General features: G+C 72.6%; 202 protein-coding genes, 5 tRNA genes, 2 pseudogenes and 1 riboswitch (2 of these 210 running past the window's edge). Of the genes and pseudogenes, 138 read left to right on the top strand and 71 right to left on the bottom strand.

The genetic code is table 11. From position 1 onward, the window contains the following. Positions 1-247: the 3' end of an adenylosuccinate synthase gene (locus tag C1729_RS10710; protein WP_102510645.1), read on the top strand. Its footprint begins 1,037 nt before the window's first position; the window shows 247 of its 1,284 coding nt (coding positions 1,038-1,284); its start codon lies off the left edge, out of view; its stop codon occupies positions 245-247. Between the two features lie 155 nt (positions 248-402). Here the strand turns inward: C1729_RS10710 and C1729_RS10715 are convergent, their stop codons facing one another. Then, positions 403-1,557 carry an LCP family protein gene (locus tag C1729_RS10715; RefSeq protein ID WP_102509932.1) on the bottom strand — a complete coding sequence of 385 codons (1,155 nt, stop codon included), beginning with the start codon at positions 1,555-1,557 and terminating at the stop codon, positions 403-405. 137 nt (positions 1,558-1,694) lie between these two features. On the opposite strand from C1729_RS10715, the gene purD reads away from it, so the two are divergent. The 15 genes from purD (at position 1,695) to C1729_RS10790 (ending at position 17,764) form a co-directional block, all read left to right on the top strand. Beyond that, positions 1,695-3,968 (top strand): phosphoribosylamine--glycine ligase, encoded by a 2,274-nt coding sequence (gene purD / locus C1729_RS10720; protein WP_102509933.1) that lies wholly within the window; start codon positions 1,695-1,697, stop codon positions 3,966-3,968. Between the two features lie 105 nt (positions 3,969-4,073). Further along, positions 4,074-4,433, top strand: coding sequence for a PadR family transcriptional regulator (locus C1729_RS10725; RefSeq protein ID WP_242493795.1), 360 nt, complete (start codon positions 4,074-4,076; stop codon positions 4,431-4,433). Then, positions 4,430-5,047 carry a hypothetical protein gene (locus C1729_RS10730; RefSeq protein WP_129590731.1) on the top strand — a complete coding sequence of 206 codons (618 nt, stop codon included), beginning with the start codon at positions 4,430-4,432 and terminating at the stop codon, positions 5,045-5,047. The genes C1729_RS10725 and C1729_RS10730 overlap by 4 nt, the downstream gene beginning before the upstream one ends. Before the next feature lie 154 nt (positions 5,048-5,201). Continuing rightward, positions 5,202-6,281, top strand: a complete 1,080-nt coding sequence (locus C1729_RS10735; RefSeq protein ID WP_242493796.1) for a siderophore-interacting protein — start codon at positions 5,202-5,204, stop codon at positions 6,279-6,281. Positions 6,282-6,364: 83 nt separating this feature from the next. Beyond that, positions 6,365-7,414 (top strand): iron-siderophore ABC transporter substrate-binding protein, encoded by a 1,050-nt coding sequence (locus C1729_RS10740; RefSeq protein ID WP_129590732.1) that lies wholly within the window; start codon positions 6,365-6,367, stop codon positions 7,412-7,414. 5 nt (positions 7,415-7,419) lie between these two features. Further along, positions 7,420-8,469 (top strand): FecCD family ABC transporter permease, encoded by a 1,050-nt coding sequence (locus C1729_RS10745; protein WP_102509938.1) that lies wholly within the window; start codon positions 7,420-7,422, stop codon positions 8,467-8,469. Continuing rightward, positions 8,466-9,566, top strand: coding sequence for a FecCD family ABC transporter permease (locus C1729_RS10750; protein ID WP_102509939.1), 1,101 nt, complete (start codon positions 8,466-8,468; stop codon positions 9,564-9,566). Before C1729_RS10745 ends, C1729_RS10750 begins: the two co-directional genes overlap by 4 nt. Continuing rightward, positions 9,567-10,373, top strand: coding sequence for an ABC transporter ATP-binding protein (locus C1729_RS10755; protein ID WP_102509940.1), 807 nt, complete (start codon positions 9,567-9,569; stop codon positions 10,371-10,373). Positions 10,374-10,541: 168 nt separating this feature from the next. After that, complete coding sequence (purS, locus tag C1729_RS10760) at positions 10,542-10,790, top strand: phosphoribosylformylglycinamidine synthase subunit PurS (RefSeq protein WP_102509941.1); 249 nt, start codon at positions 10,542-10,544, stop codon at positions 10,788-10,790. Beyond that, positions 10,790-11,503, top strand: a complete 714-nt coding sequence (gene purQ, locus C1729_RS10765) for a phosphoribosylformylglycinamidine synthase subunit PurQ (RefSeq protein ID WP_102509942.1) — start codon at positions 10,790-10,792, stop codon at positions 11,501-11,503. The genes purS and purQ overlap by 1 nt, the downstream gene beginning before the upstream one ends. Before the next feature lie 46 nt (positions 11,504-11,549). Further along, on the top strand, positions 11,550-12,569 hold the full coding sequence (locus C1729_RS14640) for a GNAT family N-acetyltransferase (protein ID WP_165375486.1): 1,020 nt from the start codon (positions 11,550-11,552) through the stop codon (positions 12,567-12,569). Positions 12,570-12,922: 353 nt separating this feature from the next. After that, positions 12,923-14,194: a sugar ABC transporter substrate-binding protein gene (locus C1729_RS10775; protein WP_102509943.1), complete on the top strand. Its 1,272-nt coding sequence runs from the start codon at positions 12,923-12,925 to the stop codon at positions 14,192-14,194. Positions 14,195-14,223: 29 nt separating this feature from the next. Further along, positions 14,224-15,849, top strand: coding sequence for an ABC transporter permease subunit (locus C1729_RS10780; RefSeq protein ID WP_102509944.1), 1,626 nt, complete (start codon positions 14,224-14,226; stop codon positions 15,847-15,849). Then, positions 15,846-16,724 (top strand): sugar ABC transporter permease, encoded by an 879-nt coding sequence (locus tag C1729_RS10785; protein ID WP_102509945.1) that lies wholly within the window; start codon positions 15,846-15,848, stop codon positions 16,722-16,724. The genes C1729_RS10780 and C1729_RS10785 overlap by 4 nt, the downstream gene beginning before the upstream one ends. Positions 16,725-16,756: 32 nt before the next feature. Next, a complete protein-coding gene (locus C1729_RS10790) occupies positions 16,757-17,764 on the top strand; it encodes a LacI family DNA-binding transcriptional regulator (protein WP_102509946.1) in 1,008 nt (335 codons plus the stop codon). A gap of 143 nt (positions 17,765-17,907) precedes the next feature. On the opposite strand, the gene C1729_RS10795 is transcribed toward C1729_RS10790, so the two are convergent. Continuing rightward, a complete protein-coding gene (locus C1729_RS10795; protein ID WP_242493797.1) occupies positions 17,908-19,797 on the bottom strand; it encodes a glycoside hydrolase family 13 protein in 1,890 nt (629 codons plus the stop codon). Between the two features lie 150 nt (positions 19,798-19,947). On the opposite strand from C1729_RS10795, the gene C1729_RS10800 reads away from it, so the two are divergent. Both C1729_RS10800 and C1729_RS10805 read left to right on the top strand, forming a co-directional pair. Further along, positions 19,948-20,115, top strand: coding sequence for a heme biosynthesis protein HemY (locus C1729_RS10800; protein ID WP_102509947.1), 168 nt, complete (start codon positions 19,948-19,950; stop codon positions 20,113-20,115). 88 nt (positions 20,116-20,203) lie between these two features. Continuing rightward, positions 20,204-21,757: a CARDB domain-containing protein gene (locus C1729_RS10805; RefSeq protein ID WP_129590733.1), complete on the top strand. Its 1,554-nt coding sequence runs from the start codon at positions 20,204-20,206 to the stop codon at positions 21,755-21,757. Positions 21,758-21,767: 10 nt separating this feature from the next. On the opposite strand, the gene nirD is transcribed toward C1729_RS10805, so the two are convergent. From nirD to C1729_RS10825, 4 genes are all read right to left on the bottom strand, one after another. After that, positions 21,768-22,100: a nitrite reductase small subunit NirD gene (gene nirD / locus C1729_RS10810; protein ID WP_102509949.1), complete on the bottom strand. Its 333-nt coding sequence runs from the start codon at positions 22,098-22,100 to the stop codon at positions 21,768-21,770. Next, positions 22,097-24,742 carry a nitrite reductase large subunit NirB gene (gene nirB / locus C1729_RS10815; RefSeq protein WP_102509950.1) on the bottom strand — a complete coding sequence of 882 codons (2,646 nt, stop codon included), beginning with the start codon at positions 24,740-24,742 and terminating at the stop codon, positions 22,097-22,099. Before nirB ends, nirD begins: the two co-directional genes overlap by 4 nt. 1,450 nt (positions 24,743-26,192) lie before the next feature. Next, the gene (locus C1729_RS10820; RefSeq protein ID WP_242493798.1) at positions 26,193-27,407 is read right to left on the bottom strand and encodes an O-succinylhomoserine sulfhydrylase; all 1,215 of its coding nucleotides are present in this window, start codon (positions 27,405-27,407) and stop codon (positions 26,193-26,195) included. After that, positions 27,404-27,826 carry a rhodanese-like domain-containing protein gene (locus C1729_RS10825; RefSeq protein WP_102509951.1) on the bottom strand — a complete coding sequence of 141 codons (423 nt, stop codon included), beginning with the start codon at positions 27,824-27,826 and terminating at the stop codon, positions 27,404-27,406. The genes C1729_RS10820 and C1729_RS10825 overlap by 4 nt, the downstream gene beginning before the upstream one ends. Before the next feature lie 352 nt (positions 27,827-28,178). Between C1729_RS10825 and C1729_RS10830 the strand changes: the two genes are divergently transcribed. Together C1729_RS10830 and C1729_RS10835 are read left to right on the top strand one after the other, a co-directional pair. After that, positions 28,179-28,937: a GNAT family N-acetyltransferase gene (locus tag C1729_RS10830; RefSeq protein WP_102509952.1), complete on the top strand. Its 759-nt coding sequence runs from the start codon at positions 28,179-28,181 to the stop codon at positions 28,935-28,937. A 133-nt stretch (positions 28,938-29,070) separates the two neighbouring features. Next, a complete protein-coding gene (locus C1729_RS10835) occupies positions 29,071-29,646 on the top strand; it encodes a GNAT family N-acetyltransferase (protein WP_102509953.1) in 576 nt (191 codons plus the stop codon). A 158-nt stretch (positions 29,647-29,804) separates the two neighbouring features. On the opposite strand, the gene C1729_RS10840 is transcribed toward C1729_RS10835, so the two are convergent. The 4 genes from C1729_RS10840 to C1729_RS10855 all read right to left on the bottom strand — a co-directional run bounded on the left by C1729_RS10840 (position 29,805) and on the right by C1729_RS10855 (position 34,131). Next, positions 29,805-30,389 carry a pentapeptide repeat-containing protein gene (locus C1729_RS10840; protein WP_102509954.1) on the bottom strand — a complete coding sequence of 195 codons (585 nt, stop codon included), beginning with the start codon at positions 30,387-30,389 and terminating at the stop codon, positions 29,805-29,807. 102 nt (positions 30,390-30,491) lie between these two features. Next, positions 30,492-31,424 (bottom strand): MaoC family dehydratase, encoded by a 933-nt coding sequence (locus C1729_RS10845; RefSeq protein WP_102509955.1) that lies wholly within the window; start codon positions 31,422-31,424, stop codon positions 30,492-30,494. Then, positions 31,424-32,776 (bottom strand): 3-oxoacyl-ACP reductase, encoded by a 1,353-nt coding sequence (locus C1729_RS10850; protein ID WP_102509956.1) that lies wholly within the window; start codon positions 32,774-32,776, stop codon positions 31,424-31,426. Before C1729_RS10850 ends, C1729_RS10845 begins: the two co-directional genes overlap by 1 nt. After that, positions 32,773-34,131, bottom strand: a complete 1,359-nt coding sequence (locus C1729_RS10855) for an acetyl-CoA C-acetyltransferase (RefSeq protein WP_102509957.1) — start codon at positions 34,129-34,131, stop codon at positions 32,773-32,775. Before C1729_RS10855 ends, C1729_RS10850 begins: the two co-directional genes overlap by 4 nt. A 63-nt stretch (positions 34,132-34,194) precedes the next feature. Between C1729_RS10855 and C1729_RS10860 the strand changes: the two genes are divergently transcribed. Continuing rightward, positions 34,195-35,013: a TetR/AcrR family transcriptional regulator gene (locus C1729_RS10860; protein ID WP_242493799.1), complete on the top strand. Its 819-nt coding sequence runs from the start codon at positions 34,195-34,197 to the stop codon at positions 35,011-35,013. A 38-nt stretch (positions 35,014-35,051) separates the two neighbouring features. Continuing rightward, the gene (locus C1729_RS10865; RefSeq protein ID WP_102509958.1) at positions 35,052-37,130 is read left to right on the top strand and encodes an acyl-CoA dehydrogenase family protein; all 2,079 of its coding nucleotides are present in this window, start codon (positions 35,052-35,054) and stop codon (positions 37,128-37,130) included. A 61-nt stretch (positions 37,131-37,191) separates the two neighbouring features. Here the strand turns inward: C1729_RS10865 and C1729_RS10870 are convergent, their stop codons facing one another. The 5 genes from C1729_RS10870 to C1729_RS10890 form a co-directional block, all read right to left on the bottom strand. Then, positions 37,192-38,133: a dihydrodipicolinate synthase family protein gene (locus C1729_RS10870; protein WP_102509959.1), complete on the bottom strand. Its 942-nt coding sequence runs from the start codon at positions 38,131-38,133 to the stop codon at positions 37,192-37,194. A 39-nt stretch (positions 38,134-38,172) separates the two neighbouring features. Then, positions 38,173-38,763, bottom strand: coding sequence for a superinfection immunity protein (locus C1729_RS14775; RefSeq protein WP_207204606.1), 591 nt, complete (start codon positions 38,761-38,763; stop codon positions 38,173-38,175). 154 nt (positions 38,764-38,917) lie between these two features. Then, the gene (locus C1729_RS10880) at positions 38,918-39,541 is read right to left on the bottom strand and encodes a superinfection immunity protein (protein ID WP_129590734.1); all 624 of its coding nucleotides are present in this window, start codon (positions 39,539-39,541) and stop codon (positions 38,918-38,920) included. A gap of 93 nt (positions 39,542-39,634) precedes the next feature. Next, a complete protein-coding gene (locus C1729_RS10885; protein ID WP_129590735.1) occupies positions 39,635-41,053 on the bottom strand; it encodes a heparan-alpha-glucosaminide N-acetyltransferase domain-containing protein in 1,419 nt (472 codons plus the stop codon). 105 nt (positions 41,054-41,158) lie between these two features. After that, positions 41,159-41,812 (bottom strand): DUF2599 domain-containing protein, encoded by a 654-nt coding sequence (locus C1729_RS10890; RefSeq protein ID WP_129590736.1) that lies wholly within the window; start codon positions 41,810-41,812, stop codon positions 41,159-41,161. Positions 41,813-42,188: 376 nt separating this feature from the next. On the opposite strand from C1729_RS10890, the gene C1729_RS10895 reads away from it, so the two are divergent. The 7 genes from C1729_RS10895 to C1729_RS10925 all read left to right on the top strand — a co-directional run bounded on the left by C1729_RS10895 (position 42,189) and on the right by C1729_RS10925 (position 51,466). After that, positions 42,189-42,965, top strand: coding sequence for an SDR family oxidoreductase (locus tag C1729_RS10895; protein ID WP_102509963.1), 777 nt, complete (start codon positions 42,189-42,191; stop codon positions 42,963-42,965). A gap of 189 nt (positions 42,966-43,154) precedes the next feature. Further along, positions 43,155-45,476, top strand: a complete 2,322-nt coding sequence (gene purL, locus C1729_RS10900; RefSeq protein WP_102509964.1) for a phosphoribosylformylglycinamidine synthase subunit PurL — start codon at positions 43,155-43,157, stop codon at positions 45,474-45,476. A gap of 250 nt (positions 45,477-45,726) precedes the next feature. Continuing rightward, complete coding sequence (locus C1729_RS14645; RefSeq protein ID WP_165375487.1) at positions 45,727-46,623, top strand: D-hexose-6-phosphate mutarotase; 897 nt, start codon at positions 45,727-45,729, stop codon at positions 46,621-46,623. A gap of 99 nt (positions 46,624-46,722) precedes the next feature. Beyond that, positions 46,723-47,073 carry a copper homeostasis protein CutC gene (locus tag C1729_RS10910; RefSeq protein WP_102509966.1) on the top strand — a complete coding sequence of 117 codons (351 nt, stop codon included), beginning with the start codon at positions 46,723-46,725 and terminating at the stop codon, positions 47,071-47,073. Between the two features lie 273 nt (positions 47,074-47,346). Continuing rightward, the gene (gdhA, locus tag C1729_RS10915) at positions 47,347-48,684 is read left to right on the top strand and encodes an NADP-specific glutamate dehydrogenase (protein WP_102509967.1); all 1,338 of its coding nucleotides are present in this window, start codon (positions 47,347-47,349) and stop codon (positions 48,682-48,684) included. A 197-nt stretch (positions 48,685-48,881) separates the two neighbouring features. Beyond that, positions 48,882-49,934, top strand: coding sequence for a glycoside hydrolase family 6 protein (locus tag C1729_RS10920; protein WP_102509968.1), 1,053 nt, complete (start codon positions 48,882-48,884; stop codon positions 49,932-49,934). Then, complete coding sequence (locus C1729_RS10925; protein WP_102509969.1) at positions 49,931-51,466, top strand: RNB domain-containing ribonuclease; 1,536 nt, start codon at positions 49,931-49,933, stop codon at positions 51,464-51,466. The genes C1729_RS10920 and C1729_RS10925 overlap by 4 nt, the downstream gene beginning before the upstream one ends. Positions 51,467-51,581: 115 nt before the next feature. Here the strand turns inward: C1729_RS10925 and C1729_RS10930 are convergent, their stop codons facing one another. Continuing rightward, positions 51,582-51,953, bottom strand: a complete 372-nt coding sequence (locus C1729_RS10930) for a sterol carrier family protein (protein ID WP_102509970.1) — start codon at positions 51,951-51,953, stop codon at positions 51,582-51,584. Positions 51,954-51,991: 38 nt separating this feature from the next. Between C1729_RS10930 and C1729_RS10935 the strand changes: the two genes are divergently transcribed. Further along, a complete protein-coding gene (locus tag C1729_RS10935; RefSeq protein WP_102509971.1) occupies positions 51,992-52,528 on the top strand; it encodes a hypothetical protein in 537 nt (178 codons plus the stop codon). Between the two features lie 337 nt (positions 52,529-52,865). Here the strand turns inward: C1729_RS10935 and C1729_RS10940 are convergent, their stop codons facing one another. The 4 genes from C1729_RS10940 to C1729_RS10955 are packed head-to-tail and all read right to left on the bottom strand — an operon-like array spanning position 52,866 to position 56,604. Then, a complete protein-coding gene (locus C1729_RS10940) occupies positions 52,866-53,840 on the bottom strand; it encodes a sulfate/molybdate ABC transporter ATP-binding protein (protein ID WP_102509972.1) in 975 nt (324 codons plus the stop codon). 46 nt (positions 53,841-53,886) lie between these two features. Next, positions 53,887-54,702 (bottom strand): sulfate ABC transporter permease, encoded by an 816-nt coding sequence (locus tag C1729_RS10945; protein ID WP_102509973.1) that lies wholly within the window; start codon positions 54,700-54,702, stop codon positions 53,887-53,889. Then, entirely contained in the window at positions 54,689-55,570 is an 882-nt protein-coding gene (cysT, locus tag C1729_RS10950; protein WP_102509974.1) for a sulfate ABC transporter permease subunit CysT, read from the bottom strand. Before cysT ends, C1729_RS10945 begins: the two co-directional genes overlap by 14 nt. Next, complete coding sequence (locus tag C1729_RS10955; RefSeq protein ID WP_102509975.1) at positions 55,567-56,604, bottom strand: sulfate ABC transporter substrate-binding protein; 1,038 nt, start codon at positions 56,602-56,604, stop codon at positions 55,567-55,569. Before C1729_RS10955 ends, cysT begins: the two co-directional genes overlap by 4 nt. Positions 56,605-56,808: 204 nt before the next feature. Between C1729_RS10955 and purF the strand changes: the two genes are divergently transcribed. After that, complete coding sequence (gene purF / locus C1729_RS10960; protein ID WP_102509976.1) at positions 56,809-58,353, top strand: amidophosphoribosyltransferase; 1,545 nt, start codon at positions 56,809-56,811, stop codon at positions 58,351-58,353. Positions 58,354-58,424: 71 nt separating this feature from the next. Further along, the gene (gene purM, locus C1729_RS10965; protein WP_102509977.1) at positions 58,425-59,528 is read left to right on the top strand and encodes a phosphoribosylformylglycinamidine cyclo-ligase; all 1,104 of its coding nucleotides are present in this window, start codon (positions 58,425-58,427) and stop codon (positions 59,526-59,528) included. A 198-nt stretch (positions 59,529-59,726) separates the two neighbouring features. Here the strand turns inward: purM and C1729_RS10970 are convergent, their stop codons facing one another. Further along, positions 59,727-59,906, bottom strand: a complete 180-nt coding sequence (locus tag C1729_RS10970) for a DUF3073 domain-containing protein (RefSeq protein WP_102509978.1) — start codon at positions 59,904-59,906, stop codon at positions 59,727-59,729. A 344-nt stretch (positions 59,907-60,250) separates the two neighbouring features. Here C1729_RS10970 and C1729_RS10975 point away from each other — a divergent pair, with 344 nt between their 5' ends. Then, on the top strand, positions 60,251-60,463 hold the full coding sequence (locus C1729_RS10975; RefSeq protein ID WP_102509979.1) for a BldC family transcriptional regulator: 213 nt from the start codon (positions 60,251-60,253) through the stop codon (positions 60,461-60,463). A 93-nt stretch (positions 60,464-60,556) separates the two neighbouring features. On the opposite strand, the gene C1729_RS10980 is transcribed toward C1729_RS10975, so the two are convergent. The 4 genes from C1729_RS10980 to C1729_RS10995 all read right to left on the bottom strand — a co-directional run bounded on the left by C1729_RS10980 (position 60,557) and on the right by C1729_RS10995 (position 62,732). Next, complete coding sequence (locus C1729_RS10980) at positions 60,557-60,862, bottom strand: DUF3618 domain-containing protein (protein ID WP_129590737.1); 306 nt, start codon at positions 60,860-60,862, stop codon at positions 60,557-60,559. Next, the gene (locus C1729_RS10985; protein WP_102509981.1) at positions 60,859-61,266 is read right to left on the bottom strand and encodes a phage holin family protein; all 408 of its coding nucleotides are present in this window, start codon (positions 61,264-61,266) and stop codon (positions 60,859-60,861) included. Before C1729_RS10985 ends, C1729_RS10980 begins: the two co-directional genes overlap by 4 nt. 95 nt (positions 61,267-61,361) lie before the next feature. Continuing rightward, the gene (gene galE, locus C1729_RS10990; protein ID WP_102509982.1) at positions 61,362-62,345 is read right to left on the bottom strand and encodes a UDP-glucose 4-epimerase GalE; all 984 of its coding nucleotides are present in this window, start codon (positions 62,343-62,345) and stop codon (positions 61,362-61,364) included. Positions 62,346-62,393: 48 nt separating this feature from the next. After that, a complete protein-coding gene (locus C1729_RS10995; protein WP_102510650.1) occupies positions 62,394-62,732 on the bottom strand; it encodes a metallopeptidase family protein in 339 nt (112 codons plus the stop codon). 153 nt (positions 62,733-62,885) lie between these two features. On the opposite strand from C1729_RS10995, the gene C1729_RS11000 reads away from it, so the two are divergent. The 5 genes from C1729_RS11000 (at position 62,886) to C1729_RS11020 (ending at position 65,719) form a co-directional block, all read left to right on the top strand. Next, a tRNA-Glu gene (locus tag C1729_RS11000) sits at positions 62,886-62,958 on the top strand. Positions 62,959-62,986: 28 nt separating this feature from the next. Then, positions 62,987-63,060, top strand: a tRNA-Asp gene (locus C1729_RS11005). A gap of 43 nt (positions 63,061-63,103) precedes the next feature. Further along, a tRNA-Phe gene (locus tag C1729_RS11010) sits at positions 63,104-63,176 on the top strand. A 151-nt stretch (positions 63,177-63,327) separates the two neighbouring features. Then, a complete protein-coding gene (locus tag C1729_RS11015) occupies positions 63,328-64,764 on the top strand; it encodes an MFS transporter (protein ID WP_102509983.1) in 1,437 nt (478 codons plus the stop codon). 7 nt (positions 64,765-64,771) lie between these two features. Beyond that, a complete protein-coding gene (locus C1729_RS11020; RefSeq protein ID WP_102509984.1) occupies positions 64,772-65,719 on the top strand; it encodes an alpha/beta hydrolase in 948 nt (315 codons plus the stop codon). A gap of 85 nt (positions 65,720-65,804) precedes the next feature. Here C1729_RS11020 and C1729_RS11025 read toward each other — a convergent pair whose 3' ends face one another. From C1729_RS11025 to C1729_RS11040, 4 genes are all read right to left on the bottom strand, one after another. Next, on the bottom strand, positions 65,805-66,668 hold the full coding sequence (locus tag C1729_RS11025; RefSeq protein ID WP_102509985.1) for a glycerophosphodiester phosphodiesterase: 864 nt from the start codon (positions 66,666-66,668) through the stop codon (positions 65,805-65,807). 86 nt (positions 66,669-66,754) lie between these two features. Then, the gene (locus C1729_RS11030; protein WP_102509986.1) at positions 66,755-67,069 is read right to left on the bottom strand and encodes a hypothetical protein; all 315 of its coding nucleotides are present in this window, start codon (positions 67,067-67,069) and stop codon (positions 66,755-66,757) included. 66 nt (positions 67,070-67,135) lie between these two features. Continuing rightward, positions 67,136-67,528: an excalibur calcium-binding domain-containing protein gene (locus tag C1729_RS11035; protein ID WP_102509987.1), complete on the bottom strand. Its 393-nt coding sequence runs from the start codon at positions 67,526-67,528 to the stop codon at positions 67,136-67,138. A gap of 70 nt (positions 67,529-67,598) precedes the next feature. Beyond that, a tRNA-Lys gene (locus C1729_RS11040) sits at positions 67,599-67,674 on the bottom strand. A 45-nt stretch (positions 67,675-67,719) separates the two neighbouring features. Here C1729_RS11040 and C1729_RS11045 point away from each other — a divergent pair. From C1729_RS11045 to C1729_RS11055, 3 genes are all read left to right on the top strand, one after another. Then, positions 67,720-68,223, top strand: a complete 504-nt coding sequence (locus C1729_RS11045; RefSeq protein WP_207204607.1) for a DUF5680 domain-containing protein — start codon at positions 67,720-67,722, stop codon at positions 68,221-68,223. Between the two features lie 107 nt (positions 68,224-68,330). Continuing rightward, complete coding sequence (locus C1729_RS11050) at positions 68,331-68,768, top strand: ribosomal maturation YjgA family protein (RefSeq protein WP_207204608.1); 438 nt, start codon at positions 68,331-68,333, stop codon at positions 68,766-68,768. 12 nt (positions 68,769-68,780) lie between these two features. Beyond that, positions 68,781-69,329 (top strand): hypothetical protein, encoded by a 549-nt coding sequence (locus tag C1729_RS11055; RefSeq protein WP_102509989.1) that lies wholly within the window; start codon positions 68,781-68,783, stop codon positions 69,327-69,329. Between the two features lie 94 nt (positions 69,330-69,423). Here C1729_RS11055 and C1729_RS11060 read toward each other — a convergent pair whose 3' ends face one another. Then, on the bottom strand, positions 69,424-70,179 hold the full coding sequence (locus C1729_RS11060) for a M50 family metallopeptidase (protein WP_102509990.1): 756 nt from the start codon (positions 70,177-70,179) through the stop codon (positions 69,424-69,426). 332 nt (positions 70,180-70,511) lie between these two features. Between C1729_RS11060 and C1729_RS11065 the strand changes: the two genes are divergently transcribed. Both C1729_RS11065 and msrB read left to right on the top strand, forming a co-directional pair. After that, positions 70,512-72,203 carry a DEAD/DEAH box helicase gene (locus C1729_RS11065; protein ID WP_102509991.1) on the top strand — a complete coding sequence of 564 codons (1,692 nt, stop codon included), beginning with the start codon at positions 70,512-70,514 and terminating at the stop codon, positions 72,201-72,203. A gap of 398 nt (positions 72,204-72,601) precedes the next feature. Then, positions 72,602-73,000, top strand: coding sequence for a peptide-methionine (R)-S-oxide reductase MsrB (gene msrB, locus C1729_RS11070; RefSeq protein ID WP_102509992.1), 399 nt, complete (start codon positions 72,602-72,604; stop codon positions 72,998-73,000). Between the two features lie 129 nt (positions 73,001-73,129). Here msrB and C1729_RS11075 read toward each other — a convergent pair whose 3' ends face one another. From C1729_RS11075 to C1729_RS11085, 3 genes are all read right to left on the bottom strand, one after another. Continuing rightward, the gene (locus C1729_RS11075; protein ID WP_102509993.1) at positions 73,130-74,815 is read right to left on the bottom strand and encodes an MFS transporter; all 1,686 of its coding nucleotides are present in this window, start codon (positions 74,813-74,815) and stop codon (positions 73,130-73,132) included. Further along, positions 74,812-75,330 carry a MarR family winged helix-turn-helix transcriptional regulator gene (locus C1729_RS11080; RefSeq protein ID WP_165375488.1) on the bottom strand — a complete coding sequence of 173 codons (519 nt, stop codon included), beginning with the start codon at positions 75,328-75,330 and terminating at the stop codon, positions 74,812-74,814. Before C1729_RS11080 ends, C1729_RS11075 begins: the two co-directional genes overlap by 4 nt. Positions 75,331-75,441: 111 nt before the next feature. After that, a complete protein-coding gene (locus C1729_RS11085) occupies positions 75,442-76,872 on the bottom strand; it encodes a sugar porter family MFS transporter (RefSeq protein WP_102509995.1) in 1,431 nt (476 codons plus the stop codon). A gap of 75 nt (positions 76,873-76,947) precedes the next feature. Here C1729_RS11085 and C1729_RS11090 point away from each other — a divergent pair, with 75 nt between their 5' ends. The 3 genes from C1729_RS11090 to C1729_RS11100 all read left to right on the top strand — a co-directional run bounded on the left by C1729_RS11090 (position 76,948) and on the right by C1729_RS11100 (position 79,536). Continuing rightward, positions 76,948-77,580 (top strand): hypothetical protein, encoded by a 633-nt coding sequence (locus C1729_RS11090; protein WP_340637949.1) that lies wholly within the window; start codon positions 76,948-76,950, stop codon positions 77,578-77,580. A gap of 336 nt (positions 77,581-77,916) precedes the next feature. Further along, a complete protein-coding gene (locus C1729_RS11095; protein WP_422917660.1) occupies positions 77,917-78,525 on the top strand; it encodes a DUF47 domain-containing protein in 609 nt (202 codons plus the stop codon). 6 nt (positions 78,526-78,531) lie between these two features. Further along, on the top strand, positions 78,532-79,536 hold the full coding sequence (locus tag C1729_RS11100; protein ID WP_102509998.1) for an inorganic phosphate transporter: 1,005 nt from the start codon (positions 78,532-78,534) through the stop codon (positions 79,534-79,536). Between the two features lie 71 nt (positions 79,537-79,607). Here the strand turns inward: C1729_RS11100 and C1729_RS11105 are convergent, their stop codons facing one another. The 3 genes from C1729_RS11105 to mshD are packed head-to-tail and all read right to left on the bottom strand — an operon-like array spanning position 79,608 to position 83,859. Next, positions 79,608-80,651 carry an NUDIX hydrolase gene (locus tag C1729_RS11105; RefSeq protein ID WP_207204671.1) on the bottom strand — a complete coding sequence of 348 codons (1,044 nt, stop codon included), beginning with the start codon at positions 80,649-80,651 and terminating at the stop codon, positions 79,608-79,610. Between the two features lie 5 nt (positions 80,652-80,656). Then, complete coding sequence (locus tag C1729_RS11110; protein ID WP_102509999.1) at positions 80,657-82,933, bottom strand: RNA degradosome polyphosphate kinase; 2,277 nt, start codon at positions 82,931-82,933, stop codon at positions 80,657-80,659. 38 nt (positions 82,934-82,971) lie between these two features. Beyond that, positions 82,972-83,859 (bottom strand): mycothiol synthase, encoded by an 888-nt coding sequence (gene mshD / locus C1729_RS11115; protein ID WP_102510000.1) that lies wholly within the window; start codon positions 83,857-83,859, stop codon positions 82,972-82,974. Positions 83,860-84,083: 224 nt separating this feature from the next. Between mshD and C1729_RS11120 the strand changes: the two genes are divergently transcribed. From C1729_RS11120 to C1729_RS11175, 13 genes are all read left to right on the top strand, one after another. Next, positions 84,084-85,460, top strand: coding sequence for an efflux RND transporter periplasmic adaptor subunit (locus C1729_RS11120; RefSeq protein WP_102510001.1), 1,377 nt, complete (start codon positions 84,084-84,086; stop codon positions 85,458-85,460). Position 85,461: 1 nt separating this feature from the next. Continuing rightward, the gene (locus C1729_RS11125) at positions 85,462-86,193 is read left to right on the top strand and encodes an ABC transporter ATP-binding protein (RefSeq protein WP_102510002.1); all 732 of its coding nucleotides are present in this window, start codon (positions 85,462-85,464) and stop codon (positions 86,191-86,193) included. Continuing rightward, complete coding sequence (locus tag C1729_RS11130) at positions 86,190-87,404, top strand: ABC transporter permease (protein WP_102510003.1); 1,215 nt, start codon at positions 86,190-86,192, stop codon at positions 87,402-87,404. The genes C1729_RS11125 and C1729_RS11130 overlap by 4 nt, the downstream gene beginning before the upstream one ends. A 32-nt stretch (positions 87,405-87,436) precedes the next feature. After that, a complete protein-coding gene (locus C1729_RS11135; RefSeq protein ID WP_102510004.1) occupies positions 87,437-88,090 on the top strand; it encodes a DUF5666 domain-containing protein in 654 nt (217 codons plus the stop codon). Positions 88,091-88,812: 722 nt separating this feature from the next. Beyond that, positions 88,813-90,174 (top strand): hypothetical protein, encoded by a 1,362-nt coding sequence (locus C1729_RS11140; protein ID WP_165375489.1) that lies wholly within the window; start codon positions 88,813-88,815, stop codon positions 90,172-90,174. Between the two features lie 97 nt (positions 90,175-90,271). Continuing rightward, a complete protein-coding gene (locus C1729_RS11145) occupies positions 90,272-91,675 on the top strand; it encodes an NAD-dependent malic enzyme (RefSeq protein ID WP_102510006.1) in 1,404 nt (467 codons plus the stop codon). Between the two features lie 93 nt (positions 91,676-91,768). Beyond that, the gene (locus C1729_RS11150; protein ID WP_102510007.1) at positions 91,769-92,668 is read left to right on the top strand and encodes a formate/nitrite transporter family protein; all 900 of its coding nucleotides are present in this window, start codon (positions 91,769-91,771) and stop codon (positions 92,666-92,668) included. A gap of 212 nt (positions 92,669-92,880) precedes the next feature. Further along, a complete protein-coding gene (gene acs / locus C1729_RS11155; protein WP_102510008.1) occupies positions 92,881-94,872 on the top strand; it encodes an acetate--CoA ligase in 1,992 nt (663 codons plus the stop codon). A 77-nt stretch (positions 94,873-94,949) separates the two neighbouring features. Beyond that, a complete protein-coding gene (locus C1729_RS11160) occupies positions 94,950-95,276 on the top strand; it encodes a hypothetical protein (RefSeq protein ID WP_165375490.1) in 327 nt (108 codons plus the stop codon). Then, positions 95,267-95,578, top strand: a complete 312-nt coding sequence (locus tag C1729_RS11165; RefSeq protein ID WP_129590740.1) for a hypothetical protein — start codon at positions 95,267-95,269, stop codon at positions 95,576-95,578. Before C1729_RS11160 ends, C1729_RS11165 begins: the two co-directional genes overlap by 10 nt. Positions 95,579-95,965: 387 nt before the next feature. After that, complete coding sequence (locus tag C1729_RS11170) at positions 95,966-96,943, top strand: hypothetical protein (RefSeq protein WP_102510011.1); 978 nt, start codon at positions 95,966-95,968, stop codon at positions 96,941-96,943. Beyond that, the gene (locus tag C1729_RS14360; RefSeq protein ID WP_129590741.1) at positions 96,937-97,164 is read left to right on the top strand and encodes a hypothetical protein; all 228 of its coding nucleotides are present in this window, start codon (positions 96,937-96,939) and stop codon (positions 97,162-97,164) included. Before C1729_RS11170 ends, C1729_RS14360 begins: the two co-directional genes overlap by 7 nt. A 233-nt stretch (positions 97,165-97,397) precedes the next feature. Further along, entirely contained in the window at positions 97,398-100,811 is a 3,414-nt protein-coding gene (locus C1729_RS11175; protein ID WP_102510012.1) for a proline dehydrogenase family protein, read from the top strand. A 4-nt stretch (positions 100,812-100,815) separates the two neighbouring features. On the opposite strand, the gene C1729_RS11180 is transcribed toward C1729_RS11175, so the two are convergent. Beyond that, entirely contained in the window at positions 100,816-101,670 is an 855-nt protein-coding gene (locus tag C1729_RS11180; protein ID WP_102510013.1) for an HAD family hydrolase, read from the bottom strand. Between the two features lie 93 nt (positions 101,671-101,763). Between C1729_RS11180 and ssd the strand changes: the two genes are divergently transcribed. From ssd to C1729_RS11220, 8 genes are all read left to right on the top strand, one after another. Continuing rightward, entirely contained in the window at positions 101,764-102,582 is an 819-nt protein-coding gene (gene ssd / locus C1729_RS11185) for a septum site-determining protein Ssd (RefSeq protein ID WP_102510014.1), read from the top strand. Next, a complete protein-coding gene (locus tag C1729_RS11190) occupies positions 102,579-103,739 on the top strand; it encodes a TadA family conjugal transfer-associated ATPase (protein ID WP_102510015.1) in 1,161 nt (386 codons plus the stop codon). The genes ssd and C1729_RS11190 overlap by 4 nt, the downstream gene beginning before the upstream one ends. After that, positions 103,736-104,458, top strand: coding sequence for a type II secretion protein F (locus C1729_RS11195; protein ID WP_102510016.1), 723 nt, complete (start codon positions 103,736-103,738; stop codon positions 104,456-104,458). The genes C1729_RS11190 and C1729_RS11195 overlap by 4 nt, the downstream gene beginning before the upstream one ends. Beyond that, on the top strand, positions 104,455-105,189 hold the full coding sequence (locus C1729_RS11200) for a hypothetical protein (RefSeq protein WP_102510017.1): 735 nt from the start codon (positions 104,455-104,457) through the stop codon (positions 105,187-105,189). The genes C1729_RS11195 and C1729_RS11200 overlap by 4 nt, the downstream gene beginning before the upstream one ends. Positions 105,190-105,285: 96 nt before the next feature. Continuing rightward, the gene (locus C1729_RS11205; RefSeq protein ID WP_102510018.1) at positions 105,286-106,200 is read left to right on the top strand and encodes a hypothetical protein; all 915 of its coding nucleotides are present in this window, start codon (positions 105,286-105,288) and stop codon (positions 106,198-106,200) included. 204 nt (positions 106,201-106,404) lie between these two features. Further along, positions 106,405-106,665: a DUF4244 domain-containing protein gene (locus tag C1729_RS11210; protein ID WP_102510019.1), complete on the top strand. Its 261-nt coding sequence runs from the start codon at positions 106,405-106,407 to the stop codon at positions 106,663-106,665. Continuing rightward, the gene (locus C1729_RS11215; RefSeq protein WP_102510020.1) at positions 106,665-107,123 is read left to right on the top strand and encodes a TadE family type IV pilus minor pilin; all 459 of its coding nucleotides are present in this window, start codon (positions 106,665-106,667) and stop codon (positions 107,121-107,123) included. Before C1729_RS11210 ends, C1729_RS11215 begins: the two co-directional genes overlap by 1 nt. Further along, a complete protein-coding gene (locus tag C1729_RS11220; protein WP_242493802.1) occupies positions 107,120-107,548 on the top strand; it encodes an Rv3654c family TadE-like protein in 429 nt (142 codons plus the stop codon). Before C1729_RS11215 ends, C1729_RS11220 begins: the two co-directional genes overlap by 4 nt. 5 nt (positions 107,549-107,553) lie before the next feature. On the opposite strand, the pseudogene C1729_RS11225 reads toward C1729_RS11220, so the two are convergent. Beyond that, positions 107,554-107,862 (bottom strand): annotated as a pseudogene (locus tag C1729_RS11225) (Zn-binding domain-containing protein); the annotation flags it as partial. A 183-nt stretch (positions 107,863-108,045) separates the two neighbouring features. Between C1729_RS11225 and C1729_RS14780 the strand changes: the two are divergent. The 4 genes from C1729_RS14780 (at position 108,046) to C1729_RS11240 (ending at position 111,761) form a co-directional block, all read left to right on the top strand. Continuing rightward, the gene (locus C1729_RS14780; RefSeq protein WP_207204609.1) at positions 108,046-108,432 is read left to right on the top strand and encodes a hypothetical protein; all 387 of its coding nucleotides are present in this window, start codon (positions 108,046-108,048) and stop codon (positions 108,430-108,432) included. A 722-nt stretch (positions 108,433-109,154) separates the two neighbouring features. Further along, positions 109,155-109,868 carry an ATP-binding cassette domain-containing protein gene (locus tag C1729_RS11230; RefSeq protein ID WP_242493803.1) on the top strand — a complete coding sequence of 238 codons (714 nt, stop codon included), beginning with the start codon at positions 109,155-109,157 and terminating at the stop codon, positions 109,866-109,868. Between the two features lie 19 nt (positions 109,869-109,887). Next, positions 109,888-111,144 (top strand): hypothetical protein, encoded by a 1,257-nt coding sequence (locus tag C1729_RS11235; RefSeq protein WP_129590742.1) that lies wholly within the window; start codon positions 109,888-109,890, stop codon positions 111,142-111,144. A 29-nt stretch (positions 111,145-111,173) separates the two neighbouring features. After that, positions 111,174-111,761 (top strand): hypothetical protein, encoded by a 588-nt coding sequence (locus tag C1729_RS11240; RefSeq protein ID WP_102510023.1) that lies wholly within the window; start codon positions 111,174-111,176, stop codon positions 111,759-111,761. Here C1729_RS11240 and C1729_RS11245 read toward each other — a convergent pair. Beyond that, entirely contained in the window at positions 111,751-114,219 is a 2,469-nt protein-coding gene (locus C1729_RS11245; protein ID WP_102510653.1) for a DEAD/DEAH box helicase, read from the bottom strand. The two genes, C1729_RS11240 and C1729_RS11245, sit on opposite strands and share 11 nt — an antisense overlap. Before the next feature lie 143 nt (positions 114,220-114,362). Next, positions 114,363-114,473: riboswitch (SAM riboswitch) on the top strand. Positions 114,474-114,789: 316 nt separating this feature from the next. Between C1729_RS11245 and C1729_RS11250 the strand changes: the two genes are divergently transcribed. The 6 genes from C1729_RS11250 (at position 114,790) to C1729_RS11275 (ending at position 121,852) form a co-directional block, all read left to right on the top strand. Then, the gene (locus C1729_RS11250; protein ID WP_102510024.1) at positions 114,790-115,785 is read left to right on the top strand and encodes an LLM class oxidoreductase; all 996 of its coding nucleotides are present in this window, start codon (positions 114,790-114,792) and stop codon (positions 115,783-115,785) included. Positions 115,786-115,997: 212 nt separating this feature from the next. After that, entirely contained in the window at positions 115,998-117,572 is a 1,575-nt protein-coding gene (locus C1729_RS11255; protein ID WP_102510025.1) for a methyl-accepting chemotaxis protein, read from the top strand. Positions 117,573-117,855: 283 nt separating this feature from the next. Next, entirely contained in the window at positions 117,856-119,100 is a 1,245-nt protein-coding gene (locus C1729_RS11260; protein ID WP_102510026.1) for an MFS transporter, read from the top strand. A 191-nt stretch (positions 119,101-119,291) separates the two neighbouring features. Beyond that, positions 119,292-119,681, top strand: a complete 390-nt coding sequence (locus C1729_RS11265; RefSeq protein WP_102510027.1) for a PadR family transcriptional regulator — start codon at positions 119,292-119,294, stop codon at positions 119,679-119,681. Further along, positions 119,678-120,394, top strand: a complete 717-nt coding sequence (locus tag C1729_RS11270) for a hypothetical protein (protein WP_102510028.1) — start codon at positions 119,678-119,680, stop codon at positions 120,392-120,394. The genes C1729_RS11265 and C1729_RS11270 overlap by 4 nt, the downstream gene beginning before the upstream one ends. A 177-nt stretch (positions 120,395-120,571) precedes the next feature. Further along, positions 120,572-121,852, top strand: coding sequence for an aspartate aminotransferase type Ic (locus C1729_RS11275; protein ID WP_102510029.1), 1,281 nt, complete (start codon positions 120,572-120,574; stop codon positions 121,850-121,852). Between the two features lie 91 nt (positions 121,853-121,943). Here C1729_RS11275 and C1729_RS11280 read toward each other — a convergent pair whose 3' ends face one another. From C1729_RS11280 to C1729_RS11295, 4 genes are all read right to left on the bottom strand, one after another. Continuing rightward, complete coding sequence (locus C1729_RS11280) at positions 121,944-124,100, bottom strand: hypothetical protein (protein WP_102510030.1); 2,157 nt, start codon at positions 124,098-124,100, stop codon at positions 121,944-121,946. Then, positions 124,097-124,645, bottom strand: coding sequence for a SigE family RNA polymerase sigma factor (locus C1729_RS11285; RefSeq protein WP_102510654.1), 549 nt, complete (start codon positions 124,643-124,645; stop codon positions 124,097-124,099). Before C1729_RS11285 ends, C1729_RS11280 begins: the two co-directional genes overlap by 4 nt. Before the next feature lie 172 nt (positions 124,646-124,817). Then, positions 124,818-126,008 carry a hypothetical protein gene (locus C1729_RS11290; protein ID WP_102510031.1) on the bottom strand — a complete coding sequence of 397 codons (1,191 nt, stop codon included), beginning with the start codon at positions 126,006-126,008 and terminating at the stop codon, positions 124,818-124,820. After that, on the bottom strand, positions 126,005-126,559 hold the full coding sequence (locus C1729_RS11295; RefSeq protein ID WP_102510032.1) for an RNA polymerase sigma factor: 555 nt from the start codon (positions 126,557-126,559) through the stop codon (positions 126,005-126,007). The genes C1729_RS11290 and C1729_RS11295 overlap by 4 nt, the downstream gene beginning before the upstream one ends. 236 nt (positions 126,560-126,795) lie before the next feature. Here C1729_RS11295 and C1729_RS11300 point away from each other — a divergent pair, with 236 nt between their 5' ends. The 5 genes from C1729_RS11300 to topA all read left to right on the top strand — a co-directional run bounded on the left by C1729_RS11300 (position 126,796) and on the right by topA (position 136,800). Further along, positions 126,796-129,096, top strand: coding sequence for a sodium-translocating pyrophosphatase (locus C1729_RS11300; RefSeq protein WP_102510033.1), 2,301 nt, complete (start codon positions 126,796-126,798; stop codon positions 129,094-129,096). Between the two features lie 1,142 nt (positions 129,097-130,238). Then, on the top strand, positions 130,239-131,834 hold the full coding sequence (locus C1729_RS11310) for a DUF7059 domain-containing protein (protein WP_102510035.1): 1,596 nt from the start codon (positions 130,239-130,241) through the stop codon (positions 131,832-131,834). A 13-nt stretch (positions 131,835-131,847) separates the two neighbouring features. After that, positions 131,848-132,624: an endonuclease/exonuclease/phosphatase family protein gene (locus tag C1729_RS11315; RefSeq protein ID WP_129590743.1), complete on the top strand. Its 777-nt coding sequence runs from the start codon at positions 131,848-131,850 to the stop codon at positions 132,622-132,624. 66 nt (positions 132,625-132,690) lie between these two features. After that, entirely contained in the window at positions 132,691-133,809 is a 1,119-nt protein-coding gene (locus C1729_RS11320) for a phosphatase PAP2 family protein (RefSeq protein WP_242493804.1), read from the top strand. 165 nt (positions 133,810-133,974) lie between these two features. After that, on the top strand, positions 133,975-136,800 hold the full coding sequence (topA, locus tag C1729_RS11325; protein WP_102510037.1) for a type I DNA topoisomerase: 2,826 nt from the start codon (positions 133,975-133,977) through the stop codon (positions 136,798-136,800). 435 nt (positions 136,801-137,235) lie between these two features. On the opposite strand, the gene C1729_RS11330 is transcribed toward topA, so the two are convergent. The 3 genes from C1729_RS11330 to C1729_RS11340 all read right to left on the bottom strand — a co-directional run bounded on the left by C1729_RS11330 (position 137,236) and on the right by C1729_RS11340 (position 142,004). Further along, a complete protein-coding gene (locus C1729_RS11330) occupies positions 137,236-138,159 on the bottom strand; it encodes a type IV toxin-antitoxin system AbiEi family antitoxin domain-containing protein (RefSeq protein ID WP_102510038.1) in 924 nt (307 codons plus the stop codon). Between the two features lie 417 nt (positions 138,160-138,576). Further along, the gene (locus C1729_RS11335; RefSeq protein WP_102510039.1) at positions 138,577-141,195 is read right to left on the bottom strand and encodes an ABC transporter permease; all 2,619 of its coding nucleotides are present in this window, start codon (positions 141,193-141,195) and stop codon (positions 138,577-138,579) included. Then, a complete protein-coding gene (locus C1729_RS11340) occupies positions 141,192-142,004 on the bottom strand; it encodes an ABC transporter ATP-binding protein (RefSeq protein WP_102510040.1) in 813 nt (270 codons plus the stop codon). The genes C1729_RS11335 and C1729_RS11340 overlap by 4 nt, the downstream gene beginning before the upstream one ends. 172 nt (positions 142,005-142,176) lie before the next feature. On the opposite strand from C1729_RS11340, the gene C1729_RS11345 reads away from it, so the two are divergent. The 8 genes from C1729_RS11345 to C1729_RS11380 all read left to right on the top strand — a co-directional run bounded on the left by C1729_RS11345 (position 142,177) and on the right by C1729_RS11380 (position 150,980). Then, a complete protein-coding gene (locus C1729_RS11345; protein ID WP_102510041.1) occupies positions 142,177-143,211 on the top strand; it encodes a Gfo/Idh/MocA family protein in 1,035 nt (344 codons plus the stop codon). Positions 143,212-143,252: 41 nt separating this feature from the next. After that, on the top strand, positions 143,253-143,957 hold the full coding sequence (gene tmk, locus C1729_RS11350; RefSeq protein ID WP_102510042.1) for a dTMP kinase: 705 nt from the start codon (positions 143,253-143,255) through the stop codon (positions 143,955-143,957). Continuing rightward, on the top strand, positions 143,954-145,099 hold the full coding sequence (locus C1729_RS11355; protein WP_102510043.1) for a DNA polymerase III subunit delta': 1,146 nt from the start codon (positions 143,954-143,956) through the stop codon (positions 145,097-145,099). The genes tmk and C1729_RS11355 overlap by 4 nt, the downstream gene beginning before the upstream one ends. A 97-nt stretch (positions 145,100-145,196) precedes the next feature. Beyond that, positions 145,197-145,799 (top strand): ArsR/SmtB family transcription factor, encoded by a 603-nt coding sequence (locus C1729_RS14785; RefSeq protein WP_207204610.1) that lies wholly within the window; start codon positions 145,197-145,199, stop codon positions 145,797-145,799. A 257-nt stretch (positions 145,800-146,056) separates the two neighbouring features. Then, complete coding sequence (locus C1729_RS11365) at positions 146,057-147,574, top strand: MFS transporter (protein ID WP_102510044.1); 1,518 nt, start codon at positions 146,057-146,059, stop codon at positions 147,572-147,574. A gap of 330 nt (positions 147,575-147,904) precedes the next feature. After that, positions 147,905-149,494, top strand: a complete 1,590-nt coding sequence (locus C1729_RS11370) for an alpha/beta hydrolase (protein WP_242493805.1) — start codon at positions 147,905-147,907, stop codon at positions 149,492-149,494. Positions 149,495-149,588: 94 nt separating this feature from the next. Next, a tRNA-Thr gene (locus C1729_RS11375) sits at positions 149,589-149,661 on the top strand. Between the two features lie 146 nt (positions 149,662-149,807). Further along, entirely contained in the window at positions 149,808-150,980 is a 1,173-nt protein-coding gene (locus tag C1729_RS11380) for an MFS transporter (RefSeq protein ID WP_242493893.1), read from the top strand. 198 nt (positions 150,981-151,178) lie between these two features. On the opposite strand, the gene C1729_RS11385 is transcribed toward C1729_RS11380, so the two are convergent. Continuing rightward, positions 151,179-152,096, bottom strand: a complete 918-nt coding sequence (locus C1729_RS11385) for a universal stress protein (protein ID WP_165375491.1) — start codon at positions 152,094-152,096, stop codon at positions 151,179-151,181. 210 nt (positions 152,097-152,306) lie between these two features. Here C1729_RS11385 and C1729_RS11390 point away from each other — a divergent pair, with 210 nt between their 5' ends. Together C1729_RS11390 and C1729_RS11400 are read left to right on the top strand one after the other, a co-directional pair. Further along, positions 152,307-152,747 (top strand): RNA polymerase sigma factor, encoded by a 441-nt coding sequence (locus C1729_RS11390; protein WP_102510047.1) that lies wholly within the window; start codon positions 152,307-152,309, stop codon positions 152,745-152,747. Positions 152,748-152,975: 228 nt separating this feature from the next. Further along, complete coding sequence (locus C1729_RS11400; RefSeq protein ID WP_129590744.1) at positions 152,976-154,127, top strand: hypothetical protein; 1,152 nt, start codon at positions 152,976-152,978, stop codon at positions 154,125-154,127. Between the two features lie 75 nt (positions 154,128-154,202). Here the strand turns inward: C1729_RS11400 and C1729_RS11405 are convergent, their stop codons facing one another. After that, positions 154,203-154,721, bottom strand: coding sequence for a DUF3806 domain-containing protein (locus C1729_RS11405; protein ID WP_102510049.1), 519 nt, complete (start codon positions 154,719-154,721; stop codon positions 154,203-154,205). Positions 154,722-154,891: 170 nt separating this feature from the next. On the opposite strand from C1729_RS11405, the gene C1729_RS11410 reads away from it, so the two are divergent. The 3 genes from C1729_RS11410 (at position 154,892) to C1729_RS11420 (ending at position 160,126) form a co-directional block, all read left to right on the top strand. After that, the gene (locus tag C1729_RS11410) at positions 154,892-155,329 is read left to right on the top strand and encodes an OsmC family peroxiredoxin (RefSeq protein ID WP_102510050.1); all 438 of its coding nucleotides are present in this window, start codon (positions 154,892-154,894) and stop codon (positions 155,327-155,329) included. 77 nt (positions 155,330-155,406) lie between these two features. Continuing rightward, positions 155,407-158,385, top strand: a complete 2,979-nt coding sequence (locus C1729_RS11415; RefSeq protein ID WP_242493806.1) for an FAD-binding and (Fe-S)-binding domain-containing protein — start codon at positions 155,407-155,409, stop codon at positions 158,383-158,385. A 118-nt stretch (positions 158,386-158,503) separates the two neighbouring features. Further along, positions 158,504-160,126 (top strand): hypothetical protein, encoded by a 1,623-nt coding sequence (locus C1729_RS11420; protein WP_102510051.1) that lies wholly within the window; start codon positions 158,504-158,506, stop codon positions 160,124-160,126. A 75-nt stretch (positions 160,127-160,201) separates the two neighbouring features. Here the strand turns inward: C1729_RS11420 and C1729_RS11425 are convergent, their stop codons facing one another. The 3 genes from C1729_RS11425 to C1729_RS11435 all read right to left on the bottom strand — a co-directional run bounded on the left by C1729_RS11425 (position 160,202) and on the right by C1729_RS11435 (position 163,097). Then, entirely contained in the window at positions 160,202-161,233 is a 1,032-nt protein-coding gene (locus C1729_RS11425) for an alpha/beta fold hydrolase (protein WP_102510052.1), read from the bottom strand. After that, positions 161,230-162,186: a zinc-binding dehydrogenase gene (locus C1729_RS11430; protein ID WP_102510053.1), complete on the bottom strand. Its 957-nt coding sequence runs from the start codon at positions 162,184-162,186 to the stop codon at positions 161,230-161,232. The genes C1729_RS11425 and C1729_RS11430 overlap by 4 nt, the downstream gene beginning before the upstream one ends. 176 nt (positions 162,187-162,362) lie before the next feature. Beyond that, positions 162,363-163,097 carry a maleylpyruvate isomerase N-terminal domain-containing protein gene (locus tag C1729_RS11435; RefSeq protein ID WP_102510054.1) on the bottom strand — a complete coding sequence of 245 codons (735 nt, stop codon included), beginning with the start codon at positions 163,095-163,097 and terminating at the stop codon, positions 162,363-162,365. 71 nt (positions 163,098-163,168) lie between these two features. On the opposite strand from C1729_RS11435, the gene C1729_RS11440 reads away from it, so the two are divergent. After that, positions 163,169-164,185 (top strand): hypothetical protein, encoded by a 1,017-nt coding sequence (locus C1729_RS11440; RefSeq protein WP_102510055.1) that lies wholly within the window; start codon positions 163,169-163,171, stop codon positions 164,183-164,185. Positions 164,186-164,409: 224 nt separating this feature from the next. Here the strand turns inward: C1729_RS11440 and metX are convergent, their stop codons facing one another. After that, complete coding sequence (gene metX, locus C1729_RS11445; RefSeq protein ID WP_422917650.1) at positions 164,410-165,654, bottom strand: homoserine O-acetyltransferase MetX; 1,245 nt, start codon at positions 165,652-165,654, stop codon at positions 164,410-164,412. A gap of 125 nt (positions 165,655-165,779) precedes the next feature. After that, positions 165,780-167,123 (bottom strand): bifunctional o-acetylhomoserine/o-acetylserine sulfhydrylase, encoded by a 1,344-nt coding sequence (locus C1729_RS11450; protein WP_102510056.1) that lies wholly within the window; start codon positions 167,121-167,123, stop codon positions 165,780-165,782. A gap of 389 nt (positions 167,124-167,512) precedes the next feature. Between C1729_RS11450 and C1729_RS11455 the strand changes: the two genes are divergently transcribed. Then, entirely contained in the window at positions 167,513-168,997 is a 1,485-nt protein-coding gene (locus C1729_RS11455) for a C40 family peptidase (protein ID WP_102510057.1), read from the top strand. 79 nt (positions 168,998-169,076) lie between these two features. Here the strand turns inward: C1729_RS11455 and C1729_RS11460 are convergent, their stop codons facing one another. Continuing rightward, on the bottom strand, positions 169,077-169,571 hold the full coding sequence (locus C1729_RS11460; RefSeq protein ID WP_102510058.1) for an inorganic diphosphatase: 495 nt from the start codon (positions 169,569-169,571) through the stop codon (positions 169,077-169,079). 238 nt (positions 169,572-169,809) lie between these two features. Here C1729_RS11460 and dacB point away from each other — a divergent pair, with 238 nt between their 5' ends. The 21 genes from dacB to lysS all read left to right on the top strand — a co-directional run bounded on the left by dacB (position 169,810) and on the right by lysS (position 193,007). Then, positions 169,810-171,222, top strand: a complete 1,413-nt coding sequence (gene dacB / locus C1729_RS11465) for a D-alanyl-D-alanine carboxypeptidase/D-alanyl-D-alanine endopeptidase (protein WP_102510059.1) — start codon at positions 169,810-169,812, stop codon at positions 171,220-171,222. Then, positions 171,219-172,340 carry a zinc-dependent metalloprotease gene (locus C1729_RS11470; protein ID WP_102510659.1) on the top strand — a complete coding sequence of 374 codons (1,122 nt, stop codon included), beginning with the start codon at positions 171,219-171,221 and terminating at the stop codon, positions 172,338-172,340. Before dacB ends, C1729_RS11470 begins: the two co-directional genes overlap by 4 nt. Continuing rightward, positions 172,337-173,512 (top strand): tRNA lysidine(34) synthetase, encoded by a 1,176-nt coding sequence (locus tag C1729_RS11475; protein ID WP_102510660.1) that lies wholly within the window; start codon positions 172,337-172,339, stop codon positions 173,510-173,512. The genes C1729_RS11470 and C1729_RS11475 overlap by 4 nt, the downstream gene beginning before the upstream one ends. An 11-nt stretch (positions 173,513-173,523) precedes the next feature. Next, positions 173,524-174,078, top strand: coding sequence for a hypoxanthine phosphoribosyltransferase (gene hpt / locus C1729_RS11480; protein ID WP_102510060.1), 555 nt, complete (start codon positions 173,524-173,526; stop codon positions 174,076-174,078). A gap of 141 nt (positions 174,079-174,219) precedes the next feature. Further along, entirely contained in the window at positions 174,220-176,271 is a 2,052-nt protein-coding gene (gene ftsH / locus C1729_RS11485; protein WP_102510061.1) for an ATP-dependent zinc metalloprotease FtsH, read from the top strand. Further along, positions 176,268-176,861: a GTP cyclohydrolase I FolE gene (folE, locus tag C1729_RS11490; RefSeq protein ID WP_102510062.1), complete on the top strand. Its 594-nt coding sequence runs from the start codon at positions 176,268-176,270 to the stop codon at positions 176,859-176,861. The genes ftsH and folE overlap by 4 nt, the downstream gene beginning before the upstream one ends. A gap of 173 nt (positions 176,862-177,034) precedes the next feature. Next, positions 177,035-177,919 (top strand): dihydropteroate synthase, encoded by an 885-nt coding sequence (gene folP / locus C1729_RS11495; protein ID WP_102510063.1) that lies wholly within the window; start codon positions 177,035-177,037, stop codon positions 177,917-177,919. After that, the gene (gene folK, locus C1729_RS11500) at positions 177,916-179,109 is read left to right on the top strand and encodes a 2-amino-4-hydroxy-6-hydroxymethyldihydropteridine diphosphokinase (RefSeq protein WP_242493807.1); all 1,194 of its coding nucleotides are present in this window, start codon (positions 177,916-177,918) and stop codon (positions 179,107-179,109) included. The genes folP and folK overlap by 4 nt, the downstream gene beginning before the upstream one ends. After that, positions 179,106-179,597: a DUF3180 domain-containing protein gene (locus C1729_RS11505; RefSeq protein ID WP_102510064.1), complete on the top strand. Its 492-nt coding sequence runs from the start codon at positions 179,106-179,108 to the stop codon at positions 179,595-179,597. The genes folK and C1729_RS11505 overlap by 4 nt, the downstream gene beginning before the upstream one ends. A 502-nt stretch (positions 179,598-180,099) precedes the next feature. Further along, the gene (locus C1729_RS14365) at positions 180,100-180,402 is read left to right on the top strand and encodes a hypothetical protein (protein WP_129590746.1); all 303 of its coding nucleotides are present in this window, start codon (positions 180,100-180,102) and stop codon (positions 180,400-180,402) included. After that, a complete protein-coding gene (locus C1729_RS11515) occupies positions 180,399-180,764 on the top strand; it encodes a DUF3180 domain-containing protein (protein WP_242493808.1) in 366 nt (121 codons plus the stop codon). The genes C1729_RS14365 and C1729_RS11515 overlap by 4 nt, the downstream gene beginning before the upstream one ends. Before the next feature lie 70 nt (positions 180,765-180,834). After that, positions 180,835-183,090 (top strand): PH domain-containing protein, encoded by a 2,256-nt coding sequence (locus C1729_RS15225; RefSeq protein ID WP_102510067.1) that lies wholly within the window; start codon positions 180,835-180,837, stop codon positions 183,088-183,090. Next, positions 183,087-183,578 (top strand): PH domain-containing protein, encoded by a 492-nt coding sequence (locus tag C1729_RS11525; RefSeq protein WP_102510662.1) that lies wholly within the window; start codon positions 183,087-183,089, stop codon positions 183,576-183,578. The genes C1729_RS15225 and C1729_RS11525 overlap by 4 nt, the downstream gene beginning before the upstream one ends. Next, complete coding sequence (locus C1729_RS11530) at positions 183,575-185,161, top strand: PH domain-containing protein (RefSeq protein WP_242493809.1); 1,587 nt, start codon at positions 183,575-183,577, stop codon at positions 185,159-185,161. The genes C1729_RS11525 and C1729_RS11530 overlap by 4 nt, the downstream gene beginning before the upstream one ends. Next, positions 185,158-186,117 carry a Rossmann-like and DUF2520 domain-containing protein gene (locus C1729_RS11535; protein ID WP_102510068.1) on the top strand — a complete coding sequence of 320 codons (960 nt, stop codon included), beginning with the start codon at positions 185,158-185,160 and terminating at the stop codon, positions 186,115-186,117. Before C1729_RS11530 ends, C1729_RS11535 begins: the two co-directional genes overlap by 4 nt. Further along, on the top strand, positions 186,114-187,043 hold the full coding sequence (gene panC / locus C1729_RS11540; protein WP_102510069.1) for a pantoate--beta-alanine ligase: 930 nt from the start codon (positions 186,114-186,116) through the stop codon (positions 187,041-187,043). The genes C1729_RS11535 and panC overlap by 4 nt, the downstream gene beginning before the upstream one ends. 9 nt (positions 187,044-187,052) lie before the next feature. Further along, a complete protein-coding gene (gene panD / locus C1729_RS11545; RefSeq protein ID WP_102510070.1) occupies positions 187,053-187,538 on the top strand; it encodes an aspartate 1-decarboxylase in 486 nt (161 codons plus the stop codon). Next, positions 187,538-189,319: an L-aspartate oxidase gene (locus C1729_RS11550; RefSeq protein ID WP_102510071.1), complete on the top strand. Its 1,782-nt coding sequence runs from the start codon at positions 187,538-187,540 to the stop codon at positions 189,317-189,319. The genes panD and C1729_RS11550 overlap by 1 nt, the downstream gene beginning before the upstream one ends. 28 nt (positions 189,320-189,347) lie before the next feature. Continuing rightward, complete coding sequence (locus tag C1729_RS11555; RefSeq protein ID WP_165375492.1) at positions 189,348-190,253, top strand: M15 family metallopeptidase; 906 nt, start codon at positions 189,348-189,350, stop codon at positions 190,251-190,253. A gap of 200 nt (positions 190,254-190,453) precedes the next feature. After that, positions 190,454-191,311 (top strand): carboxylating nicotinate-nucleotide diphosphorylase, encoded by an 858-nt coding sequence (gene nadC / locus C1729_RS11560; protein ID WP_102510664.1) that lies wholly within the window; start codon positions 190,454-190,456, stop codon positions 191,309-191,311. A gap of 136 nt (positions 191,312-191,447) precedes the next feature. Continuing rightward, positions 191,448-193,007, top strand: a complete 1,560-nt coding sequence (gene lysS / locus C1729_RS11565) for a lysine--tRNA ligase (protein WP_207204611.1) — start codon at positions 191,448-191,450, stop codon at positions 193,005-193,007. Between the two features lie 121 nt (positions 193,008-193,128). Here the strand turns inward: lysS and mmsB are convergent, their stop codons facing one another. The 3 genes from mmsB to chvE all read right to left on the bottom strand — a co-directional run bounded on the left by mmsB (position 193,129) and on the right by chvE (position 197,106). Further along, positions 193,129-194,319, bottom strand: a complete 1,191-nt coding sequence (gene mmsB / locus C1729_RS11570; protein WP_242493810.1) for a multiple monosaccharide ABC transporter permease — start codon at positions 194,317-194,319, stop codon at positions 193,129-193,131. Further along, positions 194,316-195,875 carry a multiple monosaccharide ABC transporter ATP-binding protein gene (gene mmsA, locus C1729_RS11575; protein WP_102510074.1) on the bottom strand — a complete coding sequence of 520 codons (1,560 nt, stop codon included), beginning with the start codon at positions 195,873-195,875 and terminating at the stop codon, positions 194,316-194,318. Before mmsA ends, mmsB begins: the two co-directional genes overlap by 4 nt. Positions 195,876-195,960: 85 nt before the next feature. After that, positions 195,961-197,106 carry a multiple monosaccharide ABC transporter substrate-binding protein gene (gene chvE / locus C1729_RS11580; protein ID WP_102510075.1) on the bottom strand — a complete coding sequence of 382 codons (1,146 nt, stop codon included), beginning with the start codon at positions 197,104-197,106 and terminating at the stop codon, positions 195,961-195,963. A gap of 417 nt (positions 197,107-197,523) precedes the next feature. On the opposite strand from chvE, the gene C1729_RS11585 reads away from it, so the two are divergent. Then, on the top strand, positions 197,524-197,709 hold the full coding sequence (locus tag C1729_RS11585) for a hypothetical protein (RefSeq protein WP_102510076.1): 186 nt from the start codon (positions 197,524-197,526) through the stop codon (positions 197,707-197,709). A gap of 239 nt (positions 197,710-197,948) precedes the next feature. Further along, entirely contained in the window at positions 197,949-198,281 is a 333-nt protein-coding gene (locus tag C1729_RS11590) for a histone-like nucleoid-structuring protein Lsr2 (RefSeq protein WP_102510077.1), read from the top strand. 184 nt (positions 198,282-198,465) lie between these two features. On the opposite strand, the gene xylB is transcribed toward C1729_RS11590, so the two are convergent. Both xylB and xylA read right to left on the bottom strand, forming a co-directional pair. Beyond that, positions 198,466-199,923: a xylulokinase gene (gene xylB, locus C1729_RS11595; protein ID WP_102510078.1), complete on the bottom strand. Its 1,458-nt coding sequence runs from the start codon at positions 199,921-199,923 to the stop codon at positions 198,466-198,468. Between the two features lie 166 nt (positions 199,924-200,089). Further along, positions 200,090-201,277 (bottom strand): xylose isomerase, encoded by a 1,188-nt coding sequence (xylA, locus tag C1729_RS11600; protein ID WP_102510079.1) that lies wholly within the window; start codon positions 201,275-201,277, stop codon positions 200,090-200,092. Positions 201,278-201,342: 65 nt separating this feature from the next. Between xylA and C1729_RS11605 the strand changes: the two genes are divergently transcribed. Next, on the top strand, positions 201,343-202,566 hold the full coding sequence (locus C1729_RS11605) for an ROK family transcriptional regulator (RefSeq protein ID WP_102510080.1): 1,224 nt from the start codon (positions 201,343-201,345) through the stop codon (positions 202,564-202,566). Positions 202,567-202,756: 190 nt separating this feature from the next. Beyond that, positions 202,757-203,872 carry a lactonase family protein gene (locus tag C1729_RS11610; RefSeq protein WP_165375493.1) on the top strand — a complete coding sequence of 372 codons (1,116 nt, stop codon included), beginning with the start codon at positions 202,757-202,759 and terminating at the stop codon, positions 203,870-203,872. Between the two features lie 163 nt (positions 203,873-204,035). Here C1729_RS11610 and C1729_RS11615 read toward each other — a convergent pair whose 3' ends face one another. Next, complete coding sequence (locus tag C1729_RS11615) at positions 204,036-204,341, bottom strand: (2Fe-2S)-binding protein (RefSeq protein ID WP_102510082.1); 306 nt, start codon at positions 204,339-204,341, stop codon at positions 204,036-204,038. A gap of 228 nt (positions 204,342-204,569) precedes the next feature. Here C1729_RS11615 and mshA point away from each other — a divergent pair, with 228 nt between their 5' ends. Beyond that, positions 204,570-205,808: a D-inositol-3-phosphate glycosyltransferase gene (gene mshA / locus C1729_RS11620; protein WP_242493897.1), complete on the top strand. Its 1,239-nt coding sequence runs from the start codon at positions 204,570-204,572 to the stop codon at positions 205,806-205,808. A 130-nt stretch (positions 205,809-205,938) separates the two neighbouring features. On the opposite strand, the gene C1729_RS11625 is transcribed toward mshA, so the two are convergent. Continuing rightward, the gene (locus C1729_RS11625) at positions 205,939-206,319 is read right to left on the bottom strand and encodes a GntR family transcriptional regulator (RefSeq protein WP_102510084.1); all 381 of its coding nucleotides are present in this window, start codon (positions 206,317-206,319) and stop codon (positions 205,939-205,941) included. Further along, a complete protein-coding gene (locus C1729_RS11630; protein WP_102510085.1) occupies positions 206,316-207,188 on the bottom strand; it encodes a hypothetical protein in 873 nt (290 codons plus the stop codon). Before C1729_RS11630 ends, C1729_RS11625 begins: the two co-directional genes overlap by 4 nt. Positions 207,189-207,240: 52 nt before the next feature. Between C1729_RS11630 and C1729_RS11635 the strand changes: the two genes are divergently transcribed. Together C1729_RS11635 and C1729_RS11640 are read left to right on the top strand one after the other, a co-directional pair. Continuing rightward, complete coding sequence (locus C1729_RS11635; RefSeq protein ID WP_102510086.1) at positions 207,241-207,963, top strand: hypothetical protein; 723 nt, start codon at positions 207,241-207,243, stop codon at positions 207,961-207,963. 71 nt (positions 207,964-208,034) lie between these two features. Then, positions 208,035-208,775 (top strand): phosphoglyceromutase, encoded by a 741-nt coding sequence (locus C1729_RS11640; protein ID WP_102510087.1) that lies wholly within the window; start codon positions 208,035-208,037, stop codon positions 208,773-208,775. Positions 208,776-208,966: 191 nt separating this feature from the next. On the opposite strand, the gene phoU is transcribed toward C1729_RS11640, so the two are convergent. Further along, positions 208,967-209,617, bottom strand: coding sequence for a phosphate signaling complex protein PhoU (gene phoU / locus C1729_RS11645; RefSeq protein WP_102510088.1), 651 nt, complete (start codon positions 209,615-209,617; stop codon positions 208,967-208,969). Positions 209,618-209,848: 231 nt separating this feature from the next. Here phoU and C1729_RS11650 point away from each other — a divergent pair, with 231 nt between their 5' ends. The 6 genes from C1729_RS11650 to pstB all read left to right on the top strand — a co-directional run bounded on the left by C1729_RS11650 (position 209,849) and on the right by pstB (position 216,171). Continuing rightward, on the top strand, positions 209,849-211,033 hold the full coding sequence (locus C1729_RS11650; protein ID WP_422917661.1) for a sensor histidine kinase: 1,185 nt from the start codon (positions 209,849-209,851) through the stop codon (positions 211,031-211,033). Continuing rightward, complete coding sequence (locus C1729_RS11655) at positions 211,030-211,752, top strand: response regulator transcription factor (RefSeq protein ID WP_102510090.1); 723 nt, start codon at positions 211,030-211,032, stop codon at positions 211,750-211,752. The genes C1729_RS11650 and C1729_RS11655 overlap by 4 nt, the downstream gene beginning before the upstream one ends. A 243-nt stretch (positions 211,753-211,995) precedes the next feature. Then, positions 211,996-213,141: a phosphate ABC transporter substrate-binding protein PstS gene (gene pstS / locus C1729_RS11660; protein WP_102510091.1), complete on the top strand. Its 1,146-nt coding sequence runs from the start codon at positions 211,996-211,998 to the stop codon at positions 213,139-213,141. Positions 213,142-213,206: 65 nt separating this feature from the next. Then, entirely contained in the window at positions 213,207-214,313 is a 1,107-nt protein-coding gene (pstC, locus tag C1729_RS11665) for a phosphate ABC transporter permease subunit PstC (RefSeq protein ID WP_242493811.1), read from the top strand. Beyond that, the gene (gene pstA / locus C1729_RS11670; protein ID WP_102510092.1) at positions 214,313-215,371 is read left to right on the top strand and encodes a phosphate ABC transporter permease PstA; all 1,059 of its coding nucleotides are present in this window, start codon (positions 214,313-214,315) and stop codon (positions 215,369-215,371) included. The genes pstC and pstA overlap by 1 nt, the downstream gene beginning before the upstream one ends. 20 nt (positions 215,372-215,391) lie before the next feature. Next, positions 215,392-216,171: a phosphate ABC transporter ATP-binding protein PstB gene (gene pstB / locus C1729_RS11675; protein WP_102510093.1), complete on the top strand. Its 780-nt coding sequence runs from the start codon at positions 215,392-215,394 to the stop codon at positions 216,169-216,171. A gap of 272 nt (positions 216,172-216,443) precedes the next feature. On the opposite strand, the gene C1729_RS11680 is transcribed toward pstB, so the two are convergent. After that, on the bottom strand, positions 216,444-216,905 hold the full coding sequence (locus tag C1729_RS11680; protein WP_102510094.1) for a hypothetical protein: 462 nt from the start codon (positions 216,903-216,905) through the stop codon (positions 216,444-216,446). 218 nt (positions 216,906-217,123) lie between these two features. Between C1729_RS11680 and C1729_RS11685 the strand changes: the two genes are divergently transcribed. The 3 genes from C1729_RS11685 to ispF all read left to right on the top strand — a co-directional run bounded on the left by C1729_RS11685 (position 217,124) and on the right by ispF (position 219,309). Then, on the top strand, positions 217,124-217,606 hold the full coding sequence (locus C1729_RS11685) for a CarD family transcriptional regulator (RefSeq protein ID WP_102510095.1): 483 nt from the start codon (positions 217,124-217,126) through the stop codon (positions 217,604-217,606). Between the two features lie 291 nt (positions 217,607-217,897). Beyond that, positions 217,898-218,662, top strand: a complete 765-nt coding sequence (locus C1729_RS11690) for an IspD/TarI family cytidylyltransferase (protein ID WP_102510096.1) — start codon at positions 217,898-217,900, stop codon at positions 218,660-218,662. Positions 218,663-218,799: 137 nt separating this feature from the next. Next, positions 218,800-219,309, top strand: a complete 510-nt coding sequence (gene ispF, locus C1729_RS11695) for a 2-C-methyl-D-erythritol 2,4-cyclodiphosphate synthase (RefSeq protein WP_102510097.1) — start codon at positions 218,800-218,802, stop codon at positions 219,307-219,309. Between the two features lie 75 nt (positions 219,310-219,384). Here the strand turns inward: ispF and C1729_RS11700 are convergent, their stop codons facing one another. After that, complete coding sequence (locus C1729_RS11700) at positions 219,385-220,464, bottom strand: hypothetical protein (protein ID WP_129590747.1); 1,080 nt, start codon at positions 220,462-220,464, stop codon at positions 219,385-219,387. Positions 220,465-220,590: 126 nt separating this feature from the next. On the opposite strand from C1729_RS11700, the gene C1729_RS15230 reads away from it, so the two are divergent. Next, positions 220,591-220,725, top strand: a complete 135-nt coding sequence (locus C1729_RS15230) for a hypothetical protein (RefSeq protein ID WP_277985817.1) — start codon at positions 220,591-220,593, stop codon at positions 220,723-220,725. A 6-nt stretch (positions 220,726-220,731) separates the two neighbouring features. Here the strand turns inward: C1729_RS15230 and C1729_RS15400 are convergent, their stop codons facing one another. Continuing rightward, complete coding sequence (locus tag C1729_RS15400) at positions 220,732-220,872, bottom strand: MmcQ/YjbR family DNA-binding protein (protein WP_242493812.1); 141 nt, start codon at positions 220,870-220,872, stop codon at positions 220,732-220,734. A gap of 31 nt (positions 220,873-220,903) precedes the next feature. Beyond that, a pseudogene (locus tag C1729_RS15405) lies at positions 220,904-221,146 on the bottom strand (D-arabinono-1,4-lactone oxidase); the annotation flags it as partial. A 48-nt stretch (positions 221,147-221,194) separates the two neighbouring features. Here C1729_RS15405 and cysS point away from each other — a divergent pair. Next, positions 221,195-222,628, top strand: a complete 1,434-nt coding sequence (gene cysS / locus C1729_RS11710) for a cysteine--tRNA ligase (protein ID WP_102510100.1) — start codon at positions 221,195-221,197, stop codon at positions 222,626-222,628. After that, positions 222,628-223,623 (top strand): 23S rRNA (guanosine(2251)-2'-O)-methyltransferase RlmB, encoded by a 996-nt coding sequence (gene rlmB, locus C1729_RS11715; protein ID WP_102510101.1) that lies wholly within the window; start codon positions 222,628-222,630, stop codon positions 223,621-223,623. The genes cysS and rlmB overlap by 1 nt, the downstream gene beginning before the upstream one ends. A 202-nt stretch (positions 223,624-223,825) precedes the next feature. Here the strand turns inward: rlmB and C1729_RS11720 are convergent, their stop codons facing one another. From C1729_RS11720 to C1729_RS11735, 4 genes are all read right to left on the bottom strand, one after another. After that, on the bottom strand, positions 223,826-225,091 hold the full coding sequence (locus C1729_RS11720; RefSeq protein WP_102510102.1) for a DUF4032 domain-containing protein: 1,266 nt from the start codon (positions 225,089-225,091) through the stop codon (positions 223,826-223,828). Between the two features lie 171 nt (positions 225,092-225,262). Continuing rightward, on the bottom strand, positions 225,263-226,387 hold the full coding sequence (locus C1729_RS11725) for an ABC transporter ATP-binding protein (RefSeq protein WP_102510103.1): 1,125 nt from the start codon (positions 226,385-226,387) through the stop codon (positions 225,263-225,265). Positions 226,388-226,581: 194 nt separating this feature from the next. Further along, entirely contained in the window at positions 226,582-227,382 is an 801-nt protein-coding gene (otsB, locus tag C1729_RS11730) for a trehalose-phosphatase (protein WP_102510104.1), read from the bottom strand. Then, the gene (locus C1729_RS11735; RefSeq protein ID WP_102510105.1) at positions 227,379-228,899 is read right to left on the bottom strand and encodes an alpha,alpha-trehalose-phosphate synthase (UDP-forming); all 1,521 of its coding nucleotides are present in this window, start codon (positions 228,897-228,899) and stop codon (positions 227,379-227,381) included. Before C1729_RS11735 ends, otsB begins: the two co-directional genes overlap by 4 nt. A gap of 224 nt (positions 228,900-229,123) precedes the next feature. On the opposite strand from C1729_RS11735, the gene C1729_RS14790 reads away from it, so the two are divergent. Next, a protein-coding gene (locus C1729_RS14790; protein WP_207204612.1) for a serine/threonine-protein kinase crosses the window boundary here: on the top strand, positions 229,124-230,686 show its 5' portion. The gene runs 519 nt beyond the window's last position; the window shows 1,563 of its 2,082 coding nt (coding positions 1-1,563); it begins with the start codon at positions 229,124-229,126; the stop codon falls past the right edge of the window.

The following is a 230,686-nucleotide window of genomic DNA, read 5'->3' on the forward strand; positions in this document are numbered from 1 at the left end:
CGACGTCGATGGCACGCGGTTCGACGAGATGCCGCTCGACCAGTCGGACTTCCACCACGCGAAGCCGATCTTCGAGTACTTCCCCGGCTGGACCGAGGACATCACGGGCGCCCGCACGTTCGAGGACCTGCCGGCGAACGCGCAGGCGTACGTCCTGGCGCTCGAGGGTATGTCGGGCTCGCGCATGAGCGTCATCGGCGTCGGCCCGGACCGCGAGCAGACGATCGTCCGCCACGAGCTCGTCTGAGCCGCACCCCGCAGGTGAGGTCCGCCCCCGGTCGCAGCGCGACCGGGGGCGGACCTGTCTGCGGGCTGCGACGCGCGCAGCAGTCCACGCGTCACGGACGAACACGGAGCCCCACCGTTCAACGGTGGGGCTCCGTGTCCGTCGTCGCGTGGGGCTCAGGCGTTGGCGCCCGCGGTCGCCTTCTCGGTCGACGTGTCCGTCGCGCCGTCCGTCGGCTCGTCGGTCGTCTTCGGCGCCGGCTCGTCATGGATGATGCGCTGCCAGATCTCGTCGGCCTCGGGGAGCCACACGACGCGGTTCTTGTCGCGCGGATCCGTGCCGAGCGGCAGCTCGGTGAACACGATGTTCTCCGACGGGGTGTCTTTGAGCGAGAACGCGAGGCCCGCGAGGGCCGACGTCGTGCCGAGGTCCGGGCTCGTACTGATCGCCGCGAGCACTGACTTCACGACGCCGTAGAGCTTGGGTGAGTCCGTGACGAGGTTCTGCGAGAGGATCTGCTTGGTCATCGCGTCGAGGAAGAACTGCTGGCGCGTGATGCGCGTGAGGTCCGAGCGCTGCTCGAGGCCCATGCCCGTGCCCTTGCGGACGCGGAGGAACTCGATTGACGTGCGGCCGTCGAGCGTCTGCTTGCCTGCGGGCAGGTCGATGTTCGAGTACTTCTTGTCGCCCTTGATGGGCTCGGGCAGGTCGACCTCGACGCCGCCGAGCGCGTCGACGACGTTGACGACGCCCGTCATCTTCAGCACGACGTGGCTCGTGATGCGCACGCCCGTGAGCTGCTCGACGGCCTTGATGGTGCAGGCCGCGGCGGTCTCGAGGTTCTGTGCGCTGCCGCCCCCGATCGCGAAGGCCGAGTTGAACATCGCGTAGTCGCTCGCGTACGACGTGCCGCCGTCGCCCGTCGTGCACGCGGGCAGGGCGACCATCGAGTCGCGAGGGATCGAGACGACCTCGACGTTCTTCCGGTCGCCCGAGATGTGGACGAGCATCGTCGTGTCCGACGCCATGGTGTCGGCCTTGCCGGCGATCGCCGCGTTCTCGGCGTCGCGCATGTCTGTGCCCATGACGAGGACGTTGAGCTGCTTGCCCGCGTACGGGTCGCTCGGATCCTCGACGATCGTCGGACGGTCGGTGCCGAGCAGGCTGTCGATGTCCTGGACGTTGAGCGAGCGCTGCAGGTCGCTGTTGACCATCGCGGCGGCCGTCCCGCCGAACGCGAGGATGCCGGCGAGGGTGAGACCGGTCGCCCGCAGGGCGCGGTGGTCGCGGCGGAAGCGGGCGTGGCGGACGAGGCGCGTAGAGGCGGGCACGCGTCGAATCTAGTGGTCGCGCCGTCGTGGGTGGCGTGGAACGGCCGTCGGATCAGGTGAGAGTTCGTGAAGAACGCGTGCGGGCAGGGGATGGACGGCTCCGGCGCGCGCGCCGCGGCCCCCGTAGGATTCCCCGCGTGAAGATCCTCGTCCTGGGAACAGGTGCCCGCGAGCACGCCATCGTCCACTCCCTCGCGTCGGAGGACGCGCACGAGCTGCACGCCGCGCCGGGCAACCCGGGCATCGGCCGGCTCGCGACGCTCCACGCGGTCTCTGCGACCGACGCCGACGCGGTCGTCGCGCTCGCGCGGTCGTTCGACGCGGAGCTCGTCGTCGTGGGTCCGGAGGCGCCGCTCGTCGCGGGCGTCGGTGACGCCCTGCGTGCCGCGGGCTTCCCGGTCTTCGGGCCGGACGCCGCCGCGGCGCAGCTCGAGGGCTCGAAGGCCTTCGCGAAGGAGGTCATGGCGGCCGCCGGTGTGCCGACGGCCCGTCCCGTCGTGTGCACGACGGTCGCGGAGCTCGAGGCCGGGCTCGACGAGCTCGGGGCGCCGTACGTCGTCAAGGACGACGGGCTCGCGGCCGGCAAGGGCGTCGTCGTGACGACGGACCGTGCGGAGGCGCTCGCGCACGGCACCGCGTGCCTCGAGGCGCGCGGCGCCGAGGGCCGCGTCGTCCTCGAGGAGTTCCTCGACGGCCCCGAGGTCTCGCTGTTCTGCGTGTCCGACGGGACGACGGTCGTGCCGCTGCAGCCCGCCCAGGACTTCAAGCGTGCGCACGACGACGACGCGGGCCCGAACACGGGCGGCATGGGCGCCTACTCGCCGCTGCCGTGGGCGCCCGCCGGGCTGGTCGACGAGGTCGTGCGGGACGTCGCGCAGCCGACGATCGACGAGATGGCGCGCCGAGGCACGCCGTTCGCGGGCATCCTCTACGTCGGCCTCGCGCTCACCTCGAAGGGGACGCGGGTCGTCGAGTTCAACGCGCGCTTCGGGGACCCGGAGACGCAGGTCGTGCTCGCGCGCCTGCGCACGCCGCTGTCCCGAGTGCTCCTCGCGTCCGCGACGGGCACGCTCGCGGAGCTTGGTGAGCTCGAGTGGTCCGACGGCGCCGCGGTGACCGTCGTCGTCGCGGCGCACGGGTACCCGGCCGACGTCCGCTCGGGCGACCCTGTGGACGGCATCGCTGACGCGGAGGCTGTGGACGGGGTGCACGTACTCCACGCCGGGACGTCCGTCGCAGGTGGCGCGCTCGTCGCGTCGGGCGGACGCGTCCTGTCCGTCGTCGGAGTCGGCAGCGACCTTGCCGCGGCGCGCGACGCCGCGTACGCGGGCGTCGGCCGGATCACGCTGCCCGGCTCGCACCACCGCTCCGACATCGCGGCCCGCGCCGCGGGGATCGGCGAGCCGATCACCGTGCCGGGCGCCGCTGTGCCGGACAGCGCGGCGCTGGACAGCGCGACGCCGGGTGCCGCAGCGCCGAGCGTGCCGAGCGGCGGCACCGCGCGCGACCTGCCGGGCTGGCGCCACGTGTACTCGGGCAAGGTGCGCGACCTCTACGAGCCCGTCGGCGAGCACCCGCTCGGCGACGTCGTGCTCGTCGTCGCATCCGACCGCATCTCCGCGTACGACTTCGTCCTCGCGAGCGAGATCCCCGGCAAGGGTGAGGTGCTCACGCAGCTGAGCCTGTGGTGGTTCGCGCAGCTCGCGGACATCGTCGACAACCACGTCGTCTCCACGGAGGCCTCGGTGACGCCGGGCGACGGTCTCGTGCCCGCCGAGGTCGCGGGGCGCGCGATGATCTGCCGTCGCCTCGAGATGTTTCCCGTCGAGTGCGTCGCGCGCGGCTACCTCACGGGCTCGGGGCTCCTCGAGTACCGGGCGTCGCGCACAGTGTGCGGGGTGCCGCTTCCCGAGGGGCTCGAGGACGGCTCGCAGCTCCCGGAGCCGATCTTCACGCCCGCGACGAAGGCGGAGGTCGGCGAGCACGACGAGAACGTGTCGTTCGACGTCGTCGTCTCGCGGATCGGGGTCGAGAACGCGGCGCGCCTGCGTGCGCTCACCCTCGAGGTCTACTCGCGGGCCGCGGAGCTTGCGCGGGAGCGCGGCATCATCCTCGCGGACACGAAGCTCGAGTTCGGCGTCGACCCGGTGACGGGCGAGATCGTCCTCGGTGACGAGGTGCTCACGCCGGACTCGTCGCGGTTCTGGCCGGCGGACGAGTGGCAGCCGGGGCGCGCGCAGCCGAGCTTCGACAAGCAGCACGTTCGCGACTGGCTCATCTCGCCGGCGTCGGGCTGGGACCGCGCGGGAGGGGAGGCGCCGCCCGCGCTCCCGGCGGAGGTCGTCGACGCGACCCGCGAACGCTACGAGGAGGCGTACGCCCGCCTCACGGGCACCCCTCTCGCGAGATAGGGGTGCGTGCTCGGGGTAGGGGTCGGTGGACCCCTACCCCGGCGCAGGGGCCTCGAACACGGAAGTCGGTTGTGCGGATGCGTCGTTGGGCGATATATATCTGTCATGACTTCGTTTCGCATGACGCAGCAGGCGTACCTGCTCCTCCTCGCGCTCGCCGACGGGCGGCAGCACGGGTACGGCCTCGCGGGCCGCGTGCGTGAGATCTCCGACGGCGACGTCTCCCTCGGCGCCGGCACGCTCTACGGCAACCTCGAACGACTCCTCGGCGCAGGGCTCGTCGCCGACGCCGGCGAGGAGATCGCCGACGGCCGCGCCCGCCGCTACTACCGGCTCACCGACGACGGCCTCCGCGCGGCGCGCGCCGAGACCCTCCGTCTCGCGGAGCTCGCGGCACGCGGCCGAGCTGCGCTCGGATCCCTCGGGGCGTCCGGCGCCGACGGGGTCGTGGGCGGTGTCGCATGACCGGGCGGGTGCGGCCCGGGGCGGGCGGCGCGGCGGATCGAGTGTCGTCGTCGAGCGCGGCCGCGTCGGGCCGTACGTCGTCGGCCGACGCGTTCGAGCGTTCCGTGCGCCGCTGGATGAACGCGTACCCGCGCCGGTGGCGCGTGACGTTCGGTGACGACCTCGTCGCGACGGCCCTCGAACTCGCCGAGCCCGGGCGGCGTCGGCTCGGCCTGCGCGAGGGCCTTGCGCTCGCGCGCGGCGGCTGGGCGCTGCGGCGTCGGGAGCGGCCTCCGCTGCGGGTGCGGATGCTCACCGGCTTCGGGTGGCGCGTCTCGGCGCGGGACCGGGCTGCGCATCGCGCGTGGATCGTCGACATTGCGCTCAGTCCCTGGCTGCGCCTGCCGGCGCAGTTGGTGACCTACATGCCGATCGTGCTCGTCAACCTGTATCTGTGGCGGGACCTGGGGATGCTTCTCAACATTGTCGCGGCGATTGGGCTCCCGCTGTCCGCGCTCGGGCCGTGCCTCGTCCCCGCATGGGGTCGCCGGGTGAGCCGGGCGACGTGGCGGGCGCTCTTCCCTGACGAGCCGGTGCCGCCCCTGCTCGAGCGCCCAGCCCGTTCCGCGAGATAGCGCTCCTGCGTCGAGATAGCGCGTGACGCGCGCTATCTCGACGCAGGAACGCTATCTCGCGGGCAGGGTGGAGGCAGGGTGTGAGCGGGGTCACCTTTCAGCGGTGAGGTAAGGCATGCCATAGTTAGGCATGCCTACTTCGACGGTCGCCCGGGTGCGACGCGCTCGCACCGCGTCCGCCTACCGCGCGTTCGACGTCACCGTCGCACGCGTCGCACGGCTCTCGCCGTCGTTCGTCCGCGTGACGTTCGTCGGCCCGGACCTCGCGCGCCTCGGCCGTGCCGGCCTCGACCAGCGTCTCAAGCTTGCGCTCCCGACGCCCGACGGCACCCCGGCCCACGCGAGCGACTTCGACGGCGACGACTGGTTCGCCCGCTGGCGCTCCACCCCCGTCGAGCACCGCAACCCCATCCGCACCTACACCGTCCGCGCGATCCGTGGCGAGGGCACCGCGACCGAGCTCGACGTCGACATGGTCCTCCACGGCACCGGCCCCTCGGCCGGCCCCGCCTCCCGCTGGGCCGCCGACCTCACCCCCGGCACGACCGCCGTCCTCTCCGGACCCGACGCCGACTGGGACGGCGCCCCCGTCGGGCTCGAGTGGGCGCTGCCCCCCGGCACCCGCCGCGTCGTCCTTGCGGGCGACGAGACCGCCGCTCCCGCGATCGCCGCGATCTGCGAGCAGCTCGCCCCCGGCACGGACGCCGAGGCCTACGTCGAGATCCCGACGCCCGACGACGCCCTCGACCTCACCCTGGCCGCCGGGGTTCGCCTCACCTGGCTTCCCCGTACGCCCGGCCTTCCCGCACGCGGCCGTGAGCTCCCCGGCGGCACGCTCGTCGCCGAGCACGACGGCGCCCCGCTCCCGCACGGTGCCCGCCTTGACGATGCGGTGCGCCGGGCGATGGCTGCGCGCGTCGACGGCTGCAGCGTGTGCGCGGTCGGCCGCTCATGCGGGCTCGGCCACGCCCGGCTGCCCGAGCCAGTCGAGGATGTCGACGTCGACACGACGATCCTCTGGGACACACCCGCCGTCCGCGCCCTCGCCGGCTCGGCCGGCGCAGCAGACTCGCCCGCCGAGCCCTCCGGGGCCGCGGACGGGTGCTACGCCTGGATCGCCGGGGAGGCCGCCACCGTGCGTGACCTGCGCCGCCACCTCGTCCAGGACCTCGGCGCCGACCGCCGCTGGGTGGCCTTCATGGGCTACTGGCGGCTCGGCCGCGCCGAGTGCTGACCCGCGCGACACGAGTCCTCGCGGGACGCTGACACGCAGGGCGCGCACCGCGGCGCCCGCGACCGATGAAAGGCACCACCGACGTGACCACCTCACGCACTCGCCGCAGCCGCGCGCTCGCGGCCGCTGTCACCGGCCTGCTCGCGGCGACGGCGCTCGCCGCGTGCACGACCGACACCCCGGGCGGCACCACGACGACGCCCGCCCCCACGACCGCCGGGAGCGCCGCGTTCCCCGTGACGATCGACCACGTCTTCGGCAGCACGACGATCGACGCGCAGCCGCAGCGGGTCGCCGCGATCTCGTGGGCCAACCAGGACGCGGCGCTCGCGCTCGGCGTCGTGCCCGTCGCGATGCCGTTCGCGGCGTACGGCGGCGACGCGGACGGCCTCCTGCCGTGGGTGAAGGACGCGCTCACGGGCCTCGGCGCGCAGACGCCCGCGCTCCTCGACGAGGCTGACGGCTTCGACTACGACGGTCTCGCGAAGGCCGCCCCGGACCTCGTCCTCGGCGTCTACGGCGGCTTCGAGAAGGCCGACTACGACAAGCTCTCGAAGGTCGCGAAGACCGTCGCGTACCCGGGCGCCGCGTGGGGCACGTCGTGGCAGGACCAGCTGACGACGACGGGCAAGGCCCTCGGCCGCGAGGCGAAGGCCACCGAGGTCAAGGCGCGAATCGAGAAGAAGATCGCCGACGCGGTCGCGGCGAACCCGCAGATCCAGGGCAAGAGCTTCGCGTACCTGTCGTTCACGTCGTCCGACCCGTCGAGCGTCTACTACTACACGGCGTCGGACGCGCGCGTGCAGTTCGTCAAGGCGCTCGGCATGGTCGACGCGCCGAAGATCACGGAGCTCTCGCAGGGCACCGACGACTTCTTCGGGACCCTCTCGGCTGAGCTCGTCGACGAGATCGACGCGGACGTCGTCCTCGCGTACGTCGACGACGCCGCACACCTCGAGGCCGTGACGAAGGACCCGCTGCTCGGCAAGATTCCTGCGATCCAGCGCGGCTCGGTCGTCGTGCTCGACGACCCGACGTTCAACCTCTCGACGTCGGCGCCGTCGCCGTTGTCGGTGCCGTGGGCGATCGACGCGTACGTGCCGAAGCTCGTCGAGGCCGTCGGCAAGCTCTGACAGCGATGACGACGACCGCACCCGCTGCGGCCGCACCCGGACGGGTGCGGCCGCTGCGCCGTGCGCCCGCGCTCGCCGCGGGGCTCGTCGTCGGGCTCGTGCTGCTCGGTGTGCTCGCGGTCGTTTCGGTGGGGGTCGGCGCGCGGCAGGTGGCACCGCTCGACGCCTGGCATGCGCTCACCGCGTTCGACCCGACGAGCTTCGACCACGCGGCCGTGCGGTCGCGGGTGCCGCGCACGGTCGTCGCGCTCGTCGTCGGGGCGGCCCTGGGTCTCGCGGGGACGCTCATGCAGGGGCTCACGCGCAACCCGCTGGGCGACCCGGGGATCCTCGGCATCAACGCGGGTGCGAGCGCGGCGGTCGTCCTCGGGATCTTCGTCGCGGGGGTGAGCGACCCGCGCGGCTACGTGTGGTTCGCGTTCGTGGGGGCGGCGGCCGCGGCCGTCGTCGTGCACGTCGTCGCGTCCGCGGGCCGCGAGGGGGCGACGCCCGTCAAGCTCGCGCTTGCGGGGGCGTGCGTCGCGGCTGCGCTCACGAGCCTCGTCGCGGCGGTGCTCGTGACGCGCACGGACGCGCTCGACACGTTCCGGTTCTGGCAGGTCGGCTCGGTCGGCGGGCGTGACCTCGGCCAGGTCGCGGAGCTCGCCCCGTTCCTCGTGGTGGGGGCGGTGCTCGCGCTCGCGTCGGGCCGGATGCTCGACGCGGCGGCGCTCGGTGACGACGTCGCGCGGGGCCTCGGCCAGCACGTGGGGCGGACGCGGGTGATCGTCGGTGCGGCCGTCGTCCTGCTGTGCGGTGCGGCGACGGCGCTCGCGGGGCCGATCGCTTTCGTCGGGCTCGTCGTGCCGCACGTGGGCCGCGCGCTCACGGGCCCGGACCACCGGTGGTTGCTGCCGTACTCGGCGCTCCTGGGTGCGGCGCTGCTCGTCGTGTCCGACGTCCTCGGGCGGGTCGTCGCCGCGCCGGGGCAGCTCGAGGTCGGGCTCGTCACGGCCGTCGTTGGGGCGCCCGTGTTCGTCGCGCTCGTGCGTCGTCGTCGGCTGGCGGAGCTGTGAGCGCGGCCGCGGCCGCGCGCGACGCGGGTCTCGCACCCGACGCTCGCTGCGCCCCCGAGCGCCCCGCGCCCGGTGCCGCCGTGGACCGCGTCCGTGCCGTCCGCACGCGCGGGCAACGCCGCCGCGCGACGGTCGCGATCGGGCTCGTCGTGCTCGTGGTCGCCCTCGTCGTCGTCACGCTGACGCTCGGGCCGTTCAAGGTCGCGCTCGTCGACGTCGTGCGGATCCTCGGCGGCGAGCAGATCCCGGGCGCGACGTTCATCGTCATGGAGCAGCGGTTGCCGCGGCTGCTCGTCGCGCTCGGCGTGGGTGCGGCGTTCGGCGCGTCGGGCACGATCATCCAGACGCTCGTGCGCAACCCGCTCGCGAGCCCTGACGTCATCGGCATCACGGCGGGCGCAAGCGCCGCCGCGGTCCTCGGCATGACGGTCGGCGGGCTCGGCGCGGTCGCGGTCGCGCCCGTCGCGTTCGGGGGTGCGCTCGTGACGGCGGCGGTCATCTACGTGCTCGCGCGGCGCGGCGCGATCTCCGGCTACCGCTTCGTGCTCGTCGGCGTCGGCGTCGCCGCGGTCCTCAACGCGGTGACCGCGTGGGGGCTCACGCGCGCGGAGGTCACGGAGGCGTCGCGTGCGCTCGTGTGGATCACGGGGTCGCTGTCGCGTGCGTCGTGGGACCAGGTTCCGGTGCTGTGGGCCGCGCTCGCGGTGCTGCTGCCGCTTGCGGCGCTCGCCGCGCTGCGGCTGCGCGCGCTCGAGCTTGGCGACGACGCTGCGGCGGGGCTCGGCGCGCGCGTCGAGCCCGCGAAGGCCGGGCTGCTCATCCTTGCTGTCGCGCTCGCGGCGGTCGCGACAGCCGCAGCCGGGCCCGTCGCGTTCGTCGCGTTCCTCTCGGGGCCGCTCGCCCGACGCCTCACCGGGGGAGGCGTCTCGCTCGGGGCGTCCGCGCTCACGGGCGCGTGCCTCGTCCTCGCGGCGGACCTCGTCGCGACCTCCCTCCTGCCGACGGCCCTGCCCGTCGGTGTCGTCACGGGTGTGCTCGGCGCGCCCGTCCTGCTGTGGCTCCTGGCGCGGGCGAACCGCTCCGGGGAAGGTGGATAGATGAACCACGCTGAGCACACGCTCGCAGCCGCGGGGCTGAGCCTCGGCTACGGGGAGCGGCTCGTCGTCGATGACCTCTCAGTGACGATCCCGCCGGGGAAGGTCACGGTCGTCGTCGGCGCGAACGCGTGCGGCAAGTCGACGCTCCTGCGGGGGCTCGCGCGCCTGCTCGCGCCGCGCTCGGGTGTGGTGCTGCTCGACGGTGCGGACATCGCGAACCGCCCGACGAAGGACGTCGCACGTGTGCTGGGTCTGCTGCCGCAGACACCGCTCGCGCCCGACGGCATCACAGTCGCCGACCTCGTGGGGCGGGGCCGCTACCCGCACCAGGGCTGGCTGCGCCGGTGGACGCCCGACGACGACGCAGCCGTCGCGGAGGCGCTCGAGCTCACGGGTGTGCTCAACCTCGCGGGCAGGTCGGTCGACGAGCTCTCGGGCGGGCAGCGGCAGCGCGTGTGGATCGCGATGACGCTCGCGCAGCGCACGCCCCTGCTGCTGCTCGACGAGCCGACGACGTTCCTCGACGTCGCCCACCAGGTCGACGTGCTCGACCTCTTGGCGGACCTCAACCGTGACCTCGGCCGGACCGTCGTCATGGTGCTCCACGACCTCAATCTCGCGGCGCGCTACGCGCACCACCTCGTCGCGATGAAGGACGGACGGATCGTCGCGGAAGGTGCGCCGGCCGACGTCGTCACGGAGGCAGTCGTCGAGGAGGTGTTCGGGCTGCGCAGCCGCGTCGTACCGGATCCGGTGACGGGCACGCCGCTCGTCGTCCCCCTCTCCCGTTCCGCCCGTCCCCGCTGACCGCGGGACAGGGGCCGACCGGCCCCGGTCTCGAACGACCACCCTGTCTCGGGGACAGGTGTCCAGCGTGTGGTTCCCGCGCGGGACCGCAGGAGCGGGGCGGTAGGCTGGCCGCGAAACCCTCACGACCGTCGGACCACGAGTCCGCGAGATCCTCAGGAGCACCCCGTGGGACGCGTTGTCGTCGATGTCATGCCCAAGCCCGAGATCCTCGACCCGCAGGGTAAGGCCGTCGTCGGGGCGCTGCCCCGCCTCGGCTTCACCCAGTTCACGAGCGTCCGCCAGGGCAAGCGCTTCGAGCTCGAGGTCGAGGGTCCCGTGACCCCCGAGATCCTCGCCGCGGCGCAGGAGGCGGCGGAGACGCTGCTCTCGAACCCGGTCATCGAGGACGTCGTCCGCGTCGCGGACGCGAGCTGATGGCCGCCGCGACCGGCGCCCGCATCGGCGTCGTCACCTTCCCTGGCACGCTCGACGACCGCGACGCCGCACGTGCCGTGCGCCTCGCGGGCGCCGAGGCCGTCGCGCTCTGGCACGCCGACGACGACCTCCAGGGCGTCGACGCCGTCGTCCTGCCGGGCGGGTTCTCCTACGGTGACTACCTGCGTGCCGGTGCGATCGCACGCTTCGCGCCCCTCATGGACAAGATCGTCGACGCGGCGCACGGCGGCCTGCCCGTCCTCGGCATCTGCAACGGCTTCCAGCTCCTCACCGAGTCGCACCTGCTGCCGGGCTCCATGATCAAGAACAACCACCTGCACTTCATCTGCCGCGAGCAGGTCCTCTCCGTCGAGAACACCTCGACCGCCTGGACCAACGAGTACACGGCCGGCGAGCGCATCACGATCCCGCTCAAGAATCAGGACGGCCAGTACGTCGCCGACGAGCGCACGCTCGACGAGCTCGAGGGCGAGGGCCGCGTCGCGTTCCGCTACGAGGGCGGCAACCCCAACGGCTCGCGCCGCGGCATCGCCGGCATCACCAACGCACGCGGCAACGTCGTCGGCCTCATGCCGCACCCCGAGCACGCCGTCGAGGCCGGCTTCGGCCCCGACTCCGAGCGCGGTGCCAAGGCCGGCACGGACGGCCTGCGCTTCTTCACGTCCGTCATCGCTTCACTCGTCCAGGCATGAGCGCCGGGCACCCCGGGCCTCGGCCGCCGGGGTGCTCCCCGCCGGTGTGACCCTCACGGACGTCACGTGGGACGACGCTGACGGCGCGCGGCTGCGCGCCGCGCAGCAGGCGGAGATCGCCCTGCGCTACGGCTCCGACGCTGGCGCCCCGACGGGCGACGGCACGGGCGTGCCCGGCCCGACCGACGAGGCCGCGCACGGCGTCGACCCCACGACCGTCGTCGCGGCCGTCATGCTCCGCGTCGACGACGAGCCCGTCGGCTTCGGCGCGCTGCGTGACATCTCGGGGGACGACGACCCGTCGGGCATCGTCCACGCCCCCGGCACCGCCGAGCTCAAGCGCCTCTACGTCGCCACCGGTCACCGCGGCCGCGGCCTCTCACGCATCCTCCTGCGCGCGCTCGAGGCCCGCGCGTTCGCCCTCGGCATGCGCCGCATCGTCCTCGAGACGGGCACGCAGCAGCCCGAGTCCATGGGCCTCTACCTCGGCGAGGGCTACCTGCCGATCGAGCAGTACGGCGAGTTCTGGGGCGAGCCCGACTCCCGCTGTTTCGCGAAGGACCTGCCGCTGCCCATCGTCGTGACGCGCGCGGCCTGGGACGACCCGGCCGGGCGCGACCTGCGTGCCCGCTTCCAGACGGACGAGGTCGAACCGCTCTACCCGCACCTCGGCGAGGCCGCCGCGGCCGCGGGCGGTTTCGACGCGGTCGACGCAGTCCTCGGCGACCGCGTCGTCGACGGCGTGGTTGCGCGGCGCGACGGCATCGTCGTCGGCTGCGGCTCCCTCGCGATGGTCGCCGCTGGCACGGACGACGAGGACGGCCTGCTCGAGGTCGTCAAGGTGTACGTCACGCCCGAGGCCCGCCGCTGGGGCGTCGCCCGCGCCGTCATGAACGAGCTCGTGACGATCGCGCGCGACCGCGGCGCACGGCGGCTCATCCTCGTCACGGGGGTGTGGCAGCCCGCCGCGGTGACCCTCTACCGGTCGCTCGGATTCCGGCCCGTCTACCCGTTCGGAGAGCACGCGGGCTCGGCGACGGCGCTGTTCTTCGCGCTCGACCTGTGAACGGGCGGGCACGCACACAGGCCTGAATCATCTTGCAGTCCCTGGTGGCGTTGGCGGAGGCGCGTGGTCGACGAGATGGACGCTACGAGCGGGTGGTGGAGGAGTGCGCGGGCGAGCGATCCAGCGGGATTCCGGGCCTTCCCTGGGGTCTCCGAGGTGTCGACGGGGTTCTGGCTCGCAACGTTGCCGCGTGACGACATCACGAGTGGGACACGGCGTGTGAAAAGTCTTGCAGCGTCGGTAACGCTCTGCCATATTGGTCGCAACGCGCCGCCGCTCCCCGCACGCGACGGCCGCCCAGGGGCTGCCGCGCGGGAGCCGCGGCCCACGACCTCTTGAGAAAGGCATCACCGATGAAGGTGAACAAGACCGCCCTCGCCGCGCTCGCCACGGGAAGCATCGTCGCCACCGTCCTCGCCGGCTGCTCCTCCGACGCCCCCGGCGGCGGCACGGCCAGCGCAGGCGGCACCGGCCCGAGCGGTGCCGCCGCGACGCTGACAGTCTGGGTCGACGCCAACCGTGTCGTCGAGCTCGAGGACATCGCGAAGAAGTTCGAAGCCGACAAGGGCATCGCCGTCAAGCTCGTCCAGAAGGAGTACGGCGACGTCATGAAGGAGGACTTCGTCAAGCAGGTCCCCACGGGCAAGGGACCCGACATCATCATCGGTGGTCACGACTGGCTCGGGCTCTTCGTGCAGAACGGCGTCGTCGCGCCGCTCGAGCTCGGCGACGCAGCCGCAGGCTTCTCCGACGTCTCTCTGCGCGCCATGAGCTACGAGGGCACGACGTACGGCCTGCCCGTCTCGCTCGAGAACGTCGCACTGCTCCGCAACACCGCACTCGCCGACGCGACGCCCGGCACGTGGGACGAGCTCGTCGCCGCAGGCCAGGAGATCGTCGACGCGGGCGACGCGACCTACCCGGTCCTTGTTCCCTCCGGGCCCGAGTCTGACCCGTACCACCTCTACCCCCTGCAGACCTCGTTCGACGCACCTCTGTTCGGGACCGCGGACGACGGTAGCTACGATCCGTCCAAGCTCCTTCTTGGTTCTGAGGGAGGCGAGAAGTTCGCCGCCAAGCTCGTCGAGTGGGGCAAGGCAGGCGTGCTCAACACCAACGTCACCGGGGACATCGCCCGTGACGAGTTCGCCGCGGGCAAGGCCCCGTACATGATCTCCGGCCCGTGGAACCTGCCGACCTTCAAGGACAACGGCATCGACTACGCGATCGAGGCGATCCCGACCGCTGGCGGCGGAGACGTCACCCCCTTCGTCGGCGTCCAGGGCTTCTTCGTGAGCGCCAAGAGCGCCAACGCGCTTGCCGCCAACGAGTTCGTCGTGAAGTACCTCGGCTCCGAGGACGTCCAGCTCGCGCTCTTCGAGGCCGGCGGACGCCCGCCCGCGCTGACCTCCGCATTCGAGAAGGCTTCGGCCCAGGACCCCGACGTCGGCGCGTTCGGCGAGGTCGGCCTCGAGGGCGTACCGATGCCGAGCATCCCGGAGATGGGCGCGGTGTGGAACTACTGGGGAGCGACCCAGGCCGCACTCGTCAACGACACCGCAGGCGACCCTGCAGCCGCGTGGGCGGACATGGCCGCGAAGATCCAGGCCGACATCGCCGGCTGATGCCCCCGGGCCCCACCACAGGAGCCCCCATGCCCAGCCTCACGACGCCCGCCGTCCCCACGCCCGCCGCACCCACGCCTGCCGCACCCCGTCGGCCCACCTCGGTGCGTATCGCGCCTGGCCGCGCCGCTCGCGCGACGCTCGTGAAGATCGCGCTCCTCGGCGTGCTCGACGCGCTCGTCGTCGCCGCGGTCCTCACGCTCCTCGCCGTCGGCGAACCGGGGCTCGCGATCATCGCCGCCGTCGCCGCGGCACTCATCAACTGGGTCTACCTGCGTCGAGGGTCGCTCCCCGCCAAGTACCTCGTGCCCGGCACGGCCTTCCTCCTCCTCTTCCAGGTCTTCGTCATCGTCTACTCCGGGTACATCGCGTTCACGAACTACGGCGACGGCCACGTCGGGACCAAGGACGACGCGATTGCCGTCATCCTCAGCAAGTCCCTCGAGCGAGTGCCGGACTCACCGTCGTACCCCATGAGCGTCCTCGAACGTGACGGCGAGCTCTCGTTCCTCGTCGCTGCCACGGACGGCACCGTGCTCCTCGGCGGGGACGAGCGCCCGCTCGAGGCCGTCGACGGTGCGCGGCTCGACGGCGCGACGCCCGTCGGGCTCGAGGGCTACCGCACGCTCGACTTTGCCGCGATGATCGCCGACCAGGCGCGGATCGCCGCGACGAGCGTCCCATTCTCCGACGACCCTGAGGACGGTGCTCTCCGCACGCAGGACGGCTCGACCGCCTACCGCTACGCGACGATGATGGACTGGGATCCAGCGAGCGGCACGTTCACCGACCGCGAGACCGGGGCCGTCTACCGCGACACCGGCAACGGGGCGTTCACGACCGACGACGGCACCGAGATCATGCCGGGCTGGAAGATCGAGGTTGGCTTCGACAACTTCACGCGGGCACTCACCGAGAAGTCGATCCGCGGACCGCTGCTCGACGTCATCGTGTGGACCTTCGTCTTCGCGGGCGTCTCGGTCGCCTCGACGTTCTTCGCCGGGCTGCTGCTCGCGCTCCTGCTCGACGACCCGCGCCTCCGGCTGCGTCGCACCTTTCGTGCGCTCGTCATCCTCCCGTACGCGTTCCCGCCGTTCCTCTCGGCGCTCGTGTGGTCGGGCCTGCTCAACCCCCAGTTCGGGTTCATCAACCAGACGCTTCTCGGCGGGGCCGACGTCCCCTGGCTCACGGACCCCCTCCTTGCCAAGGTGTCGATCCTCCTTGTCAACCTCTGGCTCGGCTACCCGTACATGTTCCTCGTCGCGACCGGTGCGCTGCAGTCGATCCCGGGCGACTACCTGGAGGCCGCGGAGATGGACGGTGCGGGAGCCGTGCGCCGCCTCGTCAGCATCCGGCTGCCGCTCCTCATGGTGACGATGGCGCCCCTGCTCATCTCTTCGTTCGCCTTCAACTTCAACAACTTCAACCTCATCTACATGCTCACCGAGGGCGGACCCCAGGACATCTCGACAGAGATGAACGTCGGCGCGACCGACATCCTCATCACGCTCGTCTACAAGGTTGCCTTCGGCGAGACGAGCGGGCGCGACTACGGGCTCGCGAGTGCGTTCTCGATCATCATCTTCGTGCTCGTCGCAGCCTTCGCGATCTACAGCTTCCGCCGCACCCGGTCCTTGGAGGACACTCACCGATGAGTTCCCACTACGCGCCCGCGCCACGGCGCCACCGCGCCACCGTCACGCTCGTCGCCAAGCACGCGGCCGCCGTCGTCGTCGCCGTCGTCGCGGTCTTCCCGCTCCTCTACGTCGTCTCGGCGTCCCTCAACCCCAACGGCAGCCTCGTCGGTTCCAACTCGCTGTTCGGCCGTGTCGACATCGCCAACTACATCAACCTCTTCGACCGCCCCGCGCAGCCCTACGGCGCCTGGTTCGTCAACACGATGTACATCGGCGTCGTTGCCTCCGCAGGTACCGTCCTGCTCGCCGCGCTCGCGGCCTACGCGTTCTCGCGGATGCGCTTCCGTGGGCGCCGCGTCGGGCTCGTGAGCATCCTCCTCGTGCAGATGTTCCCGCAGCTCCTCGGCGTCGTCGCGATCTTCCTACTGCTCACGACGATCGGCGACATCTTCCCCGGAATCGGCCTCGACACCCACGCCGGGCTCATCCTCGTCTACCTGGGTGGCGCGATGGGCGTCAACACGTACCTCATCTACGGGTTCTTCAACACGGTGCCCGCCTCGATCGATGAGGCCGCGAAGCTCGACGGGGCGGGGCACGCCCGGATCTTCTTCACGATCATCCTGCGTCTGTCGGCGCCGATCCTCGCGGTCGTCGCACTGCTGTCGTTCATCGGCACGTCGAGCGAGTTCGTCGTCGCGAGCGTCGTCCTCACGGATCCGCACAAGCAGACGCTCTCGGTAGGCCTCTTCCAGTTCGTCTCGCAAGAGACCTCGGCGAACTGGTCCGTGTTCGCCGCAGGAGCGGTGCTCGCGTCGGTCCCCGTCGTCGCACTGTTCTTCGTCCTGCAGAAGTACATCGTGGGTGGCCTCACGGCGGGCGCCGTCAAGTGATCCGTCAGCACCGTCGACGATAGACTCCCCGCATGGCCGCCACTCTCGCTGACATCGCTGCGCACGCCGGGGTCAGCGAGGCGACGGTGAGCCGCGTCCTCAACGACCGGCCGGGCGTCGTCGCCGCGAAGCGTCAGGCCGTGCTCACTGCGCTCGACGTCCTCGGCTACGAGCGTCCGCCCCGCCTTCGGCGCAGGACGGGGCGGCCGGTCGGGCTCGTCCTGCCCGAGTTCACCAACCCGATCTACCCGGCGTTCGCCCAGGCGCTCGGCCCGAACTTCGCGCGCCGGGGCTTCACGCCCCTCGTCGGCTCCCAGGCAGAGGGTGGGCTCCACGAGGACGAGTACGTCGAGATGTTCGTCGCGGCGGGCGCGGCGGGCATCCTCTTCGTCTCGGGGAGGCACGCGGACTCGACCGCGCCGACGACGCGCTACAGCGAGCTGCGGGAGCTGGGGCTCCCGCTCGGGTTCGTCAACGGCTTCCGTGAGGAGATCGACGCGCCCTTCTTCTCGATCGACGACCGGGCCGGTGCGACTCTCGCGGTGCGGCACCTCGTCGCGATGGGGCATGAGCGGCTCGGCCTCGCGCCGGGCCCGGAGACGTCGGTGCCGGCGCAGCGCCGAGTCGAGGGCTTTCGTGCCGCGGTCGCTGACGGGCTCGGTGCCGACGCGGAGGTCGCGGTGGTCCACGGTCCGCTCTCGGACGACGGCGGCGGTCATGCGGGCCGGGCGCTCCTCGAGGCCGGGTGCACGGGGATCCTCTGCGGGAGCGACCTCGTCGCCGTCGGTGTCCTTGCCGAGGCTCGACGCCGGGGCTTGTCCGTGCCGGGCGACGTCTCCGTCGTGGGGTTCGACGACTCCGTCGTCGCACGATATTCCTGGCCGCCGCTCACGACGGTCCGGCAGCCCGTCTCGACGATGTCGATCGCGATCGCCGACGCCTTCGTCGGAGAGATGAACTCCGTCCACGCGCAGCGCACCGAGTACGTCTTCCAGCCCGAGCTGGTGGTCCGCGAGTCGAGCGGGCCGTCGCCGCGCTGAGGTGCGTCCACGAGCCGACGCCCGTAAGCGCCGGCTCGTGGACGCTGCGGCGCAGGACGGGAGAGCCTGCGCCGCAGCGCGGGTTCGGACGGAAGCGTCAGAGCGTCGTGGTCCGGTGGTGGCAGTGGCAGCCCCGGAGGGGATCAGTGCGCCGCCACGGCCGCGGCGTGCGCGGGCTCCGGCGAGCGGGAAGCACGGGGCGCTGTCGATGGTGCCGGGAGGACGATGAACGCCGGGCCCTGGGTCGTCACAGTGAGTCCCTCGGCGTCCGTTGAGACGGCGACGTCGCCGAACGTCAGCTCCGCCGCGAGAACGGGGCCGATCGCGGACAACGGGAGCGTGAGGGTCGCGGCGGCGCGTGCGGCGACGACGACGACGCGCTCGTCGGCGGTTTCACGGGTGAACGCAAGCACGTCGTCGTCCGCGTCGAGCCAGCGCAACGCGCCGTCCTGGAGCGCTGCTGAACCCGTACGCAGTGTCGTGAGCGCGCTGTACGCGCGCCCGAGCCGGGGCTCGGTGCCCCACGGCAGGGGGGTCCGCGCATCCTCGCCGTTGACGCCCGAGATCCCGAACTCGTCACCGGCGAACAGCACGGGTGTGCCGGGCAGCGTGAGGGAGAGCCCTGCGGCGACGAGCTGGGCGGCGTCGTCGGCGCGCTCCGCGAAGCGCGGGGTGTCGTGCGTGTTGATCGCGTTCATCGCGAGTTGGCGCACGGGCCACGGGAACGCGGCCGTGAACCGGCGGTAGGTCGCGACGAGCTCGGCCGCGGTGTAGCGGGGCTCGATCTCGTACGGGATGCCGAAATGATGGCGGGGGTGCGGCTCGCCGCGCCTCAGCCAGTGCCACAGCGGACGGGTGAAGCCCGCGTAGCTCATGGGCGCCTGCCAACCGTCACCATCGAAGTCACGGCTCGCGTCGTTCGTCGACTCCGCGTAGAGAACCGTGTCGGGGGAGACGGCGTTCATCGTCGCGCGGACAGTGCGCTGCACCTCGCGGTTGAGGTCGTCGGTGCCGAACCTGCCGGTCTGGTTGGCGACGTCGATGCGCCAGCCGTCGAGGTTGAAAGGAGGCAGGAGCCAGCGGGCGACGACGCTCGTCGGACCCTCGACGAACCGGCGGCGGAGCTCGGCGGAGTTCCAGTTGAGCTTGGGCAGCGAGGGGACGTCGGCCCACGCGACGTAGTCGTCGTGCGCGGCGTCCTTCCAGTAGTAGAACTCGCTCTCGGGGGCCTCGGGGTGGTGGTGCGCGGCGAGGAACCACTCGTGGGCGTCGCCCGTGTGGTTGGTCGTGAGATCGCCGATGACGCGGATGCCGCGCGCGTGCGCCGCCTCGACGAGGCGGACGAGGGCGTCGTCGCCGCCGAGCAGCGGGTCGACCTCGTCGAACGTCGAGGCGTCGTAGCGGTGGTTGGAGCGTGCGGGGAAGAACGGCGTGAGGTAGAGCAGCGTGACGCCGAGGTCGGTGAGGTGGTCGAGGTGCTCGGTGATGCCGTCGAGGTCGCCGCCGAAGTACTGGCGGGGGGTGTCGGGGCCGGTGTGGACGACCTGGTCGTCCCAGTCCGCGGCGAGCGCCCAGGACGGCGCGGCGCGGTCGTCCGCGGCGGCGGAGCGTGCAAAGCGGTCGGGAAAGACCTGGTAGAGGACCTGCCTCGTCGCCCACGCGGGCGGCCGGGTGAACGTGGTGACGCGGAAGTCCTGGGTGTCGACGGGCTCGATCGTGTCCGTGCCCTCGGCGTTGAGCCAGAGCGCGGTGCCGTCGGTGCGGTTGACGAGGAAGCGGTACGTCGTCACGGCGTTGTCGAGGGTGAGGGCGCCGCTCCACCAGGTCGCGCCGGGCTCGGTCGCGGGGGTCTCGACCGTCATGGGGGAGAAGCGGGGCTCGCCGTCGACGAGCACGCGCAGGACGATGCTCGCGACAGGGCCGAACCCGGTGGGGACACGGACCCGGACGACGCGGCGGCCTCCTGGTGTGGTCGTGTCGCCGGGGCTGTAGAGCTGGGAGCCGTCGTGGTGGGGGAGTGTGTGGAGTCGCATCGGTGCGGTGCCTTCGTGAGCGGCGCGCGTGGCGCGGACGTGGAGGCGGCCGGGTGGCCGCCGTGCCTGCACCCCACGCTAGCAAGAACTTTCATCTTCTGAAAGAACCTGCAAAGCGCTCGGCGGATGCGGCGGCGGTAATGTCGGGACATGACGACACCGACACCCACGCCCGACCCGGACCCTGCCGCCCGGTTCCGCCACCTGCCCGAGCCCGTCGACCCGCGCACACTCGTCGCGAGTATCGAGACCGAGGCGGCCCCCGACCCCGACGGAGGACGCGACGCCAACACGGAGTGGATGCTCCGCCACGGCTGACCTGCGCGGACGCAACCGCCCGTCCGCTCAGGGTGCGCACCCGCGAGGGGCGTCCTAGTCTCGGCGCAACGAGCGTCCGGAGGCCGACATGAGCGACGTGACAGACCGCGGGAGCGCCCCGCATCCCACCCGCAGACGTCGTCGTGTCGTCGACGCGATGACGCTCACGACAGCGCTCGCCGCCACGCTCCTCGTGCCGGTCGCGGCGGCGCCGTCCGCGCAGGCCGCCGAGCAGCCCGTCGTCCGGCGCAGCGCGACGATCAGCACGCTCTCCGGCCAGCCCCCCGAGGGCATGCCGCGGGTGACGAAGGTCGCCGTCGTGCAGGATGTCGAGGCGCGCACCGTACGCGCGACGGCGACCTGGGCCTCGGCGCAGCCCGCGGGCGACCCCGCGGCCGTCTACGTCTTCGTCGGGGTCGCGAGCGGCGGCGCGTGCACCGCGCGCCTCGGCCTCGCGGTGCACGCGGACGCCAAGGACGGCGCGGCGATCCTCCTGCCGAGCCAGACCCCGGTGTCGCAGGCGGTCGCTGTGTCGGGGGCGTCCGCGACGGTGACGGCGTCAGGCACGGCGGAGCTCTGGACCACCGCGTACACGTGCGCGTACGCGGCGACGATGGCCCAGGGCGCCACCTACCAGCAGTCGCCCTGGTACACGCTCGACGTCGCACGTCGCGCGGCGCCCGTGCTCGACGTCGTCGCGCTCGCCCCGCGCGTCGGGGCGACGGTCGGGAAGTGGAAGACCGTCAAGGTGCGCGTCCACAACCGCGGCGACGCGAACGCCACGAAGGTCGTCGTCCGGGTCAAGGGCAAGGGCGTCAAGGTGTCGTCCTCGAAGGTGTCGTTCGGGACGATCAAGCCCGGCGCGCACGTGACGAAGAAGATCAAGGTCCGCATCGCGTCGACCAAGGTCCGCACGGCCACGCTCACGGCGACGGCCTCGGGCGGCCACAAGGACACCGCGAAGCAGGTCGTCCTGCCTGTGAAGCGGACGACGACGCCGAAGTCCCTCGCCGGGCGCCTCTACTGGGGCGCGGACTCGAGCCTCGACGAGGCCTGGCAGAACCGGATGGTCTGGTTCGTCGACGGGCGCTGGGCCTACACCGGGATCGCGCAGAAGGGACGCCCCACCTGCGAGGCCGGCAAGAAGGACTGCGTGCGCTACACGTACTCGCCGCGGACCGGCAAGGTCAAGGTCGGCAGCCGCACCGGGACGGTGACGAGCAAGTCGCTCAGGCTGCCGCCGCGCAAGGGGGCTCCCGTCGACTCCTACGTGCCGGTCTCGACGCCCAAGGCGGGCACCCGTCTTGCGACGAAGCTCGTCCACCAGGGCTCGAGCGGCTGCGGCTATGGCTACGGCAAGACGTGCTACACGTACACGTGGCGCCTGCAGTTCACCAAGGACGGCAGGTTCGTCGAGCGTCGCAAGGGCCTCACGAGCACGACCGTCGGGGGCAGCTGGTTCATCGGCGGGTCGGACGACGAGCGCGGCACCTACAAGATCCTCAGCAAGGGCCGCATCCAGTTGAAGTATGCCAACGGCAAGTCCGAGGTCAAGACCTTCGGGATCCTCCAGGACGTCCGTGAGAAGCCCGACGCCAAGAACGTCGGCGTCGTCGTCCGGGGCACCAAGTACTACCCCTGACGCGGGTCGTTCAGGAGGCCACGTGCACGACCCCGTCACGTACCTCGACCGCGAACACCGCCAGATCGACCGGCTCCTTGCCGGCCGCGTCGAGGCACTCGCCCGTGACGAGGTCCCACACCTGCTTGTGCATGGGCGACGTCACCGTCGTGTGCTCACCGTGCGTGCCCACGATCCCGCGCGAGACGACGTTCGCACCCGAGAACGGGTCGTGGTTGGCGACGCCCAGCACACGGCCGTCGTCGAGCAGGAACAGCGCGACCTGCGCGCCGTCGACGAGCGCCGCCACACCGCGCTCCGGGTCGAGCGCCGCGAGCTTGCACACAGGGGTCCACACGGTCACAGGGCGTCCTCCAGCTCGACGTCGGCAGGGCGGACCGCGATGGTCCGCGCGATGACGGGGTTCGGGTCCGAAACCTCGCCCGGACGGGCCGGGCGCACCTGCCCGCGCTCGGGCGTGTACGCGAGGTCCGGGTCAGGGGTGTCGGGCGCGTTGACGAACGACGCGAACCGCGCCAGGCGCACCGGGTCGGCGAGCGTCGCCGCCCACTCGTCCTCGTACGCCTCGACGTGTACCGCGATCGACGCCTCGAGATCCTCGCAGATGCCGAGCGAATCGTCGACGAGCACCTTGCGGAGCTCAGCGATGCCGCCCGGGTAGTCCGCGACCCACGGCGCCGTCCGCTGCAGACGGTCGGCCGAGCGGATGTAGTACGCGAGGAAGCGGTCGATGACGCGCAGCAGCATCGCGTCGTCGAGGTCCTCCGCGAGGAGCTCCGCGTGCCGCGGCGTGAACCCGCCGTTGCCACCGACGTACACGTTCCAGCCGCGCTCCGTCGCGATGACGCCGACGTCCTTGCCGCGGGCCTCCGCGCACTCGCGCGCGCAACCCGAGACACCGACCTTGAACTTGTGCGGCGCACGCAGGCCCCGGTACCGCAGTTCGAGGCGCACGCCCATCCCGACGGAGTCCTGCACGCCGAAGCGGCACCACGACTGGCCGACGCACGACTTCACCGCACGCAGCGACTTGCCGTACGCCTGCCCCGACTCCATGCCCGCGTCGACGAGCCGCTGCCAGATCGCCGGGAGCTGCTCGAGGCGCGCACCGAACATGCCGATGCGCTGCGCGCCCGTGATGCGCGTGTAGAGGCCGTACTCGCGTGCGACGTCCGCGATGACCGCGAGCTTCTCCGGGGTGATCTCGCCGCCGGGGATGCGCGGGATGACGGAGTACGTGCCGTCCTTCTGCATGTTGGCGAGCGCGTGGTCGTTCGTGTCCTGCAGGGGAGCGTTCGCGGGGTCGAGCACGTGCCCGACGCCGAGGGACGAGAGAATCGACGCGACCACCGGCTTGCAGACGACGCAGCCGCGACCCGTGCCGTGCGCCGCGACGACTTCGGAGAACGTCCTCAGCCCCTCGGCCTTGACGAGCGCGAAGAGGTCGGCGCGCGTCATCGGGAAGTGCTCGCACATCGCACGCGACACCTCGACGCCCGACGCCTCGAGCTGGGTGTTGACGAGCTTCGTGAGGAGCGGAACGCACGAGCCGCAGATCGTGCCCGCCTTCGTGCACTTCTTGACGTCCGCGACGGACGTGCAGCCGTGCTCGGTCACCGCGCCGCGCACCGTCCCGGCCGTGACGTTCGCGCACGAGCACACGACGACGTCGTCGGGCAGGTCCGCGCTCGGCACCGCCGCGCCGCCCTCGGGCGCGAGGAACGCGCTCGGGTCCGCGCCGAGGGCGCGGCCCAGCATGGGCCGCAGGCTCGAGTAGAGCGCCGCGTCGCCGACGAACACGCCGCCGAGGAGCGTGCGCGCGTCGTCGGATACCACGAGCTTCTTGTACGTCTTCGCGACGGGGTCTGCGAACGTCACCTCGAGCGCGCCCGGCGTGAGCGCGTTGACGTCACCGAACGACGCGGCCTCGACCTGCTCGCCGTCGTGGAGGACGCCCTTGAGCTTCGTGCCCTCGGGCGCGGGCGCGTACTCGGCGGTGCCACCGAGCAGCTGGTCGACGACGACGTCCGCCTGTGCGTTGCCCGGCGCGACGAGCCCCGCGCACACGCCCTCGTACGACGCGACCTCGCCGATCGCCCACACGAGCGGGTCCGACGTCCGGCACGTCGGACCGACGACGACGCCGCCCCGCTCGCCGATCGCGAGGCCCGACTCCCGCGCGAGGCGGTCGCGCGGCCGGATGCCTGTGGAGAAGACGACGACGTCGACGTCGAGCGTCGACCCGTCGGACAGGACGAGCAGGCCGACCGCGCCGTCGGGAGCCGCGACGAGGCGCGTCGCACCCGTCCCGAGGCGCACGTCGACACCCATGTCGGCGATGCGGACGCGCAGCGTCTCACCACCGCCCTCGTCGAGCTGGACCGACATGAGACGATCGGCGAACTCGACGACGGTCGCGTGCGCGCCGAGGCGCTGCAGGGCGCTCGCGGCCTCGAGACCGAGGACGCCGCCGCCGACGACCGCGCCCCGCAGGGGACGGCCGAGCGTGTCCTCGCGGGCCTGGACCCAGTCGCGCAGCGCCGAGACGTCGTCGAGCGTGCGGTAGGACACGACGCCCGGGAGCTCGATGCCCGTCGTCCGTGGCGTCCACGCCCACGAGCCCGTCGCGAGGACGAGGTTGTCGTACGGGACGCGCACGCCCGCGCGCGTGACGACGACCTGCTCGTCGCGGTCGATGCTCGCGACCGCGTCGCCGGTGCGGAGCGTGACGCGCGCGTCGTCCCACACCGTCGGGGCGAGCGCGAGGGCGTCGGCGTCGCGGCCGTCGAAGAACTCCGAGAGGTGCACGCGGTCGTACGGGCGGTACGGCTCGTTACCGAGGACGGTGATCTCCCAGGCGGCGTGCTCGCCGCGGGCGAGCATCTGCTCGACGAGGCGGTGCGCGACCATGCCGGCACCGACGACGACGACGCGTCCGGGGTCGGTGGGTCCACCGGTGGGACGGACGGGTGAGACGACGGTCATGGGTGTCCTCCTGGGATGCTCTGTCCAGAATTCAACAGGCTACTTCCGAAGGAATGATGGGACCTTTGGCTCTGCCGCGCCCGGCTGCGGTCGCGGGCCAGACGCCCGAGCTCGCCTACCCGCAAGTTTGTGCGCTACCCGCAAGTTCGAACTTGCGGGTAGCGCACAAACTTGCGGGTGCGTGGCACGGTCCGGCGCGCGTCCGGCGCGCGTCCGGGGCGGGGGGCCGACGGGGGAGGGTTGTGCACAGGTGGGTGTGCGGGGTGGGCATCCACAGGTGGAGATTCGTGTGCTGCGAGCAGGTCGCAGAGATGGTCGGCTGCGTTCATGGCCCGCCGAGAGCGCATCGTCCCACTGTCACCGAGGCAGCTCCTCCCGATCCACCTTGCGTCGCAGCTCGATCCCACGACGGTGCGGACGATGCTCCGCGACGGTTCCTGGATCAGGGCCCGGTCAGGTGCCTACGTCTCGCGGATGGACCTCGACGACGCAGCCCAGCGGCTCGCTGCCGAGCGGTATGCACGTCCGACCACCTTCGACCACGAGCGCGCGCGTGCGCTCGCCGGCATCTCGGCGGTCGTCGCGCGGGCCCGGGTGCGTGGCGTCCCGGAGATGCTCGTCCACCAGAGCGCGGCGCTCGTCCATGGGCTCGACGTGTGGTCCATGCCTGCGAAGACTCACGTCGGGAGGCGTGACTTCCCCGGACGAGGCACAGCGCCTGACCTGGCAGTGCACACCGCGGCGGTCCACGAGGACGAGATCGTCACGGTCAACGGTGCGCGGGTGACCGACGTCGTCCGGACCGCGCTCGACATCGCGCGGTTCAATCCGGTGCGCGACGGTGTGGTCGTGCTGGACCGCGCGCTGCGCGCGGGCATCCCGCGCGCGACGCTCGACGCGGCGGTGCGTGGCCTCGGCAGCGCGCCGGGGTCCCGTCGCGCGAGGGTGGCGCTCGAGCACGCGGACGACGGCGCCGAGTCTCCGTGGGAGTCGTGGACGCGCGTCCGGGCGCTCGCGTTCGGGCTGCCACGTCCGACGACGCAGCTCGAGATCGTCACGGACATCGGGGTCTTCTACGTCGACCTGGCATGGCCCGAGATGCGGCTCGTCGTCGAGTACGACGGCCAGGTGAAGTACGGAGATCTCGCCGGGGGAGATCCGGCGCGGGTCGTCGCTGCCGAGAAGGACCGCGAGGACGCGATCCGTGCGCAGGGCTGGACGTTCGTGCGGATGACTGCCCGGCAGCTCAGCACGCCGGATCTCTTCGAGGGGCGTCTGCACCGGGCCATTGCTGGCCACCGGCCCGTCCCGCTGGTGCCCCGTCCGGAGCTCCTCCTCCGGAAGCGATCCGCCCACCCGCAAGGTTGTGCCCTACCCGCAAGTTCAGACTCGCGGGTAGGGCACAAATTTGCGGGTAGCCGCGCTGTGGCCGACGAGCGCCGGTGCTGGCCTACGCGTCGAGCGCCTGGCGGAGGTCTGCCAGGAGGTCCTCAACGTCCTCGAGGCCCACCGAGAGGCGGACCGTCGTCTCGCCGATGCCGACGCGCGCGCGGCCCTCGGCCCCGACCTTCTTGTGCGTCGTCGTCGCCGGGTGGGTGACGAGCGACTTCGCGTCACCGAGGTTGTTCGAGATGTCGATGATCTGCAGCGCGTCGAGGAAGCGGAACGTCCGCTCCTTCGCAGCCTCGGGCGACGTGCCGTCGGGCACCGCGAGGTCGAACGTCACGACCGTGCCGCCCGCCGACTGCTGCCGCACCGCGAGCTCGTGCTGCGGGTGCGACGCGAGGTACGGGAAGCGGACCTGCGCGACGCGGTCGTCGGCCTCGAGCGCCGTCGCGACCTCGAGCGCGGCCGCGGACTGCGCGCGCACGCGCAGCGGAAGCGTCTCGAGCGCCTTGAGCAGCACCCACGCGTTGAACGCGGACATCGTCGGGCCCGTGTTGCGCACGAGGTGCTGGACCGGCCCGTGGACGAACTCCTCGGAACCGAGGATCGCGCCGCCGAGGACGCGTCCCTGCCCGTCGATGTGCTTCGTCGCGGAGTAGATGACGACGTCCGCGCCAAACTCGAGCGGCCGCGAGAGGGCGGGCGTCGCGAAGACGTTGTCGACCATGACGATCGCGCCCGCCGCGTGCGCGAGGTCCGCGACCGCGCGCATGTCGACGATGTCCATCATGGGGTTCGACGGCGACTCGAAGAACACGACATCGGCGGGCGTCGCGAGCGCGGCACGCCACTGCTCGACGTCGTGGCCGTCGACGAGCTCGGTGACGACGCCCCAGCCCGCGAGGATGTCCGTGAGCACGACGAGCGTCGAGCCGAACAGCGCACGCGACGCGACGACGCGCGAGCCCGCACGGCACACCGCGGCGAGCGCCGTGAACACCGCGGACATGCCCGTCGCGGTTGCGAAGCACGCCTCGGCACCCTCGAGGAGACGCAGCCGCTCCTCGAAGTTCGTCACCGTCGGGTTGCCGTAGCGCGAGTAGACGTAGCGGTCGATCTCGCCCGTGAACGCGGCCTCGCACTCGGCGGCCGTCGGGTAGATGTAGCCCTGCGTGAGGAAGAGCGGCTCCGCGGTCTCGTCGTACGGGGTGCGCTCCTGGCCGCCGCGCACGGCGAGCGTCGCGGGGCGCAGGCCCTCGGGCAGGGGGCCGCGGCTCACTCGACGGGCCCGGCGTACGACGTCGTCGGCAGGCCCGCGTTGAGCCAGCCGTTGACGGTGCGGCCGCCGAGCGCGTCGAAGTCGCCCTCGAAGCCCTGCAGCACGTTGTACGACGACGCCCAACCGGCGGCCGTTGCGGCCTCGGCCGCGGCGACCGAACGCCCGCCCGAGCGGCACAGGAAGAGGACCGTCGCGTCCTTGGCGACGCCTGCGGCCTCAAGCTGCGCGAGGAAGCGCGGGTTGGGGCCGTCGTGCGTGGCCCACTCGACGAAGCGGACGGGCTTGTCGTCGCTCGGCGAGTCGGGGACGCCGACCTCGAGCCACTCCTCGACGGTCCGGACGTCGACGAGGACCGTCTGGGGGTCGATCGTCAGCTGGTCCCAGGCGTCGCGGGGGGTGACGTCTCCTGCGTAGGGCATGGTGTTCTCCGTTCGCATCGGCCGTGGCGGGAGCACCCTGACCCGGTCCGGGGGGTTGCTGCGGCGTCGTCGTGCCACGTCACTCGGCCGCTCTGGATGGTGCCTCGGATGCTACCGGTGCGCCGGTGGGCGGACACGGGCCGTCCCGGTGGCCGGACGGGGCGTCCGGGAGGTGCGGCACCGCGTGTGACGAGCGTCGCGACGCAGCGGTGGGTGAAGTCGCCGGAGCCGCAGGATCTTGCGGCTCCCGACAGTTCATGCCGTTGTCCACAGGCAGCGTTCCGTGCGCGCCTCCCACAGTTCGCCGTCCGGGTGTTGGCACACGGCCCGAGGTGTGTTCTTATTTCTCGCTGTGGAGCACGATCGCACTCTCTCGGGGCACGGTTTTCGCCTCGAGCCGCTGACGCAGAAGCACGTCGGCGACCTCGCCCGCATGGTCGACGCAGACCTGTGGTCCGGGATGAGCACACCCTTGCCCGAGGGCGAGGTGGGGATGATGAACTACATCGAGGACTCCCGCTCGCTCGAGGGCTGCTACCCGTTCGCCGTCGTCGACGCGATCAGCGGTGAGGTGCGGGGCTCGACGGCGCTCGTCGCGCACGATCCCGTAGCCCGACGTGTCGAGATCGGCCGCACCTTCTACGACCGCGCCGTGTGGGGTCGGCTCATCAACCCCGCCGCGAAGTTCCTCCTCCTCGAGCACGCGTTCGAGGACCTCGGCGTCTACCGGGTGGCGATGCGGGCCGACGCCCGCAACTCGCGCTCGCTCGCTGCGATCGAGCGGCTCGGCGCGACCCGCGAGGGCACGCTCCGTGGCTTCCGCGACGGGCCCGACGGGTCGCGCGTCGACTCGGTGATGTTCTCGATCCTCGCGCCCGAGTGGCCTGGCGTGCGCGAGCGGCTGCTCGCCCGCATCGATCCGCTGCGCGCGATCGAGGGACAGCTCGGCGGCGGCCAGCTGGCGGCCGTCGGCGCGTCGGTCGGGGAATCGTCGTCGGTCGACGAGCCCGTGCTCGACGTTCCGGGAGCCGCAGGTGCTGGCATGGCGTCGCGCCGCTGGCGCGGCCCGCGCCTGCGCGGCAAGGGCCGACGCCCGCGCCCGCAGCGCTGACCTGGCGAGCTCGTCCTGCGGCTCGAGCTAGTCCTGCGGGGACTCTAGGTCGCGTCGTGAGGACTGTCTCGCGTGGCGTCGGCGGGTCGGAAAGCGGCTGCGACGTGGTCGGTCGACATGCGAGGGTAGGCGCATGACGACGATCCCCACCCTCGTCGGGCGTGGTGTGCGGCTCGAGCCGCTCGCGACTGAGCACGCGCCTGCGCTCGCCCCGCTCGTCGACGCCGCCCTGTGGGCGGGCATGACGACGCCGCTGCCGGACACGACCGAAGGGATGGAACGGCACATCGCCGGCCTCGCGGCCCGCCCGGGTGTGGTGGCGTTCGCGGTGGTCGACGAGCTGCTCGAGCCGGGTGCCGTCGTCGGCGTGACGTCGTTCTACGACATCGACCTGCACATCGGACGCGTCGAGATCGGGCACACGTTCTACGGGCGGCGCTGGTGGGGGACGCACGTCAACCCCGCGGCGAAGCTCGCGCTGTTCGCGTACGCGTTCGACGTGTGGGGCGTTGAGCGTGTCGCGCTGCGGGCCGACGCCCGCAACGTGCGCTCGCTCGCGGCGATTGAGCGGCTCGGGGCGACGCGGGAGGGCGTGCTGCGCTCGCACCGGCTCGCGCCCGACGGGTCGCGCGGCGACACGGTGTACTTCTCGGTCCTCCGCGACGAGTGGCCGGCGACCCGCGCGTCGCTCGAGGCGCGACTCGCCTGACTCCCGGCCGCACTCTCCCGGGAATCCGCGCGTCTGGCCAGTGGCAGTAACCAGACGCGCGGATTCCCGGGACGGGGGTGGACGCGCGGGCCGGCTGGCGCGTGGACGGACGGACGGACGGGCCTGGGCGTGGGTGGGTGGGGCGTCGGGGCGCGGGGCTAGCCCAGCTTGATGCCGAGGGCGGCCGCCATGCCGCCCGCGAGGCCGTGGAGCTGGGCGGTCGAGACCGTTGCGCCGCGCAGCCCGGCGGCGCCCTCGACCTCGGCGAGGTCGATGCCGCGCAGGTCGACGTTCTTGAGCCGTGCTTCGGAGGCGTCGAGCCGTCGGATCGTCGTCCCGCGCGTGCGGAGGCGGGTGACGGTCGCGCCAGCGAGGTCGAGGTCGCCGATCGTCACGCCGTCGAGGTAGAGGCCGTCGACCTTGGCACCGCGCAGGCTGAGGTGGTCAATCCGTCCGCCGACGATCGAGAGGCGGGCGACGCTCGCGCCGGGTGCGGTGAGGGCGCCGGCGCGCAGGTCGGTCCACGTGCCACCGAGGATCGAGGCGTTCTTGAGGCTCACGGCGCTCGCGCGGACGTCGTCCCAGTCGGTGTCGACGAGGCGCGCGCCCGTGAGGGTGGCGTCGTCGAGGAGGCAGTCGGTGAGCGCGCACTCGAGGAAGCGCGTGTCGGTGAGGTCGCGTCCGCTGAGGTCGATCGCGTCGAGCCGGACGTCGTCGAGCGTCGCACCCCGGGTGATGTCCATGCCCCCACCCAACCACCTCCCTGGTCCAGTCCGCACGCCCCGAGCTCGTCGCAAGCGCGTCGGGAGCCCGAGGCGCGCTTGTGCGCGGGGCGTGCGGGGCTGTCACGCGGTCGGGGTGACGGTTCCGGTGAGGTGGAGCTTTCCCGACGACGAGCGGCCCGCGTACGTCCACGCGCCGTCCGTGCTGGTCGTGTAGTCGACCTCGACGCGGCCGGGCAGGAGGACGGGCCTGGCGAAGTCGACGGTCCAGTCGTACGTCGGGCCGCGGCGTGCGCCGACGTCGGCGAGGGCGCGGGACGCGGTGTACATGCCGTGGGCGATCGCGCGCGGGAACCCGAAGGCCTTGGCGGACAGCGCGGACATGTGGATGGGGTTGCGGTCGCCGGAGATCGCGCCGTAGGCGCGCCCGACGTCGGCGCCGAGGCGCCACGTGACGGACGAGCCGAGCGCGCCGCGTGGGGCGTCGTCCTCGTGGTCGGCCGGTGCGGGGGCGTCCCCGGCGAGGTGCACGCCCTTGGCGAGGTACGTCGAGACGCCGCGCCACGCGACGTCGCCGTCGACGGTGATCTCGGCGCACACGTCGAGCTGCGTGCCGCGTCGGTGGGGGCGCAGGTCCTGCGTCCACGCGGTGACGTCGAGTGCGTCACCGAGGCGCAGGGGCCGCAGGACGGACGCCGCGTTGGCGACGTGCACCATGCCGAGCAGCGGCAGCGGGAAGTCGGGCCGCACCATGACGGCGGTCGCGACGGGGAACGCGAGGACGTGGCAGTAGCCCGACGGCAGCGCGTCGGCTCCGGTCTCGCCGAGCAGCCGCTGGTAGGCCGTGAGGTGGGCGGCGTCGACGCGGAGCCCTTCGACGCGGTGGGCGACGGCGGGTAGCTCCGTCGTCGTCGTGCGTCCGGGGAGCCGCGCCGTGACGGAGCCTGCGGCTCCGCGCACGTAGAGGCTGCCGAGCCCGGGCAGGGCCGGCAGGGTCTCGACGCGTGTGCCGGGCGGGGGCCCGGTGACCGTCCGGGAGCGGGGGAGGGAGTCCATCACGCCCCCACGAGGTTCTGGCCGCACACGCGCAGTACCTGACCGGAGACGGCGCCCGCGCCGGGGGAGGCGAGGAATGCGACGGCCTCGGCGACGTCGACGGGCTGCCCGCCCTGCTGGAGGGAGTTGAGGCGCCGGGCGACCTCGCGCGTCGCGAACGGGATGCGTGCGGTCATCTCGGTCTCGATGAAGCCGGGGGCGACGGCGTTCGCGGTGCCGCCGACGTCCGCGAGCAGGGGCGAGGTCGCGCGGACCATGCCGATGACGCCGGCCTTCGACGCACCGTAGTTCGTCTGGCCGCGGTTGCCCGCGATGCCGGACGTCGAGGCGAGGGAGACGATGCGCGGCGCGTCACGGAAGAGGTCGGAGGCGAGCAGCACGTCGTTGATGCGCAGCTGGGCCGCGGTGTTGACGGCGAGGACGGAGTCCCAGCGTGCGGCGTCCATGTTGGCGAGGAGCTTGTCGCGCGTGATGCCGGCGTTGTGGACGACCACGTCGAGGCGCCCGTGCCGTGCACGGGCGTGCTCGACGATGCGCTCGCCCGCGTCGTCGGCCGTGATGTCGAGCTGCAGCGCGGTGCCGCGCACCTCGTTCGCGACCTTCGTGAGGTGCTCGCCCGCGGCGGGCACGTCGACGCACACGACCATCGCGCCGTCGCGGGCGAGGGTGCGCGCGATCGCGGCGCCGATGCCCCGGGCAGCGCCGGTGACGACGGCGACACGGCCGTCGAGCGGCCGGTCGTCGTCCTGCGCGGGGACGTCGCCGACGCCGACGGTGAGGAGCTGGCCGTCGACAAACGCGGAGCGTGCCGAGAGGAACCAGCGCAGCGGGGCGAGCACGCCCTCGCCGCCGACGGCGGCGTCGGCCGCGAGGACGAGCCCGTTCGCGGTCGCGCCGCCCCGCAGCTCCTTGGCGAGCGAGCGCGTGAAGCCGACGACCGCCTGGCGGGCGGCGGCGAGCGCGGGGGCGTCGTCGGCGCGGGACTCGCGGGCGAGCGTGACGACGCGCGCGCCGCGCGCCGTCTGCCTGAGCACGGAGCCCGCGAGGAGGACGTGCTCGGAGAGGTCCTCGACGCGCTCGATCTCGGTGAGGACGAGGACGACGGCGCCCCAGCGGGCGGTGCCGGTCGTCGGGGAGCGGTGGACGTCGAAGCCGCGCCCGAGGAGGTGCTGCGCGACGGCGTCGGAGTCGGAACCGTCGTGCGTGTCGGGTCCGAGGACGAGGACGGGGCCGGGCACGAGCGGGTCGCCCGCGCGGAAGCGGCGGAGGATCGCGGGCTGCGGCAGGCCGAGGCGCTTGGCGAGCGTCGCGGTGAAGCCCGTGTTGACGAGGTGGGTGTAGCGGTCGGTCATCGCGGGTCTCCCTCGGTGGTGGGGACGGACTCGAGGATCGCGGCGACGCCGAGGCCGCCGGCGGCGCAGATCGAGACGAGCGCGCGGAACGGACCGGCCGCGGGTGAGGCGGCTTGGAGCTCGGCGAGCTGCTTGGCGGTCTGGGCGACGATGCGTCCGCCGGTTGCCGCGAAGGGGTGGCCTGCGGCGAGCGAGGAGCCGTTGACGTTGACCTTGGCGGGGTCGATTGTGCCGAGGGCGCCGGGCAGGCCCAGCTCGGTGCGGCAGTAGTCGTCGTCGGCCCACGCGGCCTGGGTCGTGAGGACGACGCTCGCGAACGCCTCGTGGATCTCGACGAGGTCGAGGTCGCCGAGCGTGAGTCCCTGGCGGGTGAGGAGGCGCGCGACGGCGTGGACGGGAGCCATGAGGAGGCCTTCGTGGCCGTGGACGAAGTCGACGGCGGCGGTCTCGGCGTCGACGATGCGTGCGAGGAGCGGCAGGCCGCGCTCGGTGGCCCAGTCGGCGGAGCCGAGGAGGACGGCGGAGGCGCCGTCGGACAGGGGGGTCGAGTTGCCGGCGGTCATCGTCGGCATGTGGTCGAGGCGCTTGCCGAAGACGGGGCTGAGGCTCGCGAGCTTCTCGGCGGAGGTCTCGGGCCGCAGGATCTGGTCGCGGATGAGCCCGCGGTAGGGGGTGACGAGGTCGTCCTGGAAGCCGCGCTCGTAGGACGCGGCGAGGTTGTGGTGGGAGCGGAGGGCGATCTCGTCCTGGGCCTCGCGCGTGATGCCCCAGCGGGCGGTTGTCACGGCCTGGTGCTCGCCCATGGACTTGCCGGTGCGGGGCTCGTCGGTGCGGGGAGCGTCGGGGGCGAGATCGCCGGGGCGGATGCGGGCGAGGGCCTTGAGGCGTCCGCCGAGGTCCTTGGCGTGGCTGGCGGCGAGCAGGGCGCGGCGCAGGCCGGGGGAGACGGCGATGGGGGCGTCGGACGTCGAGTCGACACCGCCGGCGATGCCGGAGTCGATCTGGCCGAGGCGGATCTTGTTGGAGACGGTGACGACGGCCTCGAGGCCGGTGGCGCAGGCCTGCTGGAGGTCGAACGCGGGGGTGTGGGGGTCGAGCGTCGTGCCGAGCGTGGCCTCGCGGACGAGGTTGAAGTCCTTGGAGTGCTTGAGGACGGCGCCGCCGACGACCTCGCCGAGGCGCTGTCCGTGGAGGCCGTAGCGGGCGATGAGGCCGTCGAGCGCCGCGGTGAGCATGTCCTGGTTGGAGGCGCGGGCGTAGGCGCCGCCGACCTTGCCGAAGGGGATGCGGTTGCCGCCGAGGACGTAGGCGTCCCGGGGTCCGTCGTGGGGGGTGGGGGTGGGTGTCGCGGTCATGGCAGGCCTCTCGCTCCGTTGCTCGGGTTCCTCGAACTCAGAGTACCTGATACTCTGAGTTTCGTGAGTCCGATCACACCGGGACGTGGCACCGACGCCACCCAGGACGACGCCCGCCGCGACACCGCCGCCGCGCGACGTCGCACGTCCGCAGCCGCGACCCCGCGTGCCACTACTCTCTCGTCCCCGGCCGAGCCCGTCGACGGCAGGTCCACCCGGTGGGACAACCATCGCGAGGCCCGCCGCCGCGAGCTCACCCACGCCGCACGCCGCACCGTCCACCGGCGTGGCCCCGACGTCTCCATGGACGACATCGCTGCCGACCTCGGCACCTCGAAGTCCATCCTCTACCGCTACTTCACCGACAAGGTCGGCCTCCAGAACGCCGTCGGCGAAGCCGTCGTCACCGCCATCACCGCCAACCTCCGCGCCGCCGTCGAGAACGCCCCCACGCCCCGTGCCGCCCTCCACGGCATGATCGACGCCTACCTCGCGATGATCGAGCACTCGCCGAGCGTCTACTACTTCGTCACCCGCAACACCGCGATCGCCAACGCCGTCGCGCTCCCCGCCCAGGGCGACGCAGCCCGCTCCGCGCCGCTGTCGTCGTTCCTCGGCTCCATCACGACGATCGTCGCCCAACCCTTCGCGCAGGCCGTCGGCAACGACGACCACCTCGACGTCGAGGCCTGGGCCGCCGGCGCCGTCGGCTTCATCTCCGGAACGGGCGAATGGTGGCTCGCCCGCCTCGGCGAGCCCGGCACGCCCGACCGCGAGCACGTCGCGACCCGCATCACCGCCTGGCTGTGGGCAGGGCCCATCGGCCTGCTCGCCCGCGAACGCCAGACCACCACCGACCCCCAGGACACCACCCAGGGCTGACGCCCACCACCCGCACCGTTGGAGACGAAGGAGTCCCGATGACCGCGACAGCAGCACCCCGGAACGCACCGCAGACGGCGGACGACGACGTCACGCTCGACGCCGCTGCCCTCACCCCCCAGCTCCTCGGCCGCTGGGGCCACCTGCGCACGTTCACGCGCGAGATCCTCAGGGACGAGAAGTTCCACAAGATCGAGGGACTCTCGAAGGAGGAGCACCGCGAGCGGGTGCTCGGACAGCTCAAGGCGATCGTCGCCGAGGGCAAGGTCCTGCGGGCCTTCCCCGAGCGGCTTGGCGGTGGCGACGAGCACGGCGGCTCGCTCGCCGCGTTCGAGGAGCTCGTCGCGGGCGACCCGTCGATGCAGATCAAGGCCGGCGTCCAGTGGGGGCTCTTCGCGTCCGCGATCCTCCACCTCGGCACCCCCGAGCAGCAGGACCGGCTCCTGCCCGCCGCGATGAGCCTCGAGACGCCCGGCGCGTTCGCGATGACGGAGATCGGCCACGGCTCGGACGTCGCGTCGATCGCGACGACCGCGACGTACGACCCGGCGACGCAGGAGTTCGTCATCCACACGCCGTTCCGCGCCGCGTGGAAGGAGTACCTCGGCAATGCAGCGCTCCACGGGCAGGCCGCGGTCGTCTTCGCGCAGCTCGTGACGAAGGGCGTCAACCACGGCGTCCACGCGTTCTACGTGCCCGTGCGCGAGCGGCTCGCCGACGGCTCGGCCGGTCCCCTCCTGCCGGGCATCCAGAGCGAGGACGACGGCCAGAAGGGCGGTCTCAACGGCATCGACAACGGCCGCTTCGCGTTCGACCATGTGCGCGTCCCCCGCACCGACCTCCTCGCGCGCTACGGGTGCGTCGCCGAGGACGGCACGTACTCCTCGCCCATCGAGAGCCCCGGGCGACGGTTCTTCACGATGCTCGGCTCGCTCGTCCAGGGGCGCGTCTCGCTCGACGGCGCGGCCGTCAACGCGCAGAAGATCGCCCTCGCGATCGCGGTGCGCTACGCGACCGAGCGACGTCAGTTCCCCGGCGCAGGCGGCGAGGAGACCGTCCTCCTCGACTACGGCGAGCACCAGCGTCGCCTCGTGCCGCTCGTCGCGCGCACGTACGCGGGGCTCTTCGCTCACGCCGAGCTCCTCGAGCTCTTCGACGACGTCTTCTCGGGACGCAACGACACCGACGAGTCCCGCGAGGACCTCGAGACGCTCGCCGCGACGCTCAAGCCCGCATCGACGTGGACCGCGCTCTCGACGATCCAGACGTGCCGTGAGGCGTGCGGCGGCGCGGGCTTCATGGCGGAGAACCGCATGACGGGCCTCCACGCCGACCTCGACGTCTACGTGACGTTCGAGGGCGACAACACCGTGCTCCTGCAGCTCGTCGGCAAGCGGCTCCTCGCCGACTACGCGAAGAAGTTCACGGGCATCGACGCCGCGGGCATCGCACGCGTCGCCGCCGAGCGTGCCGCGGACACGGTCCGCTACGCGACGCCGCTCGGCCGGGCGCTGCAGAAGATCTCCGACTCCGGCCAGGCGGCGCGCAAGGTCGCGCACCTGCGCGGCGTCGAGGCGCAGCGCGCGCTGCTCGCCGACCGCGTCGAGACGATGGTCGAGGAGGTCGCCGACCGGCTGCGCCCCGCGCAGAAGCTCCCGGCGGACAAGGCTGCGGCTCTCTTCAACCAGCACCAGCACGACCTCATCGAGGCCGCGAAGGCGCACGCCGACCTCGTCCAGTGGGAGGCGTTCACGCGCGCGCTCGACGCCGTGACGGACGACGGCAACCGCACGATCCTCACGTGGCTGCGCGACCTCTACGGCCTTTCCGTCATCGAGGAGAACCTCGCCTGGTACCTCATGCACGGTCGCCTCACGGGCGAGCGCGCCCGCATGGTGTCGTCGTACATGACGCGCCTCGTCGGACGCCTGCGCCCGCACGTCCTTGGCCTCACCGAGGCGTGGGGCTACTCGCCCGAGCACCTGCGCGCGCCCATCGCGACAGGTGCGGAGAAGATCCGGCAGGACGAGGCGATCGCCTACTTCAAGGCCCAGCGGGCCTCGGGCGACGCGCCGATCAGCGAGAAGGCGCTCAAGCGTCACGCGAAGAAGCGCTGACCCGCGGCTGACGAGGCCCCTGCACGCGGCGCGTGCGGGGGCTTCGCCGCTCCTCGCGCCGTCAGAGGACGCCGAGCTCCGCGAGCACGCGCCGCAGGGCGTCGCGGTCCGCCGCTGCGAGCGGCAGGAGCGGACGCGGCAGTGACGGGCCCCCGACGAGCCCGAGCAGCTCGGCGGTCGTCGACGCGACGCGCACGCCCGTATGACGCCGGACAAGGTCCCACAGTGCCGCGAGGTGCGACGTGTCGCCCGCGTCGTCGGGCACCGGGTCGGCGCCCGGGGCACCGAGCGATGCCGCGCGGGCGAGGGGGACGAACAGCTCTGGCAGCGTCCCCGCGAGCGTCGAGTGCCACGCGTCCGCCCCGGCACGGAGCGCGGCAGCACCCGCGTCGTCGCCCGAGAACCCGAGCGACACGTCCAGCGGCAGGGCCGCGCGGAGCTCCGCGACACGCGCGCGCGCCAGCGCGGCGCGGGGGCCGGGCCCGGGCGTCTTCACGCTGCCCACCCCGGGCAGCGCCGCGAGGCGGACGAGCAGTCCGGTCGACATGTCGACGCGCGTCGTCGCCGGGTTGTCGTAGACGACGAGGGGGACGTCGATGCCCGCGAGCACGTCCTCGAACAGCCCGACGGCCTCGGTTCCGACGAGCGGCACGTAGCCGACCGGTGCGAGCAGGAGCGCGCTTGCCCCGGCGGACTGCGCGTCGTCGGCGTGCTCCTGCGCGGCCGCGGTGCGCAGCGCGGAGACCCCCGCGACGACGGGAACGCCCGCCGCGAGGTCGACCGCACGGCGCACGACGGCGTGCCTCTCGTCCCGGTCGAGGTACATCGCGGCGCCCGTCGACCCGAGGACGCCGAGCGCGTCGGCCCCCGCAGCGACCGCGCGCTCGACGAGCCGGCCGAACGCGGCGAGGTCGACCTCGTCGTAGCGGACCGGCGTCGGTAGGTACGCGACGAGCCCGTGAAGTGCCACCTGGTGCAGGCGTTTCGTCCCTGTCGTGTCCATGGGGGCGACGCTATCCCTCCAGGGCCAGGTGCGGCAGCCTCAGGCCTGCGTGTGACCCGTCCAGGCGTGGCCGTCCCAGTACTGCTGACCGACGCCCGTCGGGCTCGGGTACCAACCGGCGGGGACGGAGGGGCCGACAGGTGCGGCGACAGGTGCGGCGACGCTCACGACGTTGATCTGGGTGCCGCCGAAGGCGCCAATGTATTGGTGCGCGCCGCACGCCATGATGAGCGAGATGACCCACGCCACGACGGACCACCCGAGGAACAGGTTGATGAGCCCGACCGTCCCGTGGTTGGCCTTGCCACGGGTGACGGCGATGGCCCAGGGCAGCATGTAGAAGAACGTCAAGACCGCGACGATCCATGCAAAGGCGACGAGCCCGCCGCCGTGGTTGACCTGGTCGGTCAGAATCCCGTTGCTGCCGAAGGGCCCCGCCGCGGCGACAGGCTGCGCGTACGTCGGCTGCGCGTACGCCGGCTGCGCGTACGCAGGCTGCGCGGCGGGCGGGGCGCCGTACGCCGGGGCCTGCTGCTGCCACGGCTCGACAGTGCCGCCTGCGCTGCCACCGGTCGGCAGCGGCGTCGTCTGCCAGTCCGTGGGGGACGAGTCCGGGTATGGGTTGGTCATCGTGGCTCCCTGGGATCACCGCGCTGTCCCTGCTGACAACGGCGTGCACGAGACCACGTGGTGCCGGGCGCTCGGGCGATGCCGACAGAATACGCCACCCGAGGCCCTCGGAGTCGCCGCGCGAGCCTCTGTGCTCTTGGCGGGGCCTGGCGCGTCAGGCCTGCGTGTGCCCCGTCCACGCGTGGCCGTCCCAGAACTGCTGACCGACGCCCGTCGGGCTCGGGTACCAGCCGGGCGGCGGGAGGGTCGAGGTCGACGGCGGGCCCACGAGCGACCACACGAGGCCGACGACCCAGCCGACGATCGTCCAGCCGGTGAAGAAGGTCACGAGTGCGATCGCCGTCGCGTCCGGGCGCCGCCGCGTCACGGCGATCGCCCACGGCAGCATGTAGAGGCTCGTGATGGCAGCGACGATCCAGGCGACGACGAGCAGGGTCTGATCGGGCCCCAGCTGGTGGACGCGGGACGACGACGAGGTCGTCCAGGCGCTGTCCGTCGGGGAGGGGGCCGAGCCTGCGCCGTACGCGGGCGCCGGGCCGCCGTGCGGGCCGCCCGCAGGCATGGCGTACGGGTCCATGCCCGCCGTCGCCGTTCCGCTGTACTGCCCGGGCGTGTACCTGCCCAGCCCGGGGACCGTGCTGGCGGACGGGGTCGGCCATACCGTCCCGGACCCGCTTGTCGTCCCGCCGCCGAGCGGCCGACCGTCACGGTCGTAGCGCAGCTCGGGATAGGGGCTCGATGACGGAGGCGTCGGCGTTCCGTACGGGTCCGTGGACATGGTGATCCCTAGGTGGGGCGGGGCGGCGAGGACTCGTCGCCCCGCCAGCCTAGGGGAGAAGGCGAGCGTCGTGCAGGGGTGCGAGGCCCCGCGCTATGTGCGCGGCCCTGCTCCCCGGACAGCGTAGCGAGCCGCGAGCCGCGCCGTGAGCCGTTCGAGCGGCCCCTTCCCGAGCGTGAGCGCCCAGAGGGTCGCGGCCGCCAGGAGCACGCCGACCTGCCAGAGCCAGGTCGTGAGCCCGGTCGGTTCGACGAACCTCGGCACGAAGAAGCTGACGATGTGCAGGGAGTACACGGTGAGCGGCATGCTGCCGAGCGCGGCGACCGGCACGAGCAGCTGCCGCAGGACGCGCGGACGTCCGAGCGCGAGGCAGAGGCCGAGCGTCGCGAGCACGAACCCGCCGGAGCCCACGACCTCGCCGAGCCCCCCGGAGTGCGGCTCCGCGGAGACGAGCGCCCCGCGGACCGCGTCCCACGTGAGGCTGTCGGTCACGAGGGGCGAGCGCCACCATCCGTCGGCCGGGTCCGCGCTCCACCCGAACGACGCCGAGCTTTCGAGCTTGACGAGCGGCGAGCCGGACGTCACCGAGCCGGGCACAGGTGCCTCGACGGTCGCGCCAGCGGTGCGCCAGCACGACACCGACTCCTCGTCCTGCCGGATGCAGGTGAAGCCTGCGAGGTCGACGTCCTCGCCCGGCACCTCGACGATCGACGACCCCGGGTCGGAGGGTTCCGCGACGGACGGCTCGTCCGCGTCCACCGGCGCGAGGAGGGTTGCTCCGCCGTAGCCTGCGACGCAGAGGACGATGCCGACGGCGACCATCGCCCCGGCCCGGCGCAGAGAACCGAGATCGCCACGGCCCACGACGAGGCCCGTGAGGACGAGCGCGAGCCACACCGGCAGCGGGTACATGCCGAGGAGGACGAGCTGGGCGGCGCTGCCGCCGAGGAGGTAGGTGGCCTTCGCGAGCGACACGAGCGGGCCGAGCACGACGACGAGTACCGCGACGAGGAGGAGCAGCCGACGCGTCGACCACCCGACGATCGGCGCCACGAGGATGAAGAGGATCCCGTAGAAGCCGAGGATGATCGCGACGGGTGAGCCCACGAGCTCGAGCAGCACGCCGAGCCCGAGGACGACGACCCCGCGCCCGACGAGCGCGAGCCGGGTGCGACGCACCTCGTCGGCCGGTGCCGTCCGGACACCTCGGGTCATGAGGGCGATCGACACGCCGGCGACGAGCGCGAAGAGTAGGGACGAGCGGCCGTGGACGACACCGGCCCACGTCCCGGGGTCGCCGACGACGAACTGCGGCGCGTTCCCGACGTGCGCGGCGATCATGCCGACGACGGCGAGGGCCCGGGCGACGTCGAGGCCCGCGACGCGTGGTGGGCGGACGATTCGCGACCACCGCTCACCGATGCCGCGACGAGGGCGGGATGGCGTGCTGGTCGGTGTGCTGGTCGGCGTGCTGGACAGTGGGGCGCCAGCGCCCTCGAGTGTGGTCGTCACGGGTGCGAGCCTAGGGGCTGCCGGGGGCCCGGGGAATGAACTGCGCAAGTGCAACTTTGCGGATCTTGTGAAGGAAGCTGGACGGTGTCCGCGCAGGTCAGGTGCTCACGTGGGGTTGCAACGGGCCAGCAGGTACGCGAGGTAGTCGACCTCGGGACGCCACGGCTCGAGGTTCCACGTCTCCTTGCCGGGGGCCCCGAGCGCGTGGCAGCGCAACTGATGGTCCATGACCGTCGTGCCCGCGTCGGGCTCGGACTCGACGAGCTCGGCGCGCACGGCCTCGAGCGCGGCCGCCGAGCCCGAACGGCCGAAGGTCGTCGGGTCCACCTGGAGGGAGCGGCCGCCCTCGACGTCGTCGGCCCACGTCGCGCTCTCGACGGCGCGCGGCGCGACCGTGAGCGCCACCTTCGCGGGCGGGGCCGCGGTCGTCGACGATGCCGACGCGCGGGCCGCGACCTCGACGACGAGCCGGCGGCCGTCGTCCTCGGTGCGGGTGCTCACCCGGCGGACGCCATCGGCATCACGGGCCGATGGGTCCGTGCCGCCGACGCGCAACGGGTCGGCGGCGTCGGTGAGCGTCGCCGACCCGTCCGCGTACGCGGTCCAGCGGGCGCCGTCGACGGTGACCTCGAGCGCCTCGCCGTCGCCGAGCATCGCGGACACGACGACGACGCCGTCGACGAGTGCGGCCTCTGGCGCGTCGGCCCCGCCGGGTGAGGTCACCGTCGTCGCGCGCCCGAGCGCGTCGGAGACGCGCACCGACGTGGACGGCGACGGTTCGGTCGTGCCCTCGGGAGCGGCCGACGGAGGCGTGGCGGACGTGGCCGGCTCCGCCAGCGTCGGACCCGGACTTTCCCCCGACGGGCCAGGGCCGCACGCGACCAGCGCAGATGCGCAGGTCGGCGCCGCGACGAGGCGTCGGACGCGCCTCGTCGCGACACGCTGCCCAGTGCTGGTCGTCGACGTCACCCTGCCGACCCTAGCGACCCGCTCCCCGTGCGAGTGCCGGGTGAAAGCACCTACGCTAAGCGCGGTCCGGGTGAGACGAGACGCGCGTCATACCGACACATGTCACGACGGTGCCACCCTCATGGGCGGACCCGCACGAGCGACGAGCAGCACGAGGAGGACACGGGTGGGGCGCACGATCATCGTCGGTACAGGAGTCCTCGCCCGGGCCGCGGCCCGGGCGATTGAACGACACGGACGCCAGGCCGTGCTCGTCGGACGCCGCGACGGCGTCGACGTGCGCGGACCCATCGACCTCCGCCCGTTCACCGACGGCGAGCCCGTCGACGCGGTCCTCGAGGCGACGAGCACGGACGCGAACCGCCCAGCGGACGCCGTCCGGTTCTTCGAGGCGTCCGCCCGGCACGTCGCAGCCGCCGCCCACGACGTCGACGCTGGCATGCACGTCGTCGTGTCGATCGTCGGCTGCCACCGCGCGACCGGGTACGCGCACTACGCGGGCAAGGTCGCCCAGGAACGCGCCGCGCGCGCCGCCGCGACCGACGCGACCCCCGCGATCATCGTCCGGTCCACCCAGTGGTTCACGTTCCCCGGCCAGCTCGTCGACCGCCTCGCGCGCGGTCCCGTCATGCCCGTCCCGAGCATGCGGCTGCGACCCGTCGCGCTCGAGACCGTCGCCGACGTCGTCGCCGAGATCGTCGTCGGGAAGCGTGAGCGCGAGAGCGCATGCGTGTGCGGGCCCGAGACGATGACGCTTGCGCAGATGGTCGCCCGCCTCGAGGGGAGGCCCGCCGTGCGCATCCCCGTGCCGCTGCCCGGCGCCGCGCGCGAGGCGCGCACCGGGGCGCTGCTCCCGACCGGTGGCGTCGAGGTCGTCGGGCCCCGCTTCGAGGACTGGCTGCGCGAGCACCCCGACGGACGCCAGCACGAACTCGACGCCTGACCGGCGCGACGGGCCGTCCTGCGCCTGCCGGACCCGCGCCGCCGGAGGCTGAGACGCGCGTCCGGCGCGTCCGCGGGCGCGGCTAGACTGGCGGCGTCTCGCACCGTACGGAGGAGCACCCGGCCGCGCCCACGCCCGCGCGGACGACGCCGGCTCGCCGCACGCCGCCCACCACGCCCGAGGGAATCGATGACCGCGCCCAAGCCCACCCTGGACACCGTCGAGAACGCAGCGGCCACTCCCGACGAGGAGCAGCCCTTCGCGTCTCTCGGGCTCAAGCCCGACGAGTACCAGCGGATCAAGGACATCCTGGGTCGCCGCCCCACGGCCGCCGAGCTCGCGATGTACTCCGTCATGTGGTCCGAGCACTGCTCGTACAAGTCCTCGAAGATCCACCTGTCGAAGTTCGGCGCCAAGACGACCGACGAGATGAAGAAGCACCTCCTCGTCGGCATCGGCGAGAACGCGGGCGTCGTCGACATCGGCGACGGCTGGGCCGTGACCTTCAAGGTCGAGTCCCACAACCACCCGTCGTTCGTCGAGCCCTACCAGGGCGCCGCGACGGGCGTCGGCGGCATCGTCCGCGACATCATCTCCATGGGCGCGCGCCCCGTCGCCGTCATGGACCAGCTGCGCTTCGGCGACGTCGACCACCCGGACACGGCACGCGTCGTCCACGGCGTCGTCTCCGGCGTCGGCGGCTACGGCAACTCCCTCGGCCTGCCGAACATCGGCGGCGAGCTCGTCTTCGACGCGTCCTACCAGGGCAATCCCCTCGTCAACGCACTGTGCCTCGGCGTGCTGCGCCACGAGGACATTCACCTCGCCAACGCCTCGGGCGTCGGCAACAAGGTCGTGCTCTTCGGCGCCCGCACGGGCGGCGACGGCATCGGCGGCGCCTCGATCCTCGCGTCCGAGACGTTCGAAGACGGCGTCCCCGCCAAGCGCCCGTCCGTGCAGGTGGGCGACCCCTTCATGGAGAAGGTGCTCATCGAGTGCTGCCTCGAGCTCTACGGGGCTGAGGTCGTCGAGGGCATCCAGGACCTCGGCGCGGCCGGCATCTCCTGCGCGACGAGCGAGCTCGCGTCCAACGGTGACGGCGGCATGCACGTGTGGCTCGACGACGTCCTGCTGCGCGACCCGACGCTCAACGCCGGCGAGATCCTCATGTCGGAGTCGCAGGAGCGCATGATGGCCGTCGTCACGCCGGCCAAACTCGAGCAGTTCCTCGCGATCACGAAGAAGTGGGACGTCGAGACCGCCGTCATCGGCGAGGTCAACGGCTCGGGACGCCTGACGATCGACCACCACGGTCAGCGCATCGTCGACGTCGACCCCCGCACCGTCGCTCACGAGGGACCCGTCTACGACCGTCCCTACGCGCGTCCCGCGTGGCAGGACGGCCTCAACGCTGACACGACCGTCGCCGCCGGCCTCGCCCGCCCCGCGACGGGCGACGAGCTGCGCGCCGCCGCGCTCGCCGTGCTCGGCTCGCCCAACCACTCGTCCAAGGCGTGGGTGACCAACCAGTACGACCGCTTCGTCCAGGGCAACACCGCGCTCGCGCAGCCCGACGACTCGGGCGTCGTCCGCGTCGACGAGTCCACGAACCTCGGCGTCGCCCTCTCGACCGACGCCAACGGCCGCTACGCGAAGCTCGACCCGCGCACCGGCGCCCAGCTCGCGCTCGCCGAGGCGTACCGCAACGTCGCCACGACGGGCGCCCGCCCCCTCGCGATCACCGACTGCCTGAACTTCGGTTCGCCCGAGGACACGGACTCCATGTGGCAGCTCGTCGAGGCCATCGAGGGTCTCGCCGACGGCTGCCTCGAGCTCGGCACGCCCGTCACGGGCGGCAACGTGTCTCTCTACAACGGCACGGGCGAGCCCGGCCAGATCGACTCCTCGATCCACCCGACGCCCGTCGTTGGCGTCCTCGGGGTCATCGACGACGTCACGCGCGCGACCGCGTCCGGCTGGCGCACCGAGGGGCAGACGATCTTCCTCCTCGGCACGACGCGCGCCGAACTCGACGGCTCGGCCTGGGCCGACGTCGTCCACCGCCACCTCGGTGGCGTGCCCCCGCGGCTCGACCTCGCCGCGGAGAAGACGCTCGCTGACGTCCTCGTCAACGCCTCGCGCGACGAGCTCGTCGACGCCGCGCACGACCTCTCCGAGGGCGGCCTCGTCCAGGCGCTCCTCGAGTCCTGCCTGCGCTACGGTGTCGGCGCGCGCGTCTCGATCGCGAGCCTCGTCGAGCGCGACGGCGTCACCGAGTTCGAGGCGCTCTTCTCCGAGTCCGTCGCCCGCGCCGTCGTCTCCGTGCCGCGCGGCGAGGAGCAGCGCCTCGTCGACGCGTGCGTCGCCCGCGGCGTGCCGCTCCTCAAGCTCGGGGAGACCGGCGCGGTCGTGGGCGACGAGCCCGCGCTCGTCGTCGACGGCCTCTTCGAGGTGCCGCTCGCCGAGGCCCGCGAGATCTTCGAGGGCACGCTGCCGCGCATCTTCGGCTGACCTCCTCACGACGGATCGACGGATCCCGCCCAGGCGATGGGCGGGATCCGTCTTTCCGTCAGGGTTGACGCACCCGGGCCGGTCACACGATGGGGGATGCCTCGGTCGAGAAGGGGCACGGCAGGCGCAGAGGTGTGGGGGTCGGGGGCGGTCGCGGCGGCGNCCGTACGCGTGGACGCGCGCGGTCGCGGCGGCGGGGGCCCTTCTGGTAGACCGGTGGGAGAACCGCCCGTCCCGCGAGGAGCTCGTCGTGCCCGTCACCCTGCCGTCCACCGTCCGTCTCGAGCCAGGGGTGGGCGACGCGCCGCTCGTCGTCGTCGAGCACCGCGCCGCGACCGCGCGCGTCCACGCGTACGGGGCTCACGTCGTTGCGTGGGCGCCCGCGGGCGCGCGCGACGCGCTGTGGCTGTCGCCCGACGCGGTGCTCGCGCCGGGTGCGGCGATTCGCGGCGGCATCCCCCTGTGCTTCCCGTGGTTCGGGCCGCACCCGGACGGCGCCGGGCCCGCGCACGGCTTCGCGCGGACGAGCGCGTGGCGGCTCGTCGGCGCGACCGAGCTCCCGGACGACGAGCAGCGCCCCGGTGGCGCCGTCCTCCTCACCTTCGAGCTCACGCCCGCGGACGTCGACCCCGCGCTCGCGGCCCTGTGGCCGCACGACTTCACGGCGCGCACGGAGGTCGAGGTCGGCGCGTCGCTCACCGTGAGCCTCACGACGACGAACCACGGCGGCGAACCCGCCGACCTCACGCAGGCGCTCCACACGTACCTCGCGGTCGACGACGTCCGGCGGGCGCGTGTCGACGGGCTCGACGGCGGCCCGTACCTCGACAAGGTCGACGGCGACGCCCGTCAGGTGCAGGACGGTCCCGTGCTCTTCACGGGCCCGACGGACCGCGTCTACCAGGGGACGTCGGCGAGGCTCACGGTCTCGGAGCCGGGTGGGCGGACGCTCGAGGTCGCGAAGGCGGGCTCGCGAACGACGGTCGTGTGGAACCCGTGGGTCGAGGGAGCGTCGGGCATGCGTGACGTTCCCGACGACGCGTGGCCGCACTTCGTGTGCGTCGAGGCGGCGAACGCGGCCGACGACGCCGTCCGCCTGCCGGCGGGGGAGACCCAGACCCTCACGACCCGCCTCACGGTCCTCTGAACTCGCGCGGCTGCGCTCGATAGCCGATCCGTGCGCGTGCGGCGCACGGATCGGCTATCCGCACCCCTGCGCCGCGTGGCTCTCCCTGAGGGGCGGGGCATGGACAGCGCTGGGGGCAGGTCGACGGTCGCGGTCGAGATCGCGGTGCAGGACGCCGCCGGAGCGCGCGTCGCCCGCGAGGCGGGCGCCGACCGCGTCGAGCTCTGCGGCGCGCTCGACGCACGGGGCGATGTCGACCGCGACGCGGTCGCGCGCCTGCGGGACGCGGCCGACGGCCGTGACGTGACGTTCCACCTGGCCCTCGACGTCGTCCCCGACCGTCTCGCCGCGTTGCGCACGCTCGCGGACCTCGGCGTGCGGCGCGTCCTCATCTCGGGCGGCGCGGGCGCGGCCTACCTCGTCACGGACCCCGAGCGGGTCCGGGCCGTCGTGAGGGCCGCCCACACCTGACCCGCCGCGGTCTCGCCATGCGGACCTGGGCCGCGATACCAGCGCCACCGGCGCGCAGCATGTGGGATGCACGCGCGGGAGGTGATGCGCAAGGGACCAACGTTCCAGCGCCCCGGGGACGACCTGGCCGCGGTCGGATCCTGAGACGTCCCTGCGGCCACGGACGCGCAGTGCCACAGTGGACGTTTGGCGGCCTGGACACAACGTGCCCACCTATCGATACGGGCCGTCAGAACTGGGCGTCACCGCACGCCACGATGTCGAGGAGTCCCCATGCAGAGCTCGCTTGAGCCGGTCTTCGAGCAGGTCCTTAGTCGCAACCCGGGGGAGACGGAGTTCCACCAGTCCGTCCGCGAGGTCTTCGACTCCCTCGGCCCCGTCCTCACGAAGAACCCGCAGTACGCGGACGCCGCCGTGCTCCAGCGCATCTGCGAGCCCGAGCGCCAGATCATCTTCCGCGTGCCGTGGGTCGACGACTCCGGTCGCGTCCAGATCAACCGCGGCTTCCGCGTCGAGTTCAACTCCGCGCTCGGCCCCTACAAGGGCGGCCTGCGGTTCCATCCCTCGGTGTACCTCGGCATCATCAAGTTCCTCGGCTTCGAGCAGATCTTCAAGAACTCCCTCACCGGTATGCCGATCGGCGGCGGCAAGGGCGGCTCCGACTTCGACCCGCGCGGCAAGTCCGACCGCGAGATCATGGTGTTCTGCCAGTCGTTCATGACCGAGCTCTACCGCCACATCGGCGAGTACACCGACGTCCCCGCGGGTGACATCGGCGTCGGCGGCCGCGAGATCGGCTACCTCTTCGGCCAGTACAAGCGCATCACCAACCGCTACGAGTCCGGCGTCCTCACGGGCAAGGGCATCTCGTGGGGCGGGTCGCTCGTCCGCACCGAGGCCACGGGCTTCGGCACCGTCTTCTTCGCGCAGCACATGCTCGAGACCGTCAACGGCGGGTTCGAGGGCAAGCGCGTCGTCGTCTCCGGCTCGGGCAACGTCGCGATCTACGCGATGCAGAAGGCTCAGCAGCTCGGCGGCCACGTCGTCGCGTGCTCCGACTCCTCCGGCTACGTCGTCGACGAGGCAGGCATCGACGTCGAGCTCGTCCGTCAGGTCAAGGAGATCGAGCGCGCGCGCATCTCGGAGTACGCCGAGCGCCGCCCGTCGGCGACCTTCGTTCCGGGTGGTCGCGTCTGGGAGGTCGGGGCCCAGGTCGCGCTCCCGTGCGCGACGCAGAACGAGCTCGACGAGGACGACGCCCGCGGGCTCATCGCGTCGGGCCTCGTCGCCGTCGCCGAGGGCGCCAACATGCCGACGACGCCCAAGGCGATCCAGCTCCTCCAGGAGGCTGGCATCCTCTTCGGCCCCGGCAAGGCCGCGAATGCCGGCGGCGTCGCGACGTCCGCGCTCGAGATGCAGCAGAACGCTTCGCGTGACGCGTGGAGCTTCGAGCACACCGAGCAGCGCCTCGCCCGCATCATGAGCGACATCCACGACCGCTGCGCGACGACCGCCGACCAGTACGACCAGCCGGGCAACTACGTCGCGGGCGCGAACATCGCGGGCTTCACGAAGGTCGCCGACGCGATGCTCGCCCTCGGCGTCATCTGACGCCGTCACGTTCCGGGCCGGTCCGCCGGCCCTGCCGTCGCAGGTCCCCACCACGGGCTGGCACGGTTCCTCGAGGGCGGGCTCCCCACAGGGAGTCCGCCTTCGGCCTGTCCACAGCCAGGCAGAACGCGACCTCGTCCACGGGCGCGGTCCGAGGCCTGCGGCAGCGCGCGCGTCGAGACGGTACCGTGACGCCCATGCGTGCTCGCACCCACCGCTCCCTCGTCGTCGGGCTCCTCGCCCTCGGCCTCGCCGCAGGCACCGGCCTGCCCGCAGCAGCGGTGCCGGCGGCCGCGACACCCGCGGTCGCGTCGGCCGCACCGGGAGACGGCCCGACGGTCTCCCTGAGCCGCACCGGTGGCCGCACGGCCGCGCGGACCGCCCGCAAGTTCTACGTCGACCCGACCTCACAGGTCGCGTCGGCCGCGGCCGTCGCGCGGCGGGATGGCCGACGCTCGACCGCGAAGAAGCTCGACGTCATCGCGACCGCACCCCAGGCCCGCTGGTTCGGCACGTGGAACCAGACCCGCACGGTCAAGGCCGAGGTCCGCGCCTACGTCAAGGCCGCCCAGAAGAAGAAGCGCGTGGCCCAGCTCGTCCTCTACGCGATCCCGGACCGCGACTGCGGCGGTTGGTCGTCGGGCGGGTTCTCCGCGACCGAGTACCGTGCGTGGATCCGCCAGGTCGCGGCCGGCCTCAAGGGTGCGCAGGCCGTCGTCGTGCTCGAGCCCGACTCGCTCGGCCACACGTGCGGCGGCTCGCAGCGCACCGCACTGCTCAAGGATGCGACGAGCAGGCTCGCCAAGGCCGGGGCGTGGGTGTATCTCGACGGCGGGCACTCACGGTGGAACAGCCCCGCGACCGCCGCGAAGCGGCTCGAGGCCGCAGGGGTGAGCAAGGCGCGCGGCTTCGCGGTCAACGTCTCGAACTTCAACTCGACGAAGGCCGAGGTGGCGTACGGCAGGAAGGTCGCCGCACAGCTCGCGAAGCGCGGCGTGAGCTCGACGCACCGGAAGTTCGTCGTCGACACCTCGCGCAACGGCCGTGCGACCGCGAACGGCCAGTGGTGCAACCCGGGCGGGCAGGGGCTCGGACTACGTCCCCGGTGGGTGTCCTCGGGCGGCGTCGACGCGTACCTGTGGGTCAAGCGTCCGGGCGAGTCCGACGGCGCGTGCGGTGGCGGGCCTGCCGCCGGCGAGTGGTTCGAGTCGTACGCGCTCGGGCTCGTCACGCGGCGGGTGAAGGGATGACACGCCACACGCTGCGGCTCGCCACGGGTCCCGGCGCAGAACTCGAGGCGTCATTCGCCGCGCTCCGCGCCGAGCTCGAGCTGCCCGGGGACTTTCCCGCACCCGTCGTCGCGGAGGCTGACGCGGCTGCCTCACGCCTCGCCGCCGACGTCGCAGCGCCCAGGCCCGGTGTACTCGACGCGCGCGACGTCCCGTTCGTGACGATCGATCCACCCGGGTCGATGGACCTCGACCAAGCCGTGGAGATCGAGCGCGACGGCGACGGCTACGTCGTCCGCTACGCGATCGCCGACGTCCCGGCAGCCGTCGTGCCAGGAGGCGCGCTCGACGCCGAGACCCTCGCCCGGGGCACGACCGTCTACGGTCCCGGCACCCGGATCCCGCTGCACCCCGAGGTCCTCTCCGAGGGCGTCGCCAGCCTTCTGCCCGGCGTCGACCGCCCCGCGCTCCTGTGGGACATCACGCTCGACGCGCGGGGCGTGCAGACCTCCGCGACAGTGCGCCGCGCCGTCGTCCGCTCGCGCGTGCGCCTGTCCTACATGCAGGCGCAGGCAGTGCTCGACGGTGAGGTCACGCGCCTCGACACGCACGACGAACTCGGCCCCGACGAGATCGCGTCGTTGCTCGGCTTGCTGCGCGAGGTCGGCACGCTGCGGCAGGAGCGCGAGCGGGAGCGCGGTGGTGTGTCGCTCGACGTCCCCGAGCAGGAAGCCGCGGTCGTCGACGGTGTGCCCCTCCTCGAGTTCCGGCACGTGCTGCCCGTCGAGGGCTGGAACGCTCAGATCTCGCTGCTCACGGGCATGGCGGCCGCGCAGATCATGCTCGACGGCGGCATCGGCATCCTCCGGACGCTGCCGCCTGCCGACCCGCGCGACCTGCGTCGGCTGCGTCGTGCGGCCGCGGCGCTCGGCATCGGGTGGCCGCGAGACGTCGACTACCCGGGGCTCGTTGCGACGCTCGACGGCCGCGACCCGCAGCACGCGGCCTTCATGGAGGAGGCCACGTCGCTGTTCCGCGGCGCGGGATACCTCGCGTTCGACGTCGAGCGAGCTCTGCCCCTGCCCGACGACGGGGACGGCCGCCGACACGCGGCGATCGCCGCCCCGTACGCGCACGTCACCGCACCGTTGCGCAGGCTCGTCGACCGGTTCGGACTCGCGATCTGCGTCGCGCTGTGCGCAGGCGAGGACGTGCCGCCCGCGATCCGTGACGGTCTCGCGGGCCTTCCCCAGATCATGTCGTCGACCGGACGTCGTGCCGGGGCGTTCGAGCGTGGCTGCCTCGACGCGGTCGAGGCAGCCGTGCTGCGTGGCCGGGTCGGCGAGGTCTTCGACGCCGTGTGCCTCGAGGCGAACGAGCCGGGGACGAAGGGTGAGATCCTCATCGCCGATCCTGCGGTCCGCGCGAAGGTGACCGGAGCCGGTCTTGAGCCGGGGGAGCGCACGAAGGTGCGCCTCACGGTCGCGGACGTCGCCGCGCGCACGGTGCGCTTCGAGACGCTCGCCGTGCCGGCCCCGACCCACGACTCGTAGGGTCCGAGCACCATTCGATGGTGCTGGGGGCCTACGAGTCGATTGTGGTGCGCGACTCGTAGGTCTTGGGCACCGTTCGATGGTGCTGGGGGCCTACGAGTCGAGGAGGTTCTGGTCAGCGGGGGCGAGCCGCCTGGAGCGGGAGCAGCCGCGAGATGTCCGCGCGGGTCCCCGACGGCCGCAGACGGCCGTCAGCGACAGCGTCCGCCCACATCACCGTCCCGGTCACAAGACCGAGCCACGTCTCGGGGTCCGTCTCGACGACGTTCGGCGGGGTGTCGCGCGTGTGCCGCGGCCCCTCGATTGCCTGGACCGCCCCGTCCGGCGGCACCCGCAGCTCGACCGCGTGGCCCGGTTCGATCTCGGCGATCTCCTCGAGCGTGAAGCGCACGGCGGTGCGTCGTGCGGCGCGGTCGTCGGGGTTCTCGCGCCAGCGGGCGAGAGCCGCACGGCCTGCGGCGGGGTCGGTGCGTCGTCGGGCGGGCATGCTCCGATCGTAGGCGCGCGGGAGGCTAGGGTCAGGGGGTGAGCACGACGCCTGCCGACCAGCCTGAGCCGACCCGCCCCACGGACGAGAACCACGACTTCTCGTCGTCGCCGTCCGGCATCGACGAGTCTGCTGCCGACGTGTCCAGCACCGCCGGATCCGACGGCGCCGCAGCCAGCACCCCCGACGACGGTGCCTCCGCGCCCGAGGCTCCCGAGACTGCCGACCTCGTGTCCGAGCGCGCTGCTTCCTCGGTTCTCAGCTCCGAGACGGACGAGGAACCTGAGACGGACGAGGCTCCCGCGACCCTCACCGCCTACCCGGACGAGGCGCACCCCGTGGTGCTCGACCGCGACACGATCCGACGGGCACCGCGCTTCGGTCGGTTCGCGCTCGCGGCGGTGCTCGGCGGACTGCTGCTGGGCGTCGTCGTCGGCTACGTGATCTTCCCGGCCTCCCACCCGGGCTGGTCGCGCACGATCTTCGCGTTCGAGGTCATGCTCGTGTCGCTCGCGGTGACGCTGCTCGCCGCGCTGGCGTCGGACAGACGTTCCCGCCGCCCCCGCCGCCGCTGAAGTGTTCCGATAGCCGATCCGACCACGCGGCCGGCACCCGGCCAGCCCTCGATAGCGGATCCGTTCGTCTGACCTGTACCGATCCGCTATCCGTGGCGCGCTGCCGGTGGCGCGCTGCACCGATCGGCTATCCACGGGGTGGTGGCGGTGGTGTGCTGCACGGATCGGCTATCGACAGGCAAGCGGGGCAGGGGTGTGCTGCACGGATCGGCTATCGACAGGCAAGCGGGGCAGGGGTGTGCTGCACGGATCGGCTATCGACAGGCAAGCGGGGCAGGGGTGTGCTGCACGGATCGGCTATCCGCACCCTTCGGGGGCGTGCGCGGAGCCCGTGGATTCAGACCGCGAGCGTGAGCGCGTGCGGGGCCGGCCGCAGCCACACCGTCGAGCCCGCCTCCGCGCCGAGCGTCCTCGACTCCGCGCGCGTGAGCGTCACGGTCGTCGGCGCCGCGTCGGGCGCACCTACGAGCGCGACGTCGAGCCGCACCTCGAAGCCCACGCGCAGCGCCCGCACGACGCGACCCTCGGTTGCCGCGAGCCCCGCGGGCGGCTCGGTGAACACGTGGACGTCGTGCGGCCGCACGAGCCTCCCGCCGAGCTCCGTCACCGGCCCGAGGAACCCCATGACAAAGCGGTTCGCGGGGGCGTCGTAGAGGTCGTCGGGCGACCCGACCTGCTCGACGCGCCCCTCGTTGACGACGACGATCTCGTCGGCGACCTCGAGCGCCTCCTCCTGGTCGTGCGTGACGAAAACGGTCGTCACGGGCACCTCGTCGTGGAGGTGCCGCAGCCAGTCGCGCAGCTCCTTGCGGACCTTGGCGTCGAGCGCGCCGAACGGCTCGTCGAGCAGCAGCACGGACGGCCGCACGGCGAGGGCGCGCGCGAGCGCCATGCGCTGCCGCTGACCGCCCGAGAGCTGCGACGGCTTGCGGTCGGCAAACTGGTCGAGGTGCACGAGCCGCAGGAGCTCGTCGACGCGCTCGCGGATCTCGTCCTTGGGAGTCTTGCGGATCTCGAGGCCGAAGGCCACGTTCTTCGCGACCGACATGTGCTTGAACGCGGCGTAGTGCTGGAAGACGAAGCCGACGTTGCGCTTCTGGGCGGGCTCGTGGGTCGCGTCACGCCCCTCGATCGAGACGCTTCCGGAGTCGGCCGCCTCGAGCCCTGCGATGATGCGCAGCAGCGTGGACTTGCCGCCGCCGGAGGGCCCGAGGAGAGCGGTGAGGCGGCCCGTGGGGATGGACAGGGAGACGTCGTCGAGCGCGACGAAGTCGCCGAAGCGCTTGGTGGCGTTGCGGACCTCGATGCTCATGGCTGCTCCTGAGGGGCTGGGCGGGCGGGACGGATGGTGAGGAGGCTCATCGTGCGTTCCCGTGGGCGGGCCGCAGGTAGGTGACGAGGGTGATGCACGCGACGGACACCGCCGCGAGGAGGAAGGCGACGGCGTACGCGGTCGCGTGGTCGAAGTCGTGGTACCGCTGCTCGACGAGGAGCGTCGCGGTCTGGGTGCGGCCCTCGAGGTTCCCGGACACGATCTTCACGGCGCCGAACTCGCCGAGGGAGCGGGCGAGGGTGAGGACGACGCCGTAGACGAGCGCCCACCGGATCGACGGCAGCGTGATGCGCCAGAACGTCTGGAGGCTGTTCGCGCCGAGGGAACGGGCGGCCTGGACCTCGTCGGTGCCGATCTCCTCGAGGACGGGCACGACCTCGCGGACGACGAGGGGCAGGGAGACGAACGCGGTCGCGAGGACGATGCCGAGGGGTGCGAAGAGGACGTCGACGCCCGCGCTGGTGAGCCAGGGCCCGAGCCAGTCGCCGCGGGGTCCGTACGCGAGGACGATCGCGAGCCCGACGACGACGGGCGACACGGACAGGGGCAGGTCGATGAGTGCGGACAGGAGCCGTTTGCCGCGGAAGTCGGTGCGCACGAGCAGGAGGGAGATGCCGACGCCGAAGACGGTGTTGAGGAGCGTCGCCTGGAGTGCGACGGACACCGTGAGCTTGAGCGAGAAGACGACGGTCGGGTCGCTCAGCGCGTCGCGCAGGGCGGTGAGGCCGTCGGCGAAGGTCGCGCGGACGACGAGGCTCACGGGCCAGCCGACGAGCAGCACGAGGTAGACGATGACGACGGTGCGCAGCGTGAGGCGCACCCAGGGGCTAGTGCGTGCCACGGTTCACCACCCGGCGCTGGAGGATGTCGAGCGTGAGGAGCGCGACGAGGGAGACGCCAAGGAGGACGGTCGCGACGGCGGCGGCCGACGTCTGGTCGCCATTCTCGAGGTAGGCGAGGATCCGGACGGACGCGACCTCGGTGCGCATCGGGAGGTTGCCCGAGAGCAGGACGAGCGAGCCGTACTCGGAGATGCCGCGCGCGAAGGACAGGGAGGCGCCCGCGGCGATCGCGGGGACGAGCGCGGGCAGGACGATACGGCGCAGGACGGTGAACGGGCGGGCGCCGAGGGACGCGGCGGCCTCCTCGACGTCGCGGTCGAGCTCGGCGAGGACGGGCTGGACGGTGCGGACGACGAACGGCAGGGTGACGAACGCGAGGGCAAGGGTCACGGACCACTGCGTGTTGGCGACGTTGACGCCGACGGGGCTCGTCGGGCCGTAGAGGGTGAGGAGGACGAGGCCCGCGACGATCGTCGGCAGCGCGAAGGGGATGTCGATGACGATCTCGAGGATGCGTCGGCCGGGGAACGGGTCGCGGACGAGCACCCAGGCGATGACGGTGCCCATGACGGCATTGAGCACGGTGACGCCGAGCGCGTTGAGGACGGTGAGGCGGATCGCGGCGGCGGTCTGCGGGGTCGTGAGGGCGTGCGCGAAGGCGTCCCAGCCGCCCTGGGAGGTCTCGACGACGACGGCGACGAGGGGGATGAGCGCGAGGATCGAGAACCACAGGACGCCGACGCCGAGGCCGACGCGCGAGGCAGGGGTGAGGGCGCGCGGGCCGCGGGCTGCGCGTGGGCGGCGTGGGCGCGGTGCGTCGAGAGCCGGTGGGGCGGTCGCTGACGGTGGGGCGAGGGTCGTCGTCACGAGGTGCCCTTCTCCTGCTGGATGCGGGTGATGAGGCCGTCGTCGGCGAAGAAGCGTGCGTTGACGTCGGTCCAGCCGCCGAGGTCGGCGATGGTGAAGAGCTTCGACGGTGCGGGGAACGGGTCGGCCGGGTCGTTCGCGCCGGGGACGCTGAGGTCGCCGACGTCGACGAGGGGGCGGAAGCCCTTCGACGCGAAGATCTTCTGCCCGGCGGGGGAGTGGACGAAGTCGAGGTACTGCTGCCCGCGCGGGTCGGCGTCGACGGTGACGGCGGCGGGGTTCTCGATGAGGAGGGTTGCGTCGGGGACGACGTACTCGAAGGTCTCGCCCTGCTGGCGGGCGAGGATCGCCTCGTTTTCGTAGCTGAGGAGGACGTCGCCCGTCCCGGAGGTGAACGCGGTCGTGGCGTCGCGTCCTGAGCCGGGGAGCGCGGCGACGTGGTCGAAGAGGTTGCGCAGGTAGGTCTCGCCGTCGGCCTCGGTGCCGTCCGCGACGGCGGCGCCGTAGGCGGCGAGGATGTTCCAGCGTGCGGATCCGGAGGACCCGGGGTTGGGGGTGACGACGGCGACGTCGTCGCGTACGAGGTCGTCCCAGCCGCGGATGTTCTTGGGGTTGCCGGCGCGGACGACGAGCACGACGACGGACGTCGAGAGGATGCCGGCGTGGGGGTCGTCGTCCCAGGTGTCGGCGACGAGCCCGGCGTCGACGAGGCGCGTGAGGTCGCCCTCGAGGGAGAGGTGGACGACGTCGGCGTCGAGGCCGCTCGCGACGGCGCGTGACTGGTCGCCGGACGCGCCGTACGAGGTGGTCCACGTCGTGCCGTCGCCCGGGGCGGTCGCGGCGAAGGCCTTCTGGGCCTCGTCGTGCGCGGCCTTGGGGACGGCGAAGCCGACGAGCGAGAGCGGCGCGTCGGACGTGCCGGGGGCGGCGGCGCCGCCGATCGGCTCGGGGCTGCAGGCGCCGAGCGCCAGCGTCGTGAGGATGGCGACGGCCGTGGCCGTCGTCGCGCTCCTGCGGCGGTCTCGTGCGGGCATGTCCTGATCCTTCCGGCGGGCCCGTGGCTCGGGCCGGTGTCGAGGAACGTACGGCCTTCCCGACCAGAACGCTCCAGATCGAAGCGTCCGTTTTGAATCCTGAGACGTGAAGCCGCCGACCTGGGACGAGGTCCGCCGCGGCGCCCCGCGGTCCGCATGCTGGCGCCCTGCCGTGGCCCGTGGGCGCTGTGGGAGACTTCTCCCGTGGCGCTGCGTGGAGACGGACGACTGAATCACGACCTCATGCCCGACGAGAAGGGTCCGCAGGACGCCTGCGGCGTCTTCGGCGTCTGGGCCCCCGGTGAGGAGGTCGCCAAGCTCGCGTACTTCGGGCTCTACGCGCTCCAGCACCGTGGCCAGGAGTCGGCGGGCATCGCGACGAGCAACGGCTCGCAGATCCTTGTCTACAAGGACATGGGGCTCGTCTCGCAGGTGTTCGACGAGACCGCGCTCGACGCACTCCGCGGCCACATCGCCCTCGGCCACTGCCGCTACTCGACGACGGGCGGGGTGACGTGGGAGAACGCTCAGCCGACGCTCGGCGCGACGTCGTCGGGCACCGTCGCCCTCGCCCACAACGGCAACCTCGTCAACTCCGCCGAGCTCCTCGAGCTCGTCACCGAGCGCTACGGCCAGCAGGCGCGCGGCGAGCTCGCGCGCGGCAACACGACCGACACCGCGCTCGTCACCGCGCTCTTCCACGGCGACGAGGACCACACGCTCGAGCAGACGGCCCTTGAGGTCCTGCCGAAGCTCCGCGGCGCGTTCTCGCTCGTCTTCATGGACGAGCACACGCTCTACGCGGCACGTGATCCGCAGGGCGTGCGCCCCCTCGTCCTCGGCCGCCTCGAGCGCGGCTGGGTCGTCGCCTCCGAGACGAGCGCCCTCGACATCGTCGGCGCCTCGTTCGTCCGCGAGGTCGAGCCCGGCGAGATGATCACGATCGACGGCGACGGCCTGCGCTCGCAGCGCTTCGCCGAGGTCAAGCGCGCCGGCTGTGTCTTCGAGTACGTCTACCTCGCGCGCCCCGACACCTCGATCTCGGGCCGTTCGGTCCACGCCGCGCGCGTCGAGATGGGCCGCCGCCTCGCCGCCGAGCACCCCGTCGACGCGGACCTCGTCATCCCCGTCCCCGAGTCCGGTACGCCCGCGGCCGTCGGCTACGCACAGGGCTCGGGCATCCCCTTCGGCCAGGGCCTCACGAAGAACGCCTACGTCGGGCGCACGTTCATCCAGCCGTCCGACACCCTGCGCCAGCTCGGCATCCGCCTCAAGCTCAACCCGCTGCGCGACATCATCCGCGGCAAGCGGCTCGTCGTCGTCGACGACTCGATCGTCCGCGGCAACACTCAGCGCGCCCTCGTCCGCATGCTCCGCGAGGCCGGCGCCGCCGAAGTCCACATCCGGATCTCCGCGCCGCCCGTCAAGTGGCCCTGCTTCTACGGCATCGACTTCGCGTCGCGCGCCGAGCTCATCGCCAACGGCCTCGACACCGACGCGATCGCGAGCTCGCTCGGCGCCGACTCCCTCGGCTACATCTCGCTCGAGGGCATGATCGAGGCGACGGAGCAGCCCCGCGAGAAGCTCTGCACCGCATGCTTCACGGGCGACTACCCGATCGACCTCCCGGCCGACGACAAGCTCGGCAAGAACCTCCTCGAGGCCCCCGCCGCGCTCGGCGAGCCCGAGGCCGGCCTGCGGAACCTCGCCGTCGGTGCGGGCGGCGCGACCGCCCTCGACCACCCCTGACCCCGGCCGGCACGCCCGGCACCGCCCGGCCCGCGGGGACCCCGCGGGCGGACACGACCAAGGAGAGCCACATGACCGAGCCGATCACCTACGCCGCCGCCGGCGTCGACACGGAGGCCGGTGACAAGGCCGTCGAGCTCATGAAGGGCGCGGTGCGCGCGACGCACGGCCCCGAGGTCCTTGGTGGTGTCGGTGGCTTCGCCGGACTGTTCGACGCGTCCGCGCTCGTCGGGTACACGCGGCCCCTGCTCGCGACGTCCACGGACGGCGTCGGTACGAAGGTTGCGATCGCGCAGGCCATGGACAAGCACGACACGATCGGCCACGACCTCGTCGGCATGGTCGTCGACGACATCGTCGTCGTGGGTGCCAAGCCGCTCTTCATGACGGACTACATCGCGTGCGGCAAGCTCGTGCCCGAGCGCATCGCGGACATCGTCCGCGGCATCGCCGAGGCGTGCGAGATCGCCGGCACGGCGCTCGTCGGCGGTGAGACGGCCGAGCACCCGGGCCTGCTCGGCGTCGACGAGTACGACGTCGCGGGTGCCGCGACGGGCGTCGTCGAGGCCGACAAGATGCTCGGCCCGGACCGCGTGCGCGCGGGAGACGTCCTCATCGCGCTCGCGTCGTCGGGTCTGCACTCGAACGGCTACTCGCTCGTGCGTGCCGTCGTGCGTCACGCGGGCTGGGAGCTCGACCGTCAGGTTGACGAGCTCGGCCGCACCCTCGGCGAGGAGCTGCTCGAGCCGACGAAGGTCTACGCGTCCGACTGCCTCGCCCTCGCGGCCGACGAGGCCGCGCAGGTCCACGCGTTCACGCACGTCACCGGCGGTGGGCTCGCGGCGAACCTTGCGCGCGTCCTGCCTGCGGGCCTCGTCGCGACGGTCGACCGTGGCTCGTGGGAGGTGCCCGCGATCTTCCAGCTCGTGCGCGAGCTCGGCAGCGTGCCGCGTGGTGACCTCGAGAACACGCTCAACCTCGGTGTCGGCATGGTCGCGATCGTCGGTGCCGAGGGGGCCGACGCGGCGCTCGAGCGCTGCCGCGCGCTCGGGCTCGACGCGTGGGTGCTCGGCGAGGTGGCGGAACTCACGGACGAGACGTCGCGGGAGAATCTCGTCGCGGGCACGAAGGGCGTCCAGGCGGGCGCGGTGCTCCTCACGGGCGACTACCGCTGACCCGGCTCCCGGCTCGGAGGTCCCCGGCACCGTTCTACGGCGCTCCCGACCTACGAGCCGGGCAGCGTGGGTGAGGTGGTGGTCCCCAGCGCCGTTCTACGGCGCTCCCGACCTCCGGGTTGGGGGATCGCACGACAACGAGGAGCGCCGCCCAAGGGGCGGCGCTCCTCAGTCATGCTCCGACGGGCGGACCGGCGCTCAGTCCTTGTCGCTCCAGCTGGCGTACGGGTCGTCATCCTCGCGGTCGTCGACCGCGACGTCCGAACGCTTCGTGTGGGCGAGCTCCTGCTCGAGCGCCTTGATGTCCGTGGGAGGCGTGTAGTACTTCAGCTCGCGAGCGACCTTGGTCTGCTTCGCCTTCTGACGGCCGCGGCCCATGGCTCCGACCTCCCTTTGAGTCGAGGCGGGACAGGCCCTGCGTCGGCTCCGGACGCGGGCGGCCCCTCGTGGTGTCTCATTCGAGGCCCACGGTACATGAGGCGGACGGGTTCCGACCACTTTCCGACAACGTGACGAGGGTCGCGGGGACCGGTTCCGCCGTCCGCGAACAGGGTGTCGGCCACCGTTGGCGCGAGGCGCGGAATCGCGCGACGATGAGGTCGTAGGTCCTGATTCGGAGATTAGTGGCTCATATCTCACGGGATCATCAGCTGGACTTGCTACGCTTCTCACTTGCAGGTGGGAACATCATGCAGTAACTGAACACTTTCTAAGGAGTGACTATGCCCGTCCACGGCACTGAGTCCGAAGTTCTGCTCACCCCCGCCGAGGTGGCGAGCCTGTTCCGCGTCGACCCGAAGACGGTGACCCGCTGGGCGAAGGCTGGCAAGATCTCGGCGATCCGCACCCTCGGTGGCCACCGCCGCTACCGCGAGGCGGAGGTGCTCGCTCTGCTGAGCGCCGGCTCCTCCGAGGCAGGCACGCCGAGCGTCTGACACGCCTACCGCCCCCGTCCACGGGGCGGAGACACCGATGGCCGGGAACCTTCGAGGGTTCCCGGCCATCGGCGTCTCGCCGTGCCGACCCCGTCAGCGTCGGCGGATGACGAGGATCGCGACGAGCGCCACGGTGCCGAGCACGGCGCCCGCGAGGAGCTTGACGTTCCGCGACCGCTTCGGATCCTCGGCAGGGAAGCCGTGCCCCGAGAGGAGTCCCTGAGCGTCGTGCACGGCCGTCTTGGCGGCCGTCGCCGCCTCCTGCGCCTTGACCCGGGGATCGAGCCGCGCCGCGAGGGCGTCGACGGTCGCGGTGAGGTCGCCGCGCGCGGCGCGCACGGCCGCCTCTGCCGCGACGATGCCGGGGTCGGTCACGGTGATCGGTTCCTTGGCCATCATCGTCCGAGTCCCTTCTTGAGCGCCTCGACGTCGTCCTTGAGGTTGGCAGCCGCCCGCGACGGCGCGGGCGGGTTCCCCGCCTTGAGCAGCCGCAGCCCCACAGCGGCGAGCACGCCGACGACGGCGAGCAGCACGACGCCGATAATGAGGAACCCGAGCCAGGGCGGCAGGGGGACCGACAGCCCCAGCGCGGCGGCGTCGAAAAGCTTGTCGAGTGCGTAGAGGGCGAGGACGCCCGCCGCTGCGAGGAGCCCCGCCCCGGCGCCGAGCCTGATGGCCCGGGCCTTCATCTCCGCCTTGGCGAGCTCGATCTCCGCGTGGACGAGGCGGCTCGTCTGCTCGCTCAGCCGGCCGAAGAGCTCGCCGAGGCTCGGCTCGCCCTGTGGGTCGTCGGTGGTGCTCATGTCAACCTACCTTCGTCGGCGATGCGCGCGTTGCGCCTTGGTCCACTCTTGCAGCGAAGGGCCGCGGCCCTCAACCGGAGACGACCCGTGGCCCGTCAGGACTCGATGCGACGCGGGCCGGCCTGCCACGCGTTCCACGCCGACGTGAGGATGTCGTCGAACGTCCGGGTCGCGTGCCAGCCGAGGACCGTGTTGATGCGCTCGGGCGACGCGACGAGGTGCGGCGGGTCGCCCGCGCGGCGCGGCTTGATCTCGGCGTCCATCGTCACGCCGGAGACCTCGGCGAGGCCGTCGATGACCTCACGCACCGAGGCTCCCCGACCCGTGCCGACGTTGAAGACGTCGTGCTCGCGCGTGTCCTCGGCGAGGTACCCGAGTGCGGCGACGTGCGCCTCGGCGAGGTCGAGCACGTGGATGTAGTCGCGGATGCACGTGCCGTCGGGCGTCGGGTAGTCGTCGCCGAAGATCGCAGGGCGCTCACCGCGCTCGACACGGTCGAGGACCATGGGGATGAGGTTGAGGATCGCCGGGTCGCCGAGCTCGTCCCAGCCGGCGCCCGCGACGTTGAAGTAGCGGAGCGCGACGAAGCGCAGGCCCCAGGCGCGGGTTGCCGCGCGGCCGAGCCACTCGCCGATGAGTTTCGTCTCGCCGTAGGGGTTGATGGGCTCGGCGTGGAGCTTCTCCTCGACGAGGGAGACGGCGGGCATGCCGTATGTCGCGGCCGACGACGAGAAGACGAGGCGGTCGACGCCGGCCGCCTCCATCGCGCTGATGACGTTCGTGAGGCCGCCGACGTTCTGCTGGTAGTAGTACGCGGGGCGCTCGACGGACTCGCCGACCTGCTTGCGCGCTGCGAAGTGGATGACGGCCGTGACGTCATGGTCACGCATCGTGCGGGTGAGCGTGCCGACGGCCTCCGGGGAAGCGACATCGAGGTGCACAAGGGTGGCGCCGCCGATGCGCTCGGCGCGGCCGGTCGACAGGTCGTCGACGACGACGACCTCCTCGCCACGCTCGTGGAGCACTCGGACGACATGGGCACCGATGTAGCCGGCTCCGCCGGTCACGAGGATCGTCATGGAACCGATCCTATCGGCGGCGGGGTGTCGGCGACGGGACGTCCGGTCTCAGTCCCACCCGAGGTCGTGGAGAGCGTCGTCGTCGATGCCGAAGTGGTGGGCGATCTCGTGGACGACCGTGATCGCGACCTCGTCGACGACGTCCTCCTCGGTTTCGCAGATCGCGAGCGTCGGGTTGCGGAAGATCGTGATGCGGTCGGGCAGACCGGTCCAGGCGAGGGTGCGTTCGGTGAGTGGGATGCCGTCGTAGAGGCCGAGGAGGTCGGGGTCGTCGGCCGGGGCGTCGTCCTCGACCAGGACGACGACGTTGTCCATCATCGCGGTGAGCTCGGGCGGGATCTCGTCGAGCGCGTCGCTCACGAGCTCCTCGAAGCGTTCCCTGGTCATCTCGATCACGCACCCATCGTGACAGGTGATGGCGATTCTGCACGCCTCCCGGCCGCGGGATCGCGCCGATTTTGCGTGCGGGCCCGGACCCGCATATAGTTACGCAAGTCCTCAGCGGCTCGGCCTCTTCGGCGGATCGGCGAGATGGACTAGGCCCCCATCGTCTAGCGGCCTAGGACGCCGCCCTTTCACGGCGGTAGCACGGGTTCGAATCCCGTTGGGGGTACTAGTAAGATCAAGGTCTTGCACGTCAAGGCCCCGTAGCGCAGTTGGTTAGCGCGCCGCCCTGTCACGGCGGAGGTCGCGGGTTCAAGTCCCGTCGGGGTCGCTCGATCAGCGCCCGGTCCACAAGGCCGGGCGTTGTCGGCTACGGCCACTTAGCTCAGTTGGTAGAGCGTTCGACTGAAAATCGAAAGGTCGGCAGTTCGACCCTGCCAGTGGCCACAGCACAGGAAGGCCCCGTCCGTGAGGACGGGGCCTTCCTCGTTCCCCGCGCTCCGTCCACGGCTGCGACGCCGCTGCCTGGCGGCGACGCGACACCGCCCGGCCGGGTGGCGTTCACGCGCGCGCAGGACGATGGGCCTACGATCCGACCATGACCTTCGAGGCCACCCACGTCGCTGACGACACCCCCACCGCCCCCGTCCCTGCGCGCAAGGTCGTCGCCTGGGCGCTGTGGGACTGGGGCTCGGCCGCGTTCAACGCCGTCATCACGACGTTCGTCTTCACGCGCTGGCTCACGTCCGAGGCGTTCGTCGACGCGAGCGTCGTCGACGCGGCCGACGCCGAGGTCGCGGCGGGGACGGTCGGCGGCCCCGCCAAGGCGGCTCTCGACTCCGTTCTCGCGGACCACTCGTCGTGGCTCGGCTGGGGCCTCGCCGCGGCCGGACTGCTCATCGCGCTCATCGCTCCCGTGACGGGCGCACGGTCCGACGACTCGGGCCGCCGACGACTGTGGCTCGGCATCCACACGGGCATCACGGTCGCGATCAGCGCGGCGATGTTCCTCGTGACACCCGACCCGGGCTCGCTCACGCAGAACCTCCTGCTCGGCATCTTCCTGCTCGCCGTCGGCAACGTCTTCTTCGAGCTCGCGTCCGTCAACTACAACGCGACGCTCTCGCAGGTGTCGACGCGCAAGAACATCGGGCGGATCTCGGGCATCGGCTGGGGTGCCGGGTACATCGGCGGGATCGTCCTGCTCCTCATCCTCTTCGTCGGGTTCATCAACCCCGAGGTCGGCTGGTTCGGCGTCACCGGCGAGAACGGCATGGACATCCGCGTCGCCGTCCTCGTCTCCGCCCTGTGGTTCGGCGCGTTCGCGGTGCCCGTCCTTGTGGCCGTGCCCGAGGTGACGGCGTCCCGCAGCCGCGCGCGCCTCGACATCGTCGGCTCCTACCGCAAGCTCTTCGCGGACATCGCGACGCTGTGGCGCGACCGCCGGGACGTCCTGCGGTTTCTCATCGCGTCCGCGGTGTACCGCGACGGGCTCGCCGGCGTGTTCACGTTCGGTGCCGTCATCGCGTCGGTGTCGTTCGGGTTCTCGGCGTCGGGCGTCATCGTCTTCGCGATCGCCGCGAACGTCGTCTCGGGCGTCGCGACGATCATCGCGGGCTTCGTCGAGGACCGGGTCGGGCCCAAGGCGATCATCGTGACGTCGCTCGTGGGGCTGCTCGTCTCGGGGCTCGCGGTGTTCGTCCTCCACGACGGCGGGCAGACGATCTTCTGGATCTTCGGCCTGCTGCTGTGCGTGTTCGTCGGCCCCGCGCAGTCGTCGAGCCGCGCCCTCCTTCTGCGACGCACGCCGCCGGGCCGCGAGTCGGAGATCTTCGGTCTCTACGCGACGACCGGCCGCGCCGCGAGCTTCATGGCGCCGGCCGCGTGGGCGGTGTTCATCTCCGTCTCGGGCCAGTCGCACGTCGGTATCCTCGGGCTCATGCTCGTGCTGCTCATCGGCCTCGTCCTGCTCCTGCCCGTCCCGGGCGTCCCGGCGGACGCGGACCGCACCGTCGACGACGTCACCGCAGCCTGAGGCGCCCGTGCGCTGGGTTCCTGACGTCCTTGGCGACGGCTACGAGCGGTCGACGTTCGACCTGCCGGGCGACGAGCGCGGCCCCGTCGTCGCGACGCTCGTCCGCCACGTGCCGCGCGGCCCAGACGCGCCGCCGCGGCGTCGCGCGGTGCTCCTCGTGCACGGCTTCAACGACTACGTCTTCCAGACGCACGTCGCCGAGGCGTTCGACGATGCCGGGTGGGACGTCTACGGGCTCGACCTGCGCGCCGCCGGCCGCTCCCTGCGGCCCTGGCAGCTGCCGCACTACGTCACCGACCTGCGGGTCTACTCCGAGGAGCTGACGCGCGTCGCCGCGTGGATCCGGCGCGACCACGACGTGCTCGCCGTGCACGCGCACTCGACCGGCGGGCTCACCGCCGCGCTGTGGGCGCACTCGATGCGCCGCAAGGTCGTCCTCGACGCGCTCGTGCTCAACTCCCCGTGGTTCGACCTCGACGCCCCGTGGTTCGACCGCACGGTCGGCACGGCGATCCTCGACCGGGTCGCGCCGTGGGACCCCGAGCGGATCGTTCACGCCTCCCCGTCGGGCTACGCGCACGACCTGCTGCGCGCCCACGGCGGTGAGTGGGACTTCGACCCGGCGTGGAAGAGCCCCGCAGGCGTGCCCGTGAGGGCCGGCTGGATGCGCGCGGTGCGGCGGGGACATGCCCGCCTCGCGCGCGGGCTCGACGTCAGGGTCCCCGTGCTCGTCGCCGCGTCGACGACGTCGGGGCCGGGCGGCGACCGCGTGCTCGACGTCGAGCAGATCGCCGACCGCGCGCACCTCGTCGGGCCGGACGTCACCCTCGAACGGTTCGAGGGCGGCCTGCACGACCTCACGCTCTCGCCGTCGCCCGTGCGCGACGCCTACCTGCGGCACGTCCTCGCGTGGCTCGAGGTGCGCACGAACGCGCCGGGCGCGACCGCGCGGTAGCGCCGGACGGCGTCGCGCGTGACGCACGGGCCCTCAGCCCTCGAGCTCAGCCCTCGAGCTCAGCCCTCGAGCTCAGCCCTCGAGCTCAGCCCTCGAGCTCGGCGCGGAGCGCGCCCGGCCGGTTCGTCGTGAGACCTGTGACGCCCAGCCCGACGAGGAAGTGCGCGTCGGCAGCGTCGTCGACCGTCCACACCCGCACCGTCCGGCCGAGCGCGACCGCCGCCCGCACCTCGTCGGGGTGGGCGCGGCACCACGCGACGGACGGCCCCAGGCCGCCGATGCGGCCCGCGACGACGTCCGCACGGGCCTCGGCGACGAGCGCGCGCAGCCGCGCGACCGCGGTCGCATCCGCTCCACCGTCCGGCGCGAGCTCAGCGACGAGGTCCGCGTCACCCACCTCGTCGACGAGGAACATGAGCCGCTCCGCCGGCACCCGCGCAGCGAGATGGCGTTGGGACGCGGGGGAGAAGCTCATGAACGTCACGTCGACGCTCGTCGCCCCGATCCGTCCCGACGTTGCGTCCCACCCGGCGGCCTCGAGCGTCGTGAGCACCGCGTCCTCGAGGCCGTGCCCCGCAGGGCTCGGATGCTTGAGCTCGACGACGAGCGTCACCGGGCGTCCTGCTCCGACGGCGAGATCGACGAGGTCCGTGAGTGTGAGCAGCTGCTCCTCGGGCGTGCCGTGCGACGCCGGCGGCGCGCCGACACCCTTCCACGACCACACGTCGAGCGCCCGCAGCTCCGCGAGCGTGCGCTCATGGAGCGGGCCGCTCGCGTCCGACGTGCGGTCGAGCGTCGCGTCGTGCCACAGCACGACGACCCCGTCGGCCGTCAGCTGGACGTCGCACTCGAGGCCGTCCGCGCCCTGCGCGAGAGCCTCGACGTACGCGGCACGCGTGTGCTCGGGGAAGGTGGCGGAAGCGCCCCGGTGGGCGATGATCTGCGGCACGTGCCCGACGCTACCGCGCCGTCTCCGGGCGGGGCGACGGGTGTGGGGCGGCGTGTGTGGGAGCGAAGGGTGGGCGTGGGGCCGGCTCAGCCCGCCTGACCCGTGGCCTGCTCGAGCTCCGTGACGCGCTGCTGCAGGATCTCCCGCTGACGCTGCGCCTCCTTGAGCTCCGTCGTGAGGTCGACGACCTGGAGCCGCGCGTCCTTGTCGTCCGCGCCGAGGGACGCACCGACGCCGAAACCGATGAGACCCGACGCGAGCGCTACCGCGATGACGACCGTCACCGCCTTCCACGGGCGCGCCGTCGCCTGGTCGTCCGGTGCGAGCGACGAGGCGTGCTTGTCGAGCCACTGACCCTGCGTCGGTCCGATGGCAGTCGTGCGGTCCGGCGTCGTCGTCATGACAGATCCCCTTCGTCGGCGTGTGGGCCGATTCTTCCACCTCCGCGGCTGCGTGACGAGGACGGGTCACTTCTCGCAGGCGATGCCGTCCTTGTCGCGGTCGAGTCCCTTGTTCACCGTGTAGAGGGCCTTCGAGACCTTCGGCCGGTACGTCGACGCCGCCTTGACCTTCTTGCCGCGGACGGTCTTCGTGTTGACGGCCTTCGAGTCGCGCGCGACCCCGCCGCGGTACGCCTTGTTGAGCGCCGTGCAGTTCTTGTACTTCTTCGCCTTCGCGGCGCCTCCGACGGCGACGCTCGACGGCGCTGCGGCGGCGACCGTCGACGGCGTGGCCACGACGGACGCGGCCAGGACGGGCGCCGCCTCGACGGGCGCGGTCACCGCGCCCGCGGGGACAGCGACGAGGGCAGCGGGAAGGAGCGCAGCGGCGAGCGCGAGCGACACGAGGCGACGGTTCATGGCCCGCAGCGTAACGGCTGCGCGCGGCGCTCGACAGGTTTCGAGTCCTAGTGTTCTCGCAGGGAGATCTTGGTGGGCCCCGTGGGGCTCGAACCCACGACCCGCGGATTAAAAGTCCGATGCTCTGCCAGCTGAGCTAGAGGCCCGAGCGTGAGTCTAGTGCGACCGCAGGGCAGCGACGTGGAATGTCCGTGGCTGACGACATGCTGGGCACCCCACCCTCCCGGGGTGGATCGGACGGAGGAAGCAATGACCTGCTCGAGCTCAGCTCGATCGTCGTCGCGGAGAAGGCCGCGACGTACGTGGGTGGCGGGGACCCCGCGCCGGCGTCGCGGACGGGGTCTCACGACCTCGGTTGGCGCGACGACGTTCCCGTGTGGGCCATGAGCTACTACGGGGCCGTCCGGCGGTCGGACCTCATCGACGGGGAGCGTGCGGGGTTAACGATCGATGCCGCGCTCACCGCGATGTACGCCGAGGGTCGTTTCCTCGGGGGTTTCAAGCACGTCGGCGAGCACGGGACGTACGTTGACGTGTCGACCGGTGACGTTGCGCGGTTCCACGGGCGTGAGGCCATTCTCGTCGGGGGTGAGGAGGCCTATCGCTCGACTACTTCCGCGGGCTCGTCGTGCCGTAGGTTGCCGGTTGCGACGGGTTCCGCTGCTCGCGCCCGGGCACTAGCGTGGCCGCCATGACGGGGCAGGAGCACGCAGCGGCGCAGGGAGCCGACCGAGGGGAGACCGTCCCGGTGGCGCGAGCGTTTCGTCCAAGCCTTCGGGGCCCGCATCGAAGCCGCCCAGAAGTGACGCGCGCACCCCGGAGCCGTGCGGGGCTCGCCGTCGTCGTCGTGCTGCTCGTGCCCGTCGGGCTCGCCGCACGTCTGCTCCCCGGCACCGCCGGGGACGTCGCCGGCGGACTGCTCTACGCGGCGATGCTCGTCATGCTGTGCGCGCTCGTCGCACCGCGCGCGCGATCAGTGACGCTCGGTGCCGTGGCGGCCGCGCTCGGCGTCGGGATCGAGCTGCTGCAGCTCACCGGCCTGCCCGCCGCGCTCGCCGAGACGATCCCAGCCGCACGCTACGTGCTCGGCTCGACGTTCGTCGCGCCTGACCTCGTCGTCGCCATCGTCGGCGCGGCCCTCGCCGCGGCAGTCGACAGTCTCGTGCCACGGCTCCGAGCGCGCACCCACTCGCACGCGCCGGACGCCGCCCAGTCCGTGCCCCGACAACGGCAGGGCTAGGCTGGCAGCGCCATGGACAAGAAGCTGAACCACCACCCGGACATCCCCCTCGACCTGCCGACGGGCGAGCGGCTCCGCGCCGCCGTTGAGCACTACGGCGCGCAGACCGTCGAGCAGCGCGCCATCGCGCTGCTGCGCGGGGAGAACGCCGGCAAGGACTTCCTCCTCTACGCGGGAGGCCGGCACGGCCTCGGGATCCTCGACGGGGCGCCCGCCCTCTACTGGCCTGAGCTCTGGGGCGCCCGGGCGCTCCTCCACGTCTGGGACGACTCCGCGACCGAGCCCGTCCTCGCCGGACTGCGCAACCGTGCGTGGCGCGTGCGCGAGATGTGCCTGCGCGTCGTCCTCGAGCGGAACTTGCCCGCCCTCGACGAGATCGTCGCGCTGACGGACGACACGAACGCCCGCGTCCGCAGCGCCGCGCTGCGGGCCCTCGCCGCGCAGGGCAGCGCCGAGCATCAGGCGGTCATCGCCCGTCACTTCTCGGACCGCGACAAGGCCGTGCGGCCCGTCGCGCAGCAGGCGCGCGACGCGCTCGCGGCGCGCCTCGCAACGTCCTGACCGGGGCGCCCCCGCTCCGGCGGATTGACGGCCTCCGACCGTTCGATGGTCGGAAGCCGACGATCCGTCGCGCAGGACGTGGTGGGGCGTCCGGTCAGCGGGGGAGGAACGCCGCAGCGGCGTCGGCGAGCCCCGAGAACGTCGGGCCGACGAGCCACCACGCACCCAGCGCGAGGCACCCCGCCCCGACGAGTGCGAACACGCCCACCCGCAGGCCTCCGGACAGGCGCGTGAGCCTGCCGAGCGCGTCGGCGTCCGACGAGCGCGCCCGCCCGCCGCGACGCGAGAACCCGAGCTCGGCGACCGCCCGCACCGCCCCGGCGAGCAGCACGAGCGTCACCGTGTGCGCCGCGAACGCGTGGACCTCCGCCGTGCCCCACCACGTGAGCGCACCCAGGAGCGCGAGCGTCACGAGGATCGTCCACAAGCCGTACCAGTTGCGGATCATGAGCAGCACGAACAGCGCAAGGACGACGAGCGCCCACAGAACACCGACGTCGTAGCCCCGACCCACGCCGAACGCGGCAGCCAGCCCGACGATCGCCGGGCCCGTGTACCCGGCGGCCGTCATGAGCACCATCCCCGGGCCGCGTGGTCGGCCCTTCGACAGTGCGAGACCCGACGTGTCCGAGTGCAGGCGGATCCCCATGATTCTGCGGCCCGTGAGCGCGGCGACGACAAGGTGGCATGCCTCGTGGACGGTCGTCACACCGTGCCGGACGACGCTCCACGCGGGCCGCCACACGACGAGCAGCAGCGCCGTGGCGGCCGCAGCCAGGACGAGGGAGGTCTCGGGCGGGGGAGAGGCAGTCGTCGCGGCCTCCCAGATGTCGCGCAGCACGTCGGTCACGGGACCATCCTGCCGTCCTCCGCCAGCACACCGGTCCGCGAGATAGCGCTCTGCGCCCGAGATAGCGCTCTGCAGGCGCTATCTCGGCAGGGAACTGCTATCTCGCGGATGTCGGGTGCGTCACCACTGGGACGGGGTGACGGTCACCGCCCGCAGGTGAGACACTGGTCGACGAGGACCGCGCGTACCGCCGGTCCCGCGTCGTGGAGTCCCGCACGATCCCCGCCCGCGCACAGCGCGGAGCCGTGATCCTGCCTCGTGCGGCGGACCCCGACCCCGGTCGACACCGAGCGCCCCCGTGCGCCGTGCTCCGGGCCGAACCAGGAAGACACATGCCTCAGACCATCCGGTCGTTCTCCGACCTGCCCCTGCCCACGCCCGTCCTCGACGCCCTCGCGCGCGACGGCAAGACCGCACCGTTCCCCATCCAGACCGCGACCCTCCCCGACACGCTCGCGGGCCGCGACGTCCTCGGCCGTGGCCGCACCGGCTCCGGCAAGACCCTCGCGTTCTCGCTGCCCATCGTCACGCGGCTCGACGCGTCGCGCTCCGGCCGCACGAAGCCCGCCCGCCCGCGCGCCCTCGTCCTCGCCCCGACGCGCGAGCTCGCCTCGCAGATCGACGCGACGCTCGCGCCGCTCGCGAAGGCGCTCGGACTCACGACGACCGTGATCTTCGGCGGCGTCTCCCAGTCGCGCCAGGTCACCGCGCTGCAGAAGGGCGTCGACGTCGTCGTCGCGTGCCCCGGCCGCCTCGAGGACCTCCTCGGCCAGCGTCATCTCACGCTCGACGACATTGAGATCACCGTGCTCGACGAGGCCGACCACATGGCCGACCTCGGGTTCCTCCCGGGCGTCAAGCGGATCATGGACCGCACCCCCGCCCAGGGACAGCGCATGCTCTTCTCCGCGACGCTCGACAACGGCGTCGACGTGCTCGTCAAGCGCTACCTCCACAAGCCGCTGCACCACTCCGTCGACCCCGAGACGTCGCCCGTCGGCGCGATGACGCACCACGTCCTCGAGGTCGCCGACGCCACCGCGAAGAAGGACCTCGTCCTCGCGCTCGCGTCCGGCGTCGACCGTCGCATCCTCTTCATGCGCACCAAGCACCAGGCCAAGAAGATGGCGAAGACGCTCACGGCCGAGGGCGTGCCCGCGGTCGACCTCCACGGCAACCTCTCGCAGGGAGCCCGCGAGAGGAACCTCGAGGCGTTCACGTCAGGCGCCGTCAAGGTGCTCGTCGCGACGGACATCGCCGCGCGCGGCATCCACGTCGACCACGTCGGGCTCGTCGTCCACGTCGACCCGCCCGCCGAGCACAAGGCGTACCTCCACCGCTCCGGACGCACGGCGCGCGCGGGCGAGGGCGGCGTCGTCGTCACCGTCATGACGCCCGAGCAGCGGGGCGACGTCAAGGACCTCACCCGCAAGGCCGGCATCACCGTGACGCCCGTGCGCGTGCGCGCGACCGACAAGGTCGTCACCGACCTCGTTGGTGAGGTCGCGCCGCGCGTCAAGCCGTCCGAGGCTCCGGCCGCGGCGCAGCCCGCGCCGAAGCAGCCGCGCAAGAAGAAGGCTGCCGACGGCAGTGCGGGACGTGGCGGCGGCACGTCGACGTCCGACGGGTCCGGGCGTCCTGCCCGCGGGTCGGCCAGCTCGCGTGGCTCCGACGTCGCGGTGCGCGGCGACCAGCCGCGCGGCGGACGTCCCGGCACGGGCCGTGGCGGTCAGCAGGCCGACCCGTCGCGTCCTGGGGGCGCACGCTCGGACGGACGTCGGGGCGGATCCGGACGCGGTGCGTCCGGTCAGCAGCAGGGCCGTGGCGGTGCGTCTCGCGGGGGGTCGCAGCCTGTGTGGTCGTCGACGACGGGTGAGCCGTCCGGGGGATCTGCGGGTCGCTCGGGTGGCGGTTCTACCGGTGGTTCTGGTGGCGCGTCCGGTAGGGCGTCGCGTGGTGGCTCGTCGGGCGCGGGACGTGGACTCGTCGAGATGTCGCGCGGCGCGCGCTCGGGCCGCCGCTGACCTCAGCCGTTCTCACGAGGCCCCTCCGCACCGTGTGCGGAGGGGCCTCGTCGTCCGTGCCCCGGCGGGCCGGGCCGCGCCGGGCCGCCCAATAGCGGATCCGTACGCGTCATGCGTACCGATCCGGAATCGAAGCCCCCTGCTCCCGGCGGAACGGAGTCCTGATAGCCGATCCGTGCACGTCCCTCGTCGGGCCGCCCAATAGCGGATCCGTACGCGTCATGCGTACGGATCCGCTATTGGGTCTCTCCTCCCGTTCCGCGAGGGGGCTCGATAGCCGATCCGTGCACGTCCCGTGCACGGATCGGCAATCGGCACCCGGGGTGTCGGTGCCGTGAGGCAGCGCGAGCGGGCGCCGGGCGAGGGATGATGGGAGCACCGACGACGGAGGGACCGACATGGCGTACGAGATCGAGAAGACCGACGACGAGTGGACCGTCGAGCTGAGTCCGCAGGAGTTCCACGTCCTGCGGCAGGCCGGCACCGAGCGGCCTTGGTCGGGCGCGCTGCTCGACGAGGAGCGCGCCGGCACGTACAGCTGCCGCGCGTGCGGCGCCGAGCTCTTCGACGCAGGGACGAAGTTCGACGCCGGCTGCGGCTGGCCGAGCTTCTACGAGGCGAGCCGCTCCGACGCGGTCGAGCTGCTCGACGACGACTCCCTCGGCATGCGCCGCACGGAGGTGCGGTGCGCGCGCTGCGGCTCGCACCTCGGGCACGTCTTCCCCGACGCGCCGCAGACCCCGACGGGCAACCGGTTCTGCATGAACTCGGTGTCGCTCACCTTCGACCCGAGCTGACCCGCCACCCGACGACTCGTAGGCCCTCAGCACCATCGAACGGTGCTGAGGGCCTACGAGTCGAACGAGCCAGCTGACTCGAAGGTCGTCAGCACCGTTGGACGGTGCTCGGGACCTACGAGTCGGGGGCTAGGGACGGGTGGTGGATTCGGCGTCGGCCTCGGCTTCCGCCTCGGCGTCGGCCTTCGTCTCGGCCTGTGCCTCGGCATCCGGCGCCGCTTCGCCGGCCGCCTCGGCGCGGGCAAGCTCCTCGAGGCGCAGCTCGGCGTTGGACTTCGTCGCGAGCGGCACCTCCGTGATGAAGAGCACGGCGACGAGCGCGATGAGCGCGAGCGGCGCGGCGATGAGGAACACCTCGGCGACGCCGGTGCCGTACGCGGACTCGATGATCCGGGCGACGGGCTCGGGCAGCGTGCTCACGTCGGGCAGCGTGCCGCCCGCGAGCGACGCGGGGGGCTTGATGCCTGCCTCGGTGAAGCCTGCTGCGATCTCTGTGGCGACGCGGCTGCCGAGGATCGCGCCGAGCGCCGAGACACCGATCGCGCCGCCGAGCGAGCGGAAGAACGCGATGACGGCGGAGCCGGTCGAGAGCTCGGCGGGCGTGAGGGAGTTCTGCGCGGCGAGCACCATGTTCTGCATGAGCATGCCCATGCCGATACCGATGAGCGCCATGTAGAGGCTGATGAGGCCGAGGTTCGTGCGGTAGGTGATCGTCCCCATGAGGGCGATGCCGACGGGCATGATGACGGCGCCGGTGAGGAGGAACCGCTTGTAGCGTCCCGTGTTCGACACGGCGCGGCCCGACGCGATCGACGCGCTGAGCTGGCCGAGGATGAGCGGCACGGTGAGGAGGCCCGAGACGGTCGGGGAGTAGCCGCGCGCGATCTGCATGTACTGGGCGAGGAAGACCGTGGTGCCGAACAGGACGATGCCGAGCGCGGTCGAGGCGACGACGGTGAGCGTGAGCGTGCGGTTGCGGAAGAGGCCGAGGGGGATGATCGGCTCCGCGGCGCGGGACTCGACCCACACGGCGACCGCGAGGATGAGGACGGCGCCGCCCGCCATGGCGGCGGTCTGCCAGGAGAGCCACTCGAAGCGCGAGCCGGCGAACGTCACCCAGAGCAGCAGGAGCGCGATACCCGCGGAGAGCAGGAACGCCCCGAGGTAGTCGATCGTCACGCGGCTGGTGCGGCGCATGGTCGGCAGATGGAGGGTCCGCTGGATGAGGATGATCGCGGCGATCGCGAAGGGCACGCCGACGAAGAAGTTCCAGCGCCAGCCGGCGGTGTCGGTGAGGAACCCGCCGAGGAGCGGCGCGCCGATGGTCGCGACGGCCATGACGGCGCCCATGTAGCCCATGTACCGGCCGCGCTCGCGCGGCGAGATGACGTCCGCGATGAGCACCATGCCGACGGCGGTGAGGCCGCCGGCACCGATGCCCTGGAAGGCACGCCACGTGATGAGCGTCGCTGGGTTGTGAGCGAAGCCGGCGAGGGCCGCGGAGAGCACCGTGATGACGAGCGCGATCTGGATGAGCAGCTTGCGGTCGACGAGGTCGGCGATCTTGCCCCAGATGGGTGTGGAGATCGTCGTCGTGAGGAGGGTCGCGGTGACGACCCACGTGAAGGCGGACTGGTCGCCGCCGAGCTCGGAGACGATCTTGGGCAGCGACGAGGAGACGATCGACGTCGCGATGATCGAGACGAAGAGTCCCATGAAGATGCCGGAGATCGTCCGGAGCACCTCGCGGTGGGTCATGCTGCTGGGCTCGCCCGAGACGTGCTCGGGGGCCGGTGCGGTGGCGGTACGTGTCATGCGAGGTCCTTGCTGTGGTGCTGCGGGCCGTCGAAGTGGGTCGTGACGGCGTCGGTGAGGTCGTTGAGGGAGGTGGCGAGCGTCGCGAGGCGCCCGGTGTCCCAGTTGCCGAGGGCGTCGGCGAGGAGCTTCGCGACGGCCTGGCGGGCGGTGGCGGCGCGTTCGTGGCCGGCGGGGGAGAGGGCGACGGTGCGGGCGCGGCGGTCGTCGGGGTCGATGTCGCGGACGGCGAGCCCGGCGTCGACGAGGGTCGTGGCCTGGCGCGAGGCGACGGAGACGTCGACCTGGAGGAGCTGGGCGAGCTCGCTGATCTGGAGGGCTCCGTGGACCTGGAGCTTGAAGAGGACGCCGAGGGAGGCGCGGGGCAGGTTGAGCTCGTGGACGAAGGCGGTGCCGATGCAGCGTTGGGCGCGGCCGAAGGCCTCGATGGCCAGGAGGACGGCACGGACGTCGTCTGTGGGCGCGTCGGGTCCGTCGAGGAGGGAGGGGGGTCTGGCGTCGGCGGGGGTGGTCATGGCGTCTCCTTGTTGTGACAGGACGACGCTAAACCGATTGCTTGCGACACACAAACGATTTGGGTGTGAGCCGCGCGACATCCGAGTGGACCCCGGACGCGGCCGGGCAGCTCAGTCCGTCATGTCCTCGAGCTCCTTGCCGCGCGTCTCCGCGACGAACTTCCACACGAACAGCCCGCTGAGCAGTGCCATCGCCCCGTAGACGCCGTAGACGACGGGCAGACCGAGGTCCGCGGACATCGGCGGGAACGACACCGTCACCGTGAAGTTCGCGATCCACTGCGCCGCCGTCGCGAGGGCGAGAGCCGCCGCCCGGATGCCACCGGGGAACATCTCGCCGAGGAGCACCCACACGACGGGTCCCCACGATGCCCCGAACGACACGACGAAGAGGTTCGCGCCGACGAGCGCGACCGTGCCCCATGCCCCGGGCAGGCTGACGTCGTCACCCGAGCCCGTCGCCTGCGTGAAGGCGAGCGCCATCGCAGCGAGCGACACCGTCATGCCGGCCGAGCCGACGAGGAGCAGAGGCCGCCGCCCGACCTTGTCGACCAGCGCGATCGCCACGAGCGTCACGACGACGTTCGTCACCGCCGTGATCGTCGAGACGAGGAACGCGTCCGAGTCGTCGAACCCGACCGAGCGCCACAACGTCGTCGAGTAGTAGAAGATGACGTTGATCCCTACGAACTGCTGGAAGACCGAGAGGGTGACACCCACCCACACGACCGGTCGCAGCCCGAAGCGGCCGCCGCGCAGCGTCGAGCGCTGCTGCTTCTCGCGGTCGGATTCGAGCGCACGCGCGATCTGCTCGACGCGGTCCTCGGCGTCCTGCGTGCCGAGGGAACGCAGGACCTCGGCCGCCTCCTCGCGCCGTCCCGTCGCGACGAGGTGGCGCGGAGACTCGGGCGCGCGCAGCGCGACGACGAGGTAGACAACCGACGGCACCACGGCGACGAGGAACATCCACCGCCACGCGTCGAGCCCGAAGAGGCTCGCACCGAGCGCGATCGGCGCGCCCTCGTCGACCGCCCCGGCCGTCGTCGCGAAGAGCTGGTCGGAGAGCAGCGCCGCGAAGATACCGAGCGTGATCGCGAGCTGCTGCAGCGACGCGAGTCGGCCCCGCACCGCGCTCGGGGAGATCTCCGAGATGTAGGCGGGCGTGATGACGGAGGCGACGCCGATGCCCATGCCGCCGACGACCCGCCACAGCACGAGGTCCCACACCGCGAACGCGAACGCGGCCCCCACCGACGAGACGAGGAACAGCACGGCCCCGAGGAGCATCGCGCGAGGCCGCCCCCAGCGGTCCGCGGCGCGACCCGCGAGCCACGCGCCCAGCGCGCACCCGAGCAGCGCGACGGCGACGGCGAACCCCGTGACGGACGAGGAGAGGTCGAACTCGTGCTGGATCGCGTCGACCGCGCCGTTGACGACGGAGGAGTCGAAGCCGAAGAGGAAACCGCCGACGGCGGCGGACACCGCGAGGACGACGGCCCGCCGGTGCTGGGACGAAGTGAGGGTCGTGGGCTGCTCGGGCAAGGGTTCCTCCTCGGTCCGTGGCGGGCGCACGGGACGTGGCGCGGCCGCGTGGTCAACACTGTAGGAGTGAATGACGTGACCGGCCCGCGCAGAAGCTTCCGACGACCCGCGATGCTCGACCCCGCCGAGGCGGAGCAGATCCCCGGCGGGCACGACCCCGCGCTCCGGGAGGAGATCGCGCACACGACAGCTCGCGCCCTCGTCCGTGAGGGCCGTGCGACGGACGACGCGGAGGTCACCGCGCGCATCCTCCGGCTCGTCGACACCGAGGGTCTCGACGCCGTCGCGGCGCTGTGGGCGGACGCCGCGCCCGTGACGCTGCCGGGGGCGCTGTGGCGCCTCTTCGTCCTGCGTGAGTGGGTGCGTCGCGACGCCCGCACGGTCGGGCTGCGCTACCGTCTGGGCGTCGAGCACACCCCGGTTGCCGAGGTCGTCGCGGGCGCGGCGGGTCCCTCGCCCGAGGACATGCGGGCGCTCGCGGACTCCGTGCTCTCCGGCGTGTTCGACGGTGATCTCGCCGTCGCGCTCGAGCGCGCTGCGGCCTTCTGCCGCATCCTCGCGACAGGTGCCGCGGTTGACGCGGACAGCGTCGAGCCGACGGACCCGGCGCGGGGTTCCCGCCTCACGTTCGGCGCCGCGTCGCTCGTCGCGACGGCCGACGACCTCGACGCGGCCGCGCGCTGCTGGCGTGCCGACCAGCTCGACTGATCCTGCGCAGCCCCGGGAGCCGCCGTTATAATGGGAGAGCGACGTCGGGCTGCGGTAGCCCCGGGCTCCAACATCAGCCGCTTCGAGCGGCCACGCGCCGAGAGGCGCTCCCGGTCCGGCGTCGCATCTTTGTGCCCGGCGCCAGACGTCTCGTTCCTCACACCGCGGCAGAGCCGTTCGTCCCACGGCCTGCAGGGACCCGGGTGGCCTGCACCGCGATTTCTCGTGATGGTCGACGGAGGATCACCCGGACGGTTGCGCGTTCACCGTGACGTGGGCCTACGCTACGGAGGACAAGGCTGCCTCTTTACGGGAGTACCCGTGCGCATTCCGCGTATGACACCGCGCGACACCACGTTCTTCGACCTCTTCACCGCCTCGGCGGAGCACCTGGTCACCGGATCCAAGCTCCTCGGCGAACTCCTCGGCGCCGACCTCGCCGGCCGCAAGACCATCGCGAAGCAGATGAACGAGGTCGAGCACCTCGCCGACGAAGCCACGCACACGATCATGCGACGCATGAACTCGACGTTCGTCACGCCGTTCGACCGCGACGACATCTACGAGCTCGCGTCGGCGCTCGACGACTGCATGGACTTCATGGAAGAGGCGAGCGACCTCATCGTCCTCTACAAGCTCGACGAGCTGCCGCGGCGCGTCGCCGACCAGGTGCAGATCCTCCAGCGCTGCGCCGAGATCACGGCCGAGGCGATGCCGCGCCTGCGCTCGATGAGCGACCTGCAGGACTACTGGGTCGAGATCAACCGGCTCGAGAACCAGGCGGACAAGCAGCACCGCAAGCTCCTCGCGCAGATGTTCGACGAGATCACCGACCCGATCCTCCTCATGAAGCTCAAGGAGGTCGTCGAGATCCTCGAGGAGGCCGCCGACGCGTTCGAGAAGGTCGCCAACACGGTCGAGACGATCGCCGTCAAGGAGTCCTGACCCCTCGTGGACGTCGCACTCGTACTCGTCGTCGCTGCGCTCGCGCTGACGTTCGACTTCACCAACGGCTTCCACGACGCCGCGAACGCGATCGCCACCTCGGTGTCGACGCGCGCGCTCACGCCGAAGGTCGCGCTCGCCATGGCGGCCGTCATGAACTTCGCGGGTGCCCTCATGGGCACGGCGGTCGCGGAGACCATCGCGCACGACATCATCCACATCGACGGTGTCGGCACGCGGCTCACGCTCGTGGCCGTGCTCGCGGCGCTCGTCGGTGCGATCACGTGGAACCTCATCACGTGGTGGTTCGGCCTGCCGTCGTCGTCGACGCACGCGCTCATCGGCGGACTCGTCGGCGCGGGCCTCGCGAGCGGGATCGCCGTCTACTGGGACTCGATCGTCGAGAAGGTCGTCCTGCCGATGATCTTCTCGCCGATCATCGGGTTCGGCATCGCGTTCCTCGTCATGGTCGCGGTCCTGTGGATCTTCAAGAACGCGGCGCCCGCCAAGGCGTCGCGCCGCTTCCGCATTGCGCAGACGGCCTCGGCCGCGGCGATGGCGCTCGGTCACGGCCTCCAGGACGCGCAGAAGACCATGGGCGTGATGTTCCTCGCGACGACTGCCGTCGACTGGACGACGCGCGGCGACCCCATCCCGTGGCAGATCAAGATCCTCGCGGCCGCAGCGATCTCTGCCGGCACCGCGACGGGCGGCAAGCGCATCATGCGGACGCTCGGCCGCCGGATCATCGAGCTCGACCCGGCGCGCGGCTTCGTGGCCGAGTCCGTCTCCGCGATCGTCCTCTACCTCAACGCCTTCTGGCTGCACGCGCCGGTCTCGACGACGCACACGATCACGACCGCGATCATGGGCGTCGGCGCGACGAAGCGGCTGTCCGCCGTGCGTTGGGGTGTCGCGAAGTCGATCGGCATCGCGTGGGTGCTGACGATCCCTGCGGCCGCAGGTGTGTCCGTCGCGGTGTTCTGGGTGCTCCGCCCGCTCCTCGTCTGACCCGTCCCTTGCACGGAGAGACGGCTCCCCACCATCGAATGGCGGGGAGCCGTCTCTCCGTGCCTCAGGGGTCAGGCGACGCCTGCGCGGTTGCCGAGGATGCTCGCGTGCAGGTGGCTGCGGGAGATCTCGACGGCGACGACGCGCGGGCCGTCGGGCCGCGGCGCGACGTGCGCGACGAGCAGTTCGCCCGGCTTGAGGTACGGGTCCTCGTCCGGCAGCTGGGCGCGCACGCTGCGGCGTGCGTGCAGGCGCAGCACCTTGAGGACCGTGGGCAGCACGGGCCGGTGCGTGCAGAGCACGGACGCGACCGGGTCGGCGAGGAGCCGCTCGACGACGTCGCGTGCGTCCCGCGGGTCGTCGGCGTGCGCAAGCTCGGTGAGGTCGAAGCTCAGGCCCGCCGAGAGCCCCGTCGCACGCGCGTACGGCGCGATCGTGTCGGTGCAGCGCAGCCACGAGCTCGAGACGATCTGGGCGGCGCCGTACGCGGAGAGGATCGGGACGACGGTCGCGGCCTGGAGGTAGCCCGCGGGGGTCAGGGGGCGATCGTCCTCCCCGCCCGCCCACGCGCTGCGCTTGCGGGCGCGAGCGTGCCGGGCGACGACGAGCGCGTGCGTCGCGAGGCGGTCCTTCGTGTGCGCGTGGACGAGGGCGTCGAGCGGTTCGCGGTCCGTCGCACGCGTGAGCCGCGCACGCGCAGCGTCGACGTCGAGCCACACGACGTCGTCGATCTCCGTGGGGTCGACCGGAGCGACGGGCGGACGCACGCGCACCGCGGGGGCGTCGACGTCGGCCGCGCGACGGGCCGCCCAGTAGTGGACGCGCTTGAGCCGACCCTCGGGCGTCCGGTAGCGCTGCATGGGCAGCGGCACGCCGAGGATGACGGGCCTGCCCGTCTCCTCGGCGACCTCGCGCACGGCGCACTCGCGCAACGTCTCGCCCGGGTCGAGCTTCCCCTTGGGCCACGACCAGTCGTCGTACCGGGGCCGGTGGACGAGCTGCACCTGCAGCCGCCCCTTGCGCTCGCGCCACACGAGCGCGCCCGCAGCCTCGATCGCGGGCCGGCGCACCGACTCGCCCGTGTCGAGGAGGCTCGAGCCCGAGGGCACGGCCACGCGGCTCACCGCCCCCGGCCCATCCCCAGGCGCCGTCGCTGCCGGGAAATGAGAGTGCCCTGGAGGTCCCGCAGCGGCTCGCCGTCGGCACCGAGATGGTGCCGCACCCACGTGCCGTCCGGGCCGAGGTGCCATGACGCGGTGCCGTCGTCCATCGAGCCCTCGAGGAGCTCGACGAGGTTGACGACCTGCTCCTCGTCGACGATCGACACGAGCGCCTCGACACGGCGGTCGAGGTTGCGGTGCATGAGGTCGGCCGAGCCGATGAGCACGTCGGGATGACCGTCGTTGCCGAACGCGAAGATCCGCGAGTGCTCGAGGAACCGCCCGAGGATCGACCGCACCCGGATGGTCTCGGAGAGGCCCGGCACGCCCGGCCGCACCGCGCAGATGCCACGGACGACGAGGTCGACCTGCGCGCCCGCCTGCGACGCGCGGTAGAGCGCGTCGATCGTCGCCTCGTCGACGATCGAGTTGACCTTGATGCGGATCCACGCGGGACGGCCCTCGCGCGCGATCTGCGCCTCGCGGTCGATGCGCTCGACGAGGCCCGTCCGCACGGAACGGGGCGCGACGAGGAGCCGCTGGAAGCGCGAGCGCGGCGCATAGCCGGAGAGCTGGTTGAAGAGCCGCGAGAGGTCCTGGCCGACGTCCGGGTCGCACGTGAGCAGGCCGAGGTCCGTGTAGAGGCGCGCCGTCTTCGGGTTGTAGTTGCCCGTGCCGACGTGGCAGTAGCGGCGGAGGCCGTCGGCCTCCTGCCGGACGACGAGTGACAGTTTGCAGTGCGTCTTGAGCCCGACGATCCCGTAGACGACGTGGACGCCCGCCTGCTCGAGCTTGCGGGCCCACGAGATGTTGTTCTGCTCGTCGAAGCGCGCCTTGATCTCGACGAGCGCGAGGACCTGCTTGCCGGCCTCGGCCGCGTCGATGAGCGCGTCGACGATCGGGGAGTCGCCCGACGTCCGGTAGAGCGTCTGCTTGATCGCGAGCACCGCCGGGTCCGCGGCAGCCTGCTCGAGGAACGTCTGCACGGACGTCGAGAACGAGTCGTACGGGTGGTGGAGCAGGATGTCGCGCGTGCGGATCGCCTGAAAGACGTCCGTGGGCGTCGCCGACTCGACCTCCGCGAGGTAGCGGTGCGTCGTCGGCACGAAGCGCGGGTACGTGAGGTCGGGCCGCTCGATGTCCGCGATGACGTTGAGCCCCGTGAGATCGAGCGGCACGGGCAGCTCGTAGACCTCGTCGGGCTCGACGTCGAGCTCCTTGAGGAGGAGCTTGCGGATGCGCGGGGTGACGTCAGGCGTGAGCTCGAGACGCACGGGCGGACCGAAGCGTCGGCGCAGCAGCTCCTTCTCCATGGCCTGGAGGAGGTTCTCGGCGTCGTCCTCCTCGACCTCGACGTCCTCGTTGCGCGTCACGCGGAAGAGGTGCCGCTCGACGATCTCCATGCCGGGGAAGAGCTGGTCGAGGTGCTCCGCAATGACGTCCTCGATCGGCACGAAGCTCGTCTCCTGCGCGGCGGCGACCTGCGCGTCCGGTGCGGACGGGCGGCCACGGGAGTCGACGGCGACGAAGCGCGGGAGGATGGGCGGCACCTTGACGCGCGCGAAGTGCTCCTTGCCCGTCGCCGGGTTGCGCACGAGCACCGCGAGGTTGAGCGAGAGCCCCGAGATGTACGGGAAGGGGTGCGCCGGGTCGACTGCGAGCGGCGTGAGGACCGGGAAGATCTGCTTGCGGAAGTACTTGCGCAGCCGGTCCTGCTCGTTCGACGAGAGGTCGTCCCAGCCGACGATCGTGATGCCCTCGCGCGCGAGCGCGGGCTGCACCTGCTCCGTGAAGACGCGCGCGTGCCGCTCGGCGAGGACGTGCGCGCTCTCGGCGATGCCCTCGAGCACCTGGCGGGGCGTCTGGCCCGACGCCGACGGCACCGCGATGCCCGTCGCGATCCGTCGCTTGAGGCCCGCGACGCGCACCATGAAGAACTCGTCGAGGTTCGACGCGAAGATCGCGAGAAACCGCACGCGCTCGAGCAGCGGCGTCGCCGGGTCCTCGGCGAGCTCGAGGACCCGCTGGTTGAACGCGAGCCACGACAGCTCGCGGTCCGCGAACCGGTCGTCGGGCAGGGGCGCGAGCTCGACGGGAGCGTCGGGCGCGTCGACGGGCTCGGCGATGTGCTCCGCGATGTGTGCCGCGAGCTCCGGGTCGAGCGGGATCGTCGGGACGGTGCGCGCCACCTGGGCGGGCTCGTCGGGGACGGTCGTGGCGGTCGCGTCGTCGTTCATGGCAGACATCGTGGCATCTTCCGGTGGCTCTGCGGTGATCAGGAGGTGGCCGACGTGCCGCGGACGAGCACGTGACGGTCGGCGAGGTCGAAGCCGGCGCGACGGTAGACGTTGACGGCGCGGAGGTTGTCGCCGTCGACGTAGAGCAGCGCTCGGGTGCAGCCACGCTCGGCGAGGTGCGCGAGCGCGACCTCGGTGAGGAGGTGGCCGAGGCCGCGGCCCTGGTGGTCCGGGTCGACGGCGACAACGTAGAGCTCGCCGTCCGTCCCGACGACCTTCGTCCACACGAACGCCGCGAGGCCGTCCGGGCCGTCGACGAGCAGCAGGTCGTCGGCACGGAACCACGACTCGGCGAGGCGGGCGTCGAGGTCGGCGCGCGTGAGCCGGCCCTGCTCGGGGTGGTGCGCGAACGCGCGCGCGTTGAGGGCGAGCCATGCGTCGGCGTCGTCGGGCGTGAAGGTGCGCAGCGTGTAGCCGTCGGGGGGCGTGGGGCGCGCCGCCGTCCCCGCAAGGGGGCGGTCCATGACGAAGAGTTCGCGCACGGTCTCGAGCCTGTGGTGTTCGGCGAACGCCTGCGCGCCCGTGCCGTGCCCGTAGGCCCATAGGCCGAAGCCGTCGGGCGCGAGGGCCCGCAGGCCCTCGAGGAGCGCCGTGCCGAGGCCGCGACGACGGGCGTCGGGGGAGACGACCATCTCGGCCGTCGGGGGCGAGCCCCCGAGGTCGAGCTGTGCGTACGCGAGGAGCGTTCCCGCGCCGTCGCGGCGCAGCACGTGGGCGACGTCGTGGTGGTCGGCCGTGAGGTTGAGGAGCGGCTGCTCGGAGATCGGCGGGACGCCGTCGGCGTGCGCCGCCGCGGCGGCGAGCGCGCGCACCTCGACCGCGACGACGTCGTCGAGCGGCCCCCGGACCGTGAGGTTCGAACCCATCCCCCCATCCCACCACAACCTTGGCGGCGCACGGTCCGGGGCGTCCCGTGCCGTGCGACACGGAGGCCCGGCCGTGCGACTCGTAGGTCTGGGGCACCGTTCGATGGTGCTGGGGCCCTACGAGTCGGGGAGCGTGGGGACGGGGCAGGGTCGCGGGAGCGGTCGCAGGGAATCTTCAGCGAGAGCCAGGCGTCGTCCCAGGCCGGAGGTGAAAACTCCGGTCCATGAGACGTCGCCTCCTCCATGTGTCCCTCGTGCTCGTCCTGGTCACCGTCGTCGGCGGCACCTGGTGGGTCCTGCGCCCCGACGACGGCACGTCCGCCGTCGCCGACGGCACGACGACCCGCACGACGACCGCCCAGCAGGGCACCGTGACGACGACGATCGCCGCGCAGGGCACCCTGTCGTCGGGCAAGGTCACCGAGGTGTCGTTCCCGGTCGCCGGCACGGTGAAGGCGGTGAAGGTCGCCGTCGGCGACTCCGTGACGAAGGGCGACACGCTCGGCACGATTGCGACCGACGACCTCGACGACGCGCTCGACGCCGCGCAGGAGGCGGTCGACGAGGCTGCGGCACGCGTGAACTCCGCGAAGCTCGAGGTGACCGCCGCGAACCAATCGGTGTCGGAGGCGCAGGACGCGTACGACGACGCGGTCGCGGCGGCGAAGGCCGCCGCGAAGACAGCGAAGGCATCCTCGACGACGACGCAGCGCGCGGACGACGCCTCCGGCCAACCGAGCACGACCCAGACCACGACCCAGACCACGGCGCCGAGCAAGGCCTCGATCACGCAGGCGAAGGCGAAGGTCGTCACCGCGTCGTCGTCGCTCTCGAGCGCGCAGAAGGCCTACGCGAAGGCTGTCGCGACGCGCGACGACGCCAAGGCTGCGCTCGACGACGCGACGCTCACGTCTCCCGTCACCGGGGTCGTCACGGCGGTCGGCGGTGTCGTCGGACAGAGCACCGGATCGTCGTCCGGCGGCGCGTCCACTGCCGCCGGCGGCGGCTCCGGGACGTCGACCGCGTTCGTGACGATCTCGTCGGTCACGACGATGGTCGTCGCCGCGTCGTTCGACGAGGCCGACGCCGCGCAGCTCGACGTCGGGCAGGCCGCGACCGTGACGTTCCCCGCGGTCGACGACGAGTCGGCAGCAGCGACGGTCACGGCGGTCGACCCCGTCGGGTCGAGCTCGGGCCCGGTCGTGACCTTCGGCGCGACGATCACGCTCGACGAGATCCCCGACGGCGTGAGGCTCGGGCAGACCGCGTCGGTCACGGTCGTCACGGCCGAAGCCACCGACGTCGTCACCCTGCCCTCGCAGGCCGTGACGGTCTCGGGCACGTCGGGCACCGTGACCGTCCAGGCCGCCGACGGCACGACCGCGACGCGGACCGTCGAGGTCGGCGTCCAGGGCGACACCGCGACCGAGATCATCTCGGGCGTCGACGTCGGCGAGACCGTCGTCATCTCGGTCGACACGTCCGTCGGCACGACCACGACGACGAACCAGCGCGGCCAGGGCAGCTTCAGCGGCTTCCCGGGCGGCGGGCAGATGCCGTCGGGCAGCTTCCCCGGCGGCGGCATGCCGGGAGGCAACTGACATGCCCGTCCTTGAGCTGCGCGACGTGCGGCGCACCTACGGCACTGACGGCGGCGAGGTCCACGCGCTCGTCGGCGTCGACCTCACGGTCGACGAGGGTGACCTCGTCGCCATCATGGGGGCGTCGGGCTCCGGGAAGTCGACGATGATGAACATCCTCGGCTGCCTCGACGTCCCGACGTCCGGCACCTACCTGCTCGACGGGATCGACGTCGCGACGCTCGGCGAGCGCGAGCTCGCCCGCGTGCGCGGCCGCCGTGTCGGGTTCGTCTTCCAGGCGTTCAACCTCGTGCCGCGCATGAGCGCTCTCGCGAACGTCGAGCTGCCCATGGCGTACGCGGGCGTGCGGCCCTCCGAGCGGCGCCGACGCGCCCGAGCGGCGCTCGAGCTCGTCGGGCTCGGCGACCGGGCGACGCACGCGCCGAACGAGCTCTCGGGAGGCCAGCAGCAACGCGTGGCCGTCGCGCGGTCGCTCGTCAACGCGCCGCGCCTCGTCCTCGCGGACGAGCCGACGGGCAACCTCGACTCGCGCTCGACTGCGGAGGTCCTCGACATCTTCGGCCGTCTCAACGACGCGGGCCGCACGATCGTCCTCATCACGCACGAGGACGAGGTCGCGGCGGCGTGCCGTCGCGTCGTGCGCATGCGTGACGGCCGGATCGTCGCCGACGAGCGCACCGACGGTCTCACGCCCGGCGCACCGCTCGTCCGGGCGCAGGGGGAGGTCGCATGAGCCCCCTCGAGATCGTCCGCTCGTCCCTGCGCGGCATCGGCGCGAACCCGCTGCGGTCGTGCCTCACCCTCCTCGGGGTGCTCATCGGCGTCGGCTCCGTCATCCTCCTCGTGGGCGTCGGCAACGGGTCGGCGCAGGCGGTGGCGGAGCAGATCGGCTCGCTCGGCACGACGACGATCACGGTGCGTGCGTCGTCGTCGGGCGGCGGTCGGAGCGCGGTGCAGGACCAGACCCTCACGACCGCGACGGTCGACGCGCTGAGCGCGTCGGTCGCCGACGGCTCCTCGCCGTCGATCGCGAGCGTCGTCCCGCAGGTGACGAGCTCGGCGACCGTCGTCGTCGGCTCGACGACGTCGACCGCGCAGATCGTCGGGACGACGCCCGACTACTTCGACGCGACTGCGTCGCCCGTTGCTCTCGGCCGCGGGTTCACGCAGAACGACGTCGACCTCTCGCGGCGTGTCGTCGTCCTCGGTGCGCAGGTCGCCGAGGACCTCTTCGGGACCGCGGACCCCGTCGGGCAGACGGTGGTCGTCGGGTCGACCCCGTTCGTCGTCGACGGCGTCATGGCGGCGAAGGACTCCGCGGGGACGTCGAGCACGAACGACCTCGTCGTCATGCCGCTCACGCGCGTCGAGCGCACGTTCACGGGCTACGGCGGGCTCTCGACGATCACCCTCACCGCGACGGACGCCGACGCGGTCGACGCGGCCATGGCCGAGGCGACGTACGTGCTTGACGAGGCGCTCGGCGTCGCGGCGGGTGCCGACGCGCCCTACACGATCGCCAACCAGTCGCAGCTGCTGTCGACCGCGACGTCGGCGACGGACACGTTCACGTCGATGCTCGCTGCGGTCGCCGCGCTGTCCCTGCTCGTCGGCGGCATCGGCGTCACCAACATCATGCTCGTCACCGTCACCGAGCGGACCCGCGAGATCGGCATCCGCAAGGCGCTCGGCGCGACCCGCTCCGCGGTCCTCGGGCAGTTCCTCCTCGAGGCGTCCCTGCTCTCGCTGCTCGGCGGCGCGCTCGGCGTCCTCGGTGCGTGGATCGGCTCGCAGTTCACGATCCTCGGCACGAACCCCGTCATTGTCCCGTCCACCGTCGCGCTCGCGCTCGCCGTCTCGATCGGCATCGGCGTCGTCTTCGGCGGCTATCCCGCGCTGCGTGCGGCCCGCATGCGGCCCGTCGACGCCCTGCGTCACGACTGACCCCACCTCACCGCCAGAACTGGAGAACTCACATGACCGAGAACATCCCGCAGCCCGGCCCGCAGTCGCCGGACCCCGCCGCCACGGGCGGCTACGCGGCCCCGTCCGCGGGTGCGCCCACGCCCGAGCAGCTGCTCGCGGCGCCGCCCGCAACCCTGTCGGCCGAGCCTGTCGTCCCTGCCGGGCCGCGCCGCCGGCCGTCGCTCACGACCGTCCTCGTCGCGTCCGTCGCTGGCGTTGCGCTCTTCGCCGGCGGCACGCTCACGGGCTACCAGATCGGCAAGAGCTCCGACGACGGGCGCACGTTCGGCCGCGGCAGCATGCAGGGCTTCCCGGGCGGGGGACAGGGCGTCCCCGGCGGGTCAGGCGACAGCGACGGCCGCGACAGCGGGTCGGGACGTCCGAGCCGGGGCACGTCGGGCAAGGTCGCGAGCCTGGACGGCACGACGTTCACGGTGACGACGGACGACGGGCAGACGATCACCGTCGACGCGGGCGACGCGGCCGTGACGACCGTCGCGGAGGGCACGACCGCCGACCTCGCCGTGGGTGACACGGTGACGGTCATGGGGACGACGGGCGACGACGGTGACGTCACCGCGACGAGCGTCATCTCCGGGACGCTGTCCGGTCTCGCGTTCGGTGGGATGCCCGGCAGCATGCCGACCGCAGGCGCAGCCGGCTGAGACGACGACGGCGCCCCTCCCCGTGACTTGTAGGTCTGGAGCACCGTTCGATGGTGCTGGAGGCCTACGAGTCGGTCGGACAGCGCGACTCGTAGGTCTGGAGCACCGTTCGATGGTGCTGGAGGCCTACGAGTCGGGGGGTAGGGGTGCTACGAGTCGCGCGGGGCGAGTGCGGTGGGTTGGCCAAGGCGCCCGGGGACGACGAAGGCCGCCCGTAAGGCGACCCAAGAACCGACACTACCCGCTTTGGGCCCGCCTGCCCAGGGGCTTCGGTCCCTAGGAAACCGCGGGATCCTGAGGCAGACTCGAGATCACAACAGCACACCGGAGCAGGCCGGACCCACGAGCGACCAGTCCACGCATAGGACCTGCGCACCGACCCCGTCGGGTCGCACGCAGATTTTCCTCGCCTGATACCCCTGCTCCAGCTGGCCGGACGGCGATCCCACATGGGGTCGCCGTTCGTGCTGTGCGACGGGAGCCGCCGGCGGCACGACACCAAAGGGTTGAATGATCAACTCATCGCCAGTGAGGCATTTTGCTGCCCTGGTGGTTGCGTCACGCTCGGGCGACAGGCATCATTTGCCCCGCAAGCCTGACTCTCGCCAGGTGCCCAGGGACTCAGCGACTAGGAGATTGTGTATGCGTGCAGCACGGCTTGTCCGAGGAGCCTTCGCCTTCTTCACCGCGGCGCGCGGCGTCGTTGCGTGAGACTCATCCGGTTGAGCGTGACGTTGCCCCTGCTCGCCGCGGTGACGCTGACGACGGCATGCACGCCGGAGGCCCCGCGGCCGCCAGCGGCGGCCACGCCGTCCGCTACGGGCACCGCGACGTCGTCCGGTCCGGCGCAACTGCCGGCCCCGACCGAGAATGCCGAGAAGCCTCGCGCGCTGCTCGATCCAGGCGGCCGCGTGCTGGACGTGGGCTGGGTCCCGGTCGCGTCGCAGGTCGACGCCCGAGAGGGCGAGACGTATGAGGTGCTGGACACGGTCCGCTCCGAAGGCGGTTGCGTCGAGCGCATCGGTGCTGAGGTGGTGCTCGGAGGCGGCGCCACGGTTGTCCGCATCGGACCCAAGGAAGCCTGCACCTGGGACGGAGGGTCTCGGCTTCCGGCCAACGACCGCATCGGCGTGCGTCGAGCGGACGGTACGCTCCGTCGCTTCCCCACGACCGAGGGCCTCGTGCCCGGGGACGACCCGCGGCAGATCACCGCGGTGGCAGCTTCCTCGACGCACGTCGTCTGGGCGGAGACCGCGAGCACCGACCTGTTCCATGACGACTGGCGCCTCTTCGCGGCGCGGCTCGACGACGGAGTTCCGCACCTCGTCGCGATGGCAGAGGACTTCACCGGGGGGAAGGAGCCGCTCACCTTTTTCGAGGTGCAGCTCGCGGTCGGGGCCGACAGGGTGTGGTGGAGCACCGCGCCCGCCGACGGCGAGGGGCCGCCCGTCGTCGTCAGCCGACGGCTCGACGGCACGGGTCCGATCGACGTCGTCGCGAAGGCGAGCGACAGCCTCGTCGTCACGTCCGACGGGCTCGTCGTCCGGACGCTCACAGAGGTTTCCACGATGTCGCAGGACGACCAGGGGGAACCCGCTGCCGAACTCATGTGGCGCGGAACGGGGCTCGCGGTCGTCGCAGACAACGAGGCGACGCCACTGCTGTCGATCGACACCACGGAGACGCTCGGGGCGGAGGAGGAGCTCGGAGAGCTGTCGTCCGACGGGTCGCGCGTCGCGTTCGCCGTTGGTGACGCCGCCTACGCGATGAACCTGTCGAGCACGACGCTCGTCGGCGTCCACGGCGGCGGCGTGAAGCCCTCGACCGAGATCGGTGACGAGTTCCGGGAAGCGACGACCATCGCGTCGACTGCTCTCGACGAGGCGCGGCTCGTGTGGTCCTTCGGCGGGGGCGCCGGGGCGACCACCCCGCCCGTGTACGTGCTCGACCTCGACACCGATGCGCTGGCGCGGATCGTCGTCGAGGAGAATGCCGGCGAGGTCAAGGCGACGGCAGGCAGCATCGCGTGGTCCGGGTTCGTCAACGACAGGAGGACCACGACTGTCGTCGACTGGCTCGACTGACGTCGCTCGAGAACGACCACGGGTGGCGACCTCCTCGGGGTCGCCACCCGTGCCAGGCGAGAGTGCGTCAGGCGCGTGGCCTGCGTCACAATGGGGCATGAGCCCCGCACCGAGCGTCTCGTCGTCCATCACCGCACGCCTCCACGTCGAGGCCAGGCCGACCGTCGTGAGCGAGCTGACGACGGCCGTCGAGCAGCACGGCGGACTCGTCACCGGCATCGACGTCACCGAGTCGGGCAGCGCCCGTATGACCGTCGACCTCACGTGCGCGACGAGCGGTGACGCGCACGCGCAAGAGATCGTCGCGACGCTCCGCCAAGTGCCCGGCGTCGAGGTCGACCGGGTCTCCGACCGGACGTTCCTCATGCACCTCGGCGGCAAGCTCCGCATCGAGCCGACCGCCCCGATCCGCAACCGTGACGACCTCTCGATGATCTACACCCCGGGCGTCGCCCGCGTGTGCGAGGCCATCGCGGCACGGCCCGACGACGCCCGCCGTCTGACGATCAAGCGCAACACGATCGCCGTCGTCACCGACGGCACGGCCGTCCTCGGCCTCGGCGACATCGGCCCGCTCGCGTCCCTGCCCGTCATGGAGGGTAAGGCCGCGCTCTTCAAGCGGTTCGCCGGCATCGACGCGTTCCCCATCGCGCTCGACACGACGGACGTCGACGAGATCGTCCGCTCCGTCAAGGCCATCGCCCCCGTGTTCGCGGGGATCAACCTCGAGGACATCTCTGCGCCCCGGTGCTTCGAGGTCGAGCGGCGCCTGCGCGACGAGCTCGACATCCCCGTCTTCCATGACGACCAGCACGGCACTGCGATCGTCGCGCTCGCAGCCCTCATCAACGCCCTCTCCGTCGTCGGCAAGAGCCTGCCGGGCGTGCGCATCGTCCTGTCCGGTGCGGGCGCCGCCGGCACCGCGATCCTCAAGCTCCTGCTCGCGGCCGGCGCGCGGGATGTGGTCGTCGCGGACATCGACGGCGTCGTCCACACGGGCCGCGCCGGGCTGAGCGAACAGCTGCGCTGGACCGCGGAGCACACCAACCCGCGCGGCGTCACCGGAACCCTGGCGGGTGCGCTTGCGGGCGCCGACGTCTTCATCGGCGTCTCCGCGCCCGACGTCATCACGGCGGACGACGTTGCGACGATGGCCGACGACTCGATCGTCTTCGCGATGGCCAACCCGCGCCCCGAGATCGACCCCGTCGAGGCCGCCAAGCATGCCGCGATCGTCGGGACCGGTCGCAGCGACTTCTCCAACCAGATCAACAACGTGCTCGCATTCCCCGGTGTGTTCCGCGGGCTGATCGACGCGCAGTCCTCGCGCATCACCGACGAGCTGCTCCTCGCGGCGGCGCGCGCGCTCGCGTCGACAGTCCACCCCGGGCAGCTCAACGCGACGTACATCGTGCCGAGCGTCTTCAACCCCGACGTCACGACTGTCGTCGCGGAGGCCGTCGCGGACGTGGCGCGCCGGACGGGGATCGCGAACAACTGAGGTGCCCCGCCGGCCGTCGTCTTCCGTATCGCGACGAGCCGTACCGTCCTAAGGTCCTACGATTTCGCGGCGGTGGACGGCGATGCTCGAGGCATGCTGAGCATCGACGAGAACATCGAGGTCCAGGCGAGGTCTGCGGCGACGAAGGTCGCGTTCACCCGCCGCCCCGGCGCCTACACCGTCCAGTCGATGCTCGCGGGCGCCTACATCGGCGTCGCCGTCATGCTCATGGTCTCCGCCGCCGGCCCCCTCCAGGCCGCGGGATCGCCCGCGACAAAGCTCGTCCAAGGGCTCGTCTTCGGCGTCGCCCTCACCCTCGTCTACACGGCGGGCGGCGAGCTCGTCACCTCGACGATGATGACGACGACGCAGGGCGCCTGGCGCCGCACCATCACGTGGCTGGAGGCGGGGCGCACGATCCTCTTCTGTTTCGCCGGCAACCTCCTCGGCGCGTTCGCGTTCGCGACGATGCTCCACCTCACCGGGCTGCTCGAGCGCACGACGCCCGCGGGCGCGATGCTCGCCGGGATGCTCGAGGCCAAGGGCGGCGAGAGCAACGTCGAGCTCTTCTGGCGTGGCGTCCTGTGCAACATGCTCGTCTGCCTCGCCATGTGGTCCGCGACCCGGCTGACGTCGGAGGTCGCGCGCCTCGTGACGATCTTCTGGTGCCTGCTCGCCTTCATCACCTCCGGCTTCGAGCACGTCGTCGCGAACATGACGACGTTCGGCGTCGGCCTCATCTCGGGCCTGCCCGAGACGGGCTGGGCGGACTTCGCGCGGAACATGACCGTCGTCGGGCTCGGCAATCTCGTCGGCGGGGCCGTCGTCGTCGGGCTCGCCTACGCCGTGAGCGCGAGCCGCCGCGCGGAGGCGCTCGCCAGCGCGGACGCGCCGGGCGCCCCGGAAGCGCCGGGCGCCCCGGAGGCGCCGGGCGCTGCGGACGCGCCTGCGGCGATCGGCGCGCCGGGGAACGGGCCGTACGCGGTCGTGTGACACGAGAGCTCTGCGCACCGCTGACTGGCGTCGCCCTGCGCGCTGCACCCGTCGCGACGTGGGAGCGGGACCCCGTCATGTCCCCGGAATCCTGCGCCTCCCCGCGGTCCACGATGAGGGACTGACCCGCTCACGAGGGTGTGAGCGGGACTACACTCCGAGCGGGACCTAGGTCCTGCTGCACCAATGTCGATGCACAACGGAGGAACGTCGTGAGCCAGGACGGGACGCCGGCGGCCGCCGGCCTCGAGAATCTTCTTCACGAGAGCCGGAGCTTCCCTCCGAGCCCCGAGTTCGCCGCGCAGGCAAACGCGCAGCCCGCGCTGTACGAGGCCGCCGCAGCCGACCGCCTCGGCTTCTGGGCCGACCAAGCCCGTGACCTGCTCACCTGGCGCAAGCCGTTCACCGAGACCCTCGACTGGTCCGGCGCGCCCGTCGCCCGCTGGTTCGCCGACGGCACGCTCAACGCCGCCTACAACGCCGTCGACCGCCACGTCATCGAAGGTCGGGGCGACCGTGTCGCCATCCACTTCGAGGGTGAGCCCGGTGACACCCGCACCCTCACGTACAGCGACCTCCTTCGCGAGGTGTCCCGCGCCGCCAACGCCCTCGCGTCGCTCGGCGTGAGCACCGGCGACCGCGTCGTCATCTACCTGCCGATGATCCCCGAGGCCGTCATCGCGATGCTCGCGTGCGCGCGCCTCGGCGCCCCGCACTCCGTCGTCTTCGGCGGGTTCTCCGCCGACGCGCTGCGCTCGCGCATCGCTGACGCCGAGGCCAAGGTCGTTATCACGGCCGACGGCGGCTTCCGGCGCGGCGCCCCCTCCGCGCTCAAGCCCGCGGTCGACGAGGCGCTCGAGGAGCGCGACGGCGTCGCGAGCCCCGTCGAGCACGTGCTCGTCGTGCGCCGCACCGGCCAGGAGACGGCGATCGTCGAGGGGCGCGACGTGTGGTGGCACGACGCCCTCGAGTCCGCCGACGTCACGCACGAGCCCGTGTGGGTCGAGGCCGAGCACCCGCTGTTCATCCTCTACACCTCGGGCACGACGGGGAAGCCCAAGGGCATCCTCCACACGACCGGCGGCTACCTCACGCAGACCGCGTACACCCACAAGTACGTCTTCGACCTCAAGGCCGAGTCCGACGTCTACTGGTGCACCGCGGACATCGGCTGGGTCACCGGCCACAGCTACGTCACATACGGGCCGCTCATCAACGGCGCGACCCAGGTCATCTACGAGGGGACCCCGGACTCCCCGCACCAGGGCCGCTGGTGGGAGATCATCGCGAAGTACAAGGTCACCATCCTCTACACCGCGCCGACTGCGATCCGCACGTGCATGAAGTGGGGCGAGGACATCCCCGCGACGTTCGACCTCACGAGCCTCCGCGTCCTGGGCTCGGTCGGTGAGCCCATCAACCCCGAGGCCTGGATGTGGTACCGCCGTGTCATCGGCGGTGACAAGGCGCCGATCGTCGACACGTGGTGGCAGACCGAGACGGGCGCGATCATGATCTCGCCCCTCCCCGGCGTCACCGCCGCGAAGCCCGGCTCCGCGCAGGTCCCACTGCCCGGCATCGTCGCGGACGTCGTCGACGACGACTTCCACTCGGTGCCCGACGGGGGCGGCGGCTACCTCGTGCTCTCCGAGCCGTGGCCCGCGATGCTCCGCGGCATCTGGGGTGACCTCGAGCGGTTCAAGGACATCTACTGGTCGCGGTTCCCCGGTGTCTACTTCGCCGGCGACGGCGCCAAGAAGGACGACGACGGCGACATCTGGCTGCTCGGCCGCGTCGACGACGTCATGAACGTCTCCGGCCACCGCCTCTCGACGACCGAGATCGAGTCGGCGCTCGTCTCGCACGACGCCGTCGCCGAGGCCGCGGTCGTCGGAGCGACGGACGAGACGACCGGCCAGGCCGTCGTCGCGTTCGTCATCCTCCGCTCCGACGCGACCGAAGCGCTCGGCACGACCGACGAGGACGAGATCGTCCAGATCCTCCGCAACCACGTCGGCAAGGAGATCGGCCCGATCGCCAAGCCCAAGCGCATCCTCGTCGTCGCCGAGCTCCCCAAGACTCGCTCGGGGAAGATCATGCGACGCCTGCTGCGCGACGTCGCCGAGAACCGGGCCGTCGGAGACGCGACGACGCTCGCGGACTCCTCGGTCATGGACCTCATCGCCAAGGGGCTGAGCAAGTAGGTCTGCACTGCGCCGACGGTCGGTTCCCCTGCGGGGGAGCCGGCCGTCGGCGTGGAAGGCAGATGTCGTGCGCGACAATGGTTGAAACGCTGAGTATCTCGCGTATCGGGATATTCGGCCAGAAGTGTTGGGCGGTGAGCGCATTGCTCGCTAAGTTCGCCGTACGCGACCCCAGGGAGATCGCGTCGGCGGTGACGTCGAAGTTCGAGAGAGAGAGAGCCTTGAAGAGCTTCTCCAGAACGTTGACGACGTGCGTCGCGAGTGCGGCGCTCCTGGTCGCGAGTGCGGGGCTGGCGCAGGCGGCTGAGCCCCAGGTTGGCCATCACGACTCGAGCACGGTCGAAGGAGCGCTGCGAACGTTGGCGCAGTCGCCTGAGGTGCTTTCTCAGGTGACGTGGCTGTGATCCCAGACATTCCGGTTTTGGCGTGGGTGCTTCACGCGGCCTGCGCTGTGCTCGCAGGCTACTTCGGCTTCTGGCTGGTGCGAGCCGAGCCGAGCGATGGAACTGTCGACGGCGACGCAGTCGTCGGCGCATTCCGGACCAGCCGCTTCCTCGCCTTCGCGCTCCTTCTGTGCAGCGTCGGGAGTGGCGCCACGCTCTTCGGATTCGGCGAGGGCTGGCCCATACTCTGGGTCAGCGCGGTCGGTGCCGGACTGGTCGGCGTGGCCGTTGGGTTCGTTGACATGTGGCGGCAGCGTCGCTAGTCGGTCTCGGCGGCGCGCCTGCTGCGAGAAGTCGCCGAGATCCGGGCCGTCGGGGACGCGACGACTCTCGCGGACTCCTCGGTCATGGACCTCATCGCCAAGGGGCTCAGCAAGTAGGTCTCTACCTGCCGCGACGGCCGGTTCCCCTGCGGGGGAGCCGGCCGTCGGCGTGTCTGGGCGGCAGCGTGGACGGGGGAGGCGTGTCGCTCGGCCGAAAGATCGAGTGGTTGAATGTGCGAGTATCCCAGGTAACGGGATGATCGGACAGAAGTTTTGAAGTGCACGTCTGATGCGCGCTAGTTTCGGGTCGCGCGATCCCAGGGAGGTCGCGTCGGCCACGGGCCGAAGTTCGAGAGAGAGAGAGTCTTGAAGAGCTTCTCCAGAACGTTGACGACGTGTGTCGCGAGCACGGCGCTCCTGGTCGCGAGTGCAGGTCTCGCGCAGGCCTACGACCCTGATGCTCCCGCGACGGAGGTCGCCGAGGCCATTGCCGCGGTCGCTCCCGAGGCGGGTGCGGTCCTGGAGGCTGCGAGCGCCGGGGACGGGTTCGAGGCGCAGGTCGGCGAGGCCACTGTTGTCGTCCCTGAGGACGCGAGCACTCCGGTCTCGCTCACGAGCACGGACCCCGCGGGGCCCGACCTCACCGTCGCCCTGCCTGACCTCGCTGGTGCGGACACGGTGCGGCAGGCTGACGACGGGACGCTCGTGTACACGAGCGACGACGATGCCTCGCTCGCGGTTCAGCCGCTCGCCGACGGCTCGACGCGGTTCCTCTCAGTTCTCGAGAACGAGAACGCGCCTGAGCGCTACGACTACACGTTCGAGGGCTTCGACCTGGCGCTGCAGGAGGACGGCTCCGTCCTTGTGCTCGACGGTGAAGAGCCCGTCGGGATGCTCGCGGCGCCGTGGGCGACCGACGCCGAGGGCGTCTCCGTTCCGACGCGCTACGAGGTCGAAGGCTCGACGCTCACACAGGTCGTCGACCACGCTTCAGGCGGCTTTGGGTATCCGGTCACCGCTGATCCCTGGATCACCTTCGGCCGGGGGACGTATCTCAACATGCAAGGTTGGGAGCTCAAGACCATGGCAACAGCGTTGTTCGCACTCGGCGGTGGCGCCGTCGTCGTGACCTGTAGCGGTCTTTCAAAGCTCCCGCATGGCGCAGCTAAAATCGCACAACTCCTCTGCACCCTGACGGGCGGAGTCACCGGGATGCAGTTGTGGGACCTCATCGTCAAGACGTGGCGCACGAAGTCCATCAAGAACCTTGGTTGTTACCAGGCGCGAGTCCTCATCACACCGTACGCCGTGGTTCCTTATACGCCCTTCTACGAGGTGAAGCAGCGGAGGAACTGCGGATGGTGACATCTCGAGTTCCCCTGGCGCAGCAGGGTTGGTTCACCACCGTGGTGATCGCAGGAGTGATGGTCGTCGGTCTCGTCGCCTACCTGCTGACAGACTCCGTTCTTGCGACCTTCATTGCGAGCAGCCCGATCGGGCTCATCTGCTTCTTTGTCGTCGCTCCGCTCGTCGATCGCCGCCGGGCACGGACTGCGAAGCGAGAGCCGGACAGCTCCGACGGCTGACCGGCGTTGCTCGACGTCGCCGAGAACCGGGCCGTTGGAGACGCGACGACGCTCGCGGACTCCTCGGTCATGGACCTCATCGCCAAGGGGCTCAGCAAGTAGGTCTCTACCTGCCTCGACGGCCGGTTCCCCTGCGGGGGAGCCGGCCATCGGCGTCCCATCTGCTGGCACGTCGCGTCTCATCCGTCGTCCGAGCCCGTGCGGAGCCGCCGGTCGCGGCGCGAGGATGAGGCATGGTGACCTTCGACGACGTCGTCCCGGAGGCGGTTGCGCTCGCGCGCCGCTGGCTCGCCGCGACCGCGCGCGACGAGACGCCCGCCGAACGCCGCTCGACCCGTCGCCTCGCGTCGCTCGTCGCCGACCCCGACGGGCTCGAGCTCGCCCTCCGGTTCGTCGACCGCGTCGTCAGGCCCCGCGACCCGCGCGTCGCAGCGCACGAGCTCGCCGCCCTCGGCCGCGCAGGCCTGCACCCCGCCTTCCTCGGTCCCGCCGACCGCGTGCTGCTCGGCGCAGGGTCGCGCCTCGCCCCGCTCGCCCCGCGCCTCGCAGTGCCGGCTGCGCACGCCCGCATGCGCCAGATGATCGGGCACCTCATCGCCGACGCGACGCACCTCGGCCCGCACCTCTCGCGCCTACGGGGCGGCGGCTTCCACGTCAACGTCAACCTCCTCGGCGAGGCCGTCCTCGGTGAGGCCGAGGCCGCGTCGCGGGCCGCCCGCCTGCGCACGCTCGTCGCGCGGGAGGACGTCGACCACGTCTCCGTCAAGGTGTCCGCGCTCGTCCCGCAGATCGTCACGTGGGACCTCGACGGGTCCCGTGCGCGCGTCCTGGCGCGGCTGCGGCCGCTCGCGCGCGCCGCGAGCGCGCACGGCACGCACCTCGCGCTCGACATGGAGGAGTACCGGGACCTCACGCTCACGCTCGCGGTCGTCGCCGAGCTCGCCGACGACCCCGGGCTGCGCGACCTGCGGCTCGGTGTCGCCCTCCAGGCGTACCTGCCCGACTCCCGGGCTGCGCTCGAGGAGGTCATCCATCTCTCCAGGAGGCGCGAGGCTGCAGGCGGGCGGCCGCTGCGCGTGCGGCTCGTCAAGGGCGCGAACCTCGCGATGGAGCGCGTCGAGGCCGAGCTCCACGGCTGGGAGCAGACGGTCTACCCCACGAAGGCGGAGGTCGACGCGTCATACCTCGACCTGCTCGACCTTGCGCTCACGCCCGGGCTCGGGCTGCGCGTCGGCGTCGCGAGCCACAACCTCTTCCACGTCGCGGCCGCGCACCTGCTCGCGACCGAGCGCGGCGAGGCCGGGCGCATGGAGGTCGAGATGCTCCACGGCATGGCGCCCGCGCAGGCACGCGCCGTGCGGGCCGCGACGGGCAGCGTGCTCCTCTACGTGCCGGCCGTCGACCCGGCGGACCTCGACGTCGCCGTCGGCTACCTCGTGCGGCGCCTCGAAGAAAACGCCGCGCCGCAGAACTTCCTCCACGCGATGACGGCCGGGGCAGCGGCGCTCGACGCGCAGGAGGCGGCGTTCCGCGCGGCGGTGACGGCGGCCGGGACGGTCGACCGCACCCCGCGCCGGCTGCGCGCGGCTGCTCGCGGGGGCGAGGAACCCGAGTTCTGGAACGTGCCCGACCTCGACCCCGCCCTCGCCGACGTGCGGGAGCGGGCCGCCCGCATGCGGGACGGGGCCGCGCCGCCCGCCGAGCCTGCGCCGCTCGTTCCCGTGACGATCACGGCCGCGGCCGACGCCGTCGTCGCGCGCGCGGTCGAGGTGGGCGCGACCTGGGCGGCCGTCCCGCCCCGCGCCCGCGGGCAAGCGTTGAGGAGGGCGGCCGAGCTCCTCGAGGAGCGTCGCGACGCGATCGCGCAGACGGCGGTCGCGGAGGCAGGCAAGACCGTCGCGGAGATCGACCCGGAGATCTCGGAGGCGATCGACCTCGCCCGCTGGTACGCGGGGTCCGCCGAACGGCTCGACCCTGACCACAGGGACGCGGACCCGGACGCCGTCCACAGGCCGTCGGGCGTCACGCTCGTCACCCCGCCGTGGAACTTCCCCGTCGCGATCCCGCTCGGCTCCGCGCTCGCGTCGCTCGCCGCGGGCTCGCCCGCGCTCCTCAAGCCCTCGCACCTCACGCCCCGGTCCGCCGCCATGGCGGCGGGCGCGGTGCGCGACGCGCTCACGGAGACGGGACACGCGCCCGACGTCCTCCAGGTGCTCGACGTCGCCGGCCGCGGCGAGGCCGACGTCGGCAGCCACCTCGTGCGCCACCCCGACATCGCGCGCGTCCTGCTCACGGGCTCGCTCGCGACCGCGCAGCTCTTCGCGCGCATGCGCCCGGGCCTCGACGTCCTCGCGGAGACGTCGGGCAAGAACGCCATGATCGTCACGCCGTCCGCCGACGTCGACCTCGCCGTCGCCGACACTGTCCGCTCCGCGTTCGGTCACGCCGGGCAGAAGTGCTCGGCGGCGTCGCTCCTCGTCCTCGCCGGTTCCGCGGGCACCGACGACCGCCTGCGCCGCCAGCTCGCCGACGCCGTGACGTCCCTCGCCGTCGGGCCCGCGACCGCCGCCGGCACCGTCATGGGCCCGCTCACCCCCGCAGCCGACGGTGACCTCCTGCGCGCCCTCACGACCCTCGAGCCCGGCGAGAGCTGGCTCGTTGAGCCCCACCGCCTCGACGACACGGGGCGGCTGTGGACCCCTGGTGTGCGGGCCGGGGTCCAGCCCGGCTCGTGGTTCGCCCGCACGGAGGCGTTCGGTCCCGTCCTCGGCGTCGTCCGCGTCCCGACGCTCGACGACGCGATCGACGTGGTCAACAGCGTCGACCTCGGCCTCACGAGCGGCCTGCACTCGCTCGACGACGACGAGATCGACCGCTGGACCGAGCGCGTCGAGGCCGGGAACCTCTACGTCAACCGGCACACGACCGGCGCGATCGTCCGCCGCCAACCGTTCGGCGGCTGGAAGGCGTCCGTCGTCGGGCCCGGAGCCAAGGCCGGAGGCCCCCACTACGTCGCGCAGATCGGCACGTGGACCGACGCCCCCGACCTGCCCGACCGCGAGACCGCGCCCGGCGCGTGGCTCGCGCGGGCGGGAGAGTCGGATGGGCGCTGGTGGCGCGAGGAGTTCTCGCGCGAGCATGACCCGAGCGGCCTCACCGTCGAGTCGAACGTCCTGCGCTACCGGCCTCTGCCGCACGCGACCGTGCGTGTCGGACCCGGCGCGCTTGCAGTCGAGGTGACGCGCGTGCTCGCCGCCGCCGAGCGGTGCGGGGTGCGCGTCGACGTGTCGGTCGACCCGGGCGTCGTGCACGGCCGCGTCCCGGCGCCGAGCGGGCACATGGCAGCGCGCCCGAACGAGGCCACGACAGCGGCGGTCGGTACCCTCGACCTCGCGCTGCCCGACGACGCGCGCGTCGAGGACGCCCGCGCGTTCGCGTCGCGCGTCGCCGCCGGGGACGTCGACGGGCGCGTCCGCGTCGTCGGGCGCAGTCCCGGACTTCGCGAGTCCGCCGCAGGCCGGACCGGGTTCGTCACCGTGCTCGACGCCCCCGTTGTCGCCTCCGGTGGACGCGAGCTCCTCGCGTTCCTGCGCGAGCAGGCCGTGAGTCGCACGCGGCACCGCTACGGGCACGTCGAGACGGGCTAGGCCGTCAGGTGTGGCGCCGCCGCTGAACCGCCCACACGATTGCGCCCGCGACCGCCGCGAGCGCGACGCCCGCCGCGATCCCGCGGCGGGGCGTGAGGAACGCCTCGATCGCGACGGGGCGCGTGAACGTGAGGACGTCCCAGCCCTCCTCGGCCGCGAGACGGCGCAGCGCACGGTCCGGGTTGACGACGAACCCGTGCCCGACGGTCCCGAGCATGGGCGCGTCCGTGATGGAGTCGGAGTAGGCGTAGGACTCCTCGAGGTCGTAGCCGTACTTCTCGGCGAGCTCGCGCACCGCGATCGCCTTGTTCTCCCCGTACGCGTAGAAGTCGATGCCGCCCGTGTAGCGGCCGTCCGCGACCTCCATGCGGGTCGCGACGACGCGGTCGGCGCCGAGCGCGGCCGCGATGGGCTCGACGACCTCCGTGCCGGACGCGGAGACGATGACGACGTCCCGCCCGGCCGCGTGATGCTCGGCCATGAGCTCGACGGCCTCGGCGTAGACGTACGGGTCGATGAGGTCGTGGAGGGTCTCGGCGACGATCTCGCTCACCTGCGCGACGTCCCAGCCCTCGACGAGCGCGGAGAGCGTGCGGCGCATGCGCTCGGTCTGCTCGGCGTCCGCGCCGCCCGCCATGTAGAGGACGTGCGCGTACGCGGAGCGCAGCATCGCGCGGCGCGAGAGAAGACCGCCGGCGGCGAAGGGTCGGGAGAACGCGGACACGCTCGACGTCGCGATGACGGTCTTGTCGAGGTCGAAGAACGCGGCGGTCGGCCGGGGCCGTGACGCCGCAGGTCGCTGCGCGGTCACGGGACCGAGCCTAGCGGCACGGCTGACCACAGGCCGGGCGGCCGGCATCCCGTCCACAGATCCGGGACGAGGGATCGCGCGGTGCGTGCCGACGGGGGAACGTCGGCTGCGGAACGTGCGCGACGAGACCCGGAGGTGACCATGGCGCTGTGGACCGTGCCGCCCGTCAACGAGGCCGCCACGCGGACGGCGCCCGCCGACGCCGTGTGGGACGTGGGCCCGACCATGCTCGCCGCACCGCCCTCCGGCCTGCGCACCGTCCTCGGCGTGAGCGGGGCACGCGGCGGGACCGGCGCGAGCACGCTCGCAGCCGCGTGCGCCCGCGCGCTCGCCCGGCGCGACGGCGCGTGCGTCCTCGTCGACCTCGACGAGGACGGCGGCGGCATCGACGTCCTCTGCGGGATCGAGGACCAGCCCGGCCTGCGCTGGGCGGACCTGCGCGACGCGACCGGCGACGTGCCGGCAGCCGAGATCCGCGCGCTCCTGCCGACCTGGGGCGACGTCGACGTGCTCAGCCACGACCGGGCCCGCCCCGGCGAGGTCGCGCCCGCCGCGCTCCACGACGTCCTCGAAGCCCTCGGCGCGTCCGTGCCGCTCGTCCTCGACCTGCCCCGGCACGTGCGCTCGCGGCCGCCCGTGCCCGTCGACCTCCATGTGCTCGTCGTGCCGCGCGACCTCCAAGGCATTGCCGCCGCGCAGCGCAGCCTCCACGACCTCCACCCCGCCGCCCCGGTGCGGCTCGTGACGTCAGGCGCAGCACCGGGTGGTCTCACCGAGGGCGTCGTCGCGGACGCCGTCGGCGTCGACGTCCTCGCCCGGCTCCACGTCGACCGCACACTGCCGCGCGCCGTCGAACGAGGCGTCGGCCCCTGCGGGCCGCGCCTGCACCGCACGGCGCTCGCGGTGCTCGGCGCGCTCGAGCGCGCCCGCGCGCCGCTCGCCGCCGGGAGCCGGCCATGAGGACGTGCGACGACGCGCTGCTCGCCGACGTCCGTGCACGTCTCGCGACCGTGCCCGCGGGCGCGGCCGACCTTCAGGACGTCGTCCGCGACGCCGTCCGCCGCCGCGGCGTCGTCCTCGGCTCGCACGCGCTCGAACGGCTCGTCCACGACGTGCGCGACGCGACCTACGGCGCCGGCCCACTCCAGGCGCTGCTCGACGAGCCCGGCGTCACCGACGTCCTCGTCAACGGGCCGCGCGACGTGTGGATCGACCGGGGCGACGGGCTCGAGCCCGTCCCGATCGACCTCGGCACGGACGACGACGTGCGCGCTCTCGCCGTCCACCTCGCCGCCGCGGGAGGGCAGCGGCTCGACGACGCGAGCCCCGTCGTCGACGCCCGCCTGCCCGACGGCACGCGGCTGCACGCGGTCGTCGCACCCGTGTGCCCGCGGGGCGCGGTCGTGTCGCTGCGCGTCCTGAGGCCCGGCGGCCTGCCCTACACCGAGCTTGTCGCGGCAGGCATGCTCCCACCCGGCAGCAGCGACCTTCTGCCCGCGCTCGTGACGTCGCGCGCGAACGTCGTCGTGGCCGGTGCGACGGGAAGCGGCAAGACGACGCTGCTCGCGGCGCTGCTCGCGCTCGTCCCCGGCGACGAGCGGATCGTCGTCGTCGAGGAGGCACGCGAGCTCGTCCCGACGCACCCCCACGTCCTCCACCTGCTTGCGCGACGCCCCAACGTCGAGGGGCGGGGCGAGGTGACGCTCGCCGACCTCGTCCGCGCGACCTTGCGCATGCGACCCGACAGGATCGTCCTCGGCGAGTGCCGGGGCGCCGAGGTGCGCGAGCTCCTCACCGCTCTCAACACGGGGCACGACGGCGGCTGGGCGACCCTCCACGCGAACTCCGCCGCTGACGTGCCAGCTCGGCTCGCGGCGCTTGGCGCGCTCGCCGGCCTCGCGCCGGAGGCTGTGGCAGCGCAGGCCGCGGCGGCTCTCGACGCGGTCGTCCACGTGCGCCGCACCGCTGGGCACCGGCACGTCGCCGAGGTCGGGACCGTCGCCCTCGACGCGGGGCAGCTCGTCGTCACGCCTGCTCTCACGTGGGACGGCCACGGCGCACCGGGCCGCGGGCCCGGCTGGGAGCGGCTCGTCGACCGTCTCGGTGAGGGCCCGTGACGGCCGTCGTCGTCGGAGCGCTCGTCGGCGTGCTCGCGTTCCTCGCCGCGGGCGGCGTGCCGCGCTCGGGCGTGCGGCCGGTCCGCACGACCACGGAGTCGACGCTGCGCGCGCCGGGCAGTGCGGTCGACGTGCTGCTCGCGACCGTTGCCGCCTCGCTGCGGGCCGGCACCCCGCCCGCGCACGCGTGGGCGCACGCCGGGGTGCTCGCGACGCCCGACGGCGTCCCGCACGCCGGCTCGCTCGCCCTGCGGATCGACGGCTCGGCCCGTGAGGACCCCGACGACGACAGCGTGACGGACCGTACCGACGACGCACGCGCGCCGCGCCCACGGCCGGGGAGGCGGCGCCGCCACGGGCCCGCCGCCGCACGGGAACGCCGCGCGCAGGTTGCCGCCCTCGTCGCGGCCAGCCGTGTCGCCGCGCGGCTCGGCGCCCCGCTCGCCGACACCCTCGAGCACGTCGGCCGCGAGGCCGTCGCCGCCGAGACCCGTGCCGCACGACGCCGCGCCGCACTCGCCGGCCCCCGCGCGACCGCGCGACTCCTTGCCTGGCTGCCGCTGCTCGGACTCCTCGTCGCGAGCCTCCTCGGCGGTGACCCCGTGAACACCGTGCTCGGCGGGGGCCCTGGCGCCGTCTCCGTCACGTGCGGCGCGCTCGCGCTCGCAGCCGGACACCGCTGGATCCGGGTGCTCGTGCGACAGGCGGAACACCCGTGACGGACCCGGCCGCGCTCGTCGTCCTCGGCACGGCGCTCCTCCTCGCCGCGTCGGGCGGCGGGTGGGGGAGAGGTCGCGGTGTCCGTGGCCCAGGGAGAGCGGTGAACGACGGCGCGCGGGACGGTCGCACGCTGGCCGACGGCCCCGACCCGGGGCGCGCGGCGTCGGCAGGGCGGTCCGTCGCCGCGGCCTCGGCCACGGACGACGCCGAGAGCGCCGACGGCCCCGTCGACGACGTCGGTGTCGTGCTCGAGCTGCTCGCCGTCGCGACGGGAGCCACGTCGCTGCCGGACGCCCTCCGCGTCGTCGGGGACGCGGTCGACGGCCCGACCGGCCGCGGCCTCGTCACCGCGGGAGCCGCGCTCGTCCTCGGCGCCGCGTGGGACGAGGCCTGGGCCGCGGCAGGCGCCGAGGGGAAGCCGCCGGACGTCGCCGTCGGCCGCCGGACCAGACGCTCTGTACGCTCAGCGGGGCACAGCGGCACCCGACCGCGCATCCTCGACCTCGTCGCCGACTGCCTCCGCCCCGCCTGGGAGCAGGGCGCCGCCCCCGGGGCCGCGCTCCGCGCCGCACGTGACCGGCACGACCGCGAGGCCGACGCGCGCGCCGTTGAGGCCGCAGAACGGCTCTCCGTACGTCTCGTCATCCCCCTCGGCCTGTGCCTCCTGCCCGCGTTCACGCTGCTCGGGCTCGTGCCCGCGGTCATCGCGCTCGGCACGGGACTCCTCTGAGCCGACCCACGACCGACCCGCCGCCGAAACATGACGGAAGCACGCTCCACCTAGCGTCGGACGCGGAACCGCGCCCCGCGTGGAAGGAGCCCGTCCGTGAGCGTCCAGGTGAGCTGCACCGCCCTCGTCGTCCCCCGCACCATCGACGTGCGTACGCTTGCGCGCGCCTGGTTCCCGCACGCCACGTGGCTGCGCGAACCGCTCGCCCCCCGTCCCGCGCAGGCACTCGTCGGGGCGCGGTTCCGGGGAGCGCCGGCCACCGACGAGAACGGTGCGCTCGGGCTCCTCGAGGTCGCTGACGGTGTACGCGTCGTCGGGCCCTTCCCGACCGCGCGCGACGACGAGGTGACGTGGTGGGTCACCGAGGTCGACGAGGACGGGAGTACCGGGTCGGTCGCCCGCGCGTGGGCGCGCGCCGTCGCCGCGCACACCGCAGGGGCGACCGGCACACCTGCCCACCCGGCGGCGGGCGCACTCGTCGCAGCCGTCGAGCATGCGTGCCGCGCTCCCGGCGCAGGCCCCGACGCGGGCGTGCGCGAGGCCGCAGAGCGGGCGTGGGCCGACGTCCGTGCGACCGGGCTCGACCGGTCCGAGAGCGTCCGCGGCGGGTGGCGCACCCTCTTCTCACCCATGCTCGTCGACGTCCAGCAGGCCTTCGACCTGCTCGTCCGGCACGGTCTGCGGACGAGCCTCGACAACGTCGCCGAACGCCACCGCGGCGTCGTCGGTGCCCTCGGGTTCACGCTCCTCGGGCGCACCGCGTTCGACGGGGCCGTCGTCCTGCGCATGTACCGCGCCGAGCTCGAGCCACCCGCGCTGCTCGAGCTCCCGTGGCGCGACCACGGTCCGTTCGCGTACGAGTTCACGTGGCAGCCCGAGCACGAGGGAGGCGAGGCCGTCGACGCGATCGCCCGGCGCCGGGTGCTGCCGACGATCACGCGGCTCGCGCACGCGATGCGTGACGCGTGCACCGGCACGATCCTCACCGGGGACGGGTTCGTCGAGGCCTGACGCCCCGGCGCGTGCGGGGCGGCGACCGTCCCGTGCCCGGATGCGCCGGCGTGCAGGGCTGCCCACAGGAGAGGGCGGCGGGAACCACGTCCACGGATCTCGCCGCGCCCCTTCCGTGACCTCCCCGCACGGCCCACCGTGGTGCTCCGCGAGCCGCCCGGCCCGCACGAACCGCGGCCCCGGCCGCCGACCCGAGGAGGACCCATGAGTGCCCTGACGCTCGTCCCCGACCCGCCCGCCGAGCACCCTGAGACCACCGGGGCGGACGACGCCCCCGTCCGCGGCTGGCTCGCGACAACCGTCGCCCAGCTGCGCGCCCACCGCGAGCGCGGCGCCGCGACCGCCGAGTACGCCGTGACGATCATCGCGGCCGTCGGCCTCGCCGGCCTCCTCGTGACGATCCTCGCGAGCAGCGACGTGCGCACGATGCTCCTCAAGATCGTCAAGCAGGCGCTGACGATCTGATGAGCGGCCAGCCACGACCGCGACCCCGCCGCGACGACCGCGGGTCCGTCACGGCCGAGGTCGCGGTCGTGCTGCCGGTCGTCGTCGTCGCGCTCCTCGTCGTCCTCACCGTCGCGGCCGTCGGCGTCGCGCACCTGAGCGTGCTCGACGGCGCGCGGGCGGGCGCACGCGCCGCAGCGCTCGGGCTCGCCGAGCCCGACGCCGTCGCGGCAGCCCGCCGCGTCGCAGGCGCGACGGCGTCCGTCGATCTCGTCATGGCCGACGGCTGGGCGAGCGTCACCGTCCGGCGCGGCGTCGGCGACGGACGCGGCCCGCCCGGCGCGCTCGGCGTCACCGCAACCGCGGTCGCGGCGGCCGAGGGACCCTGCTGCGGACGAGGCAGGGCGGCTCCGGGTGCGCGCGGACGCGGGACCGGACGCGCCGCGGGCGTTGCCGTCACCGATCCGTTCGGCCGGTGAGCCGCCGGCTCGACGGGTGGGGCGTCGACGGACCGGCCCGCGTGCCCGACGACGGCAGCGCCTCCGTCTTGCTCCTCGCGGTGCTCGCCGTCGCCGCGGTGCTCGCCGGGACGCTCGCCCTCACGGCGTCGGCGCGGGCGCTCGGCGCCGCGACCTCGTCGGCCGCAGACCTGGCGGCGCTCGCGGGCGCGCAGGCGGCCGCAACATCGTGGCGCGGGGACGTGCCGTGCACGGTCGCAGCCGAGGCTGCGACCCGCAACGGCGCTGAGATCGTCACGTGCGACGTCGACGGGCTCGGCGTCGTCGAGGTCACCGTGCGCAGGTCGCCGCGCGGCGCGCCCGCGCGCGTCGCCGGGCCGCGCACCGCCACCGCACGCGCAGGTCCGGCGTGGGTGCGCGACGCCGAGCAGGCAGGTGCCCGATGACCGCCTCAGCGCAGGACGTGCCCGCCCGGCGCGCACGCGAGCACCGCGTCGAGCAGCCGCACCGCGGCGTCCTTCTCGAGCGGGTTGTTCTGCGAGCCGCACTTGGGTGACTGCACGCATGCGGGGCAGCCCGCCTGGCACGTGCAGTCCGCGATCGACTCGCGCGTCGCGCGCAGCCACGTCGCGCCGAGCTCGAAGCCACGCTCCGCGAAGCCCGCGCCGCCCGGGTAGGCGTCGTACACGAAGACCGTTGACTCGCCCGTGTCGACGTGCATCGCGGTCGAGACGCCGCCGAGGTCCCAGCGGCCGCGCGTCAGGGATTAGATAACACCTACAGGACTATAGTCCCGAAGTTGACGCGATCCCGGGTCGGCATTAACATGTCCGGCATGTCAGACATCTCATGAGGCGCAACTCTCCATATTAAGCGAAGGTTCTCGGTTCTTCTATGTTTTTGCGTAGTAGCGCTGCTAGCGCCGCAAGCGGGTGCTGCGGCAGTGGCCTATGCGACCACGTCGTCGCCGCAGACCGTCAAGGGCTTCGGTAGCAGTGCCAGCACGTTTGGGGAGTGGGATGCTACGAAGGTCGGGGGAGATTTTGAGTCCCGCACCTGGCGCACCAAGTACAAGATCGTCGATGCAGACGATCACAAGGTCTACGTCAGATTGTCATCTTGGGCCTACTCACTCGTCGAGATTGGCGAGGTGCACACAAGTCACGACAACAAGGTGTCTGGCTCCTGGACGGATTTCCGTTGGGCTGCGCTGGATCGGATGAATAGGTGGGGGGCGAGCAAGGTGAGCGGCAGCCTGGCAACCTGCCTGGACGTGCCCTGGCGATCCGACCCATGCAGTTCAAACAAAACCCACTCCAAGAAACTATGAATGTGCATGAAAAGTCACTGGTTCAGTTGTGGTATTCCCGAGGGGATGATGTGGCATGATGCGGCGTAAACTGGCGGGGTTTGGCATGGTCAGGCGTTTCGTTTACGTATTGGTGCTAGGCGTAGTTATGGGCGGAATGACCGCGGGCGTTGCCGAGGCCATCAATACGGCTTCATAATGGAATCGCGCCAGCAATCCGCTTGTTGTCAAGAGCTACGGAAGCACTGCCTCGGCCTACGGGTACATTAAGATGGCGCGCGGGTCCAATGGCATGCGACTGTATAGCTATGCCTACAATAGGTTTGTCGACGCTGACAATCATAGAGCCTATCTTAAGGGGTGGAGTGAGTTCAACGCCGGAACCTGTGAAAGTGCTGCAATGCAGGTCGAGTATAAAGGCGCCTCGGTGTCCGCTACCGTTAATTGTGCCAGGCAGTTCTACCCAGGTAAGTACCTAGGGCGTGCGGATGGACTCAACTACACAATGAACTCGTGGACGTCATCTCCGACCAAGTCCTCGGGCTATAACCAGGGTTCGGACCGGGGTCGTGGAGTTTTTCAGTTGTGTATCGATGTTCCCGTGAGATTTGACAGCTGCACTGGAGCCGTCCCCTCCGATGCGGATAGTTTCGAGTCGTGATCAATCATTGTGCTTGGTGTCGTCCTTGCCGGCGAGGCGTTATTGGACTGGAGCTGAAGTGCCTGCAGTAACTCTTACGGATGTGACGAGACGGTACCGAGATTTCACTCTGGGGCCGGTCTCCGCAGAATTGGGCGTCGGGGTCACGGCCCTCCTTGGGGCGAATGGTGCCGGAAAGTCGACTCTCATCCGTGTTCTCGTCGGCACAGAGGCTCCGACGAGCGGGACCGTGCGTCTGTCTGGGGCCCGCGTCGCGCCACATGGGGCGATCGGATACCTCCCCCAGGATTTCGTCGGGCCGAAGAATGTCCCGACGCGCGACTATCTGAGCTTTGTCGCTTGGTGTCGTTCCTCACGGCGCAGGAGACTCACTGGCCAGGATGTAGATGAGGCGCTCGAGCGGGTCGGCCTGCACGACAAGGCCGCGACACGGATTGGTGCGCTCTCGGGCGGAATGGTGCGTCGGCTCGGTGTCGCCCAGGCGATCTTGGGGGGAGTCGACCTCCTCGTCCTGGATGAGCCGACTGTCGGGCTGGACCCGATGCAGAGAGCAGAGCTGCGCGCGTTGATTACCGACCTGTCCCGCGACACCGTAGTCGTTATGTCGACCCACCTGTGCGAGGACGTCGCGGCGGTTGCGTCGTGGGTCCACGTTCTGGCAGAGGGTGAGTTGCGATATGACGGGCCCACCGTTGGTCTCGTCGAGGGTGTCGGGCTAGTCGAGATCTCTACGGAGGCGGTCGAGAAGGGCTTTCTATCCGCCGTGCACGAGGAGGTGGCGTGGCGTGTCGCATAGGTCTCGAGCGTTTCGGCCGGTGCAGTTTGTCCTGCGTCGCGGTCTGCTCTTTTGGGCGGCGGTGGTCGTCCTCGGTGTCGAGGTTGCTTCGGCGTTTCAACGAGGCGCGATGTGGCGTGGCGACGTCGTGTGGACGATTGACTGGATTAGCGTGTCGTTCGTCGCGGTCGGCCCGCTTGTCGCAGGTTTCGCCGCCATCGACACGGCTCGTCTCAGTGTTGGCAGCGAGTACTTGGCCGGACAACGGTTCTGGCGCACCCCTGGCTTCGCTGTTGGTCTGTCCTACGCCATAGGCATCGGTGCCGTGCACCTTCTTGTCCTCGCCGGTGCTCTGGGGATCTCGTTCTACCCGTCCTTCCGCTTGGGTGCCGGGTGGGTGTGGGATCCGTCCACGATCGTGGCGATCCTGGCGCAGCTTTCGATGATTGCGTTCTTCGCCGCATTAGGTTCCCTGATGGGACGCTTCCTTCGGCCTGTACTCGGAGGCATCTCAGCGGCGCTCGCTTCGTTCGCGTGCGTATACGCGTTCGGAACCCCCGGTGGCTCGATGTCGCTGCTCGACAGCGGAGTCGCCACCGTACCCAGGGTTGGGTATGCCTATAGTGCGACGTTCCTGACCATCCAGGTGCTCTTTCTGCTTGCAGTGACTATCGCTCTCCATGCGATCCGGCCCGCGGGTGCAGTTGGCTCATCTCGGCCGAGGGGTGGTGACGCGGCTATCGCCGGGCTCGTTGTCGCTGCGGTGACGGTCGGGACGTCATTCGCGCCGGTAGAGCGTCTCGAGCCGGTCGCGGCTCAGCCTGATTACTGTGCATCAGTCATCGGAGTTCCGACCTGTTATTACCGGCAGCACGCGCGGGTCTCGAAGGCCTTCCAGGACGTGCTCTGGACAGCATTCGGTGCGGCGCAGGACTCCGGATACGGCGCGCTCGTCCCGGCGCGCGTGGCCGAGGCGAGTCGTACAATTCTCCCCGCAGCCGTGGATCCCGGGGTCGGAACCGTGTTCATCTCGTCGGACCACTTGTCAGGCTTGCGTCCGACGACGTGGGAAGTCGTTCAGGGGCTCGTAGAACCCGTGCACTGCCCTCAGGTGCGAGGCGAACTTCCTCCCTCGGAGAGGTACTGGTCCGACCTTCTTGCTCTCACCGCGACCTGGGTCGACCTCGTCGAGCCTGGACAAGGCGAAGCGAACGGTTTCGTCGGCGATCCACTTTCTCCTACGGCCGCGGCCGCACTGCTTGACGAGTTTCGAACATGTACTTACGCGTTCCAGTAGCACTGAGAGCTGCCCGAGTCATTGTGCGTGTGGGAGGACTCTATGACGTCATCCCGCTGCTCGTGCTCGGTCTCGTCGTGACCGCCGTATACCACTCTGGAACGATTGATGAGCTCGGACCCATCACGTTCGAGCCCAAGATCCCGGTAATGGTCCTAGTCCCGGTCATCTTTGCCGTCGCCTGCGGTGCCAGCCACGGGACAGCTACCTCGCCGGTGATCGTGAGATGTGCGCGAGTGCATGTCGCGCGGGCGATGTCGTTCCTCTGTGTCGTGGTGATCGCGCTTGGCGCGCTATGGCTCGGTGATTACCTCTCGGCGACGAGCGTGTTCGTTCCCTCGGTGAGAAACTTCATGCTCTTCGGGGGCGTCGCGCTCGCCGCAGCGGCGCTCGCCGGAGTCGCCTACGGTTGGATTCCGGTCGTCGTCCTCCTCGGTGGGGCCGTGTTGTCCCCGATTGATGACTCGCCTTTTTCCTTCTACGGGCTCGTCTTTGGCAATGCCACCACCTTCCAGCTTTGCGTCGTCGGGCTGGTCGCGACTGTCGGCCTCACGGTGGCGATCTGGGACCCACGTAGCCCCGGCTACCTCCGTCGCAGCACGATCCTCACCGCATGACATGCCCACCTGGCGCGCACGCGAGCACCGCGTCGAGCAGGCGCACCGCCGCATCCTTCTCGAGCGGGTTGTTCTGCGAGCCGCACTTGGGCGACTGCACGCACGCCGGGCAGCCTGCCTGGCACGGGCAGTCCGCGATCGACTCGCGCGTCGCGCGCAGCCACGTCGCACCGAGCTCGAAGCCACGCTCCGCGAAGCCCGCGCCGCCCGGGTAGGCGTCGTACACGAAGACCGTCGCCTCACCCGTGTCGACGTGCATGGCCGTCGAGACACCGCCGAGGTCCCAGCGGTCGCACGTCGCGAGCAGCGGCAGCAGGCCGATCGACGCGTGCTCGGCCGCGTGGAGCGCACCCGGCGCGAGCTCGGCCGTGACCCCCGCCGCCTCGAGGACGTCGGCCGGCGCCGTCCACCACACGGCGGTCGTCGGCAGCGTGCGCGGCGGCAGGTCGAGGTCGTGGTTCGAGACGATCTCGAGGCCCGGCAGGCGACGCTTCGTGTAGGAGACGACCTGCGTCGTCACGTCGACGTCGCCGAGGCCCCAGCGCACCGAGCGGCCGCCCGCGGTCCACATGCGCTCGCGCGCGCCGTCGTGCACGGCGATCGTCGTGATGTCGTGCGACCACGTGCCGTAGTCGACGTCCTTGCGCCCGACGAGAGCGACCTTGTCCTCGAGGTCGAGCTCCCGCACAACGTACGACGTGCCCTGGTGGACGTACACCGCGCCCGTGTGGACCGACCCGTCGGCGCCCGCCGCGTCGACCGTGCCGAGCATGCGGCCCGTGCCGTCCTCGACGACGCGCACCGGTTCACCGCCCGAGCCGCGCAGGTCGGTGAGACCCGCGGCCGACGTCGGGTGCGTCCAGAACCAGCCCGTCGGGCGGCGACGCAGGGCGCCCCGCCGCTCGAGCACGTCGAGCACCTCGCGGGCGTGCGGCCCGAACGCGTCGAGCTCGTCCTCGCGCAGCGGCAGCTCGGCCGCGGCCGCGCACAGGTGCGGTGCGAGCACGTGCGGGTTGCCAGGGTCGAAGACCGTCGCCTCGAGCGGGGCGTCGAAGATCGCCTCGGGATGATGGACGAGGTACGTGTCGAGAGGGTCCTCGCGCGCGACGAACGCGACGAGACCGTCGGCCCCCGCCCGCCCGGCGCGCCCCGCCTGCTGCCAGATGGACATGCGCGTGCCCGGCCAACCGACGACGAGCACCGCGTCGAGCCCCGAGATGTCGACGCCGAGCTCAAGGGCGTTCGTCGTCGCGAGCGCCCGCAGCCGGCCCGAGCGGATCGCGTCCTCGAGCTCGCGGCGCTCCTCGGGCAGGTAGCCGCCCCGGTACGCCGCGACCGCGCCACCAAGTCGCGGGGAGACTGCCGTGAGCGCACGCTGCGCGGACATCGCGACCGACTCCGCGCCGCGCCGCGACCGGCAGAACGCGAGCGTCCGCGCGCCCGCCGACGTGAGGTCCGCGAGGAGGTCGGCGGCCTCCGCGGTCGCCGAGCGGCGAGGCCGCGGCTCAGTCTCCTCGGGCGCGTCGACCCACCACTCGTCGGGCGCCTCCCCGGGCGTGAACGTCACGAAGCCGTCGTCGACGCCCGCGTCCGTGCCGGGCAGCTCCGCCGGCTCCCACAGGACGAACGTTCGACGACCGGTCGGCGCCGTGTCCGCGGTCACCGCGACGACATCCTCCTGGTCGACACCCACGAGGCGCGCCGTCGTCCGCGCGGGCTCCGCGCTCGTCGCCGACGCGACGACGAACGTCGGGCCCTCGGGCCGCCCCGAGTAGTGCGCGCACAGCCGCCGCAGGCGGCGCAGCACGAGCGCGACGTGCGCCCCGAGCACACCGCGGAACGCGTGACCCTCGTCGACGACGACGTATCGCAGCGAGCGCAGCAGCCGCGCCCAGCGCGCGTGCTGCGGCAGGAGCGCGAAGTGCAGGAAGTCGGGGTTCGTGAGGACGACGTCCGCATGGTCACGGACCCAGCGGCGCTCCTCGTACGGGGTGTCGCCGTCGCACGTCGCGACCTTGAGGTCGGGCGTGCCCGCGGCAGCGAGCAACTGCTCGAGGCCGACGAGTTGGTCGGCGGCGAGCGCCTTCGTCGGGCACAGGTAGAGGACCGAGCCGCGGGCGCGGACCGACTCGATGCGGCCCGGGTCGAACGTGCCGCGGGCGTGGTCAACGCGCACCGAAGTGAGCGCGGGCAGCCAGAAGGCGAGGGACTTGCCCGAGCCCGTCGACGTGCCGATGACCGTGTGCCGCCCCGCCCACGCTGCGTCTGCGGCCTCGACCTGGTGGCGCCAGGGGCGCTCGACGCCGAGCGCGCGGTAGCCCGCGACGAGGTCGCGGTCCGCCCAGACGGGCCAGTCGGCGTGCGTGCCGGCGCGGGCGGGCACGTGCTCGACGTGCGTCGCACGGGCGTCACGGCGGCCGCCCGCGAGGAGCACGTCGAGAAGGTCGGTGGGCACCAGCACATCCTCCCACCGTGCGCACGTCCCGAAGGGTGGGATGAATCGGCCCGAACCGTTGACACGCTCATGACCAAGGTCCTAGTTTCGAAACACTTGCGGTGAGCGCCTCGTGGCGCTTCTCCGAAAGGGAACGATCAACCTCAGGTCATGAGCGTCAGCGCCAAGCCCCGGCTGGCTGACCAGCAACCCCCGCGCGGGGGTGCTCCGGGTGAGGACCAGGCTCCGTCCGCCGTGGACGGGGCAACGAGCGCAGCCGCCACGTGCGGCGCGGACAGGAGAGCACGATGCACCAGGCAGGATGGCAGCGAACCCTCGCGGCGACCCGTCAGGCCCGAATGTGCATGTGTATGTCGACCTGTGCCGACCGGTGCTGTCAGCGCTGACCAGCGCGACCACCGTCTGAGCACCCGGCCCGCGACCAGCTCGCGCGCCCCCGTCCACGCCGGCGCCACGCGCCGCCCGGACCACACCCGCCGTCGCGCGGGACCACGACACTCCTTGCACGAGCCCCTCCCGCCGAGCGCCACGACGCGCCGCCGGGCGGGTCGTCCCTGCCCGGAAGGCACAGCCATGACCTCGCAGAACCGCACCAACGCCACGAACCCCGCACTCAACGAGCGCGCCCGGATCCACCTCGGCCTCGACCTCACCGCCGCCGGCGCCCGCCGCTTCTCGAGCCCCCTGCCCGTCCCCGCGCCCGTGGGCGCGCTCAACGCCGAGCGCCTCAACGATCTCGTGCGCACCGCCGAGCGCGGAACCCTCGACCTCGTCGCCATCAGCGACGACTTCCGGCTCCAGCCCGAGACCATCGGCCTGCTCCGCGGCCGCCTCGACGCTGCCGTCATCACCTCCCGCCTCGGCCGCATCACCGACCGCCTCGGCCTCGTCGCGACGATCTCGCCCGAGTCCAACGAGCCCGGCCACGTCGCGACGGCCCTCCAGACGATCTCCCGGAACTCGGGTGGGCGCGCAGGTTGGCAGGTCGACGGCTCGACGCCCGACCGCCTCGTCCAGGCTGTCACCCGCCAGGTGTCGTCGATCGCGCCGACCGTCGTCTCCGTCCGCAACCGCGCGCACCTCGAGCGCGCGGGCCGTCTCGCGGACGTCGTCCGCATCGGCGCCCACACCCTCGAGGACGCGCTCGAGCAGCGCCGCACCGTCCGGACCGCCGCGGTCGAGGCCGGCCGTGCCGCCGACGACGTGCTCGTGCTCGTCGACCTCTTCGCCGTCACCGGCCCCGACCGGGCGAGCGCGGAGGCCCGTCTCGACCTCCTCGACGCGTTCGAGGGCACCGAGGTCGTCGCCGCGCACTCCGGCTCGATCATCCAGGTCGGCACGCCCCTCGACCTCGCCCACCTCATCGAGGAGTGGCACGCCGCGGGCGCCGTCGATGGTTTCGTCGTCACGCCGTCGTCGCTCGTCGCCGACGTCACCGGGCTCGTCGACGGCGTCGTCCCTGTGCTCCGCGCGCGCGGCCTCTTCCGCGACGCCTACCCGGGCGCGACCCTCCGCGAGACGCTCGGCATCACGAGCTCGGTCGGCGCGCTCACGCGCTCGGGCCACTAGCCCGTCCCGCACCCCGTCGACGCCTCCGCGCAGGTGGCTGCTCCCCGCAGCCACCTGCGCGGACGCATTCTCACGGGAGGTGGGGCCGCTTGGAGGCACAGGTGCGGCACGGGGCCGAGACCTCACCCAGGTCCGCACCGGGAAAAACCTCACCACGGACGTACGGCAGCCGATGAGACGCGCATCATGTCCGTCCCGGAGAGGCACCGCCCATGGTCCTGACCAGGCTCACGATCGTCCGCAAGCTCGTCCTCCTCGTCGTCCTCATGACGCTCGGCCTCGCGGCCACGGCTGCCGCCTCGATCGTCCGGACCGAGTCGCGCATCGTCACCGAGCGCCGCGCGACGACGCAGGCCGTCGTCGAGACCGCCCTCGGCGCCGTCGAACACTTCGGCGAGCTCGCGACCTCCGGGGTCATGACGCTCGCCGAGGCGCAGACCGCCGCGGCCGCAGCCGTCGCCCGCATGACCTACCTCGGCGACGAGTACCTGTGGATCAACGACATGGGCCCGACGATGATCATGCATCCGACGAACCCCAAGCTCGACGGCACCGACCTCTCGCAGAACACCGACCCCGACGGCACCCGCATCTTCGTCGAGTTCGTCGACGTCGTCCGCGCCCACGGCGCCGGCTTCGTCGACTACCAGTGGCCCAAGCCCGGGTCCGAGGACCCGCAGCCGAAGATCTCCTACGTCGCGGGCTACGAGCCGTGGGGCTGGGTCATCGGATCGGGCGTGTACATCGACGACGTCCGCGCGGACGCGCTCGCCGACGCCCGCGGGCTCCTCGCCGTCGCCGGGCTCATCGTCGTGCTCGTCGGCGCGGGCTCGCTCGTCGTCGCGCGCAGCGTCGTCGTGCCCCTCACGCGGGCGACCGAGGTGCTCGCCGAGGGCGACGCCGACGTGCGCCTGCCCGTGGGCGAGGGGCGGACCGAGCTCGACCGGCTCGCGCACGCGCTCAACGGCGCGCTCGACCGCAACGCCGACGTCGCACGCGGCGTCCGGGAGGTGTCCGACGGGCTGCTCGGCGCCGCCGACGGGCTCGTCGTCGCCGGCGACGGCCTCGCAGGTGCCGCCGAGGTGTCGGCGAGCCAGGTCGCGAACGCCCGCACCGCGGCGCGCACCGTGAGCGACGGCATCGACGCGGTCGCAGCCGGAGCCTCGCAGATGGGCGCGTCGATCTCCGAGATCGCGCGGCACGCGGGCGAGGTCGCGCGCATCGCCGACAAGGCCGTCGACGCGGCCGACCGCTCCAACCGCACCGTCGGGGCGCTCGGCGAGTCGTCGGCCGAGATCGGCTCGGTCGTCAAGCTCATCACGTCGATCGCCGAGCAGACGAACCTCCTCGCGCTCAACGCGACGATCGAGGCCGCGCGCGCGGGCGACGCGGGCAAGGGCTTCGCGGTCGTCGCGAGCGAGGTCAAGGACCTCGCCCAGGAGACCGCACGCGCGACGGGCGACATCGCCGGACGCATCGACGCGATCCAGGAGGCCGTCGCGAGGGCCGCGGACGAGATCGGGCAGATCACGGTCGTCGTCGGGGAGATCAGCCACCACCAGACGACGATCGCGGGCGCCGTCGAGGAGCAGACCGCGACGACCGCGTCGATGGCCGCGGCCGTCGCCGACGTCGCCGAGGGCTCGCGCGCGGTCGCCGCGACGCTCGACGACGTCGAGGTCGCCGCCGCCCGCACGACGCAGGAGGTCGTGACGATCCGCGACGCCGCGCAGGAGCTCGCGGCGACGTCGCACCGCCTCGCGAGCACGGTCGGCGCGGACGCCTGACGTCCCGGGACACCTGCCCGGGCGTCTGCGCAGGCACCCGGGCAGGCGTCGCGTCGTCCGCGCGGGTCCGACCCGCAACCAGGTGACGCCGGCCGCGCCACCGGTGTGGTGGCCGGCGTCACGGAGCCGGGACAGGGTTCCGTGCTAGCGTCGACGGCGGTGCCGACAGCACCCCGGCAGGACCCCGCCGACGCCACCAGGCCGCGGACGAGTCCTCCGCCCACGTGCATCACCTGCTCCAGCAGCAAGGCGGCACCGCCCCTGCACGAGAAGGACCCCGCGCATGAGCACCACCACGTCCACGCCCGCCCCGCCGCAGCTCGCGCCCTCGCTCGTCCGCGCGACGGGCTGGGGCTACTACCCGGTCGCCGCGATCGCTCGCCTGCCGTTCGCCATGGTCGTCGTCGGCGTCCTCACGTACGTCGCGACCGTCACCGGGTCGGTCGCGCTCGGCGGCCTCGCGTCGGGCGCCGTCGGTGTGGGTGTCGTGCTCGCGGGACCGTTCGTCGGCGGGCTCGTCGACCGGCACGGGCAGCGCCGCGTCGTGCCCGTCGTGGGTCTGCTCAACGCGGTGGCCGTCGCCGTCGTGCCGCTCGTCGTCCACACGGACGCGACGCGCCCGCTCGTCGTCGCCGTCGCGTTCCTCGCGGGGGCGACGGTCCCGCAGGTCGCGCCGCTGTCGCGGACGCGGCTCGTGACGATCGTCGGGGCGCGCGTCGTCCCGGAGAAGCGGGTGTCGACGTTCGCGCACGTCATGTCGTACGAGTCGGCGATCGACGAGACGGCGTTCGTCATCGGCCCCGTGCTCGTCGGTGTGCTCGCCGCGATGGTCGCACCGTGGCTGCCGCTCGCGGTCGCTGCTGCGCTGAGCCTCACCGCCGTCGTCGCGTTCGCGCTGCACCCGACGGCGGCCGTGCGGGCCGTCGGCCATGCGACCGAGGAACGTGCGCCGCTGCGCGAGATCGTGCGGGCGCGGGTGCTCGTCGTCGTCGGCGGGGCGTTCGCCGTCGGCCTGTTCTTCGGGACGACGCTCACGTCGCTCACCGCCTTCATGGGGGAGCAGGGGCGCGGTGACGAGGCGGGGCTCGCGTACGGCGCGATGGGTCTGACGTCGGCCGTGCTCGCGCTCGGGGTGGCGCTGCTGCCGCGGGCGTTCGCGCCGCGCTGGCGCTGGGTCGTGTTCGGCACGGTCATCATCGTGTCGTCGGCGCTCTACGCGACGCTCGCGGCGGGGGCGTCGCCGATCCTCGCGCTGCTGCTCATGGGGCTCGGCGTCGGGCCGGTGCTCGTCACGGTGCTGTCGATGGCGTCGGCGCGCAGCCCGCAGGGGCGTGCGGCGACGACGATGACGCTGACAACGGCGGCGCTGAGCCTCGCGCAGGCGGTCGCGTCGGCGGTGACGGGCCAGCTGGCGGAGGCGCAGGGTGCGGGGCTGGCGATGGTCCTGCCGCTCGTGTCGGCGGTGCTGCTTGTCGTGCTGGGCCTGGCCAACGTCGCACTCGAGCGCCGCGCCCCTGCCGCCACCTGACCGCGCAGGTTCCGCCGCGCCTCGAGGCGCCTACCCGCGGCTTTGTGCCCTACCCGCAGGTCTCGACTCTCGGGTAGGGCACAAGCTTGCGGGTGGGCGCCTGCCGAGACGGCCCGCACCCCGTCGCGGGGTGGAGCGGAGGTCCGTCCCTGTAGGTGGCGTGGCTGACTAGATTGCGTTACTGTCTAGCCATGAACGACACGACCTGGCCCGCCGAGTGGCTCCGCGGAGTCCTCGAGACCTGCGTCCTGCGCGTGCTCGCCGACGGCCCGACGTACGGCTACGCGATCGCCGAACGGCTCGACGAGCTCGGCCTCGGCCGTCTCAAGGGCGGCACCCTCTACCCGCTTCTCGGCCGCCTCGAGACCGCTGGCCGCGTCACCGTCGAGTGGCGCGCCGGCGACGGCGGCCCAGGCCGCAAGTACTACGAGCTCACCGCAGCAGGCCGCGAGGCCCTCGCCGACGCGAGCACGCTCTGGGGCGCCTTCACGACGACGACGCTCGCCATCCTCATGCCCGACGACGCCGCCGAGCCCGGCGCCAGCCCCACGCACCCCCCGACGACGGAGGTCCTCCCGTGACACGCACCCCTGACCCTGCGGCCCTCGCCCCGCACGTCGAGCCGTCGTGGCTCGACGCGTTCGTCCTCGCCCTCCGGGTGCACGGCGTGCCCGGCACCCTCATCGGCGACGCGCTCGCGGAGGTTGAGTCGCACTGCGCCGAGGCCGGGGAGCCGGCAGCGGAGGCGTTCGGCGACCCCGTGGCGTACGCACAGTCGCTCGAACTCGCGCCCGACGAGAGCCTTGAGTCGGAGATCCGGTGGGGCGGGGTGTGGTCCGGGCTGCAGCTCGTCGCGCTCTTCGCCGTTCCCGCGGCCGTCCGGGGCCTCGTCCGCGGCGAGCCCGTCAACGTCACGGGAGGGATGCTGCTCATGGTCGTGCTCTTGCTGGGGATCGTCGCCGCGCTGGGGGTGAAGTCCACGTGGGCCATGCGCACCGTCGTCGAACGTCCGGGGCTCGCGTCGATCATTCTCGGCGCCTCGCTCACGGCGGTCGTGCTGCCGTCGGTGCTGTGGCGGACGGTCGTCGTGAGCCTCCCGGTGGTTCCGGTGCTTGTCGTGGCCGCGCTGCTGCTCGTCGTTGGCACGACGCGGAGCGTCCGAACCCTGGGCGCACCCGACGACATCGTCGGGCCGTCGGATCCCCGCTCGGCGCGCCTGCGGCTGCCGTTCTCCGCGTTCCTCATGCCGCTCGGCACGATCGTCCTCGCGATCATCGCCGCGCTCACTGCCTGACGGCACGTACCGCGGGATACGCGGAGCGGCCAAGCGCCTCCGGCGCGGGCGCATGGACGTCCCGGGACGCTCGCGGCGCGTGGCCCTAGGATCAGGGGGGGTCGCGCGGCGCCCGCGCCCGTGGCCCTGTCGGAACTCACCCTGACTCCCGGCCCCGGCCGGGGAGAGGCGCCAACGATGTCCCCTGCGTTCGAGAACCTCAGCCCCGACGAGCTCGCTGCCGAGCACGCCCGCCTCCAGCAGGCGTACGCGGACCTCCAGGCGACGGGCCTCACACTCGATCTCACGCGCGGCAAGCCCGCGCCCGCGCAGCTCGACCTCTCCAACGCACTGCTCTCGCTCCCGGGCGACGGCGACTTCCGCGACGGCACGGGCACGGACGTCCGCAACTACGGCGGCCTCCAGGGCCTCCCGGAACTGCGCGCGATCTTCGGCGAGCTCCTGAGCATCGACCCGGCCAACCTCTGGGCGGCGAACAACGCGAGCCTCGAGATCATGCACGACCTCGTCGCGTTCGCGCTGCTCCACGGCACTAACGACTCCGAGCGCCCCTGGCGCGACGAGCCCGCCGTGAAGTTCCTCTGCCCCGTGCCGGGCTACGACCGCCACTTCGCGATCGCCGAGGCGTACGGCATCGAGATGATCCCCGTGACGCTCCACGCGGACGGCCCGGACCTCGGCGAGGTGCGCGCGGCCGTCGCGGACCCCGCCGTCAAGGGGATGTGGTGCGTGCCGACGTACGCGAACCCGACGGGCGCCGTGTACTCCGAGGAGGTGACGCGCGCGCTTCTCGCCCTCGAGACGGCCGCGCCCGACTTCCGTATCGTCTGGGACAACGCGTACGCCGTCCACCCGCTTGCCGACGAGTGCGCGCCCGCGCTGCCGATCCTTGAGCTCGCCGCCGAGGAAGGCCACCCGAACCGCGTCTGGACCGTCGCGTCGACGTCGAAGATCACGTTCGCGGGCGCGGGCGTCGCGTTCCTCGGCTCCTCTGCGGAGAACCTCGCCTGGTACGGCAGCCACTACGGCAAGCGGTCGATCGGCCCCGACAAGGTCAACCAGCTCCGCCACCTACGGTTCTTCGGCGACGCAGCGGGAGTGCGCGCGCACATGGAGAAGCACCGGCAGATCCTCGCGCCCAAGTTCGACGCGGTGCTCGAGATCCTCGACGCCCGCCTCGGCGGGACGGGGGCCGCGACGTGGACGCGCCCCGAGGGCGGCTACTTCATCAGCCTCGACGTCGTGCCCGGCACGGCGCGCCGTGTCGTCGAGCTCGCGAAGGCTGCGGGCATCGCGCTCACGGCCGCGGGCGCGACGTTCCCGGGCGGGGTCGACCCGCGCGACGAGAACATCCGGCTCGCCCCGAGCTTCCCGTCGGCCGACGACGTCCGCACGAGCATGGACGGCGTCGCGACGTGCGTGCTGCTCGCCGCGGTCGAGGCGCGCCTGTCAGCCTGACCCCACGCACGACGAAGGGCCCGGCCGCGAGGCCGGGCCCTTCGTCGTCGACAGGTCCGGGTGCGCCCCCTGCGCGCCCCGGCACCGACGATCAGTCGGTGACCCGCTCGGGGTCGACCGTCACCGTGGCGACCTTGCCGGTCGCCGACTCCTTCGTCGCGTCGGTGCCGGTGAGCGTCGCCGTCGCCCACACCTCGTAGGTGCCGGCGCCGACGTGCGTGCCGGTCGAGCAGGAACGCAGGTCCGTGTTCCACGCGAGGTCTGTCGACGCCCCGCGGGCGAGGTCATACCCACTCGTCGGGGTGACGTTCGAGTTGTCGGGGATCTGGCCGACGACGATCCCGTTGCGGGTGAGGACCCCGCCGACGACCCCCGGGAACGAACCCGCGAGGCGCGTGCCGCCGATGTTCGTCACCGTCATCTCGCCGCCGTGCGCGTTGTCGAGCCCGACGGTCGTCGTCACCGGCGTCCCCGAGACCTCGAGCGAGTCGCCCTGGAACCCGGGGACCTCGGAACCGCACGCGGGGAACGTCGCCGACGCGTCCTTCGTGGGGAGCGCGGGCCCGTCACCGATCGTGAGGTCCTGCCGCACCGAGATGATCTCGGTCGCGGTCTCGGTGGTGCCGTCGAGCTGGGTGACGGGGACGACGACGAGCAGCGTGTACGTGCCGTCGGGCAGGGCGGTGCCGTCGCAGTCCGTCGTCGGGATGTCCGCGACGAGCTCGTTGCGGAACGTCGCGTCGTCCGCGAGCTTCTCCGGGCCCGTCCACCACGGGCCGTCGGGCTGCTCGGTCGACATGACGCTGCGGACCTTCTCGTCCTTGAGGAGATACACCTCGACCGGCCCACCCTCAAGGACGTCGAGCGAGCCCTTGGCGTGGACGATCTGCGCGGTCATGGCGCCCCGCGCGACCAGGCCGGTGGGGATGAGAGTCTTCGTGCCGTCGAGCGTGAGGGTCACCTTGTCGCCGCCGGCCTCGGTCGAGGAGGTGATCTCGGCCGTCGGGTCGCCGCACGCGAGCATCGTCGACGCAGGCTGCTCGGTTCCGGAGGGGGCACCGAGCGTCACGGGGACGGCGTCGCTGCCGATGATGGTGCGCCCGGCGCCGTCGAGACCCGGCGTGGAGAGCTCGAGGATCGCCCAGGCCTCGTAGTCGCCCGCGGGGAGGAGCCCGGAGTCGTCGCACGCGGTCGCAGTGCCGTCGACGCGCAGGCCGTCGAGGATCTTGGTGGTTCCAGGCTCGGCGCCTGTGGCATCGTCGGCACCGAACCAGGCGAGGAGCTGGCTGCCCTCGGTCTTGTGTGCGGAGACGATCTTGCCGTCGCGTGCGAGGTACACCCACACGCCTGTGACGGTGCGGGCCTGCGTGCTGCCGTCGAGGACGGCGGGGTCGAGGCGGAGCAGGTCGGGCAGGACGGCGGCCGACGTCGTCGTGCGGTTGGGGCCGATCGCCTCGAGGCGGTAGGTGTCCGCTCCACTCTCGTGAATGCCGGGGACGGACTCGGTGCCGCACGCGAGGGCGTGCGTGGCCATCGTGAGGTCAGGGGCCGCGATCGTCACGTCCCACGGTCCGCCGACGACGTCGACCTGGCGAGGGGTGTCGCCGACGAGCATGCCGTCGACCGTCGCCCACACCTGGTAAGTCCCGGCGGGCAGGGTCCCGGACGGGTCGCACGCGACGGTCTCGATGTGCTGGAAAGGATCGCTCGGGCTGCCGCCGGCGGTAAGCTCGGCCTGGGTCCAGGGCTCGGGGTTGGCGCCCGGCACGGCGACGATCTTGCCGTCCCGGACGACGGTGTAGTTGACGAAGCCGCTCGAGCCGAGCGTCAGCGACTTCTCGGCCGCGCCCTCGTGGAGGACGGCGACGACGTCCGGCAGGTCGGCGAGGCTCCGTGCCGTGAGCGGCGGCGTGGCGGTCGAGAGCACGAGGTCGAGTCCGTCGATGCTGCCCTTCGGCGGCGTGAACGTGCCGCACGCGGCCGGCAGGTCGGTGTTCGTCGCGGGCGGCGGCGTGCCGTCGCTGCCGCCGAGGTTCTGCGCGACGAGCACACCGCCGACGGCGACGAGCGCGACGGACGCCGCAGCGACGAGCGAGCGTGCCGCAGTGCGGCGGCGTCGGGCGGCAAGCCCGTGCGTGCGGGCGGTCGCGGCCATGTCCTCGAGGGAGCGGGCGCGCGGGGCGTGGGCGGCGTCGTCGGCGATGCCTCGCAGGAGGGCCGAGAGGTCGCGGGGGTCGTCGTGGGTCATCGTGCACCTCCAGGGGTGACGTCAAGATCGGATCGGTGCGTGCCCGAGAGTGCGCCGAGGTGGTGCTCGAGGCGCGTCACCGCGTCGGACAGGTAGCGCTTGACGGAGCCCTGGGCGAGCCCGAGCTCGGCCGCGACCTGCGGGACCGTCATGTCCTCGTAGAAGCGCAGGACGACGCACGCGCGCTCGCGGGGCGTGAGCGTCGACAGCGCGCGCAGCACGTCGAGGTGCGCGGGCACGTGCTCGGGCGTCGCCGCGCCGTCGTCGGGCTGGGACGGGGGTGCCACGTGGAGGTGGCGGACCGCGGCCCAGCGCTTGCGCCGACGGAAGCCGTCGACAAACGTGTTGCGGATCGTGCGGCGGACGTACGCCTCCGCGCTGCGGATGTCGTCGTCCGTGCGTCTGCGCGAGTATGCCGCGACGAGCGCGTCCTGCACGAGGTCCTCGGCCTCGGCCAGGTCGCCCGTGAGCAGGTACGCCGCTGACACGAGGGCGTCACCGCGGGTGCGGACGAGCTCGTCCAGCGTGGTGGCCCAGTCGGTCATCGGCGTGCTCCTCGTCGCGGCCCGCACGGACGCGGGATGCACACGGTACGTGTGCACGGTCCCTGCGACCATCGTGCCCTCCCGGTCCCGCCGCGTGGAGCGGCGTGGTCGGGGCGCCCCGTGCGGGCGCCTCTACCCGGTATGACGACCGGGAGGGCACGTTTCGTTGGGGTCAGTCGGTGATCGTCACGGTCCCCAGGCTCTCGACGACGGTGACCTCGACCTGGAACCCGACGGAGCCGTAGAGGCCAACGACGAGCTGGTAGTCGCCTGCGGGCAGGAGGGTGCCCGTCTCGCACGAGCGTCCGGGGACGTCGACGTCGAGCGGGCCGTCGAGCCGTGGGACGTCGGCGGCGGGCCAGGCGTCGATGCCGCCGTCGCCAGGGCCTGCCGGGAACGTCGTCCACGTGCCGTCCGGGGTCGGCGTGTGGGCGCGGGCAACGACGTGGCCGTCCTGGAGGAGGAACGCCTGGACGCCGTCGGCGAGCACGTCGCCGTCGACCGTGAGGGTCGTGCCGAGGTCGAGGGTCGTGCCCCGCGCCGACGTGGTGCGCGCGGTCGTTCCGGCGATGCGAAGCGGGGTGCTGCTCTGTGCGAGCACGTCCTTGCTGCGGTCGAGCCACGCGGTGTCGTCGACCGTCGGGCCGCCGCAGCCGTACGCCATCGTCGGGGCGACGTCGTCGGGGACCTCCCAGGCGGGCTCGGGCTCGAGCGTCACGGGCCGGCGTTCGGAGACGAGCCTGAGGACCTCGGAGCTCGAGGAGGCGAGGTCGGTGACGTCCGCGACGACGAGCAGCGTCAGCGGGCCCTCGAGCGTTGCGCCGTCGGCGCAACCGACCGCAGGGAGCGTGATCGACCCCCAGACGTCGGTGCCCGTGCCGCTGCGGTCGTCGACCGTCGAGGCGTCGTCGACGAGGCCGACGACCCTCTCGCCGTCGAGCACGTACGCCGTCGCGTGCGTGGGAAGGACGAGACGGCCCGGGTCGTGCTCGACAAAGGCGTGGGCCGTGTCGCCGAGCGCGGGCGAGACCGTCGTCGGCACCGTGAGGCGGAGCCTCGGCAGGGCTGGGTCCGCGTCCGGCACGAGGCGCGCGGCCGAGGCCCCGCACGCGAGTGGTCCCGCAGGTGCGGGGGTGGCGCGCGTCCCGCCGAGCTGCTGCGCCGCGACGACGCCGCCGACCGCGACCGCGACAACCGCAGCCGCCGCGGTCGTCGCGCGGCCTGCGGCACGCCTGCGGCGCAGGACCGTCGCGCGGCGTCGGACGCCCGCGACGAGCTCGTCGTCCGTGAGGTGGCTCGTCGAGCGGCCGGCGGCGCCGGCGATGTCGTCGAGCGCGTCGGTGAGGCGGTCGTCGGGGTTCATCGGGGGCCTCCCAGCGTCATACGGTCGGATCCGGGTGCGGAGGTGCCCGACGCGTCGGGGCCGAGGACGTCGGCGAGACGACGGTGGGCGTCGGACAGGTAGCGCTTGACGGTGCCGACGGACAGGCCGAGCCGGCCTGCGACGTCGGCGAGCGGCAGGTCGTCGTAGTGCCGCAGGACGACGCACGCGCGCTCGCGGGGCGAGAGCGTCGCAAGGGCCTCCTGGACGTCGAGCCGTGCGGGGACGTGGTCGGCCGTCGCGGACTCGTGCGGCGGCTGCTCGTCGGGGACGGCCGAGAGGTGCCGGATCGTCGCCCACGTCCTGCGACGGCGGAAGCCGTCGAGGTACGTCCTCAGGACGGCCTTGCGGACGTACGCCTCGAGCGCTACGACGTCCGTGCCGGCACGGACGCGTGCGCACGTCGCGACGAGCGCGTCCTGGACGAGGTCCTCGGACTCGCGCACGTCCCCGCTCAGCAGGTACGCGTACCCGACGAGCGCTCGCCGTCGGGTTGCGACGAGCTCCGAGAGCGTCTGCTCCCATGTCCCCACGGCCTGCTCCGATCCTTCGGGTCCCTGTCACAAGCCTCGACGGACGAGTCGTCCGGAAGGTTGGGGGCCGGCCTGCGGAAATACCGAGACGCAGGTCACATTCAGGTTACGGGATGCCGGAAACCCGGGTTCGGGCTGTGTGTCCGCCGCCACATCGGTAGTCTGGCCGAAGCCCGGACGACGATGGGGTCGCCCGGGCCCACCTGTCTCTATCGGCAGGACGTCGAGGAGGACGTATGCAGCTCGGGACCACAAGCCTCGTCATCGTCTCGGTCATCACCGTCGTCGGAGCACTCTGCCTGCTCGTCGCGGTCGGCCTCAGACGCCAGGTCCTCGCCGCAGGCGAGGGAACCGTCTCCATGCAGGCCATCGCGCAGGCCATCCAGGAGGGCGCGGCCGCCTACCTCAGCCGGCAGTTCCGCACCCTCGCGCTCTTCGCGCTCATCGTCGTCGCGCTCCTCACGCTCCTGCCGGGGGACACCGGCGTGCGCGTTGGACGCTCGATCGCGTTCCTGTTCGGCGCCGGCTTCTCCGCCGCGATCGGCTACCTCGGCATGTGGCTCGCCGTCCGCGCCAACCTGCGCGTTGCCGCCGCCGCCCAGGTGCCCGGTCCCGTCGAGGACCGCCGCGCCGAGGGCGCACGCATCGCGTTCCGCACGGGCGGCGTCGTCGGCATGTGCGTCGTCGGCCTCGGGCTGCTCGGTGCGGGTGTCGTCGTCCTCGTCTACCGGGCCGACGCCCCCGCTGTCCTCGAGGGCTTCGGCTTCGGCGCCGCGCTCCTCGCGATGTTCATGCGCGTCGGCGGCGGCATCTTCACGAAGGCCGCCGACGTCGGCGCGGACCTCGTCGGCAAGGTCGAGCAGGGCATCCCCGAGGACGACCCGCGCAACGCTGCGACGATCGCGGACAACGTCGGCGACAACGTCGGCGACTGCGCGGGCATGGCCGCCGACCTCTTCGAGTCCTATGCGGTGACGCTCGTCGCCGCTCTCATCCTCGGCAAGGCCGTCCTCGGCGAGCAGGGCCTCGTCCTGCCGCTCATCATCACCGCGATCGGCGCGTTCGTCGCGCTCCTCGGCATCATCGTCACCCGCACGCGCGCGGGCGAGGATGGGCTGCGCGCCATCTACCGGGGCTTTTACGTCTCGGCGGTCGTCGGCGCCGCGCTCGCGGCCGTCGCCGCGTTCGTCTACCTGCCCGGCACGTTCGCCGAGATCGAGGGCGTCGCGGCCGAGCTCGTTCTGTCGAGCGCGGACCCGCGGATCGTCGCGACGGGTGCCGTGCTTATCGGCATCGTCCTCGCGGGCGTCATCCTCGCGGTGACCGGGTACTTCACGGGCACGACGTCGAAGCCGACGCGGCACGTCGCCCGCACCTCGCGCACGGGTGCCGCGACCGTCGTGCTCTCGGGCATCGGCGTCGGCTTCGAGTCCGCCGTCTACACCGCGGGCATCATCGCGGCGGCCGTGTGCGCCGCGTTCCTCCTCGCGGGCGGGTCCGTGTGGCTCTCGCTCTTCCTCATCGCGCTCGCCGGCTGCGGCCTGCTCACGACGGTCGGCGTCATCGTCGCGATGGACACGTTCGGCCCCGTCTCCGACAACGCGCAGGGCATCGCCGAGATGTCGGGCGACGTCGACGCAGACGGCGCACAGATCCTCACCGAGCTCGACGCCGTCGGCAACACGACGAAGGCCATCACGAAGGGCATCGCGATCGCGACCGCCGTCCTCGCCGCGACCGCGCTCTTCGGCTCGTACGCCGACGCCGTCACGCAGGCCCTCGCGAAGATCAGCGACCACGCGACGTCCGGCATCGTCGCGTCGATGCTGACGTTCGAGATCATCTCGCCCGTGACGCTCGTCGGCGTCATCCTCGGCGGCGCGACCGTCTTCCTCTTCTCAGGCCTCGCGATCGACGCCGTGACGCGGGCCGCGGGCGCGATCGTCTTCGAGGTGCGCCGGCAGTTCCGCGACCACCCCGGCATCATGACGGGCGAGACGCGGCCCGAGTACGGCAAGGTCGTCGACATCTGCACGCGCGACTCGCTGCGCGAGCTCGCGACGCCCGGCCTCCTCGCGGCGTTCGCGCCGATCGCCGTCGGCTTCGGGCTCGGCGTCGGCCCGCTCGCGGGCTTCCTCGCGGGCGCGATCGGCACGGGCGTCCTCATGGCCGTGTTCCTCGCGAACGCGGGAGGCACGTGGGACAACGCGAAGAAGATCGTCGAGGACGGTGCGTACGGCGGCAAGAACTCCGACGCGCACGCGGCCGTCGTCATCGGCGACACGGTGGGCGACCCGTTCAAGGACACGGCGGGACCGGCGATCAACCCGCTCATCAAGGTGATGAACCTCGTCTCGGTGCTCATCGCGCCAGCGGTCGTCGCGATGAGCGTCCCAGCCGACGCCAACCATGTCCTGCGCATCGCGATCGCGACCGTCGCGGCGGCCATCGCGTTCGGCGCGGTCATCCTCTCGCGGCTCCGTGCCGCGCAGGTCGACGAGGCCGAGGAACTCGAGAAGGAGATCGGGCTCGTCTGAGCCCTCCTCCCGGACGTCCCGGAGCCCGTCCCGCGTGGTCGTGGGGCGGGCTCCGGTGGTGAGGTCGTCGGTCGCGGGGGATGATGCCCTCGCCGACGCGAGAGCCGCGGCGGCACCGACGTCGAACAGGGGACCTTCATGGCTGTGCGCTTCAATCCTGCTCCCGGCTGGCCGCCCGCACCCGAGGGGTGGACCCCGCCGCCCGGCTGGCAGCCGGACCCGTCGTGGCCGGCCGCGCCGCAGGGGTGGCAGATGTGGGTCGACGACGCCGCTCCGGCGGGGTACGGGGCGCCGGTGGTCCCGGGGGCTCCTGACGGCAGTGCGCCGTTGCCGCCTGCGGAGGCCGTGGCCGCGCCGTCGTCCGGCGCGGCGCCGAGCGTGCCGACGGCCGTGACTCCGTTCGGGACGCCGGCTGCGCCGCCCTCGTTCGCGCAGGCGTCGTACCCCGCCGCTGGCGGCACGCCCGCGCTCGGCGGCACGGGTGACGCCCAGCCGGGTCTTGTCGTGCCGGGCGGCAAGCGCTCGGGGGCGGGCGTGTGGGTCGCGTTCGTCGTCGTGCTGCTGCTCGCGGTGGGTGGGTTCTTCCTGTGGCGCGGTCTGTCGGCGGACGACGACGCCGCGCCTGCGGCCGCGCCGACGACGCCCCCGGTCCNGCCCCGGTCGACCCGGCACCGACCGAGGCTCCGACCGAGGCTCCGACGGACCTGCCGACGGACCTGCCGACGGACCTCCCCACGGACCTGCCGACGGACCTGCCGGGCGACCTCGACGGCTGCCTCGCGTTCACCGAGACCGCCGCAGCCTGGTCGCTCGCGCTCTTCGAGGCGGACGTCGCCGGATACCTCGCCAAGGCCGAGCCGGCGATCCCGAAGATCGAGGCCGCAACACCTCCCGCCGGCTATGAGGACGCCTGGGCCACGTACGCCGAGGGCATCAAGGTGCTCACGGCCCACATGCGCACCGTCGACCCGAAGGCCTCGCCCATCACCGAGATGACGACCTTCCTCATGAAGGCGGACAACGGCATGCCTGCAGGCTTCGACGACGCGAGCCTCAAGGTGTCCGAGATCATCGGGGAAGCCTGCTCCTGACGGCCACGTCCCGCGTCGCGCCCGTCGGGTGCGGCGCGGGATGATGGACGGGTGAGCAACCCACCGCGCCTTCTCCCGGATCTTGTCCCTGCGCTGCGCGCCGATCTACGTGCGGCGGGCTTCACCGTCGCGGGCGTCGGCGAGATCCTCGGCGAGGTGGCGCTCGACGCGCTCGGCCGCGAGGAGGCCGTTCCTGCGCGCCTCGCCGTCGCCCGGGTCCTCGCGGACCCGGGCGCCGACCCGGTGCTCCGTGCGCGCGCCGTGCTGACGTCGGTGTTCCTCCTCGGTGGGGACGCCAGCCGTGAGGATCTCGCGTCGGCGCTGCCGACGCTCGGCGCCCGGGGCGCGCTCGCGCTCGGTCTCGTCGGGCCTGCGGGCGCGCCCGACGCGGCTGTGCCCGACGGGACCGTGCCCGACGCCCTGCGCGCGCTTGTCGACCTGCGCCCCTACGCGGCCGACGACGCGCGCGGGCCGATCGACTGGTGGCTCGCGTCCGACCTTGGCGAGCTCGCGACCGGCCGGGCTCTCGAGCCGGACCACGTCCTCGGGGCCGGGGGCGCGTCGCTCACGCTCGCGCAGGTGACGTCGCGCGCGGACGTCGGGCGGGTGCTCGACCTTGGGACGGGCTGTGGTATCCAGGCCCTCCACGCGTCGCGGCACGCGCGCGAGGTCGTCGCGACCGACCTGTCGGCGCCCGCCCTCGCGTTCGCGGCGTTCACCGCGGCGCTCAACGGCGTCGAGATCGAGCTGCGCGAGGGCTCGATGCTCGAGCCCGTCGCCGGCGAGCTCTTCGACCTCGTCGTCTCCAACCCGCCTTTCGTCATCACGCCCCACGTTCCGGGCGGTGACGACGCGCTGCCGCTGTTCGAGTACCGCGACGGTGGACGCGCGGGCGACGACCTCGTGCGCGACCTCGTTACGGGCGTCGGCAACGTCCTCGCCCCGGGCGGGACCGTCCAGATGCTCGGCAACTGGGAGGTGCGGCGCGGGCAGGACTGGACCGAGCGCGTGGGGGAGTGGCTCGACGCGTCGGGCCTCGACGGCTGGGTCATCCAGCGCGAGCTGCTCGACCCCGCGCGTTACGCGGAGACGTGGCTGCGCGACGGCGGCCTCACTGCCGACCGCGACCCCGACGGCTACGCGGCCGCGTACGCGGCGTGGCTCGACGACTTCGCGAGCCGTGACGTCGAGGCCATCGGCTTCGGCATCGTCTACCTGCGCAAGCCGGCGGACGGGCGCGTGACCCTGCGCCGTCTCGAGGAGCACACCGGCACCGTCCACCAGCCTCTGGGCGAGCACCTCGCGGCGTCGCTCGCGGCGCACGACTGGCTCGAGGCCCGCTCGGACGCGGCCCTCGCCGACGAGCACCTGCTCGTCGCGCCCGACGTCACCGAGGAGCGCTACCTCACGCCCGGCGCGGAGGACCCGAACGTCGTCATCGTGCGGCAGGGCGGCGGCCTCGGACGCGGTGTCCATGCGTCGACGGCGCTCGCGGCGCTCGTCGGGGTGTGCGACGGCGAGCTGAGCGTCGGGCAGATCCTCGGAGCGATCGCCGCGCTCTTCGAGGTCGACGCGGACGAGCTCACGGCCGAGGTCCTGCCAGGCGTCCGTGGGCTCGTGCGCGACGGCCTGCTCGTTCCCGCCTGACCAGGAGGCTCCCGTGCGACTGCGCGTCATGACGTACAACATCAAGTTCCTCGCGCTCGACGCGGCCGCCGCGCGACGCGTCGTGCGTGCCGAGGCGCTCGACGTGCTGCTCCTCCAGGAGACGCCTCGCTGGGTCCTCGGACGGTGGCGCACGCGCGCGTTCGCGCGGTCGGTCGGGCTCGAGGTCGTCGCCGGCGGGATCGCGGGCCGCGCGTGCGCGGTCGCGGTGGCTCCGCACCTGCTCACGCAGGTCGTCGAGGGGCGTGGCGTCGCGTTCGAGCCGCGCTGGGTGCGGTTCCGCACGGGGTGGCCGACGCCGCGCGGGTACGCGTACGTGCGGCTCGCGCGGCGGGTGGCGGACGGGGCGTCCGGTGCGGACCCGTCGGGCACAGAACCGTCGGGCACGGACGTGCCGCGCCCCGGCGCCCGGGGCGCGGGCCCGGACGACATCCTCACGCTCGTGAGCGTGCACTTCTCGGCGCAGCCCCCGTCCCGCGCCCTCCACGTGCCGGTGTACCGCGCACTCGCGGCGCGTGAGGCGCCCGACGTCGTCGTCGGTGGCGACCTCAACGAGAACCCGCGCGGGCCGAGCGTCGTCGCTCTCCAGCCGCCGCTGCGCGACGCAGACCCGGCCCAGGCGCCCACGCAGCCGGTCGACGCACCGCGCTCCCGGCTCGACGGCTTCCTCGTCGGCGACGCCGTCACCGTACGGAGCGTGCACGTGCCCGACGGCCCCGACGTGCTCGTCGGCTCCGACCACCGGCCTGCCGTGCTCGAGCTCGAGTGGTGAGGGTCGACGCACGCCGTCGACGTGCCCTTCGCGCAACCGTCACACACGGTCGCTAGATTGGGCGACGTGACCCATTCCTCCACCCCGGATGACGCCACGCGACCACTGCCGCTCGACGAGCCCGACGGCCCGCCAGCGCACTCCCCGGACGTCGCGCCGCCGACGCAGCCGCTCGGGCGCGTCGAGCCGCGCACGCCCGCGCTCGGTGTGCCGATGACGTGGGGCGGGCCCGGACGGGACGCGGCCGCGCCCGAGAGGACGGCGACGGCACCGACAGCGGTCGTCACCCCGGCACCTCGCACCGACGAGGCCCCCGCACGCGGTCGCCAGGCACGGCCCGCGGCGCGCGTCGTCCCACGGATCGTCGCGCTCCTCACGTTTGCAGCGTTCGCCGTTGCGTTCGCGCAGACCGTGAAGATCTTCCTCGGGACCGCCGCCGGCCAGCGCTTCGACGAGCTCGCGCTGCGCGGCTCCGAGCACGGCAGCGGCACCCTGTGGCAGGTCGCGGAACCCGTGCTCGACGTCGTCTCCGTCGCGTTCATCGTCGTCGCTGTCGTCGTCGTCCTCGTGATCGCCGCGCTGCGACGCGCGTGGGGGCTCGGGCTGCAGGTCGCGGTCCTCGTCGCCGGGGCCAACATCACGACGCAGATCCTCAAGCGCGACCTGCTCGAACGCGCTGAGCTCGACGTGCTCACGCAGCGGCCCGGCAACTCGCTGCCGTCCGGCCACACGACCGTCGCAGCGTCCGTCGCGATCGCGCTGCTCCTCGTCGTGCCGCGCCGCACGCGGCCCTACGTCGCGCTGCTCGGCGCGGCCTGGACGGCGGCAACAGGAGTGTCGACGCTCGTCGGGCAGTGGCACCGAGCGTCGGACGTCCTCGCGGCGCTGCTCGTCGTCGGCGCGTGGACGGGGCTCGTCGTCGCGCTCACGCCGCGCTCGGCGGTCGACCGCACCGTCGGCGGCTCGATCTCGACGACCGCAGGGGTCGTCGTCCTCGGGCTCGGGGCGCTCGTCGGTGGCGGGTTCACGGCTCTCACGCTCGGCCTCGGGGTTACGGTGCCAGGACTCGAGGCGGACGACGTCGTCGCGTACGCCGCGTCCGTCGCCGCCGTCGTCGGGCTTACCTGCCTGCTGTTCCTCGTCGCGCTGCTGCTCCGGCAGGAAGTGGCGCGGCGCACGCACTGACGTGCGGACCTCACCACAGCGGCGCCCCCGCGGGCGCCTTCCACAGATCCTGGGCCTCGTCGGCCCCCCGGGTCGTGGCCCGAGTACGATCCCGTACGCTGACACGGAGCGCCCGGACCGGGCGCCGGCAGGACGCGCCCGCTGGGCGCGGGGAAGCAGGCAGTGATGTCGTCAGGTCGCAAGCTCGTCATCGTGGAGTCGCCCGCCAAGGCGCGCACGATCGCGTCGTACCTCGGTGACGGGTACGAGGTCGAGGCGAGCGTCGGCCACATCCGCGACCTCCCTCAGCCCTCCGAGCTCCCCGCAGACATGAAGAAGGGCCCCTTCGGCAAGTTCGCCGTCGACGTCGAGAACGGCTTCACGCCGTACTACGAGGTCTACGGCGACAAGAAGAAGAAGGTCGCCGAGCTCAAGCGGCTCCTCAAGGACGCCGACGAGCTCTACCTCGCCACTGATGAGGACCGCGAGGGCGAGGCCATTGCGTGGCACCTCCTCGAGGCGCTGCGCCCCAAGGTGCCCGTCAAGCGCATGGTGTTCCACGAGATCACCCGCGAGGCCATCGAGCGCGCCCTGCAAAACACGCGCGACCTCGACGACCGCCTCGTCGACGCGCAGGAGACCCGCCGCATCCTCGACCGCCTCTACGGCTACGAGGTCTCGCCCGTCCTGTGGCGCAAGGTCCGCCAGGGCCTGTCCGCCGGCCGCGTGCAGTCCGTCGCGACGCGCCTCGTTGTTGAGCGCGAGCGTGAGCGCATGGCGTTCGTCAACGCCGAGTACTGGGACGTCACCGGCGAGTTCACGACCGCCGGCGGCGACCAGTGGTTCTCCGCGCGCCTCACGGGCCTCGACGGCGCGAAGGTCGCCTCGGGCCGCGACTTCACCGACCGTGGCGAGCTCAAGGGCTCGGGCGTCGTCCACCTCGACGAGGCCGCCGCACGCTCCGTCGTCGCCGCCGCCGAGGACGGGACCACGACCGTCCGCAGCCTCGAGACCAAGCCGTACACGCGCCGCCCCGCGGCGCCGTTCACGACCTCGACCCTCCAGCAGGAGGCGTCGCGCAAGCTCCGCATGAGCGCGCGCCAGACCATGCGCACCGCACAGTCGCTCTACGAGAACGGCTACATCACGTACATGCGTACGGACTCGCCCGCGCTGTCGACGCAGGCGATCGACGCCGCGCGTCGCCAGGCGGCCGAGCTCTACGGCGGCGACTTCGTGCCCGCCAAGCCGCGCATCTACACGTCGAAGGCCAAGGGTGCGCAGGAGGCCCACGAGGCCATCCGCCCCGCAGGCGACGAGTTCCGCACGCCGCAGCAGGTCGCGACCGAGCTCTCGGGCGACCAGCTCAAGCTGTACGACCTCATCTGGAAGCGCACCGTCGCCTCCCAGATGGGTGACGCTCGCGGGTCGACCGCGTCCGTGCGCCTCGGCGTCACGGGTACGCGGCCCGACGGCACGGCGCTCGACGCAGTGTTCTCCGCGTCCGGCACCGTCATCACCTTCCGTGGCTTCCTCGCGGCGTATGAGGAGGGGCGCGACACCGAGCGCTACGACTCCGACGACGCCGAGGGCTCACGCCTGCCGACGATGACCGAAGGCGACGCGATGGACGCGCGCGAGCTCGCGGCCGCCGGGCACTCGACGACCCCGCCCCCGCGCTACACCGAGGCGAGCCTCGTCAAGGCGCTCGAGGAGCGCGGCATCGGCCGCCCGTCGACGTACGCGTCGACGATCTCGACGATCCTCGACCGCGGCTACGTCCTTGCTCGCGGGCAGGCGCTCGTGCCGTCGTGGCTCGCGTTCGCCGTCGTACGACTGCTCGAGGAGCACTTCCCGAAGCTCGTCGACTACGACTTCACGGCCGCGATGGAGGCCGACCTCGACGAGATCGCGGCCGGCGAGCGCGACCGCACCGCGTGGCTGTCGCAGTTCTACTACGGCTCCGAGGCCGGCCCTGCCGACGGCGGGCTGCACGGGCTCGTCGAGAACCTTGGCGACATCGACGCGCGCGACATCAACTCCGTGCCGATCGGTGACGGCATCACGCTGCGCGTCGGCCGTTACGGTCCGTACATCGAGGACCTTTCGGTCGAGGTCGCGGAGGGTGAGACCCCGCCGCGTGCCTCCGTGCCGGACGACGTCGCGCCGGACGAGCTCACGCCCGAGCGTGCGCGGGAGCTGCTCGCGACGCAGGCGGAGGGCGACAACGTCCTTGGTCAGGACCCGGTGACGGGCCACGACATCGTCGCGAAGAACGGCCGCTACGGGCCGTACGTCACCGAGGTGCTGCCCGAGCCCGAGCTCGACGAGGGCCTGTCGGCGGCCGCACGCAAGCGTGCGCTCGCCGCGCTGCCCAAGCCGCGCACCGGGTCGCTCTTCAAGTCGATGTCGCTCGCGACGGTGACGCTCGAGGAAGCGCTGCAGCTGCTGTCGCTGCCGCGCGTCGTCGGCGTCGACCCGGAGTCGGGCGACGAGATCACCGCACAGAACGGCCGCTACGGGCCGTACCTCAAGAAGGGCACGGACTCGCGGACTCTTCCGAGCGAGGAGCAGCTGCTGACGATCACGCTCGAGGAGGCGCTCGCGATCTACGCGCAGCCCAAGCGTGGCCGCGGGGCGACGGCGTCCGCGCCGCTGCGGGAGCTCGGTGAGGACCCGACGAGCGGCAAGCCGATCGTCATCAAGGACGGCCGCTTCGGTCCGTACGTCACCGACGGCGAGACGAACCGCACGCTGCCGAAGGATGCGTCGATCGAGTCGGTGACGTTCGAGCAGGCGGTCGAGCTCCTCGCGATCAAGCGCGCGGCAGGCCCGGCGAAGAAGCGCACGACGGCCAAGAAGCCGGCAGCGAAGAAGCCGGCGGCCAAGTCGACGGCGGCGAAGACTACTGCGGCAAAGGCAACTGCAGCGAAGAAGCCGGCGACGAAGTCGACGGCGACGAAGTCCGCTGCCGCCAAGAAGCCCGCGACGAAGAAGCCGGCAGCCGACTGACCCCTGCGACCCACCCTCCCGTTGTTCCGATAGCCGATCCGACCACTTCACGTGTTCGGATCGGCTATCGGCTTCGTCTGCCATGAGGTGGCTCCCTGTCGATGAGGTGGCTCCCTGTCGATAGCGGATCCTGACACGATCCGTGTCCGGATCCGCTATCGAACGTCTTCGGGGCGTGGAGGCTCCGAGCTGGATAGTCGATCCGGACACGTAGTGCGCACCGATCCGCTATCGGGCGGTCTTGCGAACGCGATCAGGGAGTGGCTGGACGGTGGCCGGCGGGGCTCCCGGGCGCGCCATGATCGTGCGGATCGGCATTCGGCGCATGCGAAGGGTGTGGATGGGCTATCGGCGCATGCAATAGACGTGGATCGACTATCGACGAGTGCGTTGAATGTGGATGGGCTATCGGCGCATGCGATGGGCGTGGATGGGCTATCGACGTGCACGGAGCGTTGCGAGCGTCGTGCCGACCGTCGAGACGAAGCGGTCCGGCTCGTAGAGCACCACGCGGGCGGGGAAGCGGAGGACGGTCCTGCCCGACGCGTGCATGCGGTTGTCGCGCTCTCGGTCCTCGTCCGAACGATGCTCGTGCGCCGCACGTCCATCGATCTCGACGTCGAGCTGGACGTCGTCGAAGAAGATGTCGGCTCGGCCGACGACCCCGATGCGGTCCCGCACCTGGACATTGGCGTGCCAGCCAGTGATGCCCGCGGCCCTGAGCGCGTCGTGGCCCTTGCGTTCGGCGACGCTGAACGCACCGTTGACGGTCGCCTCGAGAAGTCGCCTCAACTGGCGGTTTCCGACGAGCCCCGGAAGCTCGAGGAGCGCGCGCTCGATCCCGTCGCGGTCGAACTCGTCACGCGCGGCGAGCCACGCGGACAGGTCGAGCGCGCTGTCGAACGGTAGCCATGCGAGTGCGTCGCGCCACGCGCGTTCGCGGTGTGTGGTGAGCGCGGGCGCGCCTCCGAACGTCCCGACGTGTTCGATCTCCCACGGCGCGAGGGGGACCCGGTGCGGCTTGATGCGGTCGCGGATGCCGTCGCCGAGCTGGTCGGTCCAGATGTCGACGCGTTCGAGCTGCGGGACGGGCGCGCCGTGCCATGCTGCGGCGGCGGGTCCCATGACGATCGAGCCGGGACGGTGGACCCACGTCGCAATGATCGGCGCGGTGGGCATCTGACGGGACGTCGCGCTCACGAGGCCGCGTGCAGGGAGCGGGATCCACGCGCCGGAGGCGATGCGATAGCTGACCTGCCGGGTGGTGTACCCGGCGGCGTGCGCCTGCGCGCGCGTGAAGACGCCTCGCTGGCGGCGGGCGATCTCGGGGACGTCGTCGGGTCGCAAGAGCGTCGGCATGGGGAGATCGTCGTCGTCCGGAGCGCCGCCTGCCGCGTGAGCCGCTCAACCTGTGAACGGCGAGGCGATTCCGATGACTGTGGTCAGCCGTGCCGGGGCGGCTGCAGACCGATGCTCGCGTCGCGTCGTCACCGCGCGTGGACCGCGTTTCCGGGGGAGTAGCCCGGGAAGGCCCCGGCCGGCGCATGCTCGATAGCGGGTTCGTACGCCAGACATGTGCGAATCGGCTATCCGGCACTTGAGGCTTCCCAAGCACGTGGCTCGATAGCCGATCGGCGCACGTGAAGCGCATCGATCGGCTATCGAGCCACCTAGGGCGAGCCATGAAGGGACGGGAGGGGAGTCGACGGATTGATGGCTTCCCCCCATCGCATGGGGGGGAAGCCATCAATCCGTCAGGAGAGGGGTGGTAGGCCGCTACTCCGACGCCAGGCCCTCGAGGACCGGGACCCGCGACGCACGGACCGCCGGCCACACCGCCGCCCCCACCCCGACGACCGCCGCGAGCCCCACGAGCACCCCGAGCGAGCCCCACGGGACGACGAGCGACTGCAGCCCCATGTCCGCCATGACCGTCGGCAGGGCGCTCGCAACGCCGATGCCCACGGCGATACCAAGCGCCGTCCCGAACACCGCCGTGAGCACCGCCTCGATCCCGATGACGCTCGACAGCTGGAGCCGCCCAAGTCCGACGGCCCGCAGCAGCGAGATCTCCCGACGCCGCTCGACGACCGACAGCGCGAGCGTGTTGACGATGCCGAGCACCGCGATGAGGATGCTCAACCCCAGCATCGCGTAGACGACCGCGAGCATCTGGTTGACCTGGTCCGCGAGCGAGCTCGCGAACTCCTCGGCGTCTTCGACGGACAGCGCGCCGTACGCCGAGACTGTCGCAGCGACCGCGGCCTTCGTGTCCGCGACCGTGGTGCCCGGTGCGGCGTCGACGAACACGACGTCGGTCTCGTGCGTGCCGGTGGCGCTGGCCGTCGCGAGGACACCGTCGGGCACGAACGTCAGCGTGCCGAACGCGGCCGAGCTCGCGATGCCGCCGACGCGCAGCGTCACGCTGCCCGGGTCGCCCGCGACGGGTGCGAGCCCCGGCCCGAACGTCACCTGGTCGCCGACCTTCCATCCGGCGGCCTTCGCCTTGGCCTCGAGGACGAGGAGCTCGCCGTGCGCGGTCGCGTCGAGGTCGCCGTCGACGAGGTGGAGCTCGACCGCGTTCGTCCGGAGCGACGCGGGTGCCTCGGCGATCAAGTCGGCTCCGTCGACACCGGCGAACGTCGTGAGCGCCGACGTCACGGGGTAGGTGGCGCCGACCTCGGGGAGGGCGTCGATCGCGCTGACGGCGCCGTCGGGGATGCTCGGGTAGCCGGAGACGATGAGGTCGGCCTTGAGGTCGGACGTCACGACGTCGCGCAGGGAGGCCTGTGCGGACGCGGCGAGCACTGCCGACGCGGAGACGAGCACCATGCCGATGGTGAGTGCGCCCGCGGTCGCGGCGGTGCGGCGCGGCTGGCGCACAACGGTGCCGCGGGCGAGGGCGCCGAGCGGCTTCGCCAGGACGACGGACGGCCACGCGAGCACCGTGATGACGGGCTTCGCGAGGAGCGGTGCGAGGACGAGCGTCCCGACGACGAGCGTGAACGCGCCGAGGGCGACGAGCATCGCGGCGACGTCCGCGCCGTCGCCGGCGGCGACGTCGAGCATCGACTCCCAGCGTTCTGCGGAGACCTGGGTCGCGGCGACGAGCGCGCCGACGCCGAGTGCCACGGTGACGCCGCCGAGGATGCCGCGGATGCGCAGCCCACGCTCGGTGGGCATGTCGTCGCGCATGGCTTCGACGGGGGCGACGAGCGCGGCCCGTCGTGCCGGGAGCAGGGCTCCGAGAACGGAGACGACGATGCCGATCGTCAGCGAGAGGACGACGGTCTGCAGGTCGGGTGCGACGGAGCCGCCGAGCGGCGTCCCGGTCGCCTCGATGAGTGCGCCGACGCCTGCGCCGAGCGCGGTGCCGAGCCCGATGCCGACGATCGAGCCGACGACTCCGACGACGAGCGCCTGGACGAGGACGGAGCCCAGGACCTGGCCGGGCGAGGCGCCGAGCGCGCGGAGCAGCGCGAGCTCGCGTCGGCGTTGGCGGACCTGCATGGAGAAGGCGTTGGCGATGAGGAACGTCGCGACTGCGAGCGAGACTCCTGCGAAGCCGAGCAGGAAGATCTGCATGAAGCCGATCATGCCGTCCATGCCGTCGCGGACCTCGGCGCGCAGGGTGTCGCCGGTGACGGCCTCGGCGGCGGACGCCCCGGGGGCGTCTGACGCGGCGAGCGCGGCGGCGACGGCGTCGCGCAGTGCTGTCTGGCTCACGCCGTCGGCGGCCTCGATCGCGATCTGGGGGACGGTGCCGTCGGGCGCGAACGCTGCGAGCGCGGTGTCGGGCGCGAACCCGACGATGAGCGCGCCGGCGAGCTGGCCGTCGACCTGGCTCACGCCGGTGACGGTGACGTCACGGACCTGGCCGTCGACGACGACGGTGGTCGTGTCGCCGGTCGTGAGGCCGGCGCTCTTCGCGGTGCGGGACTCGAGCGCGATCTCGTCGGGCTGGGTGGGGACGCGCCCGGAGAGGTAGGGGTAGCGAGCGTCGTCGGCGTAGAACGCCATGCCGAGGGTGGGAGCGCCGCCGGTCGTCACGACGGTGCCGTCGGCTCCGAAGAGGACGACCATGCCTGACGGCTCGGGGCGGGCGTGCGCGACGCCGCGGGCGGTCGCGACGACGTCGGCGAGGGTTGCGGGCACGTTCTCGTGGACGGTGGCGGTGCCGCCCATGATCGGGTCGGTCCCGACGGTCTCGGAGCTGCCGCGGACGTAGGCGTCGCCCGCGGCGGACGTCGCGATGACGTCGTCGATCGTGTCGGTGAGCAGACCTCGGTAGCTGAACGTGCCGGCGACGAACGCGACGCCGAGCGCGACGGCGAGGACGGCGAGCGCGGTGCGGCCGAGGTGCGCACGGATGTCGCGCAGGGCGATCCGCCTCATGCGGTCACCGCCGCGGGGCTCGTGCCGGCGGTGAGCGCGCCGAGGCGCTCGAGGACCGTCTCGGCGGTGGGGTTCTCGAGGACGTCGGCGAGGCGGCCGTCGGCGAGGAAGAGGACGCGGTGTGCGTAGGAGGCGGCGCGCGGGTCGTGGGTCACCATCGCGACTGTCTGCCCGAGCTCGTCGACGGAGCGGCGCAGGAACCCGAGGACCTCGCCGGCGGAGCGGGAGTCGAGGTTGCCGGTGGGCTCGTCGGCGAGGACGAGGGCGGGGCGTGTGACGAGTGCGCGGGCGCACGCGACGCGCTGCTGCTGGCCGCCGGAGAGCTCACCGGGGCGGTGGCTGAGTCGGTCGCGGAGGCCGACGGCCTCGACGACCTCGTCGAACCAGGCGCGGTCGACGCGCTCGCGGGCGATGTCGAGGGGGAGGGTGATGTTCTCCTCGGCGGTGAGCGTCGGGACGAGGTTGAACGACTGGAAGACGAAGCCGAGGCCCGTGCGGCGCAGCTGGGTGAGGTGGCGCTGGCGCATGCGGGTGACGTCCTGGTCGCCGACGACGACGGTTCCGGAGGTTGGGCGGTCGAGGCCTGCGAGGCAGTGCATGAGGGTCGACTTGCCGGAGCCGGACGGGCCCATGATCGCGGTGAGCCGACCTTCCTCGAGGTCGACGTCGACGTCGTCGAGCGCGGTGACGGCGGTCTCGCCGGTGCCGTACTCCTGGGTGAGGTTGCGGGCCCAGGCGCGGGCGACGCGCCCGACGGGGAGGATGCCGACGCCGGTGCGGCGGGGGGCGTGGGCGGTCGCGGTGGTCATCGGGTGCTCCTCGTGCTGGTCAAGAGTGTCTCGTGTCACATGACGACTCTCTCGCAGTGCACGTACCGGGCGGCATCGGGTGAGTCCCTGGACGGACCCTGGATGTGGGATGGGTGAAGTCCCTGAGTGGGGAACGGGACCGTCGTCATGGCGGACCGGTAGCGTTGCGCCCATGAGCGACGTCGCCCTCCCTGGTCCTGTGCCCGTTTCCGTCCCTGATCCTGCGTCGGCGCCGCCGGTGCGGTGGGGGATCCTCGGTGCGGGAGCCATCGCGGGTTCGTTCGCGACGGCGGTCGCGTCGTCGACGCGCGCGCAGCTCGTCGCGGTGGGGTCGCGCGACCGTGTGCGTGGGGAGCGTTTCGCGACGGCGCACGGCATCCCGACGACGCACATCGGGTACGACGCTCTCGTGGCCGACGATCACGTCGACGTCGTCTATGTGGCGACGCCGCACTCGGAGCACCGGGAGCATGCGCTGCTCGCGATCGAGGCGGGCAAGCACGTCCTCGTCGAGAAGGCGTTCACGCGCAACGTCGCGGAGGCGCGCGAGGTGTTCGACGCGGCGCGTGCGGCGGGCACGTTCGTCATGGAGGCGATGTGGACGCGGCACCTGCCGCATGTCGCGGCGCTGCGGCAGGTCGTCGCGTCGGGTGTCATCGGTGAGGTCGTCAACGTGTCGGCGGACCACGGTCAGCGGTTCGAGGAGGACCCGTCGCACCGGCTCTTCGCACCGGGGCTCGCGGGCGGTGCGCTGCTCGATCTTGGGGTGTACCCGGTGGCGTTCGCGCACGACCTGCTGGGGGCGCCGTCGTCGGTGACGGCGGTCGGTGACCTCACGGGGACGGGGGTCGACGGTCAGGTGTCGATGGTCCTCGGGTACGAGGGCCGTGCGCAGGCGACGCTGTCGACGACGTTGTGGTCGCAGACGCCGACGGTCGCGATGATCTCGGGGACGTTGGGGCGGATCGAGGTGGCGGGGTCGTTCTACGCGCCGTCGTCGTTCCGGGTCTCGCTGCGTGACGGGACGTCGTGGGAGTACGTGCGTCCTGTGGCGCACGGACTGGCGTACGAGGCTGCGGAGGTCGCGCGGTGCGTGTCGGCGGGCCTCACGGAGTCGCCGCGGATGACGCGGCAGGACTCGCTCGACGTCATGGCGACGCTTGACGAGGTGCGTCGCCAGGTGGGCGTCGTCTACCCGGGGGAGTGAGCGCGGGCCGGGGTGTCGGTGGCGCTCGGTAGGCTGGCGGGGTGACTTCGATCCTTTCCGGCAGCCCTGCCGACGCTGGCGTCTTCGTGTCCTTCGAGGGCGGTGACGGCTCGGGCAAGACGACGCAGATCGGTCTGCTGGGCGACTGGTTCACGCGCTTGGGCCACGAGGTCATCGTGACGCGGGAGCCGGGAGGTACGACGCTCGGCGCGGAGCTGCGCAGGCTCGTGCTGCACGGCGAGGACATGGCTCCGCGCACGGAGGCGCTGCTCTACGCAGCGGACCGCGCGCACCACGTGTCGACGCTCGTGCGTCCCGCGCTCGCGCGCGGGGCCGTCGTCGTCACGGACCGTTATCTCGACTCGTCGGTCGCGTACCAGGCGGGTGGGCGCGAGCTCGGTGCGGACGAGGTCGAGAACCTCTCGCTGTGGGCGACGGGCGGCCTGCTGCCGCACGTCACGGTGCTGCTCGATCTTGATCCTGCGGTGGGTGTCGCGCGCGTGCCGGGCGGTCTCGACCGTCTCGAGCGGGCGGGTGCCGCGTTTCACGAGCGGACGCGTGAGGCGTACCTCGCGCGGGCTGCGGCGCATCCGGAGCGGATCGCGGTCGTCGACGCGTCGCTCCCAGTCGAGGACGTGCATGCGCTCGTCGTCGCGGCGGTCGCGGAGAAGCTGGGGATCGACGTCCCGACGTCGGTCGCGGTCGTGCCGGGAGCGTCCGCTGCAGCGGACGGGCCGCGCTTGTGACGGACGTCTGGGAGGACGTCGTCGGGCAGGAGGACGCGGTCGCGCGCCTGCGCGCGGCGGCGACGGACGACGCGGCGATGACGCACGCATGGCTCGTCACGGGCCCGCCGGGCTCGGGGCGGTCGGTCGCGGCGAAGGCGTTCGCGGCAGCGTTGCAGTGCTCGGGCGACCCGACGGCCGACGAGGTCGCGGTCGCGGAGGTGCGTGCGGGCACGCACCCGGACGTCACGGTCGTGACGACAGACAAGGTGACGATCTCGATCGACGAGGTGCGCGGGCTCATCGGACTCGCCCAGCGGGCGCCCGCGCGCGGCCGGTGGCGCGTCATCGTCGTCGAGGACGCGGACCGCATGCTCGAGCGCACGTCGAATGTGCTGCTCAAGGCGATCGAGGAGCCACCGCCGCGCACGGTGTGGGTGCTGTGTGCGCCGAGCCCGCAGGACGTCGTCGTGACGATCCGTTCGCGGTGCCGGCAGGTGGGGCTGCGCGTGCCGTCGGTCGAGGCGGTCGCGGAGCTGCTCGTGCGACGGGACGGCCTTGAGCCGGGGCTTGCGCTCGAGTCGGCGCGCGCGGCGCAGTCGCACGTCGGGATGGCACGCAGGCTCGCGCGGGACCCGGAGGCGCGGGCGCGTCGGCGACGGATCCTCGAGTCGGCGGCGCGGATCCGGGGCGTCGGGGACGCGGTGCTCGCGGCCGACGACCTCGTCGAGACGGCGAAGGCGGAGGCGGCTGCGCGCTCGGAGGAGCGTGACGCGCGTGAGAAGGCGGAGCTGCTGCGGGCGCTCGGCGTCGAGGCGGGCGCGACGGTGCCACCGGCGTTGCGGGCTCAGGTCAAGCAGCTCGAGGAGGACCAGAAGCGGCGTGCGACGCGGCAGCAGCGGGACTCGCTCGACACTGCGATGCTCGATCTGCTGTCGCTGTACCGGGACGTGCTCGTCGTGCAGCTCGGGGCGTCGGGGGACGTCGCGCTCGTCAACGAGGGTGCGGAGGAGCTCGTGCGGTCGCTCGCGGAGTCCTCGACGCCGGAGCAATCGTTGCACCGCATGGATGCGATCGGCGAGGCCCGGCAGCGCCTGGCGGGCAACGTTGCGCCGCTCCTCGCGCTCGAGGCGATGATGGTGGCGCTCCGGCCGCAGGTCTGATCCCGCCCGGAGTGCGCGGGGGCTCATGCCCGGGCGCAAAGATCTTGTTGCAAAGAAGTCCTTGCAAAGAAGTCTTTGCATGCGTAGTGTTGCTCGCATGACGCACGACGACCCCACCCAGCGGCACTACCCGGAGCCCGTGAACTCCGACGCGCTCAAGGCGCTCGCGCACCCGCTGCGCGTCGCGATCTTCGACGCGATCGCCCACGGACCCGCCACGGCGAGCACCCTCGCCGAGCAGCTTGGGGAGTCGTCGGGCGCCACGAGCTACCACCTGCGGCAGCTCGCCCGCCACGGCCTCGTCCGCGAGGCCGAGGGCCGCGGCCGCGGCCGCGAACGCTGGTGGGAGAAGGTCCCCGGCGGCGTCACCGTCGGCGCCCCGCACGACGCCGGCCCCGCCGAGAAGGCCGCCGCCCGCATGGTCGTCGGCGAGCTCCTCGGCCTCCGCGAGAAGGCGCTGCGCGCGTTCGTTTCAGAGCTCGAGTCCTTCGACGACGACTGGCAGGAGGCCAGCCTCATCTCGACCGTCCACCTCGACCTGCCGCGCGAGGTCCTCGCCGAACTCGGCACCCGGCTCACCGAGCTCGTCGGCGAGTACGCCGAGACCTACGGCAGCGACCGGGCACCCGCGCCCGGCAGCCGTTCGGTCACCGTCCAGCTCGCCGCGTTCCCCGTCGTCGGGGGTCGCGAGAACCCCTGACCGTCACGGCGGCCCGGCCGCCGCACCCGCATCCCTCCCGACGGCACCGCCGTCGTACCCGCCCGACGGCACCGAAGCCGCCCCGCACGACACCACCGACCGGCCCGCCGGCGCGGTGCTCCGTCGACCCCTGAGAGGACCCCTGCCATGCGTATCCGCCGCCGCCGCGCACCCCACCGCCCCACGTTCCCGAGCCGCGACGTCGCGACCGACGCCCTCGGTCGCCCCGTGCTCTACGGCGCACCGCGAGCCGGCCAATGAGCGGCGCCGACGACCGCACCGCGGCGCAGCCCGAGGCCCTCACGACCGGGCACGACGAGGCCGCGACCGCCGTGCCCGCTCTCGACGACGCCCGCCTCACGACGACCGGCCTCCTGCCCGGCTTCGGCCGCTTGTGGACGTCGTCGATCGCCTCGAACCTCGCCGACGGCATCGGCCGTGTCGCCGTCCCGCTGCTCGGCACGACGCTCACCCGCGACCCGCTCGCGATCTCGGTGCTCGGCGCCCTCGCGTTCCTCCCGTGGCTGCTCCTCGGCCTGCCGGCGGGAGTGCTCGTCGACCGGGTCGACCGGCGCCGAGCGATGGCCGTCGCCAACGGCGTCCGTGTGCTTGCCGCGGCGGGGCTCGCGCTCACCGTCGCGACCGGCGCCGTGACGATCTGGTGGCTCTACGCCGCCGTGCTCGTGTGGGGCGTCGGTGAGACGGTCTACGACAACGCAGCCACCGCGCTCGTCCCCGACTACGTCGAGCGCCACGGCCTCGACCGCGCGAACGGCCGCATGCAGTCGAGCGAGATCGTCGTGCAGACGTTCGTCGCGACGCCGCTCGGCGCGTGGCTCTTCGCGGTCGCGATGGTCGTGCCGCTGTGGTCGACCGCGGCGGGCTTCGCGCTCGCGGCGTTGCTCGTGCTCGCGCTGCCGACGGCGGTCACCGCGGGCGCCCGCGCGGGCGCGCGGGCGGGGGTGTCCGACGATGCCGCTGACGCCGCCGTGCCCGCTGACGACGTTCTTCCCGACGACGCCGTGCACGACGACGCCGCCCTTCCCGACGACGACGCCGTGCCCGCAGCGACGTCGGCCCCGACCGTCGCGCTGGCGGCCGAGCTCCTCGGCGACCGGGGCCAGGCGACCTCCCCGTCCCGCCCCGGTGTGCTCGCGGACATGCGGGACGCGTTCGTCTTCGTGTGGCGTCACCGGTACCTGCGCCAGATGACCGTGCTCACGGTCGTCGTCGGCAACGCGCTGGCCTTCGGGCAGGCGGCGAGCCTGCTGCTGTTCCTCGACACGTTTGGCGTCTCGGAGGCATCGGTCGGCGCGCTCACGGCAGTCATCGGCGCGGGCGCGCTCGTCGGCGCGATGTCCGGCGGGGCGGTCGTGCGGCGGATCGGTCGTGGTCGGACGCTCCTCGTCGGGACGCTCGTCGGCGGTCTGGGGATCATGCTCGTCGGCCTGGCACCGAGCCTGTGGACGGCGCTCGTCGCCTACGCCCTGGGGGCAGCCGGGGTGTCGCTGTGGAACGTGCCGTGGGGTGCGCTGCGCCAGATCCTCGTGCCGAGTCACCTGCTGGGGCGCGTGAGCGGCCTGCTGCGGGCGATCAACTGGGGTCTCATGCCGGTCGCGACGCTCCTGGGTGGCTGGGTCGCGCGCGTCGACCTCCAGCTGCCGTTCCTCGTCGGCGGCATCGTCGTCGTCGTAGTGTCCGCCCTCCGCGTCCGCACGATCCTCGGCGCGGACGCGGCAGCCGAAGCGCCCTCTCCCGCTGCCCTCTCCCGCTGACCCCACCCGCTGACCCCTCCCGCGAGATAGCGCTCGAGCGACGAGATAGCGCGAGGCGCGCGCTATCTCGTCGCTGAAGCGCTATCTCGCGGACTCGGTCGCGCGGAGGTCGTTGATGACCGCTCGGACGCGACGGTGAGCGGGAGGGAGGTGAGGGTGTAGGCGGTCGCCCCGCTGAGGCGGAGGCGTGGGTTCGTGGTCATGCGTCCAGCCTTCCGTCGCGGGTGTCCGCGCACGATCCTGCCACCCGGACACCTCGTGTCGGGCTACCCCCACCCCCGTCTCGCGGTCATGCGGGCGCGTGTCGGTGGGGGCCGCTACCGTGGGGGCGTGCCCTCGCTCTCCCGCCATGCGTCCGTCCGTCCCCGCGCCCTGCGCGCGTCCGCCGCGCTCGCCGCACTCGCGCTGCTCGTCACCGGCTGCGTCGCCGGCAAGCAGGCGACGCCCGTGTCCGACGGGGGCCCGACGCACTCGTCGGAGCTTCCCGCGAACTTCGACGCGCTCCTGCCCGACGGGCTCGACCCGGCGTTCCGCGAGTACTACGCGCAGCAGGTGACGTGGGACGCGTGCATCGGCGGCTCGCTCGAGTGCGCGACCGTCTCGATCCCCGTGAGTTGGCGCGACGCGTCGCTCGGCTCGGCGTCCCTCGAGGTCGTACGCTCGCCCGCGCTCGGCGAGCGCACCGGGTCGATCCTCGTCAACCCGGGCGGCCCCGGCGGTTCCGGCGTCGACTTCATCGAGACCGCGGTCGGGCTCGTGAGCCGTGACGTCCGCCAGGAGTACGACCTCGTGAGCTTCGACCCCCGCGGAGTCGGACGGTCGACGCCCGTCGAGTGCGTCGACGACTCCGTCCTCGACGTCATGACGCAGGCCGACCACGACCTCCGGACCGCCGAGGGCCGCGCGTCGTTCGCCGCCGAGCAGAAGACGTTCGCCGACGGATGCCTCGAGCGCACCGGCACGCTCCTCGGCAACGTCGACACGGCGTCGGCCGCTCACGACATGGACCTCCTGCGCGTCCTCGTGCGCGACGAGCAGCTCCACTACCTCGGCTACTCCTACGGCACGCAGCTCGGCGCCGCGTACGCCGGGCAGTTCCCGGACAAGGTCGGCCGGCTCGTGCTCGACGCGGCCGTCGACATCACGCAGACGAGCGACGAGGCGAGCCTCGGGCAGGCGAAGGGCTTCGAGCTGGCGCTGCGGAACTACGTCACTGCGTGCCAGTCGGGCCCGCAGTGCCCGCTCACGGGGGACGTCGACTCCGGCCTCCAGCAGATCCACGACCTCACGGAGCGTGCGCTCGCGGACCCGCTGCCGACGGACGACGACGCGCGCCCGCTCACGCGGAACCTCGCGTTCTACGGCATCGCGGTCGCGCTCTACTCGGACGACTCGTGGCCGTACCTCACGGCCGCGCTGAGGCTCGCGCTCGTCGACGGCGACGGCACCGGGCTGCTCCAGCTCGCGGACATGTACAACGACCGCAAGCCGGACGGCACCTTCGGGTCGAACAGCTTCTCAGCGTTCCGTGCGGTGGGCTGCGCGGACTCCCGCGGCTCGACGGACCTCGCGACGATGGAGGCCGAGCGCCTCAAGATCCTTGAGGTCGCCCCGACGCTCGGCGAGTCGTTCGCGTTCGGCGGGCTCGTGTGCGCGGACTGGCCGACGCCCGTCGTCGAGATCGACTACGACATCTCGGCGAAGGGCGCGGCACCGATCGTCGTCATCGGCACGACGGGCGACCCGGCGACGCCCTACGAGAGCGCGGAGGCTCTCGCGGGGACGCTCGAATCGGCGACGCTCCTCACGTGGGAGGGCGAGGGCCACACAGCGTACGGCCGGTCGAACTCCTGCATCAAGGAGGCGGTCGACGCGTACTTCCTCGACGGCACGGTGCCGGCCGAGGGGCTCGTCTGCTGACGTGACGCACGTGACCCGCACGGATTTTGCGTGCGCCCGGGTCACTGGGTATTGTTGCCGAGGCTTGAGGGCGTTACGGCGCACGACGAGCCACGCCGCCTTAGCTCAGTCGGCAGAGCGTTTCACTCGTAATGAAAAGGTCGTGAGTTCGATTCTCACAGGCGGCTCGTTCGAAGGCCCCCACCCGACGGTGGGGGCCTTCGTCGTTCAACGGGCAGGTCGGATCCTCCGACGGCCCTGACCTGGGAGGGGCATCATCACCACGCGCGCCCGCTCCGCCGTCGGCGGGGCATCGGGCCTCCTGCTCGTCGCCATCATCCTCTACGCGTTCAACCTGCGTGGCCCGATCGTCGCGGTCGCCCCCGTCATCCGGGAGCTCGCCGCCGACCTCGGCGTCACGGACGGGACGGCGGGCCTCGTCTCGACGATCCCGGTGATCTGCTTCGCGGCCGCGACGCCGTTCGTCGCGGCCTACCTGCGGCGGGCGTCGCTCGAGCGGGCCGTCCTCGTGTCGCTCGCGCTCGTGCTTGTCGGCACGATCGTGCGGTCGGTCGGCGGGTTCCCGCTCGCGATCGCGGGCACGATCGTCATCGGTGTTGCCATCACGATCGGTAACGTCGCGGTCCCCGTCATCGTCGCGCGTGACTTCCCGTCACGCGTCGGCATTGTCACGGGTATCTACACGTCGGCGCTCAACATCGGCTCGGTCATCACGACGATCGGGACGGCGCCGCTCGCGGCGCTCGTCGGCTGGCGCTGGGCGCTCGCGTCGTGGGGCGTTCTCGTGCTCGTGGCCGCCGTCGTGTGGCGCGTCGCGACGGCGCGGATCGCTGCGGCTCCGGGGGCGGCGCCGTCGGCCGGTGCTGCGGACAGCACGCCGGTCCCGGCTGACAGCATCGCGCTGCTGCCGCCGTGGCGCCGCTGGGACGTGTGGCTGCTCGTCGCGGCGTTCGGGGCGCAGTCGTTCAGCTACTACGGGTCGAGCACGTGGCTGCCGTCGATTCTCGCGGACACGATCGGGCTGTCGAAGGACGGTGCGGGTGCGGCGTCGTCGGTGTTCCAGCTCATGGCGATCGTCGGGAGCCTCGGGGCTCCGGCGCTGCTGGCGCGCGGTCTGCATCTGCGGACGGTGTCGGCGGTGCTCGTCGGGTGCTGGCTCGTGCTGCCGGCGGGCCTGCTCCTCGCGCCGCACGGGTACCTCGTGTGGATGGCGGCGGCGGGCGTCGCGCAGGGCGGGTTCTTCACGATGGTCGTCGTCATGATGGTGCGGCGCTCGGGCGGGTCGTCGAACATGCGGCGTATGTCGGCTTTCGTCCAGGGCCTCGGGTACTGCCTCGCGGCGGCGGGGCCCGTGACGCTGGGTCTCGTGCATGACGCGACGGGGTCGTGGACGGCGCCGTTGCTGACGGTGCTCGTCATGGTGGGGATCATGGCGGCGGCGGGTCTCACGGTCGCGTCGGCGAAGCCGGTCGCGACGATCGACTGATCCTGGGCCGACCCTCCCCGAGTGTCGATAGCCGATCCGCGCGGCATAGGCGTGCGGATCGGCTATCGACGTCCCCGGGTCAGGTGCGGTTCTCGGCTCCCCACGCCCGATAGCGGATCCGCGCGCCATAGGCGTGCGGATCGGCTATCGGACCACTGGAGCGGTGGCTGCGCCAAGGGCAGAACGGCAGGAGGATCCTCACGCCCGGACGACGGTCACGGGGCAGGGCGTGTGCTCGACCATCTGCGACGACACGGACCCGAGCAGGAGCCGCTCGAACCCGCCGAGCCCGCGCGAACCCAGGACGAGATGACGCGCCCCGGCGGCCGCGCGCAGGAGCCCGCGGGCCGGCGCGGACCGCTCGACGTGCTCGACGAGCCGACCCTCAGGAAGGTCGAGCTTCGCGTGCGCGATCGCGCGTGCGAGGAGCTCCTCCGTGTGCTGGACGTAGTCCTCGACGGGCGGTGCCCAGCCGAATTGGTTGGGGAGGGGCCCGGTCGTCGTCACCTGCCAGCACGCGACGGCGTGCAGCGGCAGGTCGTGGCGCGTCGCGAGCTCGGCGCCGTGGCGCAGTGCGGTGACGGACGCGTCGGAGCCGTCGACGCCGACGACGACGCGGGGCGTCTCGTCGATCTCGTGGTCGCGGGCGGCCTGCTCGAGGATCGCTGCGGCGTGGTCGGGGTCGGGGATGATCGTCACGGGGACGCGGGCCTGCCGGACGACGCCGGCGGAGACGGATCCCATGAAGAGGCGGCCGAGGCGGCCCAGGCCGCGCCGTCCCACGACGATGCGGTCGGCGCCGGTACCCCGCTCGAGGATCGTCGGGACGACGGTGCCGCGGATCTCCTCGGCAGTGACCCGGAGCCCCGACGTGTCGGCCTGGGCGATGAGTTGGTCGAGGCGTTCGCGGGCGCTGCGAGCGATGTGCTCGTAGTTGTCGGCGGCCTCGAGCACGGCGATGGGACCGAGGGGAGCGGTCTCGAGCCAGGTCGTGTCCCACACGAGGACGACCTGGAGGTGCGCACCGTCGGTGCGGGCGTCGCGGACGGCCCAGTCGAGCGCATGGGCGGAGCTGGGGGATCCGTCGACGCCAACGACGATCCTGCGGTCGGTCATCGTGCTCACCACCTTCCGACGTCGCGGCGGTGCGACGTCCTCGTCGGTCCTCCCATCCTCGCGTGTGGGGCGTGCGGGGGCAACGGCCCAAGGTCCTCGCGCGGGCTGGGGCCGGATGTCGGTTGCGGGTGCAAGGATCGGCGGGGTCGGGACAGAGACGGGTGAGGAGGGCGGCACGTGCCGCCCCGTGGCAGGCCGGGAGGAGGGCGCGTGGGGCACGGACCGCAGTGGTTCGAGGACGTGTTCCGTCGTCATGCGACGGCGGTGCACCGGTACTTCGCGCGTCGCGCGCACCCGGGCGAGGTCGACGACCTTACGGCGGAGGTCTTCGCGACGGCGTGGCGCCGGCGCGACGACGTGCCCGACGGTCTCGAGCTCGCGTGGCTGTACCGGACGGCGGGCTACCTGCTCGCGAACCATCGTCGCAAGGCGCGGCCGGTGCTCGTCGAGACGATGCCGGTCGAGGTCGACCACGCGGACCCGCAGCATCTGGTCGTCGTTGACGACAGTGTGCGGGAGGTGCTCGGCAGGTTGAGCGTGCGGGACCGTCAGGTGCTCGTGCTGCATGCGTGGGGCTGGCTCGTATACACATCTGACGCTGCCGACGATCTTACGCGGGCGGAGCCGGCGGGGGGGGGGGTGACTAGATAAACAAGAAGAGGTGCGACCAACGCCAAGAGCGCGCCCACCCTCCAGAACGGGAGAGTGAGCTTGGTAGTGCGCGCTAGCGTACGAGTGTCCGCTACAANGGGAGGGGCTCTCGGGGGCCGAGCTGGGGGCGGTCCTGGGGATCTCGAAGGGTGGCGCGGAGGCGGCGTTGTCGCGTGCGCGCGCCCGGTTGCGTGAGCTGTGGGCGGAGCGTGAGGCGGGGTGACGTGGGTGAGTGACGACGAGGCGTTCGCGCGGCTGCGTGCGACGGACCCGGCGGCGGGCGTGGAGCCCGACGTCGTGGCGTTGCGTGCGCGGGTGACGGCGCTCGTGGGCGACGTCGCAGGATCGGAGTACGGCACTGATCTGGGGCTGCGGCTGCGGGTCGCGCGGCTGCTCGTCGAGGACGGTGCGCAGGAGGAGGACGCCGCGGCGGCCGCCGCGATCCTCGGAGCCGCCGGCACGGCGGAGCCGGCGGCCGGGGTGGCGCCGCCTGCGGCCGCTGCCGGTGCGTCGGCGGTCCCTGCGCGACGCGCGCGCCGGCGTGGGCCTGCGCGGTGGCTCGCCGCTGCTGCCGCGGTTCTCGTCGTCGGCGGGATGACGTACGTGGCAGCGGACCGGCTGGGTGTCGGGACCGGCGGGGACGCCCCGAGCGCAGCGATGGCGTCGATGGCGGCGGTCCCCGACGATGCGAGGGTACGGGCGTTCGCCGTCGAGGATGCCGGCGTCGAGCTGGGCTCGCGCGAGGTCGTCCCCGCGGACGCGATGTGGTCCGAGAGCATGACGCTCCGGGCGGTCGCGCTCGAGCCGGTGCCCGGGACGCGTGCGACGGTCGCGGCGCTCGCCCGGGTCGTCGGCGTCGCGGGAGATCCGGTGCGGTCCGGGACGGCGTGGACGGTCGCGGACGGGAACGGCACGCTCACGGTCGACGGCACGTACGTCGACTATGCGCGTACGGGGGCGTCGTCGGGCGTGGTGTCGTCGCCCGACGCTCCGGGCGTGACGGCTCGTCTCGTCGCGGTCGTCGGCGCGGCGGGCCTCGACGTCGACGGCATGGCGTTCGCCGTCGACTCGGACGGCACGGCGGCCTGGACGACGCCGCGCGCTGCGGACGCGGACGTCGTGGGCGACGGGGTGCCGGCCGTCGACTCGTGGTCGATGAAGGTCGACGACGACGGAATCGTCGCGCTCGCGGGGACCTTGCTGCGCAGGACGACGACGGACCTCGAGGTGCGCGCGGTGACGGACGTCCTCGGGGCAGGCGCTCCTGCGGACGGCGTGACGCTGCGTGTCGTGCTGCAGCCGGACGGCGACGGGTGGGTTCCCGTCGCGTCGTACGTCGCGCGAGGGCCGGACGGGACGGAGGCGCGTCCTGCGTCGTAAGGAAGGCGGGCCGTGAGGCTGACCGCGTCGTGAGGGCGCGGGTCGTGAGGGCGCGGGTCGTGAGGCCCCGACGCGTCAGACGACGCTGCTCGCGCGCGACCGCTGCGGCCGGAGGAGCGGCGCGTGGCGGCTCGGCAGCACGGGGGCGACGGCGAGCCGCGTGAGCAGCATAGAGATGCCCGCGAGCTCGCGCGCCATCCACCAGGTGGCGATGTCGGTGAGGGGGCTCGCGACGGGCCGGTCGTCGGCATCGGCGAGGATGAGCGTCGTGGGGCTGCAGCCTGCGACGACGCGCCAGCGCAGGTCGGGCCGGGTCGCCCGGAGGAGGTCGCCGACGGCGATGCCGAGCGCGGTGAGCGACGGCAGGGGGTCCCAGCGTTCGGCGGGCGTCGTCGCGTGCCAGCGGCAGCACCAGTCGACGAAGAGCCGCTCGACGTGCTCGGGGACGGTGAGGTCGACGCCGGGGACGCGGAGGAGCTCGCGGAGCTCCTCCATCCAGACGAGCTGGTACGGGTCGGGCTCCTCGAACTGCGGTGCGCCGTCGGTGGCACGGCGGAGGTCACCCTCGGGGCTGTGCTCGGTGCGGTGCGCCATGCCCTCCCTATCGGCACGAGCGGGGCGTGGCATGAGGAAGCCGGATGAAGTCTCCGCGACATGTGGCTGACCTGTCACATCGCGGGACGACGGGGCTGAGCCGTGGCCCTTGTCGGTGTCCGGGGCTAGGTTCGGAAGGGTCAGCTCGTCCCGATGCACCGGAGGTTGTCATGCCTACACGTACCGCTCGCACCGCTTGGAACGGCTCGTTCGAGGAGGGGGCCGGCCAGGTCGAACTCTCGAGCTCGGGGGCCGGCACGTACACGGTCTCGTTCCCGACGCGCTCGGCCGACGACGCCAACGGAACGACGAGCCCTGAGGAGCTCATCGCGGCCGCGCACTCGTCGTGCTACGCGATGCAGCTCTCGGCGCTCCTCGGTCAGGCCGGGCACGCGCCGGACGCGCTGCACGTGAGCGTCGAGGTCGACCTCGGTCCGGATCCGGCGGGCGGGTTCCGCATCCCGGCGATCCGTGTCGCGGTCGAGGGTGAGGTCGCGGGGATCGACGAGGCGCGCTTCGTCGAGATCGCCGAGGAAGCGAAGGCGACGTGTCCGGTGAGCAAGGCTCTCGCGGGCACGGAGATCTCGCTCACGGCGTCGCTCGCCTGAGACGAGGGCCGGGGCGGGCGAGGTCCGCTAGGTCCAACGGCCGGACGTGAGCGTCCAGGTCGTGGGAGGATTCAGTTGTGTCGAGCGCACCTGAAACCCTGCCCGCCCCCCGTCCCTCCGAGGTCGCGGACCTCGTCGCGGCGCTGAGCGCCGCCGTCTCGGGGGAGGTCGACGCGTCGTCGTCGCGTCGTGCGCAGTATTCGACGGACGCGTCGAACTACCGGGTGCCGCCGCAGGTCGTCGTCATGCCGCGGAGCACGGACGACGTGCTCGCGGCGCTCGAGGTCGCGCGTGAGGCCGGCGTGCCGGTGACGGCACGTGGCGCTGGCACGTCGGTCGCAGGCAATGCGGTCGGGCCGGGCGTCGTCCTCGACCTGTCCCGTCATCTGCACCGCATCCACGAGATCGACCCGGAGGCACGCACGGCGCGCGTCGAGCCGGGCGTCGTCATGTCGAGCCTCCAGCAGGCTGCTGCGCCGTTCGGGCTGCGCTTCGGGCCGGACCCGTCGACCCAGAACCGCGCGACGCTCGGCGGCATGATCGGCAACAACGCGTGCGGCCCGCACGCGGTCGCGTACGGCCGCACGGCTGACAACACGCTTGAGCTCGACGTCGTCGACGGCCTGGGCCGGCGCTTCACGGCGGGGGCGGGCGCGGGGTCGCTCGCGGTCGTGCCGGGTCTCGAGGACCTCGTCACCGCAGAGATGGCCCTCATCCGCACCGAGCTGGGACGCTTCGGCCGCCAGGTGTCGGGCTACTCCCTCGAGCACCTGCTCCCCGAGAACGGGCGAGACCTCGCGAAGGCGCTCGTCGGCACGGAGGGCACGGTCGTCACGGTGCTCGGCGCGACGGTGCGGCTCGTCGAGCAGGCGTCGGCGCCGGTCGTCGTCGTGCTCGGGTACCCGGACATGCCGACGGCCGCGGACGACGTGCCGGCGCTGCTCGCTCTCGACCCGCTCGCGATCGAGGGTCTCGACGCGCGGCTCGTCGACGTCGTGCGTCGGGTCAAGGGCCCGGGCGCGGTGCCGGAGCTGCCTGCGGGCGCGGGCTGGCTCATGGTCGAGGTTGCGGGCGCGAACCTCGACGAGGCGCTCGACAGGGCGCGGCGCATCGCGCAGGCTGCGTCGACGGACGCGTCGGTCGTCCTGCCCCCGGGGCCGGAGGCGACCGCGATGTGGCGGATCCGCGCGGACGGCGCGGGGCTCGGCGGGCGCACGCCGTCGGGCAACCAGGCGTGGCCGGGCTGGGAGGACGCGGCGGTGCCGCCCGAGCGGCTCGGTGCGTACCTGCGCGAGTTCGACGCGCTCATGGACTCCTACGGCGTCGAGGGCATGGCGTTCGGCCACTTCGGCGACGGCTGCATCCACGTGCGGATCGACCTGCCGCTCGAGCACGACGCAGCGGTGTTCCGTAGGTTCATCGTCGACTCCGCGACGCTCGTCGCCAAGTACGGCGGCTCGCTATCGGGGGAGCACGGCGACGGCCGGGCGCGCAGCGAGCTGCTGCCGCTCATGTACTCGGCGGGCGCGATCGACCTCTTCGAGCGCTTCAAGGCGCTCCTCGACCCTGACGACGCGCTCAACCCGGGCGTCGTCGTGCGCCCGGCCCCGCTCGACGCGGACCTGCGCCGCCCCGCGGCGCGGCGCGAGGTCGTCGCACACCCGGGGAAGAAGGGCACGGGCTTCGCGTTCACGCACGACGACGGCGACATCACGAAGGCCGTCCACCGGTGCACGGGCGTCGGCAAGTGCCGCGCGGACAACGCGACCGCTGGGGCGGGCTTCATGTGCCCCTCCTACCAGGCGACGCGCGACGAGAACGACGTCACCCGCGGGCGTGCGCGCACGCTCCAGGAGATGCTCAACGGGCGGCTCGTCCAGGGCGGCTGGCGCTCCCCGGAGGTGCACGGCGCGCTCGACCTGTGCCTGTCGTGCAAGGCGTGCTCGAAGGACTGCCCCGCGGGCGTCGACATGGCGATGCTCAAGTCGGAGGTGCTCCACCGCTCCTACCAGGGCCGGTTGCGGCCGATCGACCACTACTCGCTCGGCTGGCTGCCGCGCTGGGCGCGGCTCGTCACGACGGTTCCGGGGCTCGCGGCGCTCGCGAACGCGGTGTTCAAGGTGCGTCCGCTTGCGAAGCTCATCCTCGCGGTCGGCGGCATGGACCCGGCTCGGCCCAAGATGGTGACGTTCGCGTCGACGCCGTTCCGGCGCCTGTGGCGCCGCGGCGGGGTCCCTGTGACGTCGTCGGCGGACGCGACGGTGACGACGGGAGTCCTCGGTGCGGCCGACGGCACGCCGCTCACGCCGGGCGTGCGCGGCCGCACGAAGGTCGTCCTGTGGACCGACACGTTCTCGGACACCATGGCGCCGCAGGTGCCCGAGGCCGCGGTCGACGTGCTCGTCGCCGCGGGCTACGACGTCATCGTCCCCGACCAGGAGGCGTGCTGCGGTCTCACGTGGATCTCGACGGGCCAGCTCGACGGCGCGCGGCGCCGCCTCGAGGGACTGCTCGACGTCCTTGGGCCGTTCGGCGTCAACGGTGTGCCGATCGTTGGCCTCGAGCCGTCGTGCACGGCCGTGCTGCGCTCGGACCTCCTCGAGCTCCTGCCCGACGACCCGCGTGCGCACGCGGTCGCGCGGGCGACGACGACGCTCGCCGAGCTGCTCACGGCGCCCGCGCCGCTCGGCCCGGACCCTGAGGTGTGGCAGATGCCCGACCTCTCGGACGTCACGGCGGTCGTGCAGCCGCACTGCCACCATCACTCGGTCATGGGGTTCGAGGCCGATCGCGCGCTTCTTGCCGCGGCCGGCGCGACGGTGACGGAGCTCTCGGGATGCTGCGGTCTCGCGGGGAACTTCGGCATGCAGAAGGGCCACTACGACGTCTCGGTGAAGGTCGCCGAGCAGCAGCTGCTGCCCGCGCTCGATGCGATGGCCGACGGCGATGTCTACGTCGCGGACGGCTTCTCGTGCCGCACGCAGGCCGACCACCTGCGCGGCACGCACGGCGTGGCGCTCGCCGAGCTGCTCGCGGAGCACCTGCGACGCAGCTGACCTCGGACGGGACCGGGCGAAGATTCGCCCGGTCCCGGGCTGCGCCCCGCGCGTCGAAGCCCTAGGCTGGCCCCGCGCGTGGTATCCCGTGCGCATTCGGGGACAAGCAGGAGTTGACGTGGCGATCTTCGAGCTCGACGCCGAGAGGGCGGTCGCGGTGCAGGCCATGGAGCCCGCGCCGGGCGCGGTCGGCGCTCAGGTGGAGCAGATCATCGAGCAGCGGCTCGGTGCGATCCTCGGTGAGCGTCTGCTCACCGTCGCGCGAGGTCGGGCCGGCCACGACGAGCCGTTCCTCCTGTCGGTCGACGGCTTCGGCGGCGTCGTCGTCACGGAGATCGTCACGAACCTCGACGCGGCGACGCTCGCGTCGGCGCTCGTGCGGGCCGGGTGCGCGTCGCGGCTCGGCGACGCCGAGCTGGCGCAGCGCTACCACCGCGGTCCCCAGGCGTTCGTCGGCGACCGCTCCCAGCTCTTCACGACCGTGCCGGAGGTCGTCGGCGGCGAGCGTCGCCCGGGGGGCGCGCGCCTCGTCGTCGTGTGCGCCGCGGTCGCGCTCGACGCGCTCGACGCCCTCGAGTTCCTCCGACAGCCCGGCAGCCGTGTCGAGGTGCTGCGGGTGGGTGTCCTGCGGGGCACCGACGGCCGCCGCGTCCTCGACGTGTCGCCGCTCGGCCTCGGCGGGCGCGGTCCGCGGGGCCTCGAGCCGACGGAGGCTGCGCCGACTGCGGCCGCGGCCGCCCCCGCAGCGGCGACGTCGCAGGTGACGCGCACGTCGGTCCTCGAGCCGCGCGACCCGGTCGATCACGAGTCGGAGCGGCGTCGCCTCGCCGCGATGGTCTCGACGCAGGCGCTGCCTGTCGTCACGGATCCGCAGGTCGAGCAGCCGCAGCCGTACGAGCACCACGCCGTGCCCGCGGCCGTGCACACCGCAGGTCCGTCGGCGTACGTCGCGGGCCCGTCCGCGCCGGTCGAGGAGCGGCCGCCCGTGCACGAGCCTGTCTCGCCGGTCCGCACCGCGATCGGCGTGACCCAGGCCCCGTCGCGTGCCGCGATGCACCCGCGCCCGTACCACCCGTCGGGCGCGCCCGGCACGACGGGCGCGACGGCGCACCCCGCCGGCTATGCGGGGGCGCGCTACCGTGCGCGTCTCGCGTCGGTTGAGGAGGTGTCGATCGACACCAACCCCAACGACCTCAGCTCGCTGCGGGACTCGTCGCGGTCGTTCGCGGCGGCGATGGCGTACGGCGACCCGTCGCCGGCCACCGCGCAGGTGTACGACGCGCCCGCGCTGGCCGACCCGGAGCCCGAACCAGCGCCGTTCGAGGAGTCGTCGTTGTACGACACGGCCTCCTACGACGCGCACTCCTACGATGCGCACTCCTACGACACGTCCTCCTACGGCACCGTGTCGCACGCGCCGGGGCACGGAGCGACGTCCGCCCCCGCGCAGCCCGCGCATGAGCCACGCGCCCAGGCACCCAAGGGTCCGCGGGACCCAGCGCTCGAGGCGCTCGCGGCCCGGCTCGACGGCCCGGCCCCGCTCGTGTGGGTGCGGCACCGGCGGGGAGAGTCGATCCACGCGACGCTCTTCACCGACGGGATCATCGAACTCGACGACGGCCAGCGCTTTTGGTCCGCGGACCTCGCGGCGTCGGCCGCGGTCGGAGCGCCGGGGGTCGACGGGTGGCGCATGTGGCGCCTGGGTGACGAGACGGGCCCGACGCTCGCCGAGTGCCGCTGACGGCAGCCATTCCGGTCGCCCGCAGCCGCGTCGGCTTCAGTCGCAGTCGCCGCCGCCTCGTCGGCACCGCCCGCGTCAGCCCCAGCCGTACGCGAGCGACCAGCGCGCGAGCTGCCGGTAGAACTGCGCGCGCGGACCGGGCGGCGAGAGCGCGAGGTCGTGGATGCCCCCGTCGATGCGCACGAGGGTGACGGTGTCGCCGAGCGACGACGCGCGCCGTGCGATCGTCTCGACGTCGAGCACGATGTCGGCGGCGCGCATGTCCTCGCTCCAGCGTGCGTTGATGTGCGTGCGGCTCGAGAGGCATACGAGCACGGGCACGTCGATCGTGAGCCCCGCCGCGACCGTCGCGTGCCCCGCGAGGATCGCCCGCAGCCACCCCGCGCGCACGGGGAACGACGGGTTGGGGCGCCAGCGCGCGTCGGTCGCCCACGTCCCCCCGGAGTGCTCGTCGACGACGCGCGCGTAGTAGCCGGGGTCGATGTTCGGCAGCGGCGTGCGCGGGTGGAAGCGCGCGATCTGGGTGACGGCGGGCGTCGAGACGGTCCGGGCGATCGACGAGCCCTGGAGCTCGAGCCATGGCGAGTTGAGCGCGAGCCCGGTGACCCGCCCGGGGTTCCGGTCCGCCCAGAGCGCCGTGACGAGCCCGCCCGTCGAGTGCGCGGTGAGGAGCACGGCGCAGTGCGGACCGAGCTCGGCGTGGATCGTCGCGAGGGCGGCGTCGATCTCCTCGTCGTACGTCACGAGGGTCTCGACGTAGCCGGGAGTCTGGTGCTCTCGCAGCGAGCGCCCGTACTTGCGCAGGTCGAGCGCGTAGAACGCGATGCCCTGCGCGGTCCAGAACTCGGCGAGCCCCGTCTGGAAGAAGTAGTCGGACCAGCCGTGGACGTAGAGGACGGCGCGCGCGGGCCGGAGCCCGACGAGCCCCGGGTCGTGGCGCACGAGGGTCGCGACGACCTCGCCCTCGTCGTCGTCCGCGAGGGGGAGTGTGAGTGCGCGGTAGTCGTCGCCGAGGACGTCGGTGACCCAGCCGTCGGGCATGCCGAGCGGCGCGCGCGGCGGGAGGTCGGCGAGCGTGAACGGCTCGCCCGGGCGGTCACCCGTCATGGTTGCAGGACGATCTTGCCGAAGTGGTCGCCAGCGTCGAGCGTGCGCAGGCCACGCTCCGCGTCCGCGAGGGCGAGGACCTCGGCCATCGGAGGTTCGATGCCGGTGCGGGCGACGAACGCGGCGAGGGCGGCGAGGTCGTCGCGCGTGCCCATGGTGACGCCCTGGACGCGGATCTCCTGGAAGAAGATGCGCGTGAGCTCGGCGGCGTCGGGGTCGCCCGTCGTCGCGCCGGCGACGGCGACGGTGCCGCCCGGGCGGACGGACGAGACGGAGTGCCGCCACGTCGCGCGGCCGACGGTCTCGACGACCCCGTCGACGCGGCGGGGGAGTCGCGCGCCAGGCTCGAGCGCGGTCGCACCGAGGGCCGTGGCACGCTCGCGCTTGGCGGCGGAACGGCTCGTCGCGAAGACCTCGAGACCCGCGGCGACGCCGAGGACGATCGCGGCCGACGCGACACCGCCGCCCGCCCCCTGGACGAGCACGGAGTCGCCGGGCCGCAGGTCGCACGCCCGGAACAGGAGGCTGTACGCGGTGAGCCACGCGGTCGGCAGGCACGCGGCGACCGTGAGGTCGAGGCCGTCGGGCACGTCGAGGAGGTTGGCTGTGGGTACGGACACCTGCTGCGCGAGCGTCCCCGGGTAACGCTCGGAGAGCAACGAGCGACGCTCGGTGGGGCCGACGCCGTGGCCGTCCGCTCCGATGACACCGTGGACGAGGACGCGTCGGCCGTCCGCGGTCGTGCCGGCGGCGTCGGTGCCGAGGATCATCGGCAGGAGAGCGTCGGGCAGGCCGACGCCCCGGAGCGACCACAGGTCGTGATGGTTGAGGGAGGCGGCGGCGACGTCGACCGTCGTCCAGTGCTCGCGTGGTTCAGGGGCGGGACGTTCCCCGACGACGAGGCCCGCGAACGGGTCGGTTGCGGAGGTCGAGGCGACGTAGGCGGCCAGCATGACGCCACGATACCGAGAGGCAGACGCCGCTGGCACACCTCCGCGGGCGTCGCTAGCCTGCACGAATGGGAATCTTCGGAGGCCGGCGCCGCACCGAGGCACGACGTGAGCGTCGGCGCAGGCGACGCAGCACGCTCGTCGAGTGGATCGTCGACCTCTTCTCCGCCTGGCCCTGACTAGACGAGCGGCAAGACGTTCCCGAGGTCCGGGACGGAGTCCGCGGTGAAGGACGTGCGCAGGGCGACCGCGAGCTCGTCGACGTCGTAGGGCACGCGGCCCGCGGCGAGCCGCACCCACAGGCGCGCGTCGGCGACCTCGAGGTTCCAGCCGCCACGCGCCCGCACGATGCCGCACAGCTCGTCGGCGACGAGCGCGAGCGCCCCACGGTCGACGGGGTCGTCCGCGCCGCGCGTCGCGGCGACGTCCGCGAACGAGCGTGCGACGTCGTCGGCGTGGACGACGAGCTCGATGAGCCGCGTGACGACGAGGTCCCGCAGCCGCAGCGGGGCACGGTTGCCGAGGACGACGGCCTCGTCGTCCTCACCGAGCGTGCGCAGGTGAGCGAGGGCCTCCGAGACGAGCCGCGAGACCTCGGCGAGACGGTTGCCCGCGATACGTTCGTCGAGCTCGCGCGTCGTCGTCGCGATGTGCTCCGCCGACGCCTTGTAGCCACCCACGTACTCCGAGAGCGTCACCGGTCGCGTCCCTGCGGGCTGCGGGACGGCCGCCGTGAGCGAGCCCATGCAGCGACCGAGGTGGCTGACGAGCTCGCCGCGCGTCCAGCCCGGCAGCACGCTCGGCTGCGCGGCCGTGCCGAGCAGGTCGTCGCCGAGCGGCTCGAGCCACCGCTCGAGCCGCGTCCACTGGCGGGTGAGCGCGTCGGTGAGGGCCGGGAGCGTCGGCACTGTCATGACCCCATCCTGCCCGTCGCGCCGCCCGGACGCACTGCGTCCCGCGGACGACCTCCGGTAGGTTCTCCACCATGCTGAGCGTCGTACGGAGCGCCGTGGTCGTCCTGTGCGTCCTCGTCGTCGGCGTCTGCGTGCCGACCGCCCCCGTGGCGCGCTGGGTGCACGGCGCGGTCGACGACACCGACGCGTACGTCGCCGCGGTCGCACCTCTCGCGCGCGACCCGCTCGTGCGCGAGAGGCTTGCGGACGAGGTGACGACGCGCCTGCTCGAGACGTTCGACCCCGAGGCGACGGTCCGTGGCGCGGTGACGACGGCGCTCGGCCCGCTCGCCGACCTCCCGGGTGCGTCGCAGGTCGTCGACGACGCCGTGGCGGCGGGCGCGGCACGCCTGCGCGACGGGGTTGCGGCGGGCGTGCGGTACGCCGTCGGCACCGAGGGCTTCGGGACGGCGTGGGACACGGCGCAGCGCGCCGCGCACTCGGGCGTGCGGTGGGCGCTCACGAGCCCCGACGTCGACGCGGTGCACCGGCCGGCGGTCGGCATCGACGCCGACGGCGCGGTCGTCCTCGACCTCGGGACGCTCTCCGACCTCGTCGTCGCGCAGCTCGACGCACTCCGGTTCCCCGTGCCGCAGGCCCTGCGGGACCTGCCGGCTGCTGCGGGCGTCGTCGAACGTCTCGACGCGCTGCGCATGCCCGTGCCCGACGCGCTGCGCGACCTCGACGTCCAGGTCCCTGTCGTGACGTCCGCGAAGCTCGTGAGCGCACGGACGACGCTCGGCGTCATCGACACGTGGGGTGCGCTCGCGCCGTGGGTCGCCCTCGCGACGGTCGTTGTGGCGCTCCTCGTCGCGCGTCGCCGCTGGCTCGTGCTCGCGTCGTGCGGGGCCTCCGCGCTCGCGGGGACGGCCGCGCTCCTGGTGGGTGCGCACGTCGCGGCCCGGGAGGTCGTCGCGCAGCTCGCGCTGCCGTCGGACGGGGTGCTCGCGCTCGTCACCGACCGCATCGTCTCGATGCTCGCGGGCGGCCTGCCGAGCCTCCTCGCGGACTCCGTCCCGGACCTCGGGAACGTCTTGCCGCTCGTCTAGTCAGGGCCAGGCGGAGAAGAGGTCGACGATCCACTCGACGNGGTAGGTCTGGAGCACCGTTCGATGGTGCTGGGGGTCTACGAGTCGATCTGCTTGTGCGACTGGTAGGTCTGGAGCACTGTTCGATGGTGCTGGGGGCCTACGAGTCGATCTGCTTGTGCGACTGGTAGGCCTGGAGCACCGTTCGATGGTGCTGGGGGCCTACGAGTCGGGGGCGGGCGTCGTCAGCCGCGGCGGGTGACGAGGCGCTTGAGGAAGTGCCGGACGACCGGCCCGAGCTGGTCGAACTCGATGAGGAACCCATCGTGCCCGTGCTCGGACCGCAGCACCTGCAGCGGCCACGCGCCCGGGACGTTGCGCGTGATGCGCTCGGACTCGATCGGCTGGAAGAGCCGGTCGGAGTCGACGGCGACGACGAGGGCCTTCGCGGTGATCGACGCGAGTGCGGACTCGACGCCGCCGCGGTCGCGCCCGAGGTCGTGCGTGAGCATCGACTGCGTGAGGACGAGGTAGGAGTTCGCGTCGAAGCGGCTCGCGAGCTTGTGCGCGTGGTGGTCGAGGTACGACTGGATCGCGTACCGGCCTCCGCGCAGGGGGTCCTCGGCGTTCTGGGGGATGCGGCCGAAGCGTCGGTCGAGCTCGGTCGCCGAGCGGTAGGTGGCGTGCGCGATCTGCCGGGCGATGCCGAGGCCGACGTGCGGCCCGACTCCGTCGGCGTTCTCGTAGTAGTCCCCGCCGTTGTAGTGCGGGTCCGCGAGGATCGCCGCGATCTGCGGGTGCGCCCACGCGATCTGGTCGCCCGTCGTCTGGGCGCCGGACGCGATGATGCCGATCGACTCGACGTCGACGCCGGCCTCGGGCCCGCAGAGCGCCCACTCGAGGGCGCGCAGCCCGCCCATGGACCCGCCGACGACGAAGTGCCACGACGTGACGCCGAGCGCACGAGCCAGCGCGATCTCCGCGCCGACCTGGTCGCGGACGGTGAGGTGCGGAAACCGCGAGCCCCAGGGGCGTCCGTCGGGTGCGGGGGAGGCGGGTCCGGTCGAGCCCTGGCAGCCGCCGACGACGTTGGGGGCGACGACGAAGTAACGCTCGGTGTCGATGGGCGCTCCGGGGCCGATCATCTGCGACCACCAGCCCGGCGTCGGGTGGCCGGGCTCGGCGTCGCCCGTGACGTGCGAGTCGCCCGTGAGGGCGTGGAGGACGAGGACGGCGTTGGAGCCGTCGGGCGCGAGCGTGCCCCACGTCTCGTACGCGACGGTGACGTCGGGGATCTCGAGGCCCGACTCGAGCTCGAGCGTGCCGACGTCGCAGAAGCGGCGGCGGCCGGGCTCGTCGCCCTGCTGCCATGCGCCGCTCGGCGCGGGCTGCGGGGCGGGGAGGACGGGCACGTCCGTGCCGGGGCGCGGCGTCGCGCCCGCGAACGGCGGGGCGAGGCGGCGCGGGCGGGGTGCGGGCGTCGTGCTCACGGCACCATCATCCGACGGAACCGAAGCAGGGCGTGACGACGCGGCGCCGTCGGGCATGACCGTGCCGTCCGGGAACGTCCCGGGGTGGGCCTGGCCGTCGCTCGTCGGCGCCGCGTCGGTACACATCAGGCGGTCGCCTCGGCGCCCGTGCGCAGCGCGGCGACGGCCGCGAAGCCGCGGCCGAGGTCCGCGAGGATGTCGTCGATGTGCTCGAGGCCCACGGAGAGGCGCACGAGGCCGGGCGTCACGCCGGAGAGCGCCTGCTCCTCGGGCGAGAGCTGCGCGTGCGTCGTCGACGCGGGGTGGATGACGAGCGAGCGGACGTCGCCGATGTTCGCGAGGTTCGAGTGGAGCTCGAGCGCGTCGACGAACGCGCGGCCGACCTCGGCGTCGCCGTCGAGCTCGAACGCGAGGACGGCGCCCGCGCCGCGGGGCAGGTACTTCTGCGCCGTCGCGTGCCACGGGCTGGACTCGAGTCCCGCGTAGTGAACGGTGGTGACGGCGTCCTGCGCCTCGAGGAACGCCGCGACCTTCTCCGCGTTGGCGACGTGCCGCTCAATGCGCAGCGACAGGGTCTCGACGCCCTGCGCGATGAGGAACGCGTTGAACGGGCTGATCGACGCGCCGACGTCGCGCAGCAGCTGGACGCGCGCCTTGAGGATGTAGGAGAGGTTGACGCCGAAGAGGCCGTCCTTGCCGAGGTCACGCGCGTAGACGAGGCCGTTGTACGTGACGTCGGGCTCGTTGAAGTCCGGGAAGCGTGCGGGGTCCTGGCCGAAGTCGAACGTGCCGCCGTCGACGATGACGCCGCCGATCGAGTTGCCGTGGCCGCCGAGGAACTTCGTCGCCGCGTGGACGACGATGTCGGCGCCGTGATCGAAGGGGCGCAGGAGGTAGGGCGTCGCGATGGTGTTGTCGACGATGAGCGGGACGCCGACCTCGTGCGCGACGTCGGCGACGGCGCGGATGTCGAGGACGTCGGAGCGCGGGTTGGGGATCGACTCGGCGAAGAACGCCTTCGTCGTCGGGCGGGCGGCGGCGCGCCACTGCGCGGGGTCGTGCGGGTTGTCGACCCACGAGACCTCGATGCCGAGCTTGCGCAGTGTGTGCCCGAGGAGGTTGTAGGTGCCGCCGTAGAGCGACGGGCTCGCGACGATGTGGTCGCCCGCGCCCGCGAGGTTGAGGATCGAGAACGTCGTCGCGGCCTGGCCCGAGGCGAGCAGGAGCGCGCCGACGCCGCCCTCGAGGGAGGCGATGCGGTCCTCGACGACGCCGGTCGTCGGGTTGCCGAGGCGCGTGTAGATGGGGCCGAGGTCGGCGAGCGCGAAGCGTGCGGCGGCGGTCTCGGCGTCGGGGAAGACGAAGGACGTCGTCTGGTAGATCGGCAGCGCGCGGGCGCCGGTCGTCGGGTCGGGCGTCTGCCCGGCGTGGATCTGGCGGGTCTCGAAGGACCAGTCGGCGTTGCTCATGGGTGGCTCCAGGTGGGTGTTCTCGGCCTGCGGGTGGGCGGGCGTCGGACGGTGTCCTGGTGCCGTGATGCGACTCGCGTGATCGTCGTCGCTGCACGGGCGGGTGCGGTCCCGTCGTCGCCCTGGGGGCGTGTCCGCACCGGGGCCCGGCGTGGCCGGGCGCGAGTGCGGGGGTGTCAGCGACACATTCGACGGATCATGGCGGCCACTCTAGGCGGAGGTGGTCACGGGGTGGAACGGGTCATCCGCATGATGAGATCGCTGTGGTTGGTGGGGCTCGTGAGGCTCATGTGACTGATGTGACTCACGATGTTTCTGAGGTGGGAGTTCACAACGGGTTTGAAGGCGACTAGCCTCGTCCTGCACCGCTGTCCCGTCACGGAGGCTCCATGTCCCGCCAGTCCCGGATCCCCAGGTCCGCGTCCGCGCTCCTCGCGTCGGCGCTCGTCCTCGGGCTCGCCGCTCCCGCCGCGCTCGCGGAGCCGGGTGACGACGACGTCGCGTCGGCGCGCGCGAACGAGGCCGCCGTCGCCGGCTCCGTCGCAGCGATCGAGGTCGAGCTCGCTCGCCTCAGTACCGTCGCCGACGAGGCATGGGCGCGGTCCGCGACCGCGGGTGAGCGCTACCTCACGGCGCAGGTTGCGCTCGAGGAGGCCCAGGCCGCGGCCGCCGCCGCGGACGCGAAACTCGCCGACGCCCTCACGACCATGGAGGCCTCTCGCAAGGTCCTCGCCGGCATCGCGCTCGAGCGCTACCGCTCGGGCGGCTCGATCCAGACCCTCGAGGCCGTCCTCACGGCCGACGGCATCACCGACGTCGTCCGCCGCACCTCGTCGCTGCGGACCGTCGGCTCCGCCGCCGACGCGGCCGTGCAGCAGTTCCGGGCCGACGCCCTCGTCGCCGACGTCCTGCGGACGGACGCCGCGAACGCCCTCACGGCCGCGCAGGATGCGGCGACGGAGGCCGAGAAGGCGCGGGCGGAGACAGACCGCCTCACCCAGGCGGCCCAGGCCGCGGCCGATTCTGCGACGGCGCGCCGCGACACGCTCATCACCCAGCTCGCCGCTGCCCGCAGCACGACCGTCGAGGCCGAGCGCGCACGCCAGGACCGCATCGACCGGGACCGCGAGCAGCAGCGCGAGGAACGGGCCGAGGCGGAGCGCGAGCCGTCGAACCCGCCGACCGCCCGCCCCACGCCGACGACCCCGCCGACGACGCCGACGCAGGAGCCGACGACCGAGCCGACGCGCGAGCCGACCCCGACCCGGGAACCGACGACCGAGCCGACCCGCGAGCCGACCCCGACCCGGGAACCGGCGACCGAGCCGACCCGCGAGCCGACGCCGACCCCGACCCCGACGCGCACGCCTGCACCGACCCCGACCCCGACGCGCACGCCCGCACCGACGCCCACGCCGACGCGTACTCCCGCGCCGACGCCCGAGCCGACGACGCCGCCCACGACCGAGGCCCCGGGCCTCGGCACCGGCACCGCGGTCGGCAGCGCCGCCCAGGGCCGCGAGGCCGTCGCGTGGGCGCGCACTCAGATCGGCAAGATGTACGGCTGGGGCACGACGGGCCCCAACACGTACGACTGCTCGGGGCTCACGATGCGCGCCTGGGAGGCCGCAGGCGTCGGCATCACCCGGACGAGCCGGTCGCAGTACGTGCGCGTCAAGAAGATCCGGTACGCCGACATGCGCCCGGGCGACCTCATCTTCTGGGCGAACAACACCTCGGACCCGAACACGATCCGCCACGTCGCGATGTACACGGGCGGCGGCATGATGATCGAGGCCGCGCGCCCAGGCGTCCCGGTCCGAGAGGTCCCGGTCCGCTACGCGGAGACCATGGCCTACGCGGGACGTCCCTGACAGCCCTCGCCTCGGCGCACGCGAACGGGCGGCCGGCTGCGGAAGCAGCCGGCCGCCCGTTCGCGTGCGGGGGGACGCGTCAGTGCGCGTAACCCGAGTCGATCGCGCGCTGGCGCGACCGCTCGATCTCGGCCTCGGCCTCGGCGCGACCCACCCAGTGGGCGCCCTCGACCGACTTGCCGGGCTCGAGGTCCTTGTAGACCTCGAAGAAGTGCTGAATCTCGAGCCGGTGGTAGTCGGACACGTCGTCGATGTCCTGACGCCAGGCGGCGCGCTGGTCGCCCGTCGGGACGCACAGCACCTTGTCGTCGCCGCCAGCCTCATCGCGCATGCGGAACATGCCGAGCGCCCGGCACCTGATGAGGCAGCCCGGGAACGTCGGCTCCTCGAGGAGCACGAGCGCGTCGAGCGGGTCGCCGTCCTCACCGAGGGTGCCCTCGATGAAGCCGTAGTCGTCGGGGTAGCGCGTCGAGGTGAAGAGCATCCTGTCGAGACGGATGCGACCGGTGTGGTGGTCGACCTCGTACTTGTTGCGCTGACCCTTGGGGATCTCGATCGTGACGTCGAACTCCACTGCTCTTCCTCCAGACACGGGCGGCCGTCGCCGTCCCGAGCACCTCTCGTCGTTCGTCCCGCGGGGCACGGGCGCGGGCCCGTGAGCCTTGGTGGCGTAGTCGTGCCAGGTGACGGTTCACGCCGCGTCCACCGTACGGGCACGGGGCACGCTGCTCGGTCGCCGTCGTCCTGCGGGTCCAGTGTGACGTACACGGAGGCTAAGGTGTGAACCGCGACCGAGGTGCGGGAGGAACGTCATGGGTCTGGCGGCACGAGTAGCAGCTGCGACGACGACGTTCGCGCTGCTCGCCGGCGGCGGGTATCTCGTCGCCGACACGTACGACGTCGTCCCCGGTTTTCTCACGAACGCGCCGGTCGCGCCGCCTCCGGCGCCGTTCCCGACGGCCCCCGGCGCGACGACGGGGCCCGCGCTCACGTCCGGGCTGGCGACGCTCCCGACGGACGCGCCTGTGCCGTCCGCCACATCGGTCGAGAAGTTCGTCGCCGAGCTCGTCGACGAGGAGAAGTACGTCGGCAAGCGCGTCGGCGTGCTCGTGACGGACGCGGCGACCGGGCAGGGCATCGCAGGGCGCGCGGCGACGACGGACTTCGTGCCGGCGTCGACGGCGAAGCTCCTCACGGCCGCCGCGGGCCTCTCGCGGGTCGGCCCCGACAGGACGCTCGACACGACGGCGCTCCTCGCGGGATCGACCGTGACGCTCGTCGGCGGCGGCGACATGATGCTCGCGGCAGGAGCGGGCGACCCGGCGAAGGTCAACGGCCGTGCCGGTCTCGCGGACCTCGCCGCCCAGGTCGCGGACGCCGTCACGGCGGCGGGCCTCGACTCCGTGACGGTGCGTGTCGACGACTCGCTCTTCACGGGGCCGTCCGTCGCGCCGTCGTGGGACCCCAAGAGCGTCGAGGCTGGCTATGCCGCCCCCGTCACCGCGATCGCGGTCGACGTCGCCCGCCGCACGGACGACACGTACGCGCAGCGCCACCCGGACCCGTCGCTCGCTGCCGCGCGAGACTTCGTGCGCGCCCTCGAGGAGGCCGGCGTCACGGTGACGGGCACGGCTGCGCGCGGGAACCCGGCGGAGGGCGCTGCCGAGGTCGGCCGCGTCTCGTCCGCACCCCTGTCGGAGGTCGTCGGGTACTTCCTGCAGACGTCGGACAACACGATCACCGAGGTCGTCGGCCGGATTGTCGCGATCGAGACGGGCCTGTCTGGCTCCGTCCAGGGTGCGACGGCGGCGGTGCTCGACGCGATCGGCGCGCTCGGCGTCGACCTCACGGGCGCGAAGCTCGCGGACTGCTCGGGCCTCGGCGACGGTTCGCGGCTCTCGCCGCGCCTGCTCAACGAGCTTCTGCTGCGCATGGTCGACCCCGGGATGCCCGCGCTGCGCGAGGCGGCGCTCCAGATGCCGCTCGCGGGGGTCTCGGGGACGCTCCACGAGCGGTTCACGACGTCGGACGCGCGCGGCAGGGTGCGGGCGAAGACGGGCTCGCTCCCGAACGTCTCCGGTCTTGCGGGCACGGTCGTCACGGCCGACGGCCGCCTGCTCGTGTTCGCGGTGCTCGTCGACGACTTCCCCGACGGCAACGCGTGGAACGCGCGCGCGACGATCGACAAGCTCGTGACGCGCCTCGCGGCGTGCGGGTGCGGATGACGTCCGAGCGCCGCCCGAGCCCTGACCTGCGGGCCGCCGTCGACTGGGACGCGGCCCGGGGGCTCGGTGCGCTGCTCGCTCCGGCGGGCCCTGTCGACGAGCGCGGGGTGCTCGTCGCGCACGTTGAGGGGCTGCGGCGCGCGGCGTCGCTTGCGGTGCCGCACGTCCTCGACGTCACGGCGATGTCCCCGGCCGACGGGCGTGACGTCGTCGACGACCCGGGCCTGCTCTCGCGGGTGCACGTCGTCGACCGTGCGTCGTGGGTGCGGGCCGCGTCGCAGGGCATGGAGGTGCTCCTCGGCGGCACGGCTCCCGCACCCGCGGAAGGCTCCGGGACGCGTGCGCCCGGCGTCGTCGTGCAGGCTGCGGGTGCGGCCGAGGTCGGCGCGGCGCTCGCCCTCGTCTCGACGCGGGTCCTCGGCCAGTTCGACCCGTACGTCGCGCGGCCCGGGGACCCGGGCCGGCTGCTGCTCGTCGCGCCGAACGTCTTGCGGGTGGGCCGTGCGCTCGACGCGCGGCCGGACCCGTTCGCGCTGTGGGTTGCGCTCCACGAGCAGACGCACGCCCTGCAGTTCGCGGCCGCGCCGTGGCTTGCGGGCCATCTGCGGGGACGGGTCGCGGCGCTGCTCGACGACGTCGTCGGGTCTGGCGCGGAGCTCGGCCGCGGCGGTCCGGGCCGACGTGCGCGGGCGTGGGCGTCGACCCTCGGGCGGGTCGTGCGCGCCCCGGCGGGCACGTCGCTCGGCACTCGTCTGCTGTCGCCGTCGCAGCGCGCGACGATGGCGGAGATCGCCGCGGTGATGTCGCTCCTCGAGGGGCATGCCGACGTCATGATGGACCGCGTCGGGGAGAACGTCGTCCCGGGTGTCGGGCGGATCCGGGCGTCGTTCGACGCGCGGCGCTCGCAGCGCGGCGGGGCCGTCGACACGGTGCTCCGCAAGGTGCTCGGCCTCGACGAGAAGCTTGCGCAATACACCGACGGCGCGGCGTTCGTGCGGGGAGCGATGATCCGCGTCGGGCGTCGCCGCCTCAACGCGGTGTGGGACGGTCCCGAGAACCTTCCGACGTCGCGCGAGCTCGCTGATCCCGCCGCGTGGGTGCGGCGCGTCCACGGATGAGCCTGCCGACCCCGCACACCGTCGCGGGGCGCCGGGCGGTGCGGGAGGCGCTCGCCGACCTGCCGGGCGCGGCGCCCGTGGTCGTCGGGTGCTCGGGCGGTCCGGACTCGCTCGCGCTCGTCGCGTGCGTCGCGGCGGAGCTCGGGCTGCGGCCCATGTCCGGCCGCGCCGCGGCGTCCGTGCCCGACGGTCCCGTGCCTGACGCTGCCGTGCCCGACGGTCCCGTGGCCGATGTCCTCCCGCCCCGCCCGCGCGGCGACCGGACCGCGGGCCGCACCGTGCGCGTCGTCGTCGTCGACCACGGCCTGCAGCCGGGCAGCGACGCCGTCGCGGAGCGTGCCGCGGCGATGTGCCGGGCGCTCGGGCTGACGACCGACGTCGTCCGGGTCGTCGTCGACGCGCCCGGCGGGCCCGAGGCGGCCGCGCGGACCGCGCGGCACGCGGCGCTCGAGCGTGCGCTCGACGCGCTGCCGGGCGGGGCAGACGGCGCGATCCTCCTCGGGCACACGCTCGACGACCAGGCCGAGGGCGTGCTCCTCGGGCTCGCGCGCGGCGCGGGTGCTCGCTCCCTCGCGGGCATGCGGCCCGTGCGCGGACGCGTGCGCCGCCCCTTCCTCGGCCTCGGGCGTGCCGTGACCGTCGGCGTGTGCGCCGAGCAGGGGCTCGAGCCGTGGCACGACCCGACGAACACCCCCGCGCCCGACGACGACGCTGCACCGCGACGCTCGGCCCTGCGTGCGCGGGTCCTGCCGCTGCTCACGGACGTGCTCGGGCCGGGTGTCGTGCCGGCGCTCGCCCGGACGGCGGAGCAGCTCCGGGAGGACGACGACGCGCTCGCGTCGTACGCCGCCCGGCTGCTCGCCGACGCTGCCGTCGTGACCTTCGTCGCCGACGGCTCCGAGCGCGCGGCGACCGGGACGTCGGGCGTTCCTGCTGCTGCGAGCCTCGACTGCGCGGCGCTCGCGGCCGCACCCGTGGCCGTGAGGCGCCGCGCGCTGCGCGCGTGGGCCGTCGCCGTCGGGGCGAGCGACGGCGCGCTCGCCCGCACCCACGTCCTCGCGCTCGACGCCCTCGTCGTCGCGTGGCGAGGGCAAGGGCCCGTCCCGCTCCCCGGACGGGTCACCGTCCGTCGCAGGTGTGGCACGCTTGAGGGACACCGTCCCGCACCCTGAGGAGCCCTTTCGTGGACCTGTCCGACATCGGTAACGACATCGATCACGTTCTGCTGACCGAGGAGCAGATCGGCGCCCGTCTCGACGAGATGGCCGCGCAGATCGACGCGGACTACGCGGGCAAGGACCTCCTGCTCGTCGGCGTCCTCAAGGGTGCGGTCATGGTGATGGCCGACCTCTCCCGCCGCCTGCACACGGCCGCGACGATGGACTGGATGGCGGTGTCGTCCTACGGCTCCGGCACGAAGTCGTCGGGCGTCGTCCGGATCCTCAAGGACCTCGACACGGACCTCACGGACCGTCACGTGCTCATCGTCGAGGACATCGTCGACTCGGGTCTCACGCTCTCGTGGCTCCTGTCGAACCTGCGCTCGCGCGGCCCGGCGTCGGTTGAGATCGCTGCCGCGATGCGCAAGCCCGACGCGGTGAAGGTCGACATCGACGTCCGCTACGTCGGCTTCGACATCCCCAACGAGTTCGTCGTCGGCTATGGCCTCGACTACGCGGAGAAGTACCGCAACCTCCCGTTCGTCGGGACGCTTGCGCCGCATGTCTACGAGCGCTGAGCATCCCGGGGCGTCCCGCCGCCGGGACGCCCCGGCCCCGGCCGTCCTGCCCTGGGCGAACACGCAGGAATGGTCCAGCCTCGCGATGTACGGTCGGAGCGGAACTCTCGCGAGCGGAAGGAACGGGTACGCCCGTAGCCGATGAACGTCAAGAAGATCGCCAAGGGCCCCCTCGTGTGGGTCCTGCTCGTCGTCGTGCTGCTCTGGATCGGCTTCGCCGTGTTCGCGGGCCAGGGCGTCAAGCGCATCGACACGTCGCAGGGCCTCGCCCTGCTCAAGGGGACGACGGTCGAGCGCGCAGTCGTCGTCGACGGCGACCAGCGCGTGCGCCTCACGCTCACCGAGCCGTTCGTCGACGGTGAGACGGACAAGGGCAAGGTTGTCGAGTTCTTCTACGTCCAGCCCCAGGGCCCGGACGTCGTCGACGCGGTCTCTGCCGCAAGCCTCGCGAAGGGCTACGACTCCGAGATCGCGCGCGTGAGCTTCCTCGCGTCGATGTTCTCGGTGCTTGTCCCGTTCCTCATCATCGGCGTCATCTTCTTCTTCCTCATGAGCCGCATGCAGGGCGGCGGCAGCCGGGTCATGGGCTTCGGCAAGTCGCGTGCCAAGCTCGTCGGCAAGGAGTCGCCGCAGGTGACGTTCGCCGACGTCGCGGGCGCCGACGAGGCGGTCGAGGAGCTTCACGAGATCAAGGAGTTCCTCCAGGAGCCCGCGAAGTTCCAGGCCGTGGGCGCCAAGATCCCCAAGGGCGTGCTCCTCTACGGTCCCCCCGGAACCGGTAAGACGCTCCTCGCACGCGCCGTCGCGGGCGAGGCTGGCGTCCCGTTCTACACGATCTCCGGCTCCGACTTCGTCGAGATGTTCGTCGGCGTCGGCGCGAGCCGTGTCCGTGACCTCTTTCAGCAGGCCAAGGAGAACTCGCCCGCGATCATCTTCGTCGACGAGATCGACGCCGTCGGCCGCCACCGCGGCGCCGGCATGGGCGGCGGTCACGACGAGCGAGAGCAGACGCTCAACCAGCTCCTCGTCGAGATGGACGGCTTCGACCCCAAGGCGAACGTCATCCTCATCGCGGCGACGAACCGCCCCGACATCCTCGACCCCGCGCTCCTGCGCCCGGGCCGCTTCGACCGTCAGATCGCCGTCGAGGCCCCGGACCTCCGGGGCCGCGAGGCGATCCTCAAGGTCCACGCTCGCGGCAAGCCGATCGTCGAGGGCATCGACCTCGCGATGGTCGCCAAGCGCACGCCCGGCTTCACGGGCGCCGACCTCGCCAACGTCCTCAACGAGGCGGCGCTGCTCACCGCGCGCTCGGGCGCGCACCTCATCGACGACCGCGCGCTCGACGAGGCGATCGACCGTGTCATCGCCGGTCCGCAGAAGCGCACGCGGGTGATGAACACCAAGGAGCAGAAGATCACCGCCTACCACGAGGGCGGCCACGCGCTCGTGGCTGCGGCCATGCGCTACACCGACCCCGTGACGAAGGTGACGATCCTGCCGCGCGGTCGCGCGCTCGGTTACACGATGGTCCTGCCGACGCAGGACAAGTACTCGACGACGCGCAACGAGCTGCTCGACCAGATCGCGTACGCGATGGGCGGCCGGGTCGCCGAGGAGCTCGTCTTCCACGACCCCACGACCGGCGCGTCGAATGACATCGAGAAGGCCACGGCGACCGCCCGCAAGATGGTCACCGAGTACGGCATGAGCGAGCGGGTCGGCGCGATCCGCCTCGGCTCGACGGACGGCGAGCCGTTCCTCGGCCGCGACATCGGTCACCAGCGCGACTATTCCGAGGCGGTCGCCGGCACGGTCGACCACGAGGTCCGCAAGCTCGTCGACGCCGCGCACGACGAGGCGTGGGAGGTGCTCGTCGAGTACCGCGACGTCCTCGACCACCTCGTCCTCGAGCTCCTCGAGAAGGAGACACTCAACGAGGCCGAGCTCGCCGAGATCTTCGCCCCCGTCGTCAAGAGGCCCCCGCGCGAGGTGTGGCTCTCAAGCGAGCAGCGCACCGTCTCCTCGCGTCCCCCGGTCCTCACGGACGCCGAGAAGGCCGAGCGCGGCGACACGCCGATCGTCCCCCAGGACGAGGGCACGGCCCGCGAGGAGCACCCCGCGGAGACGATCGGCGAGGTGCCCGACGGCGGCACGCCGGGCGGGGCCGTCGGGAACGAGGTGACGGAATGACGAGCGCAGAAGAGCTTCCGGACCGCAGGGTCGACCTCGACCGCGCCGCCGCGGCGGTGCGCGAGCTGCTGCTCGCGGTCGGGGAGGACCCGGACCGCGAGGGCCTGCGCGAGACGCCGGCCCGCGTCGCGCGCGCGTACGCCGAGGTCTTCGCAGGTCTCAGCCAGGACCCTGCGGACGTGCTCGGCACGACGTTCGACATCGGCCACGAGGAGATGATCCTCGTCAAGGACATCGAGCTCTACTCGACGTGCGAGCACCACCTCGTGCCGTTCCACGGCGTCGCGCACGTCGGGTACATCCCTGGAGCCGACGGCCGCGTCACCGGGCTGTCGAAGCTCGCACGCCTCGTCGAGGTCTTCGCGCGCCGCCCACAGGTCCAGGAGCGCCTCACGTCGCAGATCGCCGACGCGCTCGTCGAGCACCTCGAGCCGCGCGGAGTCCTCGTCGTCGTCGAGTGCGAGCACCTGTGCATGTCGATGCGCGGCGTTCGCAAGCCCGGTGCCCGCACCGTGACGAGCGCCGTGCGTGGCCAGATGCGTGACGTCGCGACGCGTGCCGAGGCCATGAGCCTCGTCCTCGGGCGCTGACGGGGCCCGCGACACCGCCGCTAGGCTGACGCCCGTGCGGGCGACGACGTCGTAGATCCCGGGCTCGGCGAGGCCTCCCGAGATGNCCCCGCGCGCCGCGTGCTGTATCTGTTTTTTCATCAGGATGCGGCGCCCACAGAGATCCACGCGAAGGGGGTCGCCGGCAGCGTCAGATGTATAAAAGAGCCGCCCCCGCGAGCCTCGCCCGCCTCGACCGCACGCTCGTCATGGGCGTCCTCAACGTCACGCCCGACTCGTTCTCGGACGGCGGCGAATGGTTCGGGCCCGAGGCCGCGGTCGCGCACGGCGTGCTCCTCGCCTCCCAGGGAGCCGACCTCGTCGACGTCGGCGGCGAGTCGACCCGTCCCGGGGCGGCACGGGTGCCGGAGGACGAAGAGCTCGCGCGCGTCCTTCCGGTCGTCCGTGAGCTCACGGCGCGCGGCGTGCCCGTGAGCATCGACACGACCCGTGCCCGCGTCGCGGCACGCGCGGTCGAGGCCGGTGCCGTCGTCGTCAACGACATCTCGGGAGGCCTCGCCGAGCCCGGGATCTACGACGTCGTCGCCCGCACGGGCGTCGTCTACGTCGCGATGCACTGGCGCGGCCACGCTGACGTCATGGACTCCCTCGCCGTGTACGACGACGTCGTCACCGATGTCCGGGACGAACTCGCCGAGCGCGTCACGGACCTCGTGGCCGCGGGCGTCGCGCGTGAGCAGGTCGTCCTCGACCCGGGCCTCGGCTTCGCGAAGCCGGGCGCCGCGAACTGGCCGCTGCTTGCGGCCCTCGACGAGCTGCTCGCGCTCGATCTTCCCGTGCTCGTGGGCGCCTCGCGCAAGAGGTTCCTCGGTACGCTGCTTGCAGGGCCGGACGGGCAGCCGGCACCCCCGCTCGCACGTGACGGTGCGACGGCCGCGATCTCGGCGCTCGCCGCGGCGGCCGGCGCGTGGTGCGTGCGGGTGCACGACGTCCCGGGCTCCGTCGACGCGGTCCGGGTCGCACGCGCGTGGGACGGCGCACGTCGGCCGCGCACCCTGAATACCGAGGAGCAGAAGTGACGATCTTGCCCGGCCCGGTTCTCGACGCCCACGGCCGCCAGCTCGACCAGGTGCGGCTCACGGGGCTGTCCGCGACGGGCTTCCACGGAGTGCTCGACCACGAGCGGGCCGAGGGCCAGACGTTCGTCGCCGACGTCACCGTCCACGTCGACACGCGTCGTGCGGCCGCGTCGGACGACCTCGCGCACACGCTCAACTACGCCGAGCTCGCCGCCGAGGTCGTCGAGGTCCTCGGCGGACCTGCGGTGCGGCTCGTCGAGACGCTCGCGGAGCAGATCGCGTCGGCGGCTCTCGACCACACGCTCGTCGCGGCGGTCGACGTCGCGGTCCACAAGCCGTCCGCACCCGTCGGGGTGCCGTTCGGGGACGTCGTCGTCGCGATCCGTCGCGACCGCGTCAAGCTGCCGTCCGCACGCTTCGACCCCGCTGCCGCCCCGGCCTCGTCCGTCGCGACGATCGGCGCGTCCGCGGCGCCCGCAGCGCCCGCAGCGCCCGCAGAGTCAGCAGCGCCCGCTGCGGTACGGCCCGCGGCCGCGGTGGCACCGGTGCCGCCGCCCCCGGCCGAGATCCCCGCGCTCGCGCCGTCCGACGACGATCCCGCGACCGGCCTCCTCGACCCCGTCCACGTGCCCGAGCCCGACTTCATGGACCGCGCCCCGGCCGGTCCCGTGGAGGCGGTTCTCGCCCTCGGCTCGAACATGGGCGACCCGCGCGAGATCCTCACGCGGGCGATCGAGGATCTCGCGGGCGCGCCCGGCCTCGAGGTGCTCAAGGTCGCGCCCCTTGCGCGCACCGCGGCCGTCGGGGGCGTCGAGCAGCCTGACTTCCTCAACACCGTCCTCCTCGTGCGCACGACGCTCGCGCCCCGCGCACTGTTGCGCGTCGCGCATGCCGTCGAGCAGGAGCACCACCGGACGCGCGACGTCCGCTGGGGCCCGCGGACGCTCGACGTCGACCTCATCACGTACGAGGGCGTCGTCGGCGTCACCGACGACCTCGAGCTGCCGCACCCGCGCGCGCACGAGCGTGCGTTCGTCCTCGCACCGTGGGCGGAGATCGAGCCCGACGCGGTGCTGCCCGGCCTCGGCGGCGGCCCCGTCGCGGCGCTCGCTGCGACGGCCCCCGACCGTGAGGGCGTGCGCTGGCTGCGGCTGGACTGGACGTCAGGCGACGGGGGGTCACGTCCGTGACCTCCGGGCTCCGGGTGCGCTGGCTCGTCGCCCTCGCGATCGTGGCCGCGACGCTCGGGTGGGGCGTGCTCGCACTCGTCGAGAAGGGCGGCGGCGTCGTCGGGCGCGTCGCGTGGCCGGTGGCCGTGACGCTCGTGCTGCTCGCGGCGGTCGTCCTCTGGTTCGGGTGGGCGGTGCGCCGGTACACGCAGGGCAGGCGTCCGTCGTTGTCTGGGCTCCGCGCGGCGCGCACGCTTGTGCTCGCGCAGTCGGCCGCGCTCACGGGCGCTGCGCTCACCGGCTGGTACCTCGCGCACGTCCTGCTCGTCGCGGGTGACCTCGACGTCGCGGCGCTGAGGGGCAAGGCCCTGTGGGCGGGCCTCGCAGCGCTCGCAGCGGTGACGCTCACGGTCGCGGGCGTCGTCGTCGAACGCTGGTGCCGCGTGCGCGGTAGCGACGGCGACGACGACGAGACGCCGCCGCGCTCGGCGAACGCGACGCCGGCGTGACGGCGCCCGGGCTCCACGCGTGCACGTCTCCGAACACGATTGCCAGGGGCGGAACCGACGAACGGGCCGACCTGGTCAGGGGCTGATCTCCAGCCGGGGTCCGACCTCGCCTCGGACGGGGCGGGCCGTCGCAAGCCTGACGAGGAGAGGCGGGTGCGGCGCTGACGGCGCGTCGCAGGAGCATCGCGAGCGACGAGCTGCACTGCGCACCGACGGCCCGTCGTGGGGTGTGTTACCGCGAGCTTCGCGCCGCGTTGAGTGCACCGTACTTCTGGTCGTGCCGGGAACGCCGATGCGCTGTCCGACGCGGCGCCGGTGCCGGTCATGCCGGCCACCACCCCTGCATCCTGCGCCGGCAGTTGCAGCGAGATCTCCGCGAACTTACGATCGCTCGATAATTGACAGAATCGCGCAGGATCGACGGTTCATCGCGGATGAGAGATTGATGCGAACGGTAGGTGCGGTCTCGCATCTTCCCGGAAAGGTCAGTGAGGACAATCGGATGAGTGATGTTGGACGAATTCTTGGACGCGCCGTTCTCGGAGCGGCGTTAGCCGTATCCGTGCTCTTCATCGTCAGTGTTGCTGTAGTGGGTGTTTCCGCAATGATTGGAAAGGGGGTGGACGTGCCGCTCGTCATCAACGTCAACGTGGCGGAGGAGAATGGTCTGCCGGCGGTGTATTTCGAACCGTACCTGTCGGGCATGGCGCTCCTCGCCGGCGTGATCATTGGCGTGACGGTTGGTGCATGGTTCGCATCCGGCAAGCGTCGTGCCCCCGCGAAGACCGACTCGACGGATGCTTGAAGCGCTCGACCAGCGGCAAGGTGTTGTGCCGCTGGTTCGGGTGGGCGGTGCGCCGGTACACACAGGGCAGGCGTCCGTCGTTGTCTGGGCTCCGCGCGGCGCGCACACTCGTGCTCGCGCAGTCGGCCGCGCTCACGGGCGCTGCGCTCACCGGCTGGTACCTCGCGCACGTCCTGCTCGTCGCGGGTGACCTCGACGTCGCGGCGCTGAGGGGCAAGGCCCTGTGGGCGGGGCTCGCTGCGCTCGCCGCGGTGACGCTCACGGTCGCGGGCGTCGTCGTCGAACGCTGGTGCCGCGTGCGCGGCAGTGACGGCGACGACGACGAGACGCCACCGCGCTCGGCGAACGCGACGCCGGCGTAGCCGTTCGCAGGACTGCGCGGGCGAGCGTCGCGGGCTAGGCTCTCCCGGTCACGGCGCGGCGGAGTGGGGGATGCAGGTGCGGAGCGAGGCGATCGACTGGGTGCTGCCGTCGCCACGGCAGGTCCGGGCGCGATGCGAGACGGCGCTGTGGTGGCTCGGTGTGCCGCTCGCCCTCAGCGCGGCCGTCGCGCTCCTCTGGACGCGCTGGGCATGGCTCGCCACTGCGGTCCTCGCGCTGTGGCTCGTGTGGATCCTCGCGACCGCGCGTCCGCACGTCCGCAGGCTCGCGTGGACCGCGACCGACGACGCGTTCGTCGCCCGCTCGGGGTGGTGGGTCCGCAGCGTGAGGAGCCTGCCGTGGTCGCGCGTGCGGTCGGTCGAGCTCTCCGAGGGGATCATCGACACCCGGCTGGGGATCGCGTCGCTCGTCGTCAAGGTCCCGGGGCTCGGGATCCCCGTCAAGGGCCTGGCGCCCGACGAGGCGAAGGCGCTGCGGGACGAGCTTCTCGCGAGGTCCGCGCGCGACAAGGTGCTGCCCGGAGAGGCGCGCGGGACGGCGCCCGTCTCCTCCGCGCCCGACTCCTCGACGCCCGACTCCTCGACGCCCGACTCCTCGACGCCCGACTTCTCCGCGCCCGTCGCCTCGGCGCCCGTCGCCCTCGACGGCGGCGTCGTCACCGACACCGAGGAGCCGCGGCACGAGCCCGCCACACCCCATGAGCCGGCGGAATCCGCTGCGGTCCCTGAGGCTGCCGAGCCTGACCTCGACCTCCCGTGGTTCCGCGCGCACCCCTTGAGCGACGTCGCCGAGTCCTTCTCCGCGCTCCTCGGCCTGGCAGGTTTCGGCGCGTACCTCGCGCTCCGGGAGGCCGAGGATGTAGGCGGCGTGCTCGACTGGGCGACGCGCACCGCGACCGACCCGCGCTGGGCGTCGCTCGCCGTCGCGGTCGTCGTGGCGATCGCACTGTGGTCGGAGGTGTCACGCCGCAGGACGTGGTGGGCGCTCGACGACGACGTCCTCCACCAGCGGTCCACGGGAAGGGCGCGCACGCGCACGAGCGTACGGCTCGACCGGATCGACGGGGTCGACCTCGCGTCGTCCGTTGGGGCACGCCTCTTCGGTCTCGCCCAGCTCACGGTGCTCGTCGCGGACGGTGACGAGCCGATGACCGTCGGCCACCAGCGGCGCGAGGCCGCCGAGGCGATGCGCGCGCGGCTGCTCAGCCACGGGGCCGCCTATGTGGACGAGGTGACGGCGGGCCACGCGCCCGACGCAGGTTCCGGCTCGGCGCGCTCGACGGCGGAGCACCACCCCGCCCCCGACCCCGACCGCCCGGCGCCGGGAGACGCCCGGACGTCGGACGAGCCCCACGCCGCGACCGACGACGACCGCCGACCCGCCCGTGTGCGGCTTGCGCGCACCGACCGCCGCACCGTCGTGCGCGCGTTCGTCCTGCGCGCCCCGGTCGCGGCCGCGCTCGTCGGGTCGCTCGTGCTCGCCGTCGTCGCGCTCACGGTGCCCGCGGTGCGCGAGGGGCTCTTCTTCGCAGCCGGCGGGGTCGCGTTCGCGGGCCGACGCGCGTGGACGCAGATCGACCAGGGCACGGGCCGCACCGTCGAGCGCGCCGGAGGCGACCTCCACGTCGCGTCGGGGCTCGCGACCCGCACCGAGAAGACCGGGCGGGCCGGCCGCGTCCACGCGGTGCGACTCGGCACGCGCCCCCAGTGGTGGGGCGCGGACCTCTGGACGGTCACGGTGCTCACCGGTTCCGACGACGGCTCGGACGACGAGACCGACGACGACGAGCTCTCGGGTGCGCTCCTGCCCGCGGCCGACGCGGCGACCGCGCTCACCGTCGCGCAGGAGGCGCTCCCGGCGCTCGCCCGGGTCGACCGTCGGCTGCTCGCTGACCTCTGGCCGGGCGCGCGCGGCGTCGTCCACCCCGACCCGACGGTCGACGGTGCCCCCGTGAGCGTGCTGCGGATGCCGGACCGTGCGTGGTGGCTCGCGCCGCTCACGTGGCGCGTGCGTACGGCAGCGCTCGCGGGCGACGGGCTGCTCGTGCGCACGGGGCGGCTCGCGCCGCGCGTGACGTTCGTGCCGCTGCACCGCGTCCAGGGCGTCGCCCTCGAGCAGGGGCCGCTCCTGCGCCGGGCAAGGGTCGTCACGGTCGCCGTGCACCTCGTCGACGGACCCGTCAAGGTCGACGTCGGGCCGCTCGAGGCGACCGCCGCGCGGCACCTCGCGGACGAGCTCGCCGTCGCGGCCAGGAAGGACCTCCGGACACGCACGATGTCCGACGCTGGTGGGACACTGTGCGCATGACCACCGAGCCCAGCCCGTTCGACTTGCCCGGCGTCACCTGGCAGCGCGTCTCGCCCCGACTCGTCCCGGCCCGCCAGATCGCGGTCGCCCTCACGCTCGTCGTGCCCCTCCTCGTGGGGGTCGTCCTCGCGGTGCTCGTCCACCCCGCGTTCTGGGTGCTCGCGGGCGTCGTGGCGGTGCTGTGGGCATGGATCGCGATCGTCGTCGTGCGACAGGTCCGCGCGATCGGCTATGTCGAGCGCGAGGACGACCTCCTCATCCGCAAGGGTGTAATGTTCCGCAACCTCGTCGTCGTCCCGTACGGGCGCATGCAGTACGTCGAGGAGACGCAGGGCCCGCTCGCGCGCATGTTCGGCATCAAGTCGCTCCAGCTCCACACGGCTGCGGCAACGACCGACGCGTCGATCGACGGCCTCGACCCGGCGGAGGCTGCACGGCTCCGCGACCGTCTCGCGTCGCGCGGCGAGGCGCGGCTGGCCGGGCTGTGAGCGCCCGCAGCACCGCGCCCGAGCTCGAGCCCGAGACCGGGCTCGCCTGGCAGCGCATGCACCCCGTGACGCCCGTCGTGCGCGGCTGGACCGTCATCGTTGTCGTCCTCTTCCTCGTCCTGCAGAACTCGGTGGAGAACTTCGAGGACCTCGGGGAGGCCGCCGACCTCGCGCGTGGGGTGGGACTTCTCTGGCTGCTCGGCGGCGTCGCCATCGTCCTCGCCGTCGTGGGGCTGTACTGCTGGGTCGCGTGGCGCGTCACGCGCTACGCGATCGGCACGGACGCCGTCCACCTGCGCAAGGGGTTCGTCTTCCGGCAGCAGAAGCAGGCGCGCCTCGACCGGCTTCAGGCCGTCGACATCGTCCAGCCGCTCCTCGCACGTGCGTTCTCGCTCGCCGAGCTCAAGCTCGAGGTCGCCGGTGGCGCCGGCTCGGGCGTCGCGATCGGCTTCCTGCGGCGAGCCGAGGCTGACGCCCTGCGCGCGGAGCTGCTCGCGCGCGCCGCGGGCGTCGACGTCGCCGAGGGTGAGGAGGCCCCGGTCGCGCCCGAGCGGGTCCTCTACGAGGTGCCGTTCGCGACGACGTTCGGCTCGGTGCTGCGCTCGTTCGTCACGCCGGTGCTCCTGCTCATCGTCGTGGGCGTCGTCGTGGCGGTCGTCGTTACCTCGAGCGCCGCACCGATCTTCTCGCTCCTGCCCGCCCTCTTCGGCTTCGGCGGGTACGTGTTCCAGCGGCTCGTCTCCGAGGCGAACTTCGTCGGCGCGGTCTCGCCCGACGGCATCCGGTCGCGCTCGGGGCTCCTCGAGACGCGGTCGCAGACAATCCCGCCCGGCCGTGTCCAGGCGATCCGCATGCGTCAGCCGCTCCTGTGGCGGCGCAAGGACTGGTGGCGCGTCGACGTCACGGTCGCGGGCTACGTGCTCGGTGCGGACACCAAGGAGGTCTCGACGCTCCTGCTGCCCGTCGGCCCGCGCGCCACGGCGTTCGACGCCCTGTGGCTCGTCCTGCCGGACCTTGGCGTCGAGGACCCGCTCGCGCTCCTCGCGACCGGCCTCGACGGGCAGGGGCCCGATGGCGGGTTCACGACGAGCCCGCGGTCGGCCCGCTGGCTCGACCCACTCACGTGGCGTCGTAACGGCTACGCGGTCACTGGCCGGTGCCTCGTCATCCGCCGCGGCAGGCTCACCCGCAGCCTCACGCTCGTCCCGCACGAGCGCACGCAGTCGCTCGCGCTCCAGCAGGGGCCGTGGCAGCGGCGGCTCGGTCTGGCGAGCGTCGCACTCCACGTGACGCTCGGGCCCGTCCAGGCGTCCGTCCACCACCTCGCGTCGGACGAGGCCGCACGGCTGCTCGACGAGCAGGACGACCGCGCCCGCTCCGCCCGGCGCGCCGAGGGCCCCGAGCAGTGGATGCGGCGCGTCGCACCGGAGCTCGCGGAGCAGGTCGAGGAGGCAGCGCAGGCCGAGGGCACGGCGCCGGACGGTTCTGCGCTCGGCACCGTGGTGCCCGAGGACGCCGCACCCGACGGCACCGCGACACCCGACGACGCCGCGCGGTCCGCAGACGAGGAGTCCCGCGCGTGAGCACAGCCCGCCCCGGGCGGCTCAGGGTCGGCGTCGTCGGCGCAGGCCGCGTCGGTGCCGTCCTCGGTGCTGCGCTGCGCGCGCTCGAGCACGACGTCGTCGGCGTCTCCGCGGTTTCCGAGGAGTCGCTCGAGCGCGCCGCGACCCTCCTGCCCGGAGTGCCTGTCCTCGAGGTGCCTGACGTCGTGCGGTCGGCGCAACTCGTGCTTCTCACCGTCCCGGACGACGCGCTCGGCGACCTTGTCACCGGCCTGGCGGCGCTCGGGGCGTGGCAGCCGGGGCAGCTCGTCGTCCACACGTCCGGCCGCTTCGGCACCCAGGTCCTCGCGCCCGCCGCGGCGGCCGGCGCGATCCCGCTCGCGCTCCACCCGGCGATGACGTTCACGGGCACGTCGCTCGACCTCGCGCGGCTCGAGGGCACGGCGTTCGCCGTGACGTGCGGCCCGACCGTCCAGGCGATCGGTCAGGCGATCGTCATGGAGCTTGGCGGCGACCCCGTCGTCCTGCCCGAGGAACGCCGCGGGCTCTACCACGCGGCCCTCGCGCACGCGTCGAACCACCTCGTCGTCCTCGTCTCGCAGGCCGCGCAGGCGCTCGGCGCCGCAGGTGTCGAGCAGCCCGGCGCGGTCCTCGGCCCGCTGCTGCGGGCCGCGCTCGACGGAGCCCTGCGCGCCGCCGACGTCGCGGACTCCGCGCAGCCGCCGTCGGCCGCCGACCCGGGCGCGATGTCCGCGCTCACGGGGCCCGTCGTCCGCGGTGACGTCGGCACGGTGCGTGAGCACCTCGACGTGCTGGCAGGACTCGCCGCGGAGGAGGACGCGCTCGACGTCCTCGAGTCCTACCGGGTGCTCGCGCGCGCCGCCGCCGCACGGTCCGTGCGGACGGGACGTCTCGCCGAGGGCCCGGCACGCGAGATCATGGACGTGCTCGCCCAGGACCACCCGGAGGAACCATGACCAGCCCGACCGTCGCCCGCACCCGCGCAGAGCTCGACGCGGCCCTGTGGTCGCCCGAGGCACTGGCGGGCGTCGACCTCGAGGCCTTCGAGGAGACCGGTGAGGTCCCGCGCCGCGCCGTCGTCATGACGATGGGCGCGCTGCACGACGGGCACCTCGCGCTCGTGCGCGCGGCCCGTGAGGCCGTCGGCCCCGGGGGGCAGGTCGTCGTCACCGACTTCGTCAACCCGCTGCAGTTCGGGCCCGGCGAGGACTACGAGCGCTACCCGCGCGACCTCGACGCCGACCTCGCGACCCTTGCGCGCGGCGGCGCCCGCGTCGACGTCGTCTTCGCGCCGTCGGCCGCAGAGATGTACCCGTCGGGGCCGATCGTCCGCGTGTCGTCGGGCACGATCGGCACCGTCCTCGAGGGCGCGATTCGCCCGGGGCACTTCGACGGCGTCCTCACGGTCGTCCTCAAGCTCCTCAACCTCGTCGCCCCGGACGTCGCGGTGTTCGGTGAGAAGGACGCTCAGCAGCTCCTCGCGATCCGGCGCATGGTCCTCGACCTCGAGCTGCCCGTCGAGATCGTCGGCGTGCCGATCGTCCGGCAGCCCGACGGCCTCGCGCTGTCGTCGCGCAACGCCTACCTGAGCGACGAGGAGCGCGCCCGCGCGCTCGCGCTGTCCGGCGCGCTGCGCGCCGGCGCCGAGGCCGGGGAGCGGGGCGCGGACGCCGTCCGCGCGGCGGCGACCGCCGTCCTCGAGGCCGCCGGGGTGGACCCCGACTACCTCACGCTCGTCGACCCGACTACCGTGGAGGACGTGCCCGCGTCGTACGCGGGCGGCGCGCTGCTGCTCGTCGCGGCGCGCGTCGGCACGACCCGACTCATCGACAACACGGCCGTCGACGTCGTCCCGCCGAGCGCGGGCGGCGCCAGGGCCTGAGGATCCCTCATGAACACCACACCTCCCGCGTCGCTCCAGCGCCCCATGATGATCGCGAAGATCCACCGGGCCACGGTCACGCAGGCGGACCTCCACTACGTCGGCTCGATCACCGTCGACGCCGACCTGCTGCGTGCCGCCGACCTCGTCGCGGGGCAGAAGGTCGACGTCGTCGACGTGACGAACGGCTCACGCCTGTCGACCTACGTCATCCCCGGCGAGCCCGGCTCGGGTCAGATCTGCATCAACGGCGCTGCCGCGCACCTCGTGCACCCGGGGGACACGGTCATCCTCATCGCGTACGGCCTCATGAACGACGCCGACGCGCGCACGTTCATGCCGCACGTCGTCTTCGTCGATGCGGACAACAGGATCGTCGACATCAACGAGGAGCCGGGTCTCGTGCCTGAGGGCTACGGGCTCGAGGCGTCGGGCCTGCCCATCGCGGGCTTCCAGGGCCACGGGGCCCCGCAGGACGCGACGGACCTCGCGTGATGACGCTCGACCCGGCGCTCACGAGCGCCGCCGCGAGCGTCGCGGTCGAGCAGACCCGTCCCGTCCTCGCGCGACGCCTCACGGCGCCCGCGCCGGGCTGGACGGCGCACGCGGACGTCGTCGTTGTCGGCTCGGGCATCGCGGGCCTCACGGCCGCGCTTGAGTTGCGTCGGCGTCTGGGCCCCGACGGCCGGGTCATGCTCGTCACCAAGGGCGAGCTCTCGTCGGGCTCGACCGTGTGGGCGCAGGGCGGCATCGCTGCGGCACTCGCGCCGACCGACTCCCCGGACGCGCACCTGGCCGACACGCTCGTCGCGGGCGTCGGCGTGTGCGACCGCGAGGCCGTCGAGGTGCTCGTCACCGAGGGCCCCGACCGCGTGCGCGAGCTCGTCGGTCTCGGCGCGCACTTCGACCTCGCGGCCGACGGCGACATCGCGCTCACGCGTGAGGGCGGGCACCATGCGGACCGCATCGCGCACGCGGGCGGCGACGCGACGGGTGCCGAGATCTCGCGCGCCCTCATCGCGCAGCTCGAGGCCGTGCTGGGCGATCCGGGCATCGAGATCGTCGAGCACGCGCTCGTCCTCGACCTCCTTCAGGGGCCCGCGTCGCTCGACGCCGAGGGACGTGAGGTCCCCGGCGCTGTCGCGGGCGTGACGCTCCACGTCATCGGTGAGGGTCGGCGCGACGGCGTCGGCGCGGTGCTCGCGCCCGCGGTCATCCTCGCGACGGGCGGCATCGGCCAGGTGTACCGCTCCTCGACCAACCCGGTGCAGGCGACGGGCGACGGCGACGCGCTCGCCCTGCGCGCGGGTGCGACGCTCGGCGACGTCGAGTTCGTCCAGTTCCACCCGACCGTCCTGTGGGCGGGCTCGGGCGTGCGCGGCCAGCTGACCCTCGTCTCGGAGGCCGTGCGCGGCGAGGGCGCGCTCCTCGTCGACATCGACGGCGTGCGGTTCATGCCGGACGTCCACCCCATGGCGGAGCTCGCGCCGCGCGACGTCGTCGCGCACGCGATCGTCGAGCGGCTCCGCCTCACCGAGGCCAACCACGTGTACCTCGACGCTCGTCACCTCGGCGCGGACTTCCTCCGCGAGCGGTTCCCGACGATCACGGAGCGGCTGCTCGAGCACGGCATCGACTGGACGACGGACCTCGTGCCCGTCGCTCCCGCGCAGCACTACCACTCCGGCGGCGTCGTCACGGACCTGCACGGCCGCTCGACGGTCCCCGGTCTCTACGCCGCGGGCGAGGTCGCGTGCACGGGGGTGCACGGCGCCAACCGGCTCGCGTCGAACTCGCTCCTCGAGGGGCTCGTCTTCGCGCACCGCGCGGCCGTCGACGTCGCCGCGCGTCTCGCGTCGGGCGAGCTCACGCGCGTCGAGCCTGTGGCGCACGAGGGCCGTACGGCGCTCGTCGCGGCCGCGATGCGCTCGCGCGTGCAGCGCGCGGCGGCGACCGGACCGGGCGTGCTGCGCTCGCGCGAGGGTCTGCTCGCGTCGCTCGAGCGTCTCGCCGCGGTGCCGACGAACGGCGGGCCGCGGCCCGCGGGCGTCGTTGACGCGCACCCGCAGGTCGCCGAGTGGGAGACGACGAACATCCACCAGATCGCCACCGTCCTCGCGGCGACCGCCCTCGAGCGCGAGGAGTCGCGCGGCGGGCACTTCCGCACCGACTTCCCCGAGCGGGACGACGCGTGGCTGCTGCGGATCGATGTGCGGCTCACCTCCGACGGCACGCTCGAGATCCTCCACCGGGCCCACACGTCGGTGGCGCGCTGACGTCGCACGGCGTCGTTACGATCACCGGATGACCCCCGCTCCGCGTGTGCGTGCGCGGCGTCGGCGACGACGTTCCGCTCTCGTCGTCGCGCCGCTGCTCGTCGTCGCTGCTGGCGTCTCCGCGTTCGTCGCGCTCGAGAACCTCGCGCCTCCGACGGTACGGTCGTTCGTCCTGTCGGTCGGCGCGTCGGTCCTCGGGGAGCCGTCGGACGCGCCGACGAGTCCCGGCCCCGGGACCCCTGCGCCGTCGCCGACGTCGGAGGCCGCGACGCCCACGGTCACGCCCTCAGACACGCCTGCCGACGAGCCCACCGTTGACGCCTCCGACCCGACGCCGTCGGGCCGCGGCTACGACGTCGACTCGCCGGACTCGATCACCGTCGTCGTCAACAAGCTGAGGCCGTTGTCGCCGCTCGAGCACCGTCCCGACGACCTCGTGCCGGTCTCCGGCTCGGCTGTGACGATGCGCGCGGAGGCCGCGGACGCGCTCGCCGAGCTCCGTGCGGACGCGGAGGAGGACGGCAACCCCATCGCCGTGCACTCGGCGATGCGCTCGTACCAGGAGCAGCGCACGACGTTCGAGGGCTGGGTCGCGCAGATGGGCCGCGAGCGGGCGGAGCGCTCCTCGGCGCGCGCAGGGTTCTCCGAGCACCAGACGGGTCTCGCCGTCGACGTCGTCGCGCTTGCGGACACGTGCGGCGTCATAAGCTGCTTTGGCGAGACGAAGGCGTCGCAGTGGTTGGTCGCGAACGCGCACCGGTACGGCTTCGTCGTCCGGTTCGACGGCGCGCACGAGGAGTGGACGGGGTACAAGGCCGAGCCGTGGCACCTGCGTTACGTCGGGGTCGAGGTCGCGACCGCGATCCACGAGGCGGGCGGGCCGTCGCTCGAGGAGTTCTTCGGGCTCGGACCGGCGCCTGACTACGCGGACTGAGCCGCTCCCGCGGCGTCCGTCGCTGTGCCCGAACGCTGTGGGACGGGCCCGCCCGCGTGCGGTAGCGTTCGGGCGTGACCACCCCTGCCACGGCGATCTCGCCTGCCTCTGCCGCGCCCAACGCGCCCGCGTACCCGTCCGACCCGACCCTTCCCGGTGACCCCGGGCCGGGCCGGGCCTGGATCGCCGCGACGGTCGCGATGGCGCTCGAGGAGGACCTCGGCTCCGTCAACCGACGCGACGTGACGACGCAGGCGACGATCTCGCCGTCGGTGCGCGGCACGGCGGACCTCGTCGCGCGCGAGGCCGGCACGGTCGCGGGGCTCGGTGCGGTGCGGGAGACGCTCACGCAGGTGTGCGAGATCTTCGACCTCGCGCCCGTGCAGGTCGAGCACCTCGTCGTCGACGGCGAGCGCGTGCGTGCGGGGCAGGTGCTCGCGCACCTCACGGGCCCGGTCCAGGCGCTGCTCGTCGCGGAGCGCACGATGCTCAACATCGCGTCGCGTGCGTCGGGCGTCGCGACGGCCGCACGTGCGTGGACGGACGTGCTCGACACGGTCGTGCGGCCCGACGGGTCGCGGGCGCGTGTGCTTGACACGCGTAAGACGACGCCGGGTCTGCGCGCGCTCGACAAGTACGCGGTGCGCTGCGGCGGCGGTACGAACAAGCGCATGGGTCTGTACGACGTCGCGATGATCAAGGACAACCACGTGGTCGCGGCGGGATCGGTCGCGGCCGCGGTCGCGTCGGTGCGCGAGCGGTTCCCGGAGGTCGCGGTGCAGGTCGAAGCGGACACGCAGGCGCAGGCGGTCGAGGCCGTCGAGGCCGGTGCGGACTTCCTGCTGCTCGACAACATGGACGACGACGCGCTGCGCGCGACGGTCGAGGCGGTGCGTGCGCTCGAGGCGTCTCGGGGCCGGGTGGAGCTCGAGGCGACGGGCAACCTGTCGCTCGAGCGTGCGGCGTCGGTCGCGGCGACGGGCGTCGACTACATGAGCGTCGGTGCCCTCACGCACAGCGCCCCGATCCTCGACCTGGCCCTCGACCTCCGCGCCTGACCCCACCCCCGTGTCCGCGAGATAGCGATCGGCGGACGAGATAGCGCGAGAGACGCGCTATCTCGTCCTGGCAGCGCTATCTCGCGGGGCGTCTTCCAGGGGAGGGGGGTCGCTGGAGGTCGGTAGGATTGGGCGCGTGACTGCTTTCGACGCGACGGTTTCCGCGCCCACGCCCCAGGACCCTTCGGCCGCTCCCGCGGACGACACCCCCGAGCAGATCCGGGTCCGCAAGGAGAAGCGTGAGCGCCTCCTCACGTCCGGCCAGGAGGCCTACCCGGTCTCCGTGCCCGTGACGACGACGATCTCCGCGGTCCGCGCGCAGTACGGCCACCTCGAGGCGGGCGTCGAGACCGACGACGTCGTCGGCGTCGCTGGCCGTGTCGTCTTCCTCCGCAACACCGGCAAGCTCTGCTTCGTCACCGTCCAGGACGGTGCGGGGGAGCGCCTCCAGGCGATGCTCTCGCTCGCGGCCGTCGGTGAGGAGCGCCTCGCGGCGTTCAAGGCTGACGTCGACCTCGGCGACCACCTCTTCGTCGGCGGACGGGTCGGCTCGTCGCGCCGCGGCGAGCTCTCCGTCTTCGTCGACACGTGGCAGATTGCCGCGAAGTCGCTGCGCCCGCTGCCCAACCTCTACCAGCGGGAGGACGGCTCGACGGCCGAGCTCTCCGAGGAGGTGCGCGTCCGCCAGCGGTACGTCGACCTCATCACGCGCCCCGCGGCGCGCGACATGGTGCGCACGCGCGCGGCCGTCGTGCGGTCGCTGCGCGAGAACTTCCACGAGCGCGACTTCATCGAGATCGAGACGCCCATGCTCCAGACGATCCATGGCGGTGCCGCGGCTCGTCCGTTCTCGACGCACATGAACGCGTTCGACATGGAGCTCTTTCTGCGCATCGCTCCCGAGCTCTTCCTCAAGCGTGCTGTCGTCGGCGGCATCGAGAAGGTCTTCGAGATCAACCGGAACTTCCGCAACGAGGGCGCGGACTCGAGCCACTCGCCGGAGTTCACGATGATCGAGGCGTACGAGGCCTACGGCGACTACGACACGATGGCCGCGCTCACGCGCGACCTCGTGCAGCAGGCGGCCGTCGCAGCCCGCGGCACGACGCTCGTCACCCTCGCCGACGGCACCGAGTACGACCTCGGCGGCGACTGGGCCGAGATCACCATGTACGACTCGCTCTCGGCGAAGATCGGCGAGGAGATCACCGCGGACACGACCGTCGAGCACCTGCTCGCGCTCGTGGAGCGCTTCGACCTCAAGGTCGACCCCAAGAAGCAGAACCACGGCAAGCTCGTCGAGGAGCTGTGGGAGCACCACGTCGGCGACCACCTCGTCGCGCCGACGTTCGTGCGTGACTTCCCGGTCGAGACGAGCCCGCTCACGCGCGGTCACCGGTCCAAGCCGGGTCTCGTCGAGAAATGGGACCTCTACGTGCGCGGCTTCGAGCTTGCGACCGCGTACTCGGAGCTCGTCGACCCGGTGATCCAGCGCGAGCGCTTCGAGGCGCAGGCGCTGCTCGCCGCGGCGGGAGACGACGAGGCGATGGTCCTCGACGAGGACTTCCTCACGGCCATGGAGTTCGCGATGCCGCCGAGCGGTGGCATGGGCATGGGCCTCGACCGCCTGCTCATGGCGATCACGGGCTACGGCATCCGGGAGACCATCACGTTCCCGCTGGTCAAGCCACTCTGACCGACGTCGCCCCTGGTGACGCACGAGTGACCCTCCCCAGGATTCCGCGCGTATGGCTACTCGCAGCAGCCATACGCGCGGAATCCTGGGTCGGTTGGGTCGGTCGGGTAGGGGGCGCGGGTCAGGCGGCCGCGTTGCGGCGCTTGTTGAGGATGTCGAACGCGACGGCCGCGAGAAGCACGAGACCCTTGACGGTCTGCTGCCACTCGGCGGGCACGTTCATAAGCGACAGACCCATGTTGAGCACGCCCATGATGAGCGCACCGATGATCGCGCCGGACACCTTGCCGATGCCGCCCGTGACGGCCGTGCCGCCGATGAACGCCGCGGCGATCGCGTCGAGCTCGAAGTTCACGCCGGCGGCGGCGATCGACGCACCTGCGCGGGAGGTCGTGACGACACCCGCGACGCCCGCGAGGACACCCATGTTGACGAAGATCATGAAGTTCACGCGCTTCGTGTTGACGCCTGAGAGCACGGCAGCGTGGAGGTTGCCGCCGATCGCGTAGATGTGTCGGCCGAAGACGGTGCGGTTCATGACGAACGTGTAGGTGAGGACGAGGAGACCGACGATGACGAGGACGATCGGCGTGCCGGTGCTCGTCGGGTCGGCGACGACGTTCGTCGCGAGCTTGTACGTGACGAAGCCGATGAGCGCCGCGATGACGGCGGTCTTCACGATCCACGCGAGCAGCGGCTCGGAGTGCAGGCCCTCACGGTGCAGGACAGCGCGCTTGCGGAGACCGGCGACGACGAGGCCGACGATCGCGACGATGCCGATGAGCAGGGTGAGCAGGTCGAACGGACCGGCGAAACCGAACCATGCGGGGATGTAGCCGCCCGCGATGTTCTTGAAGCCCTGCGGGAAGCCGGAGATCGTCGTGCCCGCGATGACGATCGCGAGGCCGCGGAAGATGAGCATGCCCGCGAGCGTGACGATGAACGCAGGGATCCCGACGTACGCGATCCAGAAGCCCTGCCAGACGCCGACGAGCGCGCCGACCCCGATCGCGAGGACGACGACGAGCGGCCAGGGGAGACCCTGGTTGATCATGAGCCATCCGGTGACACCGCCGACGAACGCGACCACCGAGCCGACCGAGAGGTCGATGTGGCCGGCGACGATGACCATGACCATGCCGATGGTGAGGATGAAGACGTACGCGTTCTGGGTGATGAGGCTCGCGATCGCGGGCGACTCGAGGATCTTGCCGTCCGTGAGCACCTGGAACACGATGACGATCATGACGAGCGCCGCCATCATGCCGTAGTCCCGCACGTTGCGGCTGAGGTACTGCGTCAGCGCGTTCACGCGTCCGCCCCTTCCTTCTCCTTGGTCATGAGGCGCATGAGCGTCTCCTGGTCGGCCTCGGCGCGCGTCACCTGTCCGGTGATGCGTCCCTGGCTCATGGCGTAGATGCGGTCACACGTGCCGAGCAGCTCAGGCAGCTCGGACGAGATGATGAGGATCGCCTTGCCGGCGTCGGCGAGGGCGTTGATGATCTGGTAGATCTCGTACTTCGCGCCGACGTCGATGCCTCGTGTCGGCTCGTCGAGGATGAGGAGGTCCGGGTCGGTGAAGATCCACTTCGCGAGGACGACCTTCTGCTGGTTGCCGCCCGAGAGCTTGCCCGTGAGGGCGTCGACCGTCGGGGTCTTGATGTTGAGGTCCTTGCGGTACTTCTCGGCGACCGTGACCTCGCGGCCGCCGTCGACGACGCCCCAGCGGGAGAGCTTGCCGAGCGCGGAGGCCGCGATGTTGCGCTTGATGTCCTCGATGAGGTTGAGGCCGTAGCGTTTGCGGTCCTCGCTCACGTAGGCGATGCCTGCGCGGATCGCGTCGTGCACGGTGCGGAGCTCGACGTCCTTGCCCTTGAGCGAGAGCCGACCGGTGTGGTTGCGGCCGTAGGTGCGGCCGAAGATGCTCATCGCGAGCTCGGTGCGGCCTGCGCCCATGAGCCCGGCGAGCCCGACGATTTCTCCGGCGCGGACGCTGAGGGAGGCGCCGTTGACGACGAGGCGGTCGTGGTGGAGCGGGTGTTCGACGCTCCAGCCTTCGAGGCGCAGGACTTCGTCGCCGGGCGTCGCGACGTGGTCGGGGTAGCGGTTGTCGAGCGAGCGGCCGACCATGCCGCGGATGATGTGGTCCTCGGTGACGGGCTCGGCGCCGCGCATGTCGAGGGTCTCGATCGTGCGGCCGTCCCGGATGATCGTTGTCGAGTCGGCGATCGCGGTGATCTCGCCAAGCTTGTGGCTGATGATGATCGAGGTGATGCCCTGACCCTGAAGCGACCGCATGAGGTCGAGGAGGTGAGCGGAGTCCTCGTCGTTGAGCGCCGCGGTGGGCTCGTCGAGGATGAGCAGCTTGACCTGCTTGGACAGGGCCTTGGCGATCTCGACGAGCTGCTGCTTGCCGACGCCGATGTCGCGGACCTTGGTGTCGGGGTGCTCGTCGAGCCCGACACGCGCGAGGAGCATCGCGGCCTCGCGGTTGGTGCGGTTCCAATCGATGACGCCGCCCTTCTGGCGCTCGTTGCCGAGGAAGATGTTCTCGGCGAGCGACAGGTGGGGGCTGAGCGCGAGCTCCTGGTGGATGATGACGATGCCGCGCTCCTCGGAGTCACGGATGTTCCTGAACTCGCAGGGCTCGTCCTCGAAGCGGATCTCGCCGTCGTAGGTGCCGTGGGGGTAGACCCCGGAGAGCACCTTCATGAGCGTCGACTTCCCGGCGCCGTTCTCGCCGCAGATCGCGTGCACCTCGCCGCGGCGGACCTCGAGCGTGACGTCCTCGAGGGCCTTGACCCCGGGGAACGTCTTCGTGATGCCTCGCATCTCGAGGATCGTGCTGTGCTGTGACAGGTCGTCCATCTCTCGTCCTCGTCGTCGTGCTGGTGGGGCCGGCGGGCGGCGCCGGGGCGGGTGCCCCGGCGCCGCAGCCGGTCAGAGGCCCGGGTCAGAGGCCCAGGTCGGACGCCTTGTAGAAGCCCGACTCGACGAGCGACGACTGGACGGTGTCCTTCGTGACGACCTGCGGGGGCAGGAGGAAGGAGGGGACGACCTTCTTGCCGTTGTTGTACGTTTCGGTGTCGTTCACCTCGACGGTCTTGCCGTTGACGATCTGGTCGACCATGAGGGCGACCTGGTCGCCCAGGGTGCGGGTGTCCTTCCAGACGGTCATGGCCTGCTTGTCGGCGAGCATGTTCATGACGTTCGCCTTGTCGGCGTCCTGGCCGGTGACGAGCGGCCAGTCGGCGCCGGGCTTGTAGCCGTTGGTCTCGAGGGACGTCTCGATGCCGAGGGCGAGGGAGTCGTTGGGCGAGAGGACGACGTCGACCTTCTTGTCCTGGTAGTTGGCGTTGAGGCGGTTGTCCATCTCAGCCTGGGCCTTGGTGGACTCCCAGCCGAGGATGCCGATGGACTTCCAGTCGTCGTTGCTCTTGGGGGACTTGCCGGAGGGGACGACGAGCTTGCCGGACTCGATGTAGGGGAGCAGGACGTCCCACGCGCCGGAGAAGAAGAACTTCGCGTTGTTGTCGTCGGGCGAGCCGGCGAAGGGCTCGAGGTTGAACGGTCCGGCCTCGGTGTCGAGCCCCAGCTGTTCCTTGATGAACTCGCCCTGGAGCGTGCCGACCTTGTAGTTGTCGAACGTGGCGTAGTAGTCGACGGCCTCGGTGCCGTTGATGAGGCGGTCGTAGGCGATGACCTTGATGCCCTTGGCTGCGGCGGCCTCGAGGGCGTTACCGAGGGCCTCGCCGTCGATCGATGCGACGACGAGCACCTTGGCGCCCTGGTTGACCATGGTCTCGATCTGGGAGATCTGCTGGTCGACCTTGTTGTCGGCGTACTGGAGCGACGTCTCGTAGCCGGCCTTCTTGAGGAGCTCGTCGAGGTGCTTGCCGTCGTTGTTCCAGCGCTCGAGCGAGCGGGTCGGCATGGCGATGCCGATGAGGCCGCCGGCCCCGCTGCCGCCCGAGGCGGTTGCGCCCCCGCCGGCGGTCGTGGGGGAGGTGCCGGGGTCGCGCTCGGAGGAGCAGGCGGCCAGGCCGAGAGTGAGGGTCGCGGCGGCGGCGACGGCGACGAGCTTGGTGGTCCTGGACATCGTGGGTGGTTCCCTTCGTCGGGTGGTCACGTTCACGGGTGGGCTCGGGTGAGCCGGGTCGTGCTGGGTGCTGCGTGCGGTGCGTGCCTCGTCGATGAGGCGGGCGGGTCCGCTTCTGTGCGGACGTCTCGTGCGACACACCTTGCTGCCTTCAAGCCTTGAACGCAAGCCCCTGTGATTTGTTGTGCGCCTGAACATATCGGGATCGGCGAAGTATCGCCAGTCCCGCTGGTGTAACGATCCGGTTGCGATGCCTCCAGCGGCGACTTCTCACGCTTCTGAGGCGCGCCTGCGGTGCGCAATCTGCTCCCATGCCTTCGATTCGTGGACGCAGCAGGCGGTCCGCGGTGTCCGCCGTGGCCGACCGCACGTCGGTGCGGACTCCCCGACGGCAGCCCACGAACGTACGATGGACGCGTGCAACCCTTCCTCGACGCTGTCGGCGCCCTCGTCCCCTCGGTCGGCGTGGGCGTGCTCTTCTGGCTCGGCATCCGCGCGATCATGCGTGCCGACCGCAGCGAGCGCGAGGCGCTCGCGAAGTTCGAGGCCGAGCGTGACGGAGTTACCGTCGTGCCGAACAACGCAGCCGCCCGAGAGCGCTGACGCTCCTTCTGCGCAACGACATCGCGCGTTGTGGGGCGCCATTTCCTGGGTGAATCTCTGCTGCGCGACCCGCGCTCGCCGCTGACGCCGCGCCTGTCTCATCAGGCGACCCTGGGCGGCATCTCCCGAATGGCAGCAATATCGTGGAGCCGCGACGACGAAGGATCTTTTGACGGCGCCATGCGTCCGTGAACATAATTGCTCGACCACTCACGCGACGACGACACCGGAGACAAGAAATGGCGCAGAGGACAGTGGTGATTCTCGAGGACGACATCGACGGCGGTGAAGCCACCGAGACCGTGACGTTCGGGCTTGACGGCGTCACCTACGAGATCGACCTCAACGACAAGAATGCGGCCGATCTTCGCGCCGCCCTCGCACCCTGGGTCGGCCACGGACGCCGTGTCGCCCGTGGTGGACGCGCAGCCGCCCCCGCCCGCACCGCGCGCAAGCGCGGCAGCTCGGAGGCGACCGTCATGCGTGAATGGGCACGCGCGAACGGATACACCGTCAACGACCGTGGCCGCATCTCTGCCGAGATTCGCGCCGCCTACGAAGCCGCTCACTGAGCACGCTGCATTTCCCGGAATCGCCCCCGACGATTCCGTCCCGCGAGGCCCGACGACGAAGATCGTCGGGCCTCGCGGCGTCGGACCTCGCAGCGATCGTGTGCCGCCCGGCGATGGACGCTCCGGGCCGCCTCATGCGCTGCGGCCATCTCAGAAATGCCGTGCGACAAGGAACCGTTGAATATCAGGCCCGGTCGAGGACGTGGCTTCGTGCTGAGGCATAACGCGCCCGCACGCGCGCAGTCGTCGCGCGTCCCTCCGCGCTGAGATCCGCACGCACCAGCTCACCCGCACCCGCCAGCTCGTCCCAGGCGGGCGGTTCCCCGCCGCCGGCGAGCGCCCACGCGGCCTGCCGCGCCGCACCGTCTGCGACGTACTCGCCCGCGAGCGGTACGAGCACGTCGACGCCGAGCACGACGGGGGCGATCGCCCGCACCGCGGGCGACTTCGCGCCACCGCCGACGAGGATCGCGCGGCGCGGCGTCGTCCCGTGCCGGACGATCTCGTCGAGTCCGTCGGCGAGCGCGCACAGCATGCCCTCGACGAACGCGCGGGCCATGTGCGCGGGTGTCGCGTTCGCGAGCGTGAGGCCGTGGAGGGACCCGCTCGCGTCGGGCAGGTTGGGCGTGCGCTCGCCCTCGAGGTAGGGGACGAGCACGAGGCCGTCAGCGCCCGCGGGCGCCTCGCGTGCGAGCTCGGCGAGGCGGTCGTAGTCGACGCCGAGGACGGTGCACGCGGCGTCGAGGATGCGGGACCCGTTGAGCGTGCACACGAGCGGCAGGAAGCGGCCGGTCGCGTCCGCGAAGCCGGCGACGAGCCCGGACGCGTCGGACGTCGAGGAGGTTGCGACGGCGGCGACGACGCCGGATGTGCCGAGCGACACCGAGACGTCGCCCTCGCCAAGACCGAGGCCGAGCGCGGCGCCCGCGTTGTCGCCCGCTCCGACGCCGACGACCGCGCCGCGCGTGAGCTCGCAGTCCGTCGTGCCGGCGGACTCACCGGGGCCGAGGACGCGCGGCAGGACGACGTCGTCGCGACCGAGCGCGAGCGCGAGGAGGTCGCGACGGTACTCGCCGGTCGTCGGTGACCAGTAGCTCGTGCCGGAGACGTCGGAGCGGTCGGTCGTGAGGTCCTCGAGCGAACGCGCGCCGCGCAGTCGCCACGTGAGCCAGTCGTGGGGGAGGCACACCGCCGCGACGCGCGCGGCGTTCTCCGGCTCGACGCGCGCGAGCCAGCGGAGCTTCGTCACCGTGAACGACGCGACCGGAACGGCGCCGACCGCGTCGGCCCACGCCTGCGCGCCGCGCTCGGGGTCACCTGCGCCGAGCTCGGCGACGAGGTCGCGGGCGTCGGGGGCGGACGACGTGTCGTTCCACAGCATCGCGGGCCGGATGACGCGGCCGTCGGCGTCGAGCGCGACCATGCCGTGCTGCTGGCCGCCGACGGCGATCGCGGCGACGTCGTCGAGACCGCCAGCGTCCGCGGCGGCCGCGACGAGCGCGTCCCACCAGGCCTCGGGGTCGACGGTCGTGCCGTCCGGATGCGAGGCGCGGCCCTCGCGCACGAGGGCGCCGGTCGCGGCGTCGCGGATGACGATCTTGCAGGACTGCGTGGAGGAGTCCACGCCGGCGACGAGGGTCATGTATGTGTCCAAGGGGGTGCAGGTGGTCGACGGGGGTGGATGCGGCGAGGGCGGCCCTCCCGGTGGGGGGAGGGCCGCCCGGCTGCGCCGGCCGTGTCGAGCCCCGTGAGGGGCCGGCTGGCGAGCGTGCGCCCCGGGGCTGACGGAGGATCCCCGGCGCGGCTTCTCAGCGAGCGCCGATCGCGTGCTCGAGCGCGAGCTGGTTGAGCCGGACGAAGCCGAAGCCGCGCGCGGCGACCTCGTCGACGTCGACGTCCTCGTAGACCGAGGTGTCGGCGAGGAACGACTCGAGGGTCTCGTCCGCCGCGAGCGTCGGCTGGGCGAGCTCGAGGACGCCCGCGGCCTCGAGGGCCTCCTGGACCTCGGGGTCGGCGCGGAACGCGAGGGCGCGCTCCTTGAGGAGGAGGTAGGTGCGCATGTTGGCGGCGGCGGAGTCCCACACGCCCTGCACGTCCTCGGTGCGCGAGGGCTTGTAGTCGAAGTGGACGGGGCCGTCGTAGCGGGGGCCGCCGCCCGGGAAGCCGTTGACGAGGAGGTCGACGGTTGCGAAGGCGCTGAAGAGGTCGCCGTGGCCGAAGACGAGGTCCTGGTCGTACTTGATCGAGCGCTGGCCGTTGAGGTCGATATGGAAAAGCTTGTCGGCCCAGAGTGCCTGGGCGAGGCCCGTCGTGTAGTTGAGGCCGGCCATCTGCTCGTGGCCCGTCTCGGGGTTGAGGCCGACGATGTCGCCGTTCTCGAGCTTCGCGATGAGTGCGAGTGCGTGGCCGACGGTGGGCAGGAGGATGTCGCCGCGGGGCTCGTTGGGCTTGGGCTCGAGCGCGATGCGGAGGTCGTAGCCCTTCGACTTGATGTAGGCGGCGACGGTGTCGATGCCCTCGGCGTAGCGCTCGTGCGCGGCGTAGAGGTCCTTGGCGGAGTCGTACTCGGCGCCCTCGCGGCCGCCCCACATGACGAACGTGCTCGCGCCAAGCTCGGCGGCGAGGTCGACGTTGCGCAGGACCTTGCGGAGGCCGTAGCGGCGGACACGGCGGTCGTTCGAGGTGAAGGCACCGTCCTTGAAGATGGGGTGCGAGAAGGTGTTGGTGGTGACCATCTCGACGGTGATGCCGGTCTCGGCGAGGGCACCCTTGAAGCGGTCGAGGATGCGGTCGCGCTCGGCGGTGTCGGAGCCGAAGGGGACGACGTCGTCGTCGTGGAAGGTGACGTGTGCGGCGCCGAGCTCGGCGAGGCGGCGGACCGACTCGACGGGGTCGAGGTCGGGGCGGCTCGCGGAGCCGAACTGGTCCTGGGCGCTCCAGCCGACGGTCCAGAGGCCGAACGAGAACTTGTCAGCGGGGGTGGGGGTGAGCGACATGGGGTCTCCTCGTCGAGATTTGTATTGTGGATGAACTTATCGCCGTCCGGCGGTAGGGTCAACCCATGCCGACAAGCAAGCAGCCCCCACGCCGCGGACCCGCCCGGGGAACCGCCGCGCGTCAGGCGAGCCTGCGCGAGCACAACCTCTCGCTCGTCCTCGGCCACGTCCTCGACGCCGACGCCCCCGTCTCCCGCGCCGACCTCGCCGCCGCGACCGGCCTCACCCGCGCGACGGTCTCCGCGCTCGTCGACCTCCTCGTCGAGTCCCGCGTCCTCGCCGAGGGCGAGCCCATCCAGACCGGCACCGCCGGACGCCCCGCCGTCCCGCTCACGCCCGCCCGCGGAACCCTCGCCGGCCTCGGCCTCGAGGTCAACGTCGACTACCTCGGGGTGCGTGCCGTCGACCTCGCCGGAGACGTCCTCGCCGACGTCGTCGTCCCCGGCGACCACCACGCGTCCGACCCCGCCGTCGTCCTCGCGGACCTCGCCGCCCGCGCAGCGGACGTCGCCCGCGACCTCGAGGCGCGCGGCGTCGACGTCGTCGGCGCAAGCCTCGCCCTGCCGGGCCTCGTCGATCCGTCCGCCGACCGGCTCCGCCTCGCCCCCAACCTCGGCTGGGCCGACCTCGACCTCTCCGCGTTGCGCGAGGTCGCCCCGTTCGATCGCCTCGGCCTCACCGTCACCAACGAGGCCAACCTCGCGGCCGTCGCCGAGTGGCGCGCCCGCAGGCGCGCCCTGCCGAGCTTCCTCTACGTCTCGGGCGAGGTCGGCATCGGTGGCGCGCTCGTCCACGAGCACGCCGTCTTCGGAGGCGTCCGCGGCTGGTCGGGCGAGCTCGGCCACACGACCGTCGAGCCCGACGGCCCCCTGTGCGCGTGCGGCGCCCACGGCTGCCTCGAGGCCTATGCGGGCAAGGACGCGCTCATGATCGCGGCGGGCCTCGACCGGCTCGGTCCCCTCGCTGACCTCTGTGCCCGGGCCGACGACGGCGACGCGCCCGCGCTCGCAGCCCTCGCGCGCGGTGGCTGGGCGCTCGGCGTCGCGCTCGCGAGCTTCGTCAACCTCACCGACGTCGCGCACGTCGTCCTCGGCGGCATCTACGGTCCGCTCGAGCCTTACCTGCGCGCGCACGTCGCCGCGGAGCTCGAGGCGCGCGTGCTCACGGCGCCGCGCGAGGACCTCGTCGTCGAGCCGTCGCTCGCAGGTGCCGAGGCCGCGATGACGGGGGGAGCGGTCGAGGTGCTCCGCGGCCTGGCGGCGAACCCCTCCTCGCGCCTCCCCACCTGACTCCCACCCCCACTCCCAGATTTTCGCGAGATAGCGGTCCCCGACCGAGATAGCGGTCTGCAGACGCTATCTCGGCGCGGGGCCGCTATCTCGGCGACGTCCTGGGGACACCGGGAGCGTGCGGGGCGGGTCGGCTGGTTGGATGGGACGGCACCCCCGGCGGCAGCGCCGCCCCGACGGAAGGACTCCCGTGGACCCCGTCCGCCTATGGCTCGGCACCTACCCGAGCAGCGACGACGCCCCCGAGCAGCCCTCGGGCGTGCGCCGTGTCGACCTCCTGCCCGACGGCGCCCTCGTCGACCGCGGCACCGCCGCCGAGTTGCCCTACGCCTCCTGGGTCGAGCTCCACCCCTCGGGCCGCACCCTCTGGGCGACGAGCGAGACGCCCGACGGTCGCGTCGTCGCCTACGACGTCGACGGCGACACCCTCACCGAGGTCGCACGCCTCGCCGCAGGCGGCGACTACCCGTGCCACCTCGCGATCGTCGCGGGCCCGCACGACGGCGCCCTGCTCGTCTCGAACTACGGCTCAGGCACGTTCACGGTCGTGCCGCTCGACGCCGACGGCCGCCCGACGGGCGACGGCGTTACGCACGTCCACCTCGGCTCGGGCCCGAACCCCGACCGCCAGGACGAGGCGCACGTCCACTCGGCGTGGGAGCTGCCCGGCGGCGCGTCCGCGTGGGTCGCCGACCTCGGCACGGACGAGCCCCGCCGCTACTCGCTGCGGCCTTCAGGCACGGAGGGGGAGGAGCGCGTCGAGGCCGATGGCATCGGCGCGCGCGCCACGCCCGGCTCGGGCCCGCGCCACGTCGCCGTCCACCCCGACGGCGTCGCGTTCGTCGTCGGCGAGCTCGACTCGCGCGTGACGACCTTCGTCCTCGACGCCGACGGCGCCGGCGTCGCGGTCGGGGAGCAGGCTGCCTGCACGACTCCGCCCTCGGAGCGCGGCTCCTACCCCGCGCACGTCTCGCTCTCGGCCGACGGCACGCGCCTCCACGTCACCGTGCGCGGCCCCGACGTCCTCGCGACGTTCGCCGTCGAGCGCGACGCGGAGGGCCGCCCGACGGTCCTCCGGCACCTCGCCGACACCCCGCTCGGCGCGTCGTGGCCCCGCCATCACGCGCTCGTCGCGCAGGTCGGCGCCGACGGTGCCGTGACCTCGGGGGAGGGCGACGACCTCGTGCTCGTCGCGTCGCAGGTCGACGCGTGCCTCGTTGCCGTGCGCGTCGCGGAGGACGGCACGGGCGAGGTCGTCGGCCGGCTCACCCTGCCGGTCAAGCCGAGCTGCGTCGCGGTCGCCTGACGACGCGCCCCGACGCACGGGCACGACTCGGAGGGCCCCAGCACCGTTCGATGGTGCTGGGGCCCTACGAGTCGATAGAACTGGGCGACTTGTAGGGCCTGAGCACCGTTCGATGGTGCTGGAGACCTACGAGTCGAGGGTGAGTGGGGAGGGGGTGGTCGGATCAGGCGATGCCTGCGCGGCCGAGCTCGATCGCGACGAACTCGGTGAGCAGCGGCACGCACTTGCCGCACGATCCGCCCGCCCGCGTGCAGCGCTGGATCTCCTCGAGCGACGTGCAGCCGGCCTCGTGGACGAGCCCCCGCAGCTCGCCCGCGGTGACGTTCGTGCAGTGACAGACGATGTACTCGTCGGCGAGCGTCGCGGCGTCGACGACGGGTGCGGACGCGTCGACGACGGCAGGCTCCGCGGCGAGCTTGGCGCGCAGTGCCTCGAGCGGGTTCGGGGTCGTGCCCGACGGTGCAGTCATAGGACCACTCTCCGCGATTTAACACGGGAGGGCGTAGGACTTCTGGCCCATCATCTGGTCTTTCGGTGTCGATCCGGACATGGATGTCCCGCCCTGTGAGGGCCGCGACATGACCCTCCGCAGGCTGCCCCGGTGGCCGATACTGGGGGCATGGCCCTCCTCGACCTTCCCGTCGCCTCCGCGCTCGCGGACGGTGAGGTCGTGCGCGCCGACGGCCTGCGCGTCGCGATGCTCTCGGTGCACACGTCGCCGCTCGCGCAGCCGGGCGTGGGCGACGCGGGCGGCATGAACGTCTACGTGCGGGGGCTTGCGCGCGCGCTCGCGGGGCTCGGCGCGCACGTCGAGATCTTCACGCGTGCGACGGCGTCGTCGCAGCCCGACGTCCACGAGGCGGGCGACGGCGTGCTCGTGCGCCACGTCCCGGCCGGCCCGTACGAGGGCCTCGACAAGAACGAGCTGCCCGGTCAGCTGTGCGCGTTCACGGCAGGCGTCCTGCGGACCGAGGCGTCGCGGCGGCCCGGCTGGTACGACGTCGTGCACTCTCACTACTGGCTCTCGGGGCAGGTCGGCTGGCTCGCCGCGGACCGCTGGGACGTGCCGCTCGTCCACTCGATGCACACGATGGCGAAGGTGAAGAACGCGGCGCTCGCTCCGGGCGACGTCCCGGAGCCGCACGGCCGCGTCGTCGGCGAGGAGCAGGTCGTCGAGGCTGCTGATGCGCTCGTGGCGTCGACGCCCGACGAGGCGGCCGAGCTGCGCGACCTCTACGGGGCCGACCCGTCGCGCGTCCACGTCGTCGCGCCGGGCGCGGATCTTGAGCTGTTCCGTCCGCTCCCGGGGCCGCGGGGCGCTGATGACCCGGCGCTGCGCGACCGGCTCGGGCTGCCGCACGGGTCGCTCGTGCTTTTCGTCGGGCGCGTCCAGCCGCTCAAGGGGCCGGACACGCTCGTCGAGGCCGCGGCGGAGCTGCGTGCGCAGGGGCGCCCGGTGCCGTGGATCGTCGTGTGCGGGGGCCCGTCGGGGCGCCCGACGGCGGTGCGGGAGCTGGCGGTGCTCGCGGACCGGCTCGGCGTCGGTGACCGCGTTCTCTTCCGCCCGCCCGTGCCGCGCACGGCGCTCGGCGACTGGTACCGGAGCGCGGACGTCGTCGCGATGCCGTCGCGCTCGGAGTCGTTCGGGCTCGTCGCGGCGGAGGCCGAGGCGTGCGGGACGCCCGTCGTCGCGACGGCCGTGGGTGGTCTGCGGACGGTCGTCGTCGACGAGGTGTCGGGACTGCTCATCGACGGGCACGACCCGCGCGCATGGGCGGCGGCGCTCGACCGCGTGCTTGCGGACGACGTGCTGCGGGCGCGGCTCGGCGAGGGTGCGGCGGCGGTCGGGGCGCGGTTCGGCTGGGAGACGGCGGCGCGCGGGATTCTCGATGTCTACCGCGATGCGGCGAAGGTGAGGCGTTCGCGCGTCGCGTGAGCGGGTGCCGGGCTGGTTGCGCCCAGGCACCCCGGAGGGGTGCGTGCGCGCAATCCTGTCGTGAGGCGCCCCGGGCCGAGCCTGGAGGTTGCGCCGGGGCACCCCTGAGGGGTGCCGGGACGCAACGCGCTCAGACCCGGTTGCGGCCGAGGGCCGCGGCGAGCGCCGCGTGCGCGGCCGCGTCGTCGAGCCCGGCGGCGCGGACGACGTGCGCGAGGGCGTCGGCGGCGAGGTCGACCTCGGGATGCGCAGGGGGCGGCGTCGGGCCCTCGCCCGCGCCGGCGACGAGCGTCCCGTGTCGTCCCGCGGTGCGGACGACGCCGTCGCGCGCGAGCTGCTCGTAAACCTTGGCGACGGTCCCGCGCGCTATGCCGAGGTCGGCGGCGAGGTGGCGGATCGGCGGGAGGCTGTCGCCCGGCCGGAGGGTGCCGTCGGCGACGTGGCGCGCGACCTGCGCGCGGAGCTGTTCGACGACGGGCACGGGGGAGGTCGCGTCGACGGTGACGATCATGCGGTGCGTCCGTCGACGAGCGGCTGCGGCGCGTCCTGGGGGAGGAGCGGCCGGCGGCCGCGCGAGCGCGGCGCGGCGTGCCACAGGACGACGATCGCGGCGATGAGGAGACCGAACCCGACGAGGGCGACGATGCCCTGGACGTCCTCATCGAGGTGCCAGGACTCGTCGAGGTCGACGAGCCACAGGGCGGCGCTCATCGCGGCGGCGAGCTCGAGGCGGCTCACGGTGACGGCGGCGAACATGCGCAGGCGGGTGTCGACGTGCTCTGCGCGGGGCGAGAGCGCGGGGCGGGGGCGCTCACGGACGGCGCGGAGCACGAGCTCGCACAGGAGCCACGGCACGAGGACGACGACGGTGAGGAGCGCGGGCCGTGCACCGGGGGCGACGAGGATGTCGACGAGGCCGAGCGCGAGCGCGACGCCGGCGACGACGCGGGCGGCGAGGCGGGTGCCCGCGGCGGGGAGGGCCGCGCGGGGCGCGAGGGAGGCAGAGGCGGGACCGGTCGGGCGACGCAGCCGGTAGTTCTCCGCGAGGAGGGCGCCGACGGCGATGCCGGTGACGAGGCAGAAGAGGATGTCGCCGGCGGGGCCGATGGCGTTGGTGCCGACGGTGAAGGTGCCGCCGTTGAGGGTGAGGCTCGCGGCGAGCGCGACGGCGAGGCCGACGCCTCCCCACCAGAGGCGCGAGGTGCGGTGCCGGGTGAGGTGGTCGGCGTAGACGGTCTGCTCGTCGGGGGTGACGTCGCGGGTGCCAGCGAGCCAGGTGACGTCGGCGGGGGTGGCGCGTGCGCGGGAGACGAGGAGCGCGACGAGGCCGATGGCGGCGAGCAGGAAGATGCCCAGGACGGGCGCGAGAGCGAGGTTCATCGAGTCTCCGTGAGGTGTTGTCGTTGTCCTATTGGCACAGTACATTGTGACAATGACCGAGACAACACCGACTCCCGACGCAGGACGGGACGCGACGCTCGACCTCCTCGTCCCCGCCCCGTCCCGGACGCGCCGCGCCGTGGCACTCGCCGCCGGGCTCGGTCTCGTCGTCACCGTCGTCGTCGGCGGGATCGGCTGGCCGCGCGTGAGCGCGTCAGGGTGGGGCTTCACGCGCGACGCCCACACGGACCCCGTCGCGCTCGCCGGCACCGAGCTGCGGATCACGGGCCTCGGCGTGCCCGTCACCCTGCGGTCGGTCCAGGCCCCGCCCGGGTGGCGGGTCCGCTCGGCGGGCGTCGTCGACCCTCGGCCCGGCGAGCTCACGGACGTCGTCGACACGACGGGCCTGCGGCCGCTGCCCGCGCGGGTGCGCGACGGGTCGCGCATCGTCGTCGAGTGGGAGATCGAGTGCGAGCCGACGCTCGCGTCCCTGCGCTCGACGGGCGCGTCGTCGGTCGTTCTCGCGACGGACGGGGGCGACTGGTTCGACGGCGACGGCGACGACGACGGGGCCGACGACGGTGCGGAGCCCGTGCTCGTCGGCAACCAGGCCGCGTCCCTTGACCTGCGGGTCTTCGGCGCGTCAGCGCTGCCCGCACCTGTCCTCCACGACGGCCGCGCGGCCGTCGTCCGCACCCCGACGTTCGACGTCGCCGCCGCCTGCGGGCTGAGCCCCGCCGACGAAGCGACGCTCCGCACCTCCCTGGGCCGCTGAACAACGGGGCCGACGTCCCACGGACCGAGGTCCCCCGTGCGCCCGCGCCTGCGTGCGTCACAATAGGAACCATGACCTACACCCTCGTGCTGCTCCGCCACGGCGAGAGCGAGTGGAACGCCAAGAACCTGTTCACCGGCTGGGTCGACGTGGCCCTCTCCGAAAAGGGCGTCGAGGAGGCGAAGCGCGGCGGCCAGCTGCTCCGCGACGCGAACGTCCTCCCGGACGTCGTCCACACCTCCCTTCTGCGTCGTGCGATGAACACCGCGCACCTCGCGCTCGACTCCGCTGACCGCCTCTGGATCCCCGTGAAGCGCTCGTGGCGCCTCAACGAGCGTCACTACGGTGCGCTCCAGGGCAAGGACAAGGCCCAGACGCTCGCCGAGTTCGGCGAGGAGCAGTTCATGCTCTGGCGTCGTTCGTACGACGTGCCGCCGCCCGCGATCGAGGTCGGCTCGGAGTTCTCGCAGGACGCCGACCCGCGCTACGCCGACGCGCCGCAGGTGCTCACCGAGTGCCTCAAGGACGTCCTCGAGCGTGCGCTGCCGTACTGGGACGCGGAGATCGTCCCGGACCTCAAGGCTGGCAAGACGGTGCTCGTCGCCGCGCACGGCAACTCGCTGCGCGCGATCGTCAAGTACCTCGACGGCATCTCGGACGAGGACATCGCGGGCCTCAACATCCCGACGGGCATCCCGCTCGTCTACGAGCTCGACGAGGAGACCCTCAAGCCGGTGAAGCCTGGTCAGTACCTCGACCCGGACGCCGCGGCGGAGGCCATCAAGGCCGTCGCGAACCAGGGCAAGAAGTGACCGTCTGACCTCACGCGTACGCCACGACCCCCGGGAGCCGAGTTCCCGGGGGTCGTTGCGTCTCGGCCTGCGCCTCAACGGCCGACTCGGCCCCGCCCAGCCCCAGGATTCCGCGCAGATGGCTACTCCCAGCAGCCATCTGCGCGGATTCCTCGGTGGTGGGGGGCCGGGTGGNGGGCTGGGCTGGGCGGTCAGGACTCCGTCTCGAAGACGCCCGTGACGAGGAAGAGCATGCGCCGCGCGATCGCCTCGCCGTGGTCGCCGAACCGCTCGTAGTACCGGCCGAGCAGCGTGACGTCGACCGTCTCCTGAGGCGTGCCCTCCCAGCCGCCGCCGAGGAGTGCCGCGAACGTGTCCTGGTGGAGCGTGTCGAGCTGGTCGTCGTCACGCTCGATCTTGTGCGCGAGCGTGAGGTCACGCGTCTCGAGGAGCTGCGTGACACGCTCGGCGACGTGCACCGCAGCCGCGTTCATCTGCGCGAACGTCGCCGCGACGTCACCGGCGACCGCGGGACGCGGGTAGCGGCCGCGCGCGACCTGCGCGATGTGCCGCGCGAGGTCGCCCATGCGTTCGAGCGCCGAGGAGATGCGCAGCGCCGAGACGACGACCCGCAGGTCCGTCGCGACAGGAGCCTGCTGCGCGAGCAGCAGCACGCACCGCTCGTCGAGGTCACGCTCGAGCGCGTCGATCTCGCCGTCCTTCTCGACGACCGACTGGGCGAGCTCGAGGTCGGCCTCGAGCAGCGCCGTCCCGGCGTCCTTGATCGCCGACTCGACGAGCCGCGCCATCGCGGTGAGGTCGTCACCGATCTGCCGGAGCTCGGCCTCGAAGATCCCGCGCATATCCACTTCCTCACGTCGTGGCCGGCGTTCCGGCCGGCGTCGCCCGGCACCGCGTGGGCGCCCGAGCGTGGTCGTACGGCCATGGTGGCCGGGGGGCACGTCGGCCCCGACCCACTCTCACAGCGGTGTGCCACGCTTAGGTGAACGGCAGGAGCGCCCTCGGTGAACTTCGGGCGAGCACTCTGCCGGGGAGCCTCGCGCGGTGAGGTGGACGCGCGAGCGCCGCCTACGCTGGGGCACGTGGATGGACTCCTCACCGTTGTCGCCGGCGTCGTCGGCCTCGTCACCGGCGTGTTCGCGACGCTCCTGTTCCTGTGGAACGAGCGGCGCGAGCGTGTCGCGCCCGTCGGCCCGCCGGCGGACCTCGACGAGGGGTTCGTCAGAGCGCTCGCGGTGCTGCGGTCGGCCGCGATCGTCCTCGGCGAGAACGACGAGATCGTGCGTGCGTCGGCCCCCGCGTACGCGCTGGGGCTCGTGCGGCACGACGCGCTCACGCACAAGGCGGTCGAGGACATGGTCGCGTCCGTGCGGCGCACCGGGGAGATCCTCGACGTCGAGATCGAGCTGCCGCGCGGCCCCTCGGGCCGTGGCGACGTGCTCCTGCAGGTGCGGGTCGCGCAGGTCGACGTTCGGCACGTGCTCGTCCTCGCGGAGGACCGTACGGAGGCGCGCCGGCTCGAGGCGATACGTCGGGACTTCGTCGTCAACATCTCCCACGAGCTCAAGACACCCGTCGGGGCGCTCGCGCTGCTCGCGGAGACGGTGCACGACGCGGCCGACGACCCCGAGGCGGTGCGTCGCTTTTCGGGGCGCATGCAGCAGGAGTCGGCGCGCCTGGGCGCGCTCGTCCACGAGGTCATCGAGCTTTCGCGCCTGCAGTCGGCGGGTGCGCTCGCGCAGGTGCAGGCCGTGCCGGTGCGGGGGGTCGTCGAGGAGTCGATCGACCGGGCGCGCACGACGGCGGCCGGGCGCAACATCCGCCTCGCGAGCGCGGGCGACCTCGACGCAGCCGTGTACGGCGACCACAACATGCTCGTCACCGCGCTGCGCAACCTGCTCGACAACGCGGTCAACTACTCGGCGGACGGCTCGGCCGTCACCGTCGGGGTCCGCAGCGCGCAGGACTTCGTCGAGATCTCGGTCGTCGACCAGGGAGTCGGTATCTCGCGCGACGTCCAGGACCGCATCTTTGAGCGCTTCTACCGGGTCGACCCGGCGCGCTCGCGCGAGACGGGCGGCACGGGCCTGGGCCTGAGCATCGTCAAGCACGTCGTCGCCGACCACGGCGGCGAGATCACCATCTGGTCCCAGCCGGGCCAGGGTTCGACGTTCACCATGAAGATCCCCGCAGCGCACGTCGCGGCGGGAGCAGCCGGACGGGCGACGCTCGTCGCCGAGGAGGAAGAGAACGCATGACCCGCATCCTGGTCGTCGAGGACGAGGAGTCCTACGCCGAGCCGCTCACGTACCAGCTCCGTCGGGAGGGGTACGAGGTCGTCGCGGTCGGCACGGGCCCCGACGCTCTCACGGCGTTCGACGAGGGCGGGGCGGACCTCGTCCTGCTCGACCTCATGCTGCCGGGCCTTTCGGGCATCGAGGTGTGTCGTGAGCTGCGCGTGCGCTCGAACGTGCCGGTCATCATGCTCACCGCGAAGGACGGTGAGATCGACAAGGTCGTGGGGCTCGAGATCGGGGCCGACGACTACATGACGAAGCCGTACTCGTTCCGCGAGCTGCTGGCCCGTATGCGGGCCGTGCTGCGCCGGCACGCGGAGGTGACGGCCGCGACCGCCGCGGCGTCGAGCGCGCGCGCCGAGGTTGAGGAGGACGACGCGGTGCTCGAGGCACGCAACGTGCGCCTCGACGTCGACCGTCACGTCGTCACGGTCGACGGTAAGCAGGTCGCGTTCCCGCTCAAGGAGTTCGAGCTCCTCGAGCTGCTCATGCGCAACGTCGGTCGTGTCCTCACGCGCGGTCAGCTCATCGACCGCGTGTGGGGCTCGGACTACGTCGGGGACACGAAGACGCTCGACGTTCACGTCAAGCGCATCCGCGCGAAGATCGAGGCCGACCCGGGCAGCCCGACGCTGCTCGTCACGGTGCGCGGGCTGGGCTACAAGCTCACGGACGACTGAGTCGTCCACGCCAGAGGGGGCCGTCCCGGCGCTGCCGGGGCGGCCCCCTCTGGCGTGCGCGCGGCACGTCCAGACCCGCGCACGACACTGTGTACTGCGCGCACGCGAGGCATCCGACGACTTCGAGGGCTGTTCACCGTCGGTTCACCGTCGTCACCTGAGCGGGAAACCTTGGCACCCTAACGTCCGAGGTAGATCGCAGGCACACGGCCTGCGACGCACAGACCTCAGGATGGAACTCCAGTGAGCATCAGCCGCACCAGCCGTCGTGCCGGGTCCCTCGTGGCCGTCGGCGCCCTCGCGTTCGCTCTCGCCGCCTGCAGCGACTCGAACGAGACGAACCCCGGCGCCACCGGCTCCACCGGATCGGGCAGCACGACCTCCGACGCCCCCGCAGCGCTGAGCGGCACGCTCGCCGGCGCGGGCGCCTCGTCGCAGGGCAAGGCCATGGAGGGGTGGGCCGCGGGCTTCGCGGACATCGCCCCGGACGTCCAGTTCTCCTACGACGCGGCCGGCTCGGGCGCGGGCCGCGAGCAGTTCCTCGCGGGCTCGACGCTCTTCGCAGGCTCGGACTCGGCGCTGAAGCCCGAGGAGATCACGGCCGCCTCGGCACGCTGCTTCGGCGGCGAGGCCCTCGAGCTTCCCGTGTACATCTCGCCGATCGCCGTGATCTACAACCTCCCGTCGGTGAGCGCGAAGAACATCAACCTCGACGCGAAGACGATTGCCCAGATCTTCGACGGCAAGATCACGAAGTGGAACGACCCGGCGATCGCCGCGCAGAACGAGGGCGTCGAGCTCCCCGACCTCGCGATCATCCCGGTGAACCGCTCCGACGAGTCGGGCACGACCGAGAACTTCACCGAGTACCTCGCCGCAGCCAGCGAGGGCGCGTGGACGCACGAACCGTCGGGCGACTGGCCCGTCTCGGGCGGCCAGTCCGGCAACGGCACGTCGGGCATGGTCGACACCGTCGCCGCCGCCGAGGGCACGATCGGCTACGCCGACGCCTCGCGCGCCGGTGACCTCGGCACCGTCGCGGTGAAGGTCGGCGACGCGTACGTCCCGTACTCCGCGGAGGCCGCGGCCAAGGTCGTCGACGCCTCGCCCGCCGCCGAGGGCGCGACCGACAAGCGCCTCGTCATCGACCTCGACCGCACGACGACGGCCGAGGGCGCCTACCCGCTCGTCCTCGTCTCCTACGACATCGCGTGCTCGGTCTACGAGAACGCCGCGGACGTCGCGAACGTCAAGGCGTTCCTCACGTACGTCGCCTCGGAGGAGGGCCAGGCGCGCTCCGCGCAGGCCGACGTCGCAGGCTCCGCGCCGATCTCGGCCGAGCTCCGCACGAAGATCCAGGCCGCGGTCGACGCGATCTCGGTGAAGTGAACCCCGTGCCCACCTCCTCCCAGGACTCCACCGTCCCCGGCGGTGGGCAGGCCCCTCGTGGGGCCGTGACGACCGTCGCCGGCACCCCGCACGGGGTGCCGGCGGGCGGCCGCCGCCCGACCGCCGCGACGATGGGCGAGGGCATGCACGACGACAGCTCGGCCCGGGCATCGCCCGGGCCCACGGCCGTGGACCACCGGGTCCCGGGCCACGCGAAGCCGGCCGCCCCCGCGGTGTCGCTGCGCGCGAACGGCGCGTCGCGCGTCGCCGACAAGATCTTCAAGGGTGTCTCCGGGGCGACGGGTGTGCTCATCCTCGTCGTCCTCGCGGCTGTCGCGGGCTTCCTCGTCCTGCGGGCGTGGCCCGCGCTCACGGCGAGCCGCGACGAGCTCGCGACGATCTCCTGGATGAATGGACAGTCGCTGCTCGCGTACGTCGGGCCGCTCGTCTTCGGCACGCTGCTCTCGGCGCTCCTCGCGCTCGCGATCGCGGTGCCGCTGTCGGTCGGCATCGCGCTGTTCATCACGCACTACGCGCCGCGCCGCATCGCGCAGGCGCTCGGCTACGTCATCGACCTGCTCGCCGCGATCCCGTCGGTCGTCTACGGCCTGTGGGGCGCGTTGTGGCTCGCCCCCGTGCTCGACCCGATCTTCCGCTGGCTCTCGGACACGCTCGGCTTCATCCCGTTGTTCGCGGGCTACACGGCGCCTGCGCGCAACGTCCTCGCGGCCGCGACCGTTCTCGCGGTGATGATTATCCCCATCATCACGGCCGTCTCCCGCGAGGTGTTCTTCCAGACGCCGGTTCTCCACGAGGAGGCGGCGCTCGCGCTCGGCGCGACCCGCTGGGAGACGGTCCGCATGGCCGTCCTGCCGTTCGGCCGCTCGGGCCTCGTCTCGGCGTCGATGCTCGGCCTGGGCCGTGCGCTCGGCGAGACGATGGCGGTCCTCATGATCCTCTCGCCCGGGTACCTCTTCTCGTTCTTCCTCCTCAAGCCTGGCCAGCACCAGTCGATCGCGGCGAACATCGCCGCGAAGTTCCCGGAGGCCTCGGGCCTCTCGGTGTCGGTGCTCATCGCCACGGGCCTCGCGCTCTTCGTCATCACGCTCGCGGTCAACATGGTCGCGCGCTGGATCATCGCCCGTCGGGCCGAGTTCTCCGGAGCCAACTGATGTCTGTCGTCACCGCACCCGCGAGCTCCGCGCTCACCCTCACGGGCAACCGGCTGCCGCGCTGGGCGCCGTGGGCGTCCGTCGCGGGCTCCGCCCTCGTCGCGTGGGGCGTGCTCGTCCTCACCGGCGAGCCCACGGCCACGACGGTCGCCGCACTCACCGCGCTCCTCCACGCGGTCGCGCTCACCTCCGTGTCCCGCTATGTCGAGGGGCCGCGCCGTGCGACGGACAGGCTTGCGACGACGCTCGTCACCGTCGCGTTCCTCCTCGCCCTCGTCCCGCTGGTTTCGCTGCTGTGGACCGTCGTCTCGCGCGGCGCCGTCCTCTTCTCGGGGACGTTCCTCACGACGGACATGGTCGGGGTCTTCGGCGACATGACGTCGGGCGGCGTCGCGCACGCGATCGTCGGCACACTCATGGTGACGCTCACCGCGACCCTCATCTCCGTGCCGATCGGCCTGCTCACGGCGATCTACCTCGTCGAGTACGGGCGGGGCCCGCTCGCCAAGGGCATCACGTTCTTCGTCGACGTCATGACGGGCATCCCGTCGATCGTCGCGGGCCTCTTCGCGTTCGCACTTTTCACCCTCCTCATGGGGCCGGCGTACCGCTCGGGTCTCATGGGCGCGGTGGCGCTCGCGGTCCTCATGACGCCCGTCGTCATCCGGTCGGTCGAGGAGATGCTGCGGCTCGTGCCGAACGAGCTGCGCGAGGCGTCGTACGCGCTCGGCGTGCCGAAGTGGCTGACGATCCTCAAGGTCGTCCTGCGGACCTCGGTTGCGGGCATCGTCACGGGGGTCATGCTCGCGATCGCCCGCGTCATCGGCGAGACCGCACCCCTGCTCATCACCGTCGGCATGATCACGCGCACGAACTGGGACGTCTTCGAGGGGCGCATGGCCACGCTGCCGGTGTTCGCCTACTCGCAGTACCAGCAGGGCGGCGTGGGCGTCGACCGGGCGTGGGCGGCGGCGCTCAGCCTCATCCTCATCGTCATGCTCCTCAACCTCGTGGCGCGTGGCATCAGCCGGGCGTTCCGCCCCAAGACCGGCCGCTGAGCCACCGAAAGGCTTCCAGAATGTCCAAGCGCATCGACGTCGAGAACCTCGACGTCTACTACGGAGACTTCCTCGCGGTCGAGGGCGTGTCGATGGCGATCGAGCCGCGCTCGGTCACGGCGCTCATCGGCCCGTCGGGCTGCGGCAAGTCGACGTTCCTCCGCACGCTCAACCGCATGCACGAGGTCATCCCGGGCGCGCGCGTCGAGGGGCGGGCTGTCATGGACGGCCAGGACCTCTACGCGCCCGAGGTGGACCCGGTGCAGGTGCGTCGTCAGGTCGGCATGGTGTTCCAGCGGCCCAACCCGTTCCCGACGATGTCGATCGCGGACAACGTCCTCGCGGGCGTCCGCCTCAACAACAAGCGCATCTCCAAGGGTGACGCCGCGGACACGGTCGAGCGGTCGCTGCGTGGCGCAAACCTCTGGAACGAGGTCAAGGACCGGCTCGACAAGCCGGGCTCGTCGCTCTCGGGAGGTCAGCAGCAGCGCCTGTGCATCGCCCGGGCGATCGCCGTCGAGCCGCAGGTGCTCCTCATGGACGAGCCGTGCTCGGCGCTCGACCCGATCTCGACGCTCGCGATCGAGGACCTCATGAGCGAGCTGAAGAACGACTACACGATCGTCATCGTCACGCACAACATGCAGCAGGCCGCGCGTGTCTCGGACCGCACGGCGTTCTTCAACATCGCGGGCACGGGGCAGCCGGGCAAGCTCATCGAGATGGCGGACACGCCGACGATGTTCTCGTCGCCGTCCGTGCCGGCGACGGAGGACTACATCTCGGGCCGCTTCGGGTGACCTGAGCGCGGATCCTTCTTCCTCCAGCCCGACGACGCCCGGCCGCACCCCATCGCGGCCGGGCGTCGTCGCCTTTGGGGAGACTCGGAGGTCTGGAGCACCGTTCGATGGTGCTGGGGGCCTACGAGCCGCCGGACCGGCCTCGTGCCGGTCCGGTGTCGTGCCGGTCCGTCGCGGCCACCGTCCATGGCCGTGACGTGCAGGACCCGGGAACGCGTGAGCCCCGGCACCCTCGGGGTGCCGGGGCTCACGCCACGGGGCGAGCGCGCGTCTCAGGACGCGGCGGGCACGTGGTCCGCGTACTCGGAGAGCGTGCCGTCGAGGACGGGCACGGGAACCTCGGTGACGTTCTCCGGGGTGCCGACGGGGATGCGCAGGAGCGAGCCCGGCGCGGCGGCGACCGCCGAGATCGTGGCCTCCTCGCCGGTCTCGCCACCGAGGAGGACGGTCGAGCGTGCGGGGACGTCGAAGCGCAGGGTGTCGATCGCGACGGTGACGTCGGTCGTGCCGTTGTTGACGAGGCCGCCCTGGACGGCACCGGGCGCGCCCTCGGCGGACGTGAGGACGAGGAGGTTCTCGGCGGTGACGCCGTCGGCGATCTCGACGCGGATGCCGTCCGAGGCCGCGTACGGGCGGTCCGTCGTGATGGGCGAGCAGGCGACGAGGCCCGCGACGACGGCAAGGGAGAGGGCGGTGGCGGCCCCGCGGCCGGTGCGGGTCTGCAGGCGGTTCACGTGTGCTCCTGTGTGCTCGTTCCGCGGCGCACACCCGGACGTGCGTCCTAGGTCGGTGCGACGGTCGTGTGATAGGGGTGTCCCGGCTCAACTCTAGTGCCACGCCGGTGGTCGGTGGGCCTCGCGGCGTCCACGGAGCGGCCCCGAGAACGGACGGCCCCCGTAATTCCGCCCTTTTCCGTGGTAGGATGGTCGTCCGCGAAAGGGGATCCAATCCAATGACTTTCTCAGTGGGGGAGACCGTCGTCTACCCGCACCACGGTGCTGCGCTGATCGAAGAGATCAAGACTCGCACGATCAAGGGTGTCGACAAGATCTACCTCAAGCTCAAGGTCGCCCAGGGTGACCTGACGATCGAGGTCCCGGCCGAGAACGTCGACCTCGTGGGTGTCCGCGACGTCGTCGACCAGCAGGGTCTCGACAAGGTGTTCGAGGTGCTCCGCGCCCCGTACACGGAAGAGCCGACCAACTGGTCGCGCCGCTACAAGGCCAACCTCGAGAAGCTCGCGTCGGGTGACGTCATCAAGGTCGCCGAGGTCGTGCGTGACCTCTCGCGCCGCGACGCTGACCGTGGCCTCTCGGCCGGCGAGAAGCGCATGCTCTCGAAGGCCCGCCAGATCCTCGTCTCGGAGCTCGCGCTCGCCGAGAACACCGAGGAGGAGAAGGCCGAGGCCATCCTCGACGAGGTGCTCGCGTCCTGACGCGACACTCATCGACTCGCAGGAGCCCCGCACCGTCCCGTTGCGGGGCTCCTGCTCTGTCGGGGCCGAGCCGCGACGCCGCACCCGTCCGCGACTGGTAGGTCTGGGGCACCGTTCGATGGTGCTGGGGACCTTCGAGTCGTGCGTGCGGTGCGACTGGTAGGTCTGGGGCACCGTTCGATGGTGCTGGGGACCTCCGAGTCGTGCGTGCGGTGCGACTGGTAGGTCTGGGGCACCGTTCGATGGTGCTGGGGACCTCCGAGTCGTGGGAGGTGGCGGTAGGTTCGGGGCATGCTCCGCTCCGCGATCCTCACGGCCGCAGGCTCCGGCTCCCGGCTCGGGTCGACGCTCCCCAAGGCTCTCGTCCCGCTCGACGGCGTCCCGCTGCTCGTCCACGCCGCCCGCAGGCTCCTCGCGTCGGGCGAGGTGACGACCCTCGTCGTCACGGCCCCCGCCGCGCACGTCGACGACGTCCGGGCGGCGCTCGTCGGCCTCACGCTCCCCGACGGCACGCCGCCCGCGCTCACCGTCGTCCCGGGCGGTGCGAGCCGGCAGGCGTCGGTCGCGGCAGGGCTTGCGGCGCTCCCGCCGGGCGATGGCACGGTGCTCGTCCATGACGCGGCCCGCGCGCTCACGCCTCCCGACGTCGTCGCGCGCGTCGCCCGCGCCGTCGCCGCGGGACACGTCGCGGTGACGCCGCTCGTGCCCGTCGTCGACTCGCTGCAGGCCGTCGCCGACGGCGCGTTCGCAGCGGGGCGCCTGCCCGACGGTGGTGTGCCGACGCTCGGCGCGACACCGCGGACGGCTCTTGGCATCGTCCAGACGCCGCAGGGCTTCGACCGGGCGACGCTCGACGCCGCGCACGCGGCGGCCCAGGCCGCCGGGGTCGACGGTGCGGACGAGGCGACGGCCGCGACCGACGACGCGACACTCGTCGAGCGTGCCGGCCACCGCGTCCACGCGGTCGCGGGCGACGACCTCGCGCTGAAGATCACGACGCGCCGCGACCTGGCGCTCGCGACGCTTCTCCTCGAGGACCAGCCCCGCGACTCGTAGGGGCCCTGCACCGTCGCATGGGGCTGCGGCGCTACGAGTCCGGGAGGCGATCGGACTTGTAGGTTGGGGGCACCATCGCATGGTGCTGGGGCGCGACGAGCCGCCCCGGGCGCACCCGCACGACGAGGAGTTCACGCATGACCGCCGACGCCCGCCGCCCCGTCCCGCTCCCGCGCACGGGTATCGGAGTCGACGTCCACGCGTGGGCCGGCGACGACGACCCGCGCGACCTCGCCCTCGCCGGCCTCACCTGGCCGGGCGAGCGACCCCTCGCGGGCCACTCGGACGCCGACGCGGCCGCACACGCGGTCGCCGACGCGCTCTTCTCGGCCTCGGGGCTCGGCGACCTGGGCTCGAACTTCGGGACGTCGGAGCCCGAGTGGGCGGGCGCCGCCGGCACGGTGCTCCTCGCCGAGGCCGCACGACGCGTGCGTGCCGCGGGTTTCGAGATCGGGAACGTCGCGGTGCAGGTCGTCGGCAACCGGCCGCGCCTCGGCCCGCGCCGGGCCGAGGCTGCGGCCGCGCTGAGCGCGGCGTGCGGCGCGCCCGTGACGGTGAGCGCGACGACGACCGACGGGCTCGGGTTCACGGGCCGTGGCGAGGGCATCTGCGCGATCGCGACAGCGCTCGTCGTCGAGGTGCGCTGAGAGGCCGCGACGTCTCGCGGTCGATGGCACCGGCAGAGCGGGACGTCAGGTACGCAGCGCCCCCGGGCCGGCCCGTTAGAAGAGCTTTTCGAGCAGCGACGGCAGCATGAGGGCCGCGACGACGGCGGCGACGATGCCGAGGCAGCCGAGCGCGCACCCGACCTGCCTGCGCCGCACCTTGGCGCGGTCCATGGGGAAGTCGCCGTCGACGTCGCCCGTGCGCCCGTCGACGACGACCTCGTACGTCGTGCCCTCGTGCACGTAGGTGAGCCGCCAGTACGGGGCGAGGAAGAGTCCGAGGCGCACGTCGGACCACGCGGTGAGCAGGTGGTCGATCCGCTGGTCGTCGCCACCGATCGAGCGACGGACGTCGCGCGCGATCGTGTCCTCGGCCGCGTCCTTCATCTCGTCGACGGCGGCCGACGGCTCGATGTCGAAGCGTGCGGCGGCGTGGCCCGCGACGAGCGCCGGCACGTACGGCACGACGTGCTTGAGCTTCGGCAGGCTCGCGTCGTCCCAGAGCTCGTCGGTGAGGTTGGACGCGACCAGCGGGTCGCCGACGACGTCGCGGACTGTCGTGCCGGCGGCCTCGTACCAGACGAGCTCGCTGCGTTCGCCGGAGCCGCGGACGTCGCCGCGGGCGCCGCGGTACGTCGTCGTCGCGCGGGCCGTCGGGCTCCACCATGGGGCGAGGACCGAGCGGACGGACTCCGCGTCGGTGACCTCGCGGAGCGAGTCGACGCCGAGCTTCCGTCCGTGGAGCCACGTGAGGAAGGCCGTGCGCGCGTCGTCCTGCGTGACCTTGAACGGGATGATGCCCGTCGGGGTGAGGACGGCCTCGCCTGCGGCGAGGGGCACGAGCGCGGCGCCGCAGAAGGAGCACGACGTGGCGACGGCGGTCGTCGCGGTCGTCGCGCCGCAGCCGGAGCAGCGCAGGGTGACGCCGTCGAGCTGGTCGGCGGTGCGACCGGCGGTGGTCGTCACCCAGTCGTCGTACGCGTGGAACGCCATGTCGGTCGCGGGCGGCACGGGGACGACGAGGGTCGTCGAGCAGGACCCGCAGCGCAGGAGGTCGGTCGCCGGTTCGTGAGTCATGCCGGAGCCGCACGTGGGGCAGGAGACGTCGAGGTGGGCGGACGAGCTCTTCTTCGCCATGGAGGTGTCCTTCGAGGTGTCTGACCGGATCGTGGAGCAGGCGTCACCCTAGCGGCTGTGTGGGGTGCTGCGGGGCACTTGGGGCCGTTGTGCGGCATCCGCGGCAGCGCTGGCCTTCGGGGACAGGTGACCTCGGCGACGCCTGCGACCTCGACACCGGCGACCCCGACGACGGCGCCCTTCGTGACGACCGGTGACCGCACGCCGCTCGACTGCCCCGTCATCGCGGCGGTCGACTTCGTCCACCCCAACGAGGACTGAGCCCGTTCAGCGCTGGTGCGTGACGGGCCGCAGCCGCACGGGAAGCTTCGCGACGACGAGATCGTAGGAGTCCTCGAGCAGCTGTTCGAGGAGCTTCGGGTCGAGGTCGTTGTGGAGGACGAGCGACACCCAGTGCCGCTTGTGCATGTGCCAGCCACCCGAGCACCTGACGGACGTGCGGGTTGAGGAACGTGCCCGACGGGTCGACGTCCGCGCGCACGGCGCGGTGGTCGCCGAGGCGCGGGTAGACCCTCTCGAGGTAGTCCCGTGCGACGGCGTGCTCCTTGCCCCAGTGGGGCCGGCCCTCGCGGGCGACCATGATCTCCTGGACCGCAGCGAAGAGGCGTCTGCGGTCGGTGCGCCAGTACTGGTGGACGGCGACGTAGGCGGTGCGGCGGCCGTCCGCAGTCGAGAGCCACACGCCGGGCGCGGCAGAGCCGTGCGGGTGCGGGCCGATAGGCTAGGGCCTGTGACTCTCCGCCTCTTCGACACCGCCGCGCGCGAGCTGCGCGACCTCACGCCCCTCGAGCCGGGCAGGGTCGGCATCTACCTGTGCGGTGCGACGGTCCAGAGCGCGCCCCACGTCGGGCACATGCGCGCGGCCGTCGCGTTCGACGTCCTCGTGCGCTGGCTGCGCCGGAGCGGGCTCGACGTCACGCTCATCCGCAACGTCACGGACATCGACGACAAGATCCTCGCGAAGGCCGAGGCCGCGGGGCGGCCGTGGTGGGCGCACGCCGCGCTCTTCGAGCGCGCGTTCACCGAGGCGTACGACGCGCTCGGCGTCGACCACCCGACGTACGAGCCGCGCGCGACCGGTCACGTCACCGACATGATCGACCTCATGGAGCGGCTCGTCGGGCGCGGCCACGCGTACACGACGACGCCCGGCAACGTCTTCTTCGACGTCGGCTCGTACCCGGAGTACGGGTCGCTCACGCGTCAGCGCCGCGAGGACCTCCAGCCGGCCGAAGAGACCGCGGACGCGCACGGCAAGCGTCACCCGCACGACTTCGCGCTCTGGAAGGCCAACCGTCCGGGCGAGCCCGCGACAGCCTCGTGGCCGACGCCGTTCGGCCCCGGACGCCCGGGCTGGCACCTCGAATGCTCCGCGATGGCCCGCCGCTACCTCGGCGACGCGTTCGACATCCACGGCGGCGGCCTCGACCTGCGCTTCCCGCACCACGAGAACGAGCAGGCCCAGTCACGGGCCGCAGGCCTGAGCTTCGCGCAGCACTGGATGCACTCGGCGTGGGTGACGCAGGGCGGCACGAAGATGAGCAAGTCGCTCGGCAACGGGCTCGGCATCGCCGAGCTCCTCGGGCGAGCGCGGCCGGCCGCTGTGCGCTGGGCGCTCGCGACGGTCCACTACCGTTCGATGCTCGAGTGGACCGACGAGACCCTCGCGGACGCCGAGGCGATGTGGTCGCGGCTCGAGGGCTTCGTCGTGCGCGCCTCCGAGCGTGCCGCCGTGACGGCCGAGGACGTCGCCGCGGCGACGGTCCCGCAGGCGTTCGCGGACGCGATGGACGACGACCTCAACGTCTCGGTCGCGCTCGCGGTCGTCCACGAGGCGCTGCGTGCGGGCAACTCGGCTCTCGCCGGGCGTGACGACGCGGCGCTGCGTGCGGCGCTGCTCGACGTCCGCGTCATGCTCGACGTCCTCGGGCTCGACCCGGGCTCGCCCGTGTGGGCGGGCGCGGCGGGCGACGACCGGGCGCAGCGTGCGCTCGACGTCCTCGTCGAGGCCGAGCTCGCCCGCCGTGCGCAGGCGCGCGCGGACCGCGACTTCGCGACGGCCGACGCCGTGCGCGACCGCCTCGCGGCGGCCGGCGTCGTCGTCGAGGACTCTCCGACGGGGGCCCGCTGGTCCCTCGCTTCCGACTCACCGAAGGACCTCTGATGGCAGCAGGCAAGGCGAAGCGACCTGGAGCGGTCCGCAAGGCGGGCTCGAAGAAGGGCCCGAAGGTCGGGACGGGCGGGCACAGCCGGAAGGCGCTCGAGGGCAAGGGCCCGACGCCCAAGGCCGAGGACCGCTCGTACCACGTGGCCGCGAAGCGTAAGGCTGCCGCGGCCGCGGCGTCCCGCTCGCCGCAGCGCCCAGCGGGCAAGGGCGTGCAGGCCGGTCGTCGCACGGGCGGCGGACGGTCGTCGACCCATGAGATGGTCGCGGGCCGCAACTCGGTTCTCGAGGCGCTGCGCGCGGACATCCCGGCGACGAGCCTCTACCTGGCCTCGCGCCTCGAGCAGGACGACCGGACGAAGGAGATCCTCCAGATCGCTGTCGAGCGCAACGTCAACCTTCTCGAGGTGACGCGCACGGAGCTCGACCGGCTCACGGACGGCGCGATCCACCAGGGTGTCGCGCTCCAGGTGCCGCCGTACGAGTATGCGGACCTCGACGACCTGCTCGACGCCGCCGCGGCGTCGGGGCGGGCGCCGCTCATCGTCGCGCTCGACCAGATCACGGACCCGCGCAACCTCGGCGCCGTGCTGCGCTCGGCGGCGGCGTTCGGCGCGCACGGTGTGCTCGTGCCCGAGCGGCGCGCGGCGCAGATGACGGCGGCCGCGTGGAAGGTGTCGGCCGGTGCGGCGGCACGGCTGCCCGTCGCGCGTGTGACGAACCTCGTGCGGGCGCTCGAGGAGGCGCGCAAGGCCGGGTGCTTCGTCGTCGGGCTCGACGCTGGTGGCGAGACGACGATCGACGCGCTGCCGTTCTCGACGGACCCGCTCGTGCTCGTCGTCGGCTCGGAGGGCAAGGGGCTCGCGCGGCTCGTGCGCGAGACGTGCGACGCGATCACGTCGATCGAGATCGACGCGGCGACCGAGTCGCTCAACGCGGGTGTCGCTGCGGGCATCGCGCTCTACGAGGTCGCTCGCACCCGCCGCAACGCCTGACCCGCTCTCGAGCGCTCCGCGCCCACGGTCGATAGCCGATCCGCGCACGTCAGTCGTATCGATCCGCTATCGAGCACCCCGCGCCCACGGTCGATAGCCGATCCGCGCACGTCAGTCGTATCGATCCGCTATCGAGCGCCTGCGCCCACGGTCGATAGCCGATCGGACCACGTGAGGTGGTCCGATCGGCTATCGGAACATCTCAGCCCCAGCTGCCGCCGTCCTCCTGGAGCGCCGCGTCCTCGGGCGCGAGGCCGAGCAGCTGCTGCTCGTCGCGACGGTGCGCGAGGACGTTCGTTACGTAGCTCGCGACAGCCTCGGGCATCGGGACGTCGCGATTCTGCTTCTCCGAGATGTACCAGCGGTGGTCGAGGATCTCGTGGAACATCTGGGCGGCCTCGAGCTTGCCGCGCATGGACCGCGGCACGGCACGGACAGTCGGCTCGAACACCTCGGTCACCCAGTCGTGCGCGACGAACTGCTCCTCCTCGCCCTGCCGGTCGGACGCGGCACGGTACTCGTCGAGGTCGTTGAGAAGTCGGCGTGCCTGGTTGTCCTGGACGTCGAGGCCCGTGAGCCGCAGTAGGCGACGCGAGTGGTGGCCGGCCTCGACGACCTTCGGCTGGATGTGCACCTTGGTGCCGTCGAGGTCCGTCGTCATCTCGAGCTCGCCGACGTCGAAGCCGAGAGCGTTGAGACGCTCGATACGAGCGGCGACGCGCCAGCGATCGGCCGCACCGAACGTCTCTTCGTCGGTGAGGGCGGCCCACAGCTCGTTGTACCGCTGCACGAGGGCGTCGCCGATCGCGATGATGTCGGTGTCCTCGTCCATGTACTCGCCCGCCTGGAGGTCCATCATCTCGCCGATGATGTTCGTGCGGGCGAGGTCGACGTCGTAGTTGCGCTGCCCGTCGGTGAGCTTCGCGTGGAGGTCACCGGTCTCGGCATCGACGAGGTACGCGGAGAAGCGGTCGGCGTCGCGCCGGAAAAGCGTGTTCGAGAGCGAGACGTCGCCCCAGTAGAAGCCGACGAGGTGGAGGCGCACGAGGAGGACGGCGAGCGCGTCGATGAGGCGCGTCGCGGTCTCGGGGCGCAGCTCCTGGCTGAAGAGCGCACGGTAGGGCAGAGAGAACTGCAGGTGACGCGTGATGAGGACGGCCTCGAGAGGCTCGCCGTCGTCGGCGGTGCGGCCCGTGATGACGCCGACGGGCTCGACGCACGGCACGCCGCCGATGCGGCCGAGCTGGCGGAGGAGCTCGTACTCGCGGTGCGCGACTGTCTCGCCGATCTCCTTGACGGCGATGATGCCGCCCGAGAGTCGCACGAACCGCACGATGTGGCGGGAGATACCGCGGGGGAGGGCCGCGAGCCGGTCGGCGGGCCATTCCTCGAGCGGGATGTTCCACGGCAGGTCGAGCAGCGCGGGATCGGGGTCTGCTGCGGTGATCTGCAGGCGTTGGAGCGGCACGGTGTCCTCGTTCGGTCGCGGCGGGCGGGCGTGGGTGCGGCGGCACCCGCACCCGGGGTGCGGCGAGCACCCGCGGGTGGGTGCGACGAGCACCCGCACCCAGCATAGGGAGCAGGAACGCCGCAGGGGCGGTCCGGCGTGCTGCCGGACCGCCCCTGCGTGCGCTGTACGTCAGGCGGGAAGACGCAGGCCTGAGCCGGCGCCGAAGAGGTGCTCCTCGCCGGGACGGATCGCGACGAAGATGCGCTCGCCCTTGGCGGGCACGTTGCGCGGGTCGATGCGGACGATGACCTGGTTGTCACCGGCGCCCGAGTGGACGTCCGCGTCGGCGAGCGAGCCCTTGAGCGTGCCGTAGACGAAGGCGTCGGAGCCGAGCTCCTCGACGATGTTGACCTCGACGGGGAATGCGGAGGCCTCGGCCTGCGAGACGACGTCGAGGGCCTCGGGGCGGAAGCCGAGCGTGATCTTGCCGTTGTCCTCGGGGCCAAGAGCCGCGACCGCGGCGCGCGAGACGGGGATCCGGGCGGGGCCGACCTCCGCGACGCCGCCGTTGACCTTGAACGTGCCGAGGTTCATCGCAGGCGAGCCGATGAAGCCGGCGACGAAGACGTTGGCGGGCGTGTCGTACATGTCGCGCGGCGTGCCGACCTGCTGGAGGAGACCGTCCTTGAGGACCGCGATGCGGTCACCCATGGTGAGGGCCTCGGTCTGGTCGTGCGTGACGTAGACGGTCGTGACACCGAGGCGGCGCTGGAGCGACGCGATCTGCGTACGGGTCTGGACACGCAGCTTGGCGTCGAGGTTCGACAGCGGCTCGTCCATGAGGAACACCTGAGGCTGACGCACGATGGCGCGGCCCATGGCGACACGCTGACGCTGACCACCGGAGAGGGCCTTGGGCTTGCGGTCGAGGTACTCGGTGAGGTCGAGGATCTTCGCGGCCTCCTCGACGCGGGCACGGATGTCCGCCTTCGGGGTGCCGGCGATCTTGAGCGCGAAGCCCATGTTGTCCGCGACGGTCATGTGCGGGTACAGCGCGTAGTTCTGGAAGACCATCGCGATGTCGCGGTCCTTCGGCTGGATGTGCGTGACATCCTTGTCGCCGATGAGGATGCGGCCGCCGTTGACGTCCTCGAGACCCGCGAGCATGCGCAGGGAGGTCGACTTTCCGCAGCCGGAGGGGCCGACGAGGACGAGGAACTCGCCGTCCTCGATGTGGAGGTCGAGCTGGTCGACCGCCGGGCGCTCGGTGCCCGGGTAGATCCGCGAAGCCTTGTCGTACGTGACGGTAGCCATGGTGGTAACCGTTCCCTTCACCGGCAGGTACGTGCCGGACGATCCGTCGTGAAGAGTGTCAGCGTTGATTCGATTGTGCGTCGTCTCTGACACGGACCGCGCGTCGGCGCGTGGTCCGTCGCCCATCCTGCCACAAGTCGGGGTGTGCGGGCTGCGGGACGTAGGTCACGGACCGAGTTCACCCGTCCGCGGACCTATGAGGTGGTGACCGCGCCGCCGACGTGTGCGAGCACGCGGGCGGCCGCCGCCGTGCCGGGCACGCGGAACCGGGCAACGGTGTCGCCCGGTCCGACGCGGACGGTGACGTCGTCGGGCCCGAGGGCGGCGAACGCACGCTCGTCGGTGACGTCGTCGCCGAGGTAGAGCGTGCGGGCCGCGTCGGTCTCGGCGCCGAGCGCGGTGAGCGCGGCGCCCTTCGACGTCGTGACGACGTTGCAGTCGACGACGTCCTTGCCGAGCATCGCGTCGACGCCGAGCGCGCGGACCCGCGCGAGGGCGTCGGCGCGCAGCTCCTCGGCATGCTCGCGCGCGACGAGCCGGACGTGGAGGACGGCGGACGTCGGCTTGCGCTCGACCCACGCGCCGTCGGCGCGCGCGGCGACGTCCTCGAGCGTCGTGACGACCGCCTCGAGACGGGCCGAGTCGGCGGCTGGTAGGTCGAGCGGCCGGGCGTCGAGCGTCCCGTCGGGTGCGACGACGCCCCGCTCGGCACCGTGGGAGCCGATGAGCACCGTCCCCGCCGGGGCGCCCGAGAGTCGCGCGAGCGTCGCGACGTCACGTCCCGAGACGAGCGCGAGGACGACGTGCTCGCCGGCGCGGGCGAGCGCCGTGAGTGCCGCCGTGGCCTCGGGGCGCGGCCGGGACGCTTCGGGGTCGTCGACGAGGTCGGCGAGGACCCCGTCGAAGTCGGACGCCACGAGCACCGGGCGCCCGGCGCGGGCGAGCGCGGCGAGGTCGTCGAGCGCGGACGTGAGGTCCTCGGGGAGCCCCGTCACGCAGGCGCTCCCGTGACGTTCGCGTAGGAGTCGGGGTGGCGTTCCTCGAGGGACGTGTCGGCGTGCGTCGACGTGCCCCGCACGACGTCGAGGAACGTGCGCGACCACAGCGCGACGTCGTGCTCGAGCACCTGCTTGCGCAGCCGTCGCATGCGGGTACGCATTTCGCGCCGCGGCATTGACGCCGCCCGCATCATCGTCGCCTTGAGCCCGTCGATGTCGTGGGGGTTGCACAGGAGCGCCCCGCGGGCGAGCTCGTCGGCGGCGCCCGTGAACTCCGAGAGCACGAGGACGCCTGACTCGTCGGAGCGGGCGGCGACGTACTCCTTGGCGACGAGGTTCATGCCGTCGCGCAGCGAGGTGACGAGCATGACGTCGGCGGCGCAGCACAGCGCTGCCATTTCCTCGGCAGGGTAGGAGTGGTGCATGTAGTGGACGGCGGTGTGGCCGAAGTCGGCGACCTCGCCGTTGATGCGGCCGACGAGCCCTTCGACCTCCTCGCGCAGTTGCATGTACGCCCCGACGTTTTCGCGGCTGGGGCTCGCGACCTGGACGAGCGTCACGGAGGAGACGTCGACGGTGCCGTCCTCGATGAGCTCGCCGAAGGCCTTGATGCGGTGCCGAATGCCCTTGGTGTAGTCGAGGCGGTCGACGCCGAGCATGATGACCTCGGGGTCCCCGAGCTCGTGGCGGATCTCGCGGGCGCGGGCCTGGACCTCGGGGGTGCGCGCGAGGGCGTCGAACGAGCTCGAGTCGATCGAGATGGGGAACGCGCCGGCGCGCACCTCGCGCGTGCCGCCGTCGGCGTCCGGGACGACGACGTGGTGGCGGCGGGTCGTGCGAGCCGTGAGGCGGCGGACGGCACGCAGGAAGTTCGCGGCGTCCGCCGTGCGCTGGAACCCGACGACGTCCGCGCCGAGGAGGCCCTCGAGCACCTGGCTGCGCCACGGGAGCTGCGCGAAGAGCTCGACGGGCGGGAACGGGATGTGGTTGAAGAAGCCGATGCGGAGGTCGGGGCGCAGACGGCGGAGGATCGCGGGGACGAGCTGGAGCTGGTAGTCCTGCACCCAGACGACGCCTCCCGGCGCGGCGACCTCGGCGGCGGCGCGCGCGAAGCGGTCGTTGACCTCCTGGTACGTCTCCCACCAGGTCCGGTGGAACTTCGGCGGCGCGATGACGTCGTGGTAGAGCGGCCAGAGGGTGTCGTTGGAGAACCCCTCGTAGTAGCGCTCGACCTCGCCCGCCGACAGGGTGACGGGAACGCAGCGGATGCCGCTCGCGTCGAACGGCTCGTGCTCGACGTCGGCGGCGCCGGCCCAGCCGACCCAGGCGCCCTCGTCGGCCTCCATGAGCGGAGCGATCGCGGTGACGAGCCCGCCGGGTGCCCGGCGCCACGACGTGGTGCCGTCAGGCTCGACGGTGTGGTCGACGGGCAGCCGGTTGGCGACGACGACGAGGTCGTAGCCGTCGTCCGTCGCGCTCGTCGTGATGGGGGCGCTGCTGAGGTCCTCGGTCATGCGTCTTCCGCTCCTCCGTGGTACGTGCCGTCCCTGCGCGAGCGTCGCACCGGGGCGGCGGCTCTGCTCGGCTCGAACGCCCTGCTGGTGCGCGGGCGTCGGCTCCGAGCCTCACCCTACCTGGGGAGACGTTGACCGTCCTGGGGAGAAACCATGGGGTGGCTCCGGGGCGGGGACGGCGTGTGCCGGACGCGGCCGGGGACCCGCTCGGTTAGGTTGCGAGGATGGAGCGCAACGAACGGAAGCCCGGGGACGAGGTCGGCGGCTACACGATCGAACGGGTGCTCGGCGCAGGGGCGTCGGGCACCGTCTACCGCGCGGTCGACGGTGGTGGCACGCCCGTCGCGCTCAAGGTCCTCCATCGGTCGCTCGCCGCGACCGATGACGCGCGCGCACGCCTCGTGCGCGAGGTCGCGGCTCTGCGCAAGGTCGAGGACGACGCGTTCGTCACGGTCCTCGACGCGGAGGTCGACGCGGACGAGGCGTTCGTCGTCACCGAGCTCGTCGACGGCCCGAGCCTCGAGGACGAGGTCCTCGGCGGCGGCCCGCTCGACGCGGAGGACACCCTCGAGCTCGCGGAGAAGCTCGCGCGGGCGCTCCACGCGGTCCACGACGCGGGCCTCGTCCACCGCGACGTCAAGCCGTCGAACATCCTCCTCGCAGACCACGGCCCGGTCCTCATCGACTTCGGCATCGCGCAGGCAGTCACGGACGCGCGCGTGACGTCGCACGGGTTCGTCATGGGCACACCCGGCTATCTCGCGCCCGAGCTCCTCGACGGCGCCGACCCGTCCCCGGCGGGGGACTGGTGGGGCTGGGCGGCGTCGGTCGCGTTCGCGGTGACTGGCCGCGCCCCCTTCGGGGTGCGTCCGCTCGAGGCGGTGCTGGGCCGCGTGCGTGCGGGCGACGTCGACCTCGGCGGGGCGGGGCGGCTCACGGCGGCGGCGCTCCGGGGCGCGCTCGTCACGGACCCGGCGGCGCGGACGTCGCCCGACGACGTCGTCGCAGCCCTCCGGGAGGCGGCCGCGGCGGGGGAGACGCACGCGGTCGTGCCGGCTGCGCTCATGGTCGGTCATGCTGTCCGCCCGGACGACGAGGCGGCGGCGGAGCCCGACGCACGCGTCGTTGAGCATGAGGGCACGGGCCCGTACGGTCCGGGCGCGGGCCCGCGCGTCACGACGACGCCCGGTCCCGTCAACGACGGCCGCACGGACGTCCTGCGCGTGCCGACGGGCGCGTTCGGCACGCCCGTCCCTGAGCCCGAGCCCGAGCCCGACGCCCCGCCGCTGCCGGGCTTCGACGACGTCGTCGCGGGGCGTGCCGTCCCGACGGGAGGGGTCGCACTCGCGGCCGCCGCGGCGGCCGCCTCGCACGGGCTCGACCCGACCGCCGTCGTGCCGGCGCCCGGGCCGGACGCGACGACGCCGCTGCCCGCGGGCGCCGACGGGTCGACGCGCGCGCTGCCCGCGCACGACGTCCCCGTGCCGCCCGGCCCACCCACCGCCGTCGTCCCTGTCAACCCGTACGCCCCGCGGTCCGTGGCCGCTCCGACGACACCTGAGGATGCCCCGGCCGACGCACCGTCCTGGGAGGGTGACCTGCTCGACGAGGACGTCCCGAGCACGCACGATGCCGACGGTGACGGCGTTCCCGACGGCGTCGAGCACCCGCGCCGCCCGGGTGCCGTGCTCGCGCTCGCCGTGCCCGCCGCCCTCGCGATCGGCCTCTTCCCGGTCGTCGCGACGTTCGTCCTCGTCCTCGTCGTCGTGCTCGTGCGTTCCGTCGGC

This window comes from Sanguibacter massiliensis, assembly GCF_900240335.1.
In the GTDB taxonomy this organism is placed as follows: Bacteria; Actinomycetota; Actinomycetes; order Actinomycetales; family Cellulomonadaceae; genus Flavimobilis; species Flavimobilis massiliensis.

Excerpts from the sequence above, each read along its gene's own strand:
- C1729_RS10725 (WP_242493795.1), top strand. The coding sequence starts at position 4,074 with ATGACTTCGTTTCGCATGACGCAGCAGGCGTACCTGCTCCTCCTCGCG.
- C1729_RS10730 (WP_129590731.1), top strand. The coding sequence starts at position 4,430 with ATGACCGGGCGGGTGCGGCCCGGGGCGGGCGGCGCGGCGGATCGAGTG.
- C1729_RS10745 (WP_102509938.1), top strand. The coding sequence starts at position 7,420 with ATGACGACGACCGCACCCGCTGCGGCCGCACCCGGACGGGTGCGGCCG.
- C1729_RS10755 (WP_102509940.1), top strand. The coding sequence starts at position 9,567 with ATGAACCACGCTGAGCACACGCTCGCAGCCGCGGGGCTGAGCCTCGGC.
- purQ (WP_102509942.1), top strand. The coding sequence starts at position 10,790 with ATGGCCGCCGCGACCGGCGCCCGCATCGGCGTCGTCACCTTCCCTGGC.
- C1729_RS10775 (WP_102509943.1), top strand. The coding sequence starts at position 12,923 with ATGAAGGTGAACAAGACCGCCCTCGCCGCGCTCGCCACGGGAAGCATC.
- C1729_RS10780 (WP_102509944.1), top strand. The coding sequence starts at position 14,224 with ATGCCCAGCCTCACGACGCCCGCCGTCCCCACGCCCGCCGCACCCACG.
- C1729_RS10785 (WP_102509945.1), top strand. The coding sequence starts at position 15,846 with ATGAGTTCCCACTACGCGCCCGCGCCACGGCGCCACCGCGCCACCGTC.
- C1729_RS10790 (WP_102509946.1), top strand. The coding sequence starts at position 16,757 with ATGGCCGCCACTCTCGCTGACATCGCTGCGCACGCCGGGGTCAGCGAG.
- C1729_RS10795 (WP_242493797.1), bottom strand. The coding sequence starts at position 19,797 with ATGCGACTCCACACACTCCCCCACCACGACGGCTCCCAGCTCTACAGC.
- C1729_RS10800 (WP_102509947.1), top strand. The coding sequence starts at position 19,948 with ATGACGACACCGACACCCACGCCCGACCCGGACCCTGCCGCCCGGTTC.
- C1729_RS10805 (WP_129590733.1), top strand. The coding sequence starts at position 20,204 with ATGAGCGACGTGACAGACCGCGGGAGCGCCCCGCATCCCACCCGCAGA.
- nirB (WP_102509950.1), bottom strand. The coding sequence starts at position 24,742 with ATGACCGTCGTCTCACCCGTCCGTCCCACCGGTGGACCCACCGACCCC.
- C1729_RS10825 (WP_102509951.1), bottom strand. The coding sequence starts at position 27,826 with ATGCCCTACGCAGGAGACGTCACCCCCCGCGACGCCTGGGACCAGCTG.
- C1729_RS10835 (WP_102509953.1), top strand. The coding sequence starts at position 29,071 with ATGACGACGATCCCCACCCTCGTCGGGCGTGGTGTGCGGCTCGAGCCG.
- C1729_RS10840 (WP_102509954.1), bottom strand. The coding sequence starts at position 30,389 with ATGGACATCACCCGGGGTGCGACGCTCGACGACGTCCGGCTCGACGCG.
- C1729_RS10845 (WP_102509955.1), bottom strand. The coding sequence starts at position 31,424 with ATGGACTCCCTCCCCCGCTCCCGGACGGTCACCGGGCCCCCGCCCGGC.
- C1729_RS10850 (WP_102509956.1), bottom strand. The coding sequence starts at position 32,776 with ATGACCGACCGCTACACCCACCTCGTCAACACGGGCTTCACCGCGACG.
- C1729_RS10855 (WP_102509957.1), bottom strand. The coding sequence starts at position 34,131 with ATGACCGCGACACCCACCCCCACCCCCCACGACGGACCCCGGGACGCC.
- C1729_RS10865 (WP_102509958.1), top strand. The coding sequence starts at position 35,052 with ATGACCGCGACAGCAGCACCCCGGAACGCACCGCAGACGGCGGACGAC.
- C1729_RS10870 (WP_102509959.1), bottom strand. The coding sequence starts at position 38,133 with ATGGACACGACAGGGACGAAACGCCTGCACCAGGTGGCACTTCACGGG.
- C1729_RS14775 (WP_207204606.1), bottom strand. The coding sequence starts at position 38,763 with ATGACCAACCCATACCCGGACTCGTCCCCCACGGACTGGCAGACGACG.
- C1729_RS10880 (WP_129590734.1), bottom strand. The coding sequence starts at position 39,541 with ATGTCCACGGACCCGTACGGAACGCCGACGCCTCCGTCATCGAGCCCC.
- purL (WP_102509964.1), top strand. The coding sequence starts at position 43,155 with ATGACCGCGCCCAAGCCCACCCTGGACACCGTCGAGAACGCAGCGGCC.
- C1729_RS10910 (WP_102509966.1), top strand. The coding sequence starts at position 46,723 with ATGGACAGCGCTGGGGGCAGGTCGACGGTCGCGGTCGAGATCGCGGTG.
- gdhA (WP_102509967.1), top strand. The coding sequence starts at position 47,347 with ATGCAGAGCTCGCTTGAGCCGGTCTTCGAGCAGGTCCTTAGTCGCAAC.
- C1729_RS10920 (WP_102509968.1), top strand. The coding sequence starts at position 48,882 with ATGCGTGCTCGCACCCACCGCTCCCTCGTCGTCGGGCTCCTCGCCCTC.
- C1729_RS10925 (WP_102509969.1), top strand. The coding sequence starts at position 49,931 with ATGACACGCCACACGCTGCGGCTCGCCACGGGTCCCGGCGCAGAACTC.
- C1729_RS10930 (WP_102509970.1), bottom strand. The coding sequence starts at position 51,953 with ATGCCCGCCCGACGACGCACCGACCCCGCCGCAGGCCGTGCGGCTCTC.
- C1729_RS10940 (WP_102509972.1), bottom strand. The coding sequence starts at position 53,840 with ATGAGCATCGAGGTCCGCAACGCCACCAAGCGCTTCGGCGACTTCGTC.
- C1729_RS10955 (WP_102509975.1), bottom strand. The coding sequence starts at position 56,604 with ATGCCCGCACGAGACCGCCGCAGGAGCGCGACGACGGCCACGGCCGTC.
- purM (WP_102509977.1), top strand. The coding sequence starts at position 58,425 with ATGACCGAGCCGATCACCTACGCCGCCGCCGGCGTCGACACGGAGGCC.
- C1729_RS10970 (WP_102509978.1), bottom strand. The coding sequence starts at position 59,906 with ATGGGCCGCGGCCGTCAGAAGGCGAAGCAGACCAAGGTCGCTCGCGAG.
- C1729_RS10975 (WP_102509979.1), top strand. The coding sequence starts at position 60,251 with ATGCCCGTCCACGGCACTGAGTCCGAAGTTCTGCTCACCCCCGCCGAG.
- C1729_RS10980 (WP_129590737.1), bottom strand. The coding sequence starts at position 60,862 with ATGATGGCCAAGGAACCGATCACCGTGACCGACCCCGGCATCGTCGCG.
- C1729_RS10985 (WP_102509981.1), bottom strand. The coding sequence starts at position 61,266 with ATGAGCACCACCGACGACCCACAGGGCGAGCCGAGCCTCGGCGAGCTC.
- galE (WP_102509982.1), bottom strand. The coding sequence starts at position 62,345 with ATGACGATCCTCGTGACCGGCGGAGCCGGCTACATCGGTGCCCATGTC.
- C1729_RS10995 (WP_102510650.1), bottom strand. The coding sequence starts at position 62,732 with ATGACCAGGGAACGCTTCGAGGAGCTCGTGAGCGACGCGCTCGACGAG.
- C1729_RS11015 (WP_102509983.1), top strand. The coding sequence starts at position 63,328 with ATGACCTTCGAGGCCACCCACGTCGCTGACGACACCCCCACCGCCCCC.
- C1729_RS11030 (WP_102509986.1), bottom strand. The coding sequence starts at position 67,069 with ATGACGACGACGCCGGACCGCACGACTGCCATCGGACCGACGCAGGGT.
- C1729_RS11035 (WP_102509987.1), bottom strand. The coding sequence starts at position 67,528 with ATGAACCGTCGCCTCGTGTCGCTCGCGCTCGCCGCTGCGCTCCTTCCC.
- C1729_RS11055 (WP_102509989.1), top strand. The coding sequence starts at position 68,781 with ATGGACAAGAAGCTGAACCACCACCCGGACATCCCCCTCGACCTGCCG.
- C1729_RS11065 (WP_102509991.1), top strand. The coding sequence starts at position 70,512 with ATGCCTCAGACCATCCGGTCGTTCTCCGACCTGCCCCTGCCCACGCCC.
- msrB (WP_102509992.1), top strand. The coding sequence starts at position 72,602 with ATGGCGTACGAGATCGAGAAGACCGACGACGAGTGGACCGTCGAGCTG.
- C1729_RS11075 (WP_102509993.1), bottom strand. The coding sequence starts at position 74,815 with ATGACACGTACCGCCACCGCACCGGCCCCCGAGCACGTCTCGGGCGAG.
- C1729_RS11080 (WP_165375488.1), bottom strand. The coding sequence starts at position 75,330 with ATGACCACCCCCGCCGACGCCAGACCCCCCTCCCTCCTCGACGGACCC.
- C1729_RS11095 (WP_422917660.1), top strand. The coding sequence starts at position 77,917 with ATGACACCGCGCGACACCACGTTCTTCGACCTCTTCACCGCCTCGGCG.
- C1729_RS11110 (WP_102509999.1), bottom strand. The coding sequence starts at position 82,933 with ATGAACGACGACGCGACCGCCACGACCGTCCCCGACGAGCCCGCCCAG.
- mshD (WP_102510000.1), bottom strand. The coding sequence starts at position 83,859 with ATGGGTTCGAACCTCACGGTCCGGGGGCCGCTCGACGACGTCGTCGCG.
- C1729_RS11120 (WP_102510001.1), top strand. The coding sequence starts at position 84,084 with ATGAGACGTCGCCTCCTCCATGTGTCCCTCGTGCTCGTCCTGGTCACC.
- C1729_RS11125 (WP_102510002.1), top strand. The coding sequence starts at position 85,462 with ATGCCCGTCCTTGAGCTGCGCGACGTGCGGCGCACCTACGGCACTGAC.
- C1729_RS11130 (WP_102510003.1), top strand. The coding sequence starts at position 86,190 with ATGAGCCCCCTCGAGATCGTCCGCTCGTCCCTGCGCGGCATCGGCGCG.
- C1729_RS11135 (WP_102510004.1), top strand. The coding sequence starts at position 87,437 with ATGACCGAGAACATCCCGCAGCCCGGCCCGCAGTCGCCGGACCCCGCC.
- C1729_RS11145 (WP_102510006.1), top strand. The coding sequence starts at position 90,272 with ATGAGCCCCGCACCGAGCGTCTCGTCGTCCATCACCGCACGCCTCCAC.
- C1729_RS11150 (WP_102510007.1), top strand. The coding sequence starts at position 91,769 with ATGCTGAGCATCGACGAGAACATCGAGGTCCAGGCGAGGTCTGCGGCG.
- C1729_RS11160 (WP_165375490.1), top strand. The coding sequence starts at position 94,950 with ATGGTTGAAACGCTGAGTATCTCGCGTATCGGGATATTCGGCCAGAAG.
- C1729_RS14360 (WP_129590741.1), top strand. The coding sequence starts at position 96,937 with ATGGTGACATCTCGAGTTCCCCTGGCGCAGCAGGGTTGGTTCACCACC.
- C1729_RS11175 (WP_102510012.1), top strand. The coding sequence starts at position 97,398 with ATGGTGACCTTCGACGACGTCGTCCCGGAGGCGGTTGCGCTCGCGCGC.
- C1729_RS11180 (WP_102510013.1), bottom strand. The coding sequence starts at position 101,670 with ATGCCGGCCGCCCGGCCTGTGGTCAGCCGTGCCGCTAGGCTCGGTCCC.
- ssd (WP_102510014.1), top strand. The coding sequence starts at position 101,764 with ATGGCGCTGTGGACCGTGCCGCCCGTCAACGAGGCCGCCACGCGGACG.
- C1729_RS11190 (WP_102510015.1), top strand. The coding sequence starts at position 102,579 with ATGAGGACGTGCGACGACGCGCTGCTCGCCGACGTCCGTGCACGTCTC.
- C1729_RS11210 (WP_102510019.1), top strand. The coding sequence starts at position 106,405 with ATGAGTGCCCTGACGCTCGTCCCCGACCCGCCCGCCGAGCACCCTGAG.
- C1729_RS11215 (WP_102510020.1), top strand. The coding sequence starts at position 106,665 with ATGAGCGGCCAGCCACGACCGCGACCCCGCCGCGACGACCGCGGGTCC.
- C1729_RS11250 (WP_102510024.1), top strand. The coding sequence starts at position 114,790 with ATGACCTCGCAGAACCGCACCAACGCCACGAACCCCGCACTCAACGAG.
- C1729_RS11255 (WP_102510025.1), top strand. The coding sequence starts at position 115,998 with ATGGTCCTGACCAGGCTCACGATCGTCCGCAAGCTCGTCCTCCTCGTC.
- C1729_RS11260 (WP_102510026.1), top strand. The coding sequence starts at position 117,856 with ATGAGCACCACCACGTCCACGCCCGCCCCGCCGCAGCTCGCGCCCTCG.
- C1729_RS11265 (WP_102510027.1), top strand. The coding sequence starts at position 119,292 with ATGAACGACACGACCTGGCCCGCCGAGTGGCTCCGCGGAGTCCTCGAG.
- C1729_RS11275 (WP_102510029.1), top strand. The coding sequence starts at position 120,572 with ATGTCCCCTGCGTTCGAGAACCTCAGCCCCGACGAGCTCGCTGCCGAG.
- C1729_RS11280 (WP_102510030.1), bottom strand. The coding sequence starts at position 124,100 with ATGACCCACGACGACCCCCGCGACCTCTCGGCCCTCCTGCGAGGCATC.
- C1729_RS11285 (WP_102510654.1), bottom strand. The coding sequence starts at position 124,645 with ATGACCGACTGGGCCACCACGCTGGACGAGCTCGTCCGCACCCGCGGT.
- C1729_RS11290 (WP_102510031.1), bottom strand. The coding sequence starts at position 126,008 with ATGAACCCCGACGACCGCCTCACCGACGCGCTCGACGACATCGCCGGC.
- C1729_RS11300 (WP_102510033.1), top strand. The coding sequence starts at position 126,796 with ATGCAGCTCGGGACCACAAGCCTCGTCATCGTCTCGGTCATCACCGTC.
- topA (WP_102510037.1), top strand. The coding sequence starts at position 133,975 with ATGTCGTCAGGTCGCAAGCTCGTCATCGTGGAGTCGCCCGCCAAGGCG.
- C1729_RS11330 (WP_102510038.1), bottom strand. The coding sequence starts at position 138,159 with ATGCCGACGCTCTTGCGACCCGACGACGTCCCCGAGATCGCCCGCCGC.
- C1729_RS11335 (WP_102510039.1), bottom strand. The coding sequence starts at position 141,195 with ATGAGGCGGATCGCCCTGCGCGACATCCGTGCGCACCTCGGCCGCACC.
- C1729_RS11340 (WP_102510040.1), bottom strand. The coding sequence starts at position 142,004 with ATGACCACCGCGACCGCCCACGCCCCCCGCCGCACCGGCGTCGGCATC.
- C1729_RS11345 (WP_102510041.1), top strand. The coding sequence starts at position 142,177 with ATGAGCGACGTCGCCCTCCCTGGTCCTGTGCCCGTTTCCGTCCCTGAT.
- C1729_RS14785 (WP_207204610.1), top strand. The coding sequence starts at position 145,197 with ATGACGCACGACGACCCCACCCAGCGGCACTACCCGGAGCCCGTGAAC.
- C1729_RS11365 (WP_102510044.1), top strand. The coding sequence starts at position 146,057 with ATGAGCGGCGCCGACGACCGCACCGCGGCGCAGCCCGAGGCCCTCACG.
- C1729_RS11385 (WP_165375491.1), bottom strand. The coding sequence starts at position 152,096 with ATGACCGACCGCAGGATCGTCGTTGGCGTCGACGGATCCCCCAGCTCC.
- C1729_RS11405 (WP_102510049.1), bottom strand. The coding sequence starts at position 154,721 with ATGGCGCACCGCACCGAGCACAGCCCCGAGGGTGACCTCCGCCGTGCC.
- C1729_RS11410 (WP_102510050.1), top strand. The coding sequence starts at position 154,892 with ATGCCTACACGTACCGCTCGCACCGCTTGGAACGGCTCGTTCGAGGAG.
- C1729_RS11425 (WP_102510052.1), bottom strand. The coding sequence starts at position 161,233 with ATGACGGGTGACCGCCCGGGCGAGCCGTTCACGCTCGCCGACCTCCCG.
- C1729_RS11430 (WP_102510053.1), bottom strand. The coding sequence starts at position 162,186 with ATGCTGGCCGCCTACGTCGCCTCGACCTCCGCAACCGACCCGTTCGCG.
- C1729_RS11435 (WP_102510054.1), bottom strand. The coding sequence starts at position 163,097 with ATGACAGTGCCGACGCTCCCGGCCCTCACCGACGCGCTCACCCGCCAG.
- C1729_RS11440 (WP_102510055.1), top strand. The coding sequence starts at position 163,169 with ATGCTGAGCGTCGTACGGAGCGCCGTGGTCGTCCTGTGCGTCCTCGTC.
- C1729_RS11450 (WP_102510056.1), bottom strand. The coding sequence starts at position 167,123 with ATGAGCAACGCCGACTGGTCCTTCGAGACCCGCCAGATCCACGCCGGG.
- C1729_RS11455 (WP_102510057.1), top strand. The coding sequence starts at position 167,513 with ATGTCCCGCCAGTCCCGGATCCCCAGGTCCGCGTCCGCGCTCCTCGCG.
- dacB (WP_102510059.1), top strand. The coding sequence starts at position 169,810 with ATGGGTCTGGCGGCACGAGTAGCAGCTGCGACGACGACGTTCGCGCTG.
- C1729_RS11470 (WP_102510659.1), top strand. The coding sequence starts at position 171,219 with ATGACGTCCGAGCGCCGCCCGAGCCCTGACCTGCGGGCCGCCGTCGAC.
- C1729_RS11475 (WP_102510660.1), top strand. The coding sequence starts at position 172,337 with ATGAGCCTGCCGACCCCGCACACCGTCGCGGGGCGCCGGGCGGTGCGG.
- ftsH (WP_102510061.1), top strand. The coding sequence starts at position 174,220 with ATGAACGTCAAGAAGATCGCCAAGGGCCCCCTCGTGTGGGTCCTGCTC.
- folE (WP_102510062.1), top strand. The coding sequence starts at position 176,268 with ATGACGAGCGCAGAAGAGCTTCCGGACCGCAGGGTCGACCTCGACCGC.
- folP (WP_102510063.1), top strand. The coding sequence starts at position 177,035 with ATGTATAAAAGAGCCGCCCCCGCGAGCCTCGCCCGCCTCGACCGCACG.
- C1729_RS14365 (WP_129590746.1), top strand. The coding sequence starts at position 180,100 with ATGAGTGATGTTGGACGAATTCTTGGACGCGCCGTTCTCGGAGCGGCG.
- C1729_RS15225 (WP_102510067.1), top strand. The coding sequence starts at position 180,835 with ATGCAGGTGCGGAGCGAGGCGATCGACTGGGTGCTGCCGTCGCCACGG.
- C1729_RS11525 (WP_102510662.1), top strand. The coding sequence starts at position 183,087 with ATGACCACCGAGCCCAGCCCGTTCGACTTGCCCGGCGTCACCTGGCAG.
- panC (WP_102510069.1), top strand. The coding sequence starts at position 186,114 with ATGACCAGCCCGACCGTCGCCCGCACCCGCGCAGAGCTCGACGCGGCC.
- panD (WP_102510070.1), top strand. The coding sequence starts at position 187,053 with ATGAACACCACACCTCCCGCGTCGCTCCAGCGCCCCATGATGATCGCG.
- C1729_RS11550 (WP_102510071.1), top strand. The coding sequence starts at position 187,538 with ATGACGCTCGACCCGGCGCTCACGAGCGCCGCCGCGAGCGTCGCGGTC.
- C1729_RS11555 (WP_165375492.1), top strand. The coding sequence starts at position 189,348 with ATGACCCCCGCTCCGCGTGTGCGTGCGCGGCGTCGGCGACGACGTTCC.
- nadC (WP_102510664.1), top strand. The coding sequence starts at position 190,454 with ATGGCGCTCGAGGAGGACCTCGGCTCCGTCAACCGACGCGACGTGACG.
- mmsA (WP_102510074.1), bottom strand. The coding sequence starts at position 195,875 with ATGGACGACCTGTCACAGCACAGCACGATCCTCGAGATGCGAGGCATC.
- chvE (WP_102510075.1), bottom strand. The coding sequence starts at position 197,106 with ATGTCCAGGACCACCAAGCTCGTCGCCGTCGCCGCCGCCGCGACCCTC.
- C1729_RS11590 (WP_102510077.1), top strand. The coding sequence starts at position 197,949 with ATGGCGCAGAGGACAGTGGTGATTCTCGAGGACGACATCGACGGCGGT.
- xylB (WP_102510078.1), bottom strand. The coding sequence starts at position 199,923 with ATGACCCTCGTCGCCGGCGTGGACTCCTCCACGCAGTCCTGCAAGATC.
- xylA (WP_102510079.1), bottom strand. The coding sequence starts at position 201,277 with ATGTCGCTCACCCCCACCCCCGCTGACAAGTTCTCGTTCGGCCTCTGG.
- C1729_RS11605 (WP_102510080.1), top strand. The coding sequence starts at position 201,343 with ATGCCGACAAGCAAGCAGCCCCCACGCCGCGGACCCGCCCGGGGAACC.
- C1729_RS11615 (WP_102510082.1), bottom strand. The coding sequence starts at position 204,341 with ATGACTGCACCGTCGGGCACGACCCCGAACCCGCTCGAGGCACTGCGC.
- mshA (WP_242493897.1), top strand. The coding sequence starts at position 204,570 with ATGCTCTCGGTGCACACGTCGCCGCTCGCGCAGCCGGGCGTGGGCGAC.
- C1729_RS11625 (WP_102510084.1), bottom strand. The coding sequence starts at position 206,319 with ATGATCGTCACCGTCGACGCGACCTCCCCCGTGCCCGTCGTCGAACAG.
- C1729_RS11630 (WP_102510085.1), bottom strand. The coding sequence starts at position 207,188 with ATGAACCTCGCTCTCGCGCCCGTCCTGGGCATCTTCCTGCTCGCCGCC.
- C1729_RS11635 (WP_102510086.1), top strand. The coding sequence starts at position 207,241 with ATGACCGAGACAACACCGACTCCCGACGCAGGACGGGACGCGACGCTC.
- C1729_RS11640 (WP_102510087.1), top strand. The coding sequence starts at position 208,035 with ATGACCTACACCCTCGTGCTGCTCCGCCACGGCGAGAGCGAGTGGAAC.
- phoU (WP_102510088.1), bottom strand. The coding sequence starts at position 209,617 with ATGCGCGGGATCTTCGAGGCCGAGCTCCGGCAGATCGGTGACGACCTC.
- C1729_RS11655 (WP_102510090.1), top strand. The coding sequence starts at position 211,030 with ATGACCCGCATCCTGGTCGTCGAGGACGAGGAGTCCTACGCCGAGCCG.
- pstA (WP_102510092.1), top strand. The coding sequence starts at position 214,313 with ATGTCTGTCGTCACCGCACCCGCGAGCTCCGCGCTCACCCTCACGGGC.
- pstB (WP_102510093.1), top strand. The coding sequence starts at position 215,392 with ATGTCCAAGCGCATCGACGTCGAGAACCTCGACGTCTACTACGGAGAC.
- C1729_RS11685 (WP_102510095.1), top strand. The coding sequence starts at position 217,124 with ATGACTTTCTCAGTGGGGGAGACCGTCGTCTACCCGCACCACGGTGCT.
- C1729_RS11690 (WP_102510096.1), top strand. The coding sequence starts at position 217,898 with ATGCTCCGCTCCGCGATCCTCACGGCCGCAGGCTCCGGCTCCCGGCTC.
- ispF (WP_102510097.1), top strand. The coding sequence starts at position 218,800 with ATGACCGCCGACGCCCGCCGCCCCGTCCCGCTCCCGCGCACGGGTATC.
- C1729_RS11700 (WP_129590747.1), bottom strand. The coding sequence starts at position 220,464 with ATGGCGAAGAAGAGCTCGTCCGCCCACCTCGACGTCTCCTGCCCCACG.
- C1729_RS15400 (WP_242493812.1), bottom strand. The coding sequence starts at position 220,872 with ATGCACAAGCGGCACTGGGTGTCGCTCGTCCTCCACAACGACCTCGAC.
- rlmB (WP_102510101.1), top strand. The coding sequence starts at position 222,628 with ATGGCAGCAGGCAAGGCGAAGCGACCTGGAGCGGTCCGCAAGGCGGGC.
- C1729_RS11725 (WP_102510103.1), bottom strand. The coding sequence starts at position 226,387 with ATGGCTACCGTCACGTACGACAAGGCTTCGCGGATCTACCCGGGCACC.
- C1729_RS11735 (WP_102510105.1), bottom strand. The coding sequence starts at position 228,899 with ATGACCGAGGACCTCAGCAGCGCCCCCATCACGACGAGCGCGACGGAC.